Below are 190,371 nucleotides of genomic sequence, written 5' to 3' on the forward strand. Positions count from 1 at the left end.
TTGAATGACAGTTCTGTCCTCTTGTTTGGGTGATATTTGTAAAGTCCTTCATGCCTGGCGCAGGCAGGAAGCGCATTCGCCTTCACTGCCATTAGTGCGTAACGCGGCGAATGACTGAATTGAGCCCTAACCGGAACTCTCGATTTTACGCTGCGCGCGCTCGCAGCACCGAATTTTCTGCACAGGCGTAAAAATCCGTGATGCAGTGCGGAGGCGAATTCGGCCATTCGTCGATTGTGCAGAAATTTTGAAACGGCAAATTCACAGATCGCGGGACAAATTGAGCTTTCGCTGCAGTTACGTGAATGTCCGCTCCAGTGAACGAGCTTTTCATGTGCTGGTTTCAAGATGCTTTAAGATTGCCCCAGAATTTGTCTAAGCTTTCGCAGCCATAGGTTTTGCGATTTGTGAGATACGTTGGAACTTTTTCCTATAGGCAGCAGGAGACAGGCCAACGCCGCGTTTGAACACCCGTCTGAACGATGCGGGATCTTCATAGCCAATCAAAGCGCCAATTTCATCGACAAGCTGTTCGTCGGTCTCCAGAATCTGCTTGGCCTCTTCAATCCGAAGGGCCTGCACATACTCTATCGGTGCAAATCCTGTGGCCGCCTTGAACCGGCGGGAAAATGTTCGGGCATTCAGGCCAGAACGCGCCACCATTTGTTCAACTGGCTTGGCGACCTCGTAGTTTTCGGCAATCCATGTCTGGCAGTCGGATATTTGCGCATCGGATGTTTCCATTGGCCGGGTCATCACAGCATAGGGGGATTGTCCCTCAGAATGTCCACTTATTAGGAACACTTTCGCGGTTTCAATCGCATGCTGGTATCCGCAAAGCTTGGCGATCAGATAAACGGTAAGATCATGCCACGCGCTTACGCCGCCTGCTGTTACAATCCCGTCAGCTTCTTCTGTTAAGCACAAGATGCTTTCGTTGCGAAAGGAAACATTGGGATAGTGGCGCTGAAACATGTCACGATATGCCCAATGGGCTGTTGCCTCTCGGCCATCCAGCATTCCACCTTCGGCAAGCAAGAGCGAACCTGAACAAACAGAAGTTACAAGCGCTCCATTGTCATGAACTTTCCGCAGCCAAGCAATTTCGCGCGGATAGCGTCCCTTTGGGACGTCATAAATCGAGGTATACATATCGCAAACAACAACAGCGTCGGGCGTGGCCTCGTCGTCGGTTGCCATATGCGGCTCAACTGGAATATTGCCCAGACAGTGAAATGGTTTTCCGTCTGCAGAGGCAATCTTGATATCCAAAACTTCATTTCCCGGCGTTCCGGCCAACATGTCAGAGTAGACAGCCCCAACCGAGGCCAGCACATCGTATAACCCGTATAATACTGAGGCTGAAGTTTCTGGTGCTGCCAGCAACACAATCAGGGGGTTCTTTTCGTGGTTCATCAGGGCCTCCTGTCTATTACAGCACGGTTTTGGCACGTTTGCCGTGGTCATTTGTCCAGTATGCCTTGGCGGCGTCCATATTGCCACTTCTTGCGGTATGAGGAGTTGGGTTAGCCTGAAAAGAAATCAAAAGGGGTAACTACGATGAACGACTTATCCAACATGTTAGAGACGCTCTCACTTGAGTTTAGTGGTAATCTGATCGACCCGGATGATAACCGGTTTGATGACGCGCGTGCGGTCTGGAATGCGATGATAGATCGCCGCCCTGCTGTCATTGCCCAGTGCAAATCTGCATCCGATGTCCAAGCGGCTGTGAAGCTCGCCGTCGCCCAGAATTTGCCGATTGCGATTAAGGGCGGTGGCCACAATGTAGCAGGGCACGCGGTGTGTGATGGCGGCGTGATGATCGACCTTTCTGGGATGCGCGGTGTTGAAGTCGACCCAACCGCTCGTTTAGCCAAAGTTCAAGGTGGCGCATTGTGGCGCGATGTAGATACAGCGACACAAGAACATGGGCTCGCCACTCCGGGTGGTTTGATTTCTGACACCGGTGTGGCTGGACTTACGCTGTCTGGTGGCATTGGCTGGCTGCGCGCCAAACACGGGCTTTCTATCGATAACTTGGTCGCGGCTGATGTAGTGACGGCTGACGGATCATTGGTGCGCGCCAGCACTGACGAAAACCCAGATCTATTGTGGGCGCTCCAAGGTGGTGGCGGCAATTTTGGCGTTGTAGTTAATTTTGAATTTGCTCTGCATCCCATGGGTCCAGAAGTTATGTTTACTGCTCCGATATATTTGGTTGAGGACGGCCCAGAACCTATACGCGCATGGCGAGATTTTTTAGCTCAACACGGGGACAAGGTTGGTTCACTGTGCGAGTTTTCAACGGCAGGCGGCGAAGATTTTCCTGAAGAACACTGGGGCAAGCGGGTCTTTACCCTTGCATGCATCTACAACGGAGACGCCGCCGAGGGCGAAGCGCTGACTCAGCCGCTTCGTGAACTTGGCGAACTGTCGACGGATTTTTCCGGGCGGATGAACTACTGCGATGTGCAGCAGTTGTTTGATACTCTGGTCCCCACCGGAGATTTCCGGTGTTATTGGAAGGCGCGTTATCTCAGCGAGTTGTCAGATGAAATGATCGACCTGGCGATTTCTAATGCATTGGCGGCCCCATCAGACAATTCGATTTCATCGCTTTGGAATTTTGGCGGCGCAACAGCAAAGGTCGCCGCCGACGCCACCGCATTTGGAGATCGTTCTTTTAGTTGGATGTATTCTCTCGACGGAATTTGGTCAGACCCAGCAGACGATGTTGCCAATATTACTTGGTCTCGTGACGGCTGGTCCAATTCCGAACGCTTTGGCCATCATGGGCGTGCCTACCTGAACTTTGCGGGTCATGGCGAGGACAACGCGGAACTGACGCAGACAAGTTTCGGCACGAACTATAAGCGACTTGTCGAGATAAAGACTAAATACGACCCGCAAAATCGGTTCCGCTTCAATCAAAACATTGCACCTGAGGCATAGGAATAGCGCAGCATATTGATAGGAGCACGATATGACCAAACCTACACCCCGATTGCCACATCAGACGGACGACATTTTCTTAACCGATGGCGGAACCGAGACATGGCTTATGTATAAACGTGGCTTTGAGATACCTGAATTTAGCGCATTTCATCTGCTGAACGACCAACGATCAGCCGTAGCGTTGCGGGAATACTACCTAGCCTTCGCCAATATCGCCGTGAAACTTGGAACGCCCTTCATCTTCGACAGCCTGACTTATCGCGCAAGTCGCGATTGGGGTGCGTTGCTTGGATACTCTGCTAATGCCCTGGCTGAGATGAACCACAAGTGCTTCGAGCTTTACCGTGAGTGCGCCGCTGAGGCTGGTTTGACAGCGGAAAACACCGTTATCAGTGGCTGCATCGGGCCGAAGGGTGATGCCTATCGAACAAACCAAAACCTCACTCCAGAAAGTGCCGAAGCCTACCATAGTGAACAGATTGAGACGTTCAAAGCCGCCGGGGCCGATATCGTCACAGCACTGACCCTGAATACAACAGATGAGGCGATTGGTATCGCAAAGGCGTCAACCCAGGCAGGCATCCCGTCGGTGATTTCCTTTACGATTGAGAAAGACTGCAGACTTCGCAGCGGTGAAACGCTGAAACAAGCAATTGAAATGGTCGATGCGGCAACGTCAAACGCTCCGGCGTATTATATGATCAACTGCTCGCATCCGGTCGATTTTGGCCCTGCACTGGGCAATGAGCCCTGGGCGAACCGCATCCGTGGACTGCGGGCCAACGCATCCTCTTTGGATCACGGCACGTTATGCCAGTTGGGGCATCTTGAAGAAGGAAACCCAGATGAATTGGCAAATCAATACGTTGATATCAGGGCCGCTCATCCAACGATGAATGTTTTTGGCGGGTGTTGCGGCACCGATTATATCCATGTCGAGAAAATCGGGAGAGCCTTGTTGGCTGCGGCGTAAGTGATCTGCGCTAACGAACTTGCGATTTTAGGTGTCCTTCGTTGAATGCGCAGCGTTCGGCAAAGTGGATTCAAACACTAATTCGCTTCATGAAATGGCGCGCGACGCGAGTGTTGCGCTGAGGCAGGAATTGTTCTGCTATAGCGCGACTTAGTCTCTTGAAGCTCTAATTAAAGAGCCCACTTCAACGGCTGAAATCCTGGCCAAAGCAGCCAAATACGTTGAACCTGCAAAGAGTCTCTTGCCTCATGCAGATAGTGAAAATTTCTCAATATTGATTAATTCGTTCGAATGAATTAATATTAATTTGAAAGGATTCGCTATGGCCCGAGTGACAGCAGAACGCGTCGAACAGACCAAACTAGAGCTACTGGAGGCAGCCCGCCAGGTACTTACCGAAGAAGGGTTTGCAGGGCTTTCGACGCGTAGGGTATCAGAGATTGCAAATACGCAGATGAGCCAAATTCGGTACCATTTTGGGTCGAAGGAAGGAATGATCCTTGCGTTGTTTGAATATATGAACGCGGGATTGATAGAGCGGCAAAAACAAACGTTCACAAACCCGTCGCTTCGGATTTCCGAAAAGTGGTTTCTGGCCTGCGACTTCCTCGATGAAGATATTCAGTCTGGTTATGTTCGGGTTTTGCAGGAACTTATCGCCGCAGGCTGGTCAAACCCAAAAATCGGGGACGCGGTTCGTGCAGCTCTTACTCAATGGAACGAACTGCTGATTGCATTGGCGCAGGAGGCCACTGAGGAACACGGAGATATTGGTCCGCTCTCGGTAGAGGCGATGGCGTCCTTGATCGCCTGCGCCTTTATTGGTGCCGAAGCGCTTATCCTGCTTGGCTACGAGGAACAGATTCACCCCGTCCGGAAAACATTGCGCCAGGTTGGCGAGGTTATCGCGAATTTGGAGAATCTTCAAAAGGAGGAACCCAATCATGCGCGCTAAACTTCCCCATACTGAAGGTACGACCAATCGTGACGGTGTAAACCTGCACTATGAAATCTACGGAGATGGGGCCGAGACGATCCTGTTCGTGCCGACCTGGGCGCTTATCCATTCCCGCGTCTGGAAAGCGCAAGTGCCATATCTGAGTGAGCGGTTTCGGGTCATTACGTTTGATCCACGCGGCAATGGGAAATCAGACCGTCCCGATAATCCAGACGCTTACACAATCGACAAGATTGTCGCCGATGTGATTGCGGTCATGGATGAAATCGGCGTTGAAAAGGCTGCGCTTGTCGGGCTTTCTTTCAGCAGTGCCATCGCCTTTGCCGTGGCGGCCTATCACCCTGATCGCGTCAGCGCTGTTATCTCAACCGGCGCGTGGAGCCCGATTGTTCCCCCCAAAAAAGAACGGGCAGATGCCTATGCCAACGATCTGGTCGACCATCCGCAGCTCTGGCAGAAATACAATCCCGACTACTGGCGCAAGGATTACCCAGATTTTGTGCGCTTCTTTCTGGATCGGGTTCATAACGAACCACATTCCACCAAACAGCACGAAGATGCCGTCGCCTGGGCGTTGGAAGGTGATGCTGAAATGCTGATCATGACGCAAGAGGCCCGAGACACACCGGAGATCGCAATTGACGAGGACATGTATCGCAAAGTGCAATGCCCAAGCCTGATTTGTGTCGGGGACAATGACGACGTCACTCCCCCGGAAACATCTTTTGCCATCGCGGAGCTGACGGGTGGTGAATTGCAGGTCTTTGAGGGCGGCGGGCATGCAATCCACGCGCGTTTCCCCGCCCGGTTCAACACCTTGATGCGCGATTTTCTCGCACGTCATCTGGGGACGTGGAAGCCCGAAAGTCGCAAGGTGACGAGTGCACCGAAACGGGTGCTGTATCTGTCCTCTCCTATTGGCTTGGGCCACGCACGTCGAGATCTGGCGGTAACACGTGAGCTACGCAAGCTGCACCCTGATCTGCAAGTGGATTGGCTGGCGCAGGACCCGGTAATCCGGTTTCTGGATGCCAACACCGAACGCGTCCATCCGGCCAGCAAATTGCTGGCCAACGAAAGCGCGCATATTGAGGCCGAATGTGGAGAACATGATCTCCACGCCTTTCAGGCGATCCGCAACATGGACGAGATCCTGATCAAGAATTTCATGGTGTTCCAAGAGGTACTGGAAGAAGAATCCTATGATCTGGTGATCGCTGACGAAGCTTGGGATGTGGACCACTACTGGCACGAACACCCAGACCTGAAAAAAGCGCCGATGGCGTGGTTTACAGATTTCGTAGGTTGGCTGCCATTTGCAGAAAACGGCCCGCGTGAGGCGCTCCTGACTACCGATTACAATGCTGAGATGATCAAACATGTAGAAGGACATCCAGATGTCCGAGATCGCTCAATTTTCGTGGGCACGAGCGACGACATCGTTAATCGGGACTTCGGTGACGGGTTACCGCAAATGCGCGACTGGATACCGAAACATTTCGAGTTTTCCGACTACATCATCGGGCAGCATCCGTCAGAATTTGGCAGCCGAGACGACCTACGCGTTGAATTCGGCTATGATGACGGGCGCAAGACCTGCATCGTGGCTGTCGGCGGGTCCGGCGTCGGCGCTGCGCTGATCCAACGAATTCTCAAGGCGGTACCATTGGCGCGCGCCCGTATTCCGGAGTTGCGGATCATTGTGGTTGCTGGTCCGCGGCTTGATCCGGCAATGTTTGATCTGCCCGATGGAGTTGAGATGCGTGCATTCGTGCCAGATCTTGACCGGCACTTAGCGGCTTGTGATCTGGCTTTGGTGCAAGGCGGATTGACCACTTGCATGGAACTTGCGGCTGCAGGCACTCCCTTCCTCTACTTTCCGTTGCGCAACCATTTCGAACAAAACTTCCACGTGGCCAGCCGTCTGGAACGCTACAACGCCGGACGCAAGATGATTTTTGCCGAAAGCGATCCCGAAAGGATTGCGACGGCCATGCTCGAGGAATTGGGCACTCCACGCATCCCGAACACCGTCGCCGCCGACGGGGCATCGCGCGCTGCGGCCATGCTTCACGAATTGCTATAAGGATATTGATATATGACAAATTTTGATCCCGTTGCCTTTAAGAACTCCACTCGAAATCAGTGGGATAATGTCGCTGAACACTGGAATGCCTGGGGGCCGTTGCTAGATCGATGGCTCGGACCAGCGACCGAAACGCTCCTGGACATGTGCGGTGTCCAGTCAGGGTCCACAGTGTTGCATATCGCTGGTGGCTCTGGTCAGGATGCGCTGCAGAGCGCGAGGCGCGTTGGATCGGACGGCTTTGTTTTGTCCACCGATTTTTCTGAGAATCTTACGCGGCTTGCCAATGATCAGTTCGAACGGGCCGGACTGACACAGGCGCGTGCCACAGTTATGGACGGCGAAAACCTTAAGGCCGGGGATCAACGGTTTGATGCGGTGATTTCAAGGGTCGGCCTCATTTTCTTCCCGGATCCGAAAAGCTCGATGAAAAGTCAGATCTCCGCCTTGCACAAAGGTGGATCGGTAGGCGCCCTGGTTTATGCGACGCCGCAGGAATGCCGTTTCTTTTCCGACCCAGTCGGTATCATTCGCAAACACGCTAATCTTCCCGCACCGGCTCCGGGATTGCCCGGCCCGTTCAGCCTCGGTGCACCTGGTGTAATCGAAGACCTTTTTGAAGCGGCCGGACTCGGTGATATTCAAACGCAAAAAATCGAAGCGCCCGTTGTCCTTGAAACGGCGCAGGAATGCCTGCGCTTTGAACAGGAAAGCTTTGGGGCCCTACACCAAATGCTTGGAGGGCTGGACGATGAGGCCAAACAGGCTGCGTGGGAGGAAGTAGAGACCGCGCTGGAAGCCTTTGAAACCGACACCGGTTTCATTGGCCCGTGTACTATGATTGCGGCTTCGGGGGTCAAAACATAACCTGAAAAATGTTGGAACCGTTAGAAACCGGACATTTACATTGTGCAAGTAAATGGTGGATTTGACCGTTCCTCGTTTGCCGGTCTCGGTTGCGGTGAAAAGAGAGTTTGAATTTCGGCTCTCAGACTGACTTTCAATGACCGCTCTGGCGACGTCGGCTGCAACGCGGCGATGACTACGCTGCGCATGCACGCGGATGCTGCGTCAGCAACATAGCAAAACATCAATGTCGGCAAAGTCCGCGTTGCTGCCATTGATAGAACGACGATCTAAGGTCGGCTTTGCGGACTAACCTGCCGTTCGCCGCAGGTGCAAATTTCTCGTTCACATAAAGATGTGTCCATCAGGGCGGGCGGAGACCGGACATTCGCTGCGATTGCCAAATGAACGAGCTGAAATGCAAGAAGCGGACATTATTGACCGTATCGAGACAATTCGCTCACCTGTTGAGAAGGGCCATCGAGACACCGATCCACCCACCTGTTAAAAATCAGGTTTGAATTCATGGTAATTTAAAGTGAACGAGTGGTTTTGTAGTTGTTGCCCTACTCTAAATACCCGTTCATCATCCAGATGACGCGCGACAATCTGAACGCTGGTTGGTAAACCATTCCCGCCAATTCCCGTGGGTACAGATAAAACCGGGCACCGCCCCAACATGTTGAACGGATGGCACAGCGTCCAACCATACATTGGATCCACTGACTTTCCATTAATCATAAGCGGGTCTTCGGGGTTTTGATCCGCGGCTATTTCGTGATGGCCGAGAGTTGGGCAGATGAACGCATAGCACTCTTCCAGCATTGCGCCAAATACGCGGCCCATTTCCATCTGTGCCTCGTAGGCATCATAAAATTCAATGCTGGTCGTGCCTCTGTTGGCCTTTACGCAATAGCTTGCCCAGTTGGTTGCGAGGCTGGGGTCGGCCTCGACGACAGAGGCCATGTAACCGCCAAACAAATGGTCCAGATACACCATTGTCGCCCTCTCAGCGCGCGTCGTCCAGGCCAAGTCAACTTCGACCAGTTCCGCGCCAAGGTCTTTTAGCATGTCCAGCGTCTGCAACGTATTGGCTCTCACATGCTCATCAATCTCAAAGAATCCCAGGTCCATCGACCAGGCAATCTTCAAACCCTTGAGCCCCTCGTGTTGCAATGGAAGCTGGTACTTTGGCCGGATCGTTGCATTGTCCAGCGGATGCGGGCCGCACATGATATTTTGCATCAACGCCACATCTTCGACAGTCCGTCCCATCGGCCCGACCACCGCATACATATCATAGGCAAATGCGGTGTTATCAGGGTTGCGCCCATAGGGCGGCTTGAATCCAACCACACCGCAACACGCCGCAGGGATACGGATAGAGCCGCCAATATCCGACCCTGTGGCCAAAGGTGTTGTTCCTGCAGCCAATGAGGCCCCCGAGCCCCCCGAAGAACCGCCACAGGTATAATCTAATCCCCAAGGCGTTCGCGTGGTGCCGTGCAATCTGGTGTCCGTTGTTCCCGCACAGCAGAATTCAGGCGTTGTGGTTTGCGCATGATAAAAAGCCCCGGCATCCAGCAACCGCTGGGCCGCAAACTGTGTTTCCGTTGATATGTTGTCTTTGTAGTAGAGAGACCCGTGGGTGACCCTCTCGCCAACAAGATCTACCTCGTCCTTCATCGCCACAGGCAAACCCTCAAGTGGCCGCAAGTCCGAGGCCTCATTGGCATAGCGCGTTTCTGCTCGTTTCGCCTCTTCCATAGCCTTATCAAAATGAGTGGCCGTAAAGGCGTTAATTTTAGGCTCAACCTCTTCCGTTCGCTTAGCTAGGTTTTCAAGGTATTCAACCGGCGACAGGCTGCGGGTTTTAAACCGCGCCAAAACATCGCTGGCAGAAAGATAACAAAGATCGAGATCAGCTTTGGTCATAGTCGTGTCCTTGGTGGAGGCGCCTTTTAGTGCGTTTGAGATGTCCGGTGTTAGGCTTCGTATGTGATGGAGCCGCCGCAAATGGTGACGGCGGCGCTAGCTGTGCCCAGTTCTTCAGGCGGCATCGCTTCAAGATCGTGATCCATCACCACAATATCGGCCATCATTCCGGTCTGTAATTTGCCTTTACGGTGTTCGTTGAACTCAACCCAGGCATTTTCACAGGTGTAAGAGGCGAGCGAAGCCCGCAAAGATTGGTACTGCCCGGCCCCCATTTGCGGTGCGTCGGGGTCCAGGCCGCAGACCGCGCCTTGGATGGTTTGCATGACATTCAAAGGCACGACAGGCCAGTCGGTTGAAAACACAACCTTGGCCCCCGCCGAGCGAAGCGTTTGCCAGGGGCAAGATTGGTCAATCTGGAATTCATGCAGGATCGCACCCGGCTCGTAAGGCGTGAAGAATCCGGCGCGCGGCGAATGTAGTGGTTGCAATGAGGCCACCACGCCAAGCTCCGCCAATCGTGGTATGTCAGCCGGATTAATCACCTCGATATGTTCGATCCGGTGACGGCTGTCGCGGATCCCGTTCGCGATCCGCGCGGCTTCAAAGCCATCCAATGTACTGCGAACACCAGCATCCCCAATCGCGTGTACAGAGATCTGCAATCCCATGGCGTCAGCGCGGATGCAGGCCTGTTTGAAATGGTTAACTGTAAACAACGGCGCGCTGCAGCTGTCCGTCTCTGGATACGGCTGAAGCATAAAGGCGGTACCGTTGTCGATCACCCCATCGATGAACATTTTGATCCGAGATGACCATAGCATGTCACTGGTGTATTGCGCCCGCATCTGTGCAGCCTCTTCCAGGCGATCCAACGGATCAGTGTGTTTGAGGTGCATGGGGATTTCAATGCGACTCAGCAACGTGCCCTCTTTCTCCATTTCTGACAGCAGTTCGAGCTGGTAAAAGTTCCCATCCATATTGTGCAGGCCCGTGATGCCGTGTGCGGCGCAGTACTTCAGCCCTTTGGCCAAGATGTCTTTATCAAGGGCGCGCTCTTTCGCAGTCGGTATCGGGATCGGGTCCGCCCCGGTCACGCTGCCTGCGGCTTCGCGGCCGCCAAGTGGGGTATAGGCGTAGACAGGCCCAATCGCTGCCGCCTCGCGCAGCTCTCCCGACGCAGTGCCGTCAGCGGCCATGACAATTTCCGAACCTTCATCAACAGCCATCCCATGCAAAAGCCCCGCCAGTTCAAGCGCCTTAGTATTGGCCCAGCCGGTATGCCCATCGCTTGCCATCACAAAGAATGGCCTGTCCGAAACAACAGCATCCAAGTCCTGCCGGGTGGTCGGTGCGTCGCCAAAGGCGTGATATTCAAAGCAATTGGCAAAGAGCAAAACATCATCCTGGCGCGAGGCGGAGTAAAGCCGTACCTTGGCCGCGATGGCGTCGAACCCAGTGACCCCATGCAGGTTCAGATATTCGAGCTCGGCCGCGCCTTGAAACAAGTGCACATGGCTATCGATAAAACCCGGCAAAACGGTGTTGCCTTGCGCATCAATCACCCGGGCTGATCCTGCAAGGTCGCGGATTTCAGCATTCGAGCCAACGGCGGTAATAACACCGCCTGTGATCGCCAGCGCTTCGGCATCTGGACCAGCAAAGGTCATTACGCGACCATTCAAGATTACCAGATCAGTCATTCCATTCTCCTGCGTGCGGCGATGCCGCTTGGTTTGCCAAAGGCAATTGTTCGTTCATTCAGTTATGTTCAGTTCAAGCGTCGGGTCAGCCAGGGACCGCCTGTTCCGGTAACTCGTGCCGCGAGGCCACAATCAATGCGCGGGTATAATCGTGACTGGGTGCCTCGAATACCTGCGCGCATGGACCTGTTTCAACGATCTGCCCCTTAAGCAGCACGACAACCCGGTCGGCGCAGTGGCGCACCACGCTCATGTTGTGGGTGATGATCAGGATCGACACGCCGGTGCGTTCTTGAATTTCGTTAAGTAGGTTCAAAACCTCTCCCTGAACCGAGACATCCAACCCGGCAGTGGGTTCATCCGCGATGATTAACTTCGGATCCAGTGCCAATGCACGCGCGACCCCGACACGCCGTGCTTGTCCGCCTGACAACTGATGTGGATAGCGCGTGGCGAAACTTGCATCCAATCCCGCCTTGGTCAGCAGCTCCGCCACAGTTTTTTGACCATCTACGACTTGGTGGCCTTGCACAAAGAGGGGCTCCAAGATCTGCTCTCCGACCGTTACCCGTGGGCTCAGTGATCCAACTGGATCCTGAAACATCATCGATGTGCAGGCCCGCACAGATTTCAGCCCCTGCACATCATTTTTGGCAACCCGAAGACCCGCAACCGTCACACTCCCGGCTGTGGGACAGACCAAACCCAACACGGATCGTGCAATCGTTGTCTTACCCGATCCGCTTTCCCCGACCAGCGCCAGTGTTTCACCCTCGCGAACATCAAGACTAACGTCTTGAACCGCGAGGATTTCCTGCGGATGACCGCCCAGCCATTCTGGCAGCGCGCTATGCTTGGTGAAGTTTACCCGCAAGCCGTCAATATCAAGGACCGGCGGTCGTTCGACTTTCACGCGATCTGCAGGTCCGGATACGATGCTGATCGGTTGGTTCAAATCATCCGTCATTGTCGGCAAACGTCGTGTTGGTTGATCAATCCGCGCCGGATCACAGCGCAATAGCATGCGCGTGTATTCATGTGTCGGGTTCGAAAATACCTGCGAGACCGGACCAGATTCGACGATATCACCACGCTTCATCACTAACACATCGTCACAAAGGCTTGAGACCACCCCCAAATGGTGGGTCACAAAGATTACGGCACTTTCGGTTTCATGCTGCAGGCGTTGCAACAGCTCCAGTATCTCTACCTCCAACGTTGCATCCAATGCCGTTGTCGGTTCGTCCGCGATCACCAGATCAGGCTCCAGCATCAATGCCATAGCGATAGAGACACGTTGGCGCTGCCCGCCTGACAATTCATAAGGATACATCTTCATCCGCGCGGCGGGATCCGGCAGACTGACCCACTCCAGCGCATCAATCGCACGCGACCACTTTTCCTTTTGGCTCCACGGTTCTCGATACAGCACATCCATCATCTGCTGCCCGATGGTCAGCGCAGGTGTCAGGGCGCTCATCGGATCTTGGGAGATGTATGAAATCCGTGTTCCGCGTAACGCTCGCAGTTGATCTGACCGCAGGCGCAGCAAGTCTTGCCCTTCGAAATAGACTGCGCCGCTGGAAATGGTCGCCATCTCGGGCAGCAGCCGTGTCAGGGCCCAGATTAGTGTGGACTTGCCGGATCCGCTTTCACCGACAATACCCAGAACACGATTACGGTGCAGTTTGAAGCTGGCCCAGTTCACAGCCGGTACGCGTCCGTATTTCACCGCCAATTCATCAACTTCAAGAAGGAGATCTGACATCTGCCTTATACCCCCTTGCGCAATTTTGGATCAAAGGTGTCGCGCAGTGCTTCGCCAAGGAAAGTAAAGCCCAGCGTGGCGGCGATCAGGGGCACACTCCCGGCGATCACCAGCCAATAGGTTTGGCGAATGAACTTGTAGCCATCATCAAGGATCAGGCCCCAGCTCGATTGTGGCGGCTTGACCCCGACACCAAGAAAGCTCAACCCGGCCTCGGCGGCGATATAGACGGGGATGTCCATGCTCGCCAAAATCAAGATGGGGCCAATGATGTTCGGTAAGACGTGGCGCACGACGATGCGCGTGCGACTCATGCCCATGGCCATCAGCGCCTCGACATAATCCGCCTTGGAAGCAGAGATGACCGATGTCCGTACGATCCGGCCGTAATATGGCACTGAGGTCACCACGAGGATGCCAATCACAGTTGTTAATCCAGCCCCAAATATCGGGCCAACAGCCAAGGCAAGAATGATCACCGGATAGGCGCGAACTGTATCAAAAAGCAGCACAAGCAAGTTATCCAGCCAGCGTGGCCCAAAGCCCGCAATCATACCAAGAACGACCCCAATGCTGACCGCCAAAATGGTTGAAATCAGTGCAACACCCAGTGCGATGCGCCCGCCATAGAGCGCGCGCGACAGCACATCACGTCCTAATTGGTCAGTACCAAGCCAATGGGTCCAGGTTGGTGGCTGCAGTTTCGCAGGCACATTAATTGCAGCTGGATCAAACGGCGCAAGCACTCCCGCAAACACAGCAGACAGGATTAACAGAGTCACCAGTACCACCCCGATTGCGCCCATCGGATCTGCGACCAGACGCATGAAGCCGGAGACAATGGCGTTGGATGAGTTCGAGAGATTTGTCCGCTCTACGCTCATTCTCCAGTCTCCATGAAACGAGGGTCAATCAAGGCGTTCAGAATGTCGGATAACGTGGTCGAAACGATCAGGATGAACGAGGCGGCCATTACGGCACCCAATGACACCGGATAGTTTCGCAGCAAAACGGCCTCATACATCAGTTTGCCGATGCCTGGGCGGGCAAAGACAATCTCGACAAACACAGCACTGCCCATCATCACACCGACACCAATCCCGATGACGGTTATGGTGGGGGCCACCGCAATACGCAAAGCGTAGCGATAGATGATCATTCTTGCTGGCAGCCCGAAAGCCCTGGCGTTGCGAATGTAGTTGGTTGATAGCACCTCGATCATTGAAGCGCGTACTAGTCTTGCGATGTAGCCGATCCAGCCGACGCCAACTGCAAACGCTGGCAATATCAGGTGGTGCAACAGGCTCATAAGCCCTTCGTCCTCTCCTGCGCCAATCGCTGGCACCCAGCCAAGTCCGGCAGCAAAGATCAACATGCCAAAGATGGCGATGATGACAGCAGGAACCGCGATTACGCTGACGGAGAAAACGCCGATCACACGGTCGAACATTGAATTGCGGCGCACGGCGGCAACGCAGCCCAGAGGAATGCCCACCAAGGCCGCGATCAGCACCGAGGCGCCAAGCAATTCCAACGTTCTGGGCATATGGATCGACAGAGTGTTCCAAACAGGTTGTTTGCTTTTAAGATCTGTCCCAAGGTCACCCTGCAACACGCTGATCAGATAGTTGAAGATCTGAATGGGCATTGGCTTGTCCAGCCCAAGTTTTTCAGTGATCGCAGCCTTCAGCGCAGGTGTCGCACGTGGCCCGAGCATCGCACTGGCCGGATCACCGGGGGCAGCCTGGATCAGCATGTAAAGGCTTGAGATCGCCAAGAGCAGAACCAGAATCCCAAGACCTATGCGTTTGATAATATAGGCAAACATGCGTGTGCTTTCCTAGGGGTTACGAGCGAGTAAAGAATTTGCCATGCGCACCGGGAGAGATGCGCATGGCGGTGCGTTTCGCAATCAATCTGCCTTGCGGAACGCGTGGAACACAGGGCGACCATCGGGCAAGATACCCGGCTCAATCGTATCACGGTGAAGAATGGCTGTCGGCTCTTGTGAGATGAAGACAAAGCTGCCTGAGTCTTCCAACATTGCTTGCATTTGCTTGTAAATCTCGCCGCGCACTGCTTCATCCTGCGCGTTGCGTGCCTCCGCCAACAGGGCGACATAGTCGTCACTGGCAAAGCCTTCCCAGTTCCAATACCCGATCTGATCTTCGATGAAATACTGCATCGTGTAATAGCCGTCCGGATTACCGGTCCAGGATTTTAGGTGCAGTTCGAGATCTGCAGCGCGGATCTCATCTACACTCCAAAACGTGCCTTCATCCTGACCGTTCAGTTCCAGCGCAATCCCAGCCTCAGCCATATTGGCCTGCATGATCTGGGCTGCAATGTCGCGTTCGGTATTTTTGACATAGTCCAAACGAACAGTTAGGCCGTCCGCCCCAGCCTCAGACAAAAGTGCGCGCGCCTGATCAACATCACGGGTCAAAGCAGCACCATCACGGTGACCAACCAGTCCCTCAGCGATAAACCCAGTGGCCTGCTTGCCATGCCCGCCTGTTGTGGCCTGAATGATGGTAGGCAGGTCCAATGACAGCTGAATGGCCTTGCGTACCCGTATATCAGACAGTTTTTCATTGGTCTGAGTGATGCCTAGGAACAATGGATCAAGAGTTTGCGCCAAAGATACCACCGCGCCCTCTGGCGGGTTGGCAATCAATGTATCGTAGTTGCCGGCTGAAGACCGGGTATAGTCAATTTCGCCGGCGGCAAAGGCCAATTCTGCGGCATTTTCGTCGCTGATCGGCAAAAGCACGATCTCGTCAAAATCGACGGCTTCGCCAGACCAATCCGGGTTGGCCGAAAGCACCAGCTTGTTGCCGGGTTCAAACTCGCTCAGCATATAAGGTCCGGTGGTCGCCAGTGGTGTCGCCTCGAAATATCCCCCCGCTTCCTCGGCGGCGGCTTTCGAAATGATCGCCCCGCTGGTGTAAACCAAGGTCGATGTCCAGAAGGTTGCAGCAGGCTCGATTAGGTGAATAATTCCGGTGTACTTGCCCGTCACTTCTACATCTTTGAGGTGTTCAAATTCTGTCATAACACCAGATTCCATTTCCGGATCCAGATGCCGTTCAAACGAGTACTCAACGTCTTCAGCCGTCACCTCGCCATAGCCGCCTGACCACATTACTCCGGGCTTGAGCTCGAACGAGATTTTCATCGGGTCAGACAAATCTACCGACTTGGCGACATCCAATTCAATTTTCCACTCGTCGCCCGCAGCATATTTGCCCAAACGGGGATAAAGGTTGTCGATCAGAAACTGGTCCACTGTGGACCCCCAGTAGGCCGGATCAAGGTAGCTGGGATCGGATGGAACCGCCATTCGCAGCGCATCTGCCATCGCTCCGGTCATGCCGACAACTCCAAGACAGGATGCCACGGCAGCCGCTTTCGAAGTCCTTATGCAGGTCGTAAGAAGCAATTTGGATTTGGAACTGAACATGAATATCTCCCGTCTGATGCGCTTTTTATATCTTGGGAGTGACGCTAGAGACTGAAACCTAATTTGGATACGCAAAACACGTTGCAAAACTTATGTCGATTGACACTTATTCGCATAAAATGGCATAAAAAAACATGTCATCTACAAGTTTTCAGAATAACCTGCGACTCCTCTGCAGCTACGGCCGTTCAACATCTGATGTGTGCCGCCGCGCAGGATTCAATCGTCAGCAGTTCAACAAATACCTCAATGGCCACGCGCAGCCCTCTCTCGCCACGCTGCGCAAGATCTGTGATTTCTTTGGCGTGGATGATCATGAAATTCTACTTCCCCATGACGCATTCAAAGCCATTGTCCGTCTGCGCCCACCCAATCTTGGGGTGAGGCAAACACATTTTGAGGCTGCCTTAGATAACCTGATCCAAAGATCGCAGACCAACCACGAGATCCTAGAGCGGCATGCGGGGTACTATCATTCTTACTATGCCCCCGATCCTGCGCGTAACATTCTGATCCGGACAGCGGTTCATCTGTATAAGGAGAACGATGCCTGGCTCACCAAAACAGTTGATCGCAAGCTTGATGATGTTTTCTTTGTCCCTTCGCGCGTAAAATACATCGGTGTGGCAATGGAAGCGTTCCAGCGCATTACGATCCTCGAACGCGAAGTTGGCAGCGGGCGAAGCCTCTGGGCCTCGATGCTCTATTGTTCAGAACACGCCCAACCGAATTATCTCTCTGGCCTATGCATGAGTGTCGAAACGGAAGGCCGCCACGACATCAGTTGCATCCGAACAGTCTGGCAATATTTGGGAACACAACCAAACCTTCGGGACATGCTGTCCAAGTGCGGTGTCGTGAGTAAAGCCAACGAGAATCTTCCAGACATCATCCTTGAGGGAACAGATAATTCACGTCGACCGGAAGAACTTACTCTCTATCCCAGAATTTAAGAACTCATTCTTGATTGCTGCCGCTAGGCCCAGCAACCCCTCATTGATTGAAATTGACTGAGTATCTGCTTTCGATCTGAAGTGCCTTTTGTGGAAATCACGAACCACTTGTACATCCCGTTGGCGCTCTATCAATGAACGTTTACTATCGCCGCGATCCCGCCATTGCACCACAATATTGCTGCGCCGAAGATCAATGTCCGCTTCGGAGAAGCTGCGCCGCGGCAGCGTTGGACGTAATAAATGACCGCTCTGGGCCGCCATAAACCTTCAGCCTAAGCCGTAGAAATTATCCCGGAAGTCCAATTTAGGAAATCATGTTTTCTGCCCAAGTCATGGCAACCGCATTGAGTGTGGTGTTAGTCATCTTAGAAAGGAATTCGACATGATGAAGCACGGAAAAACAGTTCTCCTAGCAAGCCTTCTGATCCCTGGCGTGGCCTTAGCGCAAATCAATGAGGGTGACGCATTGGGTACAACTGAGGCGGACATTACCGCTGCACTTGAATCCCAAGGATACGCCATCACAGAAATTGAAACCGAAGACGGAGAAATCGAAGTCGAAGCCATGCTCGGCGGAAAAGCCTACGAAATTGAGATTTCTGCGGAAACGGGTAATGTCCTCGAAATCGAGCTGGATGACGAAGACGATTCTGACGACAGCTAAGAGATTTCCGGTGCGCCCGACACATGTTGGCGCGCACCGATTCACATCTGGGGGATTGTCCAATGTCTCGCACTGCCATTCTTTGGTCCTTGTTCGTGCTGCAGGCATTTTGCAGCCTGTATTTTCTTACCGACACCCTGTGGGATGTTCTTTGGCCGACCTCAACAAACAGATTTGCTGACAGTGATCTGATTGAAGGCCTCGTGACTATCGCTCTGTTTTTCGGGATGATCTTCACCGGCAACGAACTGCGGCAAATCCAGCGACACCAAGACAAGTTGACAGACCAGATCAAGGTAGCATCCGGTGCCTTTTCCGAAGTACTTGAAGAGCGGTTTCAAACATGGTCCCTCACGAAAGCAGAACGCGAAGTGGCAATATTGGCGATCAAAGGATTTTCCATCGCCGAAATAGCGGAATTGCGTGACACCAAGCAAGGGACGATCAAAGCACAATGTGCTTCCTTGTATCGTAAGGCTGACGTCTCGGGACGTCTCCAATTATTGAGCGTTTTTATTGATGACCTGCTGGCTGATGATCTGGTTGGCACAGCAAACGCTTCGGCTAACTAAGGACGCTTTATGAACCCCATTGGAATTTGCATAATTGCAGGAACGACGCTGTTTCCAGCGTACCAACTTTTCATGCTACCGAACGTTTCGGATCAAATAGCTTTGTTTTCCCAATGCCTGGGACTGGCCGCGCTGGTTCTCATGGCATGGGGTCAAATATTAGCGACAAGACTTCCTGGAATTGAATTCATGTTCGGTGGCCTTGATCGCGTTTACATCTTGCACAAATGGGCAGGTATTGCTGCGATGGTGGCCATCCTTTTGCACGACACCATTGACGCTGAAATGCGCGACCTCGGACGCGAAACGGTTTTGACCGAAATCGCCGAAACATTAGGGGAAATCAGCCTTTATGGCTTGCTGGTTCTTGTCGTGATTTCCGTTGCAACGTTCATTCCCTATCATCTTTGGAAATGGAGCCATAAGGCCATGGGTGCTTTGTTTGCCGCTGCTTCATTTCACTTCTTCTTCATCATGAAACCGTTCGCCACGAGTGATCCGGCCGGGCTTTATACCGGCGCTTTCTGTCTGGCAGGTTTTCTGGCGTATGTTTGGACACTGCTACCAGAAGAAGTGCGACCATCACGTGCTTACAGGATTTCAAATTTGGAGCAGACAGGCGGCGCGACTGCTATCACTATGGTGCCGGATGCCGCAGGCCTTCGGCCCGCACCTGGTCAGTTTGGGATATTTAGTTTTGTCGGATCAGGTCACGGCGAACCGCATCCCTATAGCTTTTCTAAAACTAGCTCTGATGGAACACTCCGGGTCACTGTGAAACCACTTGGTGATTTTACAACCAGATTGGGTCACATTCTCGAAACTGGGCAAGTGGTCAGAGTTCAAGGACCCTTCGGGCGTTTCCGGTTGTCGGGAAAATCTCCCGAAGTTTGGATTGCGGGTGGGATTGGGATTACGCCATTTCTCACATGGGCGACATCACTCAAAGCGGACGCTGACCCGGTGCATTTGTTCTATTGCGTTCGTACGCGTAACGACGCGGTCCATTTGTCAGAAATCGAAGAAATCGCAAAATCAAAGCCGAATCTTAGCTTACACGTTATCGTCTCTGCCGAAGGCAATAGACTGACTGCTGACGGCATTGCAAAGGTGGTGGGAGCGGACCTGAGCGGCGTTAAAGCGTCATTCTGTGGTCCTGTGTCTTTACGGCGTGTTCTCCAAAAGGATCTGCTTCGTTACGGCGTTACCCCTCGCCGCTTTCACTATGAGGAATTCGAGTTTCGCACAGGCATCGGACTGAAACGACTAGCACAATGGCTCGTAGGAAAATCCTGGGGCGCCGCTCCGCATATCGTAAATATCAAATCTGAATAACCCTGGCTCGGACACACTTCCCAAGAGCTGCCTTTGAGGCAGACTCTGCCGTCGACTGTTAAAAACCGCGTTGCCTCCGTCTCAGAGCTCTATTTTCTGAACCATAGACCAAGGTCGGCTTTGCGGAAGCTGCACTGCAGCGCTTGACGACCTGGTAGAGGTCTGCATTGGGCCGTCTTTGACGATGCTGGTGCCGCAAAATTGGCAGATGCTGCGATGGATCCGATAACCGCATTGAGCCCTAAGTGCTTGTTCAAATCAAAAGGCTAAGGCTAATCTCCAAAATAGGTTTTTAATTTTGGAATTGTCGGTTTGGGAGAGCGAAATGGATTTTGAAGGGAAAGTAGCAGTCATCACCGGTGCCGGAAGTGGTATTGGTAAAGGTCTTGCTCGTGTATGCTCCGCGGCTGGAATGAAGTTGGTCTTAGCGGGCTACAATTCTGAGCCACTTCAAGCTCTATCTGAGGAGTTGATCAACACCGAAACGCTTAGTGTTCCAACAGATGTTGCACAATTAAATCAAGTTGAAGCTCTTGCGACATCCACGTTGGAACGGTTCGGCCAAGTTGATTTCCTGTTCAACAACGCCGGTGTCGGGCCAACAGCTCGGACACAGGACACGTCGATAGAAGACTGGCGCTGGACTTTGTCTGTTAATCTCTGGGGGCCAATCAACGGCGTGCAAGTTTTCTTGCCAATCATGGAACAGCAGGGATTTGGCCACATTAACTGCACCGCATCCGAATCCGGGCTGTACGGGACCAGCCATCTTGCGGCCTATAACGTTTCAAAGTTTGGTGTTGTCGGATTGATGCAAAGTCTTGAACGGGATCTGCGGGCCGCAAATTCCCCACTCTCTGCTTCAGTGTTTTGCCCAAGTGCCGTCAAATCGGAAATTTTGGATTGCATGCGGAATAGATCATCAGAATCCGTTGCGAAGCATCACGAAACCGAAGAGGCCCGTCAATTCACCGCTATCATCAAGCCGGTCATCGAAAACGGTATGGACCCAAAAGAGGCGGCACGCATCGTCATTAACGCGATTTCCGATGGCAAGTTTTGGATTTTTTCACACCCTCATGTACTTGATACAGCCATGGCACAAACTATTGAAATGGTAGAAACCGGAACGCTGAGCAACCCATGATAGTTACGTTAATTCTTTCGGGTTTGATTGTAAGATTAGGAACTGCAACTAAGTCCGCGTTGTGCGCATTCGCTTTATTCTAGAATTCGCGGTCGCAGCTAATGACCGCAATGAAGGGCCGCGCTGCAGCATCAGGTGATCGCGGTGAATGTCTGCAAAGGGCCGAAAGTAGCATATTTGATTGAGTCAGGCACTACCGATGCTGCGTTGCGGAAAATGTAAGTAACGAGCCCATTTCGACAAATGCTGCACTAAGAACCGACGTCAGATTTCCGCGGAAATGAGCGTTTCACAAGCGATCGCTGCCTATTTAGAAGGGCAGGTTCAATGACAATAATCACATTTTAACTATAAGTTTTCGGCGTTAGAAAGTACTTCAAGGCAATACCTTAAGGGGGTGTTTTTCGGCAACGCGCAGTAACCTTTTGACCGCAAGCTGTCCTTGGGAGAGGCGCCTCCTCCGATAAGAATGACTAGGAAGTCTTCAAATGCCGGTAGAAGTTCCCTAGAGCTTTCAACTATTTCTTCGGTAGACACTGTCCCAAACGCTCCAAAAAGCGGTATATTGACAATGTCATTCGCGCCACTTGGGTGTTCATGAATATACTGACGTACGGCCCAGACAGGATTATTGAAAAAGTAGTAGTAGTAGACCCGGCCCAATGAATCCAACTGGATTTCCAAACTGTCTTGCTCAACAAATCCACTGCGCACGCTTTCATAAATGTCATTGATTTTGTTGTAAATCTTGGGCCACTCGAGCGCTTCGACGGTCGCGCTTATTGAAATCAACGCCTTATTCTTACCCATGACGATGAAGTCCGACCGCGGATCGTAAGCTGCGCGCATTTTCTGGCGAATTATACGGAACATTTCGGAACCTTGGTTTGCGCCGATATAGTCAACTAAGACATTTGCCCCAAGCTGATCAGTCTCGTCCCTGTATTCTTTTGCTGAAACAATCAGGATCAGCATCTCGGAAGAATCAAGGTCGGCAAAGTGCACAATACCCTTTGGCAGTGTAAATTTTTCCTTAGATTCGTCGGTCAGCGCACCGATCCATTTGGCTAAGGGAAGTTTCCATTTCGTTTTTGCGGTCGGCATCTTGTTTATCAACCGATTGATGCGCCGCTTCACTTCCTGGTCTACCGATCTCACAATCGCCTGAGTAGGTCGACCGAAACGAATGTCGCCATCGTTTAAACCATTGGCAGTATCGCCTCGCTCGTGCTCTAAGAAATCGGCGATTTCGGCCAATACATCTGAGGGTCTTCTGGTTATCGTCGAGTGGGTGAGTCTAAACGTCTCAAGCTCTCTAGCATACCATTCGCTCGAGTATTCTGGTTCGAGCAAAAGGTTTTCCAGGTGAATAAGGGTCTCTGGAAAGACTTCGTTTGGCGCGGAGACGGTGAGTATTAGGTTTTGCCCACTGAAATCGACATGTTGCTCAACCCCTTTTAATTTCAGGAATGACTCAATTTCGTAGGAAGAGCGGCTAGTTGTTCCGCCAGACACTATAGTTGATATTCTCGCTTTTACAGCGGCTACACGGTTTTGCGTGGGATGACCAATGGGCCATACCAAGGATAGTGCAGAAGTACTGTTTTGAAGAGGTTGGAGTTCGACAACTTTCGTTGCGCCAGATGCCGCAAGCAGCTCTCCGCGCACTGCTTGCGGAGATAACAGGCAAAAAATCACCAAAAGGATCGATAAATGTCGGCTATTTAGAGCGTTCATTTTACTCTACTTTTTCGGCTAAAATGAAGGATGTCGCTGACGGCTGCACAACACTCTCCGCAAAATCGATAACTTCCTGATCTTCCGTGTTGCTCAAAATGTCAGCGAAAATCGACGGAGTTAAAGGTGGGAAGCCATCGGATGCAATATTGCTTAGAAACCACAAAAATTCGTCGGGCCGACGCGCCGAATTCTGAGCCCATACTACTTCTTTTTGACGTGCCTCACTTACCTCCTCCCTGCTGATTGGCTCATTCAACAAATTGGCCAAGGTCTCTTTCAACAGCGCATGAGCTTCGTCCAAACTGAAACCGGGCATGAGCTGCGTATTAATGGTTAATTCAAGATCAGCATTTTTTGCAAAGTACCAACTAATGTCATAGTTAAGAACTCTTGCTTCTTCATGGTACAGGGCTTTGGCGAACCTCTCGTTCAAAATACTAGTTGCGATAAAAAACGTTCCTTGCATATCGATACTGGTCGATCGATCTTCGAAATCTATGAATTTGGCCAACTGCACTGTGTCGCGCTCTAACCTGTCGGACTTTAAACGTTCAACAGATCTAATTGCAGGATCTGGCTTGTGGTCCAGCCAAGGCTTTTGAGGAACCGGAGAGGGTTGGGTGTCACCAAATATAAGAGCAACGAGCTCTTCGGCTTTGTTCGTTTCAATGTTGCCCGACACAATCAACGTTGCATTAGAAGGAACATAGTGCTCCTTGTGAAACTTATACGCTTTCTCGAGGCTTAGATTGGGCAGATCGTCGATGACATTGTCTGCCCTGCCGCGCAGAGTCCCATAGAGATTTTGAAGAGCAATCCGGGTCAGCCAGCGATACGGGGACTCCCTTTCTCGAAGCAAGGTTTCACGCTGGACGATATCAATTTCGCTTTCTGCAAATTCTACTGGTAAAGAAGGAGTATCAAGGACAGCCCGAGACAGCCGCAGCAACATCTCGATTTCAGAAGGCACGCCGGAGTTCGTATATACTGTAGATACATTGTACGTTGACGCATAAATATCACGCGCCCGCGGATTTCTAAATACGGTGGAGTCCGCCGAAAACGCGGCTAGATGTTCTGTCAGGTGTGCGGTACCGGATGGTTCCGGGTCATCATACGCCCCAGAGAGAATGATCAATTGTACGTCGACATAGTCGACGTCCGTCACCGGAATTACATATGCTGCGTGCAATCCACCTTTCTCGGAAAGAGGGATGGCACTTTGGGCTTGAGTGGTTACAGCGAACGCTGAGAACACAAGCGAATAAAACAATACACCTACGCGCATCATAGTCCCTAGAGCTATGTCACTTCAGCCAAAATGCACGACATCAACCGAGCAAAGAAAGCGACAAGAATTTGTTGAATGCTTGTAGGACACGAACGGCTAATTCAAGTGACTAATTGAAGAATTTAGACGTTTGCTCGGCTCGGGGCCAAATATGCCAAAATTTAAAGTCTCGCTTTTCTACGAATAGATCAGCCAAACGCGGTACTTCAGAAAGCTGCAGCTCGTGCGAGTTATCTTCGACAGATAGAGAGGGTAATTTCTGTTTTGAAACAGAAGAAGTCATGCATATAGAAAAACGCTGTCTGCTTTTCCGCGTCAAGGTCAATCACGAACCCGAAACATTGCGCCATCGCTCGATGAAAGCTTTTCAGAATAAGACAGGGAAAGTGCCGAATAACTGGTTCGGACCGTCAGGCAACAATCTGATGAGCCCCAGATGGCTCCACCAAAGTCTCTCGTGGATGAATATCTGCAAAGATTTCTATGATGTTGTTTTCTGGATCTCTGAAGAACAGCGTTCTGTATGTCCAATCCTGGTTTGTCGGTGGTCAGATCGACAATCCCGTCGCCATCCTCGTCGACAGCAGCGGTTTTTGTTAGCGCGTCCTCAGATTGCCCATGCGTGTGTCTAGCCCCCAGTTTCAGTACCAGTGATTTGAGGTTTCTCTATTAAGGTTTCAGGCACTGGTGGACGCATGTTCAAAGCGTGATGAGGCCTGATCTGGTTATATTGTCTAAGCCAAACATTGATCGCGACCTGCGCCTGCCTGGTGCTGTGGAACCACTCTGCATTCAGGACTTCTCGTCTCAGCGTTCCGTTGAAACTTTCGTTGTATCCGTTCTCCCATGGGCTCCCGGGGTAGATTTGCTTTGGCTGGATGCCGACCTCTTTCAGCCAGTTCTGCAGATGCCCCGCAATGAACTCTGGGCCGTTATCAGAACGGATGAACTCAGGCTGGCCGTGTTTCATCAGCAGCGGATGTAGCGCGTCCAGAGAGGATAATTATGTGTTCGTTGGGTTGTTGCCGTCGGTATTGGTGACATGCATGCTCTCGGCGTGCTCATTGATCTGGCTGCCCTCCGAGGTAAAAGGTCGAAAAGTCCGCGTAAGGATGAATCACATGTGTGCAGCCATTTTCCCAGGCAGTGCTTTTGTCAAGGGCAATCATTCAATCACTCCACCAATCCGGATTTCGTTTGGGGTTTGGCCGTACAGCCAATTCTGCCGGATCATTCTATCAAATTCCCGTGCAATCCTGTGTCTCCCTCAGGGGGGTATCATTGAGAGTTAACCGCCTATGTGCTCGGCAATTCATCGAACATCCTAGGCTACAAATTACCTCAGGCCTGCTCCATCCGGCCCAGATCGGCCAGATAGGGGTTACGTTCAGTGCTGGCCTGATAGGCAGCCGTATCAATGTTGGCGTAGATCAACGTTTCGCCTTCGGCGTCCGCAGTTACCAACGCAGAGCCATCGGGGGCATAGGCGCAGGACATGCCTTGATAGTGGAACCGATCATCAGCATCGGCATGATTGGCATAGACAACGCAGACCTGACTTTCATAGGCGCGCACGGGGATGACACGGCTAGCGATGTGATGCCCGTCCGGGCCTTTGGGCAGTGCGGTTGGGACGATCACCACTTCGGCACCTGCTTGTGCCAGACGGCGCACATTTTCAGGGAATTCGACATCGTAACAGATCAAAAACCCAAGATTGACACCCTCGTACTCTGTTATGACTGTGGACAGGCTGTTGTTTTGGAACAGGGACTTTTCATAGTCCCCATAGAGATATGATTTTCGATATATCACCGGCGCTGTGCCATCGCGATGCAGACACATGGCGCTGATATAGCACTCATCTCCGTCACGTTCAGGAAAGCCCGCTACCAAACCGATGTCAATCTCGGAGGCAAACGCTTGAAACTCCTGCACCCACGGGCCGTCAGTGGGTTGTGCCAGATCACGCAGCACTTCACCCTGTCCATAACCGGTCATTGCGAGTTCAGGGGCAATCAACAGATCAGCCCCCTCGGATTTGGCTCGGTGCATCGCCGCCTTGATACGACCCGTGTAGGTTTTTGCATCTATGGCGGCAGACATCTGATAGATCGCGATTTTCAAAAACGTGTTTGTCATGGCTTTTTCCCGGATGACCAAATCTCGGGGCCGGGTGACTCACCAGAGGATTTGAATCGACTGCCCCGGTGCATTATGCGCTTGATTTTCCATGGTGCAAGACTGCACTGAAATCCGTGAGATCAATCGTAGTTCACCGCGATCTTTTCGACTGTGGCCACCGATTGGCATGTTAGGATTTGGCCTTGGGCGAGGTCGGCATCTTCAAGCGCCATGCGGGCGCGCATATGGACGGTGCCGTCAGACAGTTTGGCACGGCAGGCGCCACAAACACCGGATTGGCAGGAAAACGGTGGGGCCAGCCCCGCAGCGCGGGCCGCTTCGAGAACGGTTTGGCCCCCAGCAATAGAGACTTCGTGGGTCTGGCCGCCCAGTTGGATGTGCGCGGTTGCTGCCATTCCAGTAACGCTATCGTCAATCTCAGCCGCGCCACCATAGCTTTCCATATGGATGCGGGAGGCCGGAACATCGAGGCTCATTAACGCGTCCTTGACAGCCTTGTTCATCCCGCCGGGGCCGCAGATGTAGTATTGCGTGTCCTGCGCATAGGGCGGGTTTTCGGTGATCAGCGCTTCGATCGCGTCTTTGTCGATGATACCGCTGCGCCAATATTCGGCACCTGACAGCCAGCCGGGTTTTGAGAAGATGTGATTGACCTGTAAATGCTCGGGATTGGCATCGACAAGCGCATTGATCTCCTCGCCCAGCAGCATGCTTTTTTCGTTCACATTGCCATAAGCAAGATAAGCCACCGACTGCGGCTGCGACGCCAAAACAGAGCCTATCATGGCATAAAGTGGCGTAATACCCGAGCCCGCGCCAAAGAAGTAGTGCGTGCAGCGGGCATTTTGTTCGCCTGCCAGCGTGAAGCCGCCAAATGGGGGCATGACGTCGATCACATCGCCCGCCTTGACCGTATCATTGATGTGGTTGCTGATCAGACCTCCTTTGACTCGTTTGACGGTGATCCGCAACGGCTCGCCCGTGTCTGGCGAGGACGAGATCGAATAGCTGCGCCGAACCTCTTCGCCTTTGATATTGAAACGAAATGAGAGATGTTGACCCGGCTTCCAGGCGAAGGTGTCGCGCAGGTGGCTGGGGACATCGAACATGACGGTCTTGGCTTGGTCGCCAATTTCGGAGCGGGTGTCGAGCACCTTGAGCTGATGAAAGTCTTGCATGGGGTTACTCGTAGTTCTGGATGTTTTGATAGGTCTGCACCAATGGCTGGCCTACGGCGTTGGCGATCACGAAAGTATCGTTTTCGGTCAGGTCGCCGGTGTGGTCCTCGTAGGCATAGGTGCTGGTCTGGACGGCGTAGACCTTGATGGTATCGCCAACTTCTTCGGTCTTGACGATGCGGTGGCTGAGGTTGGATTGGGTGAACTTTTCAAGCTCTTCCAACCCGCTGTTGTCGGCATTCATCAGATCAGCGGATTTGAAGGTGAAGTGTTCATCCGGGATCCAGCCACCGAACTGCATTGAGATCTTGATGGTGCTGTCCTCGGAAAAGAGGGCATAGAGCGTGTTCCAATCGTCCTGAGCGGCGGCAGTGTAGTAGGAATTCACCAATGCCTCGGCGTCTGAGATTTGATCAGCCATGGCCGGGCTGGCAGCAGTCAGGGCTGCAAAGACCAGTGCGGGGACTTTTGATGGCAGATATGTCATGTCACTCTCCAAAACTTTTGTACGATTTCAATGCGGTGATCACCGGGCGGCCATAGTAGCGGGTCAGGGTGAGAGTTTCGTGGCCGGTGGCCTGCCCTTTGTAGCCCTGAAAGTCATAGTCCGAGCTGTGATCGATGCGGATGTATGTGCCGTCAGATTCTATGGCGATGTCGGCGGGGGCGAAGGTCCAGTTGCTTTCGCTCAGGCCGGCGCCAGTGGATGCAAAACCCCATCCGCCGCCTGAGGTGCCCGCCACCTCGGCCCAGTTGGTGGCGGTGGTGTCATAGCCATCCGGTTCGGCAGCACCGCCGTATTCAGCACGGACCTGAATACTCGCATGTGGCTGAAACAGGGTTGAAACGGTTGTCCAGTCTTCCTCGGCCAGAGCAGTGTAATAGGCCAGTGCAACCGCGCGCGCCTCATCCGCCGAAACCTTGGCCGGACCAAAGACCAGCAGATAGGCAAAGCACAGGCACATGAGGGCCGAAGTAAGACGCTGGGCAAATAAGGGGGCGTTTCTGGGGATCATGCGCCTGCCTCCAGCATCTCATTCGTCGATCGATTGATGCGATGGGTGATTTCACTGAGCCGCGTGAGGCTTTGCAACGCATAGGGCAGCGTGACAGCCGCGGCGAGAAATTGGGTGGAGTAGGTGACGATTGCGAAGATATCACCAGCCGAGGCCCCGCTTTGGGTCGCGGCAAACCACAGGTTGAAGGCCACCATCGCCATCAGCACGGCAAAGATCTTGCCGTAGACGATGCTTTCCATGTCCGACAGCTGAACCTCGAGTTTGCGCAAGCCAAGGAAATAGGCCGCGACCCTTTTGGGGCTGGCGCTTTCCAGCGCGGTAACCTGCTGCTCTGCCTGCTCATTCAGCCCGGCATTAGCCCGAAAGAAGCTGCGGGAAAACGCCCAGTAGATCAACAGGATCGCAATGGCAGACCCGCCGGTTGAGATGGCAAGCGTGGTGTGGAAGGACAGCAGGATCACGACCGAGGCGATGACCTGCACCAATGCCGTCATGGTGTTGGGGGCAGTATCTTCAAGAAAATCCACCAGCTCGCGCCCCATCAATACGCGTGCGTTGGTCACACTCACGGGGGCTGTTTCTGATCGTGCATGCTGCGTCTTGCCCAGTTCCACCCGCATGGTACCATAGGCACGAGTGTCATAGATGCGCCGGCCAGTGGCCAAAATCAGCACCAAAACGAACATTGCCATCAGAAACTGAAACGGTTGCCAGTCGTCCTTCAACAGCCCATCGATTGAGCGGCCAATCATCAGCGGCATTAGCGCGAAAAATGCCGTTTCTGCCAATGTCAGCCCCCATGTGATGGCGACCTTGCCCCAAAAGGCGCGGAACAAGGTACCAATGGACAGGCGATCGGTGATTGCAATCATGCTTCGCCCAGCCATTTGAGAACACGTTTTTGATGTTCGATTACCGGGCTCTCGCCCTGTGCTGCGGGGCCCGTTTCAAAGTAAGGCGAATTGAGCGAAGCCTGTTGTTGCTCGCAGGCATAGATATCCTCGGCAGTGAAATCACCACCTGCCATCGGATCGTCTTCACTCGATGCGTCGTTGCCCTCGTATTTCCCGCTCAGGCCAAAATTGTTCCAGAAGCTTGAAGATTTCATCGCCTGCTTGGAAAACGCCCATTCCGAAACATTGGCCACCCGCGAGCGGTTATGAACACGTGTCAGCGCGGGTCCCAATGGTTCTATAATGAAGATATTCCACCCATCTTCAGCCGAGCCGATGCCGATGCCGGGCCAAAGCATCGGCACCCATGCCCCGTTCTGGTCCTCGGGGATGACCCGCGGGGCGGGTAGTTTGGCATCCTGATTCTCGGCATATTCGGGCACTGGGGGTTCCCAGAACATGTAGTGATCGCCTTGCCAATGGTATTCTGCTGCCTTTTGATCATACATCTGAAGCGTGCCCGAGTGCAGATGGCTGAGGTGATAGACATCGATGTAATTCTCGACCACGATCTTCCAGTTGGCTTTAATCTCGTAGCTATTGCGCGCCTCTTCGTATTCAATCAGCTCTTCAGGTACGTGCGGGCCGATATGCTCTTCGACCGGGCCGAACCAATCGGTGATCGGGGCTGCATCAGGATCTGGGTGCACGAAGATCATCGATTTCCAGATATCCACGCTGGCGGGCTTCAGCCCATGACAGGCCTTATCGACCTTGCCGAATTCTTCATGCTCTTCCGGGACCGAGATCAGGTTGCCCTCAAGGTCATAAGTCCAGTCATGATAGGGGCATGTCAGCGCTTTTTGGGTTTTGCCAACGGCGCGGATCAACTGTGTACCCCGGTGTCGGCAAATGTTGTGAAAGGCGCGCAGGCGGCGATCACGCCCCATGACGATAAAGATATTATTCAGGCCAGCCTGAACGCTTATGTATTGGCCCGGCTCCGAGACATCCTCCATGAACCCGGCATAGCGCCATGTTTTGGAAAAGATGTCGCGCATTTCGCGATCAAACCACTCCTGCGAGGTATAAGCTTTGGTCGGCAACAGGTGTAACATGTTTGACATTTAGGTCTCTCCTCAGAGTGGAGGATCAGGCCCAGCCGGGCAGGAAATCAGCCAGGATCAGCAGAACGCCAAGCACGACCCAAGCCAGTTGGATCAACCAGAACAATACTGGGTCTTCCTCGCGTGAGACATCGGACACCAGAAAGGCGTGACCGGCATAGAAGTTCGGGATGGTCCAGTAGAGGAACAGCAACCCCCACAGGGATTGAAAGCCCATCGCGGTGCTGACCATCAAAACCGCAAACACGACGTAGTTTAAAATACGAGATTCCATCATTACTCTCCGATTGCGCGCAGCAGGGTCTGCGCAGCTTGTTGGGATTTCTGGTGCCAGCTGTCTGGCAAACTTAACGCGCTGAGCGATGAGACGTTAAAGAAGATCGCAGTGATGCCGGTGGCGACCATGCGCAGGATCTGCAGGTCGGTATCTGCATGGTCTGCGGCCAGAACAGCGAGGATCTTATCTTCAAAACCGAGGATCCAGTCGCGGCACTCTTGTTGCAAAATGCTGTCCTCTGCCGCACGCGCAGTCAAGGCCGCAAAGGCCATCACCAGATCAGACGAGGCGCTGTTTTCGTCAGAGAAGAGCGTGTCGAGTAGTGCCTGCGATCTTTGGGTATCGGGTAGGCTGCCGAACATGGAGTCAGCCCGTTCGGTGAATGTGTCGAGAACGTAGGACTTCAATTTGCCCAGCATGTCTTCTTTGTTGCCCAAGTGATGCCGGATTAGCGGTCGCGACAAGTTCGCCTGCTTGGCGATACGGTCCAGCGTGGCCCCGTCCAAACCATAGCGGGCGACGCAATACACCATCGCCTGCATCACCTGATGGTATCGTTCTTCCTGATTGGATGGGCGCCCGGCCATTGTGCCTACCTTTCTGGTTTCAGTTAGGCGTACCTAGGATCGATTCCATTTATTGTCAATAGTGACAATAAATGGAATCTCGACCCGTTTTTCATCACACACAAAAAAAGCCCCGGATCATTGTGACCCGGGGCAGTTCGCTCTGTCGAACAGGGAGAGGTTAATTTTCGTGAGTGGTGGTGTTCAAGCGCCCTCAAATCCTTGCAGAACATTTACGGTATTTACGCCAATCTCTTCTACGTCATAGCCACCTTCCATCACGAATTGCGTGGGCAGGCCCAGCTGCGCGATGTCAGCGCCGTAGGCAATGAAATCTTTGGACTTCAGCTTGAAGAAGCTGATCGGGTCATTTTCAAAGGTATCCACCCCCAGCGAGATCACCAAAGCGTCAGGTTTGAAATCGCGTACCTTATTCAAGCCTTCGGTGAGGGCGTCGCGCCAGGTCGAAAATGGCGTTTTAGGAGGCATGGGATAGTTGATGTTGAGCCCGGCCCCAGCCCCCTTGCCAGTTTCGTCGGCGTGGCCGAGGAAATAGGGGAAGGTATCCATCGGGTCGCCATGCAGCGAGACAAAGAGAACGTCGTCGCGGTCATAGAAGATGTCCTGTGTGCCATTGCCGTGGTGGAAATCGACATCAACGATAGCCACTCGCTTGGCGCCATTATCAAGGAAAGACTGCGCGGCGATGGCGGCATTGTTCAAGAAGCAGAAGCCACCGAACATGTCATAGGTGGCGTGATGGCCGGGCGGACGACAAAGCGAAAACACGCTGTTGGCGCCATCCTGAATGCGTTTAGCACCCGTCAAAGCGACCTGCGCGCTGGCGTAGGCGGCTTCCCATGTGCCGTCGGAGATGCTGGTTTCTATCGCGTTGGCATAGTAGCCAAGTTTGCCTTCGATGAAGGTCGGGCACTTTTGTGCCATGCGTCGGGCTGGCAGGGCGGTTGGAATGGCTTCGCCCTTAAACCCTTCGGCCTTCCAATCGCGATAGGCCGTTTGCAGGAAGCTGACAAAATCATTGTTGTGATTGGCATGGATCGGATCAAAACCGAAATCCTGGGGAGCTGACACTGCTCCCAGCTTTTCACTCTGCACCCGGCCAAGAATATATTCAGCACGGCTGGGCCGCTCGTGCGGAGCGACCAGCTCGCCGCCAAAGAGTTCGGTCTTGGCGTCGCGCAGCTTGTGCTTTTCGGTGTAGATCGTTTCCAATGCGGCCTCCAGCAGATAAGAAAATGGCCGCAAGTTTCCCTGCGACCATTCAAAACAGTTACTTTTTCAGGTTGGTCCAGATCTGGTCGTAAACCGCTTGGGTTGCTTCGTCGCACACCTCAACAAAGGCTGGCGCACCAGCCTCGGCCGGAGGGTTGTTTTCTGGTTGTGCGATCAGATCCGCATCCAGGAACTCTGCCGAGCTTGAAACGCCGTTGTTGTAACGGGCAAAGTTCGACACAGCAGCGATGTTTTCAGGCTCCAGCAGGAAATCCATGAACTTGATCGCGTTTTCACGGTTTGGCGCGTCTTTCAACAGAACCACGCTGTCCATCCAGACCACATAGCCCTGCGTTGGGAAAGCGTATTGCAGTGTTGAAAGCTCGGCGCGCGCTTTGGCGGAGAAGCCGTCATAGATCATACCGGCGGTCACGTCACCCGAGACCAGGACCTCTTTGGCGGTGTCCGAGTTGAACGACGCCCAGTGAGGTTTGGCGTTTTGCAGCATCTCGTTCAGCGCTTTGAGCTGATCACGATCGGTGGAGCATTGCGGGATACCCATGTGCAGAGAGGCCAATGCAATCAGCTCGCCCTGACCATCGAGAACGTTGATCTTGCCTGACAGCTCTTCTGGTGGGTTAAAGATGATGTCGGTGGTATTAACGTCACCTGAATATTTGGCGGTATCCACGGCAAAGGCGGTCGAGCCCCACTGATACGGAACCGAGTGCTTGCGGCCGGGGTCAAAGCTTGGGTCGGCCCATTCTGGATCGATGTTGCCTTTGTTCTTCAGCTCACCGTCTTCGATGGTGTCGAGCATGCCTTCGCCAGCCATGATAGTGACCATGTAATCTGACGGTACGGCCACGTCATAGGTGCCAATTGCGCCGGCTTTCAGGGTGGCCAGCATCGCTTCGTTGCCATCATAGGTGTCCATTGTCACCTCGATGCCGGTTTCAGCTGTGAATTTGTCCAGCAATTCCTGCGGGATGTATTCGAACCAGTGGTACAGAACCAGGTTCCCTTCGGCAGCGGCGGCATTTGCGCCTGCGACCAGTGCCAGTGAGGCAACGCTCGTTTTTAGCAGATTTTTCATTGTTCTCTCCATCTGTTGGTTATTTGGTATTGTCTGATTTGCTGACGAAATAGCTGATGGTGACCATCACAACGGACACACTCAGCAGCATGGTCGAAATTGCCATGATGTTGGGCTTGAGGCCCTGTTTGACCGAGCCAAAGATCGCTGTGGGCAGGGTTTCCACACCGGCACCTTTGACAAAGTTGGTGATGATGAAGTCATCCAGGCTAACGATGAAGGCCAGCAGGAAGCCCGAGATAATCCCCGGCATCATCAATGGCAGCAGGATCTTGGTGAAGGCCTGCCGCTTGGTCGCATATAGGTCCATCGCCGCCTGTTCATAGGTGTCTTCGATCCCTTGCATCCGGGCTGAGATTGGCAGGTAGGCAAAGGGAATACAGAAGGCGATATGTGAGATCAGGATGGTCATTAAGCCGCGTTCAAACCCGATCGAGTTGAAGAAGATCAACACAGCAACCGCAGTCACGATCTCGGGCACCATCAGGGGCAAAGAGATCAGGCCGAAGGATATGGAACGCAGTTTGAACTTGCCACCCCGCACCATGGCTGTAGCCGCCAAGGTTGCGATGATGGTGGCTGTTGTGGCCGCGACGATGGCAATCACAAAAGAGTTGCGTGCCGCTTCCTTGAACTTGCCGGACTCAGGTCCGGTGAAAACGTCCGCGTACCAGCGCCAGCTCAGCCCCTCCCACACGGTCAGGGATTGCGAGTCGTTGAAGCTGTAGACTGTAACCACCAGCAATGGCGCATAAAGAATGAACAGACACAGCAGGGTGATCGCCCGGAAGCCTGGGAAGGATTTGATATCGTATTTACCTTTTGACATCAGCTTGCTCCCTTCTCGGCTTTGGCCTGTTGCCGGGCAAAGATCATCAGGATGATCAAAACCATGGTCAGCAGGATCATCGAGGCGGCCGCACCGAAGGGCCAGTTGCCTGCGTTGCCTTTGAACTGCTCTTCGATCAGTGAGCCGATCATAAAGTTCTTGGCACCGCCCAGAAGGTCAGGCGCAAGGAATGAGCCCATCGATGGTACGAACACCAGAATACAACCCGCAATCACGCCCGGTTTCACCGCAGGCAGTAGGATACGCCGCAGGGTGACCCATTTGGTGGCGTACAAGTCCGCCGCCGCCTCGGAGAGCGAGAAGTTGTACCGCTCGACCGCTGCGTAGATCGGTAGCACCATGAAGGGCAGGTAGGAATAAAACAGACCCAATTGCACCGCAAAGTTGGTGTTCACGATGTGCAGCGGGCTGTCGATGATGCCGATGCTGAGCAGGAAATCATTCAACGGCCCCTGATCGCGCAGCAGGAATTTCATCGAAACCGTGCGGATCAGTAGGTTGACCCAGTAAGGAATGGTGATCAGAAACACCCACATCGCACGGGTTTTTTCTGGCTGCGTGGCAATAAAATAGGCTGTCGGAAAGCCGATTACGAGGCTCAGCAGCGTGGCCGCACCGGCCTGCCAGATCGAGCGCCAGAAAATGGCGATGTAGGTCCATTCGATCTTTGGCGGGTCGTCACCAAAGAGACCACGATCAAAGAAGAACTGGTCATAGGCAGAAAGGCTGAATTCCCAGATCACCCCGCCGCGGAATTCCTTGGTCAGGAAGGAATAGACCAACATCATTAGAACCGGAGCCAGGACGAAGATGCCGATGGTCACCCAGGCTGGCATCAAGAGCCAGGTTTTCGCCTCTGCATAGGTGTCGGTTGTTGCGCTGCCGCCGCTTGCTGCACCTGCTGCCATCAGTCTATCAGGAGGCGGGCTGCCCCCTGCTCCATGTTGACATAGATATCGCTGCCGGGCTCAAAAATACGTTTGATCCCGCGATCCGAGTTCGAAGTGCGAACGATGAAATCCGGCCCATCGGCCAGCGCGATGATCGTCGACAGGTCGGTGCCGATATAGATGTTTTCTTTGACCGTCCCTTTGAGGCTTTCAGATTCGGTAGGCGCGTCCGACATGAACAGGCGTTCGGGGCGCACCGACATATGGACGGTCGAGCCAGCACCAATTTCATCCACCGCGTTGCAGGTCAATTCATGCCCACCGCCCAGATGGCATTTGGCGCGGCCGCCTTCAACCGCATCAACGGAAACCTCAAGCAGGTTGGTTTCACCGATGAAGTCCGCAACAAACATGTTGCGTGGGCGTTCGTAGATGTCACGCGCTTCGCCCAGTTGCTGCAATTCACCAGCAGACATGACCGCAATGCGGTCCGACATGGTAAGCGCTTCTTCCTGATCGTGGGTGACGAAGATGAAGGTAATCCCGGTTTCACGCTGCAGGTGCTTCAATTCGATCTGCATCGCCTTGCGCAACTTAAGATCAAGCGCCGACAGCGGCTCGTCCAGCAGCAACACTTTGGGTTGTGGCGCCAGCGCACGCGCCAGCGCCACACGTTGTTGCTGCCCACCAGAGAGCTGTGATGGTTTTCGGGCAGCAAATTGTGAAAGCTGCACCAGTTCCAGAACCTCGCCTGCACGTTTGCGGGCATCTGCCTTAGAGTTGCCACGCATTTCCAAGCCAAAGGCGACGTTGTCAAGAATGGTCATATGAGGGAAGAGCGCATAGTTTTGGAACACGGTGTTCACTGGACGCTTGTAGGGTGGGAGGTTTTCGATTTCCTGACCGTAAAGCAGAATTTCGCCCTCGGTGACATTCTCAAAGCCGGCGATCATCCGCAAAAGCGTTGTCTTGCCGCAACCCGAAGGCCCCAGAAGTGTGAAGAATTCATTGTCCTTGATGGTCAATGAGATGGTTTTCAATGCGGTAAAGTCGCCATAGCGTTTGACCGCCTCGCGCACATCGATTGCGTTTTCTCTTTCGTCCGACAAATGCGCCTCCCTAAATCCCAATTCGCTTAAACCAGCATAGTGAAACCACGTTCTTGCGATAAGAATTGAGTTCCTCAGCCTTACTTAGGTAAATCCTAAGCCAATGGTGTTTTGCATAAGGCAATGCTTTAACACAGCTGCGCCGGTTTGGTCGTGTCGTTGCGTTTTTTGTTCCCTTTGCGGTGTGGTTTTTGTATTCATCCCGCTTATCAATACTGGTCTACTTGTGATTGAAAAATTTAGCTCCTCCAGCCGTGCTTCAACCCCATCACAAGCTCTTTCTCTCTATAACCCTTAGTCGGTATTGCCTTTCCGTTATAGTAACACGTTAGAGTTATGCTCAGCCGCGCCCATGGCCTGTGCTAAGCTTTCAAGTCATGCAAAATTCGATCCATCATCATGTCACAAGCTCTCAGTTGCTCTAGAGTGATGTACTCATCCGGTTTATGACCCTGCCCCTCCATAGATCCGGGGCCGCAGACAACGGTGGGAATTCCCAGCTCATCAAAGTAGCCTGCCTCAGTGCCAAAGGCGACCTTGGTAACTGTGTTGGTTTGCGCAAGTTTCTGCGCGTAGGGAACAATGGCATTATGCTCATCCACATCCAGTCCGGGGTAGGCGTTGTATTGATCCACTTCGATCCGGGCCTCTGGAAAGGGCCCTTGCCTCTTGTGAACAATTTCGTCCGCGGCTTTCTGGATGCGCTTCAGAAGGTCATCAGGTTTGTCTGCCGCCAGATGTCGGTATTCGAAATCGATGCTGGCAGTATCAGGTACAATGTTAAGCGCTGTCCCGCCCGACAGTTTGCCCACATGGACGGTTGAATATGGCACGCCATACGCCGCGTCGCGCGCGCCATTTCGAGCCAAATCCGTCTGGATGTCGCGCAAGGCGCCAACAAAATCTGTGGCCAGATGCAGTGCATTCAGGAACTGCGGGGCCAGCGCCGAATGCCCAGCCTCACCATGGCAGGTGGCACGCAGCGCGGCCTTACCCTTGTGTCCGATGGCGACCTGCATCTCGGTCGGCTCACCAACAAAACAAGCGCGTGGTAGGCCAATCGAAGGCTCAAGCTGGTCGATCATGTTCTTGATGCCGACGCAGCCGACTTCCTCGTCATAAGAAAAGGCAATCTTGAGCGGTTCATTGAGCTGGGTCTTAGAAGCCCGATCCGCCAGCGCCATGACACTGGCGACATAACCCTTCATATCGGTGGTGCCGCGACCGAACAGGCGATCACCTTCACGGGTAAGTTTGAAGGGATCTTTGCTCCAGTCCTGCCCAGCAACCGGGACGACATCGGTATGAGCCGAGAGCATCACGCCGTCACCACCAGAGGCAGGCCCTAGTGTAGCGTAAAGCCCTGCTTTCTGCCCGGATTCATCTGGAACATGGGAGACCTCAAACCCCCGGGTGCGCAGAAACTCTTCGATATAAGCAATGATATCGAGGTTTGAGTTTGCGCTGATCGAATTGTAGCCGATCAACCGGTCCAGAATGTCGAGGGTTTGGGTCATGATTTTACTACCGCTGTCTATTTCACCACGTCAGTCCACCGCCAATTCGGTGATCTCACGGCGGAACGGCAGGGCATCCCCAATGTCGTCACCATCCAGCTCGCGCGCATAACGGTGGCCGGCGTAAGTCGACCATGCGATTGGGCCGGGGGCCTCGGCATCGCCAAACATTTTGACCGATTTGATACCCGCATCCGCCCAGTCAGCTTCGCGCGATTTCAGGTCATTGTACACCTCATCATTGCCGGTGCGTGATGCAACCATGACAACCGCATCGGCGGCAAAGTCCTGGGTGCGGCCGGTGTAGACACAATCGCTGACAACGTGGTCCGCCGCGATTTGTGCCACACCACGGTTGAGAACAATCTCAACCCCGATATCGACGAGTTTGGCATGAATAGTCGCTTGTTCGAGCGTGTTGTTGGTCCAATCTGACACATATGCCGAGGGCGTGATCAGTGTTACCTTGGCACCAGCTTTGGCAAGCAGTTCAGCCAGCACACCGCCCATGTAATAGTGATCATCGTCATAGACCACGACATTGCCTTCAGGCACGGTGCCATCCATCAGATCATCGGGTGTATAGATCTTTGCACCGGCATCTATAGGCATCGGCACAACATGCTGACGCGAGACGCCGTCACGACGCCATGTGGAACCGGTGGCGATGGCTACGTTTTCGAATCCGAATTCCAGAATACTATCGGCATCCAACTCGCTGTCGAAATAGATGTCCACGTTCGGGCGCTGTTGCAGTTGGTATTCGCGATAATCGACGACACGGCCCCAGGCGGACAGGCCGGGAAGCTTGCGTTCACGGGTGACGCGGCCGCCAATTTCTGTTTTGGCCTCGGCAATGGCCACATCATAGCCGCGACGTGAAAGCGCCCAAGCCGCCTCGAGCCCAGCCGGGCCGGAGCCAACGATCAGCACGTTTTCGCTGCTGCCCCTGGCGTTCATTTTTTCAGGGTGCCAACCTTTGCGCCATTCCTCCATGAAGGTCGGGTTCTGGGTGCAGCGGCTTATCGACATGGTCATATCGCCGGTGATACAGATGTTGCAGCCGATACATTCGCGGATGTCTTCGACCCGACCCTCGTCGATCTTGCGGGGAATGAACGGATCGGCAATCGATGGCCGGGCGCAACCGATCATATCCAGCGTGCCGGATTTGATCATCTTGGCCATGACATCGGGCGACGTGAAACGACCGACGCCGACGATGGGCTTGTCGGTCAGGTCGTGAATGCCACGCACCAGTTCCTCTTGCGCGGCTTCCTCTTTGAAACGGCTGGGGCCGGAGCAGTCTTCCCATGTGCCCTGCGCCAGATCCCAGATGTCGGGCAGGTTGCGGTTCATTTCGACAAAGTCGCGCACCTCGGCATTAGAGAAACCCAGATCGCCGATGGTTTCATCCAATGAAACCCGCAGCGCGATGGCGATGGTGTCGCCGACAGCGTCTTTAATGTCCGCAATCACCTCGTTGGCGAAACGCGAACGGTTTTCCAATGAGCCACCGTATTCGTCGGAACGTTGGTTGGTCGCGCGGCTGAGGAAGTGCTGGAAGATGCCAAAGCCATGCGCGCCATAAAGGTTGATCAGATCAAAGCCCGCTTCTTTGGAGCGTTTCGCCGCGTTGACGAACCAGCGACGCAGGTCCTTGATTTCTGACTTCGACAGCGCGCGTGCCTGCACCGGGTCATTGGTGAAGGTGCGGATCGGTAGCGCTGACGGAGCAAGCGGCACCTCTTTGGTGTAGAGGTTCGGGCCGTTGATGCCGGAATAGGCCAGCTGAATACCCGCCAGCGCACCGTGGGTTTTCATCTTTTCGGACATCTTGCGCAGCTGCGGAATGTCTTTGTCTTCCCACAGTCGCAGCTCGATGAACGGGGTGATTTCCGAGGTGTGGTGCATCTCGCACTGTTCGGTGAAGATGACGCCCCAGCCGCCCTCGGCCTTGATCCCGCGCATGGCAGCAGCGGCAGACGGATCACGATAACCCCCGCCGTTGCAGTGCGGCACCTGATAGAAACGGTTTTTGGCGGTGTGGGGGCCGAGTTTGATCGGCTCGAACAGGACGTCATATCGTGGGTCGCGCATGCTGTGCCCTCCCTGTGGCAACTGGCTGGCTGGTGGTGGACTCACGCAGAATCGCATACCACCATCCATCTGAATTTAACTTACTTTTGCGTCCTAAGGGGGGTATATACCCCCAGAGAGGTATGACCATGGCAGATGTAACGGAACGTGAGGCTTTGGCAGGCACAATTGCCGCGCTTGGAGGTGAGAAATTTGCGCCTGCACTTTATGGCTGGCTGCAACATATCTGCCCCATCGACAACATTACCATCATTGCCTTCTTTCAGGATCGCCGACCCGAGGTGTTTTTCTCTCACGCGAAGGAAAAGCGAGTCTTTGAAAAGCTGGAAAGCGATTACATTCAGGGAGCTTACCTGCTAGACCCGGCGCACCGACTGCATCTGGATGGCGCGAACGAGGGGCTCTACTGCTACCGGGATGTCGCCCCGGATCATTTCCAGCGGACCGAGTTTTTTGCCACCTATTATGGCCGGACAACATTGGTGGACGAGCTGATCTATTTCGCGCAGCCAGCACCGGGGGTTTCCATTACGCTGTGCATCGGACGTGATGCCACGTCGCGGCGAAAATTCTCGGCCAAGGCGGTGGCACAAGCGCGATCCGTCGCCCCAATCGTGACGGCATTGTCAAAGCGGCAGTGGCACGATTTGAAGTCGACCGAGAGCGCGCCATCAGATCCCGTGCCCGAAACTCTGCGAGAGAGGCTTTTGTCAGAAAGAGACATCTCTCTCAGCCCCCGCCAATCCGAGATCGCCTTCATGATCCTGCAGGGGCATTCTTCGGTCTCCATCGGGCTGATACTGGGGATCAGCCCGCAAACGGTGAAGGTCATCCGCAAGCAGCTTTACAAGAAATGCATGATCTCCTCGCAGGCAGAGCTGTTTTCCCTGCTGACGCCGTATTTGCTGGATGTCTGAAAAAAAGGCGAGGTTGCCCCCGCCGAATTACGTTACTTTTGTGAAGCAATCAGGCAGACCATCTCCAAAAGCAGGGTCGCCCCAGCCAACGAGGTAATTTCGGCATGATCAAAGGGGGGTGAGACCTCAACCATATCAGCGCCAATCAGGTTTACGCCTGCCAGTTTGCGGATCAATGAGATGGCTTGCCAACTGGACAGCCCCCCGCAAACTGGCGTGCCGGTTCCTGGCGCAAACGCCGGATCAAGCGCATCGATATCAAAGGTCAGGTAAGCCGGGAGGTCGCCGACAACCTCTTTGATTTTAGCCACGGTTGCCGCGACACCTTGCTCATGCACAAATTCAGCTGTCAGCGTGGTGAAGCCATGCGTGCTGGAATTGTAGGTGCGCAGCCCGGCTTGAACGGAAGTTTCCGGCGCCAAAATACCCTCTTGCGCGGCATGATAGAACATTGAGCCGTGATCAAACCGCTTTGGGCTTTCCTCCCACGTGTCCGAATGCGCATCAATCTGAATCAGTGAAATCGGCCCGTGGCGTTCTGCCTGTGCCTTAAGGACCGAATAGGTGACAGAGTGATCCCCACCCATAGTCAATAAAAAGGCATCCGATTGCAAAATGCTCATTGCTTCTTGATAGATCACTTCTGGAATTTCCATCGGAAAGCCGGGATCAAACATGCAGTCGCCATAGTCGACCATGTGCAGTTTTTCGAAGGGATCAAAATCCCAAAACCAAGGCCCGCCATCCCACGTAACATTGGTCGATGCGGCGCGAATTCCACGCGGTCCAAAACGACAGCTCGGGCGGTTTGTGACGCTCAGGTCATAGGGCACGCCCCAGGCAACAATATCAACCCCTTGAAGGTCACGAGAGTATTGCCTGCGAAATAGGCTGTTTGCACCGCTGTAAGTGGGTTCATACCCCATACCAAATTTGTGATTTCCAACAAAAGCGCGATCGGTTGCATCTACCATGATTTCGTCTCCCAAATCAGAAGGCGACAGCGTTGCAGAATGATTTCCAAGCGTATCGGGTAGTCCGTTGCAGGGGCTAGGGTGCCATGAACTGACTCTTAGGGCCATTAAATCTTGCAAAAGCAATGATTAGGTAAATCCTGGTCAAGCTGCGAATCGAAGAGATTATTCGCTTATTGAGGCAATCGGCTTTCCCAACAGGTCCCAATCAGGTGAAACGCCCAGACCGGGTTGGTCTGACATCGACATAAAGCCATCCTTGATCACAGGGCCGCCCTCGGCAATTGCGTGGGTGTGATACTCGTGGAAGGTGGAAGACTGGAAATGCAGATCGCGCGGGGTGGCGTGGGCCAAATGGGCAATCGCCGCATCGCCAATTTCGCCGCACCAGGTGTCTTCGATGGTCATGATGATCCCGAGCTCAGCACAGACATCGCGGATTACACGCGATTTGGTCAGCCCGCCCATGCGACTGATCTTGAGGTTGATCGCATCCATCGCACGTTCGCGATGGCCCCGCAGAACCATTTGCAGGCTGTCCATACACTCATCCAGGATCATCGGTTGGCGGGCATGGTCGCGCACAACGCGGCATTCTTCATATGTCGTGCAGGGTTGTTCGAGATAGAAATTCAAATCTGCCACAGCCGACGCTACCCGCACCGCATCGTGCTGGCGCCAGCCACAATTGGCATCCGCGCCCAAGCGATTGCCCTCGTTCAGCTTATCGACCACCTTGCGGATGCGCACGATGTCCAAATCCGCGTTTTCACCGACCTTCATCTGAAACTGGTTAAAGCCCTGTTCCTGATAGGCCACGATCCGTTCGGCCATCGCTTCCGGTTCAGCACGTGACACCACCTTGAACAACCGCACTTCGTCTTGAACTCGCCCACCCAGCAGATCACACACAGGGCGGCCTGTGATCTTGCCCAGAATATCATAACAGGCAACATCGATGGCGGATTTCACGTAAGGGTGCCCCTTGAGCAGTTGATCCATCAGCAGATTGATTGCGCCAATGTTGGCCGGGTCATGTCCTATCAGGCCGGGGGCCATGGTCACGATGCCGGTCCGCGCCCCTTCGGCGTAAGCAGGCAAATAGGCGGGGCCTAAAGGGCAAATCTCTCCCACACCCGTGACCCCGTCATCCGTCTTGATCTTGACGACAGTGCTGTCGAAAGCGGCAAAGCTCTGGTTCGCCCAAGCGTAAGCGCCTTCTTTCATCGGAAGGCTGACCTGATAGAGATTGATTTGTGAGATTTTCACTTGTTAACCCTTTCTGGTCGCGTCAAGAGATGGCACTTAAACCATGTTACGTCAGCCCCGGCAGTTTCTTCGCTTTGATCATATCTTCGCAGTGGCTGGTAAAGGCGCGGACGGTGATGCTGGTGTCGGCACCCTTGGCCATCAGCAGGCCCATGTTCAGCGGGCGGACGTCGCCGACCAGTGGGATCAGCTTCAACTTGCCACCATCGGGGGATTCGTCGTTCAGCGGGCGGATATTAGCGATGGAGTATCCAAAGCCGTTGGCCACCAGACTGCGCATGACAGCCATGTCATGGGTGCGCTCCGCAATCTTGGGGCGTTGGCCCTGGGATTTGAAGAATGACAGGAAATATTCACTACTGTGTGGCAGATCCAGCAAGATCATCGCATGATCCTTGAGATCTTCCACCGTGATCTCATCCAAATGTGCCAACGGGTGCTCGGGGCTGACAATCACATAGGGCGACAGACCCAAGAGTGGCACGAATTCCAGGTCTGACGGGATATCCAGCTCGTAAGTCAGGGCCACGTCCAGCTCAGCACGGCGGATGCGGCTGAAGATATCAACCTGATTAAGTTCATACTGCCGGATCGTCACCTCGGGGTATTCCGCCTCAAACTCCCGACGGACCCGAGGTGCAATCACTTGTGCAAAGGTCAACAAACAGCCCAGCCGCAATGGCCCCTGTACGTTACCGGAAATTTCACCGGCCAGATCGTTCAGCTCGCCTGCGGTGAGCAGGATTTTCTCGGAGTGTTCCAACAATCGCGCACCAGCTGTGGTTTGAGATAGACCATGCGCGTGCTTGCGCACAAAAAGTGACAGGCCCAGCTCGGCCTCGAGCTGGGCAATAGCCGCTGAAATCGAAGGCGACGACACGTTCAGTTTGTCACTGGCACCGGCAATGCTGCCGCATTGGCCGACCGCAACAAAGTATTCAAGCTGGCGCAGAGTAAATCGCAAAGGCATGGGGGCACTATGCCTTTGCTAGGGATGCCGGATCAAGTCTTATACTTGATCCAAGTGGTTTTCAGGGCGGTATATTTATCAATGCTGTGCAGTGACAGATCACGCCCGAAACCAGATTGTTTCATGCCGCCAAATGGCGTCTGAGCCGACAGCGCATCAACTGTATTTACAGAGACTGTTCCAGCATAAAGCGCGTCAGCAACTCGGTGGGCACGGCTCAGGTTATCGGTCCAGACCGACGCCGCGAGGCCGTAAACCGAGTCGTTCGCCATGCTGACCGCTTCGGCCTCGGAATCGAACGGAATGACCGACAGAACCGGGCCAAAGATTTCATCACGCGCCAGCGGGTTGTCATGGGTCACATCGTTGAAAATCGTGGGCTGAACAAAGCAACCTTTGCCGTTCACAGTTACGCGTTCACCACCGGCAACCAGATCGGCGGTCTTCTTGCCCTCGTCGACAAAGCGCATGATGCCCTGAGTTTGACGTTCGTTGACAATCGCCCCCATTTTCGAGGCCGGATCAAGCGGGTCACCCGGTTGCATTGCTTCGGCGCGGGCGATCAGTTTATCGACAAGAGCATCCTTGATTGAGCGTTCGACATAAAGCCGTGAATTGGCCGAGCAAACTTCGCCCTGATTGAAGAAGATGCCAAAGGCTGCCATGTCCGCCGCCGCATCCAGATCTTCGCAATCCGCAAAGATCAGGTTGGGGCTTTTGCCACCGGTTTCGGGCCAGACGGATTTCAGGTTTGATTGACCTGAATAGGTCATGAACATTTTGCCAATTGCCGTGGATCCAGTGAAGGCCAGACAATCCACATCCATATGCAGGCCCAGCGCCTTGCCCGCCGTGACGCCATAGCCCGGCACCACATTGAACACGCCCTCTGGAATGCCCGCCTCAGTCGCCAATTCGGCCAGACGCAAGGCAGATAGTGGCGATTGCTCAGCGGGTTTGAGAACAAAGGAGTTGCCCGCCGCCAGTGCCGCTGCGCCTTTCCATGTCGCCATATCCAACGGGAAGTTCCACGGGGTTACCGCACCCACCACACCCAGTGGCACGCGTTTGACCAGCGCCAGGTCGCCGGGGCCGGTGGGGGCAACCTCGTCGTAAATCTTGTCGATGGCTTCGGCATACCACTGGAAAAAATGCGCCGATCCGGGGGCATCCACGGTGGCCGCGTCGGTGACCAGCTTGCCCATGTCCAGACTGTCCAACAGCGCCATTTCTTCAAGGTTTTCGCGGATTAGATCCGCCAGTTTCAGCATCACCGCCTTCCGATCACCGGGAGCCGCCCGCGACCAGATGCCGGCATCGAAAGCCTTGCGGGCGGCGGCAACGGCGCGGTCAACGTCTTCCTCGTCGCACTCGGAAACCTGTGTCAGCACCTCGCCCGTGGCCGGGTTAATATTGTCAAAGGTTTTGCCCGAAGCCGCATCAACAAACTGACCGCCGATAAAGGCCTGATGCCGGAATGTCAGCGTATCCGCCCGGGATTTCCAATCACCATATGTGTAATCGAGCATGACGCCCTCCTGTATTATTGGTCGCCCGGCACGCCGTAAGATGGCGCTTCACGCGGGTCGAGTGCGCGCTGGATGTAGGCGTCAAGCTGTGGCTTGTAGACCTCCCAGGCGGTTGCAATGTTTTTGATCGGACAGTCTTCGGACCAATCGCAGCGCAGATCAGCCACGGGCCAGGCAACTTTGTCGACAATCTTCATGCCCGCCGAATGCACCGGCCCGGCCTCGCCACCAGCGGCCAATCCGGCCCGCATAGCGGCAATCAACCGGTCGCCGATATGGCCGGTCGAGGACAGAAACCCATCAACGATGGCTTGTGGCACACCATCGTTGGCCAAAAGGTTTCCGCCCGAAGCAACATTCTGCGCCATCGCTTGCGTCCAGATCCCGAGGCTGTTGGGGCCGGAATGAATGGCCGTGTTGCCGTTCTTATCGACCGCCAGAACCTGCCTGTACTCGATGAACTTGCCCAGATCCTTGACCCCAGCAATGGCCTCTGCCGCGCTCATCCCGCCTTGCATCAAGTCCAGTGCCAATGGGCCCAAGGTCGGGTCGGTCACGTTTTGCGAGGCCACCGCCCCAACGCCCGCCCGGGCATAAGAACAACGCGCAGCAACAGCCGGGGACGATGATGAAATCGCAAGCCCAAACATGCCGGTTTCTTCACAGCGGGCCACAAGGGAAAAGGTCATTGATCAACTCCAGTCAGCGCCAGTAAGAGGATCCATCTTTCATCTGGCCATAAATATCTTCGGGGGTGAATGCCCGAATGGGCAGAGGGGGCGGACAGCCCCCTAACCCGATCTTAGTCAGGGATGACAGCCGTGCCGTCTATCTCGACCAGCCAATCAGGCCGTGCCAGCGCCTGAACCACCAGACCGGTAGACACCGGGTGCACGCCTTTGATGTATTCGCCCATGGTGCGATAGACCGCCTCGCGGTGGCGCACGTCGGTGATGTAGACCACGACCTTGACCAGATGCTCCATCTGACCGCCAGCTTCCTCGATCAACTGTTTAATGTTTTGCATCACCTTATGGGTCTGCTCAACGGGATCATGGCTACCGATGTTGACCGCATCATCAAGATTCTGCGGGCACTGGCCGCGCAGATAAACTGTTTTCCCACCCTGCGTGACCACGGCCTGGCACAGGTCATTGTCGAGATTCTGTTCAGGATAGGTATCACTGGTGTTGAATTTGCGAATGCGGGTATGGGCCATTTTGGTCGTCCTGTCTTAAACGTGGTTATTCTGCGGCGGTGACGGCTTGATCTTGAGGACCGCGATATTGTCGATACATCTGTTGGATGCCAATCTGGTCGGCGATGTGTTTTGCATCATGCCAGACGCCCCAGATAAAGGTTGACCCCCGGCGTGATTGCCATGGCAGGCCCAAGAAGTAGATTCCGGGCTCTTTTGAGACGCCGCGCTGATGCTTTGGCGCGCCCCTTTCGTCAAAGGCGTCAACCTTCATCCAGCTGAAGTCCTGACGGAAGCCCGTGGCCCAGATGATCGAGGTAATACCTGCCTCTGCCAAATCAACTTCGCGGATCGGGTTGCTAAGACAATCGGGATCGGCAAAGGCCACCCGCGCCTGCGGCTCTTCGGCAAGGTCCAGTCCATTGCGTTCGACGTAAGCGTCAGCCAGATCCAGCATTTGCAGATAGTTGGCATCACCGTTGGCGACATTTGTCTGCAAATCACCTGCAAAGGTCAGCTTGCCGTCGGTGTAGGCCTCGGTCAGGCCAACCAGATTAACGCCCTCATTGCCAAGGCGGCGGAAATCCATGGTCTGGCCACCGTAAGCGCCACTAACCGAGATGGTAACATGTTCGGTACCCGGTTTCAGCGCGGCCACATCCCACAGACCCAACACACCCAACCACCAGACAAAGTCACGTCCGCGATACATGCGTGGAGGGCGATCATGTGGTCCAACCGACAGATAGGTCTTGCGACCTGCGCGGTTCAGCTCATCCGCGATCTGCGCACCGGACGATCCTGCGCCCACCACCAACACTGCGCCCTCGGGCAGCTGATCGGGGTTGCGGTAATAAAACGAGTGGATCTGCTCAACCGGCGCATCCTGCGGCACCACAGGGGGAATCACCGGGTGTTGGAACGCACCGGTAGCCGCGACGACATTATTCGCCTCAATCACTCCGTCCGAAGTTTCAACTGTAAATCCTTGACGGCCCTCGATGCGTTCCGCCTTTGTGACCTCAACACCCGTCCTAATTGGGGCCTTGATCATTGTGGCATAGTCATTGAGGTAATCGGCAACGCGCTCTTTGCCGGGAAAGGCTTCCGGATCGGTGCCTTCGAATTCCAAGTTTGGGAAGCGATCATGCCACGCAGGACCATTGGCCACCAGCGAATCCCAACGCCCAGTACGCCATGCCTCAGCCACGCGGTTTTTTTCCAGAACGAGATGTGGCACGCCATTGTTTGACAGGTGCTCGCTTAGCGCGATCCCAGCCTGACCTGCGCCAACAACAAGTGTGTCTACTTTCTCAATCGACATTGTCTGGTCCTTTTCTGGCAATTCAAAACGATTGCGCATTAAAGAAGGCAATCTTGCCAGGATGCGCGAATCTTGAACCAAGGGATTTCATAAAAGCATCTCAGTCAAAAGAATTCTCTGTCTTATCCCTTGTTAGGATTTTCCTAACGCATTTTAAATTAACATTAGGGTTCAATACACTACGCTGAACTCGCCAACGTTTCATAGATCCGTTGCCCATCTTCTGTTCCCAAAAAACCGCTTGGCCCCAAAAGCCAGTACCCTGATTGCGATGTCACCAGATCCGGCGAAAGCTGCACCAGACTTTGACCCTTAATCAGATCCTCAATGATCCCCACCCAACCTAAAGCGATGCCTGCCCCGGTCAGGGCCAGATGCAACGCCAGCCCGTGATCGTTCACCACGATGCGTTTGCCTGAAGGCTGCCAATCCGAGTCAGTGCGTTCCAGCCAGGCATCCCAATTGAGCCAGCGGTGTTCGGGGTCTTCTTGTTCAATGATAGCAATATGATCGGGAAGCGTCCCGTCTCCAGATTCTCGAATCTGCTCCGCCACTATTGGAGAAGCCACAGGGCCGACCTCTTCCTGAATCAGCAACTTGGCGTCAAACCCGGGCCAATCCCCTGAACCAAAGGCAATCCAGCAATCAACGTCTTCGCGCAGAAGGTCCTCGTCCTTGACCATGGTGACCACCTTGGTACGCAGTCCCAACCGCTCAGACAGATGTGGCAGGCGAGGCGAGAGCCAATAGGTGCCGATCCCCGGATAGGTCGCAATTGAAAGGGTTGGTGACTGATCAGCGTACCGCAGCCGTTCTGCCGTTTTTCTGATACTTCCAAACGCTCGCGAAATCGTCTCAAACAACTCATGAGCCTGCAATGTTGGCACCAACCGTCCCCGTGTTTTTTCAAACAATGCGATTCCCAGATCTTCCTCCAGACGCTTGATTTGATAGCTGATCGCGGGTTGTTGCACATTCAGGGCCTTGGCTGCTGAAGTATAGCTTTCGCTCAAATACACCTCTTCGAACGCACGCAGACCTTTCAAGGTGGGCATCTGTCTGTTCATTGAATTTTTCAATCTCATATTCAATTTTTTCGTTATTTTACAAAACACGCTTTCGAAATAGAGGTCAAACATGGAAATCCACCACGACTCGCGGAGAATGAGAATGCCAGCAAAGATTGAAGAGATCTTGGAGCGTGCCCGTCAGCACGCCGAAACCGTGATTACACCTAATGTAGATGCCTGGAATGCAGCCGGTGTCTGGCCACGCGAAGCATCGGACAAAGCTGGCGAGCAAGGCTTGACGGGCCTGTATGCGCCAGAAGAGCTCGGCGGTCAGGGTCTGTCGCTGGGTGATGGCATTCAGGTATACGAACAGCTGGGCCTAGGCGATGGTGCTTATGCCTTTGCCCTATCGATGCATAACATCTGCACCTTTGCCGGTTGTGGCTATGGCACCGATGCGTTCAAGGAACAATGGGCACGCGATCTGACATCGGGCCGCAAACTGGCCAACTTTGCCCTGACCGAACCGCAGTCTGGATCAGACGCCACAAACATGTACAGCCGAGCCATCATCAACGACGATGGTACCTGGACCATCAATGGCTCCAAAGCCTGGGTCAGCCTCGCAGGTGAGGCAGACATCTATTTCACCGTCGTCAAAACCAGCGATGAGCCGGGCCACGAGGACATGGCGATGATCGCCATTCCAGCGGACACTCCGGGCCTGAGCTTTGGCCCCAAGTACGACACGCCAAGCTATCGCTTCCTGCCGCTGTCCGAGATGTACATGAAGGATGTGGTGGTGTCTGACGACAACATCATCCTGCCCATCGGTCAGGGCCTGCAAGGTTCTTTGATGGCGATAGACATCGCGCGGGTTTCCATCGCTTCGGGGTGTTGTGGTCTGATGCAAGCGGCGCTGGACACCGCGCTTAGCTACTCCAAAAACCGCAAAATGTTCGGCGGCAAGAACCTTGATCTCGACGGCATTCAATGGATGCTGGGTGAGGTCGCAACCGAGTTGGAAGCCTCGCGTCTACTCTATAAAGCGGCAGCCAATGCCCTTGGCACGCCTGAAGGACCGTTGATGGCGGCGCACGCCAAACGCTTTGTGCCGGATGCGGCGGTGAAAGCGGCCAACACCTGCACGCAGGTACTGGGCGGCATGGGCCTGCTGAAACCTTACGGCATGGATCGCCTATCCCGCCTGAGCCAGATGCTGCGTATCGTCGATGGTACGACCGAAATCAGCCGCGTTGTCATCGGCCGCAGCCTGATGAAACGCGCCAAAACCTTGCCGGATCTGCCGGTACCAAAGGGCTTTGGTGAAGAGTAATACAGAGTCATGAAGCAGCGGCCCTAGAGGCCGCTGTTTTCATTCTGACTTCGCCCAATCCCAATACAATTCGCGGGCGCGTCGGGTGACCGGGCCGATCTGATACTGGGTGTCGTCAAAGGCAGTAACCGGGGTGATCTTGTGCACATTGCCAGTCAGGAACACCTCGTCAGCATCATGAAAATCATCAAAGCTCATGGTCGTTTCATGCACCACCATGCCATCGGCGCGCAGGTTTTCGATGTGCCGCGCGCGGGTGATCCCAGCCAGAAAGGTGCCGTTGGGCACAGGCGTAAATACCTCGCCATCTTTCACCGCAAAGGCATTCGAAGTCGCGGTTTCGGCCACATTGCCGAGCGCGTCGGCCACTAACGCATTGCCAAAGCCTTTGGCCTTGGCCTCGGCCAGCATCCGGGCATTATTGGGGTACAGACAGGCGGCCTTGGCGTTGACGACGCTATGTTCCAAAACAGGCCGGCGAAACCGCGTGCGGGTCAGTGTAGTTGACACGTCCGGCCCTGCCATCGGCACCTCTTCCAGACAAATCGCAAAACCAACCTCGGCGTCTTCTGCCGGGACAATTGCGGAATAGCCGCTTTCAATCCCCCAATACATCGGGCGGATATAGACCGCCTGATCGGGATTATAGGCCTTGAGCCCCTCCTGCACGATCTCAACCATATCCTCGGCCGACACCGCCGGCGTCAGCATCAAGGCCCGGGCCGAGGCGTTCACCCGCACACAATGTTTGTCCAGATCAGGGGTAAGCCCATAGGCATAGCGCGCGCCATCGAATACGTTGCTGCCTAGCCACATCGCGTGATCGGCGGCTTTCATGATCGGCACATCACCGTCATGCCAAGCGCCATCATTGTAGGTGCGGATGTTTTTACCCGTTGCCATGGATCTGCCTCCCTTATCTGCGCGCAGCCTAGGCCGATCATTGCGCAGGGTCCAGTGGGGGAACGCGGCTCCGCCTCGACAATACGGGCTGGACGCGATAGCACTTTACTCAACCTGAACCCGGATCTGTGGTGACCTATGAAGATTGTCCGCCTGTTTGCCTGCCTGTTCCTGCCCTTGATGGTAATTGCAGGCTGTACCCCAACACCACCCAACACCAGCGACGCGCTGACCCGGCAGGACACCAGTGGACAGGTCGCGCAAACTGTCGCGCAGGATGAGGTCACCAAGCTGACCAATGCGATCATGGCGATGGGGCCCGGGATCGACCCGGAAGAGGCCCGGCGTGCCGCCAACATTTCGTATTCCTATACCGCGCAGCTGGCGCGCGAATATGAAATCACCGATCCGCCACTGATCCATAACACTAAGGTGAACATGGGTGTGAAGCCACGCGGGTTGTGCTGGCACTGGGCAGAAGACATGGAGAAGCGACTCAAGCAGGAACGGTTCAAAACCCTCCAATTGCACCGCGCCATCGCCAATCATGACAAGGCCTTCCGGATCGAGCATTCCACCGCCATCGTCAGCCGCCGGGGCGACACGATGGAGCAAGGTATCATCCTGGATCCGTGGCGCTATGGCGGCACGCTGTTCTGGTCTCCGCTGCTCGAGGACACCCGTTATGAGTGGCATCCAAGGGCTGAGGTTCTGGCTTTTAAGCGCGAGCTGGCTCTAGCTGCACAGTAAGCTGTACTAGCCCCAAAAGTTTTGTGACTTTGCCATTCAAATTTTTATATTACTGTTGTGTTATGTTATAACATATGAGATACGGTTTCGCGATTTAGTTTTGAGGTCGCCTATGACCGCAATCCCCACGCAACTGATTTCGAAAGTTGAGGCACATATGAACATCCAAGACACCCGCCTGCCCGTAACTGTTATCTCTGGCTTCCTTGGCGCCGGAAAAACCACATTGCTGAACCGCGTGCTCAACAATCGTGATGGGCGGCGTGTTGCTGTCATCGTAAATGACATGTCTGAGGTGAATATCGATGCCGATCTCGTGCGTGCCGACACCGAGCTGAGCCGGACAGATGAGACACTGGTTGAAATGTCTAATGGCTGCATCTGCTGTACGCTGCGCGATGACCTGTTGGACGAGGTCCGCCGACTAGCCGGTGAAGGCCGGTTTGAGTATCTATTGATCGAATCCACTGGAATTTCAGAGCCCCTGCCCGTGGCGGCGACATTCGATTTTCGCGATGAATACGGAGACAGCCTGTCAGACGTCGCGCGTCTTGACACAATGGTCACAGTCGTCGACGCTGTGAATCTGCTGAATGATTATTCATCGCATGATTTCCTGCGCGACCGTGGCGAAACCATGGGTGAAGAGGACGAACGCACCTTGGTGCATCTTCTGACTGACCAGATCGAATTTGCTGATGTCGTCATCTTGAACAAGGTCAGCGATGCCGGCCCGCACAAAGTTGATGCCGCGCGCAAGATCATTCGCAGCCTGAACGCGGATGCTCAGATCATCGAGACTGACCGGTCTGATGTATCTGCCGAGTACATCCTGGATACCGGCATGTTCGACTTTGAAAAAGCTCATGAACATCCGATGTGGGCCAAGGAACTTTATGGCTTTGAAGACCATGTGCCGGAAACCGAAGAATACGGCGTGACCTCTTATGTCTATCGCGCGAGGCTGCCATTTGTGCCCGAACGCATCATGGAAGTTCTAAACGGGAATATGCCCGGTGTCATCCGCGCGAAAGGGCATTTCTGGATCTCTACGCGCCCCGATTGGGTGGCAGAGTTTTCTTTGGCTGGCGCGCTCTCTTCTGTCGCGCCTTTGGGGCAATGGTGGGCAACTGTCCCAGAAGAACGCCGACCCACTAACGATAGCGCCAACGCCTATATGCAGGCGCATTGGCAAGAACCATGGGGAGATCGGCGGCAAGAGCTGGTCTTTATTGGCGCGCATATCGATTGGCCAGCACTCAAGGCACGATTGGACAACTGCCTTGTTCCAGCGATAGCAACAACCGGGCCGGATGACCTGCCGGATTACCCCGATCCGTTTCCTTTATGGCGCCGGGCGGAGGAGGCAGCATGAATTTTGTGCCCCAGAATATTGCCACTGCGAACCTGAACATTGCTTTGGCAGATGACCCGGGCGGCTTGAGCGCTTTTAACAAGGCTGATTGCCCCGCTGCCATCTGGCAGCGGCAGGCCAATCCGGAATTCCAGAGCTGGATTGATCAAGTTGAAACCGACCGTCTTCCCCGAGGGCGGGTCATCCTTCGGCCCGGCGCTGTTTCACAGGCGATGGAGCACCTTTGCGAGATGGCCAACACGCCAAAAGGCTCTGCGCTAGAGTGGCTCAAGACCGATATCTCAGAACTGGCGTCCCTCTTTGCGGATTTGATGCAAGCGCCGTTCATGCGACTGCGGCTTGATGTGGTCACAACAAACGCCTGCCGCAAGTTTCATATCGACGCGATCACCGCGCGACTGGTCTGCACATATCGCGGAACCGGCACGCAATATGGCACGGCGACCGGCGGCAGTGATCCAAAACAGATCCACACCGTACCAAGTTGCGCGCCCATCTTGCTGCGTGGCTCGCTGAACCCAACGATCCCGCCGTCAGGTCTTGTGCACCGGTCCCCCCCGATAGAAGGGACAGGAGAAAGCCGATTGGTTTTGGTACTTGATCCGGTGTTCGATCCAGATCAAGAAGCCGAACATAGATTTCATCATTGAGCTTCAGGCGCTTCTGACAGCAACTGCTTAAGATCTAGCCGTGCGTTGACCATCGCAAGATTACCGTCTTTATCCCGCGGCCATTCGCTTTCGGGCCGATCGCGGTAGAGTTCGACACCATTGCCGTCAGGATCAGAAATATAGATCGCCTCGCTGACGCCGTGATCGGCAGACCCTTCAATTGAAATACCTGCCTCTGTCACCCGGCGCAGGGCATCGGCCAATTGTGCGCGGTCAGGATAGAGGAATGCGGTGTGATAGAGACCAATGTGTCCGCGAGGCGCGGGAGATCCGCCAAGGCTGTCCCAGGTATTCAGACCTAAGTGGTGGTGATATCCGCCAGCAGATAAAAACGCAGCCTGAGCACTGCGTTGCTGAACCTCAAAACCTAGTACGCCGGAATAGAAGCCGATGGCGCGATCCAGATCGGCGACTTTGAGGTGGACATGGCCGACGCTGGTTTGGGAATGAATGGGTTTACTCATAGCATGATCCTTTCTTTAGTAAAAAAGTAGGAAACACCACTTCTCCGATCAATCTGCCAAAACCGAATGCCCTCTGTTCAAGATTGCACAGCGGCGACTGCGCCTATTTCAGATTAATCCCGCTGCAAATTCAGTTTCATGCTACTATGTGCAGATTGTGAAAGCACTTTTCGACGACTTTGAACTGGGGGATACATCATGACAGCCAAACGCAGCACGCAAGGACGTGGCCGCCGCTTTGACAGCGTACTGGAAACCATCGGCGATACGCCGGTGATCCGGGTCAACAACCTCGCACCGGACCACGTAGAGATGTACGTGAAAGTCGAGGCGTTCAATCCGGCGGCATCAGTCAAAGACCGACTGGCGATCAGCATCATTGAAACGGCCGAGCAAAATGGCACGCTGAAGCCGGGCCAGACGGTGGTAGAGGCCACCAGCGGCAACACCGGCATCGGATTGGCCATGGTCTGCGCGCAAAAAGGTTATCCGCTTGTTGTCACTATGGCCGATAGTTTTTCAATTGAGCGCCGCCGCTTGATGCGGATTCTGGGCGCCAAGGTGGTGCTGACCCCGCGCGCCGAAAAAGGCTTTGGCATGTATAAAAAGGCGGTTGAACTGGCCGAGGAACACGGCTGGTTTCTGGCGCATCAGTTCGAGACTGAGGCCAATGCCGCTATCCATGAAAACACCACCGCGCAGGAAATTCTGGGCGATTTCGAAGGTGAGCGACTGGATTACATTGTCACCGGTTATGGCACCGGCGGCACTGTCACTGGTATTGGCCGGGTGATGCGCGACAAGCGGCCTGATACCAAGATTGTACTGTCGGAGCCTGCGAATGCCGCCTTGCTGGGCAGTGGTGAGGCGCAGGGCCGCGAAGAAGACGGAGCCCCAGCGCATAGCCATCCGGCTTTTGAACCGCACCCCATCCAGGGCTGGACGCCTGACTTCATTCCGCTGGTGCTGCAGGAGGCCATTGATAAGGAATTTATCGATGATTTGATCCCTGTGGCAGGGCCGGTAGGCATCGAATGGGCGCAAAAGCTGGCGTCGAAAGAAGGGATCCTTACCGGCGTCTCCGGCGGATCAACTTTTGCCGTGGCTATGCAGGTTGCAGAAAAGGCAGACCCCGGCTCGGTGATTCTCGCCATGCTGCCCGACACCGGCGAGCGCTATATGACCACGCCGCTGTTTGAGAGCATCCCGGAAGACATGACCGAGGAAGAAGCGGAGATTTCCCGCTCAACCCCCAACTACCAGATGGGATAAATCGCCAATTTCACGTGGTTTTGATCCCATGTGCGTGCCGCATGTGGGATCAGCTCGCAATCCCCCTTGATCGATGACGTTGCTTTAAGCTCAAATGAACGTGCTGACAGAGGAGTATCTGATGCGCTCATTTGAATCCGCCTTTTCCAAGCAATTTCTGCGTAAGTACCAAGATGGGGTCATGGCCTATCATTACCGCGGGATCGAATGCCTGCGTAGCCCCATCGATGCAGCCATTCAGGCCAATGCGATCTGGAACGAAAAACCTGGGACCATTATCGAGATCGGCTCGCACCACGGGGCCAGCGCCTTGTGGATGGCCGACACTTTGCAAAACTATGGTTATGACACACAGATTTACTCTATCGATGTAAAAACGCCGGACCTTATGGATGACCGCGTCACCTTTCTCGAAGGGGATGTGATGGATCTAACCCCGACGTTTGAGAAACACGGGCTGTTCAACACCCCGCGCCCGTGGTTCGTATTGGAGGATTCCGCCCACACATACCCCTGCTGTCTGGCAGCGCTGGAGTTTCTGTCACAGCACATGCGCAAAGGTGAACTGCTGGTGATGGAAGATGGGCTGCTAGTTGAGCTGGGTGTTGGAGAAAACTACGGCGGCGGGCCAAACCGGGCGATTGCCGAATTCTCCGACGCCAATCCGGACGTTTTCGAGATCGACACCAGCTATTGCGATATGTTCGGTGTCAACGCTACCTACGCACCGAATGGCTATCTGCGCAGGTTATAAGAAAGGGGGCCGAAGCCCCCGTTCCCTTTAGAGTTTTGCGCCAACCATCCCGGCAATGTCATAGGTCTTTTGCAGAATAGGTGAGGCAATTGCGCGAGCGCGTTCACTGCCATTGGCCAGAATGCGGTCAATCTCGGCTGTGTCCTGCATCAGGCGGGACATCTCGTCCGAAATTGGTGACATTTTTTCAACCGCCAGTTCAGCCAGCATCGGCTTGAATTCAGAAAACGTCCGGCCACCAACGTCCCGCATTACCTGATCGACGCTTTTTTCTGACAGCGCCGCGTAGATGTTCACCAGGTTCCGCGCCTCGGGACGCTCTTCCAACCCTTTGACTTCGGACGGAAGAGGTTCCGGGTCAGTCTTGGCTTTGCGGATTTTCTTGGCAATCGTATCGGCATCATCGGTCATGTTGATGCGCGACATGTCCGACGGATCTGACTTCGACATTTTCTTGGACCCATCGCGCAGGCTCATCACCTTAGTGGCCGTGCCTTCAATGACAGGTTCCGTTACCGGGAAAAAATCAACGCCAAAGTCGTTGTTGAACTTGATGGCAATGTCGCGGGTCAGTTCAAGATGCTGTTTCTGGTCTTCGCCCACAGGCACCTGTGTCGCGTGATATACCAGAATGTCCGCCGCCATCAGCGCCGGATACGCCAGCAGACCCAATGACGCGTTCTGCGCGTTCTTGCCCGCCTTGTCTTTAAATTGTGTCATCCGCTGCATCCAGCCCATGCGGGCGACACAGTTGAAGATCCACGCCATTTGCGTGTGTTCTGGCACCTGCGATTGATTGAACAGAATGGATTTTTCCGGATCCAATCCAGAGGCGATATAGCCTGCGCACAATTCGCGCGTGGCGCGACGCAGATTGGCCGGGTCTTGCCATACAGTGATGGCGTGCAGATCGACCATACAATAGATCGTTTCAACACCGCTATCTTGCATATCAACAAAACGCTTCATCGCGCCCAGGTAGTTCCCCAGAGTCAAACCGCCCGAGGGCTGGATGCCTGAAAAAACGCGGGGTGTGTGGACCACCTCGGTCATGCCTATCTCCGTCTGGATTTATTGGTCAGCCTCGCTTACTGGTGTGGGGTAGCGCCGTCAAGGAGAGCAGTGATGTCAGAGCCGTACAATCCAAGCCCGGTCAACCCGGTGCCACCCGCGGTGGTGGCCCTGTTTCTCGCGATTATCGGGATCGAGGCAATGTTCACCCTTGGCAGTCAATCCGGGATCGGCGGGCCGCAGGCCATCGGCTGGCGCAACAACGCGATCCAAACCTATGGCTTTAGCGCGGATGTGTTTGACTGGATGCTGGAGAACAACCGCTATCCTCCAGAGCATCTAATGCGGTTCTTCACCTACCCCTTTGTCAGCGCAACATTCACTCAGGCGCTATTTGGCGGTGTGATGGTGCTGGCGCTGGGGAAGTTTGTCGGCGATGTTTTCAGCCAATGGGCTACGCTGTTGTTGTTCATTGTCTCGTCAGTCTTTGGGGCTGTTGTCTATGGATTTGTCGCAGGTGCACAGCCGTGGCTGATGGGCCCCTTCCCCGGAGTTTACGGCCTGATCGGCGGCTTTACATACCTGATGTGGCTCAAACTTGGCCAGATGGGCGCACCGCAAGCGCGGGCCTTTTCCCTGATCGGGCTCTTGTTGGGCATTCAACTGGTGTTTGGTCTGTTGTTCGGCGGAAGCCGGGGCTGGCTGGCGGATCTAAGCGGGTTTGCCAGTGGTTTTGCCCTGTCCTTTGTATTAGCCCCCGGCGGCTGGCAAAAAATCCGCACGATTTTGCGGCATGAATAAGGCTTACTAACGTTGCACAAGAGCGCGATTGCCAGACCGCAGGATGGCGACGCAACTCTCTTGCGTGCCAGTTTATCTGTGCCAGTCCGCAAAACGTAACGTTTGATGAAACCTTCGATCTATCGCCAGCAATTGCGGGCGGTCTGGCGATCACGCGGCAGCCTGCGGCCTTGATCCCGCGCGAGTTTAATGTTTAGCGCCGCAACGCCCCTTTGAATTCGCCTAAACGGAAGGCCCCGATCAGGTGGCCGCATAGGAAATAGCTGACCATGCCTGACCCGATCAGGACCAATAGCGCCAGCCATTTGACACCGGGAACAGCCAGATAGGGGCCGACCAGCAAGGCCACGCTCCACAACACCCAGCCCATAAAGGCCGAGGCCACAACAATCCGCCAGATTCGGCGGCGGAATTGAGCGTCAAACTTTGCCACATCCCCATACCGCCGCGCGCCCAGCCCAAGGCAGAGCACCATGATCCAACCCGCCACGCTGGTGGCAATCGCCGCTGCGATCCAACCGATGCTAAAGGCCAGACCAATCGCAATCGCGGCGTTCACCACCATTGCGACCAGCGCATAGTTAAACGGGCGTTTGGTATCTTCTCGGGCGAAATAGAGCGGCTGCAACAGTTTTTGCAGAACAAAGGCGGGCAGACCGAGGCCGTAGATGGAAACCGCCAGTGCTGTCGCTGCCGTATCATCGGCGTCAAAAGCACCGCGCTCAAAAAGGACGGAAACGAGCGGCAAAGGAATGACCATCAGCGCCACAGCAGAGGGGATCGTCAGCGCCAGAGAAATCTCACCTGAGCGCGACAGGGAATGCCGTGCACCTTCCTCGTCATTGGCTTTCAAACGCCGTGACAGATCGGGCAACAGCACGATACCCACCGCAATGCCAATCACACCCAAAGGCAGCTGATACAGCCGGTCCGCCGAATAGAGCCAACTGACCGCATTGTCGTAATTCGAGGCCACCAACTGACCGACCAGTAGGTTGATCTGCACCACCCCCCCGGCAAGCGCAGCCGGCACGGCCACACGCACCAGGTTTGACATCTCCGGCGTCCAGCGTGGCCGTGTCGGGCGAATGTGCAAACCCGCGCGATCCGCCGCCACCCAGACCAGCACCAATTGCGCAATGCCAGCAAAGGGAATGGTCCAGATCAGGGCCAGCACGACTTCGCCTCCCATAACCCACGCTATGGTCATCGCTCCGACAAGCAGAACATTTAGCAACACCGGCGCAGCTGCAGCGGCCGCAAACCGACCCGCTGCATTCAGAGCACCCGACAACAGTGCCGCCAAAGAGATAAACAGCACATAAGGGAAAACAATCCGGCCATATCCCACCGTCAGATCAAACCGCCTGTCCCCGGCAAAGCCTTCTGCTGTCGCCCAGACCAGAGCGGGCATGAAAATCATCGCCACACCGGACAGTGCCAACAACACCAGCGCCAGCCCACTGAACGCCAGACTGGCAAAGCCATTGGGATCTTCGCCCGACTCCAGCCGTTTGGAAAACATCGGTACAAAGGCCGCGTTAAACGCGCCTTCGGCAAAAAAACGGCGGAACATGTTGGGAAGGCGGAATGCTGCTACATAGGCATCCATCAGCACGCCCGGCCCGATCAACCCCGCGATGATCACATCACGGACAAAGCCCAAAAGGCGGCTGAGCAATGTCCAACCGCCCACCGTCAGAACACCAGAGAGAAGGCGAATGGGTTTCATTCAAATGCCTTGGTTCAACACAGATTATGGCAGGAGTAACGGATCAACCCATCTCGGGAAAGAGGGCTTGAGCTAAACTGCTGAATATCTGTGTGGAAATGTGGATGCTTTGCATCCTGACGCAAGCAATTTGCGCCTATTTTTCCGCACGCACTTCGCGTACCCAGGCAATGATCTGTTCACGCGAGTCCGCGCTCATTTGTACCGCATTTGGCGGCGGCATGGCATGGCTAATGCCCGCCTGCAGATAAATCTGGTCGGCATGTCGCGCGACATCGCCGGGAGTCTCAAGATAAACACCTTTCGGGGCCCATTTCATATTGCCCCACACCGGTTCGCGCGCGTGGCACATCGAACAGTTGCCTACCACGGCATCATAGGCTCCTTCGAACGCTTCCGCCGAAGCGTATTTCTCCTCGTAAGCCGTCAGCGGCTGCGCCTCGGCTTCCTCCCATGTCTCGGTGTTGCGTACAGATGACAACCAAGCAATCACGATCATCAGCAGAACAGTCACCGCCCATGTCCAATGCGGTCCTTGGCCGGTGCGGTGCATTGTGTTGAAATAATGCCTGATGGTCACCCCGGTCAGGAAGATCAGGCTGGCGATGATCCAGGCGTATTCAGTGCCAAATGCCAGCGGATAGTGGTTCGACAGCATCAGGAACACGACCGGCAGCGTCAGATAGTTGTTGTGCGTTGACCGCACCTTGGCGATCTTGCCGTATTTCGCATCCGGCGTGCGTCCGGCTTTTAGATCAGCAACCACAATGCGCTGGTTTGGCATGATCTGGAAAAACACGTTCGCGGTCATGATCGTGGCGGTAAAGGCCCCCAGATGCAGTAGTGCAGCACGTCCGGTGAATATCTGGTTATAGCCCCAGGACATAGCCACAAGGATGGCGAACAACAGCAGCATCAGCACCGTTGGATGTTCGCTCAGCTTTGATTTGCACATTTGATCATAGAGCAGCCAACCGATGGTCAATGATCCGCCTGAAATCAGGATGCCTTGCCACAGGGCCAAATCCGCTTTGGTTGGGTCGATCAGGAACAACTCACCGCCGACCCAGTAGATGATCATTAACAGCGCCGCACCAGACAGCCAGGTCATATAACTTTGCCATTTGTGCCAGGTCAGATGTTCGGGCATTTCCGAAGGAGCCACCAGATATTTAACCGTGTGATAGAAACCACCGCCATGCACCTCCCACTCTTCGCCATAAGCCCCTTCGGGCAGCGCAGAGTTCGGCTTCAGCATCAGATCAAGCGCAATAAAATAGAACGATGCCCCGATCCACGCCATCGCAGTAATGACATGCAGCCAGCGGACAGAAAACGCGATCCAATCCCACATCACAGCCAGATCATACATGGAAACCCTCCCAAGATTCGGTTTGAAACCACTCTAGGCGACCGATTATTATTCTGCTATCATAGCAAAATACCAAGCAGCATCAAAAAAATCAAAACAATGTCATACCTCGACAACATCCGAACCTTTGTACGCGTTTACGAACTGGGCAGCATGTCTGCCGCCGGACGGGACCTGCGCATTTCGCCTGCGGTGACCTCCTCTCGAATCTCGCAACTAGAGGATCATCTGAGCGTGCGGTTGTTTCAACGCACCACCCGCAGCCTGACCCCAACCGAGCAGGGGCAAGCCTTTTACGCCGGGGCCTGCGAGATCCTTGAATCGGTGGAGAGCGCCGAGGCGCAGGTCGCCAATATCACTGAAAACCCCAAAGGCTCGCTTTATGTCGCCGCCCCCTTGGGGGTGGGTCGACGATTGATCGCGCCTCAGGTGCCCGCGTTTCTGGGCGAGTATCCCGAGGTCAAAGTCAGATTACGCCTGACCGATCGCAAGGTGGACCTGACCACAGAAGGCTTGGATCTGGCATTCTTTCTGGGTCAACCTGAAGACAGCAACCTGCGTATCCGCAAGATCGCCGATGTGGATCGGGTGCTTTGCGCGGCACCCTCTTATATCGAAGCGCACGGAACGCCGGGCTCGGGCGACGACCTGATCACCGGCGCGCATGAATGCCTGAACCTGCGCTTCCCCGGCGCAACCGAGTTCCAATGGCCCCTAGTCACCGCCGAGGGCACCAAGAAATTCCGCGTCGCCGGGCGCTACGAATCCGACGACGGCGATGTGCTGACCGATTGGGCGCTGGATGGCCACGGCATCGCGATGAAACCAATCTTCGAGGTAGCCGAACACCTGCAATCCGGCCGCCTTGTACCCGTCGCACAGAACACGCCACCTGAACCGATCCAAATGGCCTGCCTGTATACCCACCGCAAACGGCAAGACCCCAAAGCACGGCTGTTTATGGATTTCGTGATCGACCGCGTCGGTCGGGAAATTCGTGAGAGTGGGGAGAGCCGCTGACCCCCTTAGTACGTATCAGCCTTCAGTTTGATGCAGCATACTGCTCAGACTTGGCCCATGCACAAAGGTTCATGCCGTGCGCTTCGCCGACGGTATACCCGCTCCCGTCCGACCCGGCGATATACAACAACCCATCACGGGACTTTACCTTGTTCAACCGCAGCCAATGGGTCGAGCCCTTTTCTTGGGCACATTCGGCAAAAGCCGCCTTTTGAACCTCTTCAGGCACCGTGCGGATCGCATCAAAATCAGCAGCCGCTTCGCACGCCGCGACGGATGCGACCAACATGAAAGCGACGGTGCGACGAAGATAGAAGGCCAAGCTAAACCCCGGTTATTGCTCTTCCTAGGCTAAACCTAGCTGCAACTAAGAACAACAAATTCACCAAAGTCATAAACTCTCTTTAAGCATTGTCCGCTTAGAGCCCAGCTTGACTAAAGCTGTGTACTACACGAATGTCGGCTTCCAATCACGCAGATATGAGTGCGGTTCAAACTATACGCACTGTGTAATTTACAACTAAAGGACGCGATTGATGCACCCAACAGAAAAAGTAGTTCGCCAGTTTCATGAATCTTGGGGCATGCGTGATCCTGATCGCGGAGCAGAAGTTATTTCGGAGGATTGCGCCTTTGAAGATATTGCTCGCCAAGAAAAACTGACAGGCAAAGAGGCTTACAAGGATGACTATTATCGATGGCGGGAAGCTTTCCCAGACGGTCTTTGTGAAGTTGAAAACGTAATCGTTAGCCAATGCGGAGAATGGGCAACCGTTGAGTTTCGCAATACAGGCATTCACGCTGGTATCCTGCGCTCCAGTCTCGGAGATTTCCAGCCAACCGGAAAGAAGGCCGAAGTTCGTTACTGTTCCGTGATGAAAGTAAAAGATGGAATGGTGGTAGAAGGCCGAGATTACTACGACAGCGCAACGATTACCCGCCAATTGGGGTTGGTCGATTGACTCTTTGAGCCCTGCATTAACATAGCTGCTTTAACTAGCATATCTCACGACATGTAATGAAAGAGAAGCTGACATTCTTGAGCATCGTATAGATGTCGGCTCTGTCCGCATAGCGGTCTTGATGTCGTTCTGAATTCAACTTAGATCATCAGTTGACCGGTATGAGGCCAATCTTCTGAATGCTGTTAGTTCACGAATTTCATCTCCGGGATTAGCCCCAACAGCCTTCGCTAGTTGTGGGTCTAAGTGACTATAAACGCGAATTGTGATACTGATCCAAGCTCAAGCTTTGAGGTATCAAATGCGGCACATTCTTTTGGCAATATTATTTTTCTTTTACGCCGGGAGCGTCTCGGCACAGCAGTCAAGTGATGATCTTGCGGATTTTTGCGCAACTGCGACGCCTGATTTGATGGCTGCGCTGAACGGAACGTGGCGACTAACTCACGAGTCAGGCTCTGCATATTTTGGAAATATGTCCAGACAAGATTTTCCAGCCCCAGCACCGATAGATTTAGAATTTTTGCACTGGAGCAACCTCGACATCGGCATATTGAGCGGAGAAGGCCAATACCTTCTGATGTTGCCGGTATCAACGGAGGCGGCAGCGGACCATATATCAACCCTTGTACAGGACGAGGTGACTGCAGACTTAATGCCAGGCAGTGCTTCTTGTGATTGGTATGCTCTTCCGGCGATGATCGGGACCACAAGTTATAGCTTGAAGTCTGATGAGTTGGAACCGGTAATTAGACCTGAAAATGTCCATTTGTGGCAGGGTGGTGTCGTCATCAACATCTGTCCCGAAGGTGAAAAAGAAGAAGAACTTTGGTCTTCGATTCCAGACGAGTATCGCGACACAAGTAACGATACTGATGCACGTATCCGACTCTCTGAAAAAACAGATCTCCAAATATATCGAGATGAAAAGTCCGCTTGTGCGGTTCATAATTCGACGAAAGGCGATCTGGATATGACCCTCATCGTCAAGTTCAGTTCACCTAATTCCGCGTCTGGAATTGTGTCATTCTGGGGAAAGATGGATGCGGGCGGGCAGAAGATAGGATTTTTTGCGCAAACGCCAGTTAAGATGAGTCGTTGAGCCAGCGCGAGAGCGCCAATGGAGCCGATGCCATGTCTGTTTTTGGCGTCATCGACGCGTTCACTCAAGATCCGCTTCGTCCGCAGTGCCGACATGAAGCCAGTTTCACTTTTCGGTCTTCTCGGACTTCTCGGACTTCTTCACGAAGCCCACTAGTATTACGCCGCAAGAAGCAAAATCCCCAATCTAACTTCCGCGATAGGTCGAATACCCAAACGGCGAGAGCAGCAGCGGCACGTGATAATGCGACGCCTCTGACATGCCAAAGCGGATTGGGATCACGTCCAAGAAGCGCGGTTCCTCGGGCGGGGTGCCGCTGGCATCGAGATAGCTGCCCGCGTGAAAGACCAACTCATAAACGCCTTTCTCAAACGCCTCTGTCGGCAGGATCTGCTCATCCGTGCGGCCGTCGTCATTGGTGGTCAGCGTTTTCAGATGCGTCCGGGTCTCGCCCTCGATCTTATACAGGTCGATCTTCAGCCCCTCGGCCGGGCAGCCGCGTGCGGTGTCCAGAACATGCGTTGTCAGATATCCGGTCATGATAAGCCTCTCGAATTGACGTGCCTTTTTATAAGCCGATCTTGCCCTGCCGGACAAAGTATGCCGGACAAAAGGCACCTTCGTGTTTAATTTGAAAAATATTCGGATTATTCTGGATTACAAAGGATTAATTCAAATGAGGACCTGCAAGTGACCCGCTACCCCCGTGACATGACCGGATACGGTGCCAATCCCCCCGCTGCCAATTGGCCGAACGGGGCGAAAATCGCTGTTCAAATCGTTCTGAACTACGAAGAAGGCGGCGAAAATAACATCCTGCACGGCGATGCCGCGTCTGAGGCGTTCCTGTCTGAAATCACCGGCGCACAGCCGTGGCCGGGGCAACGGCATTGGAATATGGAATCAATCTATGAATACGGTGCACGCGCCGGGTTCTGGCGGGTGCACCGCATGTTGGGTGATCTGCCGGTCACGGTCTATGGCGTGGCCACGGCTCTGGCGCGTGCACCAGAACAGGTTGCAGCGATGAAGGCCTCGGGTTGGGAGATCGCCAGCCATGGCCTCAAATGGGTCGAACACAAGGACATGTCCGAGGAGGAAGAACGCGCACAGATCGCTGAAGCGATCCGGGTGCATATTGAGGCCACGGGCGAAGCCCCGCGCGGCTGGTACACTGGGCGCTGCTCAAACAACACCGTACGCCTTGCGGCCGAAACCGGGCAATTCACCTATGTCGCCGACAGCTATGCCGATGATCTGCCATACTGGATGAAGATCAATGGGCAGGACCAGTTAATTGTACCCTACACATTGGATTGCAATGACATGCGCTTTGCGATTCCTGCAGGATTCACCAACGGCAATCAGTTCGAAAGCTATCTGAAAGACAGCTTTGATGTGCTGTACGAGGAAGGCGCGGCAGGCGCGCCCAAGATGCTGTCTATTGGTCTGCATTGCCGCCTGATTGGCCGTCCCGGCCGCGCCGCCGCTCTGCGTCGCGCGATCGAGTATTTCAAATCCCACGATGATGTCTGGTTCGCAACGCGCCTGCAGATTGCCGAACACTGGACCAAGGAGCACCCCCCCGTGACCACACCCATCCCCTCGCAAATGGACCGCGAGACGTTTGTCTCTGAATTCGGCGGTATCTTTGAGCATAGCCCCTGGATCGCCGAAGGCGCGCATGCGCAGGAGCTTGGACCGACCCATGACACCGCTCAAGGCATACATCAGGCGCTGGCCCGAGTATTCCGCGCGGCCCCTGACGATCAGCGCCTCGGCGTTCTGACTGCGCACCCTGATCTGGCTGGTAAACTTGCCGCAGCCAAACGCCTGACCGCGGAATCCACGGCTGAGCAAGCCTCGGTCGGGCTGGACGAGTTAACTGATGAAGAGCGCGCGACATTCACTCGCCTCAACGACTCTTACACCACGAAATTCGGTTTTCCCTTCATCATCGCCGTGCGTGACAACACCAAGGCCACGATCATGGCCGCCTTTGAGCGTCGCATCGGCAATGACCGCGCCACCGAGTTTGATGAGGCCTGCCGTCAGGTCGAACGTATCGCCGAGCTGCGCCTGCAAGAGAAACTGCCAAGATGACGACCCGGATCAAAGCCCACCCCCTGACTGCCGAAGCCCTCGCCCCCTATGGCGACGTGATGGAAGCCACCGGCGCGCCCGACAAGCTGATCAACCAAGGTAAATGCGGCCGGTTCCACGACCGCGCAAACCTTGATTTTTCGGATGGAAAAGCCGGGATCAGCATTTTTCAGGGTGAAAAAGAAACCCTGCCTTTGCCGCTTAAGATGGTGGAACGCCACCCTGAAGGCAGTCAGGCTTTTGTGCCGATGTCCGCCGGCCCGTTTCTGGTGGTTGTGGCACGTGATGAGGACGGCACACCGGTTAACCCCATCGCTTTCCTGACAAAACCCGGCCAGGCGATCAATTTTCACCGCGGCACATGGCATGGGGTTTTGGCCCCCCTGTCCGAGCCTGGGCTGTTTGCCGTCATCGATCGCATCGGCGACGGCGCGAACCTGGAAGAGCATTGGTTCGACACCGAATACATCATCGAAGAATGACGCGAGCAGCTGGAAGAGGAGCCAGCACTCAGCATCGGTAAGGGAGGAACACCGACATGTCAGACAGATCCATCGGGACCCCGGCGCAGCTCCGGGATCCGAATTACACGCCTGCGCTGCAACAAGCGATCCCCTTGGGCATTCAGCATGTGCTGGCAATGTTTGTCTCAAATGTCACGCCGGCGATCATTGTCGCCGGGGCAGCTGGATTTGGGTTCGGATCGGACGCGGGGGCACAGGGTTTCCCGGACATGACCTATCTGATCCAGATGTCGATGCTCTTTGCCGGGATCGCCACTCTGTTTCAGACCATCGGCATGGGGCCGGTTGGTGCCCGCCTGCCAATTGTACAGGGCACCAGCTTTGCCTTTATCCCGATCATGATCCCACTGGTATCAGGCAAAGGCGTTGAAGCCCTGCCCGCTGTGTTTGGCGGTGTCATCATCGGTGGGTTTTTCCACGCTTTGATCGGGACATTCATCGGCAAGATCCGCTTTGCCCTGCCTCCGCTGGTCACCGGCCTGGTGGTGACCATGATTGGCCTCACGCTGGTCAAGGTCGGCATACAGTATTCGGCCGGCGGCGTGCCCGCGATGGACAAGCCTGAATATGGCAGCCTGTTGAACTGGTCGGCGGCGCTTGTGGTGATCTTCGTCACACTGGCACTCAAGTTCTATGCCAAGGGCATGCTGGCAGTTTCTGCCGTCGTGATCGGCATCATTGTAGGCTACATCTACGCGATGATCATGGGCATGGTCACGTTCGAGGGCATCTCGACCAGCTGGGAACGTGCTGCGCCCATCGCCTTTCCGGTGCCCTTCAAATTCGGTTTCGAATTCAGCGCTGCCGCCATTATCGGCTTTTGCCTGATGTCATTTGTCTCAGCGGTGGAAACTGTCGGCGACGTTTCAGGCATCACCAAAGGTGGCGCCGGACGCGAAGCGACAGAAGAAGAGATTGCCGGGGCGACCTACGCTGACGGTGTTGGCACCGCCATCGCCGGGTTCTTTGGCGGTTTTCCAAACACGTCCTTCAGCCAGAACGTTGGTCTGATTGCCATGACCGGGATCATGAGCCGCCATGTCGTGACCATCGGCGCGCTGTTCCTGATCTTCTGTGGGTTGATCCCCAAAGTTGGCGCGGTCATCCGCACTATCCCGATCGAGGTTTTGGGCGGCGGTGTCATCGTGATGTTCGGCATGGTCGTTGCGGCAGGTGTGTCGATGCTCTCGGATGTCGATTGGAACCGTCGCAACATGGTGATCTTTGCGATCTCGCTGACCATCGGTCTGGGCCTCAAGCTGGAGCCCAAGGCAGTACAGTATCTGCCAGATACGCTGCGTGCGCTGATGACCAGCGGCCTTCTGCCCTCAGCTTTTATCGCCATCGTGCTAAACCTGATACTGCCCGAAGAACTGGCTGGAGAAGCCACCGAAGAAGTCTCAGGCGGGATGTCAGGACATGGCAAAGGGTCGCTGCCTTCAAGCGATTAGGTTTAATTCACAATTCACGTGCACCCGAAAGCGGCGCGCCTCCCGCGCCGCTTTTGCTTCAACTGATCAGGTTGCGGTTCTTTTGCGAATACATCGAGTAAGCGGTGATCTGCCCCGCCACGATGGCCGAAAAGATAAACAACGACGACAGGCCTACGCTTTGTGAGGGCATGAGGGATTCACCATAGAGCGTCTGTGTCGCCCCCATCAGCACCCGGCTGCCGGGAACTAAGATAATAATGCCCTGCACAATATAGATCGCCCCCGTTAGGCTCAATTTTTTGGCTAGCCATGTGCCATAGAAGGTGATGCAAACTGTCGTGATCCACGTTCCCACGATCCAGCCCGCCCCCAGATCCAGATATAGCGGTCCCCACATACCCAGAACCGTCACGGGAAAGGCCAGCAAGATGTCAATCGCACGGGCGTTGAAGATCACACCAAGCGCGCAGGACAAGATCGGTAGCGCCACAAAAGGCATCCACGGAGCAATCTCGCTGACATTGGCGACGGATTCAGCCTCACCCCATAGGGTTTCACCGATGTTCAGTCCGATAAATATGCCGATAAATAACTTCATAAAAACAAAGATAGACTGCCCAAACAAGCTGGTCCCAGACAATATGTCATTGAACGCTAGACATTCGAGCGAGTTGGCAATCGCCAATCCCGGCACGAACAAAACAATTGCCGCAATACAGAGCCCCCACACCGGCAACGGAACACCGTGAGAACTCATCCAGGCGACGGTCAATCCGGTCACAAGGGCACTGAGAAATTCAACAACGATAATGCGCTCATTCCGGCAGATCAGTTGGCACACCCAAACCATGAAGCCCAGTAAGGCCGCGATGCCAATCGCCTGCATGGAACTGCCCACCAGAACCAAAAATGCGGGGGGTATAGCGATGTTCGCCATCATTACCAGAAAAGCAGGATAGCTGACCGGCTCTGGCGGTACCTTGTTGGTAGACTGATTGATTTCGATGATTGTATTGGCCAACAAAGCCAGATTGATCGACGCTGGTTCCAACCGTTTCATGACAACCTGGTTTTCATTGTCGGGAAACTGATAGGTTATCGCCGTGGGCGAGGCCTGCACCACCACCGTCACCCCATGCTTACGCGCATAGTGTTGCACATATTTTTCGATCTTGTACGGCGCGCAGCCACTGCGGTGCAGCGTCGTGCCGATATCACAGATCATTTTTATGCGTGCGCTCGGGGCCAAGGCAGTCACCAGATTTATGGATCAACATAGCAAGCCGGGCAGAATCAAAAACCGTCGGGATGCTCAGAGGCGGCTTTTATGCGCTCTGGTATGAATTGACCATCCCCTGCACTAAACGCCCGCCAAAAGGAACATGACAGATTTCGATGATCCGATGAGCATCCATCATTAGGGTCATTGGTGCTGCACGAGTAACCTAAATCCGAGATGATGCCCTTCCATGCAAGGAATGGCATCCACGCGAAAAGGACACGCCATGAAACTGAGTGACTTCAAAGCCCTGACATTTGATGTCTACGGAACACTGATTGATTGGGAAAGCGGGATGGTAGCAGGCTTGAAACCTCTGACCGACAAGGTCAGCCAGCCTTTGACACGCGACAAAATCTTGGAGGCACATGCCTATTATGAATCCACAACGCAACGCTGGACACCCGCCCAAAAATACTCCGAACTTTTGCCGGTGGTGTATCGCCGCTTGGCTGAAGAATGGGGTGTTGAGGTCACTTGGGAAGAATGTCAGGCCTATGGCTTTTCAGTCCGACAGTGGCCCGCGTTTGATGACAGTCGTTCGGCCCTGGCCTATCTCAAGCAGCACTACAAACTGGTCGTGCTAACAAACACTGATAACCTCAGTTTTCAAGGTTCAAATGCCCGTCTCGGGGTGCATTTCGACGGAATCTATACGGCTGAGGACATCGGTAGTTACAAACCCGCAGATCGCAATTTCGATTACATGCTGGAAACGCTGGCACGACAAGGCATTCAAAAAGGTGACATTTTGCACACCGCAGAAAGCATGTTCCACGATCACGTCCCAGCCAATAAACACGGGCTGGCCAATTGCTGGATCTACCGCCGCCACAGCAAAGAGGGCTTTGGTGCAACGATGAATCCCGGCGATTTGCCAAGCTATGATTTCCGCTTCAACAGCATGTCGGATCTGGTCGCGACTCATAAGGCGGAACTGGAGGAATAGGCCCGCAATACCATGCGACTACTTGCTGGCCATCGTCGCAAATATCGTTAACCATGCGCCCCTGACACATAAAAATTCTGACAAAGGGCGGCCTGACGACATGAGCACACTCGATCTGACACTTGATGAAATCTATACGCTGGCAAATGCCACGATGGTCGCCAATGGCTGTGATGAAGACAACGCCAACGCCTTGGCCGACATTGTCACCCGGGCCGAACGGGATGGCTCGCATTCCCACGGTCTGTTCCGTGTGCCCGGCTATGTCAAAGCCCTGCGTAGTGGCAAAGTCAATGGCAAAGCCAAGCCTACAGTGATCCGTAAAACACCCTCGGTCATTCAGGTGGATGGCGGTGGCTGCTTTGCCCCGTTGGCTCAGGCCGTCGGTCTTCTCGCTCTGGCCGAAGCCGCCAATGAATCGGGTGCCGCAGCCTTATCATTGGTCAACATCCACCACTTTGCCGCGCTCTGGCCAGAGACCGAATATCTGGCGGACCGGGGACTAGTAGGAATTGCCTGCACCGCCTATATGCCCTCTGTCGCGCCTGCCGGATCGAAGGAAAAGCTCTTCGGTACCAACCCGATATCCTTTGCCTGGCCGCGCCCAGGAAAATCGCCTATCTGCTATGACATGGCGACGGCCGCCATGGCGATGGGAGACGTGCAGATTGCTGCCCGCGATGGCAAAACCGTGCCTCCCGGAACCGGCCTTGATGCGGATGGCAATGAAACCACTGATCCCGCCAAAATCGCCAAAGGTGTGCTGCTGCCCTTTGGCGGTTACAAAGGTTCAGCCATTGCCTTGATGGTAGAATTGTTGGCTGCGGGCCTAACCGGCGAGCGCTTCAGCTATGAAGCCGCCGAACATGACAACAAGGATGGCGGCCCACCACGCGGAGGTGAGATGGTGATCGCTCTGTCACCGGCTGTCATTGCAGGCGAAGGCTGGGCTGAACACGCTGAAGAATTTGTTGACCGTCTGGCGGGGCTCGAAGGCGTCCGACTCCCCGGCGCACGCCGCCACGCAAACCGGCTGGATACTGGCCCGCGCGCCATCAATGCCACACTTGTCGAAACCATTCGTGGGCTCTGCTAGAGGCTGCAAATTTTTAATCAGATGCGGGGCCTGACACATAAATTGCAGGCCCTAGCGTCATTAGCCCGGGCCATTTGTGCTGGCCCCGTCTGAAATCACGAAGCTGGATAATGCCTTTAAAAGATCATTCAGGTCGCTTTGTTGTTTGAGAGATAACCCATCCATCAATCGATGTTGAGTCGCGACATGATCAGTCACTGCAGCATTGATCAATGAGAAACCCTCTTGGGTCAGCCGCACCAAAAACCCACGTTTGTCATCAGGGTTTTGAACCCTTTCAACCAGCTCTCGTTTCACCAATTGATCGATGCGGTTGGTCATGGTTCCAGATGTCACCATGGTCAGTTCAAGCAACTCGCCTGGAGACAGGCCTTCGGCTTTTCCGGATCTGAGCAAAGTCGCAAGAACATCAAAACTGGCGAGATTCAGAGCATGCTCTTTCCAGGTTTTCTCCATCTCCGCCCGAAGCAAGATTCCAAGGCGCAATATCCGGCCAATGGGCTCCATGGGGCCAACGTTAAGGTCAGGGCGAACCTTGTTCCACTGGCCAATAATAAAGTCAACTTCATCCATGAATAGTGAGTAGTCAGAATTTATCTTGACGTCAAGAGTTATGAATATATCTTGACATCAAGATAAACGGAGATTCGCCATGAAAGACCAAATTGACATTGTTTTGACATCCCTTGCGCCGCTGGTGTGGGGCAGCACGTATTATGTCACGACACAGCACCTTCCTGAGGGGTACCCGCTAACCATGGCAGCACTGCGCGCTCTGCCAGCAGGATTGCTATTGCTTGTCTTGGCGCGGCAGTTACCACGGGGGGTGTGGTGGGTGCGCGTCTTTGCGCTTGGTGCCCTCAATTTCACCCTTTTCTGGGCGTTGCTCTTTCTCGCAGCTTATCGACTTCCAGGGGGTGTCGCGGCGACGGTCGGTGCAGTTCAACCTCTTATTGTTGTCTTTCTCGCCTCTGCCATTCTGAGGTCGGCGCTTCGGAGCAAAGCAATAGTCGCCGCCGCCATGGGCGTGGTTGGGGTCAGCTTCCTTGTCCTTGGCGCAGGGGATGCTTTGGATACTGTTGGTTTACTGGCAGGCCTAGCCGGAGCGGTTTCGATGGCAGCAGGCACCGTTTTGACGCGAAAATGGCAACCTCCGGTGTCTCTGCTCACATTCACGGCTTGGCAACTCACGGCGGGTGGACTGCTTCTGGTGCCCCTCGCAATCTTCATCGAACCGCCATTGCCGCCGCTGGAGTTGGAGAACATCTTAGGTATTTCATACCTCAGCCTCATTGGTGCGGCGCTTACCTACATTCTATGGTTCAGGGGCATATCCCACATCGGTCCCACTGCCGTTTCGGCCCTCGGATTTCTTAGCCCATTGTCTGCGGTCCTGATCGGCTGGATCATGCTGGGCCAAGCGATGACTGCCTGGCAAATCGTCGGTGCAGGGATCGTGTTATCGGCAGTATGGCTTGGTCAACACGCCAATTCCAGCAGACACTCCTCACTCCCAAATCAATCCATGCAAACATCCCACTAAAGGAGAGCCCCATGAAAATCGTTGTATTCGGAGCCACAGGTGACGTCGGAACCCGTATTGTTACAGAGGCCATTCAACGCGGTCATCATGTCACTGCCGTGGTCAGAAACAAGGCCAGCCTATCCAAGCTGCCTGAACACATTACTGTCCATATAGCTGATGCCCGCAACCCATCAGAGGTTGCTGAAGCAATGAATGGTCAGGATTTGGCGATCAGTTCCCTTCGAACCCCATCTGGACAAGAGGGAGAGGTTGTTGGGCTGACGCAATCCATCCTGAAAGGCGCCGCACGGGCGGGTATCCGGGTCATAATCGTCGGAGGTGCCGCCCGTCTACACCTGCCAAATGGCAGCCCGCATAGCGTTCTCACTGCGCCGGGTTTCTTACCTGAAAGTGTTGTTCCAACGGCCAGAGCCTCATATGCACAATATGAACTCTGTAGCAGCGATCTCGTTGTGAACTGGACCTACGCAAGCCCCGCGGCTCTGTTGCGACCCGGCACACGGCGAGGCACCTACCGAACTGGTACCGACACGTTGTTGGTCGACGAAGATGGAAATTCGGAAATCTCGATGGAGGATTTTGCTGCCGCCTTGGTGGAGGAAGCCCAGAACGCTCAGTTTGTCCGCACGTCGTTTACGGTCGGTTACTGACGCCTGTACATCAAGGCCTGCCTCCGATTGGGGACAGGCCACTGATCTTAAAAATCAACCTCGATGGCGATACCCTTTTGGACCGCGAGATCAACGACCGAGGCCGCCACGGCAAGATCTTGCAATCCGACGCCTGTGCCATCGAACACTGTGATTTGATCGTCAGAAGTCCGACCGGAGTTTGTGCCATTTATCACTGCCCCCAGTTGGGCAACGTCGCTCTCGGCAATCAGCCCTTCGGCCACGGCATGCTGCGCTTCGCCGATCGAAATAGATTGCGCCACTTCGTCGGTGAACACGGAGGCTTTGGCCAATATCGCGGATTCAACTTCTTGCTTGCCTTTTGTATCGGTCCCCATGCAGGCCACATGCGTGCCCGGTGAGACATGACCGGCCATCAAAGACGGTGCAAAGGCCGAAGTGATAGAGATGATGACATCCGCTTCAAGCATGCCAGGCAACTCAACTGCTTCAAACGCGACGCCTGCCTCGTTGGCCACCTTTTCGATGTTGGGCAGAATTTCAGGGTGATAGTTCCAGCCGATGACCTTTTCAAAACTGCGCTGCTCGAGGGCTGCGCGCAGTTGGAATGTCGCTTGGTGGCCTGCGCCGATCATGCCTATCACCTTGGCATCTTTGCGCGCCAAATGTTTGATCGATACGGAAGAGGCCGCCGCTGTCCGCAGCGCGGTCAAAAGGTTGCCACCGACCATCGCCTTGGCCTTGCCGGTATCCGGATCGAACAAGAACACGGTTGATTGGTGATTAATCAGCCCTCGGCGTTCAAGATTGTTGGGCCAATAGCCCCCGGCCTTCAACCCCAATGTTAACCCGGCCTGATCAAAGCCACCTTTGAAGCCATATAGAGCATCTTCATGGCCAATCGCCTCGCGAACGACCGGGAAGTTATAAGCATCGCCTGCGGCCATGGCGGCAAACACCTTTTCCACAGCATCAAAGGCTGCCTCGCGGGTCATCAGATCGGCGATTTCGCGTTCGGGTACGATCAGCATGAGTTTCTCTTTCGTAAAAGCGGGGATCGGACGCACCGACCCCCCAAGTCACCCACCAAAGCGGTGGCTCAGGATGCCCCTGACAGGGATCGGCAGGGGCAGGGGTTCCGTTTGATTAATAGGCTTTGCCGCGGGCTGATACCGGCCACAAAGTTTCCACCACGCCGCCGCGGACACCGACGTACCAGTCGTGGACATTGGCGGTTGGGTCACAGTGTCCGGGAACCAGCTTGAGCTTGTCGTTGACCTTCAGCGTACCATCCAGGTCGGACACAACGCCATGCTCGTCGGAGCATTTGACGTATTCCACATCGGTGCGGCCAAAGATCACCGGCAGACCAGAGTCGACCGACTGCGCCTTGAGGCCCGCATCAACGATGGCCTTGTCGGCCTTTGCATGTGACATGACCGAAGTCAGGATGAAGAATGCGTTCTCCCATTCGCCCTGATCGATGCGTTTGCCATCTTGATCCAAGATGCGTCCATAGTCTGCATCCATGAAGGCGTAAGACCCACACTGCAGTTCGTTGAACACGCCCGAATTACTCTCGAAGTAGTAAGAGCCTGTACCGCCGCCACCAACAATATCGCACTCGATTCCGTCTGATTTCAACGCCTCAACCGCGTCTTTCACCATGGCCACGGCCACGTCGATCTTGGCTTTACGATCTTCATAGCTGTCCATGTGTTGCATCGCGCCTTGATAGGCTTGAATGCCTGAGAACTTCAGCCCCTCAGCGCCATCGATGGCCTTGGCGATATCCACAACTGCGGATGTAGTTGTCACACCGCAACGGCCCGCGCCGCAGTCGATTTCAACCAGACATTCGATCTCGGTGCCATGCCTTTGCGCCGCTGCAGACAGATCAGCCACATTCGCAATGTCATCGACACAGCAGATTGTGCGGGCCCCCAGCTTGGGCAGGCGCGCGAGCCGGTCGATTTTGGCGGGATCACGGACCTGATTGGACACGAGTACGTCCTGGATCCCGCCGCGGGCAAACACTTCAGCTTCGGACACCTTCTGGCAACAGACACCGCAAGCGCCGCCCAGTTCAACCTGCAACTTCGCCACGTCCACCGATTTGTGCATCTTGCCATGCACCCGGTGGCGCATGCCGTGGGCCTTGGCGTAATCGCCCATTTTCTTGATGTTGCGCTCCAGCGCATCCAGATCCAGCACCAGACTTGGCGTTTGAATATCGGCTTCGTTCATGCCGGGCAGAGCAGGCACGTCAAAGCCAACCTCAAGCCCCTCGAATTTTGTTTGTGCGTTCATTGGAATGGCTCCTTTCACGTCGTCCAAGGCAGAGTGTCGAGGTCGACATTCCCGCCGGTGATTATGATCCCGACCCGCTTGCCTGCAAATCGGTCCTTGTTCTTTAGAATGGCAGCGAGCGACACAGAGGAACTGGCCTCCATCACGATCCTCAAGTGCTTCCACGACAACTTCATCGACTCGATGATCTCCGCCTCTGACACCGTCAGAATGTCGCTCACGTGGTCTGAGACGAAATGCCAAGTCAGATCCTTGAGCGGCACCAGCAGACCATCGGCGATGGTCTTGGGCGCATCGTCAGCAATGATGTGGCCCGCCTTGAAGCTGCGATAGGCATCGTCTGCCTGTTCAGGCTCTGCCGCGATCACTTGTGTCTCCGGTGCCAGATTGGACAGCGTCAGGCAGGTGCCAGAAATCATCCCACCGCCGCCAATTGGGGCAATAACCGTATCAAGACCGTCGGTCTGCTCGATGAATTCCTTCGCACAGGTACCTTGGCCAGCGATAACTCGGTGATCGTTGTAGGGGTGGATGAAATCACCACCCGTTGCCGCCTGAACCTTGGCAAAGGTTTCCTCTCGCGACGATGTAGACGGCTCACATTCGGTAATCTGACCGCCATAGCGGCGCACCGTATCCTTTTTCGCCTGTGGCGCGGTATACGGCATCACAACATTGCATGGAATGCCACGCCGCTTTGCCGCATAAGACAGACAAGAGGCGTGATTTCCAGAGGAATGCGTCGCCACACCTTTGGCAGCTTGATCCTCGTCCAGACCAAACACCGCATTGGATGCACCGCGTACCTTAAAGGCCCCCGGTTCCTGAAAATTCTCGCATTTAAAAAACAACTCCGCCCCGGTCAGCTCGTTGAGATACTCTGACGTGCGCACTGGGGTGCGTCGGATATGCGGCGCAATCCGTACATGCGCCGCCAGCATGTCCTCGTAAGTGGGGATATACATCGCACAATCCTTCATCACGCCGCTGCCTTGAGCGCCGCCGCCGGATTGGCGCGGTAATACTCCTGCGCTGCTGCAACGCCCGAGCCCAAAGTGATTTCCAGTCCCAGATCGGCCATGCACATCTCAGCCGTGGCAATGCCGCTCAGCGTCATCACATCGGTCAGGCTGCCAAGGTGGCCGATACGGAACACTTTGCCCGCAACCTCGCCCAACCCAACACCAAAGGCGACGCCGTAAGTATTGGCCGCATGAGTCACGATGTCGGTCGCATTGAACCCCTCGGGCGTGCGAATTGCGCTGACCGTGTCCGAATAAACCTCAGGGCTTACGGCGCAAAGCTCCAACCCCCAGGCGACAACAGCCTTGCGCACGCCTTCGGCAATACGTGTGTGACGGGCAAAAACATTCTCTAGCCCTTCATTGAGCAGCATAGTGCAGGCTTCATTCAGGCCATTCATCAGGCCAACAGCTGGGGTGTAGGGATAAGCATTGGCCGCATAGCCTTTGGCCATGTCATGCACGTCATAGAAGGTGCGCGGCAGGGTGCCCGTCTTGGTGGCCTCCATCGCCTTGGCGCTGAAGCCAACAATGGCCAGGCCTGCCGGCAGCATGAAACCCTTTTGCGAACCGGTCACCGCAACATCGACGCCCCATTCGTCAAAGCGGAAATCCATCGAGCCGATCGAAGACACGCCATCAACAAACAACAGCGCCGGGTGACCCGCTGCATCCAATGCACGACGCACAGCGGCGATATCGGACTTCACACCAGTGGCGGTTTCATTGTGCGTGGCCAGAACAGCCTTGATCTCGTGGCCTTTGTCGGCTGTCAGAATTTCCTCGTAGCGATCAGCAGGCAGGCCCTGCCCCCAAGCGGTTTCAACAACCTGAACGTCCAGACCATGACGCTGGCACATATCAATCCAACGATGTGAGAACATGCCGTTACGCGCCGCCAGGATCTTATCACCTGCGCTCAGGCAGTTAGTCAGCGCCGTTTCCCAGCCGCCCGTGCCGGTCGCTGGAAAGATGAATACCTCGGCCGAGGAGCTTTTCAGAACCGTGCGCACGCCGTCACGTGCCGGGTGCAGAATCTGCCCGAACAGCGGTGACCGGTGGTCGATTGTCGGCATATCGCAGGCTTTGCGCAGGGACTCGGGGATATTTGTTGGCCCCGGAATGAAAACTGGATTTTGAAAGCTCATGGCCGTCTCCTTTGGGTGTTAAACCAAGAGTAGGGTCGGGTATTACACTTCTCAATTTTTTTGAAATCATTTTTCAAAAATTGGTATTTACGAAAATATATTTATTGTCAGATAGTTATATTTTTCATATTGTGAATTTGATTTTCACGAATAATCTGAGGCATTTTATGAAATCCCAAGATAATCCAGTATCTACCCCTAGACGCGCTCGTGGCCGCCCGCGCGATTGGGACGATAAGACTGCGCAAAACACGATCAAATCGCTGGATCGGGCGATGGAGGTGTTCGAATATCTCAGCGAAACGCAAGGTATGGCACTCAGCGCGCTTGCCGAGGCCACCGGACAGTCTGCCGCCACCGTCTACCGTATTCTTGTCACGCTTGAAGGGCGCGGATTGGTGGAATTCGATCCCGCCGAACAGATCTGGCATATCGGCCCACAGGCCTTTGTCATCGGTGCGCGTTTTTTGCGCCGCACCAGCCTGGTTGACCGAGCCCGTCCAATCATGCGCAAACTGATGGAAGAGACCGGTGAAACCGCAAACTTGGGCGTCGAACAAGAGGGCGCGGTGCTTTTCCTTAGTCAGGTCGAAACCCACGCGAATATCCGCGCGTTTTTCCCGCCGGGATCGCTGTCGCCGATGCATGCCTCGGGCATTGGGAAGGCGTTGTTAGCTGAAATGGATGAGGACCGCTTGACCCGCACCCTTTCCAATCAAAACCTGGAAGCCTTCACCGATCACACCGTCACGGATCTCGCTCAGTTACGCGCGGATCTAACCCGCATTCGTCAGCGCGGCTATTCTATTGATGATGAAGAAAAAAATCTTGGCATGCGTTGCATCGCTGCCCCGATCTTTGATGTGCACGGCGAGGCCATCGCCGGGATATCCATTTCGGGGCCAGTTAGCCGTGTCAGCCGTGACGACATTGATCGCCTGAGCGCCCCAGTTGTTGAGGCGGCTCAGGCACTTTCTCTGGCCATTGGTGGACGAGTATCCCCCTAGATCACAGGGGCATATGGCGGTTCACGTCCTTATAGAGCAGATAGCGGAACTTACCTGGGCCACCGGCATAACAAGCCTGTGGGCAGAACGCGCGCAGCCACATGTAATCGCCAGCTTCGACCTCTACCCAATCATTGTTTAATCGATAAGCCGCTTTGCCCTCGAGCACATAGAGACCATGTTCCATAACATGGGTTTCCAGAAACGGGATGACGCCACCAGGTTCAAACGTCACGATGGTGACATGCATATCATGACGCAGATCAGTGGGATCAACAAACCGCGTCGTAGCCCAACGTCCTTCGGTCTCTGGCATCACTGTGGGGGCGATGTCTTTTTCATTTGCAATGATCAACTCGGGATGATCCAGCCCCGGCACCTCTTCATAGGCTTTGCGAATCCAATGAAACCGCAGCATATCGTCAGTAGTGTTATGCAACGTCCACTCTGAAGAGGGTGGCAAAAACGCGTACCCACCTTCGGTCAGCTCATAAGTGGCACCATTGACGGTCAGGCTTGCCCTGCCCTCAACCACAAACAAGACACCCTCGGCATCTGGATCGCCCTCAGGTCGGTCTGATCCGCCACCGGGGGCGACTTCCATAATGTATTGCGAAAAGGTTTCAGCAAAGCCACTCAGGGGACGGGCAAGAACCCAAAGCCGTGTCTTGTCCCAAAATGGCAGAAAGCTGGTCACAATATCGCGCATTGTTCCCTTAGGAATGACAGCATAGGCCTCGGTAAAAATCGCACGGTCGGTCAAAAGTTGCTCTTGCCCGGGATGCCCGCCTTTAGGCGCGTAATACTTCGCTGACATAAATGAAATTCCACTCACTTAGCATTCGACCCCAGTATGCGCCGGTGCGCGGCGGGGGGCCAGTTGTTTTCAGGCAAAGACTGTTTCCGTAATCCTTTGAAAATGCAGGCAACCCAAATCGCCCTGCGATGCCATTAGGCTGGGTCTAGAACCTTCGCAATTACAGACCGATTCGCCTGTTTTTGAGGTGCACCACTGACGTAAACTTCCTCAACCGCGCGGTCATCACCCATCATCTGCAGGATAAATAGCTCTTCGGCCAATGTTTCCGCCCGTTCCATCCGCAAGGCCATGGCATCGGTGCTGCACGCATTCAGGATGGTGATATCCGCCTCGGTGCCTGCATCCAGCGTGCCGATCTGATCCTCCAGCCCCAGCACGCAGGCGTTGCCACGCGTGATCCAGTGGAAGGCCTGCAGAGGATGCAGGGACTGCCCCTGCAATTGCAGCACCTTGTAGCCCTCATTCAGGGTCTGCAACATGGAATAGCTTGTGCCCGCTCCCACATCGGTGGCGATGCCATTGGCAATCCCGCGCGACCGCAGCCCAGCATCATCGAACAGCCCGCTGCCAAGGAAGAAATTCGAAGTTGGGCAAAACACCGGATGGGCCCCGGTTTCAGCCATCGCCTCAATCTCACGCGGCTCAAGGTGAATCGAATGCCCCAGCAGAGTCTTGTCGCTTAGCAATCCGTTAGATTGATACACATCCAAATAATCGCGCGCCTTCGGATAAAGCTCGCGTGTGAAGGCGATCTCGTCCTTGTTTTCCGACAGGTGGGTTTGGATGTGACATTCCGGATGCTCCGCCGCCAGCGCTTGCGCCATCTTCATCTGTTCGGGGGTTGAGGTGATGGCAAATCGCGGCGTGATGACATAGCCATTGCGCCCCTTGCCGTGCCAATCCCCGATCAGCGCTTTGGTTTCATCATACCCCGACTGCGGCGTATCACGCAGGCCATCAGGCGCATTGCGATCCATCAGCACCTTACCGCCCAGCATCCGCATATTGCGGCGTGACGCCTCGCAAAAAAACGCCTCAACCGAGGTTTTGTGCACCGAACAATAGGCCACCGCCGTAGTGGTGCCATGATCGATCAACTGATCATAAAACGCCGCCGCCATCCGGGCGCTGTGTTCTTCACTGGCAAACCGGGTCTCTTCCGGAAAGGTGTAATTGTTCAACCAATCCAGCAGCTGTGAGCCCCAAGAAGCAATCACCTGCACCTGTGGAAAGTGGATATGCGTATCAATAAACCCGGCCATCATCAGGTGCGGGCGGTGGTCTACCACTGGCGCATCGGGGGCCTGTGCGGCGACATCAGCAAAGTCACCTGCGCGTTCAATCAACCCATCGCGGATCAACACACCGCCATCTTCGATATAGGTATAAGCCCCGGTATCATCACCATTCTCTGGCTCTCGGTGAAATGTCAAAAACCGGCCACGCAGCAAGGTCTGGGTCATTGGAATTCTCTTTGTCTGAGGAAGAAGGGCGACCCATTCGCCGCCCCTCGTAAGTGTTGCGTTATGCCTGTTGCGGTGCAGGCGCATCGTCCATCAAGTCGGGCTCATCCGGCACGATGATGCGGTTCTCCAGATCTTCCTTCGGCGCGACCAAAGGATAGAGGTAGAGGAACGCACCCACGATCAGATAGCCCAGCGTGATGCCATCAAACTGTGGTGCCTGCATGGTGTAGGAATGGATGATCCCGACCGAGGACATCACCGCCGCAGCCACGGCAAAACCACCCGCCATGCGGAACCGGCCATCGATCACATCAGCGACAATCGCACCCCAAATCAGGCCAGTAATAATTGCCCCCTGGCTCAACGCCAGATGCCCCTCATAATGCGCGCCCTCCATCAGCAAGGCTGCTGTCAGACCCTCATCACCCAAAGACGGCAAGCCTTCGACGCCCGAGCTACGCAACGCATTCATCAACGAGCCCCACTTGACCATCAAGAAGGCCGAGATGTGTGGCAGTACGGCAAAGGACACCGCCGCCATATGCATCGGCTTGACTGCCCAAGCCGTGTTGGTGATCAGGCTGACCGCAACGAATACCAGTACAGGTGCCGCCGCCGCAATCGGGATCAGTCCTGCTAGGAACGACAGGAAACCAAGGAAGGCCGCCGCCGCGATCACAATCGCCACACCGATGGTATAGCCTGCGTGGGCACCCAGACGTTTGTAGGCAGGGTGGCCGATATAGACGGTTGTCGGGAAAGGCGAACCAAACAGCGCACCGATCATGGTTCCAGCGCCATCGGTCACCTGACAAAGGCCGACAGGGTACGTATCGCCTGCGGCCTCGGCCGATTCCACGTTATTCATCGTCTCGATGAAGTTATAAATCTGTACCGGGATCAGAACCAGAAACAGCTCAGGATTGGCAAACAGGTACTGAATGCCTGCGATCATGTCGCCAAAGTAAGGCACAGGCGGGTAAAACCCGACGCCTGAGAAGTCAAACTTGGATTCTCCAAGGATAATCGCAATCACCGTACCAGCGCCAATGGCGACCAGACCCGCAGGGATATTGCCTGGCAGGCGGAACCGACCGATCAGCCCCCACAGAATGAACAGCAGCGAAGTAAAGCCAATCAACGGATGCTCAAAAATTTCAGCCAAAGGAACCGAGCCAATGAACACCAACGCGATACCGCAGAGTGTTCCCAGCATGCCCGCACGTGGGGTAATCCGCTTGAGGTACGGCCCAATGAGGGCACCAAGTGCCGCAACGATGCCACCCATGAAACCCGCACCAATGCCAACCTGCCATGCCAGCAGCGGATCTTGTGTTGCCCAATAAATGGGACCGATCACGCCGAACAGATAGACAAACATCACCGGCGTTGAAATGCCGTACGGCAAGGCGGTTACATCTTTGCCTTGCTTCTTGGCGGCCCATTTCGCCATGCAAGTATAGACCACCACCCCTGCAATAATCGCTACCGCAGCGCCCGGCACGATCCGGCCATAAACGATGTCGGCTGGCATCTGGAACACAAACTGACAGACCCCGGACAGGATCAGCAGGTTCACAAGGTTATCGGTAAACAGCGCCCAAAAGGCGCTTGAATCGCCGCGACTGAGCAGCTTGTAGTCGTAAGTCCTCCCGTCCATGACGGTCTCCTCCTCTAGAATGACCTAAGATTTCCCTGACATTGTCAGGCCAATCTCCCTTCCCGGTCATGATGGTTGCCCACTTCGGGCGCTTCGATGGCCCCTTCCGGGGCAGTCGCGGCAGTTTCAGAGGTCAATTCAGCCATCACCTCGGCCACCGCAAAGGCGGCGATGATGCTGGGCCGCTTGTCGCGGCTACCGCTTGCCCCGATGGGGCAATTCAAATGTTCGATTGAGGGTGCTTCACTTTGATCGCGCATCCAATTGCGGAACTTCACCCGCTTGGTGGCTGAACCGATCATACCAACATAAGTTGCATCCCCACGTTCCAATGCACATTGAGTTAACAAAAAGTCCAACCCGTGATCATGGGTCAACACAACAAAGGCGCTGCCCGCAGGCGCGCTCATGATGTCTATTTCCGGGATCGCACTGACACGGGTTTCCACATCCGCACTGTTCAGAGCAATTTCGTCCGCTCGCGTGTCCACCAGAATGCAATGCACCGGCAAATGTTGAAACTGATTGGCCAACGCCCGGCCCACGTGCCCCGCGCCCATGACATAGACATGTGGCAGGGTTTTCTCCTGCGCCGCCATGCGGGCAATGGAATCGCGTTTGCCCGATCCACGCATCCGGATCAGTGACAATTCAACCCGGCCGCCGCAGCACTGCCCAATCTCCGGGCCCAGTGGCACATCCATCTCTTTGTTCAACACACCACTGCGCAGCATCTCTCGGGCTTGCTCAATCGCCAGATACTCAAGCTGTCCACCCCCAATAGTGCCAAACAGGCCCCGTTCGGTGACAAACATCTCAGTACCCTCGTTGCGCGGCGACGAGCCCTGCACGCGGGTCAAAGCCACCCGGATCACCGGGCCGTTGACCTCAAGAAACTCGGCAAGCTTATCTGCGACGACAACCATGGCTTAGCCCTCCACCTTCAACCGCGAAACGGCCATCAGCACCCGCTCCGGTGTGGCAGGCGCCTCCAGACGTGGGCAGGTCTGATAATCAGCGACCGAAGCCACCGCCATCGACAATGCTTCGAACACTGAAATGCCCAACATAAACGGCGGCTCCCCCACCGCTTTGGAGCGTTTGATCGTCAACTCGCGGTTCTCCGACCAATCGGCCAGTTTCACATTGAACTCGCGTGGACGGTCCGAGGCCAGCGGGATCTTGTAGGTTGATGGCGCGTGCGTCCGCAGACGCCCAGCATCGTCCCACCACAGTTCCTCTGTTGTCAGCCAACCCATGCCCTGAATGAACGCGCCTTCAACCTGGCCCTTGTCCAGAACCGGGTTCAATGAATGACCCACATCGTGCAGGATATCCGTACGCTCGATCCGGTATTCACCTGTCAGCGTGTCAATTGTCACCTCGGAACAGGCCGCGCCATACGCAAAGTAATAGAACGGGCGCCCCTGACCTTTGGTTCGATCCCAGTGAATTTTCGGGGTCTTGTAAAATCCAGCAGCCGATAACTGCACCCGTGCCATGTAGGCCTCTTTGATGAAGGTATCGAAAGGCAGAACCTCGTTGCCGACGCGTACTTGATTGGGCAGAAATTCAACGTCGTTCGCGTCGATATCCCATTTCTCAGCAGCAAAGGCAACCAGACGCTCTTTGATTTGTTCAACCGCGTTCAATGCCGCCATGCCGTTGAGATCGGTCCCGGACGAGGCCGCCGTAGCTGACGTATTCGGCACTTTCTCGGTTGTTGTTTTGGTGATCTTGATTCGTTCAAAATCTACCTGAAACGCTTCGGCTACAACCTGTGCCACCTTGGTGTTCAGACCTTGACCCATCTCGGTCCCGCCATGGTTCAGGTGGATCGACCCATCATTGTAGACATGCACCAGTGCCCCCGCCTGATTGTACCAGGTTGCCGTGAAGGAAATACCGAATTTGACCGGTGTCAGGGCGATACCCTTCTTCAGCACAGGCGAGGTTTTGTTATAGGCAATAATTTCTTCACGGCGCTTGCGGTACGCGGAGGTTTCTTCCAGCTCTTCCACCAGACGGTCCAGAATATTATCCTCAACCTCCTGATGATAAGGCGTCACATCGCGGCCTTTGCCGCCATAGAAATTCGCCTTACGCACATCCAGCGGGTCTTGACCGGTGGCATAAGCGATTTCTTCAATGATCCGCTCCGCCGCAATCACCCCTTGCGGGCCGCCAAAGCCGCGAAAGGCCGTGTTAGAGACTGTATTTGTCTTCATCGGGCGGCTGTTCAGGCGCACATTCGGGTAGAAATAGGCATTGTCTGCGTGAAACAACGCCCGGTCCGTTACCGGCCCTGACAGATCTGCCGAAAACCCGCAGCGCGCGGCGAATATTCCGTCCACCGCCTGAATCCGGCCCGCATCATCAAACGCCACATCATAATCGATGACAAAATCATGCCGCTTACCAGTGGCAGTCATATCTTGATCACGATCCGGGCGGATTTTAACTGCGCGATTCCATTTCTTCGCCGCCATCGCCGCCACGGCGCAAAACAGGTTCATCTGGCTTTCCTTACCACCAAACCCACCGCCCATCCGACGTACATTCACCACAACCGCATTCGAGGGCACGCCCATCACATGGGCCACCATATGCTGCGCCTCTGACGGGTGCTGGGTCGAGCAATGCACGACGATATCGTCGTCTTCGCCGGGGATCGCCGCCGCGATATGCCCCTCCAGATACATGTGGTCCTGACCACCAACCTCCATCCGGCCTTTGATCCGGTTAGTGGCTGCATCCAATGCAGGCTCAACATCTCCACGCTCCAGCTTCAGTGGTGCCGTTACATGCGGATATCCAGCGTTTTGCGCTGAAACAGGGTCTAATGCGTGCGGCAGAACCTCATAGTTCACCTTCGCCAACTCAGCCGCCCGACGCGCCGCTTCACGGGTTTCGGCCACAACTGCAAAGAGAGGCTGGCCGTGAAACTGGATCGCGTCGGTGGGAAACACCGGCTCGTCATGCAGGCCGGTGGGGCTGATATCATTGATTCCAGGCACATCGTCCGCGGTGAGCACACCAACCACGCCGGGGGCTTTCAGCACCTCCGACAAGTCAATGCCTTTTAGTGTCGCGTGGGCGACATCCGACACTCCAAGATACGCATGAAGTGCTCCAGCTGGCAGGGGAATGTCATCGGTGTAATCCGCCTCCCCTGTCACGTGCTTGATGGCACTATCATGAATACGGTCAGTATGCGCAGCGCCCGAGATCGAAACCGTCTGTTTCATATGCCTTTTCCTTACGCTGAAGCCAGTTGAATGGGGGCCGTCGTAGCCGCGTCATGCTCAAGATAGAAACGTCGCAGCAGGTTCTGCGCAGATAGCATCCGGTAATCTGACGAGGCGCGCCAATCGGTCAACGGTGCAAAATCCCCGCTCAAGGCCGCTGCTGCTGCTTCGAACACTTGTTGAGACCAAACCCGCCCAATAAGAGCCTGTTCTGCCTGAATTGCGCGTTTTGGCGTGGCCGCCATACCGCCAAAGGCAATGCGGCAACCGGTGATCACACCATCGATCACTGTCACATTGATCCCTACCGCGACAGAGGAAATATCCTCATCCCGACGCTTGGAAATCTTGTAGGCGGCGTTCAGGTCCCCCGCCTGCGGCAATGGCACATGGATGCTTTCGACAAACTCACCGGGTTGTCGGTCCTGCTTACCGTAATCAATGAAATAGTCCTGCAATAGCAGATTGCGACGCGTCGCACCCCGGCGCAGCGTGATCTCGGCACCCAGCGCGATCAGCACCGGCGGTGTATCCCCGATGGGCGATCCGTTGGCAATATTGCCACCAATCGTCCCCATATTGCGTACTTGCCACCCTGCGATCCGGTCCCAGTAGGGCCCCAGATGCGGCAGATGCTCGGCCATAAGATCTTGGCATTCGGTATAGCTGGCCCCCGCCCCAATCACCAAGGAATCCCCTTGTTTAGAGACTGATTTCAAGCCGTTCAGGTGCCCGATAAAAATCGCCGGTCCAATGTTGCGCAAGAATTTCGTGACCCACAGCCCCACATCCGTGGCTCCTGCCACGATGGTCGCCTCGGGGTACTCCAGCAGGCATTCGGCAAAGTCATCCACATCGCTGGGCAGGATGCACAGATTGTCCGCTGGTCCGGTCACAACCCGCACACCGCCCTGAAGCGCCTTCAGCCGCGCCGTAATCGCATCACGTTCGGTGTTCAGATAATCCGCCGTAGGTGATCCATATTGGCTCACCGCCACCGCAGCCTTTATAATTGGCTCGTATCCTGTGCAACGGCACAGATTGCCCTGCAGCGCGGTTTCCACCTGCGTCTCTGTTGGCTCGGGTACAGCCATCCACAACGCATAGAGCGACATCACAAACCCCGGCGTGCAGAACCCGCACTGCGTTCCGTGGTGCTCAACCATGGCTTGCTGCACGGGGTGCAAGCGGCCACCAGGGCCGGAAAGATGTTCAACTGTCACCACATGGCAGCCGTCAACCGAGGCCAAAAACCGAATACAGGCGTTGACAGGGATATAGCTCAAACCATCCTCAGCAAGTCGCCCCACCAGCACGGTGCAGGCGCCACAGTCCCCCTCTGCACAGCCTTCCTTGGTGCCGGTCAAACGGCGATCAAGACGAATGTAGTCCAGCAGAGTCTGATCTGCGCGAACATTGCCGACTGAAACGTCTTTGCCATTCAAAACAAATCGGATGTCACTGCGCTGTGCCATTTTGCCTGCTCCCAAAGAATAAAAGGTCATTGAGTCGTTGGTGATAAAGCAGTGTAGAGTGACTAATTGCATTCTCAAAGAGCGGTAAACAGGAAATAGTTTCAACAAAATGTTGAAAATAAACCACGCAAAATGCGATACATATGACAGCAAACCGCCGCCGGGGAGGGAGCCATGTCGTATATTGAGAGCTTGCGCGTCTTTGTCCGCGTCTATGAGCTTGGCAATATCACCTCCGGCGGGCGTGATCTTCGGCTAACCCCGGCTGTGGCCAGCAAGCGCCTCAAAGAACTGGAAAAATATCTCGGTGTCCGTCTGTTTAATCGTACGACCCGCTCGCTTGCTCCAACCGACGTCGGATCCGTTTTTTACGAAGAAGCAAAGACCGTACTGCTCACGCTCGAAACCGCCGAAGCCAGAATCGCTAACTTCTCAGGCCAGCCTCGTGGTGCGATTCGCGTCACCTCTCCGCTTGGCGTGGGCCGTCGGGTCGTTGCTCCTTTGGTGCCTGATTTTGTTGATGCCTACCCAGAAACCGAGATTCAGATGCGTCTTTCGGATCGCAAAGTTGATATTCTGGCCGATGGCATCGATGTGGCGTTTTTTATCGGCAAACCTGCCGATTCCAACATGAAGCTACGCAAGATCACCGATTGCGATCGGGTCCTCTGCGCCTCGCCAGCCTACCTGTCACAATTTGGCACCCCAATGGCCCCCGATGATCTAATAGACCACAATCACAACTGCCTGCTTTTGCGGTATCCCAGATCACCAGAGTACTTTTGGACCCTACAAACCCACACCGGCCCGGAGAAGCTTGAGGTGCGTGGCAAATTTGACGCTGACGATGGCGATGTTCTCACTGACTGGGCACTGGCCGGACGTGGCATCGTTAATAAACCCCGGTTTGACGTTGAAGAGCATCTTACCAGCGGTCAATTGGTCGAGGTCTTGCCCCAGACGCCCCCAGTTCCCACCGTTTTTGGCTGCTTATATCCACACAAAAAACTGCAAGATCCGAAAGTGCGCTTGTTTGTCGATCACGTCACGACGCGTAGCAAAGCTTTGTTTGCCTAATTTACCTGCCCCCGCCTTCATTGCTCAGAAATTTAGATCTTTGCCCCGAATTTCCGCTCACTGCGGCATAGTAACTATTGCGAAATCTCACCTTATCGATAAATTGCACCTCAAACGCACCTAGCGCAGGAATATTATCGATAAAATGACTGATCCAGCAAAAACATGGACCCGCGACGAAGCCCAAGGCATTTATGATCTCCCCTTCATGGAGCTGCTCTTTCAGGCCCAGACGGTACATCGCGAGAACTTTGACCCGAACCGGGTTCAGATGTCTCGGTTACTTTCGATCAAAACCGGCGGGTGCGCCGAAGATTGCTCGTATTGCTCCCAATCGGCACGCAATGGATCGACCCTTCCGGCCTCTAAGCTAATCGAAGTGCAGCGCGTCCTCAGCGAAGCCCGCAAGGCGCGCGATGCAGGTGCCACACGGTATTGCATGGGCGCGGCCTGGCGCGAGCCGAAAGAGCGGGACATGGATGCCCTGGTGGCCATGGTTGAGGGCGTCAAAGCACTTGGCATGGAATCGTGCATGACGCTGGGCATGCTGGAGGACAATCAGGTTGTTCGCCTCAAAGGTGCAGGTCTCGATTACTACAACCACAACATTGACACGTCTGAGCGGTATTACCCGGAAGTTATCACCACTCGCACCTTCGCGGACCGGATTGATACCTTGAACCGCGTGCGCGAAGCTGGGATCAAGGTGTGCTCGGGCGGCATTCTGGGCATGGGCGAAGAATCGCAAGACCGGATCGACATGCTGGTCAGCTTGGCCAACTTGACAGAGCCACCAGAATCCGTGCCGATCAACATGCTGATGCCACAGGCCGACACGCCGCTGGCCGATGCCACGCCGATTGATCCCATAGAATTTGTCCGTGTAATCGCATTGGCCCGGATCATGATGCCGAAATCTCATGTGCGCCTGTCTGCCGGTCGTACTGAAATGAGTGATGAGATGCAGGCCATGTGCTTTTTTGCAGGGGCAAACTCAATCTTTGTAGGCGACACGCTGCTGACTGCCGAAAACCCCGAGAATGACGCCGACATGACGCTCTTTGCCAAGCTGGGCATTCAGCCGATGGAGGCGCATGAACACAGTACGAAGGATGCGCCAAAACATCTGGATGCTGCTGAATGACAACCCTTGCGCGGCTTGGCGGGATGCTCGAGGCGCTGGCGGCACGCCAGCGCCTGCGTCAATTGCAGCCGCGTGAAGGTTTGGACTTTGCCTCGAATGATTACCTAGGGCTCGCCGACTCCGAAGCCCTACGTGAAGCCGCACAATCGGCTTTGGCGCGTGGTGTTTCCCTCGGCGCGGGTGGCTCGCGCTTGTTGCGCGGTAACCACCCCGAACATCAGGCACTGGAATTCGAAGCCGCCGCATTCTTTGGAACTGAGGCAGCGCTCTATATGGGTGGTGGCTTTCAGAGCAATCAGGCGATCTTTTCAACCCTGCCTGCAGCGGGTGACCTGATCCTGCATGATGAACTGATCCACGCCAGTGCTCACGAAGGGATGCGCCTTGGTCGCGCAGAAACTCGGGGCTTTGCGCACAACGACATTGAAGACGCAAAGCAAGTTCTGAGCACATGGCGTGCCGAAGGCAATGGCGGCCAGATCTGGATTGCAGTTGAAAGCGTTTACTCGATGGAAGGGGATATCGCGCCATTGGCCGATTTGGCCGCATTGGCACGAAATGAATCCGCCATCTTGATTGTGGATGAAGCCCACGCCACGGGCGTGTTCGGACCACAGGGTCAAGGGCTCGCCCATGGGTTGGATGCCGAAATCCTCACCCTGCACACCTGCGGCAAGGCGCTTGGCGTTTCGGGCGGTTTGATCTGTGGTGCCACGGTGATCATCGATACGTTGATCAACAAAGCGCGTCCCTTCATTTTTGCGACGGCACCCACTCCACTTAATGCGGCACTGGTGCGTGCCAGTCTGCGGCAAATGCAAAACCAGCCAACGCTCGTCTCTGGAGCCAGCAACCGAATGATGCATGCCCATTCTGAGGCGAAACGTCTGTGTGGCCTGGATGGTTTCGAAAGCCAGATCCTCCCGGTCATTGTCGGCCCCGACGGAGCGACCATGGCGCGCGCCAAGGAGCTTCAATCCCAAGGGTTCGATATCCGCGGCATCCGCCCACCAACGGTGCCGAAGGGAACGTCCCGATTACGTGTTTCCATCACCGGCAACGTCACACACGCCGACATCACATCCCTGTTCAAGGCCATCTCACAACAGCAAGCGGAGGCCGCATGAGCCCGTTGATCGTTACCGGAACCGATACCGGCATTGGCAAAACTGTTTTTTCGGCGGGCCTCACTGCCGCGCTTGGCGCAACCTATTGGAAGCCGGTACAATCCGGCTTGGAAGACGCAACTGACACTGAAACCGTAGTGGCCCTGTCTGGCTGCAAAACCCTGCCCGAAGCCTATCGCCTGCCACTGCCCGCATCACCCCATTTGTCCGCCGAAGATGCCGGAGTTGAGATCGATCTGGCGCAGCTGGAAATACCACAAGTGGATGGCCCTTTGGTGGTTGAAGGCGCAGGCGGTGTCATGGTGCCGCTCACCCGGTCAACCTTCTATCTCGATCTTTTCGCCCATTGGCAGGCCCCAATAATTTTGGTTGCCCGCACAGCGCTCGGCACCATCAATCACACTGCCCTTTCCCTGATGGCATTGCGCAATTCCAATTGCTCGGTGGTCGGAGTCGTGTTTAGCGGCGAAGCTGTACCAGACGTCGAAAAGACCATCGTTCAAATGTGCGATGTGCCTCACCTTGGACGATTGAACGTCTTAAGCGAAATAACCCCCGAAACGCTGAAAGAGGCCTTCGCAGCCATTGACATCGAGACCATCCGAGGTGCGCTATGACGCCGCTTGAGTTTGATGCAAACCACCTTTGGCACCCCTATACCAATGTCGCCAAGCCCGGCCCGATGCACCTGATCACCGAGGCCGAGGGCGTTTGGCTGACACGCGATGATGGCACCCGGATGATCGACGCCATGTCATCGTGGTGGTGCACCATTCATGGCCACCGCAATTCGGTGATCACAGAAGCGGTGAAACAGCAGATTGATCAGATGCCGCATGTCATGTTTGGCGGTCTGACCCACAATCCGGCCATCGAGCTGGGCAAAAAGATGATTGACCTTTTGCCCGACGGTCTGGATCGGATCTTCTACTGCGACAGTGGCTCGGTCTCCGTCGAGGTCGCGATGAAAATGGCGGTCCAATATCAGATTGCACAGGGGCATACTGGCAAGGTCGAATTCGCCACGATCAGCGGCGGCTATCACGGTGACACATGGAAGGCGATGAGCGTCTGCGACCCAGTCAACGGCATGCATGGATTGTTCCGCGGAGCCCTGTCGATCCAGCACTTCCTGCCACGGCCGCATGTACGGTTGAATGACGAATGGCCACAAGATTCTCAGGTCAACGGTCTGGCGGCACTTGAGCAGCTTCTGGCAGAAAAAGGCGATCAGATCGCAGCCCTGATCCTTGAACCCATCGTTCAGGGTGCAGGGGGAATGTATTTCTATCACCCAGCATGGCTGAAGGGTGCAAAAGCCCTGTGTGAAGCGCATAATGTGTTGTTGATTTTCGACGAAATCGCCACAGGCTTTGGTCGAACTGGCTCACTTTTCGCCATGGATCTGGCAGAGGTCACTCCTGATATCGTCTGCCTAGGTAAGGCGTTGACCGGAGGTCATATTTCCTTTGCAGCGACCGTTACAAGCAAGGCCGTTGCCCATGGCATTGGCGAAAGCGAAGCAGGCGTTTTCATGCATGGCCCAACCTACATGGCCAACCCGCTGGCCTGTGCTGCTGGGATTGCCAGCCTCAGCCTGCTGGAAGACGGACAATGGCAGGGCAGAGTCGCGCAGATCCAAACCCAGATGCAAACAGAACTGGAACCTGCGCGCGGCCTTCCGGGGGTTGCCGACGTCCGGGTACTGGGGGCCATTGGTGTCATTGAAATGCACGATTGGGTCGATCCAAGCGTTGCGCATCAGTTGGCACCAGAAACAGGCGTCTGGCTGCGCCCCTTTGCACGCAACATCTATTGCATGCCCCCCTTCGTCATATCTCCAGACGAATTGAGCCGCGTTACTTCTGCAATGGTTTCTCTGGCCGGGCTAAGGTCATGAGAAAACAGTGGCTCTCGCATGCAGGTGGGGTAGATCTTCTGCTGGTCTTCGGTGGCTGGGGGTTAGGCCCCGCGCCTTTCAAAGGACTATCCGGTGCCGGTGATGTCCTGTTTGTTGACGACTACACCACACTTGATAACGGCCTACTCGAAACCTCAGATTATGACGAAACCACTTTGTTGGCCTATTCTTTTGGCGTTGTCTCGGCTGCGCATTGGCTCGCTCAAACGGGCTTCAGGCCCAATCGCAAAGTGGCGGTCAATGGGACGCTCTATCCAGCGAATGAGAATAAAGGCATCGCAACCGAGACTGTGAACGCGACAATTGATGGACTATCGCCGGACAGTTTTTCCAACTTCTGTCGCCGCGCTGGATTTCGCGACACGCCCCCGCAAATTGACATTACAACCGCACAAGAAGAACTGCGCGCGATCATGAACCGCGGTTCAGCACCAGAAACGACATTCGACCGCATCTGGATTTCACAGCGCGACCGGATCATTCCAGCCCAAGCGCAGACAGCAGCTTGGGCCGCGCAAGAAAAGACCATCAAATACAACCCGGGATCACATTGTCCGTTTACCAATGGGCAAAGCTGGCAGGAGTGGCTGTCATGACTCCAGTTACAATAGATCGGGTGGAACGCAGTTTTGGCCGCAGCTTCCAAAGCTATGCTTCCTCAGCCAGTCAGCAGGCACGTATCGCGCGACACCTCGCCCGCCGCCTTTGCGACTTGGGTGCGCCTGACCATTTTCACAACACCTTTGAATTTGGTTGTGGAACCGGAAACCTGACACGCGCTCTTCAGGAACACTTTACCTTTGGCGATCGGACACTCAACGATCTGACCGCCGAAGCACGCGAAACGGCCAAGGCCTTTGATGCATCCTTTCTCCCCGGTGATGTCCGAGACATCCTCTGGCCTCGCACCCCGGACCTGATTGCATCTGCTTCAACCATTCAATGGTTGGACAACCCAGAGCAAATAGTCCTGCGTGCCGCGCAGGAGCTTGCTCCAGGTGGTTGGTTGGCCATTTCTAGTTTTGGCCCACAACAATATTGCGAGTTGGCAGAACTGGGTTCGACCGCCGGCGCACCTGGCCTGCGTGGCGCACAAGACCTCACTCAATCACTCGCGAACGACCCAATAATATCGATTCATGAATACGATGAGGACTATCACCAGCTTTGGTTCGACTCACCTACTGATGTTTTAAAACACCTGCGAAAAACCGGCGTCAACGCGGGGGCAGCACAAGGCTGGACACGTGCCAATCTGAACCAGTTTTACGATCAATATCTGGAAAAGTTTGGCACCGCGCAGGGGGTCCCGCTCACGTATCATGCCACGTGGGTCATCGCGCGAAAGCACGGCTGAACCTTAACTCAATCGCGCAAGATGCCGATGCAAAACGGCCGTAGCGCGATGGGTATCCCGATCCTTAATCGCCAAAATAATCGCAAGGTGATCCGGGTCGCTGCGCCGCTTCCAGTTGCTGGCATGTTTGGCAAGAAAGTGTCGTGCATAGAGCAGCTGCAGATTACTGATCTCTTCAGTCAAACGCGGCATCGCGCAGCCCGAAATGATCGCCATATGGAACATGCGATTGGCCTCTTCCCAGTCCAAGGCGGATTCTGCGGCGTCACACGCCAGGCGGATTTTATCGGCCTTTGCGATCTGTGCTTTCGTCAAGTTCGGAATGGAATGAGCCAAGGCAACCGGCTCCAGCGCCTGTCGCATCACTTTCAATTCATCTGCCGCATTGCGATCCAAAGGCGCAACGCACATCCCGCGGCGTGGAAGCACAATTGTCAGGCCCTGAGCTGCAAGTTGCAGCATCGCTTCGCGAACCGTTGCATGACTAACACCATATTCGCGTGACACCGCAATTTGCCGGAGTTTCTCGCCCGGCTGCAATTCACCGCGAATAATTTTTTCGCATAAAGCGCGGGCAATCTGATCTGATTTCTTGTCCTGAATGTCCGTCACGTGGAATGCACCATCTTGATGATCTAGGCCTTCGAGTACAGCAAACTCTTTAGAGGTAGAAGGGGAAATACCGACCAGAAGGGATGCAATTCACGTGAGATCTGTTGTGCCATGCAGATCGCCCGAAAGATATTTTTTGATGATGGGATCAAGCCTAAGGTTTTCTGCAGAAAACATCCCGCAGGTTTGAAACAACTCTTTCACAGACTTGTAGTTCTCAAACCTGCGCCAGACCACCTTTGATGCATAAGGCGTACGCCGAGGCATCGACGCAAGGTAACACATGGTTCCAAATAGATAGTGGCTCTTCTGCCGTGGCGGTGGGGTCAAAATATATGTGCTGAGGGCGTTTTCACCGTGACGTTCGGAATCCACAACAAAGATACGCCCATTCTGATAGCTCACCTTCCCGTCGCAGCGGGTCCAACGGCGATGACCCGAGGCAGGGCTTGGCAAAGCCTCGATCAGGCGGCTGTAGACGATGCCATCGCGTTCATCCAAAAAGATGGTATTGACGATATAGCCATTGGGCACGACAGGGGCGCGGAAATATATCTGATAGGCCCCCAGAAACGGGCGGAGCTGCTTCAGATCACCGGGAAAGGCATCTGCAAGCGGATCGTGCTGCTGCGCTGCAGGGGACGTGGTGCGTTGGCCGCGGATCTGGGTCAGATTGGCGTGGGACCCAGCCAGATTGGTTTCGCTGAGGCCAAAATATTGCGCGATACGGCGCAAATTATGGGCCGAGGGTTTGGAACGACCCGTGAGATATTTGCTGAACTGCTGGTGATTGATTCCAATCTCGCGGCAAACCATTGCGACAGAAGGTTTTTCTGCACAGAGATATTTAAGATTTTGTGCAAGGTCATTTGGCATTTGGGAGTTGTGCCTCATGTAATGTGTCACTTTAGCCGCATAAACTCACTCAACATAGCATAGAAGCGCGCAATTGCTTAAGTCCTGTTTTTCGCGAAATTCCCCCCCAAACCAAGCGTTTTGTGGTTGTGGGAGGAAAACCAAATGAAAAAACAAGATTACATTCAACAAATGGAAGTCAAACTGGCGATGCGCCAGATCGACCGCCGCCAGTTTATGCGCGGGGTGTTGGCGACGGGTTTGACAGTGACTGCCGCCACCACTTTGGCCGACCGGGCCGCAGCTGCCACCGCCCAGCGAGGTGGCAGCTTGCGCGCCGGTCTAGGCCACGGGGCAACAACCGATACGTTGGATCCGGGCCAGTTCGAAGCCGGTTTCATGATCCCAATCGGGATTGCGATCAACGGCTACCTGACCACCATGGACCCGACCAGCGCGGTGCAGCCATCAATGGCCGAATCCTGGGAGGCATCACCTGATGCCAAGGTCTGGACCTTTAAGATGCGTCAGGGGATCGAATTCCACAACGGCAAGACTGTAACCACTGATGACGTGATCACCTCGATCAACCACCACCGCGGCGAAGGCACCACATCCGTGGCGGCGCCGCTGCTGGCCAGCGTCACCGATATTCAGGCCGATGGCGACAACATCGTCTTTATACTGGACAACGGCAATGCCGACTTCCCCGCAGTCCTGAGCGACTATCACATTCCGGTTCAGCCCGCTGTTGACGGCAAGATGGATTGGAAATCAGGTGTCGGATGCGGGCCTTATCGTCTGGAACATCTGGAGCCGGGTGTTTCGGCCCAGCTCAAGCGCTATGAAAACCACTGGAACGACCTAGAAGGTTTCGTAGATGAGTGGGAGATTCTGGCGCTGCTGGACACCAACGCACGGATGACTGCCGTGCTGACCGGCGACGTTGATGTAGCTGACAAGGTCGACGTGAAAACCGCCGGTCGTCTGGCCGGGGCTCCGGGCCTGACATTGCACAACATTGCGGGCAACCAGCACTATACCTTTGCGATGGACACGCGAAATGGGCCGTACAATGACAACAATGTGCGCCAAGCGCTGAAATACGGCATTAACCGTGAGGAACTGGTTGAGAAAATCCTGTTTGGCTACGGCTCCATCGGCAATGACCATCCGATTGGCACAGGTCAGCGGTATTACAACACTGAGCTTGAGCAGAAGGTCTATGACCCGGACAAGGCGAAGTACTACCTCAAAGAGGCAGGTCTGGATTCACTTGATGTTGAGCTGTCAGCCTCGGATGCGGCCTTCTCGGGCGCAATTGATGCGGGCCTATTGATCCAGAACTCTTGCGCCGGGGCCGGGATCAACGTCAAGGTCACACGCGAGCCAAACGATGGCTACTGGTCCGATGTCTGGATGAAGAAAGGTTGGGTCGCCAGCTATTGGGGTGGCCGTCCGATCGAGGATCTGATGTTCACGCTGGCCTTCAAATCGGGTGTATCGTGGAACGAAAGCTACTGGGGCAACGAGCGGTTCGATGCGCTGCTGATCGAAGCCCGCGCCGAGTTGGACGACAACAAGCGCCGCGAGATGTATTGGGAAATGCAGGATCTGGTCGCCAATGATGGCGGCGTCGCGATCCCGATGTTTGCCTCTTACGTCTTTGCCACCCGCGACGGCGTTGGCACGCCAGAGGTGCTGGGCTCCAACCTCGACGTTGACGGTCAGGCCTTCCTCAGCCGCTGGTGGGCAACGTCATAGGCTCCCTGTCAGTTCATCGTTTGAAGTGTCGATGAGTGGCAATCTGGCGTGGCGGGGCCTCAACCTCGCCACGCTTTTTTACTATATATCTCAACTACACCTGAAGGGAGGGGATCATGCGGCTGTTCATGGCGACCCTGTCCACAGAGACCAATACGTTTTCACCGATGCCCACGGGGCCATCGGGGTTCAACGAATATTTTCTGCGTCACGGCGATGCCACGCAAGAACCGCCTAACCTGATGACCGAAGCCCTTCATATCTGGCGCGCAAAGGCCGAGGCGTTGGGCTGGGACGTAGTTGAGAGCCTTTCGGCCATTGCCGAACCGGCCGGGCGAACAATGCAATCGTATTATGAAGCACTGCGCGATGAGATTTTGGGCGATCTGGAACTGGCAGGCGGCGCCGATATCGTACTGTTGCAACTACACGGTGCGATGGTGGCCGAAGACGAGGATGATTGCGAAGGCGATATCATCACGCGAGTGCGGACGATCTGCCCCGACGCCGTGTTGGGGCTGGCGCTGGATCAGCATTGTCACCTGACCGAGCAGATGATGCAGGCCAGTGACTTGATCGTCGCGTTCAAGGAATATCCGCATGATGACGCCACGGCCCGAGCAGAAGAGTTGTTTGACATGGCGCGGCAAACCGCCGCGGGTGAAATCAATCCGGTTATGGCAAGCTATGACTGCCGGATGGTGCATATGTACCTGACCAAAACCGGCGCGATGCGGGGATTTGTCGACCGGTTGAGTGCAACCGAACAAGAGCCGGGTATTCTGTCGGTGACGCTGGCGCATGGATTTCCTTGGGCCGATGTCGAGGATGTGGGTACACGGATGTTGGTGATTGCGGATGGCGCCCCCCATTTGGCACAGGAGACGTCAGAACGTTTGGCGCAGGAATTCTTCGCTTTGCGTCATGAGGTGACGGGGCAGTTTGTCTCTTTGGATCAAGCGTTGGAGGAAGCTATGGCCCATCCATACGGCCCCGTGGTTTTGGCCGATATGGGTGACAATTCAGGCGGTGGAGCACCCGGCGATTCAACCTTTGTATTGCGGGCGATACTGGAGCGCGGCCTCGCAAACGTGACAACCGGGATTTATTGGGATCCGGCGGCAGTTCGGATCTGCGAAGATGCAGGCGAAAACGCGCACCTGACTCTGCGCATCGGTGGCAAGACCTGTGCAGATTCTGGCGACCCAGTTGATATCTCGGTGAGCGTGATGAAAATCGCCAAAGGCCTTGGACAGCATCTTGGCAAAGGGTTGGAGCCCTTGGGCACGATGGTCTGGCTCAAGACCGCCAATGATATTGATATCTTGATCAACGACCTGCGTACGCAGGTCTACCACCCCGAGGCCTTTACTCAGCTGGGGATTGATCTAAAGGCCAAGCATCTCGTGACGGTGAAGTCGTTGTTCCATTTCTACGCGCCCTTTGCCGAGATTGCTGCGAAGGTGATTCAGGTGGCAACACCCGGCGGCACCTCACCCCGGTTTGCGAAACTGCCGCTGACCAAACGCACGACCCCATGGTGGCCTAGGGACGAAGATCCATTTTCGGTCGAGGAAATTTCTGCCGCATAAAAACCGGCGTAAATGCCATCATCCTACAGGGCCTAATCTTGTGCAAAATGCCCTGGAAACATGCCCGACAAAAATTTTTGAATCAAAGACACAGCTTCCTCACGAGAGAACCCATCCATATCAGATAGAAAGTGTACCCACATGCCCTCGAGCAGGGCGAAAGTCCCAAAGGTCGCCTGTCTTGCGCTGAGCTGGCCGCCGACACTGTGCTCACGTGTGATATGCTCGAACGCCTTCTGCAGGATACCTTTCAAGCGCTCATCCTGAGTGCTGCTGTACTCGGAAATCCCCGGATGAGAATGCGCAACACCGCGAAATGCGTGCCAAACCTTGGCCGACCGTTCATTTAATAGGTTTGGGCCCAAATCCGTGCGCACAACCGCCATTATGATGGCCTCGGGATCGCCACCCGCATGCTTTAGGCTTTTCTCCAGTTCGGCGTAATACACCTCGCTGTAATACTTGGCGGCGCTGGAGAGCAATTTGTCTTTCCCGCCGAAGTGCAAATGGATCATGCCACGCGATAAATCGGCGCGCTTGATGATGCTTGTGACCGTCGTGTCGGTGATTCCAATTTCGGCGATTGTATCCAGTGTCGCATCAATTAAAGCCTGCCGACTCCCCTCCGGATCACGCTTAGACGCGCGCTTTTTCCCTTTTGATTCTTTGTTTTTATCCAATGTTTCCATCACATTGGTTCCTTTCTTAGGAATTCTTCAACTGCAAGATTGACACAACTGTCGTCAATGTAACAGTATTTAATGGACAAGCGTCCATTAGCAACATCGAAAAATACAAGGTGCAGCCGGGTGATCAACCTTCGAAGCGAAACAGCCAAAGGATATGCATTGAGCGCGCCAGCCACGCTCTATGTCGGCTTTCTGGTGGCAGCGCCTTTGGCCATTCTGATCGCCTATTCTTTTTGGACACAGACTTACGTCACACTCGACAAAACCCTGACCCTTCAAAACTACCGCGACGCCCTTGCCGACCCACTGGTTCGGCACCTACTGCTGCGCTCGATCATGATCGCAGGGGCGGTCACTGCCGTTACCGTCGCGACAGCTTATCCCATCGCCTACTTCATCGCGATGAAGGCCAATAAGAAAACGATCTGGCTGTTGCTGATCACTATTCCGTTCTGGTCCAGTTATCTGCTGCGCGTCTTTGCCTGGAAGCTCATCCTTGGATTCAACGGGGTGATGAACTCGGCTCTCCTCTGGATGGGGTTGATTGATGAGCCGCTGACCTTCTTGCTCTACAACGAGTTTGCCGTGGTTCTAACGCTCGCACATGCTTGGGCACCCTTCGCCATTTTGCCAATTTATGTGTCACTGCAGAAAATCGACCCCAGCCTCTTGGAAGCAGCAACCGATCTGGGAAACAGCAAGTTTCAGGCGTTTCGCCGGGTGACACTGCCTCTGACTATTCCTGGCATCATCGCCGCCTGTCTGATCATCTTTATCCCCACTGTTGGCGATTACGTCACGCCCTCACTCGTGGGCGGATCAGATGGCAAGATGATCGCTAACCTTATTCAGGTTCAATTTGGTGCTGCTAATAACTGGCCACTTGGGGCAACGCTGTCACTCATGGCAATGCTCTCTGTCGGATTTGTCGCAATCGTTCTGGTCATCACCGGCACCGCATTGGGGAAACGTATCAGATGAGCCGCCCTTCCAAACTCACAATCTACGCCTTTGCCTATCTCGGGTTCTTGTACCTGCCTGTTCTGTTCTTACCCCTGTTCTCCTTTAACAGCGGCACCATTGTGGCCTTCCCGATCAAGGGTTGGACGCTGGATTGGTATCGCAAGCTGGGTGAGCAGGATGCGCTCATTCAAGCCCTGTGGAACAGCCTCACAGTCGGGTTGATCGCGGCCGTACTGGCGACCTCTCTGGGCCTCTTCGCCGCGCGCGCCTTTGTGCGCTACCGTTTCCGCGGCCAACGTGCCTCTGAAGGGCTGGTGATGCTGCCATTGGTCATCCCGGGCATCATTGTGGCCTCGTCCATGCTGGTCTTGTTTTTGTTCATCGGCCTGAAGCCATCCCTGACTTCAGTTATTTTGGGTCACACCTTCTTGGCGCTGCCTTTTGCTGTGTCCATCTTGAAGTCGGCTTTTGACGACTTTGATGCGTCCTTGGAAGAAGCTTCATATGACCTTGGCGTTGGCGTATTCGAAACCTTCTACCGCGTCACTCTGCCCGTTGTTGCGCCCGGCATCATTGCCAGCATTCTGGTGACCTTCACCGTCAGCTTTGACGAATTTGTTCTGGCCTTCTTCCTGTCCGGCAATCAACCCACCCTTCCCGTCTACATCTGGGGGCAGATCCGTTTTCCGGCGAAACTCCCCAATGTTCTGGCCCTGGGTTCCATCCTGCTTCTCATGTCGGTCCTATTACTGCTCTTGGCCGAATATTTCCGCCGCCGCTCATCAAGTTCCAAGTGAGGTATCATGACTGAAACCAATATCATAAAGTTGCGCGGTGTCGAAAAGCGCTATGGCAGTTTTACCGCCGCAACCGGGATCAATCTGGAACTGAAAGAGGGCGAGTTCTTCTCTCTCCTCGGCCCCTCCGGCTGCGGCAAAACCACTGTTCTGCGGATGATTGCCGGCTTTCAGGAGCCCAGCGAAGGGCATATTGAAATCGACGGGGTCAGCATGGACGGTGTGCCCGCCAACAAACGCCCAACCAATATGGTATTCCAAAGCTACGCAATTTTCCCGCATCTGAATGTTGGGGACAACGTGGCTTATGGGCTACGCGGTCGGGTCGCCAAACCCGAGATCGAAGAACGCGTCGCCGAAGCGCTTGAGATGGTGGAACTTGGCGGCCTGCAAAAACGTGGTGCGACTGAGCTTTCCGGCGGGCAACGCCAACGGGTCGCCCTAGCTCGCGCCCTGATCATGCGGCCCAAGGTTCTGTTGCTGGATGAGCCACTGTCAGCCTTGGACAAGAAACTGCGCGAACAGATGCAGTTCGAGATGCGCAACCTGCAGCAATCTCTGGGCATTACCTTTGTCATGGTCACACACGACCAGTACGAGGCGATGACCATGTCCGACCGCATTGGTGTCATGTTCCAAGGGCGGTTGATGCAGGTGGATACCCCCACCATGCTTTATGCCCGCCCCTGCAACCGCGAGATTGCCAGCTTCATCGGTGAGATGAACATTCTGCCCGCGGCGGTCCAGAACGAGCAAGCAGAGACCAGCATGACCGTGGACATGGCCGCCTTTGGTAAAATCGAGATCGAGAAGAATCCGAACGTGACCAACCGCGCTAAAAACATCATCGTTGGCATTCGGCCCGAACAGCTGGAAATCTCGCCCGACAAACCCGCGGACTATCCCGCGACTCTTCAAGGCACGGTCAGCAACGTCGCCTTCTACGGCGAGAACGTTCACTATCACGTCAAAACCGAAACCTTCGAAAAACCCATCTCTGTTTCGGTGCCGAACTATTTTCACACAGTCGATTTTCAACGTGATGACAAGGTCTGGCTTGGGGTTCAGGGCGCATCTGTCATCGATCTTGGACAAGACAAACAATAATCCAACGGGAGACTAACAATGAAAATGCAAACACTAACGGCTTTCGCCATCACAACCGCCCTTTGTACCGGCACTGCAAACGCCGGGGGGGCAGACCTGACCGTCTTTGACTGGTCTGGGTACGAGGATCCGGGATTCTTTGGCACTTATGTCGAAAAACATGGCGAATCCCCGACCTATTCCTACTTCGGCAGCGTCGAAGAGGCCTTTACCAAGCTGACCTCCGGCTTTGGTGCCGATCTGGCGCATCCCTGCTCGGATGCTGTGCGTAAATGGGTGGCTGCCGATCTGATCCAACCATTGGACGAAAGCAAACTGACCAATTGGGCGGCGCTTTTGCCAGAGATCAAAGAGGTCGATGGCATCGTGATCGACGGCAACCTCTATATGCTGCCGTTTGAATGGGGCAACACCGGATTGATCTATCGCACCGACAAAATTGCAGATGATCAGGTGTCGATCCAGCTACTCGCAGACCCTGCCTATGCCGGAAAAATCGCCATCCCCGATGCGGCGTCTTCAGCCTATGCGTTGGCGTCCTTGGCCACAGGGAATGGCGCGGATTACACCAATTTGAGCGATGAGCAGTTCCAACAAGCCTCGGATTTCTTGCGCTCGATTCACCCAAACGTCCGCTTCTACTGGTCAGACGCTGGTCAACTGGATCAGGCCATGACCAGTGGCGAGATTGAAATGGGCTGGGCCTGGAACCAATCCGAGCTGAACCTGATCTGGAACGAAGTGCCTGCCAAGATGATGCGCGACATCGACAAGGGGATTGCGACTTGGGTTTGCGGCTATGTTCACCTGAAATCCTCGACCACGCCCGAAGATCAGATCTATGATCTGTTGAACGCCCTGACGGAACCGGCCAGTGGTCAGTACATCATCGAAAACTGGGGTTATCCGCACTCGAACGCAGAGGCGTTTGAAATTTCGGATCAAGCCACGATTGAGGCTTATGGCTTCGATGACCCTAAGGCCTTCTTTGATGGTAGCCTGTTCTTTGATGCGGTGAATCCGGAACTTGAAGCAAAGATGCTGAGCGAGTTCGAGCGGATCAAAGCCGGCTTCTAATCTCAACTTGAATACGGGGAACCCGGACAGGGTTCCCTCTCTCCAAACACGAAAGAATGCGCGCGAATGTCTGACGCAAATCCATATGGCCTGCTATTTGAACCGGTTAAAATTGGTCCGGTAACGGCCAAGAACCGCTTCTATCAGGTGCCCCACTGCACCGGTCTGGGGCATGTCCGGCCCCGCGCTGATGCCGGTGTGCGAGGCATGAAAGCAGAAGGTGGCTGGGCCGTGGTCTCCAATCAGGAAACGGAGATTCACCCAACGTCTGATCTTGGACCATTTGCCGAAGGCCGTCTATGGGATGCCCGCGATGTTCCTGCACTGCGCCTGATGACAGAGGCGGTGCATAAACATGATGCACTTGCTGCCATACAGTTGGTTCATAACGGAAATCATGCGCAAAACCATATCAGCCGCGCGCCCGTTCTGGCCCCATCTGAGATGTCTATTGATCTTGCGCAACCCAAACAGGCGCGCGCGATGGACAAGGCTGACATCCGCAATCTACGTCAATGGCACCGTGATGCGGCCAAGCGCGCCAAAGACGCTGGGTTCGACATCATCTATGTCTATGCAGGACACAATATGACCATCGCGCAGCACTTCATGCTACCGCACATGAACCAGCGCAGTGACGAATACGGAGGATCACTGGAAAACCGCGTCCGCCTGACCCGTGAACTTTTGGAAGATACACTCGACGTTGCGGGTGGCGACTGCGCCGTTGCCCTCCGTTTTGCCATCGATGAAATGCAAGGCCCCGACGGGATGCAAGCGGCTGAGGAAGGCCGTGCTGTTGTCGAACTGCTCGCCGACCTGCCCGATCTGTGGGACGTGAATGTCGCTGACTGGTCGAATGACTCGGCCACCACACGGTTCCAATCACAAGATGGGTATCAGAATGACTATCTGGCCTACGTAAAGCAGGTCACGAACAAACCTGTCGTCGGCGTGGGCCGCCTGACCTCGCCCGATATGATGCTGTCGATGGTGAAAAAGGGAATCGTCGATCTGATCGGGGCCGCTCGTCCTTCCATTGCTGATCCCTTCATCCCAACCAAGATCAAAGAAGGTCGCATCGACGAGATCCGCGAATGCATCGGCTGCAATATTTGCGTCGCCTCCGACAACATTGGTATCCCCATCCGCTGCACGCAAAACCCAACCATGGGCGAAGAATGGCGGCGTGGCTGGCACCCAGAGAAAATTGCACCCCAAGTGTCCGACACCGACACACTGGTTATTGGTGGAGGTCCTGCCGGGCTGGAATGTGCCATGCAATTAGCCCGACGCGGCTACGGCGTCACCTTGGCCGAAGCACGATCAGAATTTGGAGGCCGTGTCCTGCGCGAAAGCCAACTGCCCGGTTTGAATGCCTGGGCACGGGTGATGGACTATCGCCTGAATGACCTGAGACAACGCGCGAATGTGCAGATGTTCACTGACAGTAAGCTGGATCCTGAACAGGTTGCAGAACTGGGCATCAAGCATGTCTTTGTGGCCACCGGTGCAACATGGCGTGCTGACGGAATTGGGCGCAGCACGCAACGGCACCCACCACAGATCGCACCAAATGCGCACATCCTGACACCTGATGACATCATGACTGGCGCGCAGTCTCCGGAGGGCCCTGTCCTGATCTTCGATGACGATCAGATTTATCTGGCCGGTGTCATCGCTGAAAAACTGGCGAAAGAGGGGCGCGAAGTGATCTTTGCCACCCCCGACAGTCTGGTCTCCGGCTTCACCGCAAACACGCTGGAACAACACCGCATTCAGGCGCAGCTGATCGAGCTTGGCATCGACATCCGCTGCAACCAGTCGCTCACAAACCTGACACCCAATGGTGCGCAACTAAGTTGCACTTTCACCGGCCGCAATACTGAAGTGCACTGCGCATCGGCGGTACTCGTCACTGAACGCCACCGGGAAACCGCGCTTTACAAGGCATTGCAAAATCTCGACCTGACCACATTGGAACTGATCGGTGATGCTGCCTCACCCGGTTTGATCGTTGATGCCATCTTTGCAGGCCATCAGGCCGCACGCGACTTCGAACGCGACCCGAAAGAGGTGGAGCAACAATACTTCCACCGCGAAATAATCTCTTTAGAAATGGACGAGGTGCTGTGATGGCGCAAGATGATCTGCAATTGATGCGTGACTTGGTTGATAATCAACCGGACGGGTTTGCCCTGCCCCGGCATTTCTACACGTCTCAGGATGTCTACGAGCACGATATCAAGGCCTATTGGAACCACAGCTGGATCTGGGTTGGCCACGTCAGCCAGATCCCCAATCCCGGTGATTATTTCCTGTTCGATTATGCCAAGGAAAGCATCATCGTAGTCCGCGACCGCGAGGGTGAAGTGCGCGCACATATGAATGTCTGCCGCCACCGGGGGTCGCGCGTCTGCACAGAAAAGCAGGGCAACGCCCGCGTGTTTTCCTGCCCCTACCACGCATGGACCTTTGACCTAAGTGGCAAGCTCCGTGGTGGCCGCGCCATGGGTCCAGATTTTGATCCATCGAAATACGGGCTTTTCCCGGCGCAGATCCGCATTTTCGAAGGGTTGATCTTTGTCTGCGCCTCAGAAGATGCCCCACCGATTGACGCCGGTTTGTCAGAGCTGCAAACCCATGCGGCCCCCTTCGACTTTGCCAATGTGAAGGTTGCGCATGAGGCATCATACCCCGTGCCTGCCAACTGGAAACTGGCGTTGGAAAACTACATGGAATGCTATCACTGCGCCCCCTCGCATAAGGAGTATTCGCGTAGCCATAGCCTGAAAGACCCTGCTGAAATGGAAGGCCTGCTTGAACCGCTGCAAGAACGGTCCTGCGCGATCGGGCTGAAAACCGAAGAGGTCAATCAAACCGGCACAGACTCTGCTGGCCCTGCTGCAGATGTGTATTGGCGACGCTACCCATTGTTCGAAGGCTACCAAACCGGCAGCAAAGATGGCCAACCCCTGGCTCCGCTCTTGGGCACGCTCACCGGTTTTGATGGAGGTGCCACCGATATGCAGATCGGGCCGCTGAACAACTTCCTGATCTATGCAGATCACGTTGTCGGCTACCGCTTTGTACCCACATCGTTGCAGGAAACAGATATCCAGATTGTTTGGTATGTGCGTGGCGATGCCGAGGAAGGCATAGATTACAACAAGGACGATCTGACCTGGCTCTGGCATGTCACTTCCCTCGATGACGAGCGGATCATTCGCCACAATCAGGAAGGCGTCAATTCGCACCGATTTGAACCAGGGCCTTTGTCAGACATGGAGTGGGGGATTTTGACCTTCTACCACAGCTATTTGGCCATGATCTGACATCCCACTTCGTGACCCTCGACAAATTTCCGAATTTTCATGGCTGCAAGGAGATAGCCAATGACCGCGCACAACACCAACTGGGACAACGAGCACTTCTTTCACCCGTGGGAAGGCATGGAAACGCTTGGCCAGAACGACCGAGCCTATATCGAAGGGGGCGAAGGCATCTATGTCCGCAATGATCGCGGTGAACGCCTGATGGATGGTCCCGCTGGAATGTGGTGCGTGCAGGTTGGGTACGGGCGCGAGGAGATCGCCGACGCGATGGCTGATCAAGCACGACAATTGGCCTATTTCTCGCCCTTCAACAACACCAGTTCCATCAGCACGCGCTTTGCCCATGAAATCGCCCGTCGCGCACCCGGCGACTTGAACAACGTGTTCTTCACCACGGGCGGATCCACGGCAGTCGACACCGCCATTCGCTTTGTTCATTTCCGCAACAACCTGATGGGCCGGCCCGAGAAAAAGATCATCATCTCACGGCAAAAAGCCTATCACGGCAGCACCTATCTAGCTGCCAGTGTCAGCGGCAAAGAACGTGATCGTCTCTGGCTCGATAAGGCCGATCACCTCAGCCACTTCCTGCCCAACGTGAACCCGCTACACCGGTCAGACGGACAATCGATTGACGCCTTCTTGGACGAAAAAATCGCCGATCTGGAAAACGCCATCCTGACACTGGGCGCGGATAAGGTTGCCGCTTTCATCGCAGAGCCGATTCTGGCCTCGGGCGGGGTGATCGTGCCGCCCAAGGGGTATCACAAGCGGTGCCTGGAGGTCTGCCACCGCCACGATGTCCTTTACATTTCAGACGAAGTTGTCACCGCTTTTGGTCGTTTGGGCCATTGGTTCGCGTCTGAGGATGTCTTTGGCATTCAACCTGACATCATCACCTGTGCAAAAGGCATGACCTCGGGCTATGTCCCAATGGGGGCGGCCATCGTTTCCGACCGCCTGATCGCTGATCTGACCGGCATGGGTGCAACATTTTCAAACGGTTACACCTACTCCGGCCACCCAGTCAGCGCCGCTGCGGGCCTGAAAAGCATGGAGATCATCGAGCGTGATGGGCTGCTAGAGCATGTTCAGGCCCTGTCACCCCTGTTTCAGGAAAGACTGTCCTCGCTGCAGGACATCGATATCGTCGTTGACACGCGGGGTATGGGCTTTATGGGCTGTGTAGAATGCTCTGCTGATGGCAGCAAAGACGCCTTGCTGGATCAAGACTATGCTATTGGCGCACTGATCGACGAGGAATGTCAGAAACGCGGATTGCTCGTGCGCCCGTTGATCAACATGTGTGTCACCTCGCCGCCTCTGATCATGAGTGCGGATCAGATCAACCAGATGTTCGATATTCTCGAGACTGGCATCAAAACCGCTGCAGACCGGAGGGGTGCGTAAGCGCCCCTTCACGTTTCTTTGCCAGCGGCCTTCACATCGTGGAACTTGTTTTCCCGCGTGTCGCCAAACAGATGGCGGTTCTCCAGAAACTCGCGCTGCTGGCGGTAAAAATCATTGAGGAAATTCCAATAGTCATTTGGCAGCAACCGTTGTTGATAACCGATCTTTCGCACAATGGTACGGGCCACCTCTTGCATTCGTTTGGTTTGCTCCAGACTCTGAGGCCGGGATCGCAGGATCTCTTCCAGCACCTGTAACTCGTACCGCCCATAAACCCCTAACTGCCCTGTATCAAAGACGAAACCATTGCCCTTCGTGGCCGACCGCGTACTCAGGTCAGGCATCAAAACCAGTTGCGGCTGATCAACCACCAACGTGCCGGCGATCATGTCCCCCAAACGCTGGCGGTGTTTATTCAACAGTGGCACTAACAAGATCCCCACCATCCAGAAAAACAACATCCAGCCGGTCAAAGATGTATCGAACTGCCCCGATAACAAGGTCGCAATCGGCAAAAACACCTCGACCTCTTTCATCAGGTTTCGCGCGACAATCTGATGCGGCGTCAACCTCCCGCCATTGTCTGAAACCACCCGAATCTTAACAATGCGTTTGCCAATCGTGCGTCCGTTCCACACCAGTTCAGCAAAAATGTAATAGGGGATGCGGATCAGGAAGGTCAGCAAGAAAAACAGTGTTGCCAGTAGCCCCCAATCAAACACACCCATCCAAATCAGCACCACAAACAGCAAGAACATCCCGCCAAATGTGATCAGAATATCCAAAAGCTGCGCTCCAAGCCGAGATCCAGCCGAGGAGATCTCAAAGGCAATCGGTACGCCCTCCGGCGGCAGCAGCTCGGCCTTGCGTCCGATCATTGGCCTGACTCCCGGTTCCGACCGGACAAGGCCAACCACAGCATCCAGCACAGCCCGAGGCCCCAACCGATAACCAATCGCAGCCACATATCCTGTATCAACTGACGCAAGAAACCTTCGACCAGGGCTGCTACAATCAGCATGAGCCCCGCCAATATGGCCAATTTCACCGCATCATGGCTAGCGTCTTTCAACGCTGCACGACGCGTAAGGCTGCCCGGGTTTAGCACCGCAAGGCCCAGTTTGGCCCCACCGGCACAAGCGACACAAATCGCAGAAATCTCTGTTACCCCGTGGATCGACAACCACGCCACAACATCCGGACCCAACCCTGCCTCGGCATAAAGCGCCACAAAGGCCCCCAGCAGCACACCGTTATAAAACGTCAGCGCAAAACTGGGCAGCGCGACAAACACCCCAAGCGCAAAGATAAAGATTGCGATCCGTGTGTTGTGCGAAAACAAGAAGCTGGCAAAGACCCCTAAACTTTCACCATCCCGGGTATCTGTGTCGTAAAGTGAATCGCGCAAATAGCTCGCACTCGCCCCCGGCGCGCGCCCATCGGCCAATTCGGGCGGGACAAAGGTGAAATACCAACTGGGATCCTGCTGAAACAGCAGATAGCCCACCAAACAGCCAATCATCATCGCGGCAAAGCCAATCACCAGCGGAATGGCGGATCGGCGCACCGCCTGCGGAATGCCAGTCACAAACAATCGTTGTAGCGCACCAGTGATACTCTCTTGAGGCGCATAGATTACCAAGTAAGCCCGTGCGCACAGCGCCTCGAGATACAACAACAACGACTTGTCCATCGAAATCGAGCGCGCCACCGAAAGCGAATTCATTGCCTGACGGTACAGACTGGCGAGATCTAACGCTTGTCCATAACTAAGTGCGGCGGTGCCGGATTTTTCCACCTCGGCAACCAGCCCCTCCAGTCTTTTCCAACTGGCTTCGCGCTCGGCACGGAACCGGGCAGACCGGATCATATCTGATGCATTCGTCTTCGTCATCAAATCATCCCCTGCGCCTTGATATCCATGTAACGCGAGATCAGCGCGGGTGTCACACCCGCTACCTCGGTATCCAGACATAGAATTCCTAACCGCCGCAGCCTGTCGATCACCTCGTCTCGTTCGCGTAGAAGCTGCTGCGCCGACACCGCCTGCGCCACCGCGTTCATCCCGGCCTGCTCCGGCTGGCTGAGCCGTTTCAACGCCGGGTCGCGCAGCGCCACATAGAGCACCAGATGCTGCCGCCGGATCACCGCAAGATTTTCGATCAGCAGCTCGGCCGTGACCGTGTCGACAAAATCAGAAAACACCACCACCAATGAGCGCTGCGATAATTTCTGGTTCATCTGCGTTAGACCCAAAGTATGGTTGGTCTCTACGCTCGATTGTTCCAGCGCCGCACTATGCGCCTGTATCTGACCAAAGGCCCGCCGCCCCGGTCGTGGCGGCAAAAACTGACCGGGTTTTGCGTCAAAGGAATAAAACCCGACATTGTCACCCCCCAGCCCCCCGGCCCAGGTCAGCGCCAGTGCTGCATTGATCGCGGTGTCCAGCTTCGACAGTTTCCCCACCCGTTCGGCCATAAGGTGTCCGCTGTCGACGGCGATGATAATCTGATGATTGCGCTCGGCCCGGGTTTCCCGTGCCACCATCTCGCGCAGTCGCGCCGAACGTTTCCAGTCAATGGAACGCGGATCCATCCCCGCCTGAAATTCGCGCAGCTGATGAAACTCAGACCCCTGCCCGCGCACGGACATGTCTTTCATACCATCCAGCAACGGCAACATCTGCGTCATGATCTCACCCGAGGTCACTGGCGATATGTCCGGCACTATGTCAACCGGCAAGTTCAGTGGCCAGCGCGGCAACACCTCGAACAGACCAAGACGCGAGGCGTAACAGGCCGATAGCTGCGTCACCGCCCCTTGCCCGCGCTTGAGCAGATCAATCGGCCAATGCAATTTCACTTCTCTTTGTTTCGTCTCGCTGATGGCCTCCGAGGTCTCAGGCTGCGGTGCCAACAGCGGACCGTGGCTTAGTCGCAAGGTCAGCAGTGGCGGCAGTCGTCCCTTGGTACTACCTATATTCAGGTCGAGCATCGCCTTACGTCCCGCAAAACCAGATGACACCATATCGACGCTGACGGAGAAATTTCGCGCACTGTGCGACAGCAACAGATCCACAAGACACGCCAGAACCATCGCGCCCCAGATTACCGCCACCCATAGGGCGCGGTTCTCGACTGACAGCCCCAGGCCAAAAGTCAGGGCAGCCAGCGCCAACACCAAGATCAAAAGGCGGCGCGACGGACGCATCAGCGGGGCGCGTCTGTGCGGTTCAGGATTGTGGCGAGCACATCATCGCTGGTGCGACCGTCAATTTCTGCCATTGGTCCCAGCACAATCCGGTGGCGCAATGCAGGCGCAAACAAGGCCTGCACATCGTCAGGGATTGCGTAATCGCGCCCGTCCAATGCTGCCTTGGCACGCACCGCGCCAGCCAGCGCATCCGCCGCCCGGGTTGAGGCGCCGTGCTGAATGTCGCCATCTCCGCGCGTCGCTCGGACCAGATCGACAATGTAGGTTAAAATCGTCGCATCCAGCCGGATCGAAGCCACCAAATCATGGCCTTCGTGCAGCTTGGCCCGGCTCAATACCTGCTTCAGCGCGGTACGCCCACTATCCGCCCCAAGGGGCAACGTGGAGTGATGTGTCAGAATATCGATCTCGGTCTGCCGATCCGGGAAATCCACCAGCAGTTTGAACAGGAAGCGGTCCAGCTGTGCCTCCGGCAAGGGATAGGTACCATGCTGTTCAATCGGGTTTTGCGTCGCCACAATAAAGAAGTCCTGCCCCAGCGGATAATGCGTACCGTCGATGGTCACTTCACGCTCGTTCATCGCCTGCAACAGCGCTGATTGCGTCTTTGGCGGGGCACGGTTGATCTCATCCGCCAGCAGAATATCGGTAAACACTGGCCCTTTGGTCAGACGAAACTCGTTGGTTTCGAAGCTGAACAGGTTCACACCCAGCACATCACTGGGCATCAGGTCGGGCGTAAACTGCACTCGGCCAAACTCCAGATCCACCACCTGTGAAAGGCAACGCGCCACCAGCGTTTTTGCCGTGCCGGGCGCTCCTTCGATCAAACAGTGTCCACGTGCAAACAGCGCGATCAACAGGTTGTCAATCAGCTCTTCCTGGCCTTGAACCACCTGCCCAACTTCGGTGCGGATGGCGGTTGCAAGTGATTGAAATTCAGATAGATCCATTGGGTTCCACCACCTTCTTCAATAGAGAATGATAATTGTTCAGATTACGGTCCAGATCGCGCGGCGACATTCGGGTCGCCTGTGTGATCAGCACCTCAGCCACTGATGAGAGATCATGGGCCAGTTGCTTGTCACGCCGCGCCAATACCCGAAAAAACCGCTGCCCACCATCATCGGGCTGGTCATGGCCCAAAACGTCGGTACTCAGTGTTCGTAATTGCGCAGCAACAAAATCCGCCACCATCGCGCCATCATTACCCGACAGGCGCAGGATCCGTGCCTTGGCCGCAATGGCCGCCTCTTTCGATTGATCCCAGGCCCGATCGTCTCCACGTGCTACCGGGCCAAATCGCAGCGCGCCGCGCCAATAAGTCACCCCCGCCACAATCAGGAAAACCGCCCAGAACATCGAAAACGGATACTGCAGGAAGCGCGAGAGCTCTTCACCGCCACGTTCGTAATCCTGCCGCTCTTCGCTGCGGTCCACCGTGGTCAACAGGTCCGGGCTGATGTCAATGTAGATCGGCGCTTCAGTCTCTCCCCGTAGATCCTGAAGCAAGGACACCGCGAACGCAGCATTATCCGCCAATCCCAACCCGTGATTGTTCAATAGGTCCGGATCAGCCACAAAATAAATCGGATATTCCTCTTCGCGCACGCAGCGAATTGCCAGCGGATCCCCCCCCGCTGTCAGGATGGGAGTACAATCTCTTGGAAGCGTCGCAGCAACAAAAGTCTGCATATGAAATAAAGCCACTTCGGAATCGCCTTCGCGGATCGACGACATTTCTGCCCCATCCTGTTGAAGCCGCACACCCGCCAATCCGATCTGTCCCAGCAAAGATTGCTGCGCCTTTGGTGGGATCAGCATCTGCTCGTGCAGGAACTTTAATTCCGCTGCTGCGCCACGCCACTTCGGCAGTAAAACAACGGTTGGCATCTCAACGATTTTAGTTTCAAAAGTCTCTAATTCCAGATCCCGTAGATCTGTGCGGTTTAACAACTCTTCCGTCGTTTCCGGATCCCTCGCATAGCTTTCCAAATCCAAGTCATAGAGCGGCAAGACCCGTAGACTCAGGTCCTCCAGCGCCGGGTGAATGCGTGAATGTGCCAATCGCGCAGGCACCTCATTCTGCACCAACCATCCAGATAAGCCCGCCATTCCGATAGCAGAGCGATCCAGAGCCCGGTCCCGCGCAGCCAAGCTCAACTGCGTCATCAAAAACAGCCCACCCAAAAGTAACACAACGATAATCACAACGGGCATCACGCCTGCGCCGCCATCTCGAGCTTTACCGATCGCCTCAGCCATGCCGCGCCCCCGACAATATTGCCTGTCCGATTTTCAGAGCGCGGTCAAAATCCGCCTCACTCACAACGCGCCCACCGTAGTGGGCCAGCTCTGTGCCCTGCAGCAACACATTCAAAGCCTGATGATGTTGCCAGGACTTGGGCAACCGCGCCATGGCACTACGTTCGGTATCAGACCGCGCAAAACGCACTTGGGTTGCTCCTGCCCCAGCCAACAAACTGTGCCGCAACAATAAAATCATCGCCTCGGTACGGTCCGACATTGCCGCAATCCGCGCCAGCAGGCTGCGACCGTCCAGCTTCAGATCTTCATCACTGATTTTCCACGCCTTAGGGGCCGGCCCATCGGGTTTATCATCTTGCGGCTCGCGTGACAGCAATGTGCCAGAGCCACCAAACTTCAACCAAAGCAACAGCAACCCCCCGATCAGGATCAGCGCCAACACCACCCCGAACCCGTTCAGGTTCAGTATCGGCTGGTATTCCCGCCGCCTATCAATTGGTTGCTTTGCGATCTCCCCGCTGGTCAGATCACCTTCAACTTCGACAACGTAGTCGACCTGCGCTCGTAGCCTCTTTCGGCGCGACAGATCCAGATATTCCTGTGCTTCGTCCCCACGTGGCGGATTCAGCGTTTCCAGAATAACTGTATCGCCCGCAGCCTGCGCCGGGGCGATGTCTGGCGTCGATACCAGACAGACTGCAATCAAAGCTACGTATCTGAGGGAGAGATTCAATTGCAATTCACGCGAAAACTTCGGCACCTTTTTGAACCTGCAATGGGTCTTCCCCATGTTTGTTGGCTCCAACGGTACCTTTCATGACACAAATCACGAACCATGCAATGGTTGTGAAAATACTGGCGAGCAGACCAACAACCGGGATCAATCCAATAACAATCATGACCAATACCCACCAACCTGAAAGATTGCAGTCATGAAGCCGACGGACCAAAGCCGTTAACATGGGAATACACAGGGCAATTGAGACGATCACGACAAAGGCGGCCACGATGTACTCCGTACCACTTGGTCCACCGGAAATCATGGCTTCAACCAACCCCATCCAAAGCCCTGGGGACAAGAAAACTATTATCAATACAAGCCACGTAACCCACATAAAAAGTATAAAATACCAATATTCAGACCGTGAAGCCCGTCCTTGAAACGTAAAATATTTGTCTCGCAAACAGGTGCGTACTGCTTCTGTAAAACCCATCTGTGTCTCTCATTACCAGATGCTTCTGAATTCGACCTCTCGGTCTTACAACCGCAATGGTGAACAACTTTGGCGATATTATGAAGATACTTGTTAATGTAAAGGCACCGCTATCCGAGTGGCCTCAATTGGACCTCCAAAGCAGGTCAATTGTGTGGAGAGATAGAACTTCAATCACACAAGAGTTGACAGCCTACCCCCTGATCACGTCAAGTCGGCCCATGGTCTGGCGGTGGCCGGAACATCTGGGCAATGGCACATCATCACGACAGCCCGCCCTGTACAACATGGCAAACAGGTTCGGGATTGCAGGAATGACCAAACGCATCACAGTGCAAGACAGCTATGCCGCGCGCCAGCGGATTTCGGGCAAGGTACGGTGTACTGCGTTGGTCCGCTCGGATACCTTATCAGATCAATCCGGCGCAGATGTCCACCTGAAGCTGGAACACAACCAAATCACCGGCAGCTTCAAACTGCGCGGGGCGACAAATGCAGTGTTATCGTTGACCAAAGAGCAGCGCACCAAAGGCGTCGTCGGGGCCTCCACTGGCAATCATGGTCGCGGACTGGCCTATGCCGCCAAACAAGCCGGAGTGCGTTGCATCATCTGCATGTCCGAGCTGGTGCCACAAAACAAGGTTGATGGCATCAAGGCCCAAGGGGCCGAGGTTCGGATTATTGGGCGGTCACAAGATGATGCGCAAGAAGAAGTCGACCGTTTGGTGGCTGAGGGCATGGTCATGCTGCCGCCCTTTGATCACCCTGACATCATTGCCGGGCAAAGCACCTTGGGTTTGGAAATGCTGGAACAGATGCCTGATATGGACACAGCCGTGATCCAACTCTCAGGTGGTGGGCTGATATCGGGCGTCGCTATGGTGCTCAAGGCCGCCAATCCTGATATCCGCGTCATTGGCGTGACCATGGAGCGCGGCGCAGCAATGTATGAATGCCTGAATGCGGGCAAACCGATCTTTGTCGAAGAGGTGCCAACCCTCGCCGATTCTCTTGGCGGCGGCATCGGCCTAGACAACCAGTACACGTTCAACATGGTGCGCGATCTGGTGGATGACATCGTGCTGGTCTCCGAGGTTGAAATCGCCGCCGCCATCCGCCACGCCTATTGGGAAGAGCGCCAGATCATCGAAGGCTCAGGCAGCGTTGGCATCGCCGCAGTTCTGGCTGGAAAAATCAAGACCCCGGGGCGCTGCGTGGTGCTGACCTCAGGGCAAAACATCGACATGAAGCTGCATCACCGGATCATCTCCGGCGAAGATGTAGACGTCACGGCGGAGGGGTAAATGCCAGATATCAAGATACTAACCGAGACTGAGCTACGCAAATTGGTCCCCTTGGATATGAGCGCAATCGACTGCGTCGAAGCCGGTTTCGCTGCGCTTTCCGCCGGCACCGTCGAAATGCCTCCCATTCTGTCGTTGGACGTTCACGAGAACAACGGCGAGGTTGATGTAAAAACCGCACATATTCAGGGCGCCGAAAGCTTTACCATCAAAATGTCGCCGGGGTTTTATGACAATCCCAAAATTGGGCTGCCGACCACCAATGGTATCATGGTTGTTTTCTCGGCCAAAACCGGCCAGGTCGAGGCGCTGCTTTTGGATAATGGCTATTTGACCGAAACTCGCACCGCAGCGGCAGGTGCTGTAGCGGCACGTCATCTGGCACGGCAGGATGCCTCGCGGTTATGTGTGGTTGGGGCCGGTGCTCAGGCAAGATTACAAGTAACCGCGATTAATCAGGTGCGACCATTGACCCATGTAGATGTTTGGGCAAGGGACTCTGAGAAAGCTGAAAAGGCCGCTGAAGATATCGCTGCAATGCTTGGGATCGAAACGTCTTTCACGCATCAGATTGAAGATGCAGTTTGCGCAGCAGACATCATCGTCACCACAACTCCTGCTAAAGAGCCCTTGATCTTCGCCGACTGGCTAACGACTGGCCAGCTTGTCATCGCTATGGGGTCAGATCAGGAAGGAAAATTTGAGCTGGAACCCGCGCTGATCGCGCGCGCCGACTATTATATCCCTGACCGTTTGGCCCAAACTCGTGTGTTGGGTGAAGCCCGCGCGGCCATTGACGCTGGCGTCATCGCTTCTGACGCAGATTTCCCAGAACTCGGCGATGTCGTTGCAGGCAAATTACCAGAGTACGATGCTGCCGACAGCCTGACAGTATGTGACCTGACCGGTACCGGGGTGCAGGACGCCGCCATTGCCACTCTTGCCCGCCAAAGGGCCGAGGCCGCCGGGCGCGGCGCAACTTTCACCAGCTGAGGAAACATCATGCCAACACCAACCCTGCACTTTTCCAAAGCTGAGTTTCAGGCCCGCATCGCCAAAACCCGCGATGAGATGGCCCGGCGCGGCATTGACACGCTGATTGTCACCGACCCATCGAACATGAACTGGCTGACCGGCTATGACGGCTGGTCTTTTTACGTCCACCAATGCGTCATCGTCGGCCCCACCGGCGACCCGATCTGGTACGGGCGCGGACAGGATGCAAACGGTGCCCTGCGCACCTGCTTCATGGACCCCTCTGATATCATTGGCTACCCCGATCATTACGTCCAATCGACTGAGCGCCACCCAATGGATTACCTCTCAACGCAGCTGATCGACCGCGGCATCGGCAAGGGCACCATCGGGGTTGAGATGGACAATTACTGGTTCACCGCCGCCGCCTTTGCCTCTCTGCAATCTCACCTGCCCAACGCCCGTTTCACCGACGCCAATGCGTTGGTCAACTGGCAACGCGCCGTGAAATCCGAGGCCGAACTGGCCTATATGCGTCAGGCGGGCAAGATCGTCGAAAAGATGCACCAGCGGATTTTCGACAAGGCCGAACCCGGCCTACGCAAATGTGATCTGGTGGCGGAAATTTATGATGCCGCTCTGCGGTATGACCCAGAGATCGGAGCTGGCGGGGATTACCCGGCCATCGTCCCCCTGCTGCCCTCTGGTTCAGACGCCGCCGCACCGCATCTGACATGGGATGACCAACCGATGAAATCCGGCGAAGGCACGTTTTTTGAGATTTCCGGCGTCGTACATCGCTATCACTGCCCGCTGTCGCGTACTGTGTTTCTGGGCAAACCAACGCAGACCTTCCTTGATGCAGAGAAAGCTGTATCTGAGGGCATGGAAGCAGGCCTTGAGAAAGCCCGGGCTGGCAACACCTGCGAAGACATCGCCCTTGCGTTTTTTGCCGTGTTGAAAAAACACGGCATCACCAAAGACAATCGCACCGGTTACCCCATCGGCGTTTCTTACCCCCCCGACTGGGGCGAACGCACCATGTCCCTGCGGCCGGGTGACAAGACGGAGTTGAAGGAAAACATGACCTTCCATTTCATGACTGGCCTGTGGATGGACGATTGGGGGTTCGAGATCACTGAAAGCATTCGCATAACGGAAAACGGGCACGAATGCCTGTCGAACGTGCCGCGCAAGATGGTGGTCAAAGACTGACATGCGGCTGGATGCACGCGATATCGAGATCCTCAAGGTATTATCCTCCGAGGGCCGTATCACCAAGGCGGCATTGGCCGAACGCGTCGGCCTGTCGCCTACCCCCTGTTGGGAACGGCTGAAAAAGCTGGAAAAAGCGGGGATCATCGAAAGTTACCATGCGGAAATCAATCTGCGCAAAATCGCCCCGCATGTCACCGTTTTCGTGGCCGCGGAACTTTCGGATCACACTGCCGCCAGCTTTCACGCCTTTGAACAGGCGGTTCATCGCTATGATGAGGTCACCGCCTGCTGGGCTTTGGGTGGCGGGTTTGATTACATCCTGCAAATCGTCACCCGTGACATCGACGCCTATCAACGCCTGATCGATGAGATGCTTGAGGCCCGGATCGGTCTGGCCCGCTACTTTACCTACATCGTCACCAAGCCGATTAAGGGCAGCGGCACGCCACCGATTGATGTGCTTTTACAGAGCTAAGTGGAAACCTCTGGTTTACTCCACTCCGGCAGAAGATTCCTCTGCTTGCCCTCTGATCTTTGGACACAATGGCCTGCGCTTTTGTCGCAAAACCTCCGTGAAGAACGGAGGTTCCCATGTCCACAATCACTCTATCATCATCCTTTGATGTCGCTGACCCAAAACTGGTGCGCAACTTTTCCTACATAAACGGCAAGTGGTGCGCCGCCGCCAATGGCAAAACCATTCCCGTCACCGATCCAGCCACCGGCGAGGCCATTGGCGAGGTTGCCAGCCTATCCGCAGAAGAATCCTCTGCCGCAGTCGATGCCGCCCAAAACGCGTTTCCGACGTGGGCCGCACTATTGCCGCAAGAACGCGCGAAACGGCTGCGCCGCTGGTTTGAACTACAGTTGGAACACAAAGTGGATCTGGCCCGCATCATGGTGCTGGAACAGGGCAAACCCCTGTCCGAAGCGCGCGGTGAAATCGAATATGGTGCTGCCTTTGTCGAGTTTTATGCCGAGGAAGCCAAACGCCCGAACATCGAGGGCGTCACCAGCCATTTGCCCGATGCCGAGGTGGAACTGTGGCGCGAGCCCGTCGGCGTCGCGGCCCTAATCACACCGTGGAACTTCCCCTCGGCTATGCTCACCCGCAAGGCTGCCGCGGCAATGGCGGCAGGCTGCACAATCGTTGCCCACCCCTCCACTGAAACCCCGTTTTCCGCGCTGGCACTGGCTGAACTGGCCGAACGTGCGGGCATTCCTGCCGGGGTGTTCAACGTCGTCACCGGGCGGCCCGCAACCGTTGTTGAACCCTGGACACAAGACACCCGCGTACGCGCGTTGTCGTTTACAGGATCCACCGAAGTTGGCCGACTTTTGTATCGCCAATCGGCCAGCACAATTAAAAAGCTGGTGATGGAGCTTGGCGGCCATGCCCCCGTGATCGTCTTCAAAGGGGCTGATCTAGACGTGGCGGTTGCCGAGACCATCAAGGCCAAATTCGCCACCTCTGGTCAGGATTGTCTTGGGGCGAACCGCATCTATGTCGAGCGCCCGATTTATGACGACTTCTGCGTCCGTTTTGTTGAGGCCACCAAGGCGCTCAGCCTTGGCAACGGCATGGATGATCCCGACATCGGCCCGTTGATGAATGAAAAGGCGGTGCAAAAGCAAGAAGAGCACGTCGCCGACGCATTGACCAAAGGCGCTATTTTGGCCTGTGGGGGCAAACGCGACGCAATGGGCCCCTTGTTCTATCAACCCACCGTGCTGGCGGATGTCCCCGACACCGCCGCTATCATGCACGAGGAAACCTTTGGCCCCGTCGCCGCCATCGCCCCGTTTGAAACCGAGGACGAGATCGTCGCCAAAGCCAACGATACAGAATATGGCCTCGTTGCTTACCTGCACAGCCACGACCCGCGCCGCATCTACCGCGTCAGTCGGGCGCTACAATTCGGCATGGTCGCGGTGAACCGAACCAAAGTCACCGGTGCCCCCATTCCCTTTGGCGGCACCAAACAATCCGGGCTAGGCCGCGAAGGCGCCAGACTGGGGATGGAAGAATTCACTGAAATCAAATACGTCTGTCGTGATTGGGCGTGAGGAGTAAGACAATGCTGAAGAATGACCAACTGGATCAATGGGATCGCGACAACTTTTTCCACCCGTCCACCCATCTGGCGCAACACGCCCGTGGTGACAGCCCCAGCCGGGTTATCAAAACCGCAAACGGTGTTCATATCGAGGACCGCGACGGCAACCAGTTGCTGGATGCTTTTGCCGGGCTTTATTGTGTGAACGTTGGCTACGGCCGTCAGGACATCGCCGAAGCAATCGCCGCGCAAGCCAAGGAACTGGCCTATTACCACTCCTATGTGGGTCACGGGACAGAGGCCTCGATCACCCTGTCAAAAATGATCCTCGACCGCGCGCCCAGCAACATGTCCAAGGTCTATTTTGGCCTCGGCGGCTCAGACGCCAATGAAACCAACGTCAAGCTGATCTGGTACTACAACAACATCCTTGGTCGCCACGAGAAAAAGAAAATCATCAGTCGCTGGCGTGGCTATCACGGCTCGGGTCTGGTCACCGGCTCGCTGACCGGGTTGGAGCTTTTTCACAAGAAGTTCGACTTGCCACTAGCGCAGGTGGTCCATACCGAGGCGCCCTATTATTTCCGCCGCGATGACCTGAGCCAAACCGAGGAGCAATTCGTCGCCCATTGCGTGGCCGAACTGGAAGCCCTGATCGAACGCGAAGGCGCGGATACCATCGCCGCCTTCATTGGCGAGCCGGTGCTGGGCACCGGTGGCATCGTGCCGCCACCCGCCGGATACTGGGCCGCCATTCAGGCCGTGCTAAAGAAACACGACATCCTGCTGGTCGCCGACGAGGTGGTCACCGGCTTCGGCCGTCTGGGCACCATGTTCGGCTCCGATCACTACGGGATCGAGGCGGACATCATCACCATCGCCAAGGGCTTGACCTCGGCCTATGCGCCGCTGTCGGGCTCCATCGTCAGCGACAAGGTCTGGAAAGTGCTGGAACAGGGCACCGACGAAAACGGCCCTATCGGCCACGGTTGGACCTACTCCGCCCACCCCATCGGGGCCGCCGCCGGGGTGGCCAACCTCAAGCTGATTGATGAGCTGGATCTGGTCACAAACGCAGGCGAGGTTGGTGCCTATCTGAACAAGACCATGACCGAGGCACTAGGTAGTCACCCCAACGTCGGCGATATCCGGGGCGAGGGCATGCTCTGCGCCGTCGAATTTGTAAAAGACAAGGACAGCCGCACCTTCTTTGACGCCGCCGACAAGATCGGACCTCAGATTTCGGCCACCTTGTTGGCGCAAGACAAGGTCATCGCCCGCGCGATGCCCCAAGGCGACATTCTGGGCTTTGCCCCACCATTTTGCCTGACCAAAGCCGAGGCAGACACCGTCGTGGCCGCCACCGCCGCCGCTGTCAAAACCGTGTTGGGATAAACCAAGACCGCAATGGATCTATGATTTAAGGGTACTGCTCTGAATAGGGCAGCGCCCGGCCGCGGGTGGGCGTCGAGAGGTATGTAGAAAACGCTTTATCTCTCAACCCACATCCAACGGGTTTTGAATCTGAAACGTTTGCTAAAGAGCCCGCCCATGGGGCGGTCGGGCTCTGCCCGGCGCGCTACGCGCTTGATTTCGGGCGAAACTCTAGGGCAACGGTGGCTTTGAATCGGCCATCAACTGCCCGTTTTTCTCCAGCGTTGAATAGTTTTTCGTGTCATTGGGATACCGGTGCAAAGCATCCAAGCAAGCCAAATCCAGATTATGATTTGTGAAACCAGAAAAGAGTGGTCGGGGAAAATACTGGTCACCTTAACGAGGACAACACCAAAGCCATAGTGAGACAGAAGAACTACTAAACACGCTGACACTGGATGGCGTTCGAGCACGTTATTGTAGAATCCGAAGAGCCGTTTCATTTTGTTGTTTCTCTACCTTCAAAAGGATTTCACACTTTGTAAAAAATGTAGGGAGCCTACTAAAGCCTTTAAACCTATAGAGAATTATAGCAAGTGTAAGGTGGGCAGTTTGCCCACCGCTCATTTGTCGGAACATTGGCTAACCAATCCCACGCCAGTTCTTGACATCATCAGACACCTCAACCCCGGGCAAATTGCGTGGATCCGGTTCCACCGGACCCGCCACCATCTTCACAGGGATCACGCCCGCCCAGATCGGCAGGGCGTAGTCTTCCTCGTCATCCCCCGGACCGCCGGTTCGGATCTTGGCGCTGGCTTCATTGATCTCAAGGCTCAGGATCGTGGTCGCCTTCAGCTCTTGCGTGGTGTTGGGGCGCAGGCTGGCGGCACGACCTGGAAACAACCCGTCGACAAACCGGCACAGCTTAGCTTCTTTCTCCTCCGGGTCGGTCACTTTCTGCGCCGTGCCAAACAGCATGACCGACCGCGTGTTCGCCGAATGGTGCATGCCCGACCGCGCCAGCACAAATCCATCCAGCAAAGACACCGTCACACAGACCTGCGCCTCATTACTGGACTTCAAAGCCCGACTGGCCGAGGACCCGTGCCAGTAAATGTGATTGCCCTCACGCCAGTGAAAGGTCGGCGTCACATAGGGCGCGCCATCGATGGTATAGCCGACAAAACACTGCGGCGTGGCATCCAGAATGCTATACAGCGTGTCTTTGTCATAATGCCCCCGCTCGTACATACGGCGCAGGCGGGTGCGGTCAGTTGGCGCGTTGCTCATGGCTCTCATCCCGATGTTATTGTCGCACCGGGATAAGGTCTTATTGGACAGCCATTAATATCCAATAAATTATAAAATGATCAGACCAATTTTTAGCCGGGCAGTGACCCGTCCAGCACATAACGCAGAATTTCCACCACTTCTTGCGGTGTCCGCGTCATCGCCAACGCAGCGGCATCCACCTCTTTCAGCGCATGGTCATGCTCGGGCGGCTGCAGGATGATCAGCGACTTGCCCAGCGCACTGGCATAACCCGCGTCAAAGGCTGCATTCCACTGTTTGTACTTGTCGCCAAAGCGCACCACGACCACATCCGCGTCGGCAATCCCCTTGCGGGTACGGATCGCATTGACCATCGCGCCCTTGTGGTCGTGCCAGTATTTGTTGTCTTCCGCACCCAGAATGGTGACGCCACAATCATCGCTGGCCTCATGGTTCGTCACCGGAGCCGAAAACGACACATCCAGCCCCTTGGCTCCTTCAATGATCTGCTCACGCCAATCGGTGTGAATTTCCCCTGACAAATAGACTTTCAGGCCCATGGCTTCCTCCGCAATTGTTCAGGACCTACTTAATTCGCAATCGCGCAAAGCCCAATGCGGAAATACAAGAAACCGTCGATAAGCTCTATTTCTTTCGCGCGACCAGATACCGCGATGGAGGTTTTGCCGGATAGTTGCCACTTCTAATCACGTCGAACCCGGCGCTGGTGACCGCGGATTCGAGTGTTTCCACACGGAACAGATTGACATATGGCGCTTTACCAAACAGCTGCATCACCGGCAGCATGAGTTTCAACAACCCGAACTTCAATCCCAGCCCTCCCTCCGACAGGCACGGTGTCTTGGAGATGAACAAACCATCCGGTGCCAGTCGCGCATGAATGTCCGCAAAAACCGCGTCTATGTCCGGCACGAGATGAAACAGGTTGAAGCCAAGTATGACGTCAAAGGTCTGCCCATTTTCTGGCTTGGTTATATCAAGTGTTTCGAATGAGATGTTTTTGGCCCCTTCTGCCTTAGCCTTTTCTCGACCAATGTCCAGCATGGCTTCGGAATAATCGCTAGCCGTGACATGTGAAACCGACGGCGCAAGCAGCAGTGCCGTTGAACCCGTTCCGCACCCAAGTTCAAGAATTTTATCTTGCTCGGACAGATAGGACCGGGTCCAGCCCAAGGTGTATTCATAGGATTCCATGTCTTGGATCGGAGTGCGCGAATACTTCGCGGCAATGCCGTCCCAGAATTTCGCAGTTGTGGTCATGTGGTGATCTCCTTTGCAGGACATTTATCCATGCGCAAATTGAATATAAATTGCCGAAATACGCAGAGCATATATACATATATGCATGGAAAACTTTGGCCACTTTGACTGGAACCACATACGCGCCTTCCTCGCGACTGCGGACAGTGGATCCCTTTCCGCAGCAGCACGCCAACTCGGGCAGACCCAGCCCACTCTCAGCCGTCAAATTGCCGCGCTCGAATCCGACTTGGGCGTCATGCTGTTTGAACGGCTGGGCCGATCACTGAAAATCACCCAGGCAGGGCTTGAATTGCTGAGCCATAGTCGCGCCATGGGGGACGCCGCAAATCAAATTGCCCTGACGGCCTCGGGTCAGGCCCATTCGATCGACGGTATGGTCCGCATCACCGCTAGTGATGTGATGTCCGCGTACATCCTGCCTAATTTACTGCGCGAAATCCGTACGCAGGCCCCACGCCTAAAAATCGAGATCATTGCCTCAAACGATATTCAGGACCTGATGCGCCGCGAGGCCGACATTGCTATTCGTCACGTTCGCCCGGATCAACCAGACCTGATTGCCAAGCTTGTCCAAGAGGCGTTAGGTCATTTTTATGCGACAACCGAATATCTGGATCGTGCCGGCCGTCCCAAAACCAAGCGCGCCTTATCCCAACATGAGTTCATCAGCTTTGGCGATAGCAGCCAGATGATCGAATATCTTCAGCCTTTGGGCATTCACCTCAGTGCTGATAATTTCAAGCTTGGGTCGCAAAACGGGATTGTCGCATGGGAGTACGCAAAGCAAGGCTTTGGTATTGCGCCAATGTCCCAGACGGTCGGTGACGCGACTCCCGGGGTTGAACGCGTGCTCCCTGCTATGGAACCGATAAAATTTCCAATCTGGCTGACCACCCATCGCGAGTTACATACCAGCCGTCGCATTCGTCTGGTCTTCGATCTGTTGACTGAATTTTTCTCGAAACCCTCACCGGTTTAATGGGTTCTCCGGCCTCAGATCGGGCGGCTCATGAACACCTTATGATCCATGGCCCCAGTTTTGCGCCAGCCCAGATGTTCATAAAGATGGATATTGTCCGGCATCGCGGCATGGGTCACCAAGGTGATGCTATGGCAGCCCGCCGCCTTGCTGGCGTCAATCGCGCTATCGATCAACAGCCTTCCAATCCCACGTCCACCATGATCGGGATGCACCGCGACATTCGCCAGTTTTGAGGAGCCTTCAGAAATCATCAGGATCAGCCCGCCAATGATCTGCCCTGCATCATCGGCCACCCAGACATGATGATCGCGAATATCCTCGGCCACGCCTTCAGACACAGGCGGCAGTTTTACGCCTAACTTGGCATAGCGCGCATAGGCCAGATCGATGCAAACGGTCAGGCCAGCGACATCTCTGGCCTTGGCCGAGCGTATGATAACGCCCAAACGCCTAGCCCCGTAGCACCCCGCCTGTGGCCTTGGTCACCTTTTCGATGATCTTGGCACTGACGGCTTCAATGTCTTTGTCCTTCAGCGTTGCCTCGGTCGGTTGCAGGCGTACGGTCACGGCAAGGGATTTCTTGCCCTCACCCAGCGCGCCACCTATGAATTCGTCAAACACGCGGACATCTTCGATCATTGCCTTATCAGCCCCGGCGGCGGCATTGACCAAAGTCAGCGCCTCAACATCCGCGTCCACCACAAAGGCAAAGTCACGTTCAACCGCCTGCAGGTCGCTGATCTTCAGCGCGCCGCGGTTCGCACCGGTTTTACGCGGTTGTGGGATGTCTTCGGGATAAAGCGTGAAACCCACAACCGGGCCTTTCACATCCATCGCCGCCAGTACCTTGGGGTGCAATTCTCCAAAGACACCCAGTACTTTCTTCGGCCCCAAACAGATCTTGCCGTGACGGCCCGGATGCCACCAGGATTCCGCTCCGCGCATGATCTGCACCTTGGCCGGTGCCCCCAGCGCCGACAGAACCGCCTCGGCATCCGCCTTGGCATCATAAAGGTCCACCGCGCGCGACGCGCCATGCACATCCTTGGGCCCATTACGGCCCACCAAAATACCGCTGACCTGCAGATGCTGCTCGCCCGGCTCACCACCGTGGAAGGCATGGCCCGCCTCGAACAGCGCCATATCCATCACCCCACGCGCCTGATTGCGTGCCGCGGCCTGCAAGAGACCGGGAAGCAGGTCCGGGCGCATATGGCTCATCTCGCTGCTGATCGGATTGGCCAGCTTGGTCACATCTTCACCGCCGCCAAACAGCTTGGCACTGGCGTGGTCGATAAAGCTGTAGGTGACACATTCATTATAGCCCAACGCGGCCGCCGTTCGGCGGGCAATCTGCTCGCGCTTTTGCGCAGGCGACAGGATCTGTTTTGGCACTCCGGAGGTGGCGCGCGGCATCGGCTTGCCTTGCAGCTTGGTCAGCGACGCAATACGCGCAACTTCTTCAACCAGATCCGCCTCGCCCAACACGTCCGGGCGCCAGCTCGGCACTTGCGCCATGTTACCTTCCAGCTTGAAGCCCAGCGCGGTCAAGGTCTGGCGCTGCTCCGATTCAGGAATATCCATGCCGACCAAAGACTGCACCCGTGCCGGATCCAACTTGTAGGCACGGCTAACGTCTGGCACCTCACCGGCAACCACAAGGTTGGACACCTCACCGCCGCACAGATCCACTATCATCTGTGTCGCCAGATCGTGGCCTTCCATATTGAACGCCGGGTCAACGCCGCGTTCAAACCGATAGCGTGCGTCCGAGTTGACCTTCAGCGCGCGACCGGTGGTGGCAATCTGCACATGGTCCCAAAGCGCGGCTTCAAGAAAAACGGTTGTCGTCTCTTCGGTACACCCGGTGGCCTCGCCACCCATGATGCCGCCGATGCTTTCAACACCATCATCGTCCGAAATCACCACCTGCCCAGCGCTAAAGGTGTATTCCTTTTCATCCAGCGCCATCAGCGTTTCGCCACCCTTGGCGCGATGCACACGCAAATCACCCTTGACCTTGTCGACATCAAAGACGTGCAAAGGGCGATTACGGTCATAGGTCAGGAAGTTGGTGATATCCACCAGTGCCGAAATCGGGCGCAGACCAATTGCCTTTAACCGTTGTTGCAACCACGCGGGGCTTGGTCCGTTTTTCACGCCGCGGATCACCCGTCCCGCAAAAACAAAACAGCCACCCTCACGGGTATCATCATCAATGGTCACATTGATCGGGCAAGGAAACTGTCCCTCGATATGTGCAGTCGGGGCTGGTTTCATTGTTCCCACACCCCGCGCTGCCAAGTCCAGCGCAATGCCGCGCACACCCAGCGCATCGGGACGGTTTGGTGTGATCGCAATCTCTATCATCGGGTCGACCTTGGCCGGATCATTCTCCGCCAGCCAATCGATGAAGCGATCCCCAACCTCGCCCGAGGGTAGCTCGATGATACCGTCGTGCTCTTCCGACAGCTCCATCTCGCGCTCGGAACACATCATGCCATAGCTTTCGATGCCACGGATTTTACCCACGCCGATGGTGCTATCGATGCCCGGCACATAAACCCCCGGCTTGGCAATCACCACGGTGATGCCTTCGCGCGCGTTTGGCGCTCCACAGATGATCTGCGTCTCGCCCTCATCGGTCTGCACCTGACACACGCGCAGACGATCCGCGTCCGGGTGCGGCTCGGCCTTGAGCACCTTGCCAATTGTAAACTCCGACAAGCGCGCTGCGGGGTTGGAAATCTCTTCGACTTCCAGTCCCAGATCGGTCAGGGTTTCAGCAATTTCATCCACCGATGCGGTGGTTTCAAGGTGGTCTTTAAGCCAGGAAAGCGTGAATTTCATCTGCGCGGGTCCGATGGTTATCTTGGTTTCCCTGCGCTTTAACGGATCTGGCCTTGCGGGGAAAGCCCGCATTGCATCATTTGTACGCCAGTTCAGCCCTCAACAAGGCTTGCAATCCCGCCCGATAGTCGGGATACAGCAGCTTCACGCCCAGCTCATCCTTGATCCGGTCGTTGCGCACACGCTTTGACTCCGCATAGAAACTGCGCGCCATCGGCGTCATTTCTGCCTCATCAAACCGCTCTGCTGGCGGCAAAGGGAGGCCCAGCAACTCCGCCGCATAGCCGATCACATCCTCCGGCGGGGCCGGATCATCATCGCAGACATTATAGATACTCCCCGGATTGGGCTGCGCGATCGAGGCTGCAAGAATCTGCGCGATATCCTCAACATGCGTCCGGCTGAACACCTGATTGTCCTTGATAATCCGCCGCGCCGTGCCCGCCCGCACCTTTGAAAAAGGACCCCGCCCCGGGCCGTAAATTCCTGCCAGCCGGAAGATATGCAACGGCAGGCCGACAATCGCCTGCCAGGCCGCCTCAGCCTCCACCCGCATTTGCCCGCGTTTGGTTGAGGGTGACAACGCTGTGCTCTCATCCACCCAACCACCTTGATGGTCGCCGTATACTCCGGTCGTCGACAGATACCCAGCCCACTCAAGCTGCGGCGCCAAGGCCCGGATTTCCGCCTCACACACATTCAGCACCGGGTCACCGTCCGCATTTGGCCCCGCCGAAACTAACAAATGAGTCGCCTGCGCAAAAGCTTCACTAAGATCAGTTCCCGGCCAGACCAATGCTTCAACGCCGTCGATCCACAACGCTTCGGCCTTTTCAGCCGTACGCGTCGTGCCAATCACCCGCCAACCTTGCGGCAGCAAAAGCTGCGCTAAAGCCTGCGCCGAATATCCATGTCCAAAAGAAAGCAATGTCTTAACCATGCCCCAGATATGCGTGGCCGATCCCAAAAGACAAGCATTTCATCTGACCAAAAATATCTCGGGGTGAATTGGCCAACGGCCAAGAGGGGCAGCACCCCTCACTTCACAACGGCTTTGACGCCACCCAAGCATAGCCATTTTCGCATAAAACATAGACCTCGCGCAGACCGTGAGGTTTATTAGTCGGCGCTTGCAAGATATGCCCACCCAGCGCTTCGGCCCGTGCCGCCACATCATCGGGGTCGCTTTCATAGAGCCGGAACTCCGCTCCCACGCCGCGCGCGCCAGCCTCGGGCACCAGCCCCAGCAAGGGATTTTCGCCGTAGGTATGATCGGCGTGCAGCTGCATAATTTGTCCCGCATAAGTCAAAATCGCAAAGTCCTTGCTGACCTGATGCGCGGCCATGCCAAACAGCCCGGTCAGAAATGTCACCTGTTGCTCGACATCCCGCACCAGAATGTTCAACCCCATGCCGCGCAGGGATGCACCGAATACTTCGGCCTCTACCGTTTCATAATCCATCAGCTCATCCTTAAATCCCAGGCTTCAGCTTGATCACCACCGCCACCCATGTCAACGTAAAGGCAAGAGCAGCGGCACGGACGGAATATGAAACAGAACAATCAGGCCCTTGGCATCCATTCTCCAGCCAACCCGGCCCCCAAAGAGTTCACCGACCCTAAGGCCGCTGTGGACCATCTGATCGCCCTTTATGCCACCGCGTCCGAATGTCTCTGTTCTGCATTTTCCAAGGCCCTATCCGAGGGCGCGCCTGCGCAACGTATTCGCGCCTTTTATCCTGAGATCCGCATCACCACGACCAGCTATGCCCAAGTCGACAGTCGCCTCAGCTTTGGCCACGTGTCGGAACCGGGCACCTATGCCACCACCATCACCCGGCCCGACCTGTTTCGCTACTATCTAAAGCAGCAGCTTGGCCTGTTAATGCACAATCACAATGTCCCGGTCTGCATTCAGGTCTCAGACACCCCCATTCCGGTGCACTTCGCCGTCGCTAATAACCCCGCCCTTGTAGTGCCGCACGAAGGCGCGGCCAACTTTACACTGCGCGATTATTTCGATGTGCCAGATCTGAGCACCACTAACGACGATATCGTCAACGGCCTGAGTCAACCCGATGCCATGGGCACCCAACCACTTGCGCCTTTCACCGCACAACGGATCGATTATTCACTTGCCCGGCTTGCGCATTACACGGCCACTGACCCTGAGCACTTCCAGAACCACGTGCTGTTTACCAACTACCAGTTTTATGTGTCCGAATTCGAAGGCTACGCCCGCCGCATGCTGGCAGATCCCGACAGTGGCTACACCTCCTTTGTCAGCAGCGGTAATGTCGAGATCACGCAGGCCGATGCGGAAATCGAAACTCCGAAGCAATTGCCGCAAATGCCCAGCTATCACTTAAAGAAAGCGGACGGCTCCGGCATCACACTGGTCAATATCGGTGTCGGCCCCTCCAACGCCAAAACCGCCACTGACCATATCGCCGTCCTGCGCCCACACGCATGGCTGATGGTCGGCCACTGCGCAGGGCTCCGCAATTCGCAGCGTCTGGGTGATTTTGTTCTGGCCCATGCTTATCTGCGCGAAGATGCCGTTCTTGACGCTGACCTACCCGCTTGGGTCCCGATCCCAGCGTTGGCTGAAATTCAGATCGCACTGGAACAGGCCGTCGCCTCGGAAACGCAACACGAGGGCTATGAGCTCAAACGCGTCATGCGCACCGGCACCGTCGCCAGCTTTGACAACCGCAATTGGGAATTGCGCGAACATACCGGCCCGGTGCAACGCCTTAGCCAGTCCCGCGCCATCGCTCTGGATATGGAAAGCGCAACCATTGCCGCCAATGGATTTCGCTTTAGAGTTCCCTATGGCACTTTGCTCTGCGTTAGTGATAAACCCCTGCATGGCGAGCTCAAACTGCCCGGTATGGCCAGCGATTTCTACAAATCCCAGGTTGCCCAGCATTTAATGATTGGGATTCGCGCGATGGAAAAACTGGCCAAAATGCCGCTTGAGCGCCTACAAAGTCGCAAATTACGCAGTTTTGACGAAACAGCGTTCCTATAACCTGGCGTAAATCAGCACAAAATGCATGAAAACAGCTTGCTTTTGCACACTATTCGTTGTGTTTGATAGCTACATACAGTTAGATTGCGCACATATAACCCTAATCGGGCAGTTGTAAGGAGACCATAAATGGCAAAACCAATGACCAAAACCCAGCTCGTCGCAGCTTTGGCTGAAGAACTGGACAGCGACAAGAAATCCGCAAGCGGTGCGCTGGACGCGATCATCTCCGTGATCACACGCGAAGTTTCAGGCGGCGGTGCCGTCACTCTGCCAGGTGTTGGCAAAATCTATTGCCGCGAGCGCCCAGAGCGCATGGTGCGCAATCCTGCCACCGGCGAGCAAATGAAGAAAGAGGCTGACAAAGTGGTTAAAATGACCATTGCGAAAGCTCTGAAAGACAGCGTTAACGCCTGATCTTTCTGATCGAAAAGAATTCAAAAGGGTCACCTTCGGGTGGCCCTTTTCAGTTCCGGCTTCGATTATCGGGTAAAAACCTCTCCCGGCCTCATCGCGATCACCGAGCGCAACCCTTCTGCCTCGTCCAACCCACAGGCTGCGATCATCGCGCGCGAGGCCGGATTATCCGCGGCCACATGTTCAGTGGCGACCTCCCAGTTAAATCGCTCTGCACTCTCAATCAACGCCAGAGCATTGATCAGCTTGCCCAACCCGCGCCCGCGATAAGTCGCACCTACAGACACCATTCCTGCAAACACGTGCCCCGCCAACCGCCCCTGCGGATGGTAGCGATCCGCAACCGAGGCTGTGGCCACCACCGATCCGAGATCATCACGAATGAAGCTGGTCAGCACGGGCACAGCCTCGGACTTCATGTAATAGGCTGGATAAGGTGCAACACCAGTATTCAGGTTCAGCTCCTGCACCTCCGTGATGACCTGATCCGAAGGTGTAATGTGGTGCGCTACCTGCCAGCCTTCGGGCAATGTCGCTGCAAATTGAACTTCGGAGCAAGCCTTCAACACCTGAGCGCGCGCGCCTCGATAAACCAACCATTTCGGGGTCTCCCAACGCGCTCCCAAGTGCTCTTTGATCTGCGCAATCGTTTGTTCGGCTTGCACCAGCGGAAACCCGATAATCCCGTCCTGCTCAGCAATCTCGCGCAGGGTGCCCCACCCGATCTCTTCGGGGTTCAAGACATGTAGAATTCGCCCTCCATTGGCCAGTGAAGGCGTTTTGCCAATCTCGGGCTGCCTATCCCGCAAATTCTGTTGCAGGGTCATCGCCTGATCCGAGCCAATAAACTCTGCCAATGTTGCGCTCTGCCTTCACTTTGTATGGGTACACTTCCACTCTTGCACGCATCGCGCATTTAAGAAACTGTCGCGACGAACAAGGCAAGAGGCTCACGGTGGACATTCGCGCATTACTCATGGGGCTGGCCTTTGCCGTGATGTGGTCCAGCGCCTTCACCTCAGCCCGCATCATCGTGGCCGCCGCGCCTCCCGTATCCGCGCTTGCCCTGCGCTATCTGATCTCGGGGCTCATTGGCGTATTAATCGCCCGCGCCATGGGTCAGACGTGGAAGCTTACCCCGGCGCAATGGCGGGCCACGATCATCTTTGGCATCTGCCAAAACGCGCTCTACCTCGGGCTTAACTTCGTGGCCATGCAAGCGGTCGAGGCCTCATTGGCCGCAATCATCGCCTCCACCATGCCGCTACTGGTCGGCCTCGCCAGTTGGATCTTCCTCAAGGAAAAGGTCGGCAAGCTGGGCGTCTTCGGCCTGATCGCCGGTGTTGTCGGTGTCGCCATCATCATGGGCGCACGCATTCAAGGTGGCGTTGATCTATACGGTGTCAGCTTCTGCGTGATGGGCGTCATTGCCCTCAGCTTTGCCACCATGATGGTGCGCGGGGCGACTACAGGCGGCAATTTCATGATGATCGTTGGCCTGCAGATGCTGGCAGGCTGTGCCGTGCTCAGCGTGGTTGCCGTCACAACCGAAACCCTCGTGATTGACTGGAGCTGGCAGCTGATTGCCGCCTTTGCCTATACCACGATCGTCCCCGGTTTGATGGCCACGCTGGTCTGGTTCTATCTGGTCAACCGCATCGGTGCGGTCCGTGCGGCCACTTTCCACTTCCTCAATCCCTTCCTTGGGGTGGCCATCGCGGCAGTGATTCTCGGTGAACATCTGGGGATTCGTGAGGTGATCGGCGTCGCAATTATTACAATCGGCATCCTCTCAGTGCAGCTTTCCAAGCAGAAATAATGCTGCAGTGAATGTTACGTTTACGCTACGTAAACTTTCAATCAATAATAGATCAATAACAACATCTGATACCTTATAAGGGTATTTCGATTGCGTCAGGTTTGATACCTTCAATGATGTCGTCACCCATATTCTCAGACGACATAATATTTTCATTGATGGAGTATTATCATGTGCAACGAAGAAGAGCAGGACTGTTCCTGCTACGGACTTCTTGACAGCAACGATGTCCGAACCGCGGTCATATCCGGCGAGACGTTTAAAAACCGTGTCGTGCAATATGCCGCTGTCGACGGCCTCGCTGTTTTCGAGGGGTGTATTGTTTTAGGAACAGTCGAAGAAGTGGAGGCTGCCACCCAAGACGCCCGCGCTGCCCTTGATGCCGAAGGTGCAGAGTCCGATGTCGCCCACGGCGTCGTGATCACCGGCCAAGACAAGCGTTGGCCCGGTGGTCTGATGCCCTATGAGGTCGACCCCGCGCTACCCAACAAATCGCGCGTGACAAACGCGATTCAGCACTGGCGCGACAACACCGCCATGCGGTTTGTCGAACGCACCTCGGGAAATGCCTCGCAATATCCAAACTATGTCCGCTTTCGCCCGGCCTCGGGCTGTTGGAGCCAGGTCGGCATGCGCGGCGGACGTCAGGATATCGGCCTTGCCAATGGTTGTTCAACCGGTTCAACAATCCACGAGATTGGCCACGCCTTTGGCCTCTGGCACGAGCAAAGCCGCGAAGACCGCGACAGCAAAGTGCGGATCAACTGGCAAAACATCACTGCTGGCAAGGAACATAACTTTAACCAGCATATCAGTGATGGCGACGACGTTGGCCCGTACGATTATAATTCAATCATGCACTATGGTCGTTTTGCATTTTCCAAGAATGGTCAACCGACCATCGACACCATCCCGGCGGGCATCTCAATCGGCCAGCGCAGCACCCTTAGCCAGGGTGATATCGATGCGATCCACGCGATTTATCGAACCTGGGAAACCACCACGTTGGACCGGATTTACAGCACAACCTCCAGCAAAAACTGCTGGGTCAGCCCGGTGGGCGAAGGATGGTTGAAAATCGACCCGGCAACCAAGGATGGCTGCAGCAATCTGTTTGATCTGTGCTGCAACGCCTTTGCGTTCGGCAAGCAGGTGCGCCTGCTCAAGGACGGCCAAAAAGTCTATCGCGCCGAATTGCGCTAATTCCAAATCTATATTTTTAAGGAGTATTCACAATGTGGCATAACAACAAAACCGTTTCGCGTACCTATTCAACAGCCGGCAGCAAAAACTGCTGGGCCATTGTCAGCGGGATTTCCGGCTGGAAAAAGATCAAACCGCAAACCGATGATGGTGTCAGCAATGTCTTCACGGCCCTGAATGCCGCGCGTGCTGGCGGTAAGCGAGTCGATGTCTACATCGTCTCGGATAAAATCGAACGGGTCGTCATGCGCTAAATGTTCCCGAAACAGGAGTGACGAACATGTCAAACAAGATCACGATTACGGTCGACCTGCCTGACGGGGTACTTGCGTCACAGGCGGTCTCAATGGATATGGACGAGGGCGCTGCCCCTCCGCCACCGGGTGGTGGCGAAGACGATCATGCGGCCTCGGACGCTGCCGCACCTCCACCTGAGATGGAAGCGGGTGCGCAGGCAGATGACAGCCCTCCACCTGTAGAAGACGCTGCTTCAGGCGACGTCGAAGGCGACGGGGAATACCCACCAGGTTTCGACGCCGATTCTGATGTGGTGGAGGACGCTGGGTCTGACTCGGCGCCGCCACCCCCAGAATAACCCACTGAAGATCAGGCCCACCCCTGCGTTCCCCTATGGATGGGTGGGCCTGTATGTAAAAGGATCAAATCATTGCGCATTTATCTGAAATTTCCCGACACTGTGCCGGACAATCCCGATCTCAAGGTCAAGCTGATTGTCGAAGATGTCAGCCGCGTGGACGCTGATGCTCTCCTGATTTCCAGCCAAACACACACCCTGTCACCAGCTGAAATGATTGATGATCGATCCTGTGTCCTTGAGTTCGAATCCGCCCCGAGTGTGCAACCGCATCACAATATTCGCTGTCACGTCTCAGATCATACAGGCGGCGACATTCGCCAAGGGGATCTGATCTCAACCATCGCCACAACAGTAGGCGATCAAGAACAGGTCAAGCTGACGCTGACCCGCGTCTGATCACTCAACACTTTACAAATTTTCCAACGTGTTCTTTGGTGCCGGTAACGGACAGCGGGGCACTTAGCATGAGCATCAAATTCATTTCCTATGACGAGGGCGAGGCAAACCTGGATTGGCTGGGTCTGTGTGACGCGCTCAAGGTCGGGCATAAGCTGCCAAAGGCCGAAATTGACGACACCCTGCTCTATCGTGGGTCTGACACATTGCTAAGCCGCTCAGCCTGGATTGATGGTATGGGTGTGGCGGTCAAGTCGGCAACCGTTTTTTCCGACAATCCCAAGGCGGGCAAACCCCTGATCCATGGCACTGTTAGCTTGTTCTCGGATCTTGATGGCGTGCCCGAGGCCTTCATCGATTTCCAGCTCGTCACCAAATGGAAAACCGCCGGCGACAGCCTGCTTGCTGCGCGCAAACTGGCGCGCAAGGATAGCCGGAACATATTGATCGTTGGGGCTGGCGAAGTGGCCACCAACTTGTATCAAGCCTACAGCGCTGGCTTCCCCGAGGCGAATTTCACCATCTGGAACCGCACCCGTGCCAATGCCGAAAAACTGGCCGCAGACTGCCCGGGCCTGCAAGTGGCCGATGATCTAGAAACTGCTGTAAAATCCGCCGACATCGTCACCTCGGCTACCATGGTCACCAACCCGATCCTCAAAGGCGAATGGTTCCAACCCGGCCAGCACATCGATCTGATCGGGGCCTACCGCCCCGACATGCGCGAGGTGGATGACACCGCCCTCACCCGCAGCCGCATCTTTGTCGACAGTTACGACACCACGGTCGAGCATATCGGCGAGTTGAAAACACCAATTGAGGCCGGCGTGATTAAACGCGCTGATCTGCAAGGCGACTATTATGCAATCAAACAGTTCCAACGCCACAGCGATGACGAAATCACGCTGTTCAAAAACGGCGGCGGCGCGCATCTTGATCTGATGACAAGCCGATACATCCTCGACGCCTGGCAGGCTGCGCAATGATCTGGGGTCTTGTTCTTCTCGCGACCATTGTCGCGTGGCCCTTTGCACGCGAGGCCCTGCGCTCGCGCATGAACGCAAAACGCCGCCAGGATGCCCCCGGTCAATTCGCCCAGCTCTCGCGTGGCGTGGTGCACTGCCAATGGCTGGGTGCGGAAACCGGCCCCCTCATCGTCTGCGTCCACGGTCTCACCACGCCATCTTTTGTCTTTGGCCCGATGGCCATGGGCCTCGGCAAACTCGGTTACCGCGTCTTGGTCTATGATCATTACGGTCGCGGTTATTCCGACCGCCCCGGCGGCATTCAGGACAGTGATTTTTTCTGCGAAACCCTGACCGAACTACTGCAAGATCAGGACATCGACACCCCCTTTACCCTGCTGGGCTATTCGATGGGTGGCGGTATTGTCGCCGCCTTCTCCGCACGTTTCCCGGAACGCATCAAACGCCTGATCCTTCTGGCCCCTATCGGCATGGGGCACGATCTGGGCCCGATCGTGCGCATGGCCAGCAACTACGAATTCTTCGGCCGCTGGATGCTGATGGTGATGTATCCGCGTATGCTGCGCCGCGGGGTCGAGGCGGAACGCGGCCTGCAAGGCGACATCGAGGGCGTGGTTGACCTGCAGATCAACGAAATGAAAACCAAAGGCTTCCTGCCCGGCGTCATCAACAGCCTGCGCGGCATCTGTGACGAAATCCTCGAAGAGGATCACCGTGCCATCCACTCCGCCAACATCCCCGTACATGCCATTTGGGGCGAAACTGACGACATTATCCCGGTATCTGGTGCCGAGAAGCTCAGCGATTGGAACCCCGACGCGATGCACAAGATTATCGAGGGTGCCGATCACACGCTGGCCTATACCGCCACGCAAGCTGTCGTTAATGCAATTCCTTCAGCCGACTAAGCGCTGCGCATCTGCAACCGCTCTTCCCGCACCGGCAAATGTACCATCGCACTGAAGGCGCCGACGCCCACGCCGATCCACCACACGGCGGTATAGTCACCGTATTGGTCATACATTCGCCCGCCCAGCCAGGCGCCCAGAAAACTGCCCAACTGGTGCGAGAAAAAGATGATACCATAAAGCGTCCCCATATAGCGCAGTCCGTAGATATGCGCGACCAGACCAGAGGTCAGCGGCACCGTCGCCAGCCACAAGGACCCCATACCAATGGCAAACAGCAGGACCGTCATTGGAGTCATCGGAACCATGATAAAGGCCGCCGCAATCATCGTCCGCAGCGTGTAAATTCCCGCCAGCAGGTATTTCTTCTGATATCGGTTGCCCAGCCACCCGGCAAAAAGCGTGCCAAAAATATTTGCCACGCCAATGATCGAAATCGACCAGGCCCCAAGGGACGACGTTGTTGTGATCCCCAGATTATGCAGCAGGCTGCCGGGCATGATCGCGCTGCACGCCTCTGCGATAAACGCCGGGAAATGCGCTGTGACAAAGGACAGCTGATACCCGCAAGAAAAAAACCCGATAAAGATCAGCGAATAACTTGGGTCACGAAAGGCCCGCATCAGGATCTCACTTAGGCTTTCCTCGATCTCGGCCTTGCTGGCCGCCTCGGGCGCGCGCATCATCGGCAGCGTTAACAGCGTCAGCAAAATCATCACAGCAAAGACCACAAACACCATTTGCCAGCTCATCACGCCCAGCAGATATTCAGCCAGTGGCGGTCCAAAGATCTGCCCGCCTGATCCCGCCGCCGTGGCAATTGCCAGTGTCATCGAACGGTTTTCGTCCGAACTGGCTCGACCCACGACCGCCAGAATAACGCCAAACCCGGTGCCCGCGATGCCAAAGCCCACCAAAATTTCCAGCATCTGATGCGCCTCGGGCGTCACCGCAAAGGACGACAGCACCAAACCCGCCGCATAGGTCACCGCCCCCAAAAAAATGGCCTTGCGATCTCCGATTTTCTCGGCAATCGCGCCAAAGATCGGCTGCCCGATCCCCCAGGCCAGGTTTTGAATCGCAATCGCTAGCGAAAATTCCGACCGCATCCAGCCAAATTCATTGGCAATTGGGATCTGGAACAGGCCAAAGGCGGCCCGGATCGCGAAAGATACCAAAATGATGATGCAGCCGGCAATCAGCACAGGGGTAAAAAGGGAAGATTTTTCGCGCATGACACTCTCCGTCGAAGGCACACCATATTCCACACGCGCCATAGGTCAATTCAGGGTTTTTGATCCCGCCCATTTCAATCGCTGATGCCTCAATTCAATTGTCAGACATATTCCTGCTTTTCTAAGTGCTTGCCTCAGGTTATGCCTTGAACATGGGAGTGTTAACCAAAGCATATGAGGATCTTGTCGCCAGTGGCGAGATCACCCGCGATCCCGCGCAGGAAACGACACTGTCCGAATTTGACCGAATCAGCGAAGAACTGGCTGAACCGGTTAAAAAAGGCTGGTTCCGCAAAGCCCCCGAAGCGCCCAAGGGTCTATACCTCTGGGGTGGTGTGGGACGTGGCAAATCCATGTTGATGGATCTGTTTGTCGATGTCATCGACGCCCCTGCCCGGCGAGTGCATTTCCATGCCTTCATGCAGGAAATCCACGCGGGTATGCATCAAGCCCGTGAGAATGGCGTCGAAGACGCCCTCGCCCCCGTCGCCGCTGAGGTTGCCAATTCGGTGCGCTTGCTGGCCTTTGACGAGATGCAGATCACCGACATCACCGATGCGATGATCGTCGGCCGGTTGTTCGAGGCGCTGTTTGCCGCTGGTGTCACCGTCATCACCACCTCGAACCGCGTGCCCGATGACCTCTACAAGGATGGCCTTAATCGCCAGCTTTTCTTACCCTTCATTGATCATATTAAGGAACGCTTGGTCGTACATGAAATGGTCAGCCCGACCGACTACCGTCAAACCAAGATGGCGGGCAGCGAAACCTATTTCACCCCAATCAACGAAGAAAGTCGCGCTGCCATTCGAGCGGTCTGGCAAAGCCTGACCGGCGGCAAGGCCAAACCCCTGAAGCTTATGGTTAACAAACGCGAAGTGGAAATCCCCCGCTTTCATAACGGCGTTGCCCGTGCCAAGTTCCACCGCCTGTGTGGCAAGATGCTCGGCCCTGCCGACTATCTGGCTTTGGCAGAAGCGGTGCGCGTTTTGATCATCGAAGAAATTCCTGAACTGGGCCGTAGTAATTTTAACGAGGCCAAACGCTTCGTCACCCTAATCGATGCGCTTTACGAGGCCCGCGTCAAAGTGATCTGCTCTGCCGCCGCCCGACCCGAGCTGCTTTATATCGAGGGCGAAGGCACCTTCGAGTTCGAACGCACTGCCAGCCGCATCAGGGAAATGCAGTCCGAAAACTGGGGCAAGTAAATGCCCAAGCCCGACAGATATGACTATATTATTGTCGGGGCTGGATCAGCGGGCTGCACGCTTGCAAATAAGCTCGGCGCGGACACCTCCAAATCCATTCTGGTGATCGAGGCCGGCCCCATGGACCGCGATCTGTTGATTCATATCCCTGCGGGTGTCTATAGAGCCTGGCGCGATCCAAAGCTCAACTGGAACTATCTGACCGAACCTGAATCCAACCTGCTTGACCGTCAGGTCGATATGCCACGTGGCAAGGTGGTTGGCGGCTCTTCCTCGATCAATTCCATGGTCTATATGCGCGGGCACCCCTTAGACTATGACGCCTGGGCCGATCATTTTGGCCTGACCGACTGGCGCTATGAAAACTGCCTGCCCTATTTCCGCGCTGGGGAAACCTATGCCAAGGGCAGCAATTCCTATCGAGGAGACAGTGGCCCGTTGGGCGTGCATCCGGGCGATTTCGACAACCCGCTTTATGACGCCTTCCTTGAAGCTGGCGAACAGGCGGGACAAGGCCGATCAGATGACCTCAACGGCTTCAACCCCGAAGGTGTCGCTCGCCTGGACGCCACCAAACGCCATGGTCGCCGCTGCAGCGCCGCCGTCGCCCATCTGCGCCCGGCCCTGAAACGCGGCAATGTCACCCTGATGACTCGGACGATGGTTAAACGCCTTACCTTTGACGGCACCCGTGCCACCGGGCTGATCTGCGATTTTGGAAGTAAAGAGCTGCGGCTAGAGGCCGAGCAAGAGGTCATTCTGTCGGGCGGTGCGATCAACTCGCCACAGCTGCTCATGTTGTCCGGCATCGGCCCAGCGGATCACCTCAACAGGCACGGGATCACCCCGCTCCTCAACCTGCCTGTTGGTCAAAATCTACAAGATCACGCCAGCATCATCCTGCAATTTGAGAGCCTGCACAGCTACCCGATCCACCGCGTTGACCGGATCTGGAACAAGGCCCGCGTCGGCGCTCAATGGGTCTTTACCCGCAGGGGCATCGCGGCCTCAAATATTTGGGAGGCGGGCGGTCTGATCCGGGGCAATGACACTGTGCCGTATCCCAACCTGCAATACCACTTCGGCCCGGTTGGGTTCGAATATGTGGGTGACAAAATCCAACTCCGACAGGCCTTTGCCATCCACGTCGATCAGCTCCGCCCCCGCAGCCGGGGTGAAATTCGCCTCGCCTCGGCCAATCCAACCGATAAGCCTTTGATGCATTTCAATTACCTACAAGATCCCTTTGACTTGCAGGAACTGGTCGAAGGTGTGCAGAAAACCCGTGAATTGGTGGCGCAACCCGCCTTTGACGGTCTGCGCGGGGCAGAAATTGACCCCGGGCCCGAGGTGCAAACCGCGAAGGATGTTGAAAACTGGATCCGCAACGCCACCGTGACCGATTTCCACCCCTGCGGCACCTGCCGCATGGGTCACGGTGACGATTGCGTGGTCGATGATCATTTCCGGGTCAAAGGCCTGCAAGGTCTGCGTGTGGTCGATGCCTCAGTCATGCCCCGCGTGATCAGCGCCAACCTTAACGCCCCCACCCAGATGATCGCCGCCCGCGCCGCTGACTATATCGCTGGTCAGCCACAGCTTGACCCGATCAAGGCCCCCTTCGCCTTTCAAAACTAACGATAGGCCGACGGCGGCTGTTCAAACTGCGCGCTATAAACCTTTGAGAAATGTGACGAACTGGCAAACCCCGTCGCCAGCGCAATCTCGGTCAACGACAGCGGCGAATTACGCAATAGGTTCTGCGCCTTATCCAGCCGCAACTCGCGATAATACCGCATGCATGACCGCCCCAGATGGTCCTGAAACAACCGGTTCAGCTGCCGGGGTGACAATCCTGCCCCTTCGGCCAGACGCCCCAGCGCCACGGGTGCCGCGATATTGGCCTCCATCACCTCCACCGCATCCAGAATACCGGGGTTGTTCGATCCGACCCGCTCCACCAACCCGGCCCGCTGCGGCCCGGCCGAGGGGCGGATTTCGGTATGCATGAACCAGTCACTCACCCGCCGTGCAAATCCCGGCCCATGATGCTGTGTGATCAACGCGTGCATCAGATCCATCGGCGCCGTGCCCCCGGCGCAGGTCAGCCGATCCCGGTCAATAACGTAAAGCGTCCGCTCCAGCAGCAGATAGGGCGAGATTTCAGCCAGCGCCTCGGCATGTTCCCAATGCACCGTCATCCGCCGCCCGCCCATCAACCCGGCCTGCGCCAGAATGATCGGCCCGCCCGACACGCCGCCCAGCACCACGCCCTTGCGCGCCATCCGCGCCAGCCATGCTGTCACTGCCTTGTTGTCATAGGCGGTCGGGTCCCCCCCGGCGACGACAAACAGGTAATCCAGCTCCAGATCATCGCCCACACGCGCCTGCGGTGTCACCACCGCCGCGCCAGAGCTTTGCTGGACTGCCGCGCCTTCGCTGATGTTCACCACTTCATAGAGCGTCTGGCCTGCCAGCAAATTCGCCGCCCGCATCGGATCGGCCAGGCTGGCATAGGCCAGAATTGCGAATCCCTCGATCGGCAAAATCCCGATCCGCCGCCTGTGGCCAAGTTTTCCCGTCTCAATGTCCATTTTGGACAAAATAAAGACCAACATAGAAAAGTCCAGACAGGCGTAATATGGCACCCTATCCGCAAATCAACACAAGGACGCATGCGCATGCGATATTCTGGCTTCAGGGTTCTCCGCGAAGGTTTGACCGGCAACAAAGGATGGAAGGCCGCCTGGCGCGAGCCTGATCCAAAACCGGAATATGACATCATCATCATCGGTGCTGGTGGGCACGGTCTGGCAACGGCCTATTACCTGTCCAAAGAGTTTGGCATGCGCAATATCGCCGTGCTGGAAAAGGGCTGGCTTGGCGGCGGCAACATTGGTCGCAACACCACCATCATTCGCTCGAACTACCTGCTGCCCGGCAACGAGCCGTTCTATGAAATGTCGATGAAGCTGTGGGAAAATCTCGAACAAGACACCAACTACAACTCGATGGTGTCGCAACGTTCGATCCTGAACCTCATTCACACCGATGGCCAGCGTGATGCCTTCGTGCGCCGTGCCAACGCCATGTTCCTGGCCGGGGCCGATGCCGAACTGGCGGATGAGGCGCAACTGCGCCGCGAACTGCCATTCCTGAATTTTGATAACGCCCGCTTCCCGATCAAGGGCGGCCTCTACCAACGTCGCGGCGGCACCGCCCGTCACGATGCGGTGGCCTGGGGCTATGCCCGCGGCGCCGACAGCCGTGGCGTCGACATCATCCAGAACTGCGAAGTCACCGGCATCGACATTGAAAACGGTCGCGTACGCGGCGTGCAAACCGTGCGCGGCCCAATCCGCGCCAACAAGGTTGCGATGTGCGTCGCCGGCTCCTCAGGCCGTGTCGCTGCCATGGCCGGCATGCGCCTGCCGATCGAAAGCCACGTCTTGCAGGCCTTCGTCAGTGAAGGCCTCAAACCCGTCCTGCCCGGCGTCATCACCTTTGGCGCAGGTCACTTCTACGTCAGCCAGTCTGACAAGGGCGGTTTGGTCTTTGGCGGCGATCTGGACGGCTACAACTCTTACGCCCAGCGCGGCAACCTGCCGGTGGTCGAAGACGTCGTCGAAGGTGGCATGGCCCTGATGCCGATGATCGGGCGTGCACGTCTCTTGCGCAGTTGGGGCGGTGTGATGGACATGTCGATGGACGGCTCTCCCTTCATCGACAAGACCGAAACCGAAGGCCTCTATTTCAACGGCGGCTGGTGCTATGGCGGTTTCAAGGCCACCCCGGCCTCGGGCTTCTGCTACGCCCACCTACTGGCCAAAGGCGAATCCCACCCCGTGGCCCGCGAAATGCGGCTCGATCGTTTCAAGCTCGGTCATCTGATCGATGAAAAAGGCATGGGCAACCAGCCTAACCTGCACTGACGGAGGACAGGACATGATTATCAATCACCCCCTTCTTGGCCCCCGCGACGCGGCTGAGTTTATCTATCTGGGCGACGCCAGCTTGATCGACCGCCCCGACTGGCAGGCCGAAGATGCCGCCGCGAAATTCTATGAATACGGCTACCTGCGCGACAACCCCGCAGGCCAGCATCAGGAACTGTGGTATCACGAACAGGGCGACCGCTCCTGGCTGGTCGTGACCCGCAACACCCTGACCCACGAAATCACCAAGGTAGAGTTGGCCCGCGATGTGGCCCGGACAAGAGGGCGCGACAAATGAGCCAGATCAACCGTGTCAAAGGCGGCCTGATTGACCGCTCCACGCCGATGAACTTCACCTTCAACGGCAAATCCATGCAAGGCTTTGCAGGCGATACACTGGCGTCTGCCTTGCTCGCCAATGGCCAGCGTCTGGTCGGCCGGTCCTTCAAATACCACCGCCCCCGTGGCATATTCTCGGCTGGATCCGAGGAACCGAACGCGCTGGTGCAACTGCGCAGCGGTGCGCATCAAGAACCCAACACACGCGCCACCGTGGCCGAGCTGTTCGATGGCCTGACCGCCACCAGCCAGAACCATCGCGGATCGCTGGAATTCGACCTGATGGCACTGACGGATTATGCCTCGCCCTTCCTGTCGGCGGGCTTCTACTACAAAACCTTCATGTGGCCCAAAGCGCTTTGGGAAAAGTTCTATGAACCGGTTATTCGCTCTTCCGCCGGTCTGGGCCGCCTGTCGATGGATGAAGACCCTGACATTTATGACAAGGGCTTCCTGCATTGCGATCTTCTGGTCATCGGCGCAGGACCTTCGGGCATATCCGCTGCACTGGCCGCAGGTCGCAGCGGCGCACGCGTCATCCTTGCGGACGAAGACTTCGCCCCCGGCGGCCGCCTGAACGCCGAAACGCTCGAAGTGGACGGCATGTCCGGTGCTGACTGGGCCACACAGGCGCTGGCTGAACTGGCCGCGATGGACAACGTCCAGATCATGACCCGCACCACCATCTATGGGTCCTATGACCACGGTGTTTATGGCGCATTGGAACGTTGCACCGATCACTTGGCCTCCTCAAACGGCAAACCGCGCCAGATCCTGTGGCGGATCTACTCAAAACGCGCGGTTCTGGCCGCCGGTTCAACCGAACGCCCCATCGCATTTGGCAACAATGACCGCCCCGGCGTCATGCTGGCCGGTGCTGTGCGGACCTATGTGAACCGTTTTGGGGCCACCCCCGGGCAACAGGTTGCTGTTTTCACCAATAACGACGATGGCTGGCGCACTGCTGCTGACCTCGCCGCCAAAGGTGTAAACGTCACCGCCATCATAGACAGCCGCGACAAGCCTGCTGTTTGTGACGTGCCCGGTGCCCGCCACATCCGCAACGCCGCCGTGCGCGATACTGCTGGCCGAAAGGGGCTGAAGTCTGTCACCCTAACCGACGATCAGATCATTGATTGCGATTGTCTGGCGGTCTCGGGCGGTTGGAACCCTAACGTGCACTTGACCTGCCACCAACGTGGCCGCCCTGAATGGCGCGATGACATCAGCGCCTTTGTCCCCGGTGGCACGCTGCCTGTTGGCATGGCCGTCGCCGGTGCTGCCAATGGCGCACTCACACTGGGGGCCGCACTAGCCGAAGGTCGTGCCATCGCCAACCAGCAGATCAAGGACCTGGGCTTCACCGCCTCGCGCAAAGCCGCCCCAAAGGCCGAAGACGAAGCCTTTGAATGCTCACCCATGTGGCATGTCGGCGAAAGCATCAAGCGCGCCTGGCTCGACCTGCAAAACGACGTCACCGTCAAAGACGTCAAGCTGTCTCACCGCGAGGGCTTCCGCTCGGTCGAACTGCTCAAGCGTTACACTACGCTGGGCATGGCCACGGATCAGGGCAAAACCGCCAATATCCCGGCCCTGGCCGTCATGGCCGAATGCACCGGCAAAACCATCCCGGAAACCGGCACCACCATCTTCCGCCCACCCTATACCCCTGTGCCGCTTGGTGCATTGGGAGGCCGGGCCCGCGGGCATGATTTCCGCCCCACCCGCCTCACACCCAGCCACGAATGGGCCAAGGCCAATGGCGCAAGCTTTGTCACCGTCGGCAACTGGATGCGTGCCGAATGGTACACCCGCCCGGGCGAAAAGGGCTGGCGTGACAGTGTCGACCGCGAGGCTTTGAACACCCGCACCAACGTTGGCATCTGCGATGTGACCACGCTGGGCAAGATCGACGTGCAGGGTAAAGACGCCGCCGAATTCCTCAACAAGGTCTACTCCAACGCCTTTGCCAAGCTGGCGGTCGGCAAGGTCCGCTATGGCCTGATGCTGCGCGAGGATGGCATCTGCTACGACGATGGCACTACCGCGCGCATGTCCGAAAACCACTTCGTGATGACCACCACCACCGCCAATGCGGTTCTGGTATTCCGCCGGTTGGAATTCGCTCGCCAGTGTTTGTGGCCCAACATGGACGTGCACCTGATCTCAACCACTGATGGCTGGGCACAGTTTGCCGTCGCCGGGCCAAAATCCCGCGATCTGCTGCGCAAGATCGTGGACGAAGACACTGATCTCTCGAACGAAGGCTTCCCCTTCATGGGCTGTGCCGAGGTCACGGTCTGTGGTGGCACCCCGGCGCGTCTGTTCCGGATCTCATTCTCAGGGGAACTGGCCTTTGAGATCGCCGTGCCCGCCCGTTTCGGCAACTCGATGATGGAGGTACTGAACAAGGCTGGCGAGGAATTCGGCGCAGCCCCCTATGGCACCGAAGCCCTCGGCGTGATGCGGATCGAAAAGGGCCACGTGACGGCAAACGAACTGAACGGTCAGACCACCGCGCAAAACATCGGCCTTGGCATGATGGTCAGCCAGAAAAAGGAATGCATCGGCAACGTGCTGTCGCAACGTCCTGAAATGGTCGGCGACGACCTGCGCCTGATGGGCTTCCGCCCGGTTGACCACAGCCTCGATGTCATCGCCGGCTCGCACTTCATCACCAAAGGGGATGAGGCCAACATGGCAAATGACCAAGGCTGGATGACCTCCACCGCTTGGTCGCCCAACCTGGGCCACTCCATCGGCCTAGGCTTCATCAAACGCGGCAATGAACGCATTGGCGAGGTTGTCCGCGCCGTCAGCCCCGTGCACGGCAAGGAAATGGAGGTCGAAATCGTCTCCGCCCACTTTATTGACCCAGAGGGAGAACGTCTCCGTGGCTGATTATACCCTGACCGCAACCCCGCCACTGGCCGGGGTCGATAGATCCTTTGGCGACCTCTCGCTCAAGGCCCCCGCTGATCTGGCGCTGGTCTCCATCGCCCTGCCTTTGGGGGCCGAGGACAAGGTGCTGAAGGCGATCAAAACCGCCTATGGCGCAGAGCTGCCTGATGCGGGAAAATCCGTGCTCAGCAAAGATGGCACTGTCCGACTGGTCCGCCTTGGCGCTGATCAGGCGATGGTGATCTTCACCCATGCCACGCCCGATGCCGAACCCACCGTGCAGGCCAAGCTCAAAGGCACGGCCTATACCACCGATCAGACCGATGTCTGGGTTGGGCTGGAACTGTCCGGCCCCACCAGCCGCGATGCCCTGCACCGCATCTGCCCGCTGGACATTCACCCAGATGCCTTTGCGGTGAATGACAGCGCCCGCACGGTGATGGAACATCTCGGCACCCTGTTGATCCGCACAGGTGATGACACATACCTACTGCTTTCGGCCAGCTCCTCGGCCAAATCCTTCCTGCATGCCATGGAAACCTCGGCGCAGAATATCTCGTAAAACTTTATGCCCGGTGAACGCCGGGCATAAACCACCCTCAGTCGGTTAAAATACTGCTGACTTTCAACGCCCGCTGCGCGTTGCCATCCACCTTCAGCTTGCCCGACATATAGGCCATCACCGGGTTCTGATCGCCGGATAGAATGGCCTTGAACACAGCATCACTGGCCATCAAAGTCACATCCGCATCGCCATCGCCAGCCCGCGCGCCATGCTCATCCAGCATCAGAATGCCCTCATCGGTGATGGTCAGCTTCGTCGTGCCCTTGATCACACCCCGCACCTTGGCATCCAACTCCGCAATATACTGCGCCACAACGTTACTCATGTTTCTTGGCCTTTCAGGTGATCTTTTCGACGAAAACATGAGCTTTCACAGCGACGGCCACAATCGAAACCTTACGTTACATCGGCGTGCGATTTGACAATTCCGAGGGTTAGCGAGTGCCATATTCTAATACCGGCCCAAAACACGCCCGTTAATAAGCCGGGTTTAAAACTCCGAATGACCCTGTTGCGCGTCAGCGATAAGTTTCGGGATTCTCCAGATCACTGGGATAGACAAAAGCGAAGCACCAACCATGTAATAGACCGGGGCGTAATTGTCCCCGGTACGATGGACCAGATAGGTCGCAATCATCGCGGTGGAGCCACCGAATACCGCCATACAGATGTTATACCCAAGAGCAACGGTACTGACTCTCAGATCGCGGGGTGCCATTGAAGTCAAAGCCGTAACCGAAAGCGCCCAGGCCACACCATTCATGAGCGAAAGACCAAGTTGACCAAGATAGATTGAAAGCACAGAGTCCTCAAGCATAAGACCCCAGAGCGGCGCGGCTAAAACCACCGATGCGATGGCTGCGATCAGAAAAACGGTCCTGAGCCCAATTCTGTCAGCCAGCCAACCGAAAATCGGAACCATCAATGCCATCGCCAGCAGGTTCAGCGTGGTTATGTCGAGCGCCTTGGCGCTGGAAACATGCATCTGCCCTGTCAGATATGAGGCAGCGTAGACGAAGATCATGAAATAAATAACAGCAGTAGGCATGAGCAGTATCACCATCTGCGTGATCAAGCGCCAATGCTGTGTCAATGCCACAATCACGGGCGAAGGGCCTGACCGATCTCCGTCAGGCATCGCTTTGGATTCCCTTAGATTCCGCCGAAGGATCGCACTGAATGCAGCCACAGCTGCGCCAAACAGAAACGGCAATCTCCAGCCCCACGTTGCCATCTGATCACTGCTCAACATGGTCGATAATGCGGCTGGCACGGCCGATCCCAAAACACACCCCATCAACATGGCAAAGGGCACGAAACTGCCAATAAAGGCGCGGCGCTTCATAGCGGTCTGCTCAATGATCAGTACGCCAGAAGCAGTATATTCCCCAGCGACAGATATGCCCTGCAAGATGCGGATTATCACCAGCAGAACCGCAGCAGAAATCCCGATCTGATCATACGTCGGCAAACAGGCAATCGCAAAAGATCCGCCCCCCATAAGCAGCACAGAGAGGATCAGCGCAGGCTTTCGGCCAAGGCGGTCGCCGATATGGCCAAACACCAAACTGCCGATTGCTCTTGCCGCGTAGCCTATCGCCAATACAGCAAAAGCAGAAAGCGTTGCTGCGAATGGATCGTCCGACGGAAAGAAAACTTGCCCAATAATAGGCGCCAGAAATCCGTAAACAGTAAAGTCATACCATTCGAGCGTATTGCCACTTGTCGCCGCTACGACGGATCGTCGTGAAAGCATTTCTGTTTGCACGCCATTATGTCCTTAACAATAGACAGCGATGTTTGCACACACCACGCCACTCAGCAAGGCAGGCGTCGATGCAAAGTTGCTCATCCAATCAGCACGCGTTGAACTTGTTCTTTCGCCAAGCACACTTAATCCAACCTAGCGTAAGCAATGCGATCCGTTGCCTCGCGTTCCGTTCTCAACCAGCAAAAAACTGCCCTCATCCGTGATGGTCAGCTTCGCTGTGCCCTTGATCACACCCCGCACCTTGGCATCCAACGCCGCAATATACTGCGCCACAACGTCACTCATGCCTTTGACCTTTCAGGTGATCCCTTTGCTGCAGGAACATGAGTGTTCGTTCTTGAGATCGCAATCAGAACCTAACGTTACAATCACAAAGCCGGGCAGTGCCGGACCGCGGGTGGGCATCGCAACGCTGTAAGGGAATGCTTTATCGTGCAACACACATCCCACCTGAGTTGGAATTCGATAGGATGCCAAAGAGCCCGCCCATGGGGCGGTCGGGCTCTGCCCGGCGGGCTGCGCCCTTGATTCCGGGCATATGATAGCTGCGCCGTTTTGTGACAATCCGTGGGGTGGGTGCCAACCCACCGCTGAGAAACAAACACGCAAGAGCGCTTCCGCACCTCTAATCACGGAGTGTGAGGTATAGAGCGACACATCAACATGCTTCCGATAGCCTGCTTAGAATCCATCTCGACGTGCCAGAAATGCGGATTGCTCTGCCATTTTTCCTTTCATTGTCAACCTGAGCCTGTATGGAATGTAGCAACTCGGCGTCAAATTTGGAGCAAGTTATGAAATCGCGAATTACCTTGTCTTTGACAGAAGAAGGCCAATTCGAAATGCACCTAAATGAAAAAGGGCGCGATGACCTTATTGAGCTTCTCCAATCACTTGATCGAGATTGCGAGCACTTTCATTTAGCTCCAGAAGATTATGGCATGGACTGCGCCGTTTCAGAAATACCCTATAGAGAAACAGATCGTGTATTTACTTGGGGTAAGATCTTGTTTCGCCCCGACGACTGGGATCGCGAGTATTTTCCACACGTAATGGATGAAAAAACCGATTCACCAACTTAGCCGCACATTGCCGAGGCACGCGGGGGCGATCCTTTGGAGTGCAACAGCCCCTTTATCCCGCAAAACCCGCACACCCTTACCGTGTCACGAAACCTCACCCAATCGCCGCAGCGATGGGGTGCGTCGGCGATGCGCGGCGGGCTACGCCCGCTGTTTCGCGCAGGGTGGTTGGATCACTGCAGCGCCCCTGTGTTTTCGTCTGTCAGACACAGCTATTTTGATCTGATGCTCTCCCACGCCCGTATTCAAGCCACAAAGGGAGAAAACGAATGACCGATAATGACAATGTGAAAACCACATGGGATTTGGTAATGGATGAGACCCAAAACCCGCTGAAAAACTATTCTTTGCCCACGGCACACATGCTCATGCAAATGCTGGCATGGATGTGGAGCGCCATTTTCTCGCTGTCGATCGGCAGCTATCTTGCATTCGGGATCAGCGCGGTGACCCACATGCTATTCATCGGCGGTCTGTTCATGACGATCATCGTGTTCAATAAGGCCGAGCTAAACGCAACTGACCAATGACGCGCTATGGGCGCGCACCGCTGTTCAACGCTGGTGACCAGATCCGAACGGTTCCTACGCCGAGCGGGCTGTCAACCTTCTGACAATCATTCGAAACGGGATCAGCGCCAGCAGGGCCAGTGACAGTTTCACCATCCAGTCCGCCACCGCGAGCGAGGCCCATAGCGGCACCATCGGCCCCACGCCCAAGAGCGGCAGCACCTCATTGGCCCAAGACACATCATTCGCGGGCTCAATCCAAGACAAGCTGGCGGAAAAGGCGATGGTGAAAAACAGCACCGTATCCAATGTCGACCCCACCAGAGTCGACACCAGCGGCGCCCGCCACCATGTGCCTTCGCGCAGGCGGTCAAAGATTGCCACATCTATCAGCTGCGCACACAAAAACGCCAGCCCAGATCCGATGGCAATCCGCACGGTCACCAGCGGCCCGAACTCGCCCACAATCTGTGTCCCAACAAAGGAACAGATCACCCCCACCACGAAGCCCGCGACAATCACCTGCCGCGCTGGTCCTGGTCCATATACCCGGTTCATCACATCCGTCACTAGAAACGCGATCGGATAGGTCAGTGCCCCCCAGGTTAGCCACTGCCCCAGCAGATGCTGCACAAGAATATTCGACACCACCACAACGGCGGCCATGGCCAGAATTCCGGGAAGATGAATGCGCGTCATTTTGGGCGGCTCTCAGATTGGGGGTCGGGGGGACATTCCCCCGCAAAGGCAGTCGCACCCAATATTCGGGTCGCGACCAGAATTCAAGCCCTCCAGCACCCATCCGAGTTTCGTACAAAACCCGCGTACAAGTTGTACAAGTCGTACATAAAAAAAGCCCGCCACAAGGGCGGGAAAAATCCGGCAGAGGTCTCTACGTCCCCACCGGATCAGCAGTTGAACCGGCCCTGCTGAACATCAGACAGGGCCGATCAGGAGGTTATTCTGCAGCTTCTTCTTCGTACTCTGACATCGGTGGGCAGGTACAAATCAGGTGACGGTCGCCATAAGCGTTGTCGACCCGGTTGACCGGCGCCCAGTACTTATCAACACCCAGTGAACCGGGAGGGAAACAAGCCTGCTCGCGAGTGTAGGGACGATCCCAATCACCAACCAGATCGCGCACGGTGTGTGGCGCATTTTTCAGCGGGTTGTTCTCTGCATCAATGGTGCCATCGATCACCTGCTGTGCTTCGGCCCGGATCGACAGCATCGCATCACAGAAGCGATCCAGTTCGTCCTGAGGCTCGGATTCTGTCGGCTCCACCATCAGCGTTCCGGCCACCGGCCAGGACATGGTTGGCGCGTGAAAACCACTATCTACCAAGCGCTTAGCTACATCATCAACCGAGATGTTACCCTCGGCATCCAATGGTCGGGTGTCGAGAATACACTCGTGCGCCACACGGCCAGTCTCGGACGTGTAGAGGATCGGGTAGGCATCTTTCAGACGTGCGGCGATGTAGTTGGCGTTCAGAATTGCCACCTTGGTTGCCTGCGTCAGACCGGCGCCGCCCATAAGCAGGACATAGGCCCAGCTCACTGGCAGGATCGAAGGTGATCCAAACGGTGCCGCCGAAACCGGACCGACCGCTGTACCGTATTCTGGGTGACCTGGCAGGTGCTCCTCAAGGTGTGCTTTGACACCGATTGGACCCATGCCGGGGCCGCCCCCACCGTGCGGAATGCAGAAGGTCTTGTGCAGGTTCAAGTGGCTGACGTCCCCGCCAATCTTACCCGGCTGCGCCAGACCAACCATGGCGTTCATATTCGCGCCATCGATATACACCTGCCCACCGTGATCATGCGTGATCTGGCAAACCTCTTGAACGGTCTCCTCAAATACACCATGGGTCGACGGGTAGGTGATCATGCAGGCCGCAAGATCGCTTGAGTGTTTCTCAGCTTTGGCCCGGAAGTCAGCGACATCAATATTGCCTTTGTCATCCGAGTTAACTGGAACAACCTTATATCCAACCATTTGTGCCGAAGCGGGGTTGGTTCCGTGAGCGGAAGTGGGGATCAAGCAGATGTTGCGGTGCCCTTCCCCCCGCGAGGCGTGATAGCTGCGAATGGTCAATAGACCGGCATATTCGCCCTGCGCACCTGAGTTCGGCTGTTGGCTGATTGCGTCGTAACCGGTGATCTGACACAGTTTGTCGTTCAGGTCGGCGATCATCTCGTGATAACCCTGCGCCTGATCTCCTGGAACAAATGGGTGCATGTCGCCGAACTCGGGCCACGTGACCGGGATCATCTCGATGGTTGCGTTCAGCTTCATGGTGCACGATCCCAGCGGGATCATCGCACGATCAAGCGCTAGATCGCGGTCGGCCAGTCGGCGCATGTAGCGGGTGATCTCTGCCTCGGCCCGGTTCTTGTGGAAGATCGGGTGTGTCAAATACTCGCTTTCCCGCAGCGCATAATCGGGCAAACGATAGTGGCGGTTCTTCTTGCTGTCATCTTTCTGGTCGATGCCAAACGCAGCCCAAACTGCCTCGATGGTTTCAGGGCGGGTTTGTTCGTCTAGAGAGATGCCGACCCTGTCGTCACCCACTTTGCGCAGGTTGATACCGCGGGAAACAGCCGCCTCCATGACGACCTTTTGCAAGTGACCAACTTCAACGGTGATGGTGTCAAAGAACACCTCTGGTTCCACTTTGAAGCCATGCTGCTCCAGCGTGTCTGCCATGCGCGAAGTTTTCCGGTGCACCGACTGGGCAATCGCCTTGATGCCATCTGGGCCGTGATAAACCGCATACATCGATGCTATAACCGCCAGCAACGCCTGAGCGGTACAAACGTTCGAGTTCGCCTTTTCACGGCGGATGTGCTGTTCGCGGGTTTGCAGCGACAGACGATAGGCCTTATTGCCACGGCTGTCGATGGAGACACCGATGATACGGCCCGGCATAGAGCGCTTGAGCTTGTCCGTTGTCGCCATATAAGCCGCGTGTGGGCCACCATACCCCATCGGAACGCCAAAACGCTGGGTGGAACCAATGGCAATGTCGGCCCCCATTTCACCGGGTGATTTCAGCAGCGCCAGTGACAGGATGTCAGCCGCGACAATGGCGATGCCTTTGTTTTCATGCAGTGCCGCAATTTCCTTGGTGAAATCACGCACGTGGCCGTGAGTGCCGGGATACTGGAAGATCGCGCCAAAGACAGCTTCTGCTTCCAGCTCGTCGGGATCAGCAACCACGATATCCACGCCCAGAGGTTCGGCTCGGGTTTTGATCACTGCGATGGTTTGCGGGTGGCAGTTTTTATCGACAAAGAAGGCAGCATTGTTCGCTTTGGAGCGTCCGCCACGTTTTGCCATGGTCATGGCCTCCGCAGCCGCAGTCGCTTCGTCCAACAACGAGGCGTTGGCAATGTCGAGACCTGTCAGATCGCTGACCATGGTTTGGAAGTTCAGCAGCGCTTCAAGGCGACCCTGAGAAATTTCAGGCTGATACGGCGTGTAAGCCGTATACCATGCCGGGTTTTCCAGAATATTGCGCAGGATCGGCGCTGGCGTGGTGGTGCCATGATAGCCCTGACCGATCAGTGACGTCAGAACCTTGTTCTTTTTCGCGATCTTTTTCATGTGGAACAGCGCATCGCGTTCCGTCATCGCAGGACCCCAATCCAGCGGCTCTTTCTGGCGGATCGACGGCGGAACAGTTGCGTCAATCAGTTCATCAAGCGTTTTGAAGCCGATCACCTGCAGCATGTCAGCCATCTCTTGAACAGAGGGGCCAATGTGGCGGCGATTGGCAAAGTCGTAGGCTTCGTAGTCAGTGAGTTTAAAGGCCATGTGCGCGGTCCTTAGTCAGAGCGTTACCCCTGCCGGAGCAGATCCGGCAGGGTATTGATATCAACCGATCAGGGCTTTGTAGCCGTCTGCATCCATCAGATCTTCAAGCTGCGAGCTATCGCTCAGCTTAATCTTGTAGATCCACGAGTCACCTTCCGGGCTCTCATTCAGGGCACCAGGGTTGTCGGCCAGTGCTTCGTTGGCTTCAACGATGACACCGTCCAGAGGAGCATAGATCTCGGACGCAGCTTTAACGGATTCAATGACGCCAATGTCATCGCCTTTTTCAAACTCGTCGTCCGGTTCTTTCATTTCGACAAATACAACATCGCCCAGTTGGTCCGCGGCGTGCTGAGTGATACCGATGGTGGCTGTGTCACCTTCGACTGTGATCCACTCGTGGTCTTCTGAATAGTAAGTGCTCATAGCTTAGTCTCCAACTTAGCGTTTGTAGTTTTGCTGTACGAACGGCAGCGATACAATTTCAGCCGCCTGTGGTTTTCCACGGATGATCAGATTGACCTTTTCACCCGGCTCGCCGTGACCGGCGGAAACGTAGCCCATTGCAACGGGGCCACCAAAAGTTGGGCCAAAGACGCCCGATGTGATCTCGCCGATGGCGTTGCCTTCGGTGCACTGCACCTCGACACCGGTACGGGCCGGTGCGCGACCTTCTGGCTTGATGCCAACCAGTTTACGCGCAGCCCCTTGGGCCAGTTCACGCTGAACGCGCTCGGCACCTGGGAAACCACCTTCCTCCTTGCGGCGCTTCTGAATCGCCCAGGACAAGCTTGCCTCGATCGGCGAGGTCGATTGATCGATGTCATTCCCATAGAGACACAGACCAGCTTCGAGACGCAGACTGTCACGTGCGCCAAGGCCGGCAGGCTCACAATCATCATGTGCAAGGAAGGCACGCGACACTTCGATGGCTTTGTCTTCCGGGATCGAAATCTCGTATCCATCCTCGCCGGTGTAACCCAGACGTGAAATACGACATTCAACACCAGCGATGTCAGCGACGATGGTTTCCATGAACTTCATCTCGCGCGCCGCTGGACACAACTCACCCACAACGTCTTCGGCCTTCGGTCCTTGAACAGCAACCAGTGCACGATCAAAGATTTCGGTGACTTCGACACCATCGAGGTTGGCTTTCATGTGTGGGATGTCTTGGTGGCGCAGCGCGGCATTCACAACAACAAAGAAGTGGTCACCAGCGTTCGAGACAATTAGGTCGTCCATGATGCCGCCTTCGGCATTCGTGAAAAAGCCGTAACGCGCTTTACCTTCTTTGAGAGTGGCATAAGCCTGCGGACACAGCCCCTCGAGCTTTTCACCAACGTTTTCACCACGCAGGATCACCTGTCCCATGTGGCTCACGTCAAAAAGGGCAGCCTTTTCGCGGCAATGTTTATGTTCCCCCATGATGCCCATGGGGTATTGGACAGGCATCTCCCATCCGGCGAAGTCAACGATCTTGCCGCCAAGCTCGACGTGCAGATCATAAAGCGGAGTGCGTTTGGGCGCGTCAGTCATGACAGATGCCTTTCTTTATGTTTCAAACACTCAGTTCCGGACCACCATACCCTCACAATGCGCGTTGCGTTTGACACCTGCAAGGTTTGGTCCAATTTCGAAATTCAGGAAGTCTTTTTTGACTTAGGCAGAAGATGATCGATTCACTGCGGCTCTTTCGAGTACGTCATTTCGTATATTCTGCAGGTGGAATCGCTTTGATCATAATCGATGACTTTCCCGGCTTTGGTGTGGGGGATCAGGCGCCCTGACACAGGGCACCTGATCAGATTTTATCAGTCTTCTTTGGGTTTATCCCAAGCAGTGTGATCCAGGTCCAGATCCGGAAATTGAGTCGGATCGAAAACTGGGCGGTCTACACCGGATTTCAACTGCTCATCAAAGTCGCGCAAAACACGACCTAGGATCGGGAACAGCATCATAAGGGCCAAAAGGTTTACAAGCGCAAGGACACCCATCATCGGATCCGAGAAGAAGAACACTGCAGTTGCTCCTGGTGCGACTGCACCCAGGAAAACAATTGCCATCAGTGCGAGCTTGAACCCGAAAATCGCAGATTTGTTTTCACTCAAAAACGAAATCGCGTTTTCCCCCAGATAGTAATTGTAGATGATCGAGCTGAAAGCAAACAGCAAAACAGCAATGGTCAGAAACTTACCAGTCCAATCGCCTAGGCTGTCAGCCAAAGCATTTTGTGTCAGCACAACACCATCGATGTCAGCACCTGGCTGATAAACATCGCTGACCAGGATCATCAGGGCAGTACAGGTACAGATAATGATCGTATCGATGAAAACCGAGAAAGACTGCGTGATACCCTGACTAATCGGGTGGCGTACGTCAGCGGTTGCCGCAACGTTTGGTGCCGAACCCAAACCGGCTTCGTTCGAGAACAGACCACGGCGCAGACCCTGTGCAATTGCTGCACCCATACCGCCACCGACTGCTTCTTGGAAGCCAAATGCATTCGCGAAGATCGATGCAAATGCGCCCGGAATGTCACCAATGTTCAAAACAATCACAATGACCGCCATGGCAATGTAGCCAAGCGCCATGACCGGAACGATAATGTCCGATGCCTTCGCGATACGATGGATACCGCCAAAGACGATATATCCGGTACCAATCGTTAAAACAGCGCCTGTGATATAACGGCTCAGGCCAAACGAGTTCTCAGCCGCGCCCGCAACGGTATTACCCTGGAACGCAGGGAAGCCGATCCCAAAGGCCGCGATCAGACAGATCGCATACAAAACGGCCAACCAACGATATTGTGTACCCAAACCATAAATGATCATACGCGCAGGACCGCCACGGAAGGTGCCGTCTTCCTCACGGCGCTTGAATACCTGCGCCAACGTACACTCTACAAGGCTGGTCGCCATGCCAACGATGGCAATCGCCCACATCCAGAAGACCGCTCCTGGCCCACCAAGTGTAATGGCAACGGCAACACCTGCGATGTTCCCACCTCCAACACGACCACCAATGGAGACAAACAACGCCTCACGTGCAGAAATCGCATTTGGATCAGATGTTTGATTGCTGCCGGACAGAACCCGGAACATCCGTTTGAAATACCGGAACTGTACGAAACCAGTACCAATGGTGAGAAAAACACCGAAAATAACGAGGAATGGGATCAATGCCCAGCCCCAAGTCAGATCGCCGATTAGGCCAAATAAATTTTCAAGAAAACCCATCTTCAAACCTCCAGATGCAATTCATGAATAGATGCGATTGCATCTATGGACAGGCAGGAGTCGCACCTGCCTTGTCGGTTTTTCTGTGGAACTTTCGTGTTTAACGCTTCCATGGTTTCCCTCCCACTACGTTATATTATGCTCTCGCAGCCAATGCCTGTTGACGGGCTACTTTGAGAGCGGCAAAATCTTCGTCCGCGTGGAACGAAGAGCGTGTCAGCGGTGTTGCCGACACGCCTAGAAACCCTTTGGAGCGTGCGATACGTTCCAACTGGTTAAATTCTTCGGGTGACCAAAACCGGTCAATCGGGTGATGTTTTGGGGTTGGCTGCAGGTATTGGCCAATGGTCAGGAAATCCACGTTTGCGGCGCGCAGGTCATCCATGACCTGGCGGATGTCATTAAGAGATTCTCCCATACCGACCATCAGCCCTGATTTTGTAAACATCTGAGGATTAGCAGTTTTTGCGTCATCCAGCAAACGTAGTGAATTATAGTATCGCGCACCGGGACGCACCGTGAGGTAGAGATGGGGCACAGTTTCCAAGTTATGGTTGAACACATCCGGGGTAGAATCAAACACTATTTTCGCCGCGCCTCCCTTGCCAAGGAAATCTGGCGTCAGCACTTCGATCGTCGTATCCGGGTTCTGATGACGCACTGCGCGAATGGTTTGCGCGATGTGTTCCGCACCACCATCTGCCAGGTCATCCCGGTCAACAGATGTAATCACAACATGCCGCAGGCCCAACTTCTTTACGGCAGCGGCCACCCTGCCTGGCTCAAATGCATCCAGTGCGTCAGGACGCCCTGTCATGACATTGCAAAAGGCACAGCCACGGGTACAGACCTCGCCCATGATCATCATGGTGGCGTGGCGCTTGGACCAGCATTCACCGATATTTGGGCAAGCGGCCTCTTCGCAGACCGTTGTCAGATTGTGATCCCGCATCAGGCGTCGGGTTTCATAGTACTCTGCGCTCTCGACCTTCTTCTTGCGAATCCATACGGGTTTACGAGGGATGACACTATCGACCTTCTTAGCCTTTTCCGGATGGCGGGGGCGCAGCTGAACGGTCATTGGGTCTCTCCCTTACGCGCGGAAGGCTTTTGAGGAACCGGGGGTTTTGTCTCAGACAGAAGGGCTAAGGTCGTCGAGGCATAACCCTCAAACTCACCTTTTAGCACCGCAAGGCCGCTTTTGATCACCTTATCCCCTCCCATGCATAGTATTCGAAAAACGTCATATCTGACCCTTAATGCGAATCTTTGTTCCCTATAGGAAACTTTTCCCTCTCGATCAACAAATTTTATCAAAGGGAGATTTTGACGACACTGGCACACAGTGCTAATACAAGAAAACATAAGGAGAATTCGCTAAATGGAGCCAGTCCAGCCCGAAGAAATCGTCATCGCCGGAGAAGTAATTGAGGCGCCTGACGGGGAAATCTTGGGAAAAATGATTCGCGACGCCCGCAAAGACATGGGCCTGACACTGGAAGAAACAGCCAAGGCGGCGGCTATTGGCCGTTCTACTTTGTCAAAGATCGAAAACAACCAAACCAAGCCCAGTTTTGAAATCATCCGCCGCCTAATGCAGACACTGAATCTGAAAACACCACAGTTGTTTGTTCAGTCGTCCCAAACCGGGATTTCAGGCCGCCGTGACTACACCAAAAGCGATCAGGGTGAGCATCAGGTCACGAAGACCTATGATCATGAACTACTATGCACAGAGCTTACCAGCAAACGCATGCTGCCATATATCAGCACGATCAAAGCTCGCGACGTAACCGAATTTGACAGCTGGGTGCGCCACAGCGGCGAAGAGTTCATGTATGTAATCAGCGGCGAACTGACACTCTACACTGAACATTATCGCCCTCTACCAATGAAAGCGGGTGACTCTGTCTATTATGACAGCAGCATGGGCCATGGGTGTGTTTCAACCAGCGAAGAAAACGCAAAGGTATTGTGGGTTTCATTGGAGCTGTAAGGCGCTGTTCAGGCACAAGCGCTCCGACAACCCTCTGACATCTCCACTATACGGGTAAATTACTGGAGCTTTTCCCAAGGCCGCCCGGCATTAGGCTGAACTTCCTGCATGAGCTTCCGCATTTCAATTTGCATTCCAGGCGCGCGTTGGCGATTGACGGTCTGAAACAGGGAACTTTCCCATAATTCATCGGGAAGGTTTCCTTGCACATACCCCTCATCTCGCGGAAGGGTCCACATATTTACTCCACACTTGATCTGATGTCGTGAAAACCTGAAGTCGACAAAGCCTGCGCTTGTGATCATGTCATCAAGCGAAGGCATGTTCTTTCCCATGGCGCAAACCGTGCCCGTCCCCAAGACATCAACCTTGATTATTTTCTTACATTCTTTTCCAAACAGAAAATTGCGCCAGCCGTGTTTACCGAAGCGCTTCTTGAAAACCCATGCATGGGCCTGATACCCGATCGAGTTTTGCTCTAAATCGACCTTGTCCGCGAATTGCAGCATGCGTTCAATATAGTCCTTGGGATAGATGATATCGTCATCAATCGTAAAAACGACATCATCCTTCTCAGCTGGAAAGGCAAATTTTCCAGCGTCCATTAAGTCCTTATCAGGAATCAACGGCTCAACATTGGGAAACCTGTTCAACGCTGCCGGTATTTCAGTGTATTCGTTCAAACACAAAAACAACCTGTCCACTTGGGGGGCGATGCTGTGGATCGTATCCCACATAATGTCCTGCCTTGGCGGAAACGTTGCCATATGTGCGCGTAACATAACCTTGATCATTGCTCCAAGAAATCATGCCCCCACTAGACAGGGAAGAGATACCAAGAGCAATCTCTGACACTGATAAACATCACTTTTCGATCTGAACTATATCCGCCTGGAACCCCGGAACAAAACCTGCAGGTTTCGGCAGGCCCCCTCAAGATCAGTGCAGGGCATCACGCCACACTCAACCAGCTTTTTCGAAACATCGACCGGAAGGCTGGTGTTGCTCCCATCAGGAATTTCATTCAACCGCCCGCCGATCAGGACCGGCAGATCTAGGCCTGCTTGCTCCATCTCGGCCAACAACTGCTTGATATAGCGAAGGGCAACCCCGTTATAGGTGCTCAACGCGATCACATCGGCATTGTTTTGTTGGGCAAGGGAAACGACATGGTCCGGATCACTTGAAATACCTCCATCCACGACATCAAACCCAGCCTTGGCAAACACTGAATCCAACAGCTTTTTTCCATGCTCGTGCACGTCAGTGGTTGCAGTCAGAATCCGAACTGGGATCTTGGCCAACTCCGCAAGTTCCCGACCTGCATCGGATTTCAAAAACTCATCAGCCTCTTCCTGAATTTCACGGTAGGTGGTGGCCGGTACAACCGGCTGCCGCAGACTCGTTGGCTCTGCCTTCTGCAGCCCGCCGCCAAATCGTTGCTCCAACATTCGTCCGCCCATGCGCCTTAGAACCAACAACAGTTCAAACGGATCTGCAGTATCGACGCCAATCTCGTTAAGACCAAACAGAACGCGATCCGCAAAACGCTGCCCTTCGATCAGCAAGGTCGCAGCGATCTGATCGATCTTTTCAAGATCAAGTAATGGGGCGTAACCTTCCGCCAACTCCACCATGCGTTTCAAATGCAACTGGGCATCGATAATCTCAGTTGCATCAGGAATCCGTTCATTTTCACTAACAGGCACCGAGTTCACGGCATGCCCTGTCGGCCTAAGCCTTTGCGCGATGACATCTGCCAACAGATAAGACGACAACCCAGCATAGTTTTCGGCGTGATTTCCCTTATAAAGCACGGTTGCGCCATAAATCTGCGACCCGGGCAAGCCATTGCTGATCTTGGACAAAGCGCGCTGGAAGGCGATGCGTGTCAAAGGTTCCGTAAAATGATGACCATAACACACGGCATAAGATGCGCCGATTAGGTCTGTCACAATATATTTCTCAAGGATTGCCTGCCCTAAAGCACTGGTCAGATCCTCAAACATCGCGGCATAGCCGTCATCCAGATTTGAGTGAATCAGCACCGGAACAGTCTGTGCCGCGATCAACCCAAGCGCTTTGACTGTTTCTGCCGTGGTTTCGACATCGTCATTATAACCGGGGAGGCGAAACGTAAAATATTGCCCAAGATTGCCAATTGTGGTTGCCCCGGCCGCCAAAGCCGCACAAGTGTTTTCAACAGCTGCGGGAAAACCCAACATAAAGTCACCGAAATGCATGGCTGCTGGGCTGGAATGTGTCAGTCGCCAAAATTCCTCCGCATCCTGCAATAAAATGCCGGTACCCCCCGGGCGCGTCTTGCGTTGATCACGCGGATACCCCATCGACCAATCCAGACACATCCCGAAGCGGTCAATTCTGGCACCTCGTTTGATGCAGGTGTCATAGACCTGCTTGGTGGCCTCAACTGTCAATGAAGGCTCTCGAAGCCCAAGATGCGCATGCTGCATCACACGGCCGGCTTCGATCATTGCCAGCTTGTAGTCGATCTCATTTTTGAAACCAAACTCGCGCTGAAAGGTGCTGCTTCCAACCTGCCAGTCACCTGCCATACGCCGCCCGTCAGACAACAGCACATCGCCCTTTGGTAAATCCTGCTCGGGTAAGAAGGTTTCGCGTCCAAAAACTGCGTCATTATCCGTCATCACCTCAAATTGAATACAATCCAGAGATTTGCAAGACGGTGCATAGGGGAACTCAAAAACCACTAAAGGCGCAGAAACGAAAACAAGGGCCAAAGCCCTTGTTCTCGCACTCTATATATAAGCCGTGTTTCTTTACGCCGCTTCGCCCATCACACGCGCAATGGTTTCGCCGATAACAGCGGGGTTTTCGGCAACCGTCACACCAGCGGCAGACAAAATTTCAACCTTTTCACTGGCGCTTTCGCCAAAGGCCGAGATGATCGCACCCGCGTGACCCATGGTCCGACCCTTCGGTGCGGTCAGGCCTGCAACATAAGCAACAACCGGTTTGGTAATGTGCTCGCGGATATATTCCGCTGCTTCCGCCTCTTGCGGGCCGCCGATTTCACCGATCAGGCAAATGACATCTGTATCTTCGTCTTCCTGGAAGCGCGCCAGAATATCCTTAAACGATGACCCATTAATAGGATCGCCACCGATACCGACGCTTGTGGAAACGCCAATCCCACGCTCTTTGAGCTGGGCGGCGGCTTCATACCCCAGTGTACCCGAACGACCGACGATGCCGACGTTGCCCTCAAGATAAATGTGACCCGGCATGATCCCCAACAGCGCCTTGCCCGGGCTGATGGTGCCCGCACAGTTTGGCCCGGTCAGAACCATACGCTTGTCCTTGGGATAGCGGTACATATAGCGCTTAACCCTGATCATATCCTGCGCAGGGATACCGTCGGTGATGCAGACGCAATACCGTATGCCGGCATCCGCCGCTTCCATGATGGAATCTGCAGCAAATGGCGGTGGTACGAACACCAGTGATGCTTCAGCACCGGTTGCTTCGATCGCTTGTTTGACCGTGTCAAAAACCGGTATACCTTCGACAACTTCGCCACCTTTGCCGGGGACAACGCCGCCGACAACATTGGTACCATATTCGATCATGTCCTTGGTGTGGAACCTGGCCATCTTGCCAGTGATGCCCTGAACGATGACGGGTGTCGCTTTATCCAGAAAAATGCTCATTACACCGCCCTCACGGTTGTCGCTTGTGTCTGATCGTTTTGCCATGCGCCAACGGCGCGTTCGGCTGCTTCCATCAAAGTGGTCGCCCGAATGATCGGCAGGCCGGATTTGGCGAGGATTTTTTGACCCTCTTCAACATTAGTTCCGGCAAGGCGTACGATTACCGGCACATCGACCTGCACCTCTTTCAGTGCCTGAACCACACCCTCTGCAACCCAGTCGCAGCGGTTGATCCCGGCAAAGATGTTGACCAAAACCGCCTGAACATTGCTGTCAGACATCACCAGACGGAAAGCTTTCGCCACACGCTCGGGCGTCGCACCGCCACCAATATCAAGGAAGTTCGCAGGCTCACCCCCGGCCAGCTTGATGGTGTCCATCGTGGCCATCGCCAAGCCGGCACCGTTCACGATGCAGCCAATGTTACCCTCAAGCCCGACATAAGACAGGCCACGATCAGCAGCGCGTGCTTCGCGTGGATCTTCCTGGCTTTTGTCACGCAATTCAGCAATGGCCGAGTGGCGGAACAAAGCGTTGTCATCGAACGACATCTTGGCGTCAAGCGCAACAACACGGCGGTCGCCAGTAATAACCAGCGGGTTAATTTCGACCATAGTGGCATCTAGCTCGGTGAAGGCGCGATAGCACCCTTGTAGCGTCCGCACCATTTGCTGCGTCAACGCAGATTCCAAACCCAACGCGAAAGCAATTTCGCGGGCCTGGAATTCTTGCAGACCCACCGCTGGTTCTACAGTGGAGCGTACGATAGATTCAGGGCGTTCTGCCGAAATCTCTTCGATTTCCATGCCACCTTCGGAACTGGCGACGATCATGATGCGTTGACTGCTGCGATCCAGCACGAAGCCAAGGTAAATTTCGCGATCAATCTGAACCGCACCTTCGACATAAACGCGGTAGATGCCTTTACCTTCGGGGCCAGTCTGGTGAGTCACCAGCTTGCGACCGAACATTTCTTCGCAAGCTTCCTGAATTTCGGTTTCCGAGTCGCACAGTTTAACGCCACCCGCCTTGCCGCGACCACCCGCGTGAACCTGTGCCTTGACGATCCACTTTTCGCCACCCAGTTCGCGCGCGCGGTATGCCGCTTGTTCTGGGCTATAAGCCAAAGCGCCTGGAGGTACATTGACGCCAAAGTTGGAAAGGAGTTCTTTCGCCTGATATTCGTGAATATCCATTGGTTTTTTCCGTTATGCGGCCTGCATCTGGGCATAATGCCCTTCCAGCAGGGAAGTGATTTCTGACTGATCAACATTGGCGCCCATACGGCGCATCGCATCTGCAAAGCGGTTAACAATCTCAGTGATCGCTGCGGGGGTCAGCTGGTTCAAAATACCGATCCGCACCTGTACAGGTTCAGACAACGTTGGCCAGATGCCAAAGCCTTCGGCGCGACAAGCTTGCACCAGCTCCATTTCGCGGCCCGCAAAGGCCTCAGGCAGGTTAAACACAACAAGGCTGGTCATGTTCGAGGTCACATCACAGCCCATCGCAACGATGGCTGCGCGCAAAACCTGTTCATGCTTTTTGTAGGACTCCGCCCGATTGGCCAGACCTTCCTCGAGCGTCAGGCGCAGGGATTCATGGAACGCAGCCACAGCATAGCCAGAATGGGTGCGGTGGTAGGTACCCTTTTCGACATCCTGCCCATCAACGATACCCCAATGGCGCGCTTCAAAGATCGGGTTGTGTACGAAGGTGTAGGCACCGTTGGCTCGCAGATTCTCGATGTAGCGGTCCGTAAAGCTAACAGGCGCGTAGGTCAGTGGCAGGCAGCAAATGCCTTTTTGCGGACAAGAGGCCCAACCAGCGATACCCGGGAAATCATCAATTGAGAAGTCTTCGACACCCAGCGATGAAACCGCGTCGATCAAACCCATCGCGCCGTGGCGCTCGCAAGCATCCGAGAAGCCGCGCAAGTCGTTGATCCGGCCCGAGCCTGTTTCCCAATGCGCCATGAAGGCCCACTTTGGTTTGTGCTCAGCCAGCGCCGCCTCGACAATCTCGCCGGTGACAGAGCTACCGTGTGGCACCTCGATAACGGTTACGCTGGCGGCTGCTGGACTCAGAGAATCTGCGGCCAATTCTTCGCGGGTTGAGGCCTTGATCCGCAGCGTCAGCGCGTCAATGCCCGAGAACGTCCCGTTTGAAAACGCAACAACCGTGTCGCCAGGCATTACGGCGCTGAACATCGAATCCAACGCGCTCCAACCGGTGCCGGCGACACCAAATGTGTATGTGTTTTTGGTACCCCAGATTGAACGCAGCATGTGCTTGCATTCGACCATGCCGCGCAGAACGTCGCCCTGCATGTGGTCGGCAACACCCGCCGCTGCGAACGCTTCCAAAACACGTGGGTCGGTGTTTCCGGGGCCAGGACCGGCCGCCAGAGTGTTGGGAATTTCCAGGCGTGGGAAGGTTTGTACGTTCATTGCTCAGGTGTCCTGATCAGTTTGGAGTTATAAATCGTTCGACTACCAAACCGATCCTTGAGATTTTTCACAACATCCCTTAATCCTGCTTTTGGGTATCTATTAGGGTGGGACAGTACCTACCCAGATTGGTAAGTATGCCATTGTATTCCGTCCCCATTACCACCCATATGGGTGGTATATCTTTATTCAAGGAGTAAAATCATATGGTTACCGAAATCAGTGGTCAAATCGACATCATGCTGGCTGATAGCAACACGCTAGTTTTGTCTGCCATGTCCGAAATTTTTGAGGATGACCCGCGATTCTCTCTGGTCGCAACTTCCGCCACGGCAGAAGGATTTTTAGGTACCGCCATGCGGATCCCAATTCAGGTTGGCGTGATCGATTGGCAACTGCCCGCCTTGGGTGGTGCCCGGCTGATCGAAGTACTTCGTGAACAGGTCAATCCGCCACGGCTGGTTGTCTACGGCGATGGCACCGGCGATCTGCCGCGTCAGGCGATGTCGGTCGGCGCTGCCGGGTTCGTTGCCCGCTCTTCCCCAACCAAGGCGTTGTTGGACACATGCGCCGAGGTGGCCGCAGGCAAAATGGTGTTCCCATTTGTCGATGTTCGGGAGCTGAAAAACGACCCCCTGCACAGTTTGTCGCGCAAAGAACGGCAGATGCTGGAATCGCTCTCCAAAGGGCTGACCAATCGAGAGCTGTCAAAAGAGCTTGGGATCTCGACCAACACGGTTAAATTTCACCTCTCCAACCTTTACGAAAAACTCTCGGTACGGAATCGCGCTCAGGCGATTGCCTATTTCTATTCCAAGCGGGCGGGTGATGGTGATCCGAGGGGGTAATATTCTTTCCATGAGACAGAATGTCGCGCAATAAAATGTCTTGACTTTGCGTCATTTCCCCCATTTTTCTCGGCGTCATGTGAACTGAATTGCCCCAAAGGAGCACCGAGCCCATGAGTTTCCACGCCATCGAACAGGCCCCCGGCCGTCTTAACCGCAGCGAACTTGCCATTCCTGGAAGCCAGCCTCAAATGTTTGAAAAGGCTGCAAAATCTGACGTTGACGTTATCTTCCTCGACCTCGAAGATGCTGTTGCACCGGACGAAAAAGAGCAGGCTCGCAAAAACATTATTCAGGCTCTGAACGACATTGACTGGGGCAACAAATCCATGTCAGTGCGAATCAACGGCCTCGACACACACTACATGTACCGTGATGTGGTCGATGTTGTTGAGCAAGCCGGCGAACGTTTGGACCTGATCATGATCCCTAAGGTCGGAACAGCGGCCGATGTTTACGCCGTCGATATGATGGTGACTCAGATCGAAGACGCCAAGGGCTACAGCAAAAGAATCGGTTTTGAACACATCATCGAGACCGCTTTGGGCATGCAAAATGTCAGCGAAATTGCGGCCGCATCCAAGCGGAATGAAAGCCTCCATTTCGGGGTGGCAGACTACGCTGCCAGCACCCGCGCCCGGACCACAATTATCGGTGGTGTGAACCAGGATTATTCGGTCCTGACAGACCCTGCCGAAGACGGCAGCCGCGACGTGCATTGGGGTGACATGTGGCACTATGCGCTCGCCCGTATGGTAGTCGCTGCGCGCGCCAATGGCTTGCGTCCCATCGACGGCCCATTCGGAGATTTCCAAGATGCTGACGGTTACCGCGCCGCCGCAAAACGCGCCGCTGTGCTGGGCTGCGAAGGCAAGTGGGCAATCCACCCCAGCCAGATCGCCCTAGCCAATGAAGTGATGAGCCCATCCGAGGCAGAAGTCACCAAAGCCAAGCGCATTCTGGAAGCCATGGCCGAAGCTGAAGCCGCAGGTAAAGGCGCGGTTTCGCTGGATGGCCGCCTGATCGACTATGCATCGATCCGTCAGGCTGAGGTTCTGGTTGAAAAGGCCAAGCAGATCAGCGGTTCCTGATTCGCCACAATCTGCTGAACGCCAGACACCGCCCAAGGTTTTGGGCGGTGTTTTTTTGCCGTGCGACAGTCTCACATATTTACCATCAGGAATAATTTGGTGTATAAATGAGGAACACATCTATTATTTGAATGCCGTAAGAGTATCTTAAAAACATATGCCCTCACCTGTCATCCAACCCGTTTCGCAGCAAGATCCGCATTCCCTGAGGGAAAACCGCGAAAATGTTCTCGAAATCGCCATTGGCCGCCAGATTCGAACCTATCGCAAACAGATGAACATGACCGTTTCTGACATTTCGAAGCTAACCGGGTTATCGATTGGTATGGTGTCCAAGATTGAAAACGGTAACACTTCGCCATCGCTCACAACGCTGCAGACCTTGGCGCATGCACTGTCGGTTCCTCTGACCTCATTTTTCCGCCAATACGAGGAACAACGCACTTGTGTGCACACCAAAGACGGCGAAGGGGTTGAGGTTGAAGGCACCGGGACACGCGCTGGTCATCAATACAAATTACTGGGCCATGTGGGTTCAAACGATAGTGGCGTCATTGTTGAACCCTACCTGATTTCTCTGACCAGTGAATCCGACACGTTCCAAACGTTTCAGCACAGCGGGATTGAAACGATTTACATGTTGGAAGGGGCTGTAAATTATCGTCACGGCGACGAGCTATTTGAGTTAAGGGCCGGAGATACGCTTTTCTTTGATTCTGATGCGCCGCACGGGCCCGAAGAATTGCTTGAACTGCCGATCCGCTACCTTGCCATCATCAGCTATCCCCAGAATAAGTAATCTGCACCTTTAGGAGAACACTGTGATCACCTGCTATGTGAACTATGAGCTGAATCCAGCCAAAGTTGACGAATTCGAAGAATATGCCCGGATGTGGATTCCGTTGGTTGAAAAGTTTGGTGGGACACATCATGGGTATTATCTGCCGCATGAGAGCGCAAATGACCTTGCTGTGTGTTTGTTTTCATTCCCATCGTTGGCAGAATACGAGCAATATCGCCTGAAAATCCAAGACGACGAGGAGTGCCAAAAGGCTTTCGCTTTTGCGGAAAAGATGGAGTGCATTCGCCGTTACGACCGGCAGTTTTTACGACCCCTTACTGTCTAAGAGAAATGGCCGCCTGACGGCGGCCTATCCAATTACTTATGCAGCGCTGGCTCTGTATCCTTATCCGGCCAAACACCAGGGCTGGTCGGCAGGCCATCGTCAAACTGGCCCAGGTAATCCAACATCATCGGGCGGTTATCGATAAACCCTTTGTAGGTCGCCAATTCTTCCGGAAGATCCCGTATAACCCGGTGCAGACGCCGGCCCCATTTAGGGGTACGAACAATATCCTGAAATGCAATCAGATAACAGCGGATCGGGAAGACCAGCGCATTTGACCGCGGCAGACGGAAAAAGGTCTGTAGTTCGACCCGAAGATGCTGTTTAGAGCCTATATTTTCTGGCGTTAGCTCTGTCTTCTGAACACCCCATTTGTGATAATTTTCTGGGCTGGTATCGAGCAGCGGATTCACCGTCATGGTCCAATTCAAACGCCGTGCAGGTGCACCTTGCTGGACGTTCAGCAAAAACTTCAGTGCCCGCTTGAAGATCCCCATTTCATGCGCTTTCGGCACAGGCGCATGCCATTCGAAAAAGTTCATCCCGATGTCGAAATCGAGCGACCAATCCGCCTGCGTGGTCACCATTCCGGCATCCATCCACAACATATCGTCGCGCTGGTCCAGTACAGCAAAATCACCCTGTGCCTGACGCGTAATGTATTCCATCGGGCCATAAGGAAGAGTGCTTTCATCCATGAACGTAAACGTATCATCAATGCCCATTGGTTTGTTGATCCAACGCCAAGTATTGCCGTCGCGGTGCAGCTCAAACAGATCGGGATAATCCTCGGACTTGGACACCATGATCAGCTCGAGCAGATCCCAACCGGCTAATGTCATATGAGGCAACGACTGGCAGCGCAAAGGGTCCTGATCCAACACAATCGCCCGGTCTTGCATTTCCGAGACATAGTGCTCGTCAACGTCAAAGCGCATTTCGTAAACCGAGCCTTCTGGCCCGCCTCGGTGTTGCTCCATATTCACCGAATACATGTAGCTGTCTTCGTGGAACGGGAACGGAAAGCGTGCGATCGCACGGTCCGAGTTCTTGAAGGAATAGTCGTCGCGGAAGGTCTCGTTGTTAAACTGTATTGTCATCTTGTTTCCCTATCGGTCCAGAACCAGCGATTTGCCGATGAAACGGCTGACGCAGGGCATGATTTTCTTGCCACTTTCGTGATCTTCGGGCTCAAGCCAGTGATCACGGTGAATGAACTCACCATCGAATTCGACCACATCGGTTTCGCATTGGCCGCAGGCGCCACCCCGGCAAAGGAAGGGCGCTTCAACACCCGCACGTTCAATTGCTTCAAGAAGGCTTTCGTGCTCGCCAACTTCAATCACCTTGTCCGACTTGCACAGGCGTACTTGAAATGGCTTGCCAGGTTGAGGGGCCAAAAATTCCTCGGAATGCACATTATCCGATGGCCATCCTGCCGCTTCGGCTGTGTTGTGTACCCAATTGATCATGCCAGCCGGTCCGCAAATATAGATATGCGTGCCCAAGGGCTGGCCAGCCAACAGGCCATCAAGATCAATCGCCTGCTTCTGGTCATCATAGTAAATATGCACGTTGTTGGGATAATGTTCTGTCAGATCAGCCGCGTAGGTTGCCAAAGCCTCGGAACGGCAGGCATAATGCAGCTCCCAATTGCCATTGAGGCGCTCAAGCTGTGCGATCATTGCCTTGAATGGCGTGATCCCGATGCCACCGGCCAAAAACACATGTTTCTTAGCCCGCAGATCCAGCGAAAACAGGTTTACCGGATAGGTCAGCGTCATCTCATCACCAACCTTGACGTTCCGGTGCATAAACAGAGACCCACCACGGCCTTCGTCATCGCGCCGCACCGAGATGCAATACTTCGAGGTATCTGACGGGTCGCTCATCAATGAGTAAGGATTCAGACGCGTGATATCGCCGTCCTGCATCTCCACAACGGTATGCGCACCGCCAGAGAAGGTCGGGAATGCGCCACCATCGCGGCGCTTGAATTCAAAACGCGTGACCAGATCGTTCAGCGGTACAACAGCATCGACGATAACTTTGATCTTTTCAGCGCCAGCTTTAGCTTTTTGGGGTGCTGCACTCATTTGTAAAGCTCCACTGATTCGGGCACATTTCCGGGGTCTTCTGCATCAATGCAAACCCCTTGAAATGCCGCCAGACGGCGCGAATAGTGATCGCGCACAAACAGGTTTAGGCCGCAATGCGAACAAACGAACGGATCGGTCATCACATCTTCGGTGATGCCTTTGCAGTGTACACATTGCATGCGGCGTGCAATGGATCCACGATGTTCCTGTTGAATGGACGTGTGAGGGATGCCGGCCGCCATCGCTTCGTTCTGGGCTTGGCCCATTAGGCCCTCGGTCCCGGTTAGATAAACCTGAAGACCCATATGTGCGTCTTCCAGCACCTTACGCAAACGTTGCAGAGACGCCTCGTAACTGGGGCTGACATGCAATTGCCGCGGCTTCAACGCTTGCAACTTTTCGACAAATGTCTCGCCCGTCCCCTTCGGGATATAAATGATATGTGCATTCGCCACCAATTCGGCGTCTTGCTTGGCAAGGTCTAGAATGGCTTCTGCACCTTCAGCATCTGCTATCATCAAATGAGCCGGGCCTTTGCGGGGCTCCAGCGTTCCGTAAACCGGGCGGCTTGTAATACTTTCCGGAAATTTGAATATCGACATTGCTTCCTTTGGTCCTTCCACACTTGAAATGAAAAGGGCACCCGCGCGGGATGCCCTTTGTTCAGATCAGCCCTTTGCGGTGCGGATCGATTTGTCTTGATCGTAGAATGGCATCTCTTCGGCGGTGCAGGCGATTTCTGTACCGTCACCGTTGCGTACCGTCAGCTTGGTGCCCGGTTTCGCGCACTCAACTGGCATCCGCGAGATACCTACGTTGTGCTTGTTAACAGATGAGTACATGCCAAATGTCACGACACCAACTTCCTTGCCATCTTGCAGCAGCGTTGCTCCCTCATCTGCGGGTGTGACCCCTTCAAGCACGACGCCGTAGATTTTGAAGCGCTCCTTGCCTTGGGCGGCATAGTGATTCTCGGCACCGATAAAGCCCGTCTTGCCCGGGGAAACGGTGAACTCAAGGCCCAGTTCCCAAAGAGTGTCGCCGCATGGCTCATCGTCAAACGGATAGGTTTCCGAGTTATCGCCGGGATAGAACAGGAGATAGCTTTCAGTCCGCAACAGATCAAGGGTTGAGAACTGCACCGGAGTGATGCCCATATCAGAACCATCAGATAGAATGCTGTCCCACAGGTGAATGGCATCTTTAGCCTGACAGAAAATCTCGTATCCGCGCTCACCAGTGTAACCTGTGCGTGAAATCATCACCGGGCAGCCAAACAGCTTGGTCTGCATGATGCCGAAGTAGGCCAGATCGCGGATGCCTGGCACATGTTTGGCAAGGAAGTCCACGGCCACGGGACCCTGCAGCGACATGTCATGCAGGTTATCGTCAAAAATCACAGCGCAGTTTTTACCCGCAGCCACTGCTGTAAGCTGCTCCATGCCGGCACCAGTGCCATGCACAACCAACCAAGTGTTCACCGACAAGCGGTAGATGATGCAGTCATCAATGAACTTGCCTTCTTCATTCAGGATCGAGGCGTAGGTCGACCGTCCGGGCATGATTTTTTCAACATTCCGAGTGGTGACACGGTCAATCACTTGCGCAGCATGCTCGCCCACCACGTGGACTTTCTTCAGTCCGGAAACATCCATCAGACCCGCCTTGGTGCGAATCGCTGTATAGTCGGCTTCTGCTCGTTCAGGGGAATGGTCATAGAACCACGCGGTCCCCATTCCGTTCCAATCTTCCAGCTCTCCGCCAATTTCGGCATGCCGTTGCGACAGTGCTGATGTTCTCCAGATGATAGCCATGCGCTATCCCTCCTTGCTGATTTTCGTATTGTGTTTTCCTAATACAGGCAAATCTGAACGCAAAAATCAATACTCTCATTCATATTTTTTTCCTTTCAGGCATATTTTTCACCCAAATGAAATCCTCAATCCGGCCTGAATTCGCGAGACATCACTCTGATTCCGCCGCCCGTGAGACATTTTCGAGCGTAGCAAAGGACTGTCGGAAAGACTGCCTATAATTATGAATGGCCTTTGCCCTCAAATTTTAGAGGCTAGCAACAAAACGTTGACAGAAGCCTCAATTTATCCCCAGTATTAAACATTATTTCCCTTGGGTGAAATGTCACCTGTTGGAAACGCGATAAAAACTAGGGAGGGAAATCGTGGACGGAAATCTCAATGCACTGACAACGGTGTTTACCGAGTTCTATTACTGGGTCACAGTTGTTTTCATGTTCCTCATCCATGTGGGATTCTGCATGTATGAAGTCGGCGCCAGCAGACGGCGCAACCATATGCACACCTTGATGAAGAACGTAATGATCATTCCATTGGTCACGGTAACGTTCTTCTTCTTTGGCTGGTGGATTTACTGGGCTTTCCCAAATGCCTTTCCGGGCATGGGCGGCATCAGCACCGAAGCCGGGGCACCGTATGCACCGTGGTCTGAAAATATGGGTACAAACCTGCAAGACCGCATCACTGGTGTGTTCTGGGCGGCGTTCCTGTTGTTCTCATGGACGGCGGCTTCGATTGTATCAGGTTCGGTAATTGAACGTATCCGATCATCCGCTCTGTGGCTGCACGCAGTCATGATCGGTTCAGTTTGGTGGATCATTGATGCAGCGTGGGGCTGGCACTATGATGGTTGGATGGTCAAGGTTTTGGGTTATCATGATGCCTACGCATCAGGTGTTATCCACGCCATCGCCGGTGGCTATGCCCTAGGTGTGATCATGGTGCTTGGACCACGTCTTGGAAAATTTGCTTCAGACGGCACACCGCGCGATATCCCACCACACAATCCATGGATGCTTACGATCGGGATCTTTCTGATCTACACCGGATTCTGGGGTTTCTATGCTGCGTGTAACGTACCTGCGATTTCACCAGAGGTTATCGATGGCCAGATTGTTGGAACAACCTGGACGGCAACAAACATCTATCTTGCACCGACATCCCTGTCAGCCATCACCTTTAACTTCCTGATGTCACTGTCCGGAGGTTTGATGGCAGCCTATGTGGTATCCAGAGGCGATGCATTCTGGACATTCTCTGGTGGACTTGCCGGGATTATCACAGCCTCAGCTGGCAACGATCTATACCACCCAATTCAGGCGATGCTTGTTGCCGCAATTGGTGTCGTGATCGTTTACAAACTGCACTATTGGGTTGAACGCAAATTCAAACTTGATGATGCAGTTGGCGCGGTTGCTGTACACGGTTACTCAGGTGTCGTTGGCCTTATCATTGCCGGCTTCATGTTGTGGGGCGCACCATCGTCACCATACGAAGGCTACGCAACAATCAATCCAATCGGTCAAACTATCGGCGCTGTAATCATGTTCGGATTGCTTGGCTTCTTACCTGGTTGGGCATTGGCGAAAATCCAAGCCGCAGTAGGTGTGCTACGTATTCCTGAAGAGGTTGAATTGATGGGCCTCGATTACGCAGAGCACCACGCCTACGAGGACGCGAAAGCCGATATTATTGCAGCCGATAAAGCTGCCCTGGCAGCAAAATAAGGAGAAACGACAATGTCTACAATTGGCTACGAAAACTGGGCCGTTGATTTGGCCGAAGTTGGCCCCGTTTATCCTTTTCAGGGCTCCGAGGTTCTAATGGTCGTGCTCGGCGTGATCTTCTGGGTAGGATGGCACCGCATCCAATATGTGCGGGAGTCTGCGCATCTAGAGGAAGCCCGCGGAATGGGTGAGAAGGAAAAAATCGATAAGATGCTGGAACGCTACTAATCGGTCAAAAACTGTAAGCGAATTGAAAGGGCGGTTACTCCGCCCTTTCTTCATTAGGGGAAAATTTTATTCCAGACAGTTGATTCTCGTGAAGCCTCACGCTAGTCTTAGAATCGGACACCCGGACACCCGGGTATATTCAAGGAGATTTTCAATATGTGTGGAATCGTCGGCTTGTTCCTGAAGGACAAATCGCTTGAGCCGCAGCTGGGTGACATGTTGACTGACATGCTGATCACGATGACAGATCGTGGCCCCGACAGCGCGGGCATCGCAATCTACGGCGATGATGAAAGCGGTACCTCGAAACTGACCGTGCAATCGGATGAAGCGGATACTCTGTTCCCCCATCTGGCAGAGACCTTAACAATCGAGATCGGGGCACCTGTATCCCTGTCTCGGAAAGACACCCACGCGGTTCTGACCATCGCATCTGACAAAGTGGCAGATGTCCGCAAGGCGCTCAAGAAAATGGATGGTGTTCGGTTGATGAGCCGCGGCGATACACTCGAGATCTACAAAGAAGTCGGCCTGCCCAAAGATGTCGCTGCACGCTTTGAAGTCTCGAAAATGAGTGGCTCACACGGCATCGGCCATACCCGCATGGCCACCGAATCGGCAGTGACCACTATGGGTGCTCACCCGTTCAACACCGGCGATGATCAGTGCCTCGTGCACAATGGCTCGCTATCAAACCACAACTCTCTTCGTCGCAAGCTGGCGCGTGAAGGGGTTTACACAGAAACCCAGAATGACACCGAAGTCGCTGCGGCCTATCTGACGTGGCGCATGCAAGAGGGTGACACCTTGGGTGAAGCTTTGGAGAGTTCTCTGGATGACCTAGATGGCTTCTTCACCTTCGTCGTCGGCACCAAGGACGGATTCGGTGTTGTTCGCGATCCCATCGCCTGCAAGCCTGCCGTGATGGCGGAAACCGATCAATACGTGGCGTTCGGCAGCGAATACCGCGCCCTGGTCAACCTGCCGGGCATCGAAGACGCTCGCGTCTGGGAGCCTGAACCTGCAACCGTATATTTCTGGAACCATTAAGATGCAGACATTTGATCTAGAAGAGAACGGCCTGCGCGCCCTCAATGAGGCGCTGCATGCGCAGGCAGATGATACCAATCAAACAGCTTGGGAAATCGTCAATGCCAAAGGCAGCCATGCCATTGCCGTTGGGTTGGACGCCCCTATAGAGGTGACCGTCAAGGGCTCTACTGGCTATTACTGCGCTGGTATGAATAAGCAGGCGACCGTCAACATCCATGGCTCAGCCGGCCCCGGCGTCGCTGAAAACATGATGTCCGGCAAAGTCGTGATCGAAGGCGACGCCAGCCAATATGCCGGTGCCACCGGCCATGGTGGGTTGCTGGTGATCAAAGGCAACGCCGCCTCACGCTGCGGGATTTCCATGAAAGGCATCAACATCGTGGTGCATGGCAACATCGGCCACATGTCCGCCTTCATGGCGCAATCGGGCAATCTGGTTGTCTGCGGCGATGCGGGCGACGCCCTTGGTGACAGCTGCTACGAGGCGCGCCTCTTTGTGCGCGGCGAGGTCAAAAGCCTCGGTGCCGACTGCGAGAAGAAAGAAATGCGCCCCGAGCATATCGAAATCCTCAAGGACCTGCTGGAACAAGCCGGGTCTGACGCGAAACCAGAAGAGTTCACCCGCTACGGCTCGGCCCGGAACCTCTATAATTTCGACGTCGACAATTCGGGAGCCTACTAAGGAGATGACCATGAAAGATATTGACGATAACGGCATCCCGCACACCACACCGCGCCAGTCGGCGACGTTTTCGAATGACATCAACAGCGATATTCGGCGTGCCGCAGCCACTGGCATTTATGACATCCGCGGCGGTGGAGCGAAACGCAAGGTCCCCAGCTTTGACGATCTATTGTTTCTGGGCGCCTCCATCTCGCGTTATCCGCTCGAGGGTTACCGCGAAAAATGCGAAACCAAGGTCACCCTTGGAACACGCTTTGCCAAGAACCCGATTGAGCTGGATATTCCGATCACCATCGCTGGCATGAGCTTTGGCGCTCTGTCTGGTCCTGCCAAAGAGGCTCTGGGCCGTGGTGCGGATGCGGCAGGCACATCGACCACCACCGGCGACGGCGGCATGACACCGGAAGAGCGTGGGCATTCCTCCAAGTTGGTCTATCAATACCTGCCCTCACGTTATGGGATGAACCCCGACGACCTGCGCAAGGCCGACGCGATTGAAGTTGTGGTTGGCCAGGGCGCGAAACCCGGCGGCGGCGGCATGTTGCTTGGCCAGAAAATCTCGGACCGCGTCGCCGAAATGCGCAACCTGCCCAAGGGCATCGACCAGCGCTCGGCCTGTCGTCACCCTGACTGGACTGGTCCGGATGATCTGGAGATCAAAATCCTTGAGCTGCGCGAAATCACTGATTGGAAAGTGCCAATCTACGTGAAAATCGCTGGCGCACGCCCCTACTTTGACACCACTTTGGCCGTAAAGGCCGGAGCTGATGTTGTGGTTCTCGATGGCATGCAAGGCGGCACCGCTGCGACACAGGACGTGTTCATCGAACATGTCGGTCAGCCGACCCTGTCGATCATCCGCCCCGCCGTTCAGGCCCTGCAAGATCTGGGTATGCACCGCGAGGTGCAGCTGGTTCTCTCTGGCGGGATTCGTTCCGGCGCGGACGTGGCAAAAGCACTGGCCTTGGGCGCGGATGCCGTTGCAATCGGGACCGCCGCGTTGATCGCCCTTGGCGACAACGACCCAAAGTGGGAAGGCGAGTACAACAAGCTGGGCACCACAACCGGCGCTTATGATGATTGGCACGAGGGTCGCGATCCTGCGGGCATCACCACGCAGGATCCGGAGTTGATGGCGCGTTTTGACCCGATCGAAGGTGGTCGCCGCTTGAGGAATTACCTCAAGGTAATGACGCTCGAAGCGCAAACTATCGCCCGTGCCTGTGGCCATAACCACATGCACAACCTAGAACCTGAAGACATGGTTGCCCTCACGATGGAGGCCGCTGCCATGGCGCGGGTTCCACTGGCTGGAACTGAATGGTGGCCCGGCAAGCCCGGCACTGGATTCTAAAGAATAGCAAGGGCGCGGCACCAATGCCGCGCTCTTTGTGTATAAACGAATAAGATACTTTTTGGGAGGAACTGATGACGATTGATCTTGCGGCTTATGCCAAGGAAAACGGCGTCAAGTATTTCATGATTTCATTCACCGATCTGTTCGGTGGACAGCGTGCCAAACTTGTGCCTGCGCGTGCCATCGCAGACATGCAGGAAGACGGTGCCGGGTTTGCCGGGTTTGCAACCTGGCTGGATCTGACCCCGGCGCACCCAGATATGCTGGCCGTGCCAGATCCAAACGCCGTAATTCAGCTGCCTTGGAACAAGGAAATCGCATGGGTGCCCGGTAACTGCGTGATGGAAGGCGAAGATGTCGCTCAGGCCCCACGCAATGTGCTGCGCCGTCTGATTGCTGAGGCTGCCGAAGAAGGCATGCACGTTAAGACCGGGATCGAGGCCGAGTTCTTCCTTCTTACACCCGAAGGTGATCAAATCTCTGACCCATTCGATACTGCTGAAAAACCCTGCTATGACCAGCAAGCGATGATGCGTCGTCTGGAAGTGATCCGCGAAATCAGCGACTACATGCTGGAGCTGGGCTGGGGCGCTTATCAAAACGACCACGAAGATGCCAATGGCCAGTGGGAAATGAACTGGGACTTTGACGATGCTTTGGCCACCGCTGACAAGCACAGCTTCTTCAAGTTCATGGCCAAATCTGTTGCCGAAAAGCATGGCTTCCGTGCAACCTTCATGCCAAAACCTGTCGAGGGTTTGACTGGCAACGGCTGTCACGCACACATCTCGGTCTGGGATGCGCCAGGCGATAAATCGAAAACGAACGTTTTTGCGGCTGAGCCCAGTGACGAAAGCCAGACTTCGGAACTAGGTCTGTCTGAAAAGGGTCGCCATTTCCTTGGCGGGATCATGAAGCACGCCTCAGCGCTGGCCGCGATCACAAATCCAACGGTCAACAGCTACAAACGGATCAACGCCCCACGCACCATGTCGGGTGCTACCTGGGCGCCTAATACTGTGACTTGGACCGGCAACAACCGCACCCACATGGTCCGTGTCCCCGGCCCCGGTAGGTTTGAACTGCGCCTGCCCGATGGCGCAGTGAACCCCTATCTGTTGCAGGCGGTAATTATTGCCGCTGGCCTTTCGGGTGTCCGCTCCAAGGCCGATCCTGGAAAACGCCACGACATCGACATGTATGCCGAGGGCCACAAAGTCCGCGGCGCACCAAAACTGCCGCTGAACATGCTCGATGCCTTACGTGAATACGACAAAGACAAGGGCCTCAAGGCGGCAATGGGCGATGAGTTTTCTGCGGCCTATCTAAAGATGAAGCATCAAGAGTGGAATTCCTTCGTCACCCACTTCAGCCAGTGGGAAAAAGACAACACTTTGGATATCTAAAGCTACTGAAAATCTCGATTTACGCCCCGCCATTGCGGGGCGTTTTCTTTTACTCGTTAAATGGAGGAGTTTTCGTCAGTACACCCGTCAGCTCCAAGGACCATCTTCTGTTGGAAACGAGCTTTCGGCCATCTTTGCTGTGCTCCCATAGCTTCTCTTCATTTTAGATGCCCACCGGCTTCGTGGAATTTAGGCAGCGGCAGACGACACTTTATCGCAGATTACTGCATCTGAAGGCGGATGGCGGCTCTTTGAAGGTCGGAGAATTTGTGCGTGCACCGGGTTTACCGTGGCGAACAATAAAGCCCTAGAGAACGAACATATGCCCGCCTTGCAGGGAATCGAACCTGCCGAATTGCCCCGAATATTTGTCGCTCTCTTGCAAAGCGCCGGAGGTCATGGCCTGCATCGTGTGCGAACAAAATGAAGTTTTTGGCGATCTTCTTGCTCGGACTCTTCGTTGTCTATCTCATGCCCCACTCATCGGTGTTTACAATGAGCCAGAAACACTCTCTTATCAAATCAACCTAAATGGACTCATAGGCGCAGACATACGACAGTGTTTTCAATGAATTGTGCGGCGCATGACGTGAATATTGATGCTTTCATTTGTCATCGCTGGATTCCATGTGTGCTTTGAAAGTTTGCAGTTGGCCTTGGCGCCAGTCACGTAATTCTTATCTGAGACTTCATTCATAAACGTTAAATCTCGCACTAGGATTTTGTTTTTGTATCGCACAGAACTCGTTTGCATGCCTTTACGAAACATGTTTGAGGATTTGGATCTCGCCGAAATTCTATTTCCCACATTCCAGAAGCCGCAAACCATAGCCTTGCCTTTGAAATTGGTAACAAATGCTGCGATATTGGTTGTTCCGCCTCTTGATGATTTTATACCGCCGATTGCGGCATCCTCTACCATTGGCATTTGAATTGCGGTTTCTTTGGCAATTGTCATTGAGGCCAAACTGATGGCAGTGCCGAGTGTTGCGGTTGCTAGGATGGAATAGCGTTTTAGAAATTGGAACATTTGAAACCCTAAAGTCGTGCAATTAGGATTTAGTATTCAATTTTATCGCGAGTCTGTCTAGGTTGTATGATTTTGATACAATTAGGTCGATCAATGCAATTTCTAATGCACCAGCCGCAATGCGCTCGCTTTAAGAGCTTCAAGTTCATGTGGTTCATATGTGCCGCGTGCCAACACACGTAACGCGATGACCAAAGAAAGAAGCGATTTTGCGGTTTCATCTGCGTTTACGGTTTCAGGGATCTTTCCAGCGGCTTTGCCCTTGGTGATGAGCTGTCGGTAAAACTCTTCAAATTCTTTGAAAGAGGCTTTCACCATATCCTGCACATCCTTGGGGTGGTTTGGCAGCTCTTGCGCGGTATTGACCATCAAGCAGCCCTGAAACTGATTGTCCGCCTTTGATTCCGCGATCAGCTCATCAAACATCTGGCTGACGGCTTCGACGGGGTCGTCGATCGTTGATAGTCGTTTGAGCAGGGCCTGCCGATTGAGCTGGTCGTATCTGAGCAAGGCCCGATCAAAGAGCGACTTTTTGTTGCCAAAGGCGTTGTAAAGACTGCCCTTGTTGATCCCCATGCCAGAGATCAAGTCAGACATCGAGGTGCCTTCGTAGCCTTTTTGACGAAAGATTCGGATAGCTTTGTCAGTGGCTTCGTCCAGATCAAAGGATTTTTCCCAGGGCATTTTGACCTCTTGAGGCAAGAACGTTTCGTTTACATATAAGGGTTTAAACCGATTGGTCAAGAAAATTGCCACAATGGCATTGACCGATTGGTACAAACTATCTAGTTCTTTTTATACCGAACGGTACAAACAAATTCTAAAGGACTTCAATATGACTGATTTCACCACCCACACCCCCACATCCGCCCCCGCAGACTCAAAGGCGCAGCTGGAAGGCGCGCAAAAGGCATTTGGGTTCGTTCCAAATCTTCTGGGCACAATGGCCGAAGCCCCTGCGATGCTGGAAGGCTACATGGCGCTGTCGGGTATCTTCAACAAAACCGACCTGTCAGAGACTGAACGCCAGATCATCCTGATGACCAACAACCGCCTGAATGGCTGCACCTACTGCATGGCGGCGCATACCTCTCTGTCGCAGATGGCCAAGGTGCCAAATGACGTTGTCGAGGCGCTACGTGCAGGTATGCCGATTGCGGATGGCAAGTTGGAAGCCCTGCGTCAGTTTGCGATTGTGATTAACGAAACCCGTGGCTGGCCGTCTGACGATGCTGTCGAAGCGTTTCTGTCGGCTGGGTACAGCAAGCAGGCGATCCTTGAGGTAATCTTGGGAACGGCGTTGAAGGTGATGTCAAACTACACCAACCACGTCGCTGAAACAGAAGTGGATCAGGCTTTCGCCGCGAATGTCTGGTCGGCCGCTGCCTAAAGGCTGACGGGCCTGTGCTTTCTCCCGGTGCGGGCCCGCAGGTTTAAATTGACCTGAAAGGATTTTGACATGCTGCTTGATACCCCGATTTGTGACTTTGGCTGGAACGCCCCAGATTTTACCCTGAAAGATGCCCATGGCCGGGCCTACGCGATGCGTGAACAGATTGGCGAAAATGGTTTGCTGATCGCGTTTTTGTGCAACCATTGCCCTTATGTGCAGGCGATTGGGCATCGATTGGCTAAAGATGCTGAAACACTGAAGGCTGCGGGCATCAATGTGCTGGCGGTGATGTCGAATGATTACCGCGATGTGCCAATTGATGGGCCCGCCTATATGCCGAAATTTGCAGAGAAGTTTGGCTGGTCTTTTCCGTATCTAGTGGACGAAGATCAGAGCGTCGGGCAGACCTATGGCGCCGTTTGCACGCCGGATTTCTTTGGCTTCAATGTGCAGGGTGAACTGCAATACCGGGGTCGTCTGGACAACGCCGGGATGCGTGACCCGAAAGGGCGCAAGCGCGAGCTGGTGGAGGCGATGCAACTGGTCGCGCTAACCGGGCAAGGCCCGCGCCAACAAATCCCGTCGATGGGCTGTTCGATAAAGTGGGCGCGCTAACAGCTGATTAGTGCGCCTCGGCCCAGTTGCTGCCTTGTCCGGCATCAACCACCAGCGGCACATCCAGATGCACAGCGGGGTTGGCAGCCCCTTCCATGACAGAGCGGGCGGCGGCGATCAGTTGATCTTCGGCGCCTTCCTGCACTTCGAACAACAGTTCGTCGTGGACCTGCAGCAGCATCTTGCAGGGGATGTCCTTGATGGCCTCGGGCATGCGGATCATGGCGCGGCGGATGACGTCGGCAGCGGTGCCTTGAATGGGCGCGTTGATGGCTGCGCGTTTGGCGAAACCGGCGCGCGGGCCTTTGGCGGCGATCTCGGGCGTGTTGATCTTGCGACCAAACAGGGTTTGCACGTAGCCATGTTCCTTGGCGAACGTCACCGTCTCGTCCATGTAAGTGCGTATGCCGGGGAAGCGTTCAAAGTAGCGATCGATAAAGCCCTGTGCCTCGCTCCGGGGGATGCGCAGGTTGCGCGCCAGTCCAAAGCCCGAAATGCCGTAGATGACGCCAAAGTTGATCGCTTTGGCTTGGCGGCGCACCATCGGGTCCATGCCCTCAATAGGCACGCCGAACATTTCCGATGCGGTCATGGCATGGATGTCCATGCCATCACGGAACGCCTGTTTCAGCGCATCGATCCCGGCGACATGGGCAAGAATGCGCAGCTCGATCTGGCTGTAGTCGAGGCTGATCAGCGTGTTCCCCGGGGCAGCGATGAATGCCTCGCGAATGCGGCGGCCTTCTTCGGTTCGGACCGGGATGTTTTGCAGGTTCGGATCGGTCGAGGCCATGCGCCCGGTGCTGGCCCCGGTTTGTGAATAGGAGGTGTGCACGCGGCCGGTGTCTGGATCGATGTGGTTTTGTAGTGCGTCAGTGTAGGTGGATTTAAGTTTGCTGAGTTGTCGCCAGTCAAGCACGCGGGCGGGTAGGTCATGCTCAGTTGCCAGGTCTTCGAGCACGTCAACGCCAGTGGCATAGGCACCGGTTTTGCCTTTTTTGCCGCCCTCAAAGCCCATTTCATCAAACAGAATCTCGCCCAGTTGTTTGGGGGAGCCGACGTTGAAGCTGCGTCCAGCGAGCTTGTGAATTTCCGCCTCGAGCCCCGCCATTTTCTGTGCGAAGGCATTGGACATGCGCGATAGGGTTTCGCGGTCGACCAATACGCCGTGGCGTTCCATTTGGGCCAGAACCGGCGATAGCGGACGCTCAAGCGTTTCATAAACGGTGGTCACTTGGGCGCGGTGCAGTTCGGACTTGAAGGTCATCCACAGGCGCAGGGTGATGTCGGCATCTTCAGCAGCGTATTTCACCGCCTCTTCGATATCGACCTTGTCAAAGGTGATGGCGGATTTGCCAGTGCCCAGCAGAGATTTGATCGGAATGGGTGTATGATTGAGATAGCGGTCTGACAGCGTGTCCATCCCGTGGCCGTGGATCCCGGCGTGCAGGGCATAAGACATCAACATGGTGTCATCAAAGGGGGCCACATAGACACCGTAGCGGACAAAGATCTTGGCGTCGTATTTCATGTTCTGGCCGATTTTCAGGATGGCCGGATCTTCGAGCAGGGGTTTGAGGGCCTTTAGTGTTTCATCCAGACCCAACTGACCTTCAGCGAGTTTGTCTGAACCAAAGAGGTCATCACTGTCGCCGTCGCGATGGGTGAGAGGTATGTAGCAGGCAGTGCCGGGCGCGGTGGACAGCGAGATGCCAACCAGATCGGCCTGCATGTCATTCAGGCCGGTGGTTTCTGTATCAACCGCGACATATCCCAGTGCCGTGATCTGGGCGATCCAACGATTTAGCGCGACCATGTCCGAGACGCGTTCGTATTTGTCTGGTTCGATCGCGGACCACTCGGGGGCGACACTGTCGGTGCTGGAGGCCGCAGCGGGGGTGTCAGCAATGGCTGGGGCCTCGGCCCCCAATGTGTCGGCGACACGTTTGGTCAGAGTGCGGAACTCCATTTGGGCGAGAAATTCCAGCAAGACATCTGCGTCAGGGTCTTTGACCTCAAGATCATCAAGGGTGAAATCCAGCGGTGTATTTTCGTCTAGCGTGACTAGCTTTTTCGATAGTTCAATCTGTTCGCGTTTTTCCAGCAGAGTCTCGCGGCGTTTGGGCTGTTTGATCTCGCCTGCGCGGTCCAGCAGGGTTTCCAGATCGCCATATTCGTTGATCAGCAGCGCGGCGGTCTTGATGCCAATGCCGGGTGCGCCGGGGACATTATCAACGCTATCTCCCGCCAGCGCCTGCACGTCGACCACGCGGTCGGGACCGACGCCGAATTTTTCCTCAACCCCTTCAACATCGATACGGCGGTTTTTCATCGCATCAAACATTTCAACCCCGCCACCGACCAGTTGCATTAGGTCCTTGTCCGAACTGATGATGGTGACGCGGCCGCCTGCCTCGCGCGCTTGGACGGAGAGCGTGGCAATGATGTCGTCGGCTTCATAGCCTTCAATTTCATGGCAAGCGATGTTAAAGGCGCGAGTGGCCTCGCGGGTCAGCGGCATCTGCGGGCGCAGATCCTCGGGCATGGCCTCGCGGTTGGCTTTGTATTGGTCATAAAGGTCATTGCGGAAGGTGTGGCTGCCCTTGTCAAAGATCACGGCGACATGGGTAGGCGCGTCAGAACCGGTGTTATCTGAGATATAGCGTTGCAACATGTTGCAAAAACCGCTGACCGCGCCGATGGGCAGGCCGTCGGATTTCCGGGTAAGGGGCGGCAGGGCGTGATAGGCACGAAAGATGAAGGCCGAGCCGTCGATCAGATGCAGATGGCACCCTTTGCCGAATTGAGTGGTCATATGCGCCCCCTGTTCTCATCGCTTGGATCTGGTTGTGCCACGAAGTCGCACGGGCTGCCAGCGCGTTCGTGTGATTTTGACCCAAAGGCGGATGGGCTGACGCGATCACGGTTTCGTGATAGGGCTTATCCAGTCATGTTTTTTGAAAGAGGGCGTCCATGTTGGGCCAAAAAAAACCAGATCATGTAAAACGCCGGTGCCATCGGTGCCGGGGATCGGGCCGTGCGCCGTGCCAGATCTGCAATGGAGCTGGTCAGGTGCTGAAGGGCAAGGATCACCTAGGCAGACCCAAATTTGACCGCTGCGATGGGTGCTTCGGCATGAAAACCACGCGCTGTTCAGTGTGTAATGGCGAAGGATTGGCTTAGAGGAAATTCTAAAAATAGCCTCTTGAACCTCTAGCCCCTAGAGGAACTATATGATGACTCGTCGAAGAAAATAAGGCGATGATCATGGCGTACGACGTGTTAGATGCAGACAGCACCTCCAAGATGGAGAGCGTCAAATGCGGGTGCTCGGGCAATCCACAGTTTGATGGCATGGATCCGGTTTATAAGCGGATCCTGTGGTTGGTGATTGCCATTAACGCCACGATGTTTTTGGTTGAAATGTCGGCAGGGAAACTGGCCGGATCGCAGGCGCTGCAAGCGGATGCGTTGGATTTTCTGGGCGATGCGCTGACTTATGGTCTAAGTCTGGCTGTGATTGGCATGAGCCTCAAGGTGCGGGCGACAGCGGCGCTGCTGAAAGGATTGAGTTTGCTACTGATGGGGCTGTGGGTTTTTGGATCAACGGTGTATCAGGTGTTTGTTCTGGGTGTGCCCAAGGCCGAAATCATGGGGTTGATCGGATTTCTGGCGCTGGCGGCCAATTTGGCCAGTGTGCTGCTGTTGATGAAATACAAGGATGGCGATGCCAATGTGCGTTCCGTTTGGCTGTGTTCGCGCAATGATGCAATCAGCAACGTTGCCGTAATGCTGGCCAGTGCGGCGGTTTGGTTCACGGCATCGGCCTGGCCTGATATTATTGTGGCGATGATCATGGCGGGACTGTTCCTCCGCTCGGCGCAGTTGATCCTGAAACAGGCCTGGGATGAATATCGGCAGAGTGCGGTGGCGGCGTGAACCTTTAGAGGCTCTTACCATCGTAAATTTGTGCGGGCAGTTCCATGACATCAACCTCATCAATACAGCCCAAGTTGATGCGGTACTGCCCGGGATTCAACCGGGTTTCGACAAAGATATGAATACCGCAATCGCCACAAAAGTGGTGGCGCGCAATGCTGGTGCCGAACTGATAGGTCTTAAGGGTTTCAAGCTCTCCGGTGATATTCAACGCATCTGGTGGAACCAGAAAGGTCGATAATGCCCCACCTTTGCGGCGGCAGATCGAGCAATCACACAGCATGGCATCGGTGATTTCGGGGGCGCTGAATTCAAATTGGGCGGCACCGCAATGACAGCGGCCAGTGTAGTGGGCCATAGGTTGTAGACTCCTGTGATGCTGCTGGCTCGGATCACCCTAATTTGTATCAAAAGTCACGCCGCTGCGATACACATTGCTCAGCCCTCTTTGCGGTGTTATTTGCAGGTCAACTTGAGATTTGTGAGGAGCCATTCGATGGCAAAGGATTACGTTGTAAAAGACATCAGTTTGGCCAGTTTTGGCCGCAAGGAACTGGATATCGCTGAAACCGAGATGCCGGGCTTGATGTCGCTGCGTGCCGAATACGGCGAAGTCAAGCCGCTGAAAGGGTCGCGGATTGTTGGATCGCTGCACATGACCATACAGACTGCCGTGTTGATTGAGACGCTGGTGGATCTGGGCGCCGACGTGCGCTGGGCCTCGTGCAACATCTTTTCGACGCAGGACCACGCAGCGGCGGCGATTGCTGACGCGGGCGTGCCGGTTTTTGCGATCAAAGGCCAGACGCTGGAAGAGCATTGGGATTACCTCGATAAATCCTTCATGTTCGAAGAGGGCCCGAACCTGATCTTGGATGATGGCGGCGATGCGACGCTTTACATCTTGCTAGGCGCACGCGCCGAAGCGGGGGAAGACGTCATCGCTGTTCCAACCTCGGAAGAGGAAGAAGTGATCAAGGCACAGATCGCCAAACGCATGGCCGCGTCTCCTGGTTGGTTCTCCAAGATGCGCGATCAAATCAAAGGCGTGTCTGAGGAAACCACCACCGGCGTGAACCGCCTGTATCAGCTGGTGAAAGACGGTCACCTGCCATTCCCGGCAATCAACGTGAACGATTCCGTGACCAAATCAAAGTTTGACAACAAATACGGCTGTAAAGAATCGCTAGTTGACGGTATCCGCCGTGCCACTGACACGATGATGGCCGGTAAGGTTGCCGTTGTCTGCGGCTATGGCGATGTAGGCAAAGGCTCGGCCGCATCCCTGCGCGGCGCCGGCGCCCGTGTGAAGGTGACCGAAGTTGACCCGATCTGTGCGCTACAGGCGGCAATGGACGGGTTCGAAGTTGTTGTGTTGGAAGATGTGATCGACAGTGCTGACCTGTTCATCACCACAACCGGCAACAAAGACGTGATCCGCATCGAGCATATGCGCGCGATGAAGGACATGGCCATCGTTGGCAACATCGGTCACTTCGACAATGAGATTCAGGTAGCACAGCTGAAGAATCACAAGTGGACCAACATCAAAGAACAGGTCGACATGATCGAGATGCCCTCGGGCAACCGGATCATTCTGCTGTCAGAGGGGCGCTTGCTGAACCTTGGCAACGCGACGGGCCACCCATCCTTTGTGATGTCTGCCTCCTTCACCAACCAGGTGCTGGCACAGATGGAGCTGTGGCTCAAAGGCGATGAGTACAACAACGACGTCTACATCCTACCCAAGCATCTGGACGAAAAAGTTGCTCGTCTACATCTGGATCGCATCGGCGTAAAACTGACAAAGCTGGATGAAGATCAGGCGTCCTATATCGGCGTCAAACCCGAAGGGCCTTACAAGCCAGAGCATTACCGCTACTGAGTTGGTTTATAATTAGAAAACGCCGTCAGAAGATTCTGGCGGCGTATTTATTTGTAGACATGAACTCGCTACATCATCCAGCTTACCATTTGCCGATGTGTGATGAGAACTTTGGTTATTTATTCGAGCCTTTTTGGGCCTTAAGGTATGGGGTGTCTTTGGTGCTTGGTATCCACAAAAAGAGCTTCGCTTGGGGGGCGGCTGTTTTGTATTTTTTGATTTTGTCATCGATTGAGAGATACGGGGGATTTTATTAGGTTTGGCGGTGACTTACTCTCCCACGCCTTAAGACGCAGT

At 55.1% G+C, this 190,371-nt stretch carries 180 protein-coding genes; 84 read left to right on the top strand and 96 right to left on the bottom strand.

The window, feature by feature from the left end:
* Together ROA7450_RS21295 and ROA7450_RS13765 are read right to left on the bottom strand one after the other, a co-directional pair.
* On the bottom strand, window positions 1-227 hold a 227-nt coding region (locus ROA7450_RS21295), incomplete at its 3' end, for a DUF2057 domain-containing protein (protein WP_234999530.1).
* A gap of 148 nt (window positions 228-375) precedes the next feature.
* The gene (locus tag ROA7450_RS13765) at window positions 376-1,416 is read right to left on the bottom strand and encodes a GlxA family transcriptional regulator (protein WP_159454051.1); all 1,041 of its coding nucleotides are present in this window, start codon (window positions 1,414-1,416) and stop codon (window positions 376-378) included.
* 144 nt (window positions 1,417-1,560) lie between these two features.
* On the opposite strand from ROA7450_RS13765, the gene ROA7450_RS13770 reads away from it, so the two are divergent.
* From ROA7450_RS13770 to ROA7450_RS13790, 5 genes are all read left to right on the top strand, one after another.
* The gene (locus ROA7450_RS13770; protein WP_085806441.1) at window positions 1,561-2,955 is read left to right on the top strand and encodes an FAD-binding oxidoreductase; all 1,395 of its coding nucleotides are present in this window, start codon (window positions 1,561-1,563) and stop codon (window positions 2,953-2,955) included.
* A 31-nt stretch (window positions 2,956-2,986) separates the two neighbouring features.
* Window positions 2,987-3,931 carry a homocysteine S-methyltransferase family protein gene (locus tag ROA7450_RS13775; protein ID WP_085806442.1) on the top strand — a complete coding sequence of 315 codons (945 nt, stop codon included), beginning with the start codon at window positions 2,987-2,989 and terminating at the stop codon, window positions 3,929-3,931.
* Window positions 3,932-4,253: 322 nt separating this feature from the next.
* Window positions 4,254-4,886 carry a TetR/AcrR family transcriptional regulator gene (locus ROA7450_RS13780; RefSeq protein ID WP_085806443.1) on the top strand — a complete coding sequence of 211 codons (633 nt, stop codon included), beginning with the start codon at window positions 4,254-4,256 and terminating at the stop codon, window positions 4,884-4,886.
* Window positions 4,876-6,975 carry an alpha/beta fold hydrolase gene (locus tag ROA7450_RS13785; RefSeq protein ID WP_085806444.1) on the top strand — a complete coding sequence of 700 codons (2,100 nt, stop codon included), beginning with the start codon at window positions 4,876-4,878 and terminating at the stop codon, window positions 6,973-6,975. Before ROA7450_RS13780 ends, ROA7450_RS13785 begins: the two co-directional genes overlap by 11 nt.
* A 12-nt stretch (window positions 6,976-6,987) precedes the next feature.
* Entirely contained in the window at window positions 6,988-7,842 is an 855-nt protein-coding gene (locus ROA7450_RS13790; protein WP_085806445.1) for a class I SAM-dependent methyltransferase, read from the top strand.
* A gap of 483 nt (window positions 7,843-8,325) precedes the next feature.
* On the opposite strand, the gene ROA7450_RS13795 is transcribed toward ROA7450_RS13790, so the two are convergent.
* The 6 genes from ROA7450_RS13795 to ROA7450_RS13820 form a co-directional block, all read right to left on the bottom strand.
* Window positions 8,326-9,756, bottom strand: coding sequence for an amidase (locus ROA7450_RS13795; protein ID WP_085806446.1), 1,431 nt, complete (start codon window positions 9,754-9,756; stop codon window positions 8,326-8,328).
* 50 nt (window positions 9,757-9,806) lie between these two features.
* Entirely contained in the window at window positions 9,807-11,459 is a 1,653-nt protein-coding gene (locus ROA7450_RS13800; RefSeq protein WP_085806447.1) for an amidohydrolase, read from the bottom strand.
* Window positions 11,460-11,544: 85 nt separating this feature from the next.
* The gene (locus ROA7450_RS13805; RefSeq protein WP_085806448.1) at window positions 11,545-13,227 is read right to left on the bottom strand and encodes a dipeptide ABC transporter ATP-binding protein; all 1,683 of its coding nucleotides are present in this window, start codon (window positions 13,225-13,227) and stop codon (window positions 11,545-11,547) included.
* A gap of 5 nt (window positions 13,228-13,232) precedes the next feature.
* Entirely contained in the window at window positions 13,233-14,111 is an 879-nt protein-coding gene (locus ROA7450_RS13810; RefSeq protein ID WP_085806449.1) for an ABC transporter permease, read from the bottom strand.
* Window positions 14,108-15,055, bottom strand: coding sequence for an ABC transporter permease (locus tag ROA7450_RS13815; protein WP_085806450.1), 948 nt, complete (start codon window positions 15,053-15,055; stop codon window positions 14,108-14,110). The genes ROA7450_RS13810 and ROA7450_RS13815 overlap by 4 nt, the downstream gene beginning before the upstream one ends.
* An 84-nt stretch (window positions 15,056-15,139) precedes the next feature.
* A complete protein-coding gene (locus ROA7450_RS13820; protein WP_159454052.1) occupies window positions 15,140-16,600 on the bottom strand; it encodes an ABC transporter substrate-binding protein in 1,461 nt (486 codons plus the stop codon).
* Between the two features lie 224 nt (window positions 16,601-16,824).
* Here ROA7450_RS13820 and ROA7450_RS13825 point away from each other — a divergent pair, with 224 nt between their 5' ends.
* The 5 genes from ROA7450_RS13825 to ROA7450_RS13845 all read left to right on the top strand — a co-directional run bounded on the left by ROA7450_RS13825 (window position 16,825) and on the right by ROA7450_RS13845 (window position 21,364).
* Window positions 16,825-17,643 carry a helix-turn-helix transcriptional regulator gene (locus ROA7450_RS13825; protein ID WP_085806452.1) on the top strand — a complete coding sequence of 273 codons (819 nt, stop codon included), beginning with the start codon at window positions 16,825-16,827 and terminating at the stop codon, window positions 17,641-17,643.
* Between the two features lie 385 nt (window positions 17,644-18,028).
* Window positions 18,029-18,310: a PepSY domain-containing protein gene (locus ROA7450_RS13830; RefSeq protein WP_085806453.1), complete on the top strand. Its 282-nt coding sequence runs from the start codon at window positions 18,029-18,031 to the stop codon at window positions 18,308-18,310.
* Between the two features lie 62 nt (window positions 18,311-18,372).
* Window positions 18,373-18,882 (top strand): helix-turn-helix transcriptional regulator, encoded by a 510-nt coding sequence (locus ROA7450_RS13835; protein ID WP_085806595.1) that lies wholly within the window; start codon window positions 18,373-18,375, stop codon window positions 18,880-18,882.
* Between the two features lie 72 nt (window positions 18,883-18,954).
* Window positions 18,955-20,217, top strand: a complete 1,263-nt coding sequence (locus ROA7450_RS13840; RefSeq protein WP_268808468.1) for a ferredoxin reductase family protein — start codon at window positions 18,955-18,957, stop codon at window positions 20,215-20,217.
* 325 nt (window positions 20,218-20,542) lie between these two features.
* The gene (locus ROA7450_RS13845) at window positions 20,543-21,364 is read left to right on the top strand and encodes an SDR family NAD(P)-dependent oxidoreductase (protein ID WP_085806455.1); all 822 of its coding nucleotides are present in this window, start codon (window positions 20,543-20,545) and stop codon (window positions 21,362-21,364) included.
* Between the two features lie 348 nt (window positions 21,365-21,712).
* Here the strand turns inward: ROA7450_RS13845 and ROA7450_RS20800 are convergent, their stop codons facing one another.
* The 18 genes from ROA7450_RS20800 to ROA7450_RS13935 form a co-directional block, all read right to left on the bottom strand.
* Window positions 21,713-23,101 carry an insulinase family protein gene (locus ROA7450_RS20800; RefSeq protein ID WP_143534458.1) on the bottom strand — a complete coding sequence of 463 codons (1,389 nt, stop codon included), beginning with the start codon at window positions 23,099-23,101 and terminating at the stop codon, window positions 21,713-21,715.
* Between the two features lies 1 nt (window position 23,102).
* Window positions 23,103-24,392: a M16 family metallopeptidase gene (locus ROA7450_RS13855; protein WP_085806597.1), complete on the bottom strand. Its 1,290-nt coding sequence runs from the start codon at window positions 24,390-24,392 to the stop codon at window positions 23,103-23,105.
* A gap of 631 nt (window positions 24,393-25,023) precedes the next feature.
* Window positions 25,024-25,365, bottom strand: a complete 342-nt coding sequence (locus tag ROA7450_RS13860) for an integrase core domain-containing protein (protein ID WP_085806456.1) — start codon at window positions 25,363-25,365, stop codon at window positions 25,024-25,026.
* A 371-nt stretch (window positions 25,366-25,736) separates the two neighbouring features.
* A complete protein-coding gene (locus ROA7450_RS13865) occupies window positions 25,737-26,537 on the bottom strand; it encodes a carbon-nitrogen hydrolase family protein (RefSeq protein WP_143534459.1) in 801 nt (266 codons plus the stop codon).
* Window positions 26,538-26,659: 122 nt separating this feature from the next.
* A complete protein-coding gene (locus ROA7450_RS13870; protein ID WP_085806457.1) occupies window positions 26,660-27,718 on the bottom strand; it encodes a ferredoxin--NADP reductase in 1,059 nt (352 codons plus the stop codon).
* A gap of 4 nt (window positions 27,719-27,722) precedes the next feature.
* Window positions 27,723-28,205, bottom strand: a complete 483-nt coding sequence (locus tag ROA7450_RS13875; protein WP_085806458.1) for a hypothetical protein — start codon at window positions 28,203-28,205, stop codon at window positions 27,723-27,725.
* A 1-nt stretch (window position 28,206) separates the two neighbouring features.
* Window positions 28,207-28,734 carry a hypothetical protein gene (locus ROA7450_RS13880; RefSeq protein WP_085806459.1) on the bottom strand — a complete coding sequence of 176 codons (528 nt, stop codon included), beginning with the start codon at window positions 28,732-28,734 and terminating at the stop codon, window positions 28,207-28,209.
* Window positions 28,731-29,609: an ABC transporter six-transmembrane domain-containing protein gene (locus tag ROA7450_RS13885; protein WP_159454054.1), complete on the bottom strand. Its 879-nt coding sequence runs from the start codon at window positions 29,607-29,609 to the stop codon at window positions 28,731-28,733. Before ROA7450_RS13885 ends, ROA7450_RS13880 begins: the two co-directional genes overlap by 4 nt.
* On the bottom strand, window positions 29,606-30,757 hold the full coding sequence (locus tag ROA7450_RS13890; RefSeq protein ID WP_200812965.1) for an aromatic ring-hydroxylating oxygenase subunit alpha: 1,152 nt from the start codon (window positions 30,755-30,757) through the stop codon (window positions 29,606-29,608). The genes ROA7450_RS13885 and ROA7450_RS13890 overlap by 4 nt, the downstream gene beginning before the upstream one ends.
* Window positions 30,758-30,782: 25 nt before the next feature.
* Entirely contained in the window at window positions 30,783-31,031 is a 249-nt protein-coding gene (locus ROA7450_RS13895; protein ID WP_085806461.1) for a hypothetical protein, read from the bottom strand.
* A gap of 2 nt (window positions 31,032-31,033) precedes the next feature.
* On the bottom strand, window positions 31,034-31,621 hold the full coding sequence (locus ROA7450_RS13900; protein ID WP_085806462.1) for a TetR/AcrR family transcriptional regulator: 588 nt from the start codon (window positions 31,619-31,621) through the stop codon (window positions 31,034-31,036).
* A 183-nt stretch (window positions 31,622-31,804) separates the two neighbouring features.
* Window positions 31,805-32,866 (bottom strand): histone deacetylase family protein, encoded by a 1,062-nt coding sequence (locus ROA7450_RS13905; protein WP_370738213.1) that lies wholly within the window; start codon window positions 32,864-32,866, stop codon window positions 31,805-31,807.
* 25 nt (window positions 32,867-32,891) lie between these two features.
* Window positions 32,892-33,929, bottom strand: coding sequence for an extracellular solute-binding protein (locus tag ROA7450_RS13910; RefSeq protein WP_085806463.1), 1,038 nt, complete (start codon window positions 33,927-33,929; stop codon window positions 32,892-32,894).
* 19 nt (window positions 33,930-33,948) lie between these two features.
* Window positions 33,949-34,758: an ABC transporter permease gene (locus tag ROA7450_RS13915; RefSeq protein ID WP_085806464.1), complete on the bottom strand. Its 810-nt coding sequence runs from the start codon at window positions 34,756-34,758 to the stop codon at window positions 33,949-33,951.
* Entirely contained in the window at window positions 34,758-35,687 is a 930-nt protein-coding gene (locus tag ROA7450_RS13920; protein ID WP_085806465.1) for an ABC transporter permease, read from the bottom strand. The genes ROA7450_RS13915 and ROA7450_RS13920 overlap by 1 nt, the downstream gene beginning before the upstream one ends.
* Entirely contained in the window at window positions 35,687-36,778 is a 1,092-nt protein-coding gene (locus ROA7450_RS13925; RefSeq protein WP_085806466.1) for an ABC transporter ATP-binding protein, read from the bottom strand. The genes ROA7450_RS13920 and ROA7450_RS13925 overlap by 1 nt, the downstream gene beginning before the upstream one ends.
* 362 nt (window positions 36,779-37,140) lie before the next feature.
* The gene (argE, locus tag ROA7450_RS13930; RefSeq protein ID WP_085806467.1) at window positions 37,141-38,295 is read right to left on the bottom strand and encodes an acetylornithine deacetylase; all 1,155 of its coding nucleotides are present in this window, start codon (window positions 38,293-38,295) and stop codon (window positions 37,141-37,143) included.
* 30 nt (window positions 38,296-38,325) lie between these two features.
* Entirely contained in the window at window positions 38,326-40,395 is a 2,070-nt protein-coding gene (locus tag ROA7450_RS13935; protein ID WP_085806468.1) for an oxidoreductase, read from the bottom strand.
* A 128-nt stretch (window positions 40,396-40,523) separates the two neighbouring features.
* On the opposite strand from ROA7450_RS13935, the gene ROA7450_RS13940 reads away from it, so the two are divergent.
* Window positions 40,524-41,312, top strand: a complete 789-nt coding sequence (locus ROA7450_RS13940) for a helix-turn-helix transcriptional regulator (protein ID WP_085806601.1) — start codon at window positions 40,524-40,526, stop codon at window positions 41,310-41,312.
* A gap of 32 nt (window positions 41,313-41,344) precedes the next feature.
* On the opposite strand, the gene speB is transcribed toward ROA7450_RS13940, so the two are convergent.
* From speB to ROA7450_RS13980, 8 genes are all read right to left on the bottom strand, one after another.
* Window positions 41,345-42,286 (bottom strand): agmatinase, encoded by a 942-nt coding sequence (gene speB, locus ROA7450_RS13945; RefSeq protein ID WP_085806469.1) that lies wholly within the window; start codon window positions 42,284-42,286, stop codon window positions 41,345-41,347.
* A 165-nt stretch (window positions 42,287-42,451) separates the two neighbouring features.
* Entirely contained in the window at window positions 42,452-43,555 is a 1,104-nt protein-coding gene (locus ROA7450_RS13950; RefSeq protein ID WP_085806470.1) for a cis-3-hydroxy-L-proline dehydratase, read from the bottom strand.
* A 46-nt stretch (window positions 43,556-43,601) separates the two neighbouring features.
* The gene (locus tag ROA7450_RS13955; RefSeq protein WP_085806471.1) at window positions 43,602-44,525 is read right to left on the bottom strand and encodes a LysR family transcriptional regulator; all 924 of its coding nucleotides are present in this window, start codon (window positions 44,523-44,525) and stop codon (window positions 43,602-43,604) included.
* A 32-nt stretch (window positions 44,526-44,557) separates the two neighbouring features.
* Window positions 44,558-46,054: an aldehyde dehydrogenase gene (locus ROA7450_RS13960; RefSeq protein WP_085806472.1), complete on the bottom strand. Its 1,497-nt coding sequence runs from the start codon at window positions 46,052-46,054 to the stop codon at window positions 44,558-44,560.
* Between the two features lie 14 nt (window positions 46,055-46,068).
* The gene (locus tag ROA7450_RS13965; protein WP_085806473.1) at window positions 46,069-46,743 is read right to left on the bottom strand and encodes a DUF1028 domain-containing protein; all 675 of its coding nucleotides are present in this window, start codon (window positions 46,741-46,743) and stop codon (window positions 46,069-46,071) included.
* Between the two features lie 113 nt (window positions 46,744-46,856).
* Window positions 46,857-47,273 carry a RidA family protein gene (locus ROA7450_RS13970; protein ID WP_085806474.1) on the bottom strand — a complete coding sequence of 139 codons (417 nt, stop codon included), beginning with the start codon at window positions 47,271-47,273 and terminating at the stop codon, window positions 46,857-46,859.
* A 25-nt stretch (window positions 47,274-47,298) separates the two neighbouring features.
* Entirely contained in the window at window positions 47,299-48,576 is a 1,278-nt protein-coding gene (locus ROA7450_RS13975) for a flavin-containing monooxygenase (RefSeq protein WP_085806602.1), read from the bottom strand.
* A 179-nt stretch (window positions 48,577-48,755) separates the two neighbouring features.
* Window positions 48,756-49,631 carry a LysR family transcriptional regulator gene (locus tag ROA7450_RS13980; protein WP_159454055.1) on the bottom strand — a complete coding sequence of 292 codons (876 nt, stop codon included), beginning with the start codon at window positions 49,629-49,631 and terminating at the stop codon, window positions 48,756-48,758.
* Between the two features lie 115 nt (window positions 49,632-49,746).
* On the opposite strand from ROA7450_RS13980, the gene ROA7450_RS13985 reads away from it, so the two are divergent.
* Entirely contained in the window at window positions 49,747-50,922 is a 1,176-nt protein-coding gene (locus tag ROA7450_RS13985) for an acyl-CoA dehydrogenase family protein (RefSeq protein WP_085806476.1), read from the top strand.
* Between the two features lie 39 nt (window positions 50,923-50,961).
* On the opposite strand, the gene ROA7450_RS13990 is transcribed toward ROA7450_RS13985, so the two are convergent.
* Entirely contained in the window at window positions 50,962-51,825 is an 864-nt protein-coding gene (locus tag ROA7450_RS13990; RefSeq protein WP_085806477.1) for a branched-chain amino acid aminotransferase, read from the bottom strand.
* Between the two features lie 138 nt (window positions 51,826-51,963).
* Here ROA7450_RS13990 and ROA7450_RS13995 point away from each other — a divergent pair, with 138 nt between their 5' ends.
* The 3 genes from ROA7450_RS13995 to ROA7450_RS14005 all read left to right on the top strand — a co-directional run bounded on the left by ROA7450_RS13995 (window position 51,964) and on the right by ROA7450_RS14005 (window position 54,600).
* A complete protein-coding gene (locus tag ROA7450_RS13995) occupies window positions 51,964-52,575 on the top strand; it encodes a hypothetical protein (RefSeq protein WP_085806478.1) in 612 nt (203 codons plus the stop codon).
* 163 nt (window positions 52,576-52,738) lie between these two features.
* Complete coding sequence (locus ROA7450_RS14000) at window positions 52,739-53,950, top strand: GTP-binding protein (protein ID WP_085806603.1); 1,212 nt, start codon at window positions 52,739-52,741, stop codon at window positions 53,948-53,950.
* On the top strand, window positions 53,947-54,600 hold the full coding sequence (locus tag ROA7450_RS14005; RefSeq protein WP_085806479.1) for a DUF1826 domain-containing protein: 654 nt from the start codon (window positions 53,947-53,949) through the stop codon (window positions 54,598-54,600). The genes ROA7450_RS14000 and ROA7450_RS14005 overlap by 4 nt, the downstream gene beginning before the upstream one ends.
* Here ROA7450_RS14005 and ROA7450_RS14010 read toward each other — a convergent pair.
* Window positions 54,594-55,085 (bottom strand): VOC family protein, encoded by a 492-nt coding sequence (locus ROA7450_RS14010; protein ID WP_085806480.1) that lies wholly within the window; start codon window positions 55,083-55,085, stop codon window positions 54,594-54,596. The two genes, ROA7450_RS14005 and ROA7450_RS14010, sit on opposite strands and share 7 nt — an antisense overlap.
* A gap of 198 nt (window positions 55,086-55,283) precedes the next feature.
* Here ROA7450_RS14010 and ROA7450_RS14015 point away from each other — a divergent pair, with 198 nt between their 5' ends.
* Window positions 55,284-56,357: a PLP-dependent cysteine synthase family protein gene (locus tag ROA7450_RS14015; RefSeq protein ID WP_085806481.1), complete on the top strand. Its 1,074-nt coding sequence runs from the start codon at window positions 55,284-55,286 to the stop codon at window positions 56,355-56,357.
* On the opposite strand, the gene ROA7450_RS21000 is transcribed toward ROA7450_RS14015, so the two are convergent.
* On the bottom strand, window positions 56,342-56,488 hold the full coding sequence (locus ROA7450_RS21000; protein WP_159454056.1) for a hypothetical protein: 147 nt from the start codon (window positions 56,486-56,488) through the stop codon (window positions 56,342-56,344). The two genes, ROA7450_RS14015 and ROA7450_RS21000, sit on opposite strands and share 16 nt — an antisense overlap.
* Here ROA7450_RS21000 and ROA7450_RS14020 point away from each other — a divergent pair.
* The gene (locus ROA7450_RS14020; protein WP_159454057.1) at window positions 56,479-57,111 is read left to right on the top strand and encodes a CmcI family methyltransferase; all 633 of its coding nucleotides are present in this window, start codon (window positions 56,479-56,481) and stop codon (window positions 57,109-57,111) included. The genes ROA7450_RS21000 and ROA7450_RS14020 overlap by 10 nt on opposite strands.
* 27 nt (window positions 57,112-57,138) lie before the next feature.
* Here ROA7450_RS14020 and trpS read toward each other — a convergent pair whose 3' ends face one another.
* Window positions 57,139-58,164, bottom strand: a complete 1,026-nt coding sequence (trpS, locus tag ROA7450_RS14025; protein WP_085806483.1) for a tryptophan--tRNA ligase — start codon at window positions 58,162-58,164, stop codon at window positions 57,139-57,141.
* A gap of 72 nt (window positions 58,165-58,236) precedes the next feature.
* Between trpS and ROA7450_RS14030 the strand changes: the two genes are divergently transcribed.
* Window positions 58,237-58,923, top strand: coding sequence for a rhomboid family intramembrane serine protease (locus tag ROA7450_RS14030; RefSeq protein ID WP_085806484.1), 687 nt, complete (start codon window positions 58,237-58,239; stop codon window positions 58,921-58,923).
* Between the two features lie 193 nt (window positions 58,924-59,116).
* Here the strand turns inward: ROA7450_RS14030 and murJ are convergent, their stop codons facing one another.
* On the bottom strand, window positions 59,117-60,655 hold the full coding sequence (gene murJ, locus ROA7450_RS14035; protein ID WP_085806485.1) for a murein biosynthesis integral membrane protein MurJ: 1,539 nt from the start codon (window positions 60,653-60,655) through the stop codon (window positions 59,117-59,119).
* A gap of 136 nt (window positions 60,656-60,791) precedes the next feature.
* Window positions 60,792-62,027 carry a urate hydroxylase PuuD gene (locus ROA7450_RS14040; RefSeq protein WP_085806486.1) on the bottom strand — a complete coding sequence of 412 codons (1,236 nt, stop codon included), beginning with the start codon at window positions 62,025-62,027 and terminating at the stop codon, window positions 60,792-60,794.
* Between the two features lie 99 nt (window positions 62,028-62,126).
* Here ROA7450_RS14040 and ROA7450_RS14045 point away from each other — a divergent pair, with 99 nt between their 5' ends.
* A complete protein-coding gene (locus tag ROA7450_RS14045) occupies window positions 62,127-63,047 on the top strand; it encodes a LysR family transcriptional regulator (protein WP_085806487.1) in 921 nt (306 codons plus the stop codon).
* Between the two features lie 22 nt (window positions 63,048-63,069).
* On the opposite strand, the gene ROA7450_RS14050 is transcribed toward ROA7450_RS14045, so the two are convergent.
* A complete protein-coding gene (locus ROA7450_RS14050) occupies window positions 63,070-63,369 on the bottom strand; it encodes a hypothetical protein (protein WP_085806488.1) in 300 nt (99 codons plus the stop codon).
* 214 nt (window positions 63,370-63,583) lie between these two features.
* Here ROA7450_RS14050 and ROA7450_RS14055 point away from each other — a divergent pair, with 214 nt between their 5' ends.
* Both ROA7450_RS14055 and ROA7450_RS14060 read left to right on the top strand, forming a co-directional pair.
* The gene (locus ROA7450_RS14055; protein ID WP_085806489.1) at window positions 63,584-64,009 is read left to right on the top strand and encodes an ester cyclase; all 426 of its coding nucleotides are present in this window, start codon (window positions 63,584-63,586) and stop codon (window positions 64,007-64,009) included.
* Window positions 64,010-64,310: 301 nt separating this feature from the next.
* A complete protein-coding gene (locus ROA7450_RS14060; RefSeq protein ID WP_085806490.1) occupies window positions 64,311-65,111 on the top strand; it encodes a hypothetical protein in 801 nt (266 codons plus the stop codon).
* Between the two features lie 186 nt (window positions 65,112-65,297).
* Here the strand turns inward: ROA7450_RS14060 and uraH are convergent, their stop codons facing one another.
* Window positions 65,298-65,651 (bottom strand): hydroxyisourate hydrolase, encoded by a 354-nt coding sequence (uraH, locus tag ROA7450_RS14065; protein ID WP_085806491.1) that lies wholly within the window; start codon window positions 65,649-65,651, stop codon window positions 65,298-65,300.
* 150 nt (window positions 65,652-65,801) lie between these two features.
* Here uraH and puuE point away from each other — a divergent pair, with 150 nt between their 5' ends.
* From puuE to ROA7450_RS14080, 3 genes are read left to right on the top strand one after another with little or no spacing between them, the layout of a single operon-like run.
* Window positions 65,802-67,214, top strand: coding sequence for an allantoinase PuuE (gene puuE, locus ROA7450_RS14070; RefSeq protein ID WP_085806492.1), 1,413 nt, complete (start codon window positions 65,802-65,804; stop codon window positions 67,212-67,214).
* On the top strand, window positions 67,211-67,696 hold the full coding sequence (locus ROA7450_RS14075) for an ureidoglycolate lyase (protein WP_085806493.1): 486 nt from the start codon (window positions 67,211-67,213) through the stop codon (window positions 67,694-67,696). Before puuE ends, ROA7450_RS14075 begins: the two co-directional genes overlap by 4 nt.
* A gap of 56 nt (window positions 67,697-67,752) precedes the next feature.
* Complete coding sequence (locus ROA7450_RS14080; protein WP_085806494.1) at window positions 67,753-69,189, top strand: uracil-xanthine permease family protein; 1,437 nt, start codon at window positions 67,753-67,755, stop codon at window positions 69,187-69,189.
* 58 nt (window positions 69,190-69,247) lie between these two features.
* On the opposite strand, the gene ROA7450_RS14085 is transcribed toward ROA7450_RS14080, so the two are convergent.
* Window positions 69,248-70,396, bottom strand: coding sequence for a threonine/serine exporter family protein (locus ROA7450_RS14085; RefSeq protein WP_085806495.1), 1,149 nt, complete (start codon window positions 70,394-70,396; stop codon window positions 69,248-69,250).
* Window positions 70,397-70,676: 280 nt separating this feature from the next.
* On the opposite strand from ROA7450_RS14085, the gene ROA7450_RS14090 reads away from it, so the two are divergent.
* Window positions 70,677-71,399 (top strand): haloacid dehalogenase type II, encoded by a 723-nt coding sequence (locus ROA7450_RS14090; RefSeq protein ID WP_085806496.1) that lies wholly within the window; start codon window positions 70,677-70,679, stop codon window positions 71,397-71,399.
* A gap of 100 nt (window positions 71,400-71,499) precedes the next feature.
* The gene (locus tag ROA7450_RS14095) at window positions 71,500-72,495 is read left to right on the top strand and encodes an Ldh family oxidoreductase (protein ID WP_085806604.1); all 996 of its coding nucleotides are present in this window, start codon (window positions 71,500-71,502) and stop codon (window positions 72,493-72,495) included.
* Between the two features lie 60 nt (window positions 72,496-72,555).
* Here ROA7450_RS14095 and ROA7450_RS14100 read toward each other — a convergent pair whose 3' ends face one another.
* The gene (locus ROA7450_RS14100; RefSeq protein WP_085806497.1) at window positions 72,556-73,068 is read right to left on the bottom strand and encodes a MarR family winged helix-turn-helix transcriptional regulator; all 513 of its coding nucleotides are present in this window, start codon (window positions 73,066-73,068) and stop codon (window positions 72,556-72,558) included.
* Window positions 73,069-73,147: 79 nt separating this feature from the next.
* On the opposite strand from ROA7450_RS14100, the gene ROA7450_RS14105 reads away from it, so the two are divergent.
* The gene (locus ROA7450_RS14105; protein ID WP_085806498.1) at window positions 73,148-74,038 is read left to right on the top strand and encodes a DMT family transporter; all 891 of its coding nucleotides are present in this window, start codon (window positions 73,148-73,150) and stop codon (window positions 74,036-74,038) included.
* Between the two features lie 11 nt (window positions 74,039-74,049).
* Window positions 74,050-74,691, top strand: a complete 642-nt coding sequence (locus ROA7450_RS14110) for an NAD(P)-dependent oxidoreductase (RefSeq protein WP_085806499.1) — start codon at window positions 74,050-74,052, stop codon at window positions 74,689-74,691.
* 47 nt (window positions 74,692-74,738) lie between these two features.
* On the opposite strand, the gene bhcD is transcribed toward ROA7450_RS14110, so the two are convergent.
* From bhcD to bhcA, 4 genes are all read right to left on the bottom strand, one after another.
* Window positions 74,739-75,704, bottom strand: a complete 966-nt coding sequence (gene bhcD / locus ROA7450_RS14115; protein ID WP_085806500.1) for an iminosuccinate reductase BhcD — start codon at window positions 75,702-75,704, stop codon at window positions 74,739-74,741.
* A 115-nt stretch (window positions 75,705-75,819) separates the two neighbouring features.
* Window positions 75,820-76,983: a 3-hydroxy-D-aspartate aldolase BhcC gene (gene bhcC / locus ROA7450_RS14120; RefSeq protein WP_085806501.1), complete on the bottom strand. Its 1,164-nt coding sequence runs from the start codon at window positions 76,981-76,983 to the stop codon at window positions 75,820-75,822.
* Window positions 76,984-76,997: 14 nt separating this feature from the next.
* A complete protein-coding gene (bhcB, locus tag ROA7450_RS14125) occupies window positions 76,998-77,963 on the bottom strand; it encodes a beta-hydroxyaspartate dehydratase BhcB (RefSeq protein ID WP_085806502.1) in 966 nt (321 codons plus the stop codon).
* On the bottom strand, window positions 77,963-79,153 hold the full coding sequence (bhcA, locus tag ROA7450_RS14130; protein WP_085806503.1) for an L-aspartate--glyoxylate aminotransferase BhcA: 1,191 nt from the start codon (window positions 79,151-79,153) through the stop codon (window positions 77,963-77,965). The genes bhcB and bhcA overlap by 1 nt, the downstream gene beginning before the upstream one ends.
* A gap of 167 nt (window positions 79,154-79,320) precedes the next feature.
* Between bhcA and bhcR the strand changes: the two genes are divergently transcribed.
* On the top strand, window positions 79,321-80,160 hold the full coding sequence (bhcR, locus tag ROA7450_RS14135; protein ID WP_085806504.1) for an HTH-type transcriptional regulator BhcR: 840 nt from the start codon (window positions 79,321-79,323) through the stop codon (window positions 80,158-80,160).
* A gap of 1 nt (window position 80,161) precedes the next feature.
* Here the strand turns inward: bhcR and ROA7450_RS14140 are convergent, their stop codons facing one another.
* From ROA7450_RS14140 to xdhA, 6 genes are all read right to left on the bottom strand, one after another.
* Complete coding sequence (locus tag ROA7450_RS14140; protein ID WP_085806505.1) at window positions 80,162-80,977, bottom strand: bifunctional allantoicase/(S)-ureidoglycine aminohydrolase; 816 nt, start codon at window positions 80,975-80,977, stop codon at window positions 80,162-80,164.
* A 134-nt stretch (window positions 80,978-81,111) separates the two neighbouring features.
* The gene (gene guaD, locus ROA7450_RS14145; protein ID WP_085806506.1) at window positions 81,112-82,443 is read right to left on the bottom strand and encodes a guanine deaminase; all 1,332 of its coding nucleotides are present in this window, start codon (window positions 82,441-82,443) and stop codon (window positions 81,112-81,114) included.
* A gap of 61 nt (window positions 82,444-82,504) precedes the next feature.
* Window positions 82,505-84,106, bottom strand: coding sequence for a xanthine/uracil/vitamin C permease (locus tag ROA7450_RS14150; protein WP_085806507.1), 1,602 nt, complete (start codon window positions 84,104-84,106; stop codon window positions 82,505-82,507).
* Window positions 84,107-84,150: 44 nt separating this feature from the next.
* Window positions 84,151-85,032 carry a xanthine dehydrogenase accessory protein XdhC gene (gene xdhC, locus ROA7450_RS14155; RefSeq protein WP_085806508.1) on the bottom strand — a complete coding sequence of 294 codons (882 nt, stop codon included), beginning with the start codon at window positions 85,030-85,032 and terminating at the stop codon, window positions 84,151-84,153.
* 3 nt (window positions 85,033-85,035) lie between these two features.
* On the bottom strand, window positions 85,036-87,354 hold the full coding sequence (gene xdhB, locus ROA7450_RS14160; RefSeq protein ID WP_085806509.1) for a xanthine dehydrogenase molybdopterin binding subunit: 2,319 nt from the start codon (window positions 87,352-87,354) through the stop codon (window positions 85,036-85,038).
* 11 nt (window positions 87,355-87,365) lie between these two features.
* On the bottom strand, window positions 87,366-88,829 hold the full coding sequence (gene xdhA / locus ROA7450_RS14165) for a xanthine dehydrogenase small subunit (RefSeq protein WP_085806510.1): 1,464 nt from the start codon (window positions 88,827-88,829) through the stop codon (window positions 87,366-87,368).
* A 174-nt stretch (window positions 88,830-89,003) separates the two neighbouring features.
* Here xdhA and ROA7450_RS14170 point away from each other — a divergent pair, with 174 nt between their 5' ends.
* The 7 genes from ROA7450_RS14170 (at window position 89,004) to ROA7450_RS14200 (ending at window position 95,455) form a co-directional block, all read left to right on the top strand.
* Window positions 89,004-89,906, top strand: a complete 903-nt coding sequence (locus ROA7450_RS14170) for a LysR family transcriptional regulator (RefSeq protein ID WP_085806511.1) — start codon at window positions 89,004-89,006, stop codon at window positions 89,904-89,906.
* Between the two features lie 145 nt (window positions 89,907-90,051).
* Window positions 90,052-91,050: a biotin synthase BioB gene (gene bioB / locus ROA7450_RS14175; RefSeq protein WP_085806512.1), complete on the top strand. Its 999-nt coding sequence runs from the start codon at window positions 90,052-90,054 to the stop codon at window positions 91,048-91,050.
* Window positions 91,047-92,177, top strand: a complete 1,131-nt coding sequence (locus ROA7450_RS14180; protein WP_085806513.1) for an 8-amino-7-oxononanoate synthase — start codon at window positions 91,047-91,049, stop codon at window positions 92,175-92,177. The genes bioB and ROA7450_RS14180 overlap by 4 nt, the downstream gene beginning before the upstream one ends.
* A complete protein-coding gene (gene bioD / locus ROA7450_RS14185; RefSeq protein WP_085806514.1) occupies window positions 92,174-92,794 on the top strand; it encodes a dethiobiotin synthase in 621 nt (206 codons plus the stop codon). The genes ROA7450_RS14180 and bioD overlap by 4 nt, the downstream gene beginning before the upstream one ends.
* Entirely contained in the window at window positions 92,791-94,077 is a 1,287-nt protein-coding gene (gene bioA, locus ROA7450_RS14190) for an adenosylmethionine--8-amino-7-oxononanoate transaminase (protein WP_085806515.1), read from the top strand. Before bioD ends, bioA begins: the two co-directional genes overlap by 4 nt.
* Window positions 94,074-94,694 carry a pimeloyl-ACP methyl esterase BioG family protein gene (locus ROA7450_RS14195; protein ID WP_085806516.1) on the top strand — a complete coding sequence of 207 codons (621 nt, stop codon included), beginning with the start codon at window positions 94,074-94,076 and terminating at the stop codon, window positions 94,692-94,694. Before bioA ends, ROA7450_RS14195 begins: the two co-directional genes overlap by 4 nt.
* The gene (locus ROA7450_RS14200; RefSeq protein ID WP_085806517.1) at window positions 94,691-95,455 is read left to right on the top strand and encodes a methyltransferase domain-containing protein; all 765 of its coding nucleotides are present in this window, start codon (window positions 94,691-94,693) and stop codon (window positions 95,453-95,455) included. The genes ROA7450_RS14195 and ROA7450_RS14200 overlap by 4 nt, the downstream gene beginning before the upstream one ends.
* Before the next feature lie 3 nt (window positions 95,456-95,458).
* Here ROA7450_RS14200 and ROA7450_RS14205 read toward each other — a convergent pair whose 3' ends face one another.
* Together ROA7450_RS14205 and ROA7450_RS14210 are read right to left on the bottom strand one after the other, a co-directional pair.
* Window positions 95,459-96,067: a GntR family transcriptional regulator gene (locus ROA7450_RS14205; protein WP_085806518.1), complete on the bottom strand. Its 609-nt coding sequence runs from the start codon at window positions 96,065-96,067 to the stop codon at window positions 95,459-95,461.
* 90 nt (window positions 96,068-96,157) lie between these two features.
* The gene (locus tag ROA7450_RS14210; RefSeq protein ID WP_143534460.1) at window positions 96,158-96,961 is read right to left on the bottom strand and encodes a helix-turn-helix domain-containing protein; all 804 of its coding nucleotides are present in this window, start codon (window positions 96,959-96,961) and stop codon (window positions 96,158-96,160) included.
* A gap of 126 nt (window positions 96,962-97,087) precedes the next feature.
* On the opposite strand from ROA7450_RS14210, the gene ROA7450_RS14215 reads away from it, so the two are divergent.
* Window positions 97,088-98,686 carry an ABC transporter substrate-binding protein gene (locus tag ROA7450_RS14215; protein ID WP_234999531.1) on the top strand — a complete coding sequence of 533 codons (1,599 nt, stop codon included), beginning with the start codon at window positions 97,088-97,090 and terminating at the stop codon, window positions 98,684-98,686.
* 116 nt (window positions 98,687-98,802) lie between these two features.
* The gene (locus ROA7450_RS14220; RefSeq protein ID WP_085806520.1) at window positions 98,803-100,278 is read left to right on the top strand and encodes a M81 family metallopeptidase; all 1,476 of its coding nucleotides are present in this window, start codon (window positions 98,803-98,805) and stop codon (window positions 100,276-100,278) included.
* Window positions 100,279-100,310: 32 nt separating this feature from the next.
* On the opposite strand, the gene ROA7450_RS14225 is transcribed toward ROA7450_RS14220, so the two are convergent.
* Complete coding sequence (locus ROA7450_RS14225) at window positions 100,311-100,967, bottom strand: TetR family transcriptional regulator C-terminal domain-containing protein (RefSeq protein WP_143534461.1); 657 nt, start codon at window positions 100,965-100,967, stop codon at window positions 100,311-100,313.
* A 72-nt stretch (window positions 100,968-101,039) separates the two neighbouring features.
* On the opposite strand from ROA7450_RS14225, the gene ROA7450_RS14230 reads away from it, so the two are divergent.
* The 7 genes from ROA7450_RS14230 (at window position 101,040) to ROA7450_RS14260 (ending at window position 109,656) form a co-directional block, all read left to right on the top strand.
* Window positions 101,040-101,948, top strand: coding sequence for an ABC transporter permease (locus ROA7450_RS14230; protein ID WP_085806522.1), 909 nt, complete (start codon window positions 101,040-101,042; stop codon window positions 101,946-101,948).
* Window positions 101,945-102,727 carry an ABC transporter permease gene (locus tag ROA7450_RS14235; protein ID WP_085806523.1) on the top strand — a complete coding sequence of 261 codons (783 nt, stop codon included), beginning with the start codon at window positions 101,945-101,947 and terminating at the stop codon, window positions 102,725-102,727. Before ROA7450_RS14230 ends, ROA7450_RS14235 begins: the two co-directional genes overlap by 4 nt.
* Before the next feature lie 6 nt (window positions 102,728-102,733).
* Entirely contained in the window at window positions 102,734-103,834 is a 1,101-nt protein-coding gene (locus ROA7450_RS14240; protein ID WP_085806524.1) for an ABC transporter ATP-binding protein, read from the top strand.
* An 18-nt stretch (window positions 103,835-103,852) separates the two neighbouring features.
* Window positions 103,853-104,911, top strand: coding sequence for an ABC transporter substrate-binding protein (locus ROA7450_RS14245; RefSeq protein WP_085806525.1), 1,059 nt, complete (start codon window positions 103,853-103,855; stop codon window positions 104,909-104,911).
* A 66-nt stretch (window positions 104,912-104,977) separates the two neighbouring features.
* Window positions 104,978-107,047, top strand: a complete 2,070-nt coding sequence (locus ROA7450_RS14250; RefSeq protein WP_085806526.1) for an oxidoreductase — start codon at window positions 104,978-104,980, stop codon at window positions 107,045-107,047.
* On the top strand, window positions 107,047-108,246 hold the full coding sequence (locus ROA7450_RS14255; RefSeq protein ID WP_085806527.1) for an aromatic ring-hydroxylating oxygenase subunit alpha: 1,200 nt from the start codon (window positions 107,047-107,049) through the stop codon (window positions 108,244-108,246). The genes ROA7450_RS14250 and ROA7450_RS14255 overlap by 1 nt, the downstream gene beginning before the upstream one ends.
* 60 nt (window positions 108,247-108,306) lie before the next feature.
* Window positions 108,307-109,656: an aminotransferase gene (locus tag ROA7450_RS14260; RefSeq protein WP_085806528.1), complete on the top strand. Its 1,350-nt coding sequence runs from the start codon at window positions 108,307-108,309 to the stop codon at window positions 109,654-109,656.
* Window positions 109,657-109,664: 8 nt separating this feature from the next.
* On the opposite strand, the gene ROA7450_RS14265 is transcribed toward ROA7450_RS14260, so the two are convergent.
* From ROA7450_RS14265 to ROA7450_RS14295, 7 genes are read right to left on the bottom strand one after another with little or no spacing between them, the layout of a single operon-like run.
* Window positions 109,665-110,534 (bottom strand): RDD family protein, encoded by an 870-nt coding sequence (locus tag ROA7450_RS14265; RefSeq protein WP_085806529.1) that lies wholly within the window; start codon window positions 110,532-110,534, stop codon window positions 109,665-109,667.
* Window positions 110,531-111,550 (bottom strand): stage II sporulation protein M, encoded by a 1,020-nt coding sequence (locus ROA7450_RS14270; protein WP_085806530.1) that lies wholly within the window; start codon window positions 111,548-111,550, stop codon window positions 110,531-110,533. Before ROA7450_RS14270 ends, ROA7450_RS14265 begins: the two co-directional genes overlap by 4 nt.
* Entirely contained in the window at window positions 111,550-112,866 is a 1,317-nt protein-coding gene (locus tag ROA7450_RS14275) for a DUF58 domain-containing protein (protein WP_085806531.1), read from the bottom strand. The genes ROA7450_RS14270 and ROA7450_RS14275 overlap by 1 nt, the downstream gene beginning before the upstream one ends.
* Window positions 112,866-113,822, bottom strand: a complete 957-nt coding sequence (locus tag ROA7450_RS14280; RefSeq protein ID WP_085806532.1) for an AAA family ATPase — start codon at window positions 113,820-113,822, stop codon at window positions 112,866-112,868. The genes ROA7450_RS14275 and ROA7450_RS14280 overlap by 1 nt, the downstream gene beginning before the upstream one ends.
* Window positions 113,809-115,134 (bottom strand): hypothetical protein, encoded by a 1,326-nt coding sequence (locus ROA7450_RS14285; RefSeq protein ID WP_085806533.1) that lies wholly within the window; start codon window positions 115,132-115,134, stop codon window positions 113,809-113,811. Before ROA7450_RS14285 ends, ROA7450_RS14280 begins: the two co-directional genes overlap by 14 nt.
* Window positions 115,127-115,897, bottom strand: coding sequence for a hypothetical protein (locus tag ROA7450_RS14290; protein ID WP_085806534.1), 771 nt, complete (start codon window positions 115,895-115,897; stop codon window positions 115,127-115,129). Before ROA7450_RS14290 ends, ROA7450_RS14285 begins: the two co-directional genes overlap by 8 nt.
* Window positions 115,878-116,351: a DUF805 domain-containing protein gene (locus ROA7450_RS14295; protein WP_085806535.1), complete on the bottom strand. Its 474-nt coding sequence runs from the start codon at window positions 116,349-116,351 to the stop codon at window positions 115,878-115,880. The genes ROA7450_RS14290 and ROA7450_RS14295 overlap by 20 nt, the downstream gene beginning before the upstream one ends.
* Before the next feature lie 314 nt (window positions 116,352-116,665).
* Here ROA7450_RS14295 and eutB point away from each other — a divergent pair, with 314 nt between their 5' ends.
* The 6 genes from eutB to ROA7450_RS14325 all read left to right on the top strand — a co-directional run bounded on the left by eutB (window position 116,666) and on the right by ROA7450_RS14325 (window position 123,300).
* Complete coding sequence (eutB, locus tag ROA7450_RS14300; RefSeq protein WP_085806606.1) at window positions 116,666-117,655, top strand: hydroxyectoine utilization dehydratase EutB; 990 nt, start codon at window positions 116,666-116,668, stop codon at window positions 117,653-117,655.
* Window positions 117,656-118,648, top strand: a complete 993-nt coding sequence (locus ROA7450_RS14305; protein ID WP_085806536.1) for a cyclodeaminase — start codon at window positions 117,656-117,658, stop codon at window positions 118,646-118,648. It begins immediately after the preceding gene.
* A 9-nt stretch (window positions 118,649-118,657) separates the two neighbouring features.
* A complete protein-coding gene (doeA, locus tag ROA7450_RS14310; RefSeq protein WP_085806537.1) occupies window positions 118,658-119,845 on the top strand; it encodes an ectoine hydrolase DoeA in 1,188 nt (395 codons plus the stop codon).
* Window position 119,846: 1 nt separating this feature from the next.
* The gene (locus ROA7450_RS14315; RefSeq protein ID WP_085806538.1) at window positions 119,847-120,323 is read left to right on the top strand and encodes an Lrp/AsnC family transcriptional regulator; all 477 of its coding nucleotides are present in this window, start codon (window positions 119,847-119,849) and stop codon (window positions 120,321-120,323) included.
* 116 nt (window positions 120,324-120,439) lie between these two features.
* On the top strand, window positions 120,440-121,915 hold the full coding sequence (locus ROA7450_RS14320) for an NAD-dependent succinate-semialdehyde dehydrogenase (protein WP_085806539.1): 1,476 nt from the start codon (window positions 120,440-120,442) through the stop codon (window positions 121,913-121,915).
* Between the two features lie 11 nt (window positions 121,916-121,926).
* Window positions 121,927-123,300 carry an aspartate aminotransferase family protein gene (locus ROA7450_RS14325; RefSeq protein ID WP_085806540.1) on the top strand — a complete coding sequence of 458 codons (1,374 nt, stop codon included), beginning with the start codon at window positions 121,927-121,929 and terminating at the stop codon, window positions 123,298-123,300.
* Between the two features lie 621 nt (window positions 123,301-123,921).
* On the opposite strand, the gene ROA7450_RS14330 is transcribed toward ROA7450_RS14325, so the two are convergent.
* From ROA7450_RS14330 to ROA7450_RS14340, 3 genes are all read right to left on the bottom strand, one after another.
* Window positions 123,922-124,572, bottom strand: a complete 651-nt coding sequence (locus tag ROA7450_RS14330; protein WP_143534463.1) for a pyridoxamine 5'-phosphate oxidase family protein — start codon at window positions 124,570-124,572, stop codon at window positions 123,922-123,924.
* Window positions 124,573-124,664: 92 nt separating this feature from the next.
* On the bottom strand, window positions 124,665-125,114 hold the full coding sequence (locus ROA7450_RS14335) for a YtoQ family protein (RefSeq protein ID WP_085806542.1): 450 nt from the start codon (window positions 125,112-125,114) through the stop codon (window positions 124,665-124,667).
* An 85-nt stretch (window positions 125,115-125,199) separates the two neighbouring features.
* Entirely contained in the window at window positions 125,200-125,835 is a 636-nt protein-coding gene (locus tag ROA7450_RS14340; protein WP_085806543.1) for a class I SAM-dependent methyltransferase, read from the bottom strand.
* Window positions 125,836-125,920: 85 nt separating this feature from the next.
* Between ROA7450_RS14340 and ROA7450_RS14345 the strand changes: the two genes are divergently transcribed.
* Entirely contained in the window at window positions 125,921-126,817 is an 897-nt protein-coding gene (locus ROA7450_RS14345) for a LysR family transcriptional regulator (protein ID WP_085806544.1), read from the top strand.
* Window positions 126,818-126,831: 14 nt separating this feature from the next.
* Here the strand turns inward: ROA7450_RS14345 and ROA7450_RS14350 are convergent, their stop codons facing one another.
* The 4 genes from ROA7450_RS14350 to ROA7450_RS14365 all read right to left on the bottom strand — a co-directional run bounded on the left by ROA7450_RS14350 (window position 126,832) and on the right by ROA7450_RS14365 (window position 131,133).
* Window positions 126,832-127,266, bottom strand: coding sequence for a GNAT family N-acetyltransferase (locus ROA7450_RS14350; RefSeq protein ID WP_085806545.1), 435 nt, complete (start codon window positions 127,264-127,266; stop codon window positions 126,832-126,834).
* A 4-nt stretch (window positions 127,267-127,270) separates the two neighbouring features.
* A complete protein-coding gene (gene pheT, locus ROA7450_RS14355; protein WP_085806546.1) occupies window positions 127,271-129,670 on the bottom strand; it encodes a phenylalanine--tRNA ligase subunit beta in 2,400 nt (799 codons plus the stop codon).
* Window positions 129,671-129,746: 76 nt separating this feature from the next.
* The gene (locus tag ROA7450_RS14360) at window positions 129,747-130,610 is read right to left on the bottom strand and encodes an SDR family oxidoreductase (protein WP_085806607.1); all 864 of its coding nucleotides are present in this window, start codon (window positions 130,608-130,610) and stop codon (window positions 129,747-129,749) included.
* 103 nt (window positions 130,611-130,713) lie between these two features.
* Window positions 130,714-131,133, bottom strand: coding sequence for a VOC family protein (locus tag ROA7450_RS14365; RefSeq protein ID WP_085806547.1), 420 nt, complete (start codon window positions 131,131-131,133; stop codon window positions 130,714-130,716).
* Between the two features lie 87 nt (window positions 131,134-131,220).
* Here ROA7450_RS14365 and ROA7450_RS14370 point away from each other — a divergent pair, with 87 nt between their 5' ends.
* Window positions 131,221-132,705 (top strand): AMP nucleosidase, encoded by a 1,485-nt coding sequence (locus ROA7450_RS14370; protein WP_085806548.1) that lies wholly within the window; start codon window positions 131,221-131,223, stop codon window positions 132,703-132,705.
* Between the two features lie 129 nt (window positions 132,706-132,834).
* The gene (locus tag ROA7450_RS14375; protein ID WP_085806549.1) at window positions 132,835-133,122 is read left to right on the top strand and encodes an HU family DNA-binding protein; all 288 of its coding nucleotides are present in this window, start codon (window positions 132,835-132,837) and stop codon (window positions 133,120-133,122) included.
* Window positions 133,123-133,187: 65 nt separating this feature from the next.
* Here ROA7450_RS14375 and ROA7450_RS14380 read toward each other — a convergent pair whose 3' ends face one another.
* A complete protein-coding gene (locus ROA7450_RS14380; protein WP_085806550.1) occupies window positions 133,188-133,979 on the bottom strand; it encodes a GNAT family N-acetyltransferase in 792 nt (263 codons plus the stop codon).
* A 98-nt stretch (window positions 133,980-134,077) separates the two neighbouring features.
* Between ROA7450_RS14380 and ROA7450_RS14385 the strand changes: the two genes are divergently transcribed.
* The 7 genes from ROA7450_RS14385 to ROA7450_RS14415 all read left to right on the top strand — a co-directional run bounded on the left by ROA7450_RS14385 (window position 134,078) and on the right by ROA7450_RS14415 (window position 139,032).
* Window positions 134,078-134,941 carry a DMT family transporter gene (locus ROA7450_RS14385; RefSeq protein ID WP_085806608.1) on the top strand — a complete coding sequence of 288 codons (864 nt, stop codon included), beginning with the start codon at window positions 134,078-134,080 and terminating at the stop codon, window positions 134,939-134,941.
* 171 nt (window positions 134,942-135,112) lie between these two features.
* On the top strand, window positions 135,113-136,144 hold the full coding sequence (gene legP, locus ROA7450_RS14390) for a Dot/Icm T4SS effector Zinc-dependent metalloprotease LegP (protein ID WP_085806551.1): 1,032 nt from the start codon (window positions 135,113-135,115) through the stop codon (window positions 136,142-136,144).
* Between the two features lie 32 nt (window positions 136,145-136,176).
* Entirely contained in the window at window positions 136,177-136,398 is a 222-nt protein-coding gene (locus ROA7450_RS14395) for a hypothetical protein (RefSeq protein WP_085806552.1), read from the top strand.
* Between the two features lie 26 nt (window positions 136,399-136,424).
* A complete protein-coding gene (locus tag ROA7450_RS14400; protein WP_085806553.1) occupies window positions 136,425-136,739 on the top strand; it encodes a hypothetical protein in 315 nt (104 codons plus the stop codon).
* Window positions 136,740-136,811: 72 nt separating this feature from the next.
* On the top strand, window positions 136,812-137,138 hold the full coding sequence (locus tag ROA7450_RS14405; protein WP_143534464.1) for a hypothetical protein: 327 nt from the start codon (window positions 136,812-136,814) through the stop codon (window positions 137,136-137,138).
* A gap of 68 nt (window positions 137,139-137,206) precedes the next feature.
* The gene (locus ROA7450_RS14410) at window positions 137,207-138,124 is read left to right on the top strand and encodes an ornithine cyclodeaminase family protein (protein ID WP_085806555.1); all 918 of its coding nucleotides are present in this window, start codon (window positions 137,207-137,209) and stop codon (window positions 138,122-138,124) included.
* Window positions 138,121-139,032, top strand: a complete 912-nt coding sequence (locus tag ROA7450_RS14415) for an alpha/beta fold hydrolase (RefSeq protein WP_085806556.1) — start codon at window positions 138,121-138,123, stop codon at window positions 139,030-139,032. The genes ROA7450_RS14410 and ROA7450_RS14415 overlap by 4 nt, the downstream gene beginning before the upstream one ends.
* Here ROA7450_RS14415 and ROA7450_RS14420 read toward each other — a convergent pair.
* Window positions 139,029-140,267, bottom strand: coding sequence for an MFS transporter (locus tag ROA7450_RS14420; protein ID WP_085806609.1), 1,239 nt, complete (start codon window positions 140,265-140,267; stop codon window positions 139,029-139,031). The two genes, ROA7450_RS14415 and ROA7450_RS14420, sit on opposite strands and share 4 nt — an antisense overlap.
* A 152-nt stretch (window positions 140,268-140,419) precedes the next feature.
* On the opposite strand from ROA7450_RS14420, the gene zapE reads away from it, so the two are divergent.
* The gene (zapE, locus tag ROA7450_RS14425) at window positions 140,420-141,475 is read left to right on the top strand and encodes a cell division protein ZapE (protein ID WP_085806610.1); all 1,056 of its coding nucleotides are present in this window, start codon (window positions 140,420-140,422) and stop codon (window positions 141,473-141,475) included.
* A complete protein-coding gene (locus tag ROA7450_RS14430) occupies window positions 141,476-143,113 on the top strand; it encodes a GMC family oxidoreductase (RefSeq protein WP_085806557.1) in 1,638 nt (545 codons plus the stop codon). It begins immediately after the preceding gene.
* On the opposite strand, the gene ROA7450_RS14435 is transcribed toward ROA7450_RS14430, so the two are convergent.
* Window positions 143,110-144,069, bottom strand: a complete 960-nt coding sequence (locus ROA7450_RS14435; RefSeq protein ID WP_085806611.1) for a GlxA family transcriptional regulator — start codon at window positions 144,067-144,069, stop codon at window positions 143,110-143,112. The two genes, ROA7450_RS14430 and ROA7450_RS14435, sit on opposite strands and share 4 nt — an antisense overlap.
* An 87-nt stretch (window positions 144,070-144,156) precedes the next feature.
* Between ROA7450_RS14435 and ROA7450_RS14440 the strand changes: the two genes are divergently transcribed.
* The 4 genes from ROA7450_RS14440 to ROA7450_RS14455 are packed head-to-tail and all read left to right on the top strand — an operon-like array spanning window position 144,157 to window position 149,212.
* Entirely contained in the window at window positions 144,157-145,407 is a 1,251-nt protein-coding gene (locus ROA7450_RS14440; RefSeq protein WP_085806612.1) for a sarcosine oxidase subunit beta family protein, read from the top strand.
* 13 nt (window positions 145,408-145,420) lie between these two features.
* Window positions 145,421-145,708: a sarcosine oxidase subunit delta gene (locus ROA7450_RS14445; RefSeq protein ID WP_085806558.1), complete on the top strand. Its 288-nt coding sequence runs from the start codon at window positions 145,421-145,423 to the stop codon at window positions 145,706-145,708.
* Window positions 145,705-148,650 (top strand): sarcosine oxidase subunit alpha family protein, encoded by a 2,946-nt coding sequence (locus tag ROA7450_RS14450; protein ID WP_085806559.1) that lies wholly within the window; start codon window positions 145,705-145,707, stop codon window positions 148,648-148,650. The genes ROA7450_RS14445 and ROA7450_RS14450 overlap by 4 nt, the downstream gene beginning before the upstream one ends.
* A complete protein-coding gene (locus ROA7450_RS14455) occupies window positions 148,643-149,212 on the top strand; it encodes a sarcosine oxidase subunit gamma (protein WP_085806560.1) in 570 nt (189 codons plus the stop codon). The genes ROA7450_RS14450 and ROA7450_RS14455 overlap by 8 nt, the downstream gene beginning before the upstream one ends.
* 37 nt (window positions 149,213-149,249) lie before the next feature.
* Here the strand turns inward: ROA7450_RS14455 and ROA7450_RS14460 are convergent, their stop codons facing one another.
* The 3 genes from ROA7450_RS14460 to ROA7450_RS21005 all read right to left on the bottom strand — a co-directional run bounded on the left by ROA7450_RS14460 (window position 149,250) and on the right by ROA7450_RS21005 (window position 151,271).
* Window positions 149,250-149,540, bottom strand: coding sequence for an SCP2 sterol-binding domain-containing protein (locus ROA7450_RS14460; RefSeq protein WP_085806561.1), 291 nt, complete (start codon window positions 149,538-149,540; stop codon window positions 149,250-149,252).
* Between the two features lie 165 nt (window positions 149,541-149,705).
* Window positions 149,706-150,983 (bottom strand): MFS transporter, encoded by a 1,278-nt coding sequence (locus ROA7450_RS14465; protein WP_234999532.1) that lies wholly within the window; start codon window positions 150,981-150,983, stop codon window positions 149,706-149,708.
* 135 nt (window positions 150,984-151,118) lie between these two features.
* Window positions 151,119-151,271 (bottom strand): hypothetical protein, encoded by a 153-nt coding sequence (locus tag ROA7450_RS21005; RefSeq protein ID WP_159454058.1) that lies wholly within the window; start codon window positions 151,269-151,271, stop codon window positions 151,119-151,121.
* Between the two features lie 509 nt (window positions 151,272-151,780).
* Between ROA7450_RS21005 and ROA7450_RS14470 the strand changes: the two genes are divergently transcribed.
* Both ROA7450_RS14470 and ROA7450_RS14475 read left to right on the top strand, forming a co-directional pair.
* The gene (locus ROA7450_RS14470) at window positions 151,781-152,068 is read left to right on the top strand and encodes a hypothetical protein (protein WP_234999533.1); all 288 of its coding nucleotides are present in this window, start codon (window positions 151,781-151,783) and stop codon (window positions 152,066-152,068) included.
* Between the two features lie 269 nt (window positions 152,069-152,337).
* A complete protein-coding gene (locus ROA7450_RS14475) occupies window positions 152,338-152,598 on the top strand; it encodes a hypothetical protein (protein WP_085806563.1) in 261 nt (86 codons plus the stop codon).
* A gap of 54 nt (window positions 152,599-152,652) precedes the next feature.
* Here ROA7450_RS14475 and ROA7450_RS14480 read toward each other — a convergent pair whose 3' ends face one another.
* From ROA7450_RS14480 to lipA, 6 genes are all read right to left on the bottom strand, one after another.
* Entirely contained in the window at window positions 152,653-153,276 is a 624-nt protein-coding gene (locus ROA7450_RS14480; protein ID WP_085806564.1) for a queuosine precursor transporter, read from the bottom strand.
* A gap of 259 nt (window positions 153,277-153,535) precedes the next feature.
* Window positions 153,536-156,397, bottom strand: a complete 2,862-nt coding sequence (gcvP, locus tag ROA7450_RS14485) for an aminomethyl-transferring glycine dehydrogenase (protein WP_085806565.1) — start codon at window positions 156,395-156,397, stop codon at window positions 153,536-153,538.
* 60 nt (window positions 156,398-156,457) lie between these two features.
* Window positions 156,458-156,823 carry a glycine cleavage system protein GcvH gene (gcvH, locus tag ROA7450_RS14490; RefSeq protein WP_085806566.1) on the bottom strand — a complete coding sequence of 122 codons (366 nt, stop codon included), beginning with the start codon at window positions 156,821-156,823 and terminating at the stop codon, window positions 156,458-156,460.
* A gap of 15 nt (window positions 156,824-156,838) precedes the next feature.
* Window positions 156,839-157,936 carry a glycine cleavage system aminomethyltransferase GcvT gene (gene gcvT, locus ROA7450_RS14495; RefSeq protein WP_085806567.1) on the bottom strand — a complete coding sequence of 366 codons (1,098 nt, stop codon included), beginning with the start codon at window positions 157,934-157,936 and terminating at the stop codon, window positions 156,839-156,841.
* Window positions 157,937-158,211: 275 nt separating this feature from the next.
* Window positions 158,212-159,639: an alanine/glycine:cation symporter family protein gene (locus tag ROA7450_RS14500; protein WP_085806568.1), complete on the bottom strand. Its 1,428-nt coding sequence runs from the start codon at window positions 159,637-159,639 to the stop codon at window positions 158,212-158,214.
* Between the two features lie 136 nt (window positions 159,640-159,775).
* A complete protein-coding gene (gene lipA, locus ROA7450_RS14505) occupies window positions 159,776-160,720 on the bottom strand; it encodes a lipoyl synthase (protein ID WP_085806569.1) in 945 nt (314 codons plus the stop codon).
* Window positions 160,721-161,020: 300 nt separating this feature from the next.
* Between lipA and ROA7450_RS14510 the strand changes: the two genes are divergently transcribed.
* Window positions 161,021-161,635, top strand: coding sequence for a helix-turn-helix domain-containing protein (locus ROA7450_RS14510; protein WP_085806570.1), 615 nt, complete (start codon window positions 161,021-161,023; stop codon window positions 161,633-161,635).
* A gap of 59 nt (window positions 161,636-161,694) precedes the next feature.
* Here ROA7450_RS14510 and ROA7450_RS14515 read toward each other — a convergent pair whose 3' ends face one another.
* From ROA7450_RS14515 to ROA7450_RS14535, 5 genes are all read right to left on the bottom strand, one after another.
* On the bottom strand, window positions 161,695-162,429 hold the full coding sequence (locus tag ROA7450_RS14515; protein WP_085806571.1) for a glycosyltransferase family protein: 735 nt from the start codon (window positions 162,427-162,429) through the stop codon (window positions 161,695-161,697).
* 87 nt (window positions 162,430-162,516) lie between these two features.
* On the bottom strand, window positions 162,517-164,304 hold the full coding sequence (locus ROA7450_RS14520) for a cobalamin-dependent protein (RefSeq protein ID WP_143534466.1): 1,788 nt from the start codon (window positions 164,302-164,304) through the stop codon (window positions 162,517-162,519).
* 132 nt (window positions 164,305-164,436) lie between these two features.
* Complete coding sequence (sucD, locus tag ROA7450_RS14525; protein WP_085806573.1) at window positions 164,437-165,327, bottom strand: succinate--CoA ligase subunit alpha; 891 nt, start codon at window positions 165,325-165,327, stop codon at window positions 164,437-164,439.
* The gene (locus ROA7450_RS14530; RefSeq protein ID WP_085806574.1) at window positions 165,327-166,523 is read right to left on the bottom strand and encodes a malate--CoA ligase subunit beta; all 1,197 of its coding nucleotides are present in this window, start codon (window positions 166,521-166,523) and stop codon (window positions 165,327-165,329) included. The genes sucD and ROA7450_RS14530 overlap by 1 nt, the downstream gene beginning before the upstream one ends.
* 12 nt (window positions 166,524-166,535) lie before the next feature.
* Window positions 166,536-167,777 carry a pyridoxal-phosphate-dependent aminotransferase family protein gene (locus tag ROA7450_RS14535; RefSeq protein WP_085806575.1) on the bottom strand — a complete coding sequence of 414 codons (1,242 nt, stop codon included), beginning with the start codon at window positions 167,775-167,777 and terminating at the stop codon, window positions 166,536-166,538.
* A gap of 206 nt (window positions 167,778-167,983) precedes the next feature.
* On the opposite strand from ROA7450_RS14535, the gene ROA7450_RS14540 reads away from it, so the two are divergent.
* The 4 genes from ROA7450_RS14540 (at window position 167,984) to ROA7450_RS14555 (ending at window position 170,843) form a co-directional block, all read left to right on the top strand.
* Window positions 167,984-168,625 (top strand): response regulator transcription factor, encoded by a 642-nt coding sequence (locus ROA7450_RS14540; protein WP_234999534.1) that lies wholly within the window; start codon window positions 167,984-167,986, stop codon window positions 168,623-168,625.
* Between the two features lie 113 nt (window positions 168,626-168,738).
* Complete coding sequence (locus ROA7450_RS14545) at window positions 168,739-169,716, top strand: HpcH/HpaI aldolase/citrate lyase family protein (protein ID WP_085806576.1); 978 nt, start codon at window positions 168,739-168,741, stop codon at window positions 169,714-169,716.
* 157 nt (window positions 169,717-169,873) lie between these two features.
* Window positions 169,874-170,515 (top strand): helix-turn-helix domain-containing protein, encoded by a 642-nt coding sequence (locus ROA7450_RS14550; RefSeq protein ID WP_085806577.1) that lies wholly within the window; start codon window positions 169,874-169,876, stop codon window positions 170,513-170,515.
* Between the two features lie 22 nt (window positions 170,516-170,537).
* Window positions 170,538-170,843 (top strand): NIPSNAP family protein, encoded by a 306-nt coding sequence (locus tag ROA7450_RS14555; protein ID WP_085806578.1) that lies wholly within the window; start codon window positions 170,538-170,540, stop codon window positions 170,841-170,843.
* 32 nt (window positions 170,844-170,875) lie between these two features.
* Here the strand turns inward: ROA7450_RS14555 and ROA7450_RS14560 are convergent, their stop codons facing one another.
* The 4 genes from ROA7450_RS14560 to ROA7450_RS14575 form a co-directional block, all read right to left on the bottom strand.
* Window positions 170,876-171,943, bottom strand: a complete 1,068-nt coding sequence (locus ROA7450_RS14560; RefSeq protein WP_085806579.1) for a heme-dependent oxidative N-demethylase family protein — start codon at window positions 171,941-171,943, stop codon at window positions 170,876-170,878.
* A gap of 9 nt (window positions 171,944-171,952) precedes the next feature.
* On the bottom strand, window positions 171,953-172,939 hold the full coding sequence (locus tag ROA7450_RS14565) for a PDR/VanB family oxidoreductase (RefSeq protein WP_085806580.1): 987 nt from the start codon (window positions 172,937-172,939) through the stop codon (window positions 171,953-171,955).
* Complete coding sequence (dmmA, locus tag ROA7450_RS14570) at window positions 172,936-173,544, bottom strand: dimethylamine monooxygenase subunit DmmA (RefSeq protein ID WP_085806581.1); 609 nt, start codon at window positions 173,542-173,544, stop codon at window positions 172,936-172,938. The genes ROA7450_RS14565 and dmmA overlap by 4 nt, the downstream gene beginning before the upstream one ends.
* Before the next feature lie 66 nt (window positions 173,545-173,610).
* Window positions 173,611-174,756: an aminomethyl transferase family protein gene (locus tag ROA7450_RS14575; protein WP_085806582.1), complete on the bottom strand. Its 1,146-nt coding sequence runs from the start codon at window positions 174,754-174,756 to the stop codon at window positions 173,611-173,613.
* A 365-nt stretch (window positions 174,757-175,121) separates the two neighbouring features.
* Between ROA7450_RS14575 and ROA7450_RS14580 the strand changes: the two genes are divergently transcribed.
* The 6 genes from ROA7450_RS14580 to glnT all read left to right on the top strand — a co-directional run bounded on the left by ROA7450_RS14580 (window position 175,122) and on the right by glnT (window position 181,212).
* Window positions 175,122-176,483: an ammonium transporter gene (locus ROA7450_RS14580; protein ID WP_085806583.1), complete on the top strand. Its 1,362-nt coding sequence runs from the start codon at window positions 175,122-175,124 to the stop codon at window positions 176,481-176,483.
* A gap of 12 nt (window positions 176,484-176,495) precedes the next feature.
* Entirely contained in the window at window positions 176,496-176,711 is a 216-nt protein-coding gene (locus tag ROA7450_RS14585) for a hypothetical protein (RefSeq protein ID WP_085806584.1), read from the top strand.
* A gap of 156 nt (window positions 176,712-176,867) precedes the next feature.
* The gene (locus tag ROA7450_RS14590; protein ID WP_085806585.1) at window positions 176,868-177,761 is read left to right on the top strand and encodes a class II glutamine amidotransferase; all 894 of its coding nucleotides are present in this window, start codon (window positions 176,868-176,870) and stop codon (window positions 177,759-177,761) included.
* A gap of 1 nt (window position 177,762) precedes the next feature.
* Window positions 177,763-178,446, top strand: a complete 684-nt coding sequence (locus ROA7450_RS14595) for a GltB/FmdC/FwdC-like GXGXG domain-containing protein (protein ID WP_085806586.1) — start codon at window positions 177,763-177,765, stop codon at window positions 178,444-178,446.
* A 10-nt stretch (window positions 178,447-178,456) separates the two neighbouring features.
* Window positions 178,457-179,803 carry an FMN-binding glutamate synthase family protein gene (locus ROA7450_RS14600; RefSeq protein WP_085806587.1) on the top strand — a complete coding sequence of 449 codons (1,347 nt, stop codon included), beginning with the start codon at window positions 178,457-178,459 and terminating at the stop codon, window positions 179,801-179,803.
* A 74-nt stretch (window positions 179,804-179,877) separates the two neighbouring features.
* Complete coding sequence (gene glnT, locus ROA7450_RS14605) at window positions 179,878-181,212, top strand: type III glutamate--ammonia ligase (protein ID WP_085806588.1); 1,335 nt, start codon at window positions 179,878-179,880, stop codon at window positions 181,210-181,212.
* Between the two features lie 565 nt (window positions 181,213-181,777).
* Here glnT and ROA7450_RS14610 read toward each other — a convergent pair.
* The gene (locus ROA7450_RS14610) at window positions 181,778-182,242 is read right to left on the bottom strand and encodes a hypothetical protein (RefSeq protein ID WP_085806589.1); all 465 of its coding nucleotides are present in this window, start codon (window positions 182,240-182,242) and stop codon (window positions 181,778-181,780) included.
* A 102-nt stretch (window positions 182,243-182,344) separates the two neighbouring features.
* On the bottom strand, window positions 182,345-182,926 hold the full coding sequence (locus ROA7450_RS14615; protein ID WP_143534467.1) for a TetR/AcrR family transcriptional regulator: 582 nt from the start codon (window positions 182,924-182,926) through the stop codon (window positions 182,345-182,347).
* A 151-nt stretch (window positions 182,927-183,077) separates the two neighbouring features.
* Between ROA7450_RS14615 and ROA7450_RS14620 the strand changes: the two genes are divergently transcribed.
* Window positions 183,078-183,632, top strand: a complete 555-nt coding sequence (locus ROA7450_RS14620) for a carboxymuconolactone decarboxylase family protein (protein ID WP_085806615.1) — start codon at window positions 183,078-183,080, stop codon at window positions 183,630-183,632.
* 69 nt (window positions 183,633-183,701) lie between these two features.
* The gene (locus ROA7450_RS14625) at window positions 183,702-184,250 is read left to right on the top strand and encodes a thioredoxin family protein (RefSeq protein ID WP_085806591.1); all 549 of its coding nucleotides are present in this window, start codon (window positions 183,702-183,704) and stop codon (window positions 184,248-184,250) included.
* Between the two features lie 7 nt (window positions 184,251-184,257).
* Here ROA7450_RS14625 and polA read toward each other — a convergent pair whose 3' ends face one another.
* On the bottom strand, window positions 184,258-187,065 hold the full coding sequence (polA, locus tag ROA7450_RS14630; protein WP_085806592.1) for a DNA polymerase I: 2,808 nt from the start codon (window positions 187,063-187,065) through the stop codon (window positions 184,258-184,260).
* A gap of 452 nt (window positions 187,066-187,517) precedes the next feature.
* Between polA and ROA7450_RS14635 the strand changes: the two genes are divergently transcribed.
* Window positions 187,518-188,189 (top strand): cation efflux transmembrane domain-containing protein, encoded by a 672-nt coding sequence (locus tag ROA7450_RS14635; RefSeq protein ID WP_085806616.1) that lies wholly within the window; start codon window positions 187,518-187,520, stop codon window positions 188,187-188,189.
* 4 nt (window positions 188,190-188,193) lie between these two features.
* Here ROA7450_RS14635 and ROA7450_RS14640 read toward each other — a convergent pair whose 3' ends face one another.
* Window positions 188,194-188,547 carry a GFA family protein gene (locus ROA7450_RS14640; protein WP_085806593.1) on the bottom strand — a complete coding sequence of 118 codons (354 nt, stop codon included), beginning with the start codon at window positions 188,545-188,547 and terminating at the stop codon, window positions 188,194-188,196.
* 138 nt (window positions 188,548-188,685) lie between these two features.
* On the opposite strand from ROA7450_RS14640, the gene ahcY reads away from it, so the two are divergent.
* Window positions 188,686-190,074, top strand: coding sequence for an adenosylhomocysteinase (gene ahcY, locus ROA7450_RS14645; RefSeq protein WP_085806594.1), 1,389 nt, complete (start codon window positions 188,686-188,688; stop codon window positions 190,072-190,074).
* The last annotated feature ends 297 nt before the right edge of the window (window positions 190,075-190,371 follow it).

Origin of the sequence: Roseovarius albus, assembly GCF_900172335.1 — a bacterium.
GTDB classification, from domain to species: Bacteria; Pseudomonadota; Alphaproteobacteria; order Rhodobacterales; family Rhodobacteraceae; genus Roseovarius; species Roseovarius albus.

Coding starts and splice junctions, on each gene's coding strand:
- ROA7450_RS13765 (WP_159454051.1), bottom strand. CDS start 1,416: ATGAACCACGAAAAGAACCCCCTGATTGTGTTGCTGGCAGCACCAGAA.
- ROA7450_RS13770 (WP_085806441.1), top strand. CDS start 1,561: ATGAACGACTTATCCAACATGTTAGAGACGCTCTCACTTGAGTTTAGT.
- ROA7450_RS13775 (WP_085806442.1), top strand. CDS start 2,987: ATGACCAAACCTACACCCCGATTGCCACATCAGACGGACGACATTTTC.
- ROA7450_RS13780 (WP_085806443.1), top strand. CDS start 4,254: ATGGCCCGAGTGACAGCAGAACGCGTCGAACAGACCAAACTAGAGCTA.
- ROA7450_RS13785 (WP_085806444.1), top strand. CDS start 4,876: ATGCGCGCTAAACTTCCCCATACTGAAGGTACGACCAATCGTGACGGT.
- ROA7450_RS13790 (WP_085806445.1), top strand. CDS start 6,988: ATGACAAATTTTGATCCCGTTGCCTTTAAGAACTCCACTCGAAATCAG.
- ROA7450_RS13795 (WP_085806446.1), bottom strand. CDS start 9,756: ATGACCAAAGCTGATCTCGATCTTTGTTATCTTTCTGCCAGCGATGTT.
- ROA7450_RS13800 (WP_085806447.1), bottom strand. CDS start 11,459: ATGACTGATCTGGTAATCTTGAATGGTCGCGTAATGACCTTTGCTGGT.
- ROA7450_RS13805 (WP_085806448.1), bottom strand. CDS start 13,227: ATGTCAGATCTCCTTCTTGAAGTTGATGAATTGGCGGTGAAATACGGA.
- ROA7450_RS13810 (WP_085806449.1), bottom strand. CDS start 14,111: ATGAGCGTAGAGCGGACAAATCTCTCGAACTCATCCAACGCCATTGTC.
- ROA7450_RS13815 (WP_085806450.1), bottom strand. CDS start 15,055: ATGTTTGCCTATATTATCAAACGCATAGGTCTTGGGATTCTGGTTCTG.
- ROA7450_RS13820 (WP_159454052.1), bottom strand. CDS start 16,600: ATGACCGGAGCGATGGCAGATGCGCTGCGAATGGCGGTTCCATCCGAT.
- ROA7450_RS13825 (WP_085806452.1), top strand. CDS start 16,825: ATGTCATCTACAAGTTTTCAGAATAACCTGCGACTCCTCTGCAGCTAC.
- ROA7450_RS13830 (WP_085806453.1), top strand. CDS start 18,029: ATGATGAAGCACGGAAAAACAGTTCTCCTAGCAAGCCTTCTGATCCCT.
- ROA7450_RS13835 (WP_085806595.1), top strand. CDS start 18,373: ATGTCTCGCACTGCCATTCTTTGGTCCTTGTTCGTGCTGCAGGCATTT.
- ROA7450_RS13840 (WP_268808468.1), top strand. CDS start 18,955: ATGCTACCGAACGTTTCGGATCAAATAGCTTTGTTTTCCCAATGCCTG.
- ROA7450_RS13845 (WP_085806455.1), top strand. CDS start 20,543: ATGGATTTTGAAGGGAAAGTAGCAGTCATCACCGGTGCCGGAAGTGGT.
- ROA7450_RS20800 (WP_143534458.1), bottom strand. CDS start 23,101: ATGAACGCTCTAAATAGCCGACATTTATCGATCCTTTTGGTGATTTTT.
- ROA7450_RS13855 (WP_085806597.1), bottom strand. CDS start 24,392: ATGCGCGTAGGTGTATTGTTTTATTCGCTTGTGTTCTCAGCGTTCGCT.
- ROA7450_RS13860 (WP_085806456.1), bottom strand. CDS start 25,365: ATGAAACACGGCCAGCCTGAGTTCATCCGTTCTGATAACGGCCCAGAG.
- ROA7450_RS13865 (WP_143534459.1), bottom strand. CDS start 26,537: ATGACAAACACGTTTTTGAAAATCGCGATCTATCAGATGTCTGCCGCC.
- ROA7450_RS13870 (WP_085806457.1), bottom strand. CDS start 27,718: ATGCAAGACTTTCATCAGCTCAAGGTGCTCGACACCCGCTCCGAAATT.
- ROA7450_RS13875 (WP_085806458.1), bottom strand. CDS start 28,205: ATGACATATCTGCCATCAAAAGTCCCCGCACTGGTCTTTGCAGCCCTG.
- ROA7450_RS13880 (WP_085806459.1), bottom strand. CDS start 28,734: ATGATCCCCAGAAACGCCCCCTTATTTGCCCAGCGTCTTACTTCGGCC.
- ROA7450_RS13885 (WP_159454054.1), bottom strand. CDS start 29,609: ATGATTGCAATCACCGATCGCCTGTCCATTGGTACCTTGTTCCGCGCC.
- ROA7450_RS13890 (WP_200812965.1), bottom strand. CDS start 30,757: ATGTCAAACATGTTACACCTGTTGCCGACCAAAGCTTATACCTCGCAG.
- ROA7450_RS13895 (WP_085806461.1), bottom strand. CDS start 31,031: ATGGAATCTCGTATTTTAAACTACGTCGTGTTTGCGGTTTTGATGGTC.
- ROA7450_RS13900 (WP_085806462.1), bottom strand. CDS start 31,621: ATGGCCGGGCGCCCATCCAATCAGGAAGAACGATACCATCAGGTGATG.
- ROA7450_RS13910 (WP_085806463.1), bottom strand. CDS start 33,929: ATGAAAAATCTGCTAAAAACGAGCGTTGCCTCACTGGCACTGGTCGCA.
- ROA7450_RS13915 (WP_085806464.1), bottom strand. CDS start 34,758: ATGTCAAAAGGTAAATACGATATCAAATCCTTCCCAGGCTTCCGGGCG.
- ROA7450_RS13920 (WP_085806465.1), bottom strand. CDS start 35,687: ATGGCAGCAGGTGCAGCAAGCGGCGGCAGCGCAACAACCGACACCTAT.
- argE (WP_085806467.1), bottom strand. CDS start 38,295: ATGACCCAAACCCTCGACATTCTGGACCGGTTGATCGGCTACAATTCG.
- ROA7450_RS13935 (WP_085806468.1), bottom strand. CDS start 40,395: ATGCGCGACCCACGATATGACGTCCTGTTCGAGCCGATCAAACTCGGC.
- ROA7450_RS13940 (WP_085806601.1), top strand. CDS start 40,524: ATGGCAGATGTAACGGAACGTGAGGCTTTGGCAGGCACAATTGCCGCG.
- speB (WP_085806469.1), bottom strand. CDS start 42,286: ATGGTAGATGCAACCGATCGCGCTTTTGTTGGAAATCACAAATTTGGT.
- ROA7450_RS13955 (WP_085806471.1), bottom strand. CDS start 44,525: ATGCCTTTGCGATTTACTCTGCGCCAGCTTGAATACTTTGTTGCGGTC.
- ROA7450_RS13960 (WP_085806472.1), bottom strand. CDS start 46,054: ATGCTCGATTACACATATGGTGATTGGAAATCCCGGGCGGATACGCTG.
- ROA7450_RS13965 (WP_085806473.1), bottom strand. CDS start 46,743: ATGACCTTTTCCCTTGTGGCCCGCTGTGAAGAAACCGGCATGTTTGGG.
- ROA7450_RS13970 (WP_085806474.1), bottom strand. CDS start 47,273: ATGGCCCATACCCGCATTCGCAAATTCAACACCAGTGATACCTATCCT.
- ROA7450_RS13975 (WP_085806602.1), bottom strand. CDS start 48,576: ATGTCGATTGAGAAAGTAGACACACTTGTTGTTGGCGCAGGTCAGGCT.
- ROA7450_RS13980 (WP_159454055.1), bottom strand. CDS start 49,631: ATGCCCACCTTGAAAGGTCTGCGTGCGTTCGAAGAGGTGTATTTGAGC.
- ROA7450_RS13985 (WP_085806476.1), top strand. CDS start 49,747: ATGCCAGCAAAGATTGAAGAGATCTTGGAGCGTGCCCGTCAGCACGCC.
- ROA7450_RS13990 (WP_085806477.1), bottom strand. CDS start 51,825: ATGGCAACGGGTAAAAACATCCGCACCTACAATGATGGCGCTTGGCAT.
- ROA7450_RS13995 (WP_085806478.1), top strand. CDS start 51,964: ATGAAGATTGTCCGCCTGTTTGCCTGCCTGTTCCTGCCCTTGATGGTA.
- ROA7450_RS14005 (WP_085806479.1), top strand. CDS start 53,947: ATGAATTTTGTGCCCCAGAATATTGCCACTGCGAACCTGAACATTGCT.
- ROA7450_RS14010 (WP_085806480.1), bottom strand. CDS start 55,085: ATGAGTAAACCCATTCATTCCCAAACCAGCGTCGGCCATGTCCACCTC.
- ROA7450_RS14015 (WP_085806481.1), top strand. CDS start 55,284: ATGACAGCCAAACGCAGCACGCAAGGACGTGGCCGCCGCTTTGACAGC.
- ROA7450_RS14020 (WP_159454057.1), top strand. CDS start 56,479: ATGCGCTCATTTGAATCCGCCTTTTCCAAGCAATTTCTGCGTAAGTAC.
- ROA7450_RS21000 (WP_159454056.1), bottom strand. CDS start 56,488: ATGAGCGCATCAGATACTCCTCTGTCAGCACGTTCATTTGAGCTTAAA.
- trpS (WP_085806483.1), bottom strand. CDS start 58,164: ATGACCGAGGTGGTCCACACACCCCGCGTTTTTTCAGGCATCCAGCCC.
- ROA7450_RS14030 (WP_085806484.1), top strand. CDS start 58,237: ATGTCAGAGCCGTACAATCCAAGCCCGGTCAACCCGGTGCCACCCGCG.
- murJ (WP_085806485.1), bottom strand. CDS start 60,655: ATGAAACCCATTCGCCTTCTCTCTGGTGTTCTGACGGTGGGCGGTTGG.
- ROA7450_RS14040 (WP_085806486.1), bottom strand. CDS start 62,027: ATGTATGATCTGGCTGTGATGTGGGATTGGATCGCGTTTTCTGTCCGC.
- ROA7450_RS14045 (WP_085806487.1), top strand. CDS start 62,127: ATGTCATACCTCGACAACATCCGAACCTTTGTACGCGTTTACGAACTG.
- ROA7450_RS14055 (WP_085806489.1), top strand. CDS start 63,584: ATGCACCCAACAGAAAAAGTAGTTCGCCAGTTTCATGAATCTTGGGGC.
- ROA7450_RS14060 (WP_085806490.1), top strand. CDS start 64,311: ATGCGGCACATTCTTTTGGCAATATTATTTTTCTTTTACGCCGGGAGC.
- uraH (WP_085806491.1), bottom strand. CDS start 65,651: ATGACCGGATATCTGACAACGCATGTTCTGGACACCGCACGCGGCTGC.
- ROA7450_RS14075 (WP_085806493.1), top strand. CDS start 67,211: ATGACGACCCGGATCAAAGCCCACCCCCTGACTGCCGAAGCCCTCGCC.
- ROA7450_RS14080 (WP_085806494.1), top strand. CDS start 67,753: ATGTCAGACAGATCCATCGGGACCCCGGCGCAGCTCCGGGATCCGAAT.
- ROA7450_RS14085 (WP_085806495.1), bottom strand. CDS start 70,396: ATGATCTGTGATATCGGCACGACGCTGCACCGCAGTGGCTGCGCGCCG.
- ROA7450_RS14090 (WP_085806496.1), top strand. CDS start 70,677: ATGAAACTGAGTGACTTCAAAGCCCTGACATTTGATGTCTACGGAACA.
- ROA7450_RS14095 (WP_085806604.1), top strand. CDS start 71,500: ATGAGCACACTCGATCTGACACTTGATGAAATCTATACGCTGGCAAAT.
- ROA7450_RS14100 (WP_085806497.1), bottom strand. CDS start 73,068: ATGGATGAAGTTGACTTTATTATTGGCCAGTGGAACAAGGTTCGCCCT.
- ROA7450_RS14105 (WP_085806498.1), top strand. CDS start 73,148: ATGAAAGACCAAATTGACATTGTTTTGACATCCCTTGCGCCGCTGGTG.
- ROA7450_RS14110 (WP_085806499.1), top strand. CDS start 74,050: ATGAAAATCGTTGTATTCGGAGCCACAGGTGACGTCGGAACCCGTATT.
- bhcD (WP_085806500.1), bottom strand. CDS start 75,704: ATGCTGATCGTACCCGAACGCGAAATCGCCGATCTGATGACCCGCGAG.
- bhcC (WP_085806501.1), bottom strand. CDS start 76,983: ATGAACGCACAAACAAAATTCGAGGGGCTTGAGGTTGGCTTTGACGTG.
- bhcB (WP_085806502.1), bottom strand. CDS start 77,963: ATGAAGGATTGTGCGATGTATATCCCCACTTACGAGGACATGCTGGCG.
- bhcA (WP_085806503.1), bottom strand. CDS start 79,153: ATGAGCTTTCAAAATCCAGTTTTCATTCCGGGGCCAACAAATATCCCC.
- bhcR (WP_085806504.1), top strand. CDS start 79,321: ATGAAATCCCAAGATAATCCAGTATCTACCCCTAGACGCGCTCGTGGC.
- ROA7450_RS14140 (WP_085806505.1), bottom strand. CDS start 80,977: ATGTCAGCGAAGTATTACGCGCCTAAAGGCGGGCATCCCGGGCAAGAG.
- guaD (WP_085806506.1), bottom strand. CDS start 82,443: ATGACCCAGACCTTGCTGCGTGGCCGGTTTTTGACATTTCACCGAGAG.
- ROA7450_RS14150 (WP_085806507.1), bottom strand. CDS start 84,106: ATGGACGGGAGGACTTACGACTACAAGCTGCTCAGTCGCGGCGATTCA.
- xdhC (WP_085806508.1), bottom strand. CDS start 85,032: ATGGTTGTCGTCGCAGATAAGCTTGCCGAGTTTCTTGAGGTCAACGGC.
- xdhB (WP_085806509.1), bottom strand. CDS start 87,354: ATGAAACAGACGGTTTCGATCTCGGGCGCTGCGCATACTGACCGTATT.
- xdhA (WP_085806510.1), bottom strand. CDS start 88,829: ATGGCACAGCGCAGTGACATCCGATTTGTTTTGAATGGCAAAGACGTT.
- ROA7450_RS14170 (WP_085806511.1), top strand. CDS start 89,004: ATGTCGTATATTGAGAGCTTGCGCGTCTTTGTCCGCGTCTATGAGCTT.
- bioB (WP_085806512.1), top strand. CDS start 90,052: ATGACTGATCCAGCAAAAACATGGACCCGCGACGAAGCCCAAGGCATT.
- ROA7450_RS14180 (WP_085806513.1), top strand. CDS start 91,047: ATGACAACCCTTGCGCGGCTTGGCGGGATGCTCGAGGCGCTGGCGGCA.
- bioD (WP_085806514.1), top strand. CDS start 92,174: ATGAGCCCGTTGATCGTTACCGGAACCGATACCGGCATTGGCAAAACT.
- bioA (WP_085806515.1), top strand. CDS start 92,791: ATGACGCCGCTTGAGTTTGATGCAAACCACCTTTGGCACCCCTATACC.
- ROA7450_RS14195 (WP_085806516.1), top strand. CDS start 94,074: ATGAGAAAACAGTGGCTCTCGCATGCAGGTGGGGTAGATCTTCTGCTG.
- ROA7450_RS14200 (WP_085806517.1), top strand. CDS start 94,691: ATGACTCCAGTTACAATAGATCGGGTGGAACGCAGTTTTGGCCGCAGC.
- ROA7450_RS14210 (WP_143534460.1), bottom strand. CDS start 96,961: ATGAGGCACAACTCCCAAATGCCAAATGACCTTGCACAAAATCTTAAA.
- ROA7450_RS14215 (WP_234999531.1), top strand. CDS start 97,088: ATGAAAAAACAAGATTACATTCAACAAATGGAAGTCAAACTGGCGATG.
- ROA7450_RS14220 (WP_085806520.1), top strand. CDS start 98,803: ATGCGGCTGTTCATGGCGACCCTGTCCACAGAGACCAATACGTTTTCA.
- ROA7450_RS14225 (WP_143534461.1), bottom strand. CDS start 100,967: ATGGAAACATTGGATAAAAACAAAGAATCAAAAGGGAAAAAGCGCGCG.
- ROA7450_RS14230 (WP_085806522.1), top strand. CDS start 101,040: ATGGACAAGCGTCCATTAGCAACATCGAAAAATACAAGGTGCAGCCGG.
- ROA7450_RS14235 (WP_085806523.1), top strand. CDS start 101,945: ATGAGCCGCCCTTCCAAACTCACAATCTACGCCTTTGCCTATCTCGGG.
- ROA7450_RS14240 (WP_085806524.1), top strand. CDS start 102,734: ATGACTGAAACCAATATCATAAAGTTGCGCGGTGTCGAAAAGCGCTAT.
- ROA7450_RS14245 (WP_085806525.1), top strand. CDS start 103,853: ATGAAAATGCAAACACTAACGGCTTTCGCCATCACAACCGCCCTTTGT.
- ROA7450_RS14250 (WP_085806526.1), top strand. CDS start 104,978: ATGTCTGACGCAAATCCATATGGCCTGCTATTTGAACCGGTTAAAATT.
- ROA7450_RS14255 (WP_085806527.1), top strand. CDS start 107,047: ATGGCGCAAGATGATCTGCAATTGATGCGTGACTTGGTTGATAATCAA.
- ROA7450_RS14260 (WP_085806528.1), top strand. CDS start 108,307: ATGACCGCGCACAACACCAACTGGGACAACGAGCACTTCTTTCACCCG.
- ROA7450_RS14265 (WP_085806529.1), bottom strand. CDS start 110,534: ATGATCGGACGCAAGGCCGAGCTGCTGCCGCCGGAGGGCGTACCGATT.
- ROA7450_RS14270 (WP_085806530.1), bottom strand. CDS start 111,550: ATGACGAAGACGAATGCATCAGATATGATCCGGTCTGCCCGGTTCCGT.
- ROA7450_RS14275 (WP_085806531.1), bottom strand. CDS start 112,866: ATGCGTCCGTCGCGCCGCCTTTTGATCTTGGTGTTGGCGCTGGCTGCC.
- ROA7450_RS14280 (WP_085806532.1), bottom strand. CDS start 113,822: ATGGATCTATCTGAATTTCAATCACTTGCAACCGCCATCCGCACCGAA.
- ROA7450_RS14285 (WP_085806533.1), bottom strand. CDS start 115,134: ATGGCTGAGGCGATCGGTAAAGCTCGAGATGGCGGCGCAGGCGTGATG.
- ROA7450_RS14295 (WP_085806535.1), bottom strand. CDS start 116,351: ATGGGTTTTACAGAAGCAGTACGCACCTGTTTGCGAGACAAATATTTT.
- eutB (WP_085806606.1), top strand. CDS start 116,666: ATGACCAAACGCATCACAGTGCAAGACAGCTATGCCGCGCGCCAGCGG.
- ROA7450_RS14305 (WP_085806536.1), top strand. CDS start 117,656: ATGCCAGATATCAAGATACTAACCGAGACTGAGCTACGCAAATTGGTC.
- doeA (WP_085806537.1), top strand. CDS start 118,658: ATGCCAACACCAACCCTGCACTTTTCCAAAGCTGAGTTTCAGGCCCGC.
- ROA7450_RS14315 (WP_085806538.1), top strand. CDS start 119,847: ATGCGGCTGGATGCACGCGATATCGAGATCCTCAAGGTATTATCCTCC.
- ROA7450_RS14320 (WP_085806539.1), top strand. CDS start 120,440: ATGTCCACAATCACTCTATCATCATCCTTTGATGTCGCTGACCCAAAA.
- ROA7450_RS14325 (WP_085806540.1), top strand. CDS start 121,927: ATGCTGAAGAATGACCAACTGGATCAATGGGATCGCGACAACTTTTTC.
- ROA7450_RS14330 (WP_143534463.1), bottom strand. CDS start 124,572: ATGAGCAACGCGCCAACTGACCGCACCCGCCTGCGCCGTATGTACGAG.
- ROA7450_RS14335 (WP_085806542.1), bottom strand. CDS start 125,114: ATGGGCCTGAAAGTCTATTTGTCAGGGGAAATTCACACCGATTGGCGT.
- ROA7450_RS14340 (WP_085806543.1), bottom strand. CDS start 125,835: ATGACCACAACTGCGAAATTCTGGGACGGCATTGCCGCGAAGTATTCG.
- ROA7450_RS14345 (WP_085806544.1), top strand. CDS start 125,921: ATGGAAAACTTTGGCCACTTTGACTGGAACCACATACGCGCCTTCCTC.
- pheT (WP_085806546.1), bottom strand. CDS start 129,670: ATGAAATTCACGCTTTCCTGGCTTAAAGACCACCTTGAAACCACCGCA.
- ROA7450_RS14360 (WP_085806607.1), bottom strand. CDS start 130,610: ATGGTTAAGACATTGCTTTCTTTTGGACATGGATATTCGGCGCAGGCT.
- ROA7450_RS14365 (WP_085806547.1), bottom strand. CDS start 131,133: ATGGATTATGAAACGGTAGAGGCCGAAGTATTCGGTGCATCCCTGCGC.
- ROA7450_RS14370 (WP_085806548.1), top strand. CDS start 131,221: ATGAAACAGAACAATCAGGCCCTTGGCATCCATTCTCCAGCCAACCCG.
- ROA7450_RS14375 (WP_085806549.1), top strand. CDS start 132,835: ATGGCAAAACCAATGACCAAAACCCAGCTCGTCGCAGCTTTGGCTGAA.
- legP (WP_085806551.1), top strand. CDS start 135,113: ATGTGCAACGAAGAAGAGCAGGACTGTTCCTGCTACGGACTTCTTGAC.
- ROA7450_RS14395 (WP_085806552.1), top strand. CDS start 136,177: ATGTGGCATAACAACAAAACCGTTTCGCGTACCTATTCAACAGCCGGC.
- ROA7450_RS14400 (WP_085806553.1), top strand. CDS start 136,425: ATGTCAAACAAGATCACGATTACGGTCGACCTGCCTGACGGGGTACTT.
- ROA7450_RS14410 (WP_085806555.1), top strand. CDS start 137,207: ATGAGCATCAAATTCATTTCCTATGACGAGGGCGAGGCAAACCTGGAT.
- ROA7450_RS14415 (WP_085806556.1), top strand. CDS start 138,121: ATGATCTGGGGTCTTGTTCTTCTCGCGACCATTGTCGCGTGGCCCTTT.
- ROA7450_RS14420 (WP_085806609.1), bottom strand. CDS start 140,267: ATGCGCGAAAAATCTTCCCTTTTTACCCCTGTGCTGATTGCCGGCTGC.
- zapE (WP_085806610.1), top strand. CDS start 140,420: ATGGGAGTGTTAACCAAAGCATATGAGGATCTTGTCGCCAGTGGCGAG.
- ROA7450_RS14430 (WP_085806557.1), top strand. CDS start 141,476: ATGCCCAAGCCCGACAGATATGACTATATTATTGTCGGGGCTGGATCA.
- ROA7450_RS14435 (WP_085806611.1), bottom strand. CDS start 144,069: ATGGACATTGAGACGGGAAAACTTGGCCACAGGCGGCGGATCGGGATT.
- ROA7450_RS14440 (WP_085806612.1), top strand. CDS start 144,157: ATGCGATATTCTGGCTTCAGGGTTCTCCGCGAAGGTTTGACCGGCAAC.
- ROA7450_RS14445 (WP_085806558.1), top strand. CDS start 145,421: ATGATTATCAATCACCCCCTTCTTGGCCCCCGCGACGCGGCTGAGTTT.
- ROA7450_RS14450 (WP_085806559.1), top strand. CDS start 145,705: ATGAGCCAGATCAACCGTGTCAAAGGCGGCCTGATTGACCGCTCCACG.
- ROA7450_RS14460 (WP_085806561.1), bottom strand. CDS start 149,540: ATGAGTAACGTTGTGGCGCAGTATATTGCGGAGTTGGATGCCAAGGTG.
- ROA7450_RS21005 (WP_159454058.1), bottom strand. CDS start 151,271: ATGAGTGACGTTGTGGCGCAGTATATTGCGGCGTTGGATGCCAAGGTG.
- ROA7450_RS14470 (WP_234999533.1), top strand. CDS start 151,781: ATGAAATCGCGAATTACCTTGTCTTTGACAGAAGAAGGCCAATTCGAA.
- ROA7450_RS14475 (WP_085806563.1), top strand. CDS start 152,338: ATGACCGATAATGACAATGTGAAAACCACATGGGATTTGGTAATGGAT.
- ROA7450_RS14480 (WP_085806564.1), bottom strand. CDS start 153,276: ATGACGCGCATTCATCTTCCCGGAATTCTGGCCATGGCCGCCGTTGTG.
- gcvP (WP_085806565.1), bottom strand. CDS start 156,397: ATGGCCTTTAAACTCACTGACTACGAAGCCTACGACTTTGCCAATCGC.
- gcvH (WP_085806566.1), bottom strand. CDS start 156,823: ATGAGCACTTACTATTCAGAAGACCACGAGTGGATCACAGTCGAAGGT.
- gcvT (WP_085806567.1), bottom strand. CDS start 157,936: ATGACTGACGCGCCCAAACGCACTCCGCTTTATGATCTGCACGTCGAG.
- ROA7450_RS14500 (WP_085806568.1), bottom strand. CDS start 159,639: ATGGGTTTTCTTGAAAATTTATTTGGCCTAATCGGCGATCTGACTTGG.
- lipA (WP_085806569.1), bottom strand. CDS start 160,720: ATGACCGTTCAGCTGCGCCCCCGCCATCCGGAAAAGGCTAAGAAGGTC.
- ROA7450_RS14510 (WP_085806570.1), top strand. CDS start 161,021: ATGGAGCCAGTCCAGCCCGAAGAAATCGTCATCGCCGGAGAAGTAATT.
- ROA7450_RS14515 (WP_085806571.1), bottom strand. CDS start 162,429: ATGATCAAGGTTATGTTACGCGCACATATGGCAACGTTTCCGCCAAGG.
- ROA7450_RS14520 (WP_143534466.1), bottom strand. CDS start 164,304: ATGACGGATAATGACGCAGTTTTTGGACGCGAAACCTTCTTACCCGAG.
- sucD (WP_085806573.1), bottom strand. CDS start 165,327: ATGAGCATTTTTCTGGATAAAGCGACACCCGTCATCGTTCAGGGCATC.
- ROA7450_RS14530 (WP_085806574.1), bottom strand. CDS start 166,523: ATGGATATTCACGAATATCAGGCGAAAGAACTCCTTTCCAACTTTGGC.
- ROA7450_RS14535 (WP_085806575.1), bottom strand. CDS start 167,777: ATGAACGTACAAACCTTCCCACGCCTGGAAATTCCCAACACTCTGGCG.
- ROA7450_RS14540 (WP_234999534.1), top strand. CDS start 167,984: ATGGTTACCGAAATCAGTGGTCAAATCGACATCATGCTGGCTGATAGC.
- ROA7450_RS14545 (WP_085806576.1), top strand. CDS start 168,739: ATGAGTTTCCACGCCATCGAACAGGCCCCCGGCCGTCTTAACCGCAGC.
- ROA7450_RS14550 (WP_085806577.1), top strand. CDS start 169,874: ATGCCCTCACCTGTCATCCAACCCGTTTCGCAGCAAGATCCGCATTCC.
- ROA7450_RS14560 (WP_085806579.1), bottom strand. CDS start 171,943: ATGACAATACAGTTTAACAACGAGACCTTCCGCGACGACTATTCCTTC.
- ROA7450_RS14565 (WP_085806580.1), bottom strand. CDS start 172,939: ATGAGTGCAGCACCCCAAAAAGCTAAAGCTGGCGCTGAAAAGATCAAA.
- dmmA (WP_085806581.1), bottom strand. CDS start 173,544: ATGTCGATATTCAAATTTCCGGAAAGTATTACAAGCCGCCCGGTTTAC.
- ROA7450_RS14575 (WP_085806582.1), bottom strand. CDS start 174,756: ATGGCTATCATCTGGAGAACATCAGCACTGTCGCAACGGCATGCCGAA.
- ROA7450_RS14585 (WP_085806584.1), top strand. CDS start 176,496: ATGTCTACAATTGGCTACGAAAACTGGGCCGTTGATTTGGCCGAAGTT.
- ROA7450_RS14590 (WP_085806585.1), top strand. CDS start 176,868: ATGTGTGGAATCGTCGGCTTGTTCCTGAAGGACAAATCGCTTGAGCCG.
- ROA7450_RS14595 (WP_085806586.1), top strand. CDS start 177,763: ATGCAGACATTTGATCTAGAAGAGAACGGCCTGCGCGCCCTCAATGAG.
- ROA7450_RS14600 (WP_085806587.1), top strand. CDS start 178,457: ATGAAAGATATTGACGATAACGGCATCCCGCACACCACACCGCGCCAG.
- glnT (WP_085806588.1), top strand. CDS start 179,878: ATGACGATTGATCTTGCGGCTTATGCCAAGGAAAACGGCGTCAAGTAT.
- ROA7450_RS14610 (WP_085806589.1), bottom strand. CDS start 182,242: ATGTTCCAATTTCTAAAACGCTATTCCATCCTAGCAACCGCAACACTC.
- ROA7450_RS14615 (WP_143534467.1), bottom strand. CDS start 182,926: ATGCCCTGGGAAAAATCCTTTGATCTGGACGAAGCCACTGACAAAGCT.
- ROA7450_RS14620 (WP_085806615.1), top strand. CDS start 183,078: ATGACTGATTTCACCACCCACACCCCCACATCCGCCCCCGCAGACTCA.
- ROA7450_RS14625 (WP_085806591.1), top strand. CDS start 183,702: ATGCTGCTTGATACCCCGATTTGTGACTTTGGCTGGAACGCCCCAGAT.
- polA (WP_085806592.1), bottom strand. CDS start 187,065: ATGACCACTCAATTCGGCAAAGGGTGCCATCTGCATCTGATCGACGGC.
- ROA7450_RS14635 (WP_085806616.1), top strand. CDS start 187,518: ATGGCGTACGACGTGTTAGATGCAGACAGCACCTCCAAGATGGAGAGC.
- ROA7450_RS14640 (WP_085806593.1), bottom strand. CDS start 188,547: ATGGCCCACTACACTGGCCGCTGTCATTGCGGTGCCGCCCAATTTGAA.
- ahcY (WP_085806594.1), top strand. CDS start 188,686: ATGGCAAAGGATTACGTTGTAAAAGACATCAGTTTGGCCAGTTTTGGC.